We start from the raw sequence: 230,686 nt of genomic DNA, 5'->3' as shown, positions 1-230,686 counted from the left end.
CAGCCCAGATCGTCATGGCGACGCCGCGCCGACGGCCCCCGTCCGGGGACGCGGGCGGGTCGGTCCGGGCGGGGGGTTGGGGGTCAGTCACGACGGCCATCGCGGTCAAGGTTAACGACGGTGATGGCATCGACCGACGGCGACCACCCGGCGAAGCCGTGCACAGGTGGAAGGCGGTCATTGCCGGGTTCCTCGGGCGCGTGCTCGGCAGACACGGCGAGCACCTAGGCTTGCGACCATGCAGGAGCAGCCCGAGCCGGCCTTCGCGCCGGGTCTGACCGCCCAGGTCGAGTTGACCGTCACCGACGCGGACACCGCCCAGGCGGTGGGTTCCGGGGACGTACCGGTGCTGGGCACACCGCGGGTGCTCGCGCTCGCCGAGGCGGCGACCGTCGCGGCCACGGCGACCGGGATGCCGTCCGGGTCGACGACGGTGGGCACCCGGGTCGAGTTGGAGCACCTGGCGCCGACGGTGGTGGGCCGGACGGTACGGGCGCAGGCGGTCCTGACTGCCGTCGACGGTCGCCGGCTGTCGTTCGAGGTCACCGTCAGCGACGACACGCAGACCGTGGCGCGGGGCCGGGTCGACCGGATCATGGTGGATCGGCAGCGTTTCGTCGACCGCGCCGGGCGGACGTCGTGAGCGGCGGTTTCGTCGAGGTCGCCGACCGGGTTCACGTGTTGCGTGAGCCGCTGCTGCGGATCAACGTCACGCTCGTCGTCGGCGACGACGAGGCGCTGCTGGTGGACACTCTCTCCTCGGCGGCGCAGGCCACCGAGCTGGCCGCAGCCGTCCGGGCGGTCACCGCCCGTCCGCTGACCCTTGTCAACACCCATCACCACTACGACCACTGCTTCGGCAACGCCGTGCTCGCCGGGGACCCACAGCGCCCGGTGTACGCGCACGAGCGCGCCGCCGAGGCTCTGCGCGACGAGCCGGAGCGGCTGCGCCGGGAGGCGTACGAGGAGGTGCGCGCGGAGCATCCGGCGCTCGCCGCCGAACTGGCCGACACCGCGCTGCTCGCCCCGACGCACACTGTGCACACCGAGACGACGCTCGACCTGGGTGGCCGGCGGGTGCTGCTGCGGCATCCGGGGCGGGGGCACACCGACGCGGATCTCGTGGTGCACGTGCCCGACGCGGACGTACTGGTGGCCGGTGATCTGGTGGAGCAGAGTGGTCCGCCCGCCTTCGAGGACGCGTACCCCTTGCAGTGGCCGGACGCCGTGGCGGACCTCCTGCGGCTCACGACCCCGACCACTGTGGTGGTGCCGGGTCACGGTGACCCGGTGGATCCCGCTTTCGTCCGCGCCCAGCACGCCGAGCTGGTGCGGTTGGCGTGGCTGATCCGGGCCGCGCACACCGGCGGCGCGCCGCCGGAGCGGGTGGCCGCCGAGGCGCCCTTCGGGGCGCGCGCGGCGCTCGTCGCGGCCCGGCGCGGCTACCGCGAGCTCGACGGCGCGGCCTGACCGCCGAAGCGGCGCCCCACGTCGGCGCGGGTGGGTTTCGCTGTGGCGCCGGCGGGTGACTCGCAGACCAGGCCCGCCACCCGCAGTGCGAACGCCACCCGCTCCACCCAACCGTCGGGGCGGTCCGGTTCGCCGGAGGCGAGCAGATCGGCGATCAGCGCGGCAAGCATCGCGTCTCCGGCGCCCGTGGTGTCGACGGCGTCGACACGTGGCGTCGGGACCCGCACCGGGTCGGCGCCTGCGGCGGCCAGCACCGCGCCGGCCGCGCCGAGCGTCACGACGACGGTCGCGGCCCCGAGTTCCCGCAGGTACGCGGCGACGCCCTCGACCGGCTCGCCCGGGTAGAGCAGGCGGGCGTCGGCGGTGCTCATCGTGACCAGGTGCGCGCCGGCGGCGAACTCGGCCACCACCTCGCGCAGCCCGTCCGGCGGGCGAGGGCTGACGTCTGCGTCGAGGACCCGCAGCCCGGTGGCGAGCGACCAGGCCCGCCGGGCGGCGGCGAGGGTGCCTGGTTGCCGCAGCACGACCGAGCCGCAGCAGAGCACGTCGGCACCTTCCACCACTGCGACGTCCAGATCGTCGACGCCTGGTGAGCCGACGAACTGTGCCCTGCCGCCGAGCCGGGCCACCCCGACGGCGACGTCGAGTGGCCCCGCGCCGGCCGCCTGCCGGTAAGCCCGCTCCGCGTCACGCTCGGTGTCGAGCAGGCCGACGGGTGCGTCGCCGAGCACCACCACGTACCCCATCCTGGTCCCTTCCTGCCCCCACCGGCCGACGCCCGCCGAAACCGGCCGGCTGAGATCAGGCTGGCACAGCGCGCGGGCCGGCGGGCGGCGAAGACGCGGTACTCAAGCCGGCGGGGTCGTCGCGAAGGCGCGCATCCCGTTTGGCGCATCGAGGGCCGACTATTGCGTGGCGGCCGACGGCGTGATGGGATGACGCGTACCAGGCGGTGCGAGGGGCTGTCGCGCCGCCGGTTGCCGGGTTGTGTGACGCGAGGGCGCCGGTCCCAGGACAGGACCGTTGATGGCGCGTGCCCGCCGGCCGATCCCCTCCGCCGGGCGCATCGCCATCACCGTGATCGTCGCATCGGCTCAGTGCAGCGATGCGACAAGGCCACATCCCAGGCGGGGCGGCTAGGGCAGCACGCCTCGCGAGTCAGGAGAACCCGTGAATCGTTCCCGTACGGCCGCGTTGCTCACCGCGGCCGTGACCCTCGCGCTGGGCGCCGTCGCCCTGGCGACCACTCCGGAGCCTGCCGCCGCGCACGGCGCGGCCATGACCCCGGGCAGCCGCACCTACCTGTGCTGGCAGGACGGCCTCAGCCAGACCGGTGAGATCAGGCCGAACAACCCCGCGTGCTCCGCCGCCGTGGCGCAGAGCGGCGCGAACTCGCTCTACAACTGGTTCAGCGTGCTGCGCTCGGACGCCGGTGGTCGGACCACCGGGTTCATTCCGGACGGGCAGCTGTGCAGTGGCGGCAACACCGGTTTCCGGGGCTTCGACCTGCCCCGCACCGACTGGCCGTTGACCCACCTGACGGCCGGTGCGCGGCTGGACTTCCGGTACAGCAACTGGGCGCACCACCCGGGCACCTTCTACTTCTACGTGACGAAGAACAGCTGGAGCCCGACCCGGGCGCTGGCCTGGAGTGACCTGGAGGAGCAGCCGTTCCTCACGGTGACCAACCCGCCGCAGCGTGGCGGTGTCGGCACCAACGAGGGGCACTACTACTTCAGCGGCAACCTGCCGTCGGGCAAGAGCGGCCAGCACATCATCTACTCCCGCTGGGTGCGTTCGGACTCGCAGGAGAACTTCTTCGGCTGCTCCGACGTCGTCTTCGACGGCGGCAACGGCCAGGTGACGGGTGTCGGCCCGGGCGGCACGCCGCCGCCCACCACTCCTCCGCCGACCACGCCCCCGCCGACCACCCCTCCGCCCACGACGCCGCCTCCCACCACGCCGCCGCCGACCACCCCGCCGCCGACCACGCCGCCGCCGGCCGGCGGTGACTGCATGGCGGTCTACAAGGTCGTCAGCGCCTGGCAGGGCGGCTTCCAGGGCGAAGTCATGATCATGAACCACAGCAGTGCGCCGTACAACGGCTGGACCGCGAGTTGGACCTGGCCCAACGGGCAGTCCATCAGCCAGATCTGGGGTGCCACACAGACCTCGTCCGGCTCGTCGGTGACAGCGAGGAACGTCGACTACAACGCCACCGTCGCGCCGGAGGGCACCACGACCTTCGGCTTCCTGGCCAGCACCAACGGCACCAACGGCCTACCGACGGTCAGCTGCACAGGCCGCTGACCTCCTGAAACGACCAAGAGGTTTGCGTCACCGGAACTCCTCCGGCTGACGCAAACCTCTTGGTCGACAGGGGTCGGGTCAGCGCACCATGGACCCGACGACGGGCTTGGTGAGCAGGGCGGACTGGTTGCGCTGGATGCCCGGGTCGAGGGTCTTGGCCACGAAGATCGCGTGCCAGATGCAGAAGATCAACACCGTCCACACCTTGCGGGAGTGGTCGGCCTCCTCCCGCTTGTGCTCGTCGAGCAGCCGCAGCGCGTACGACAGGTCCAGCAGGTCACCCGCGCCCGAGGTGCTCAGCACGTGCCGCGCCCACTCGTACATCTCGCCACGCAGCCACACCCGGGTCGGAGTCGGGAAGCCCAACTTCTTGCGGTTGACGATGGCCGGCGGCACGACGCCCTGCAACGCCTGACGCATCGCGTACTTGGTGGCGTCCGAACGCGGCGGCAGCTTGAGGTCCACCGGGATCTTCGCGGCGACGTCGAAGACCTCACGGTCGAGGAACGGCACCCGCACCTCCAGCGAGTGCGACATCGAGATCCGGTCGGCCTTGACAAGGATGTCGCCGCGCAGCCAGGTGTACAGGTCGACGTACTGCATCTTGGTGACGTCGTCCAGCTCGGTGCACTCGGCGTAGATCGGGGCGGTCACGTCGGTGTAGCGCACCGAGGGGTCGTAGCGGCGCAGCAGGTGCTGCTTCTCCTCCTCGGTGAACATCCGCGCGTTGCCGTAGTAGCGCTCCTCGATCGGCGTGGTGCCGCGCTCCAGGAAGCTCTTGCCCTTGACCCCCTGCGGGATCGCCTTGGAGACCGCGCGCAGCCCCTTCTGCACACCGCCGGGCAGGCCGTTGACGGTGCCGAGCGACAGCGGCTCCCGGTAGATCGTGTAACCGCCGAAGAACTCGTCGGCGCCCTCACCGGAGAGCACCACTGTGACGTGCTCGGCGGCCTTCTTCGCCACGAAGTACAGCGGCACCAGCGCCGGGTCCGCCACCGGGTCGTCAAGGTGCCAGACGATCTTCGGCAGCGCGTCGATCATGTCCTGCGGACCGATCTTGGTGGGGATGGTGGTGACGTCCAGGTGCCGGGCCGACTCCTGCGCGACGTCGATCTCCGAATATCCCGGTACGTCGTAACCGACGGTGAAGGTGAGGATGTTCGGGTTGAACTCCCGCGCCAGCGCCACCACGGCCGTGGAGTCGATGCCGCTGGACAGGAACGAGCCGACAGGCACATCGGAGCGCATGTGCATGCGGACGCTCTCGCGCAGCGTCTCCCGGATCTCGTGGTAGAGCTTCTGCTCGTCGTCGACGGGCGCGGGCCGGAACACCGGCCGGTACCACCGGCGTACGTCGATCCGCGCGCCCGGCGACCAGGTCAGGTACTCCCCCGAGCCGATCCGGCTGATGCCCTTGTGCAGGGTGCCGGGCTCGGGGACGTACTGCAGGGTCAGGTAGTGGCTGAGGTTTGCCGTGTCGACGCCCGCGTCGCCCTGGTAGGCGCTGTGCGCGAACGGCAGCAGCGCCTTCTTCTCCGACGCCAGGTAGAGCCCGTCGGAGGTCTCCAGGTAGTGCAGGGGCTTGATGCCGAAGTAGTCACGGGCGCCGAACGCGCGCCGCTCCTGCCGGTCCCAGATGACGAAGGCGAACATGCCGCGCAGCCGGGTGAGCACCTGCTCGCCCCAGAAGTGGTAGCCGGCGACGATCACCTCGCCGTCACCGGCCGTGGCGAACTGGGCGCCGAAGTTCCGGATCAGCTCCTCGCGCAGCTCGATGTAGTTGTAGATCTCACCGTTGAAGGTGAGCAGGTAACGACCGTTCGCATACGGCAGCGGCTCGTGACTCGACGCGACGTCGATGATGGCGAGCCGCTTGTGGGCGAACACTCCGTCCGCGTACCGGCCGGATGCATCGCCGACCACCTCGACCCCTGTCTCGTCAGGGCCGCGGTGGTGCAGGCATTCCAAGGCTCCGGCGATGTGGTCGCGGTGCGCGGCGGCGTTGCCGTTCGCGCTGAAGAAGGCCAGAAGTCCGCACATGGTGGTCATCTTCCCACGCGCTCTGCCGGCCCGTAGCAGCCGTCCGTCGATCCGGAGCGCCTCCCGGGCGGCACCAACGCGAGCCGGGCGCGCGGTACCGTCGGGACCAGCAACGAAGCGGAGGGAGCGGCGCAATGACCGAGGGACGCACCGACGGTACGCCGACGGACGGTACGGAATCGCACGATCCGGATTTCCCGGAGGCGTTCCTGTCCTTCATGCGGACGGGCTGGCAGGACACCGAACTGCCTGTGACACCTCGACCGGAGGCGCCCAACTACGCCAAGCGGCGTGCCGCGCTGTCCGCCGCCTTCCCCGGCGAGACCCTGGTGATCCCGACCGGCCCCGAGAAGGTACGCGCCAACGACACTGCCTACCCGTTCCGGCCGGGCAGCGACTTCGCCTACCTGACCGGTGACCATGACCCGGACAGCGTGCTGGTGCTGCGCCCGAACGGGTCCGGGCACGACGCCACGCTGTACATGCGCCCGCGCTCCTCGCGGGAGACCGACGAGTTCTTCCGCAGCCGCCACGGCGAGCTGTGGGTGGGCCGGCGGCACACGCTCGGCGAGAAGTCCACCGAGCTGGGCCTGCCCACCGCCGACCTGACCGGCCTGGAGGCGGCGCTCGCCGACCTGGCGCCCGGCCGCACCCGGGTGCTGCGCGGGTTCGACGCCCAGGTCGACGCCACCGTACGCCCGTACGACGGGGTCCGCGTCGAGGGGCAGCCGCCCCGTGACCGGGAGCTGGCCATCGCCATCTCGGAGCAGAAGCTCGTCAAGGACGAGTGGGAGATCGCCCAGCTCCAGGACGCGATCGACGCCACCGTACGCGGCTTCGAGGACGTGGCCCGCGCCCTGCCAGCCGACCGCGCCGTCTCCGAGCGGCTGTTGGAGGGCATCTTCGCGCTGCGCGCCCGGCACGACGGCAACGACGTCGGGTACGGCTCGATCGTCGGCGCCGGTGAGCACGCCACGATCCTGCACTGGGTGCACAACCACGGCGCCACCCGTCCGGGTGACCTGCTGCTCATGGACATGGGCGTCGAGGGGCGCAACCTCTACACCGCCGACGTGACGCGGGTGCTGCCGGTCAGCGGCCGGTTCACCGCCCTGCAACGCCAGGTCTACGACATCGTGTACGCCTCGCAGCAGGCCGGCATCGACGCGATCCGCCCCGGGGTGAAGTTCAAGGACGTCCACCTGACCTGCATGCGGGTGCTCGCCGAGGGCCTGTCCGAGCTGGGCCTCCTGCCGGTGAGCGTGGACGAGGCGATGGACGAGAAGTCCTCGGTCTACCGGCGGTGGACGCTGCACGGCTTCGGCCACATGCTCGGCATCGACGTGCACGACTGCTCGAACGCCCGCAAGGAGACCTACCGCGACGGCGCCCTGGGCGAGGGCTACGTGCTCACCGTCGAGCCGGGGCTGTACTTCCAGCCGGAGGACGAGCTGGTCCCCGCCGAGCTGCGCGGCGTGGGCATCCGCATCGAGGACGACGTACTGGTCACGGCGACCGGTGCGGTGAACCTGTCGGCCGGTCTGCCGCGCACCGCCGACGAGGTGGAGACCTGGCTGGCCGAGCAGCGGGAGGCGGGTCCCCGCCTGCCCGGCTGACCGGGGAGCGCCACCGACTGACACCGCCGGGCCGGACGTATCGACGTCCGGCCCGGCTTTCGCATGGGCGGCTCCCGTACCCGGGTGATCTCCTCGGGTTCGGTGAAACGCGGTGTCCGCCGTCCGGGATACCCCGGTTTCAGGAAGCCGAGTCGATCAGCCGAGGGCGGCCAGGGTGCGCCGGGCGGTCGGCGAGACCGGGCCGCTCAGGCTCGTACGCGATCGGCACGCGCGCGGGAATCGTCATTACTGCAAAAGACCACAGGACCTCGTTCGGGTGTTTGGGCTACCGGCATCCCTTCCTACCGTCGCGCTCCGTTCACCGGCACATGGCCCAGCCTGGGCCGAATGTGGGGTTATCTCGGATACGTCCGCCTCGCGAAGATAGTTCTCATACGGTGGGCATCAGAGGCTGCAACCGATTTGTAGCTGGTCGCGACGCCTCGGGTGGTGCGACCCCGTCTGATAGCAGGAAAGGGCGGAAGGCTCTGATGTCCAACGACTTAACGAGTACCGAGGGCGGGCCCCCGACGGCATCGCCGACACGACGGCGACGTGCGCTGTGGGTCGCCGGCGTGGCCGGGCTGACCGGCGTCGTGGGCCTGGCGGCCCTCGGCGGGGTGGCCGCGCGTGACGACAAGCCCAGTTCCGGCCGCGTGTCCGACGCGCAGTCGTCGACCAACCGGCAGAACGTCAGCGACGCTGGCGAGAAGACCGACGGCGCCAAGGAGAACGACGGCCAGGACGAGTGGGGCGGTGGTGACTGGAGCGGTGGCGACGACCGGTACGCCAAGCGCGACGGCAAGGAGCACACCAGCCAGGTGCCGTGTGACTCCGACAAGCTGATCCAGGCGATCGTCTTCGCCAACAGCCAGGACGGCGGCACGCTGGAGCTGGCCAAGGGCTGCACCTACAACCTGACCCGCAACGACTACGAGGGCAACGGCCTGCCGGTGATCACCGAGCGGGTGACGCTCAAGGGTGACCACACGACCATCGGTCGCGACGCCACGGCCGACTACTTCCGCATCCTCAACGTCGGCCCGGGTGGGCATCTCACGCTCAAGGGTCTGAGCATCCGGGGCGGGCAGACCATCCAGCGGGCGATGACCCTGGACCCGGCGACGGTCTGGGCGCCGTACTCGGCCTCGGTCCGCAGCACCGTGGCGGCCGCCAAGCCGGAGGCCACCACCGCCGCGCCGGGTGCGGCAGCCAAGCCGGAGGCCACCACCAAGGCCAAGCCGGCGGCAGCGACGGCCGCCAAGCCAGCGGCGGCAGCCAAGGCGACGGCGGCAGCCAAGCCAGCAGCGGCCGAGGCCACGGCAGCAGCCACGACGGCGGCCAAGCCGGCAGCGACCGCGAAGGCCGAGCCCGCCACGGTGGCCGCCAAGCCGGCGGGGGCCGTGGTGCCGCTGGTGGAGGAGCCCGGGTTCAACGACGGAGCCGGGGTGCTGGTGCAGCCGGGCGGCCGGGCCGAGATCCTGGACAGCGAGTTGCTCTACAACCAGTCCGGTGGCAACGGTGGCGGGTTGGCCAACTTCGGCGCCGCCAAGCTCAGCAAGAGCACCGTGGCCCACAACACCGCGTTCCTGCACGGCGGCGGCATCTTCAACGCCGGCGTGCTCCAGGTCGACGAGTCGAAGGTCAAGGACAACACCGCGATCATCGGTGGTGGCGGCATCGCCAACGGCGCGGCCGGGATCTTCGGCGACGAGGTCGACGGCGGTTCGGTCTGGGTCTACAAGAGCGAGATCACCGACAACGAGACGCTCGGCTTCGGCGGTGGCGTCCTGGACGTCGAGGGCACCACGACCCTGCACGACACGACGGTCAGGAGCAACACCGCGGTTCTCGCCGGAGGCGGCGTCGCGGTGGCCGACAGCCAGCTCACCCTCAAGAACGCCACTGTGGCCAGCAACAGCACCGCTGGTGTGGGTGGCGGGTTGGCGGTTGCCTTCGACAGCACCGCGACAGTGGAGAACAGCGCGATCACTGACAACACCGCCGGGTTCTTCGGCGCGGGCCTCTTCAACGAGGACAGCGTCACCACGCTGCGTGACAGCAAGGTGGTGGGCAACCGGGCCATCGGTCCGTTCGCTCGCGGCGGCGGCATCTACAACACCGACGGGGGCGAGGTTTCCCTGAGCCGGACGACAGTGGCGCACAACTTCGCCACCCTCCCGGCCGGTGGGGTCTTCAACCAGCTCGGCAGCACCGTGACGCTTGACGACAAGTCCGCGGTGACCGCCAACCGCCCCACCAACTGCTTCAACGTTCCGGACTGCTTCGCCTGACGGGTGGGGCTGAACCACATAGAGGGCGCGCCCCTCCGAGCCGACGACGGCGCGGAGGGGCGTACCCATTTGGGCTGCTCACGGGCCGGACGGCGGCCTTGGGAGCCGTGTGCCCGGCCGGGGCGTCGCGGCCGGTCCGGACGGAACATGAACCTAATGTGGGGTTGTTTCGGATACGCCCCCGAGGCGAGGAACATTCTCATACGGTGTTTTTGGGAGCTACAACCGATTTGTAGCAGGGGAAGTCCGTCTGAGGGCGGCGACCCTGTCTGGTACGAGGAGAGGGCAGAGAGCTCCGATGTCCAACTACCTGAAGAACAACGAAGCCTCCGGGCAGGCGACGGCCAAGCGCCGCCGCAAGCTCTGGCTCGCCGGTGGCGTGGCCGGTTTGACGGGCGTGATCAGTCTCGCGGCGGTGGGCGTCGCGGGCACCGCCGGTGCGGTCAGCGGCCTGAACACCGCGCAGGTCAGCAAGGACGGCGGCGACCACGGGCGCGACTGGGACAAGGACCAGGGCAAGGACAAGGACTGGGACAAGGACCACGAGCGCGGGAAGGAGGTGCCCTGCGACACCGACAAGCTGATCCAGGCGATCGTCTCCGCCAACAGCAACCACGGCGGTGTGCTGGACCTGGCCAAGGGCTGCACCTACAACCTGACCCGCAACGACTACGAGGGCAACGGCCTGCCGGTCATCACCGAGCGGATCACGTTGAAGGGTGAGCACACCTCGATCGTTCGGGATGCCACGGCCGACTACTTCCGGATCCTCAACGTCGGCACCGGTGGGCACCTCACCATCAAGGGCCTGACCATCAAGGGCGGCCAGACCCTCGAACTGTTCGAGGCCGTCGAGCCGGCCGCCGTCTGGGCGTCCTACTCGGACTCCGAGGCGATCGCCGCCGAGGTGAAGTCCGGCGTACCGCTGGAGAAGGCGCTCACCGCGCGGCAGGCCAGCCCGAAGGCGGGCCTGAAGGCGGCCCCGAAGGCCGCTCCCAAGGCCGCGCCGAAGGCGCCGGCGGGTGCGGTCACGCCGCTTGTCGAGGAGCCGGGCGACACTGACGGCGCCGGCATCCTGGTCCAGCCGGGCGGCACCGCCGAGATCCTCGAGTCCGAGGTCGTCCTCAACCAGTCCGGCGGCAACGGCGGCGGTGTGGCCAACTTCGGCACCACGAAGATCTGGCACAGCACCGTGGCCCGCAACACCGCCTTCTTCTTCGGTGGCGGTGTCTTCAACGCCGGCCTGCTCAAGGTCGAGGAGTCGAAGGTCAAGGACAACACCGCCATCATCGGTGGTGGCGGCATCTCCAACGGCGCTGCGAGCATCTTCGCCGACGACGTCGACGGCGGCACCGTGGAGCTGAAGAAGGCCGACATCAGCGACAACGAGACGCTGGGCTTCGGCGGTGGCCTCCTCGACATCGGCGGCAACACCACCGCGTACGAGACGAAGTTCGTCTCGAACACCGCGGTCGTCGCCGGTGGCGGTCTGGCCGCTGCGGACAGCCAGCTGAACCTGCACGGCGTCACAGTGGAGAAGAACAGCACCGCCGGCGTCGGTGGTGGCCTGGCCATCGCCTTCGACAGCGCGGTCACCGCTGAGCGCACCGAGATCAAGGACAACACCGCCGGGTTCTTCGGCGGCGGGGTCTTCAACGCCTTCAGCGTCACCACGCTGCGCGACAGCGAGGTTGTCGGCAACCGGGCCATCGGCCCGATCGGGGTCGGCGGTGGCATCTTCAACATCTTCGGCGAGGTCAACCTGTCGAAGACGAACGTCGCGCACAACTTCTCCACCTTCGCCCCGGGCGGTGTCTTCAGCTTCTTCGGCGAGGTGAACGTGGACGACAAGTCGGCGATCACCGCGAACCGTCCGACGAACTGCCTGGCCATCCCGGGCGGCACCATCGAGAACTGCTTCGCCTGATCACCCTCGGGTGACAACCAGCACGACGGGCCGGCCCCCTTCCGCACCACGCGGAAGGGGGCCGGTCCGCGTCACTTCTGCACGAACACCGCCACGCTGCGCGCCGGTACGGTGAACGTGCCGCCCGCCCGGTCGAACGAGGCCGTACGCAGCACCGGGTCGGCCGAGTTCACAAGTACCGGGTGCAGTGACACGTCGGCACCGCGCAGACCGCTCACGGTCTGCGTCGCCGTCGTCGGCGTGCCGTTGAAGACCACTGTCACCGACTTCCACGCCCCGCCCAGCCCACGGGCGTCCAGCGTCATGGTCAACACACCGGGCGTCTCCTGCGGGCCCGACAGCGGGAACGCCACCCTCTGCTGCACCTGCTCGGCCGTCGGTAGGCCGAACACCGGCGACGACGCCCTGATGCGCAGCAGCTCGGCGTACCGGGCGTCGGTGGTGTTGATGGCAGCGCAGTCCGGCACCAGCGCCGGGTCCGCGAGCAGCGGCTTCGCGTACGACCACTTGTCCTCGTTGTCGGGCGCCGGCGGTAGACCGGCCCCGAACCCGTTGCCCCGCTCGCAACCCCACCGGATCTGGTTGAACCAGTCACCGGAGTTGTACGAGTTGCGGTCCAGCGACTTCGACCGCAACCGCTCGGTGCCCGTGGTGACGAACCCGGCGCCCTGTCCCAGCACCACGGTGCCCAGCGCCAGCACCTGCATCCGGGAGCGGTCCGCCGCGGTGGTGTCCTGCGGCAGCTTGTACGCCAGCGCGTCGTACAGGATCTCGTTGTCGTGCGCATCGACGTACGTGACGGCCTCCCCGGGCGCGGCGGTGTAGCCGGCCGACGAGCCGTTGTAGTCCACCTGCGCGCCGGTGACGGTGCGTCCGGCGGTGTCGGTGAACCGGTAGCCGCGCAGGTTGCCGGTGAGCCCCACCTTGATGAGGTCGTGGGCGTGCAGCAGGCGGGTCTTCTGCTCGGCGGCCGAACCGTTGACCGGGTCCCCGTTGGGGTCGGTGTAGAGCCCCGAGGCGAAGCCCTGCACACGGGGGTTGGCGTCGAACGGTCCGCCGCCGCGCACCGCGTCGCGCAGCCGGTCGTTGAAGGTGCCGATGCCGGTGCCGGCCATGTTGGCCTGGGTGGCCTGCACGAACCGGGCGTCGTCGGCGACCTCGCCGAAGTTCCAGCCCTCGCCGTAGAGCATGATCGCTTTGCCGTCGACGCCGTCGCGGGCGACGGTCAGCCGGTCCAGTGCCGCGCGGACGGCGAGGATGTTCGCCTTCGGGTGGTGACCCATCAGGTCGAACCGGAAACCGTCCACCTTGTACTGCCTCGCCCAGGTGACAAGCGAGTCGACCACCAGCTTGCCCATCATGGCGTGCTCGGGCGCGGTGTTGGCGCAGCAGGTGGAGTTGGCGACAGTGCCGTCCTCCAGCAGCCGGTGGTAGTAGCCGGGCACGATCTGGTCGAGCACCGACTTGTCGTCGGTGCCGGCCGCCGCTGTGTGGTTGTAGACGACGTCCATGACCACCCGCAGTCCGGCGCCGTTCACTCCGGCCACCATCGCGCGGAACTCGGTGGTCCGCGCCGCGCCGGCCGGGTCGACGGCGTAGCCGCCCTCTGGCACCGTGTAGTGCAGCGGGTCGTACCCCCAGTTGTATCCGTCGGTTTCGGCGACGGCCGCCACGCATTTCTGCTGCTCTGCCGAGTCCGGCGGCAGCGCCGCCAGGTCACAGGCCGGCTGACGCTGATCGGCCCGCTTCTCGGGGATCGTCGCGAAGTCGAACGCCGGCAGCAGGTGCAGGTGGGTGACACCGGCGGCGCCCAACGCCTTCAGGTGGGTCATGCCCGCGGTTTTCGGGTCGATGAAGGCGAGGAAGGTGCCTCGCCGATTCACCGGCACGGTGTCGTCGGCGATGGAGAAGTCCCGCACCGACAGCTCGGAGATCTGCGCCCGTGACGCGGGCACTGCCGCCGGTTTGCGCAACGCCTTCCAGCCCGCCGGGGCCAGCGCCGGGTCGCTCAGGTCGACAAGCTGGCTGTGCGTGGAATCGGCGGCCAGGGCCACCGAGTACGGGTCGGTCACCGACGCGGTGACCATCCGCTGCGCCGCCGGCTGCCACGCCTGCACCCGGTAGCGGTAGTACTTGCCCACCCACGAGTGGCTGCCCCGCGCCGACCACACGCCGGTGCGGTCGTCGCGACGCATCGGCACGGTCTTCGGCTGCGCGGTGGGCGAGTCGAACAGTTGCAGCTCCACCGTCCGCGCGGTCGGCGCCCACAACGCGAGGCTCGGCGTGCGGCCCGTGAAGGTCGGCCCGAGCGTCGCGTCGGCGGCCCGCGCGTACACGTCGTCGAGCACACCGGGGATCTGCACGCCTGTCGCCGCGAGCAGCGCACCCTTCGCGTCGCGCTCGGTGACGAGCACCTGCCCCCGCAGCGCCGCCGGGACCTTGGCCAGGTCCGCCCGGTCCACTGCGAAGCTCCGGTACGACCACAGGTGCGGGAACTTCGCGCGCTGGGCCTCGGTGAGCCCGTTGCGCTGCGCCCGCAACGGCATACTGGTGTACGTCCCGGTCAGCTCTCCGTCGACCACGCCGACTCCCCCGGTGGGCGCGACGACGAGCGCGTACGTCCTGCCGTCGGTCGGTGGGGTCTGCCAGGCGATGGTGGACCTGTCGATCCAGTGCGCCTTCTGTTTGCCGATGTCGGTGTCCCCGCCCGCGCTGGTCGCGGTCGTCGGCAGCAGCCGGCCCGGGGTGGCGGCGAGCAGCCACACCTCCCGTCCCGCGCTGGCGAAGTCGAGCCGCTGGTCGTCGGGCAGGTCCTTGGTGTCGCCCTTGTGGATGATGTAGTTCAGCCCGGTGGCCCCGGCCGCCAGCGGCACCCGGAACACCGCCCCGAACGCGTCGGTCGCGCTCGGCGCGAGCGGTGTGGCCCAGTCGGTCGGGTTCGCCGCCCCGTCCCACACGTGCAGGCCCCAGCCGGCGTAGTTGCCGTCGGCCCGCCGGTAGTGGATGACCGCGGTGCCCTCCTCGACCGGCGGGTCGGGTTGCCCGGTGGCCGCCTGCCGGCTCGGATAGATCGCCGGGTCGCCCTGCTTGAGCCAGACCTCCCCGGTGGAGGTGACGTCGATGCTGCGGTCCTGGGCGACGTCCTTGTTGCCGTCCTTGTCGACAACCACGAACCCGACCGACTTCGCGCCCGGCTTGAGTTTCACCCAGGCGAACCGGCCGTAGGAGTCCTCCCCGGCGAACGGCTGCCCCTTCGGCCACTCGGTGACGTACGCCGGATCGATGTCGCCCCACGCGTACAGCGCCCAGTCGTCGTACCCACCGGCGGGCCGCTTGTAGTGCACGACCGCCCACTCCCGGGACCCACCCTGCTCGGGGGTGCCGACGGTGGCTGTGGACCGGGCCGTGGCGGTACGGCCCCGGCCGTCGCGAACCACCGCCTTGTACTCGACGCGGGTGCCGCCGGCCAGGCCGGTCAGGTCGTGGTGGACGGTGTACGGCGCGTGGTCGGCGCTGCCCAGCAGCGTCCACCGGCCACCGGCGACCCGGGCCGCGACGGTGACGGTGGCCAGCGGGTCACCGGTCACCGTGGCGGTGACGGCGACCCGGGTGGCGACTGGCGCGTCCGGGGTCGTGACGGCGATCGTCGGCTTGCCACCCGGCAGCGCGACGGGGGTACCGGCCCGGTACGCCACCGCCGACAGCGGCCGCACGGTCAGGGTCACCTTGCCGTCACGACCGGCCGTGGCGCTCGCGCTGCCGCCGTAGATGCCGGTGAACGTCGCGCCGGCCGACCAGGTGTCCACCGTGACAGTCTGCGCGGTGCCGGCGTTGTTCACCGCCACCACGTACTCGATGCGGTCGGCGGGAGAGATCCGGGAGGCGGCGAAGACGCCGGGGCCGTCGGCGGCATACCTGGTGATCTGGATGCCGTCGCGCAGCCCGGGGTGTGCCTGGCGCAGCCTGCCCAGCTCGGCGATGGTCCGGTACAGCGGATGGCCGGTGTCGAACTGGTCGCTGGCGTGGGTACGGTCGGTGCCGAGCAGGTCGTCGTCGAGATAGTCGGGGACCGTCGAGGCGAACATGTCCTGCCGGGCGTCCTTGTCACCACCCGGGCCGGTGAAGCCCTGCTCGTCACCGGAATAGATCACTGGCTGGCCGCGGGTGAGGAACATCAGCTGGTGGGCGAGCTGGTCGCGGCGCAGGTGACTCGCCAGATCGGTGCCACCGCCGACGATGAACGAGCCGATCCGGCCCATGTCGTGGTTACCGAGGAACGTCGTCAGCCGCCGGGCGTCGGTGTCGCGGGCAGCGTAGAGGTCGTCACGGGCGTACACGTCGGCAAGGGCCTTCGCCGAGCCGCCACCCGCCGTGTAGCCGCGGGCGGCCTCCTGGAAGGCGAAGTCGAGGGTGGCCGGCAGACCACCCTGCCGCACGTAGCTGGAGGTGATCTCCGGGTCGGCGCTGTAGACCTCGCCGAACATGAAGAAGTCCTTCTTGCCGGCCTTCTCGGCGGCCCGCTCGATGCCACTGCTGAACTGCGGCCAGAAGTCCATGTTGACGTGCTTGACGGTGTCCAGCCGGAACCCGTCGACACCTGTCGCGCCGATCCAGTCCCCGTACGCCTTCGTCAGACCCTTGACCACCTCGGGCCGCTCGGTCCACAGGTCGTCGAGGCCGAAGAAGTCGCCGTACTCGCTGTTCTCCCCGGCGAATGTCGAGTCACCACGGTTGTGGTACATCGTGACGTCGTTCAGCCAGGCCGGGACCTTGACCTTGGCGTCCCCCGGCTCGTCGAACGTCGGCGTGTACGGGAACGACTCCCGATTCACCGGCGGGAAGGCACGGCTGCCGTCGGCGTAGTTACGGTCCTCGAAGGCCCGCCCCTGCGCGTCCGTGTACGGCGAGGTGGCCTTGTCGATGTAGGCGTACCTGTCCTCGGCGTACTTGATCACGTCGGCGGTGTGGTTGACGATCACATCGAGGTAGACCTTGATGCCGCGCTGGTGGGCGAGCTTAACCAGCCGCTTCATCTCCTCCATGGTGCCGAAGTGCGGGTCCACCTGCGTGAAGTCGGTGATCCAGTAGCCGTGGTAGCCGGCCGAGATGTCGTCGCCCTTGCCCTGGACGGGCCGGTTCTTGAAGATCGGGGCGAGCCAGATGGCGGTCGTGCCCATCCCCTGGATGTAGTCCAGCTTGTCGATGACGCCCTTGAGGTCACCGCCGTGGTAGAAGCCCTTGTCGGCCCTGTCGAACCCGGTGCGCAGCCGGTCGCCGGTGAGACCGCCACGGTCGTTGCGCCGGTCACCGTTGGCGAACCGGTCCGGCAGGACGAAGTAGAACTGCTCGGCACGGGCGGTGTTGTCGGCAGCCTTCAGCAGCGCCTCGGCGGTGGGCTCGTCGCGCCACTGGGCGGCCCCGCCGACGGCGAGGGAGGCGTCGCCGGAGGGCCGGGGGGCCGCAGCGGCGGGATGCGCGGCGACCGGAGTGCCGACGAGCGTCAGGGTGAGCAGGCAGGTGAGGGCGAGCAGGACGGTGCGCGGAAGCGGCGGGGGTTCCATCGACGGCCTTCCTCTGGTCGAGATTGGCCGCACGCTAACCCTTGCCGAAACAATCTGCAATACCTTGCAAACAAAGTCGTAACAGAGCAGATTCCTTGCAACGGACGTTGGGTCTCCATCGACGACCGTCCGATCAGAACCCGCTGCAGCGCACCCCGTCGACAGTGCACCCGCGCGGCGTACTCGACGCCCACTCCATGTGGAACCGCAACGGCACCGACCCGCCCGCCGGCACTGACACCCCGCTGACGTACGAGAAGCCGCCGTCGAACTGCCGCGCCGTCCCCTGCGGCGCGCCCTCCACCCAGCTGGTCACCAGCCGCCCACGACCGAAGTGGATCCGCACCGTCCAGCCCCGGTCCACCCGCGACGCGTTGACGATCAGCACCTCGCCGATGAAACCTCCGTCGAAGCTCTGCACCACCCGGTACCGCCCAGTCAGCGCGGGCGACTGCTGCGGTGGCGCAGGCCGTGGCGCCTGGGTCGACGGCCGAACCGACGTCGGCACCACCACCGGACGGACCGGCGGCGTCGGGGACACAGTCGGCGCGCTCGGCGGCGGCCCGCTCGCCCGCGGCGACAATCCGGGAACCACAGGCGCCGACGGACCCGACGACGGCGGCGCCTGCGTCACGTCGCTCGGCTCGACCGGCACCCGCGGCAGCGGCAACCCCACCGGCGGAATCCGGTCGTCCACCGGGCTCCGCCCCCGGTACGCGCCCAACGCCACGATGAGCAGGACCACCATCACGACGAGGCCCGCACACGCGACGATCCAAGGCGACGACGCGATAGCCACCGGGCCACGCGATGGTCGTGGGGCACGACGCATGCCGGACATGTACCTCCCTCAGCGGGCCGTCCGGGAAGCGTAGGCGATCGATGCCTCACCCGGAAACGCCGCCGCCGAGCACCCGGACGGGCGCCGACGTCAACCGATGCGGCAGGCGGCTCCGTTGATTGTGCACCGCGACGGCCGCTGCGCCGACCCGGACCAACCCAGCCGCAGGCGCAACGTGCTGGTGCCACCCGAGACGAGCGACGCACCGCCACTCACCACGTACTTTCCGCCACCCTGCGCCGACACCGAAATCCCCGCCTCCCCGCTGACCCGCAGACCCCGCACGTCGTCGGCGTACGCCAACTCGACCCGCCAGCCCACCGGCCGATCCGACTCGTTCCGCAACGACAGCACCGCGTCCGAGTCGGACGTACCAACCTGGTACCGGGCGGTCACCACCCCGTTCGCCGGCGCCAACCCCGCCGGCGGTGCGCTCGTCTTTGCCGTACCCGGCGACGGCGTCGTGGCCTGCGGCGACGGCGTCCGCGTGCTACGCGACGGCCGCGGCGACGCCGTCCGCCGCTCCACCGCAGCAGGTGTCGGCGACGCCGCCGACGACGACGCCGGCGGCACCGTCGGCAGGAACACCGGCGGCGCGGCCTGCGGCCCACCATCGCGCTCCCGGCCACGGAACGACAGCAACGCGATCACCAGCAACACCACAAGCGCGCAGACGCCGACCAGCACCACGATCCACGGCACCGACACCAGCACCCGCGCCGCACGCGAACCCTCCGCACCGTCCGGCCGCACCGCCATCAGGTCTCCCCTCGTCCCACCGACGCGCCAGCGTAGCCAGCGCCGGCCGGACCGGAAACCAGGCGGGTACGGATCAGACCGACCGGCCCACCACGACCGGAAAACGGCCCCACGCGGTGGACGGTCGCTCAGGACGCCCGGATGACAGTGCAGATGAGCGGCCCCTCAGCCGGTGTACGCAGCAGATAGCGGTACCGCTCCCCCGGCACCGCAAACCCACGGCTGTCCAGGAACTCCCACTCCACCGACACCATCGTCAGCAGGGCGGACACCGGCTGCACGTCCTCGATCCGGGCGTGTGCCGCGATCAGCTCACGATCCTGGTAGTCCGGCGCCGCCCCCACGAAGGACAACGCGACAGCCGCCAGCGAGGTGAACGAGAAGCTGTACGTGTCGGCCACCACCAACCCGGGCAGGGCGTAACAAGCGCCGAGGGCCGGCAGGTCACCGGAGGTCAGCGCGACGCCGTACCGGTCGAAGAAGCCGGTCAGGGTGTCGAGATCGGTAGAGGCGTTCACGGCGACAGCAATTGCCCTCCGCCGGGCTGGCCAAACCTCAGCGCGGCGGAACCCGCACCTCGATCTCCGAACCCAACCGCGCGCCGGCCGCCAGACCCAGGTCGTCTCCACTCCAGAACCGGCCCGGGTCGTACCAGTTAGGACGCCGGCCAGCGGGCAGCAGACCCATCGCCTCGTACGTCACCGCCACCACCTCGGCGCAGTACGCCGTCTCCAGCGCCCGATCCCGGGCAGCCGCCGAGCTGGTGTCCTTCGCCTGGTCGGCGACCCTCGCCTGGCCGGTGTCCCTTGCATGGATGGCGGGGATGGCCCGGGAGGCGAACCGGGACACGGCCTGGCCGGGGCGGGGCAGCACCGGCACCCGGCCGCGTACCCACCTCCAGGCCAGCTGGGCCGTGGACGGAAACGGCGTGCCATCCAACCGCGCGACGGTGCGCAGGACAGCCCTTTCCATCTCCGCATCCGCCGGAGGGTCGAGTTGCCGTAGCCAGGCCCGCTGCCCGTACCGGTTGGCCCAGACAGTGACCGCGTCCCGCAGGTCGTGGAGTTGCACACCCCGCTGGTGGCTGCCCGACCACAGATCCGGCAACGACTTGCCCAACTCGGCGTGCCACATCAGCGGGGGCATGTCGTCCAACACCACGGCCATTCCGACGTGGTTGACCGGGCTGTTCGTGGTGAACTGAATTGCCCGGTCCGGCACGCTGCGACCCCGGAAAACCCACACGTCGCCGGTGCGGGTCAAATCGACGGCCTCATCCAGGCTGATGCTCATGGGGGTCTAGCCTAGGCCGATGCGGCAACGAATGCGGTGGTGGAAAGTCCTCGGGCTCGCCGGTCTCGCCGGAGTTGCGGCCTCCGGCGTGGTCATCGCGCGGGCCGAACGGCGGCGTCGCGCGTACACCCCGGAGGAGATCCGGCAGCGGCTGCTGGAGCGACACGCGCAGGCCAGCGACGCGGGCAAGCCCGTCGACCCCGCCTGAGGCTCCCTGTGGACCGGCAGCGGGGCCTCCCGGCCGGCGGATGATCGATACCCTCGGGGCATGACGACGCCCGTCGCCCAGCGACCCTTCGTCCTGTCCACGCCCGCTGCGCCGGTCGAACGGCACGGCAACGTCGACCTGCACCTGCCCACCGGCGGCGGCCGAGAACCCGCAGTGGTGGTGGTGCACGGCGCCCCACTGCCGCCGGGCGTGCCCGACCCCCGCGACTGGCTGCTCTACCGCGGCTACGGCGCGCTGCTCGCCGAGAGCGGCGTGGTCACCGCGCTGGTCAGCTACCAGGTGGCCGAACTGTCGGCGCTACCCGCCACGGCCGAGGACATCGCCACGATGGTCGAACAGGTCCGCGCCGACCCACGGGTCGACCCCGATCGGGTGGTGCTCTGGTTCTTCTCCGGGGGCGGCCTGCTGGCGTCCGACTGGCTGCGCGACGCCCCGTCCTGGCTGCGCGGGATCGCGCTGACCTACCCGCTACTCATCCCCTTCCCCGACTGGGAGATCGACTCGCGGTTCCTGCCCGTCGACGCGCTCGAGGCCGGGTCGACCGTCCCACTGGTGCTGACCCGGGCTGGGCGGGACATTCCGGTGGTGCTGGCGGGCATCGACGCGTTCCTCACCGCAGCCACCGTCCACGGCCGCCCGGTCCAGGTCATCGACGTACCGGACGGCCAGCACAGCTTTGACATCCTCGACCACTCCCCGCAGTCCGAGGCGGCCGTCCTGGCAGCACGGGATGCGGTCCTGGCCTTACTCGCCAACAACTGACCACCTGTCCGGCGAGTCCGCGACGCGCGGTCCGCCCCGCGGTGCGTCCGCCGTGCGAGGGCTCCCGAGCGGGGCCACCGACAGGCCCTCGCCAGGTGCGCGAGGTGCGCGAGGTGCGCGAATCCCGCCGTACGGCACCAATCTGACAGCGAGCGCATGATCGACTCCATGTCGCAGATGTGGGGGTGTCGGCGCGCTCGGATACCCCCACATCGGCGATCCGGAGTCGATCACCGCCCGGCGTGGAGCTGGCTCGGACGGTTTGTCGGGTTTGGGGCTCGGCGTCCCGTGGTCGGCGGCACTGTGGTGGCGGAATGATGGGCCGGGCCGGGTGGTTGTACAGGGGGTAACCGACGACAGGTCGCGGCCCCCGGCCCGGCGGTCTCCGGTATCCGGGAACACCCACCCGGCCGCCACGGTTACATCCCCCGAACGACCCCGAGCAGCGCCTCTCCGAGGCTGTCGGGCAGGTCCCCCGGAGCGCGGCGGAATGACTCGCCGGCCCGGCTGGTTACATCCCCCTGGACCACCCCGAGCAGGCAGAGCCGCCGGGTGAGATCCCTGGAACTTCTTCCCCCTGCTCGCGCGCACCGTCCCCCTATTGGTGTGTTACGCGGGCCGCCCCCGAATTGCAGAGGAGCACGCCATCATGCGTACCGATCTGATTCGTAAGACCGCTCTGACCGCTGCCGGCCTCGCCGTCACCGGCGGCGCCATCGCCGGCCCCATCACCACCGCCTACGCCGCCGACGCCAAGCCCACCGGCCAGACCCAGAACAAGGGCGAGCGGCACCTCGACGTCCGCTACGAAGCCCAGCCCAACTTCTACTACTGCGGCCCCGCCGCCGCCCGCAACGCCCTGTCCGTACAGGGCAAGAACATCAGCGTCGACGCCATGGCCAAGGAAATGGGCACCACCGAAGCCGGCACCAACAGCATCAACGACATCACCCCCGTCCTGAACAAGGAAACCGGCAAGAACAACGCCTACCGCTCGGTGGAAATCAGCACCCCCGCCGCCGACGACAAGCAGACCGACAAACTCCGCACCGACATCGTCCGCACCGTCGACGACGGCCGCGCCGTAGTCGCCAACATCGCCGGCACCACCACCGACACCGACGGCAACACCCACTCCTTCGAAGGCGGCCACTACATCAGCGTCGTCGGCTACACCGACAACGGCAACACCGTCACCATCGCCGACTCCGCCGACCCCAACACCGCCTCCTACGACATCACCGTCGAGCACCTCGCCGACTGGATCGCCACCCGCGGCTACGCCACCAGCTGACCCCACCCAACACGCACCACCGAAGGGCCGGACCCCCACACAGGGCCCGGCCCTTCGTCTGGGTTGCTGGCGATGGCCGCCTTCTGCGGCCCACGGACCGGAGGCACCGCGCACGCCCCGTAGCGCGTCCTAGGAGGCTAGGGGTGAGGAGGGGCGACAGAGGCGGCCCGGGTTGCGCAACTAGCAAGACGGACGTACGGTTTTATTCGAGAGCGGATCGACTGTAAGTGTCACCTAACCTCGGCGGCACTTCGGCCGGTACGACAGACTGCTCAGGACTACTCATGGTCGCTGGTGTGAAGGAGTACGACGTGGCGAGCCTCGACACCTTCGGTGCGAAGACCCAGCTACGCGTCGGAGACGCGAGCTACGAGATTTTCCGGATCGACAAGGTGGACGGGCAAGACCGACTGCCGTACAGCCTGAAGATCCTCCTGGAGAACCTGCTGCGGACCGAGGACGGCGCGAACATCACCGCCGACCACATCCGTCAGCTCGGCGGATGGGACCCCACCGCCGCCCCGAGCGTGGAGATCCAGTTCACCCCGGCGCGGGTGCTCATGCAGGACTTCACTGGCGTGCCCTGCGTGGTCGACCTGGCCACGATGCGTGAGGCCGTACGCGACCTGGGTGGCGACGCCACGAAGGTCAACCCCCTCGCCCCGGCCGAGCTGGTCATCGACCACTCGGTGATCGCCGACCTGTTCGGCCGCGAGGACGCGTTCGCCCGCAACGTGGAGCTTGAGTACGAGCGCAACAAGGAGCGCTACCAGTTCCTGCGCTGGGGTCAGACCGCGTTCAACGAGTTCAAGGTCGTCCCGCCGGGCACCGGCATCGTGCACCAGGTCAACATCGAGTACCTGGCCCGCACCATCATGGAGCGCAACGGCCAGGCGTACCCGGACACCGTGGTGGGCACCGACTCGCACACCACGATGGTCAACGGCCTGGGTGTGCTGGGTTGGGGCGTCGGCGGCATCGAGGCCGAGGCCGCGATGCTCGGCCAGCCGGTCAGCATGCTGATCCCCCGCGTGGTGGGCTTCAAGCTGCACGGCGAGATGCCGGCCGGCACGACCGCCACCGACCTGGTGCTGACCATCACCGAGATGCTGCGCAAGCATGGCGTGGTCGGCAAGTTCGTCGAGTTCTACGGCCCCGGCGTGAGCGCCGTGCCGCTTGCCAACCGCGCCACCATCGGCAACATGTCCCCGGAGTACGGCTCCACCGTGGCGATCTTCCCGATCGACGCGGAGACGATCCGCTACCTGGAGCTGACCGGCCGTGACAAGCAGCAGGTCGCGCTCGTCGAGGCGTACGCCAAGGAGCAGGGCCTCTGGCACGACCCGGACGCCGAGCCGGCGTACTCGGAGCGCCTGGAGCTGGACCTGGGCTCCATCGAGCCGTCGCTCGCCGGCCCGAAGCGCCCGCAGGACCGGGTACCGCTGGGTGCTGCGAAGACGCTGTTCCGCTCGGCGCTTACCGACTACGTCGCCGACGACTCCGTCGGTGAGCGCGACCTCAAGCCGGGCGTGCCCCGCGAGGAGTTGCCGCGCGGCGCCAACGGCCCGGCCGACGAGGCAAGCGCCGAGTCGTTCCCGGCCAGTGACCCGCCGGCCAACGATTTCAGCGACCCGGCCGACGAGCCGCGTGACCTGGAGACCGCCGCGGTCGGCGCGGGCGGCCGGGCCACCAACCCGGTCCGCGTTACCGGCGCCGACGGCGTCGAGTACGAGCTGGACCACGGCGCTGTGGTGATCGCCGCGATCACCTCCTGCACCAACACGTCCAACCCGCAGGTGATGATCGGCGCGGCCCTGCTGGCCCGTAACGCCGTGGAGAAGGGCCTGACCCGCAAGCCGTGGGTGAAGACCACCCTGGCGCCGGGCTCCAAGGTCGTCATGGACTACTACGAGCGGGCCGGCCTGACGCCGTACCTGAACAAGCTCGGCTTCAACCTCGTCGGGTACGGCTGCACCACATGCATCGGCAACTCGGGTCCGCTGCCCGAGGAGGTGTCGGCCGCCGTCAACGAGCACGACCTGTCGGTGGTGTCGGTGCTGTCGGGCAACCGGAACTTCGAGGGCCGGATCAACCCGGACGTCAAGATGAACTACCTGGCGTCCCCGCCGCTTGTCGTCGCGTACGCCCTCGCCGGCACGATGGACATCGACCTTGCCAACGAGCCGATCGGTGAGGACACCGAGGGCAACCCGGTCTACCTGCGCGAGATCTGGCCGAACAGCGCCGAGATCCAGGACGTCATCGCCCAGGCGCTCGGCGCGACCGGCTTCAGCGCCGCGTACGCCGATGTCTTCGCCGGGGACGAGCGGTGGCAGTCGCTGCCCACCCCGACCGGCGACACGTTCGCCTGGGCCGACGACTCCACCTACGTGCGCAAGCCCCCGTACTTCGAGGGCATGCAGCGCGAGCCGCAGCCGGTCGTCGACATCTCCGGCGCCCGGGTGCTGGCCAAGCTGGGTGACTCGGTGACCACCGACCACATCTCGCCGGCCGGCTCGATCAAGGCCGACTCCCCCGCCGGGACGTACCTGGCCGAGCACGGTGTGCCGCGCCACGAGTTCAACTCGTACGGCTCGCGCCGGGGCAACCACGAGGTGATGATCCGGGGCACGTTCGCCAACATCCGGCTGCGCAACCAGCTGGTGCCCGGCGTGGAGGGCGGCTTCACAGTCAACCACCTCACCGGCGAGCAGACCTCGATCTACGACGCCTCGATGGCCTACCAGGAGGCCGGCATCCCGCTGGTGATCCTGGCCGGCAAGGAGTACGGATCGGGTTCGTCGCGGGACTGGGCGGCCAAGGGCACCATGCTGCTGGGTGTCCGGGCTGTCATCGCCGAGTCGTACGAGCGGATCCACCGTTCCAACCTGATCGGTATGGGTGTGCTGCCGCTGCAGTTCCCGGTGGACACCACCGCCGAATCGCTGGGGCTGACCGGCACCGAGATGTTCACCATCACCGGTGTGACGGCCCTGAACGACGGCGACACCCCGCGTACGGTGACGGTCACGACCGACACCGGCGTGGAGTTCGAGGCTGTGGTCCGGATCGACACCCCCGGTGAGGCGGACTACTACCGGCACGGCGGCATCCTGCAGTACGTGCTACGCCGCATGATCGCCAACTGATCGCGTACGGCTGGTCGAAGGCCGCTCCCGCTTCGGCGGGGGCGGCCTTCCCCGTTCAAACCGAGGAAGGCTTGCGGTCAGAGCGCCCGGAGCAACGGCGAACGGCACGGGCGGGATGCCAACTGGTTACGCCGGTCCGCTCCGGTCCCCCGGGAGCGCGAGGGCAGCCAGCCGTTGGTCTATCGCCGCATCCACGTCCCCGACGTCGTAGCCACGTAGCCGCCGTCGCAGGCTTGCCGCCCGAAGCACGTCTCGCGCGGCAGCCCGTGACACCGCGCTGTCAGTAGCCAGCGCCCCATCGACCTCGGCAAAGAGATTCTCGACCTGACGCATGTCATAACCGCGCAGAGCAATGGCGAATGGCAATTCCATCTGGTCACCATATCGGTGGCCGGCTGCGCCCCACAGGATGCGCGACCCGGCGGCCTGGACCCGATTCCCTGGTGCTGCCGAGCGCGGCTGACCCGGAGGATCCGGCTACCTCGCGAGGTCGTCCGCCCGGTCGAGCAGTGCACGGCGCTGGGCGGTCGGGCCGGCCATCCCGGAGGCCTCCCGGAACAGCGCGGCGGCTCGCAGCCGGTCACCCTGCCGCGCGACCAGATCGGCCCGCGCCGCCACGGCGAGCGGGTTGCCGTCCAACCCTCCCCCGGCCTGCATCGCGTCGAGCAGACCCAACCCGGCCACCGGCCCGTACGCGTAGCCGTGCGCGACCGCACGGTTGAGCGCGATCACCGGGGAGGGCCGGATGTCGGCCAGCGCGTCGTAGGCTCGCGCGATCGTCGGCCAGTCGGTGGCGTCGAACGAGGCGGCGGTGGCGTGGCAGGCGGCGATGCGGGCCTGCCACGCGTACGGCCCGTCGTGGCGTACCCGGACAAGGGCGGCCAGGCCCTCGGCGATGGCCGCGCGGTCCCACCGCGCGCGATCCTGCCGCTCCAGGGTAAGCAGGTTGCCTGCGGCGTCCCGACGGGCGTCCCGGCGGGAGTGCTGGAACAGCAGCAGCGCCAGCAGCGCGACGACCTCGGACTGCTCCGACATCAACCGGTCGAGCAGCCGGGCCAGCCGGACCGCCTCGTCGGCGAAGGCCGGCTCGCCGTCGGGGAGGTAGCCCCGGGTGAACAGCAGGTACAGCACGGCGAGCACGCCGGGCAGCCGCTCGGCGAGCGCCGGCCCGCTCGGCACCCGGTACGGGATGCCCGCCTGCGCGATGCGGGTCCGCGCACGGGTCAGCCGTCGGGTCATCGTCGATTCGCTTACCAGCAGGAGTCGGGCGATGTCGGCGGTCGGCACGCCGCAGACGGTCCGCAGTGTCAGCGCCACCCGCGCCTCGATGGCCAACGCGGGGTGACAGCAGGTGAAGATCAGTCGTAGTCGGTCGTCCACCACGTCCTCCCCCGCCTCGGGTTCGGGCTGCCCGTCGACCGGTGTGAGAACCGCCAGATCGTGCAGCTTGCGGCGCTCCACGGCGGCCCGGCGCAGCACGTCGATCGCCCGGTTGCGCGCGACAGTCATCAGCCAGCCGCCCGGGTTGGCCGGCACGCCGTCGGCGGGCCAGCGCTCCAGGGCAGCGGTGAGCGCCTCCTGGGTGCAGTCCTCCGCCAGCGCCCAGTCGCCGGTCACGCGGATCAGGGTCGCGACGATCCGGGGGTACGCGTGCACGCCGGCGGCCGCGGCGGCCTGCGCCGCCGCGGCCACACCCCCGTTGACGTGCCCGTCGGCCGGGTCGTGCGTACCCGTGCCGGTCCGGTCGTGCCCGCCGGTCGGGGCGTCGATCCCGGCCACCCGGTCAGTCGGACACGATCATGAGCGGGCGCAGTTCCAGCCGCCCCTCACGTGCCATCGAGTGCGCGCGGGCCACCTCGATGGCCTCGTCCAGGTCGGCGCATTCCAGCAGGTCGAAGCCCACGATCACCTCCGTGGTCTCGGCGAACGGCCCCTCGGTGGTGAGCAGTTCACCGTTGCGTACCCGGACGGTGGTGGCCGCCGAGACCGGCGCCAGTCGGTCGCCGGTGATGCGGCGACCCCTGGCGTCGTTGTCCGTCACCCACTTCTCGACGTCGGGTAGTTCGGTCGGGTCGGTGTCCGGTTCGCTGTCGGTGCAGACGAACATCATGTACTTCAACTGACGCTCCCTCGTGGGTCCGGGTCTCGTCAGCATGACGGTCGGCCGGGGCCGTACCGGACAGCGAGGCCGACAAAATTTCCCCGGATTCTCGGTCAGTCCCCAGCGGCGGCGCGGCGCCGGGCCTCGCGGGTCTTCATGGCGTGCTCCATCAGCGTGACGAGCACCTCCTTGCTCGACTCGCGCTGGCGGGCGTCGCAGAGCAGCACCGGCACCCCAGGGTCGAGGTTCAACGCGGCCTGCACCTCGTCGAGTCGGTAGTTCCGGGCACCCTCGAAGCAGTTCACCGCCACCACGAACGGGGTGCCCCGGCCCTCGAAGTAGTCGATCGAGGGGAAGCAGTCGGCCAGCCTGCGGGTGTCGGCCAACACGACCGCGCCGATCGCACCCAACGCCAACTCGTCCCACACGAACCAGAACCGGTCCTGCCCGGGCGTACCGAACAGGTAGAGCACCAGGTCGTCGCTGATGGTGATCCGGCCGAAGTCCATTGCCACTGTGGTGGTGGTCTTGCCCTCCACCCCGGACAGGTCGTCGATGCCGACCCCGGTCTCGGTCAACACCTCCTCGGTGCGCAACGGCCGGGTCTCGCTCACCGCACCGACCATCGTGGTCTTGCCCACGCCGAAGCCACCGGCGACAAGGATCTTGATCGCGGTGGGCAGTGGGGTCGCTCCCGCCGGCCGGTCAGAGTGCCCGTAGTCCATTGATTACCGCCTCGAAGATGCTGTTGTCGGGAAGACCGGCCGTGGTCTGTGGTTCGCGTACCTGCACCAGGCTGCGGGCCGCGAGGTCGCCGAGGAGGACCCGGATGGTGCCCACCGGCAGGTCGAGGTGGGCGGCGATCTCGGCGACTGACTGTATTCGCTGGCACAGGCCGACGATCGCCAGGTGCTCGGGTCCGAGGCCGGCCTCCGGTGTGACGTCGGCTCGGGTCGCGGTGACCAGGGAGATCAGGTCGAACGTGCCGGTGACCGGGCGGGCCCTCCCGCGCGTCACCGCGTACGGGCGGACCACCGGGCCCGCATGGTCGTCCACCCACTGGTGGTCCGCGGACTCTCCCTGCACCGTCATTGCTGTTACCTCTCGCCGGCCGGCTGGGCGGTGTCCCGCGAGGGCGAGGCAACGTACTTGCCGACCCGGGTGACAAGCATCGCCATCTCGTACGCGATCAGGCCGACGTCGGCGTCCTCGCTGGCCAGAACCGCCAGGCAGGCGTTGCGGCCGGCCGCGGTGACGAACAGGAAGGACGACTGCATCTCGATGATGGTCTGCTGCACCTGCCCGCCACCGAAGCGCTTGCCGGCGCCCCGGGCCAGGCTCTGGATGCCGGCGGCCATCGCCGCGAGGTGCTCGCCGTCATCCCGGCTCAATCCCTGCGAGGAAGCCATCAACAGCCCGTCGGAGGAGAGCGCGACCGCGTGCTCGGCCTGCTTCACCCGCCCCACAAGATCGTCCAGCAACCACGTCAGGTCGGCACTCGAAGCCGTCTTCTGGGCCACTTTCGTCGTCCTCTTCTCGCCCGGCAGTTTGCGCCGTACTCGTCTTGGGTCTGACCGTCACACCGCGCGGAAACCGCAGCGCCGACGCTCGGTCAGGTGGCTTGCGGTTCCTCGTCGGTCGGCTCGGGCGTCGCCGCAGGCGACGCGCCGGACGCTCCGCCGAGCAGTCGTGCCGCGTCGGTGCGACCACGTCGGGTGCCGCTCTGGTAGGAGCTCATCATCCGGCGCACCTGCTCCGGCGGGCGTACCACGTCCTCCTCGTCGGACTCCGTCGCCGCCGGGTCGTCGCGCAGCTCGGGCACGATGTTCGCCTGCCGGATCCGGACCGGCAGGCCGGAGTCGGTCCGGTCGGTCTCCGACCGGGCCGGCATCGGGCCGCCGTCGACTGTCGGTTCGCCGGGGCCGGTCGCCGGCTCCGTGCGGTCGATAGCGGGCAGGCCGCTGGCGACCGTGGGCCCTTCCAGGGCCGACTGGTTCAGGGGCCGCCGGGTCCGGGTGGGCAGCTCCGGCAGCCCGCCGGGTGGGGTCGTCCGTTGCCGGGTGGGGAGTACGACGTCACCGTCGGCCTGGTCGGCGGCGCTGCCGGCCGTTGCCAAGGTCACCAGCTGCGGCGCGTCCGGTGTGTTCGTGCCCGACGCGGCCGTGTCCGGTGCCGGTGTGGCCAGGGCGACCGGTGAGCCCAGGGCGGGACGGCCGGCGTCGCCCGCACCGGAGATCGGTGCCGCCGGCAGCGCGATGGGCGTCCCGGCCGGAGGTGTGCCGGTGTCCTCCGGGGCGACCCCGTTCTCGGTGACGAGCTCCAGCGGGATCAGCACGACGGCGGTGGTGCCGCCGTACGCCGATTCCTTGAGTCGGACCCGCACGCCGTGCCGTTCGGTCAGCCGGCTCACCACGTAGAGCCCGAGCCGGGCGGCGTTGGCGAGGTTCAACTCGGACTGGTCGACGATGCGGTGGTTCGCCGCGGCCAGGTCCTCCTCGCTCATGCCGAGGCCCCGGTCCTCGATCTCGATGGCGAACCCGTTGGCCACCAGCTGACCGCGGACCTCCACTGTGGTGTGCGGTGGCGAGAACGACAGGCCGTTCTCGATGAGTTCGGCGAGCAGGTGGATGATGTCGCCGACCGCCCGGCCGGCGAGGGAGACAGGGCCGAGGGGCAGCACGTTGACCCGCGTGTAGTCCTCCACCTCGGCCACCGCGCCGCGCACCACGTCGACCATGGGGACGTTGCGCCGCCAGGCCCGACCCGGAGTGGAGCCGGAGAGCACGATCAGGTTCTCGGCGTTACGCCGCATCCGGGTGGCCAGGTGGTCGACCCGGAACAGGTCCTCCAACTCCTCCGCGTCGTGTTCACGGCGCTCCATGGCGTCGAGCAGGGTGAGCTGGCGGTGCACCAGTGCCTGGGTGCGCCGGGCCAGGCTGAGGAAGACGTCACGGACGTTGCGACGCAGCTCGGCCTGCTCCACGGCGGTGCGCAGAGCGGTCTCCTGAACCGCGTTGAAGGCCTTGCCGACCTGGCCGATCTCGTCGGTGCCGAACTCCAGCGGAGGTGCCTCGGTGGCGACGTCGACCTCCTCGCCGCGACCGAGTCGTTCCACCACGCGGGGCAGCCGTTCGTCGGCGAGCTGCCAGGCCGCCTGGCGCAGCCTCTCCAACTGGCGCAGCAGGGTCCGGGCCGTGGTGATCGAGACGACGACCGAGGCGATGACGGCGAGCAGACCCAGACCGGTGGCGAGCACGAGCCGGACGACGACCATCACCGCCACGCCGGTCGCCCGGTCCACGATGCCTTCACCGCCGGCGACGACCACGTCGTTCACCTCGGCCAGCGCCGGCTCGACGGTGCCGCGCCACTGCTCGGCGCTGACCGGCAGCTGGGTCGCCGGTCGGCCCTCGCGGATGATGCTGTCCTGTACGGCGCGCAGCCTGGTGAACGCCTCACCCTCGACGAGTTGCTGGTAGCGGCGCTGGTCGGCGTCGGCGAGCCGGGAGCGGGTCTCTTCGCCGAGGAACCGCTCCGCGCCGACCAGGGAGACGTAGCGGGCGTACTCGGGCCCGCTCATCCGGCCGTTGCCGAACAGGCCGCTGAGCAGCGCGTCCTCCTGGGAGATCAGCTCCTTCATGCGGTTGAGCTGGATCAGGGCGGCCGCGTCGGCGGCGATCGCCTTGTCGTCGAGGCTGCCGGTGACGTCGTAGATCTGGAAGATCGACTCGATGGCGCCGGTGTAGGCGTCGGCCGCGGAGACCCTGTCGACCGAGCGCCCGAGCACCTCGGCGCGGGTCTGCTCGAGGGCGTCGATCTGGGCGATCGAGGCATCCAACTGGGCGTCGAGGGCCTTGCTGCCGGCCACGTCGACCTGCCAGTGACGGACCGAGTCGGCGAACTTCTCGGCGAGTTGCGTGGCCTTGCGCTGCTCGGCCTCCAGCGCCGCGCGCTGCTCGGCGCTGGGGTTGCTCAGGTACGCCTGCGTCAGGCGCCGCTCCAACTGGAGCTCCTGCAGCAGCGGCTCACTGGGCGCGTAGACCCTGCTGTTGATCACCTGGACACCGAGCAGGTTGAAGCCGTCCCGCAGGGTGATCCACGCCGAGAACATCCAGAGCGCGACCAGGGAGAGCAGCAGGGCGACAACCTTGGTGCGGATACTCGTACCGCGAGAACGCATTGAACCGTCCCAGGCCGGGCGTTGACTCAGCTCATCAACGGGTGATCATGGATGCATCGTCCCCGCCACGGCGGGGCATACGGGGCTGAGGCTCTGCGTACGCTAGCAGTGTCCCCACAACCCCTCAAGTCGATGTTTTTGTTGCCTGGTAACCACAATCCACCACCGAACGGTCGGCACCCGGGACGTGAACGGCGGCCAGCCGGCAGGCGGCGAGCACCGCCGAGCGGACGATGGCGGTAGGACAGTACAGCTCCTTGCCGTACCACAGTGGAGGGTGCTCGGGACCCGCCGGTCTGTGCAGGTAGGCATGCCCGCGGGCCACCGCGTCGGTGACCCGTGGCGCACCCGTCGGCGCCGCCAGCAACACCTGCAGGGCGTACGCGGTCTCCTCGGCGGTGCCGCCCCACCGTCCCCACGAGCCGTCGGCGCGTTGGTTGGCCAGCACCCAGCCGGCCGCCCGGTCCACGGCCTCGGCCGCCGCGCCACCCCGGCCGAACTCGGCCAGCGCCAGCACGCAGCAGGCCGTGGCGTAGTACGGGGAGGCGTGCCAGCGGTCCTGCCAGGGACCGTCGGCGAGTTGGTGGGCGGGCAGCACCGCGCTGAGTCGCTCGACCGTCCGGTGGTATCGCGCGTCGGCGTCGGGATACGCCGCCACGTGCTGGCCGAACGCGTCAAGCACGTGCGCGTTGGTGGTGACCGAGAAGCCGTCCTCGCTCCCCGGCCAGGTGCAGAAACCGTCCGTCGTCTCGTACGCCCACAGCCCGGCCGGGTCGGCGGGTCGACCGAGTCGGGCCAGCGCGTCCAGGGCCACCGAGGTGGTGTCGGCGTCGGTGGGCAGCCCTTCGCCGGTTGCCACGCCCGTCGCGGCGGTGGCGGCCGCGGTCAGGGTGTCCAACACGGCGGCCGGCGGGTTGACAGCGACGCCGGCCCGTCGCAGCCCGCTGAGCACCCAGGCCCGCTCGAACACGGTGATCGGGGTCGGGCAGGGCACCGGGCCACGGCCGTCCCGGATCAACTCCCGCAGGAACGCGTGGGCGCTGGGACCGGCGTCCGGGCCGGCCGCGCTCAACCAGGCGGCGGTCGCCGCCGGTGACGCGCCGACGGCGGTGAGGGTGGGGCCGGCGTCGGTGGGCATCGCGCCGAGCACCTCGTAGAAGTGAGCCAGCTTCGTGGGCAGTGCCGCCCCGGCGGCCACCGCCGCCCGCACCGCCCGCAGCCGGTCGACCCCGAGGCCCGGGGGCAGCGTCAGCGGCGGGGTGGGCAGTTGCTCCCAGGTCACCCGGTCCAGCCGGTCGTTGATCGACTCGACGAGCGCCGGGACGATGAGGTCCAGTGCCGGGGTGTCCGGCAGCGTCCGCGCGTCGGCGGCGAGCAGCCGGCCGCTGAGCACCACCAGCCCTCTGGCCGCCGGGGCGAGCAGGTGCGTCCTGGTCCCTCCACCGTCGGCCAACGCGGCGAGCAGCGCGTCGGTGGCGCTCAGCGTGGGCACCAGGGCGTACCCCTCGGGTGGCCCCCACGCGCCGTCCGGGCGCTGTGCGCGCAGGAGGAACCCGATCCGCTCGTCGTGGCCGGGCAGCCAGGGCGCGTCGGCGACCAGGCGGGCGCTCTCGTACACCGAGGCGGCCACCTGCCCCCACGGCCGAAGCGCCAGGCCGGCGATCAGCTCACGGGCGGCGTCGGTCGCCGGGTCGCGGCCGGTGGCGGGGTCGGCCAGGACGCGGAAGGCGCCGTCACTCATCGCGTTCCCCCCAGAAGTCCGACACCTGGTAGAAGCCGCCGGTGAAGGAGATCTGCCGGTGCAGGTAGTCCGCCTGGCGGGGGCACCGTTGCGCGAGGGCGGCCAGGTCTCCCCGGGAGCGGGTGGTCAGTTCGGCCAGTCGGGCGTGCACCTGCGCCGGGTCGTCGACAAGCAGCAGGGCGTTCAGGTCGCCCCACTCGGCGTCGCGGTCGTGGGTGGCCAGGTCGTTGACGAGCCGCAGCACCCGTTGGACGCCACGTCCGGCGTCCAACAGGTCGGTCAGCTGCGCGAGGGTCTTCTCGTCGCCGGTGGCTATCCAGTGGGTGACGTTGACGAAGGAGCTGCCAGAGTTGTCGGCGTTCTCCAGGTAGCGGTCCAGGTCCGGCAGGCGTCGCCCGGTGGTCGGGTCGGTCGGCAGGTTCTTCCAGTCCCACTCCCGAGCCGCGGCGGCGAGCATCCGGGCCAACTCGTCGCGCCAGATCGGGCGCAGCCGGGCGAACGCCGGCACGGTGGCCAGCTCGTCGCGCAGGTCCGCCAGCAGCCGGGCCAGGTGTCGCCCCGGTGGGGGCGCCGCGCCGTCGGCCACCGCCAGGCAGTCGGTCACCACCTGCCGGACGTCGTCCACGGACCGGGCGAGGTAGTCGATCTGCCAGTCGGCCGCGAAGACCCAGAGCACGGTACGGGTGGTGATCCGCAGTTCGGCGGCGGTGTGCCACGGCGCGATGAAGGCGACCACGGTGGCCACCGAGCTGAGCAGCGCCGGGTCGAACGGTGCCGCGTCGAACAGCTCCGGGTGGGCGGCGGTGACGCCCTGGAGGTCGCGGACACCGCGCACGGCGAGCGCGCACACCCGGCCCTGCTCGGCGACCGGATCGGGACCGGTCTGCACCGGCCACGGTGCGCCGGTCACGGCACGACCGTGCCGGCGACCGGGGTGAGGATCAGCTCGGCCCGCTGCTTGGGTTGCAGCGAGGCGCCCATCCGGGGAGTCAGGTCGACCGGTCCGCGCAGCCGGAAGCGGTAGCGGCTCAGCACGGTGCTGACGATGAGCTGCGCCTCCAGCAGGAACAGGTACTGCCCGAGGCACTGGTGCGGGCCCCCGCCGAACGGGAAGTAGGAGTAGCGGTAGCGCCGCCGGGGCAGCTCCGGCGCGAACCGCTCCGGGTCGAAGACCGCCGGGTCGGTCCAGAACGTCGACATCCGCTGGGTGACGTACGGGCTGACCAGCACGGTGCCACCGGCCTTGATCCGGACGCCGCCGAGCACGTCGTCGCCGACCGCGGTCCGGGGGATCATCCAGCCGGCCGGGTAGAGCCGCAACATTTCGTCGAGGACCATCCGGCCGTACCGCAGCTCGGGCAGGTGCGCGCGGCCGACCCGTTCGGTGCCGACCACCTGCTCGATCTCGTCGGTCATCCGCTCGGCCACGTCGGGTCGGGACGCCAGCACCGGCCAGAGCCAGGAGAGCAGGGCGATCGTGGTCTCGGTGGCGGTGGAGAACATGGCCACCACGTCGCCGCGGATCGCGTACTCGTCGGGTTCGCTGCCGTCGGCGCGCGGCCGGCAGAGGGTGGAGATGATGTCGTCGCCGTCGGTGGGTCGGGCCCGGGCCTCCCGGATGATCGGCAACACCACCTCGTCGATGGTCCGTACCGCCTCGTTGAAGGCGCGGTCGCGGGGCATCGGCACCGCGTACGGCACGAAGGGCACCAGCAGGCGCGGGAGCATCGCGGTGGTGAGGGTGTCCAGCGCGGCGCTGATCCGTAGCGCGTCGGGCACCGAGATCCGGTCGGCGAAGAGCACCCGCATGGTGGTTCGCAGCACGATCTTGGTTAGTTCGGCGCCGCCGTCGATCGGCCGGCCCTCCCGGGCGGGCTCCAGCCACTCGTCGACGGCCTCGTTGATCGCCTCGGCCATCTTGTCGACGAGCGTCTCGGCCCGCTTCGCGGTGAACAGCGGTTGCAGCGCCCCCCGGCTGGATTCCCACACCTCGCCCTCGGCGACCAGGATGGCGTCGCCGACGATCCGGCGGACCGGCCGCCAGAGCAGGCCGTCCCCGTCGCGGGTGTAGTTGGCAACGTTGTCCCTCAGGACGCGCTGCAAATGCTCCGGATGACTGACCAGGTAGGGGCGGAACGAGCCGAGGTTGAGCCGGACGACCTCGCCGCCGGAGTCGTCCGCGAAGCCGACCAACGCGCCGAGCGGATCGCGGATCAGCGCGGGCAGGACGCGACGGAGCGGGATCATCCGGGGCTCGGTGCTGACGGGGGCGGGGCCGGCATCGGACACCTGGGGCATGGCGTCTCCTCGTCGGTCCGGCGGCCTCCGCTGTCCACTTCGGCCGGTCGGAGCTGTGGAACTTTCACCTTCTGGGCGTCGGAAGCATCTCACCAAATCCGGGGCACCTCTAGACCTCTGACCGGTGAGATTCCACGTCCGGGCCGGGCCTACCGCGACGCGGACGGCACACAAGCGTCTAGAGTGGACGATCACTCTGGGCTCCGGCGCAGGTCGCGCCGCTTGACAGAAAACCGGAATTGTCCCCGGAGCGCGCCATGCCGGTCCGCAGCAACAACGCGTCGTCGGCACAGCCCGCTGGGGTCCCGTACCGCATCGCGGACACCGACGGCGGCGAATGGGTGCCGTGGCCATCGGGTCTCAGCGGTCGGCGGCGCCTGCGGGATCACCCGGGGGGCGAACAGCGCCGGCGCGCGTGAGCCGGGACGCACCGGTCCCTGCGAATCCGGGCGATGTCGGGCACCCTGTGCCAGGCTCTCAGCATGGACGACAAGACCATCCTGAACCGGATCTCCGAACTCGTCGACGAGGAGCACCGGCTGCGCGCGGCGGCTCAGGCCCACGAGTCGGGCACCGAGGGCGAGACCAGCGAACGGCTACGCGACCTGGAGGAGTCCCTCGACCAGTGCTGGGACCTGCTGCGCCGCCGCCGGGCCGCGCGGGAGACCCACGGCGACCCCGACGCACAGGGCGAACGCCCCAAGCCCGAGGTGGAACGCTACCTCCAGTGACCGGCGGGGCGGGTCGGGCGGCCGCTCAAGTCGCCCGACCCGCCCCGATCAGCGCAGGCCCGCCTCGCGCAGCAGATCCCCGGTCAGCACGCCGACGTCGACCTGTTCGGCGGTCAACCCCCGGGCCAGGAACCAGTTGCTGACCACCCGGACGTCGCGGGCCAGGAACTCCGGCCCCTGCGGGTTCGCCACCACGTCCACCACCTGCGGCAGGTCGATGACGATCAGCCGCCCCGAGTGCACGAGCAGGTTGTACGGCGACAGGTCGCCGTGCGCGTAGCCGGCCCGCGCCAGCACCCGCAGCGCCTCCCCCAGCTGACCCCACAGGTCGCGTAGCTCGGTCGGGCCGGGACGCAGCTGGGCCAGCCGGGGCGCGGCCTGCCCCGACGCGGCGTCGCCGACGAACTCCAGCATCAGCTCGGTGCCGCGCAACTGCACCGGGTACGGCACGGCGATCCGGTCGTGCCCGGCGCCGATCTCCCAGAGTCGGGCCAGCGCCGCGAACTCGGCCGCCGCCCACTGCCCGGCGATCATCTGCCGGCCGAACGCCGTCCGGCCGGCCATCGCACGGTTCTCCCGGGACCGGCGTACCCGGCGGCCCTCCAGGTAGCCCGCGTCGCGGTGGAACAACCGGTGCTCGGCGTCCCGGTACCGCTTCACGGCCAGCAGGCACGAGCGGTCCGTGCCCGGCACCGCCCGGCGGACGAGGTGGACGTCCGCCTCCTTGCCGGTCTTCAGCACACCCAACTCGGTGTCCTTGGCTGCCAACTCGGTGACCAACCACTGCGGGTGTGGCTCCGGCCCGTGTACGGCGTCGTCCCAGGACGACCACCGCTCGCCCGTGTCGGGGTCGGGTGCGTCGTCGGGGTCAGCGGGCAGCTCGATCGGCCGCCCGCGCTTCAGATACTGCGGTTCGTCGTCGTCGAAGCGGCTCTTGCCGCGGCTCCGGCGCTCCAGCGCCGGCAAGTCATGATCGCGCACTGTGGTGAGGTTCCCTTGGTCGAGGCTTGGTTAGGCAGCTGGAAGCGACCTGCGAAGACGGCCATGACCGACCCCCTCTCCTCGAACCGGGCCAACACCCGGGTGCACGATGCGCCGCCAATCCTCGCGGCGGCCCGAACGACAAGGCAACCGAATTACCGCACCGCACGGGCGCGGAGCGTCAGCTCGCGAGCACAGTGGCGACGGCCGCGATCAGGCCGTCCACGGTGCGGCTCGGCGCGAACCGCACGTCCGACCAGGTCCGTCCCCGGTGCAGCCAGACGCTGGGCAGCCCGACGGCTGCCGCGCCGCCGATGTCCGCCTCCGGGCTGTCGCCGACCACCCAGGCGCCACGCAGCGGCATCCGGACCCTCTGCGCGGCGAGCGCGAAGATCCGCGGGTTGGGTTTGCTGACCCCGGCCTCCTCGGAGATGACCCAGTCGGCGACGTAGCGGTCCAGCCCGGTCCGGCGGATCTTGGCGTCCTCGACGCGTACGGTGCCGTTGCAGACCACCACAGGCACCCAGCCGGCGTCGTCGGCGATGCGCAACGCGCAGGCGGTCAGCGAGTCGAGGCGGGTCTGCGCCACCACCCCGTCGTGCAACTCCTCGACCAGGTCGATCGAGGGGATGCGCAGCTCGTACCGGTCCCGGATGGCGTCGGCCAGGTCCCACCGGTCGGTCAGCCCGTCGGCGTCGAGGGAGATCAGCCAGTCGATGTCGGTGGGGGGCGCACCGATGCCGTCCAGGAAGCGCTCACCCCAGCGGCGGAACGGCCCAGCCCGGTCCAGCAGGGTGTTGTCCAGGTCCAGCAGGAGCAGTGGCACTCGGGCACCCTACGGGACCGACGTGTCCGCCAACAGATACCGCGTGTTTCGACCTGACGCCGACTTAACAGTTTATAGACACCCGTGGGCCACCCTGGCTCGGCAGCCGGTCGGCGAGCATCGAATGGGCCTCCCGGGTGGCCGCGAGGACGGCCGGGTCCAGCGTCGCCACCAGCACCGCCGTACCCTCGTCGGCACCCCTGGCCAGGGCCCGTCCCTGCGGGTCGTAGACCGCCGCGCCGCCGTTGAACCGCCAGGGGTCGTCGCCTCCGACCGCGTTGGCGAAGACCACGAACATGGTGTTGTCCAGTGCTCGCGCCGCGTAGTACAGGTCCCGGCGGTGCTCGGAGCCGGCCAGGTAGCCGCTGGGGCACAGGTAGGCGTGCGCGCCGTCGAGCGCAGCGGCGCGGCCGTGCTCGGGGAAGCAGCCGTCGTAGCAGATGCCCAACCCGAGTCGCCAGTCGTCGACGAGCAGCGTGGCGCCCCGCCCGCCCGGCGTGAACAGGTCGCGCTCGCTGCCCCACAGCTGCTGCTTGTCGTACCCGAGCCGGATGACGCCGGTCCGGTCGGCCACCAGCGCGGCGATGGTCCGCCGGCCGTCCGGGTGCCGGGCCGCGGCGCCGACCACCACTGTGGCCCCGGCCGTACGCGCCGCGTCGCGCAGCGGGTCGAGCCGGGGGTCGGCGACCGCTCCGGTGGGATCGACGGCGATGTCGGTGCCGCTCGGGTCGGCGGCGAGGGTCGGCGGGTGGTACGCGCACAGGTACAGCTCGGGCAGGACGACCACCCTGGCACCCTGCCCGGCCGCCTGCCGGACCAGATCGGCAGCGGCGCTCGCGTTGCCGGCGACATCGCCGGGGGTGGGCGTGGCCTGGACGGCGGCGACGGTCAGCGACGCGGCGGGCACTGTGGGAGTCACCGGGTGATGGTAGCGATGCCGACCACGGCGAAATACCAAGCCGTACGTACGGTTTGCACGGCGGGGTGTGACCTGCGACGATCGACCCGTGCCCAGAGTAAGCCAGGACCAGCTCGACGCGCGCCGGCAGGAGATCCTCGCCGCCGCGCGGGCGTGTTTCGCCCGGCACGGCTACGAGGGGGCGACCGTTCGCCGCCTGGAGGAAGCCACCGGGCTCTCCCGGGGCGCCATCTTCCACCACTTCCGGGACAAGGACTCGCTCTTCCTCGCCGTCGCCGAGGACGACGCCGCCGCCATGGTCGAGACTGTCGCCCGCAACGGTCTCGTGCAGGTGATGCGCGATCTGCTGGCCCGCGCCGTCTCCCCCGACACCACCGGGTGGCTCGGCAGCCAACTGGAAGTCTCCCGCCGCCTGCGCACCGACCCGGCGTTCGCCCGGCGCTGGGCGGAGCGGTCCGCCGCCATCGCCGAGGCCACCCGCGACCGGTTGGCCCGCCAGCGCGACGCCGGTGTGCTGCGCGAGGACGTACCGATCGACGTGCTGGCGCAGTTCCTGGAGCTGGCCTACGACGGCCTGGTGCTGCACCTGGCGATGGGCCGACCGGCCGGCGACCTGGGCCCGGTGCTCGACCTCGTCGAGGAGGCCGTCCGCCGCCGCTGAGCCCGTTTCGCCGCGTGGCGGCGGTGCTCCACAATGGGGCCGCCGATCCCTCCGGCGACAGGAGCAGCCGATGATCGTCCACGCCGCGTCGGGCGACACCTGGGGCATCCCCGGCCCGACCTTCCTCCGGTACTACCTGATCGCGACCGCGGTTGTCGTCGCGCTCGCGGTGTGGCACCGGGTCCGGCTGGCAGCCGGCCCCCGGAGCGCCTTCGTCGATCCGCTCGGCCCGCAGCAGGCGGCGTACCTCAACGGTGGGCCCGGTCTCGCCGTACACGCCGCGCTCGGCGGGCTGCGCGGCAGCGGTGCGATCGGTGTCGGGCCGGACCGTCGGCTGCTCACCACCGGCCCGGCGCCAGCCGGGCTCACCCCGCTGGACCAGGCCATCCACTGGGCCGCCCACCAGCGTTCCCGGGCGCGGGACCTGGGCCGGGAGCAGCGGGTACGCACCGCACTCGACCAGCTCCGCACCGGCCTGGAGGAGCGCGGGCTGTTGCCGACCCCGGCGCGGCGGGCCACCGCACGTCGGTGGGTACGGATCCTCGCCGTCCTGCTGGTGCTCGGTGTGGTGCGGTTGGCAGCCGGTCTGTTCAACGGCCGCCCGGTGGGCTACCTGGCGACCACCCTGTTCGGCGTACTGGTGGCGGTCCTGCTGCTCTGGCGCGTACCGCAGACCACCCGTGCCGGTCGGGCGGCGTTGCGCGACCTGCGTCGTCAGCACACCCACCTGGCTCCCGGCTCGGCGCCCGCCTACGCCACCTACGGTGCGGCCGGCGCGGCGATGGGCGTGGCCCTGTACGGTGCCGCGTCGCTCTGGGCGATCGACCCCGGCTTCGCCGAGCAGGCCGAGATCCAGCGCCAGGCCCTCGCCGGCGGCTGGTCGTCGGGCACCGGCTCGTCGGGCAGTTCCGGCAGCTCCTGCGGGGGTGGCAGCTCCTGCGGCGGTGGCGGAGGTGGTGGCTGCGGCGGTGGTGGGTGCGGCGGATGACCGGCCCGTACGGCGTCGGCATCGGCTGGCGCCCGGAGATCGCCGGTTTCGTGGCCGAGCTGCCGGGGCTGCGCTTCGTCGAGGTGGTGGCCGAGTCGGTGCCCGCTACCGGGCCGCTCCCGCCAGGGCTGGCGCAGCTGCGCGAGCGCGACGTCACAGTCGTACCGCACGGGGTGCGGCTCTCCCTCGGCGGCGCCGAGCCGGTCGACCCGACCCGTGTCGCCCACCTGGCGGAGGTGGCGCAGCGGTTGGAAGCGCCGCTGGTCAGCGAGCACATCGCGTTCGTCCGGGCCGGCGGGCTGGAGGCCGGGCATCTGCTGCCGTTGCCGCGCAGCCGGGAGGCGGTCGACGCGGTCTGCGCCAACGTGGCCCGCGCACAGGCCGACCTGCCGGTGCCGATCGCGCTGGAACCGATCGCCGCGCTGCTCGACTGGCCCGACGACGAGCTGGACGAGGCCGACTTCCTCACCGAGATCCTGGACCGGACCGGCGCCCTGCTGCTGCTGGACATCGCGAACGTGCACGCCAACGCGCGTAACCGCGGCACCGACCCACTCGCGCTGCTCGACCGGCTGCCGCTGGAACGGATCGGCTACGTGCACGTGGCCGGCGGGGCGGAGCACGGCGGTTTCTACCACGACACGCACACCGATCCGGTGCCGCAGGAGGTGCTGGAGCTTGTCGGCGCGCTCTGCGCCCGCAAGCGGCCACCGGCGCTGCTCCTCGAACGCGACGGCGGCTATCCGCCGGCCGACGAGCTGCGCGCCGAACTGGACGCCCTGGCCGCGGCTGCGGGCTTCCCGGCAGTGACATGACAGGCGCTCCCCCGCCCACCGACGGCGGGCAGACCGGGGGCCGCCTCGCCGAGCGGCAGGCGGAGTTGGTGGCGGCGCTTGTCGCCGGAGGCCCGCCGCCGGCCGGGTTCGCCCCGGGGCCGCTTGCCGCCACTCGAACGGCGCTGCTGCGCAAGCGTGCCGGCGACGTGGCCCGGCACTGGCCGCTTCTCGCCGCCGGCCTCGGCAACCTCTGGTGGGCGACGTTCGCCGGCTGGGCCGACGGCCGCCCCACCGCCGGTTCGCTGCGCGACGGGTGGGACCTGGCCCGGCACCTCCGCGAGCGGAACGCGCTGCCCCCGGCGGGCGCCGAGGAACTGGCCATCCGGGAGGCGGGCCAACGCTACGACGGGCGACAGACGCCGCGTCCGCGCCGGTTGCCGTCCGTGGGCCGCGCCGGCGGCGCCGTCGCGGTGCAGATCGCCGGTCGGGTACGTCTGCTACGCCCCGCCCCACGCCCACCGGCCCCCGTTGAGGATGGCGCACCGGATGCGGCAGGATCGGCCGCATGGATCTCGGACTGACCGACCGGGTGTACGTGCTCACCGGCGCCTCCCGCGGCCTTGGCTATGCGACGGCGCAGTGCCTGGTCGCCGACGGGGCGCGGGTGGTGCTGTCGGCCCGCGACGCCGACGCGGTGGCCGCTGCCGCCCAGCAGTTGGGCGGCCCGGAGCACGCTGTCGGGCTGGCCGCCGATCTGGCCGCCCCGGAAACCCCTGAGCGGCTCGTCGCGGCGGCGCGTGAGCACTTCGGTCGGCTCGACGGCGCGCTGATCTCGGTCGGCGGCCCACCGCCCGGCAACGCCGCGTCGATCACCGACGAGCAGTGGCGGCACTCCTTCGAGACGGTCTTCCTCGGCACCGTCCGCGCGGCGCGTACTGTCGCCGCCGCCCTGCCCGAGGGCGGCGCGATCGGGCTGGTGCTCTCCACCTCGGCCCGCGGCCCGGTGCCCGGCCTCGGCATCTCCAACGGCCTGCGGCCCGGCCTGGTCGGTGTCGCCAAGGACATCGCCGACGACTACGGCCCGCGCGGCGTACGCGTCGTCGGTCTGCTCCCCGGCCGGATCATGACCGACCGCAACCGGGAACTCTTCGCCGCCACCGGCGACCCCGAGCAGGCCCGCGCCGAGGCCGAGGCCAGCATCCCGCTGCGGCGCATCGGCGACCCTGCCGAGTTCGGCCGCGTGGCAGCCTTCGTGCTCTCCCCCGCCGCAAGCTACCTGACCGGCCTCACCGTGCCGGTCGACGGTGGCGCGCTGCGCGGCCTGTGACAGCGGGCGCGGGCCGGCGCTCCGACACCGCCGGCACCGAACCGCCGACGCGGGCACGGTCGTCCACCGACCGAGCCCGACCGACGAGCGCGGATCTGCCGGCCGCCGCGCACCTCCGGCCGAGCCGCGCGGATCTCGCCGCCGCCGCCGACCGGACCATCCCCGACGTGCTCACGCCCGGCCTGGCGGTGCTTTTCGTCGGGATCAACCCCGGCCTCTGGTCGGCCGCCACCGGCCGGCACTTCGCCCGACCCGGCAACCGGTTCTGGCCGGCGCTGCACACGGGCGGGTTCACCCCGCGACTGCTGCACCCGAGCGAACAGGACGAACTGCCCGCCCTCGGACTCGGCATCACCAACATGGCCGCCCGGGCCAGCGCCCGCGCCGACGAGCTCAACGCCGAGGAACTCCTCGACGGCGCCGCGATCCTCGCCGACAAGGTGACCCGCTACCGCCCGCGCTGGGTGGCGGTGGTCGGCGTGACCGCGTACCGGATCGGTTTCGGCAGGCCGAAGGCCACCTTCGGGCCGCAGCCGGAGTCGCTGGCCGGGGCACGGCTGTGGGTGCTGCCCAATCCGAGTGGCCTGAACGCCCACTTCACGCCTGTCACGCTGGGTGCCGCGTTCGCCGAGCTGCGGGTGGCCACTGGCCTGCCCGACCGCCGCCAGGCGTGAGCGTTCTGCTCACCGGCAGATGCGCGGACCCTCGGGTCAGTTGGCGGCGGCGGGCGGCATCGCTTCGTCGGCGACGTACGTGCCCAGCGGCATGACGATCGGCTCGGGGCCTGTCGCGTCGACGAACGGCCGGGGCGAGTCGGCGACGGCGAACTGGGTGCGGTACAGCTCGGCGTAGAGCCCGCCGACCGCTACCAGCTCGTCGTGGCGACCCCGCTCGACGATCCGCCCACCGTCGAGGACCAGGATCTGGTCGGCGTCGCGGACTGTGGAGAGCCGGTGCGCGATCACCAGCGCCGTACGCCCGGCCAGCGCCACCGCCAGCGCCCGCTGCACGGCCGCCTCGCTCTCGGAATCCAGGTGCGCTGTCGCCTCGTCCAGGATCACGATCGACGGGGCCTTGAGCAGCAGCCGGGCGATGGCGATGCGTTGCTTCTCGCCACCGGAGAACCGGTAGCCGCGCTCCCCCACAGTGGTGTCCAGCCCGTCGGGCAACGACCGGACCAGGTCGGCGACCTGGGCACCGGCGAGCGCGGCCCAGATCTCGTCGTCGGTGGCGTCCGGCTTGGCGTAGCGCAGATTTTCGGCGATCGTCTCGTGGAACAGGTGCGAATCCTGGGTGACGACGCCGATCTCGTCGCGCAGGGAGGCGAGCGTGGCGTCGCGGACGTCCACGCCGCCGACCAGCACCTGACCGTCGGTCACGTCGTAGATCCGGGAGATGAGCATCGACAGCGTCGACTTGCCGGCGCCGGACGGGCCGACAAGGGCGACCATCTGCCCCGGCTCGACGCTGAACGAGACGCCCCTGAGTACCGGCTCGTTGACCGTCCGGTCGAGGGTGGAGACCTCCTCCAGGGAGGCGAGGGAGATCTCGGCGGCGCTCGGGTAGCGGAACCGCACGTCGCGGAAGTCGACCCGGCCGCTGCCGCGGGGCACCGGCACGGCGTCGGGCTTCTCCACGATGCCGGGCTCGAGGTCGAGCACCTCGAAGACGCGGTCGAAGGAGACAAGCGCGCTCATCACGTCCACCCGGACGTTGGAGAGCGCGGTGAGCGGCCCGTACAGGCGGGTCAGCAGCAGCGCGAGGGTCACCACTGTGCCCGCGCTGACACCACCGGTCACGGCGAGCCAACCACCGAGGCCGTAGGTGAGCGCCTGCGCCAGCGAGGCGACAAGCAGCATCGCCACGAAGAACGTCCGCGAGTACATGGCGGACTGGATGCCGATGTCGCGCACCCGCTCGGCCCGGCCGGCGAACCGGCGGGCTTCGATGTCGGGCTGCCCGAACAGCTTCACCAGCAGCGCGCCGGCCACGCCGAACCGCTCGGTCATCGTGGCGTTCATCTTGGCGTCGAGGTTGTACGCCTCGCGGGTGATGTCGGCAAGCCGCCGGCCGACCCGACGGGCCGGAATGATGAAGATCGGCAGGAGTACCAGCGACAGGGCGGTGATCTGCCAGGAGAGGGTGAACATCACCGCGGCGGTGAGGACCAACTGGATGACGTTGCTGACCACACCGGACAGGGTGGAGGTGAACGCCCGCTGGGCGCCGAGGACGTCGTTGTTGAGCCGGCTGACCAGGGCACCGGTCTGGGTGCGGGTGAAGAACTGCAACGGCATCCGCTGCACGTGGTCGTAGACCCGGGTGCGCAGGTCGAGGATGATGCCCTCGCCGATGCGGGCCGAATACCACCGCTGGGCCAGCGAGAGCAGCGCGTCGGCGACCGCGAGCGCGGCGATGAACAGCGCCAGCCTGATCACCAGCCGGCCGGCCTCGGTGCCACCCCTGCTGATCGCGTTGATGACGTCACCGGCGAGCACCGGGGTCGCCACGCCGATGATGGCGGCCAGGACCACTGTGACCAGGAAGACGATGATGTCGCGCCGGTAGGGCTGGGCGAACGCCACGATGCGCCGGGCCACCCCGCGCTTGAGGCGGTGGGTGGAGACCTCGTCGCGGTTGCGCAGCGACCGGAGCATGCTCCACCCGGCCATGCCACCGCCGGACATCGGGTTGGACACCGCTCACCTCCGGGTCATCGGGCGCACCGCACCGTCAGGCCAATTCTCCCGACGAGTGTGACAACCTCAGTCGTAACCCGGATCTTCCCGGACGTCCCTTACTATTCGCCGCGGCCGGCGAGGTCCCGCAGTCGGCGGGTCTGCGCCTCCCGCTCGGCGCGTTGCTGATCGGCGTGCGACCGCCCGGCCGCGCCGGCGATCAGCGCCTTGATCTCCACCACCGCGTCACGGGCGCCGGCGAGCAGGCCCGCCGTGAGGTCACGGACCGCGCCGTCAAGATCACCCGGGGGTACGACGAGTGTGGCCAGCCCGATCCGGTCCGCCTCGGCGGCGTCCAACCGTCTGCCGGTCGCGCAGATCTCCAAAGCCCGGGAGTAGCCGACAAGCTCGACGAGACGCTTCGTACCGGCCAGGTCAGGCACCAGACCCAGGGTCACCTCGGCCATCGACAGCTTCGCGTCGGCGGCCAGGACGCGCAGGTCACAGGCGAGCGCGAGCTGGAATCCAGCGCCGATCGCGTGGCCCTGCACGGCCGCGACGGAGATGATGTCCGGTCGGTGCAGCCAGGTGAAGCCGGCCTGAAGCTCGGCGATCTGGGCCGCGCACTCCTGCTCGGACAGCGTGGCCAGCTCGGCGAACGAGCCAGGGCCGGACGCGCCGGCCACAGCGAGGTCGAGGCCGGCGGAGAACGCACGCCCCTCGCCACGGACCACCACGACCCGCACATCACCGGGCAGGTCGCGGGAGAAGTCGCTCATCGCTCGCCACATCGCGGGCGTCTGGGCATTGAGCACGTCGGGCCGGCACAACGTCACCGTGGCGACCGGCCCGTCGCAGGCCAGCCGAACCCCGGTCGCCTCGGCGGTCACCGGGCGGCCCGGGGCGCGGCGCTGGTGAACGACGCGGAGTGGCGGGTCACGCCTTCTTGCGGCGACGGGCGCCGCCGCGCTGGCGCAGCTGCACCCCGGACTCAGTGAGCACTCGGTGGATGAACCCGTAGGAACGGCCGGTCGAGGCCGCCAGCGCGCGGATGCTTTCCCCCGAGGTGTACCGCTTTACCAGGTCCTTGGCGAGCGTCTGACGCTCGGCTCCGACGATCCGGCGACCCTTCTCAGTGCTGGTGGCTGTGCCAGTGGCTGCCATGCTGTGTCCTCACGTCCCAGACTGTGCGGTTCGGATACGGTCCCACCTATTAGACCGCCTTGAACGATCATGCGCCAGATATCAACTCTTCGCCAACCGACACGCTATGCAATGTCAGCTTCCCGATAGAGTGATCCTCACAATCGACTCCCCGCGCGCCGGCCGGGTACGGCGACATCGAGCCGCAGACCGTAGCCTTCGGCCGTGATCGACCTGCTGGGCACCGCGGCCGGCGCCGCCGTGGTCTTCGCCGCCACAAACATCGACGACATCGTCATCCTGACGATCTTCTTTGTCGCTGCCCGCACCACCGGCCGACCACACACCTGGCAGATCGTCGCCGGCCAATACCTCGGCATCAGTGCACTAGCGCTGGCGAGCGTGGTGGTCGCCGCCGGGCTGCTGGTGGTGCCGGACCCGTGGACCGGGCTCCTCGGCCTGCTGCCTATCGCGCTCGGCGTCCGCGCGCTGCGCGGCTCCGACGACGACGCGCCGGCCACTGTCGTCACCGGAACGCTCGGTGTCGCCGGGGTCACGATCGCCAACGGCGCCGACAACGTGGCCGTCTACGTACCCGTGTTCCGGGCCCTCGGCGCCGCCGACAGCGCGGTGTTCCTGCTGGTCTTCGCGCTGCTCATCGCGGCGTGGTGCGCCGTCGCGGCATGGCTGGGCGGGCACCGGAAGGTGGTCGGCCTGGTCGAGCGCGCCGGCCACTGGCTGGTGCCGGCGATCTTCGTCGCCATCGGGGTGGTGATCCTGGTCAGCTCCGGCGTGCTCGGCGCACTCGTCGACCTGCTCGGCTGAGCCGCCGGAGACCGACCACTGACCGCCCAACCCACCTCGGTGGGGCGCGCTGTCAGTCAGCTCCGGCTCGGCGCGGTCGGACCAGCCCTCGGCTCGGCATGCGGTCGGACCAGCTCCGGTCCGGCGCGCGGTCAGGCCAGCTCGACCAGTTCGAGGAGGTCGTCGCTCCAGGCGTCCTCGTCGCCGTCGGGCAGCAGGATGGCCCGGTCCGGCTTGAGCGCCAGCACAGCGCCCGGGTCGTGCGTGACAAGCACGATCGCACCCGGGTAGTTGGCGATGGCGTCGAGCACCTGCTCCCGGCTGACCGGGTCGAGGTTGTTCGTCGGCTCGTCGAGCAGCAGCACGTTGGCGCCGGAGCAGACAAGGGTGGACAGGGCCAGCCGGGTCTTCTCTCCACCGGAGAGCACCCCGGCCGGCTTGTTCACGTCGTCGCCGGAGAACAGGAACGCGCCGAGGATCTTGCGCAGGTCGGTGTCGGACTGCTCGACGGCGGCGGCCCGCATGTTCTCCAACACCGTCCGCTCCACGTCGAGCGTCTCGTGCTCCTGCGCGTAGTAGCCCAGCCGCAGCCCGTGCCCGGCATGCACCTCGCCGGTGTCCGGGGTGAGCAGCCCGCCGAGCATCCGCAGCAGCGTCGTCTTGCCAGCGCCGTTGAGGCCCAGGATTGCCACCCGGGACCCCCTGTCGACCGCCACGTTGACGTCGGTGAAGATCTCCAACGAGCCGTACGACTTGGACAGGCCGGTCGCGGTGAGCGGCGTCTTGCCGCACGGCGCGGGGCTGGGGAAGCGCACCTTGGCCACCCGGTCGGCGACCCGCACCTCCTCCAGGCCGGAGATGAGCTTCTCGGCGCGGCGTGCCATGTTCTGCGCAGCGACGGTCTTTGTGGCCTTGGCCCGCATCTTGTCGGCCTGCGCCATCAACGCGCCGGCCTTCTTCTCGGCGTTGGCCCGCTCCCGGCGGCGGCGGCGCTCGTCGGTCTCGCGTGCCTCCAGGTACGCCTTCCAGCCCAGGTTGTACACGTCGATGACGGATCGGGTGGCGTCGAGGAACCAGACCTTGTTGACCACCGAATCCAGCAGCGCGCCGTCGTGGGAGATCACGATGAGGCCGCCCTTGTGGTTGGCGAGGAAGCCCCGCAGCCACGTGATCGAGTCGGCGTCGAGGTGGTTCGTCGGCTCGTCGAGCAGCAGGATGCCGCCGCCGTTCTCGCCGGCGTCGCGGAACAGGATCCGGGCCAGCTCGATGCGCCGCCGCTGACCGCCGGACAGGGTGCCGATCGTCTGCGCGAGCGCGCGGTCCGGCAGGCCCAGGTTGGCGCAGATCCGTGCGGCCTCGGCTTCGGCGGCGTACCCACCGAGGGCGGCGAACTGGTCCTCCAGCGCGCCGTAGCGGCGGACCAGCTTCTCGGTGGCGTCCTCGGCGAGCTGGGCCTCGATCTCCTGCATCTGTGCCATGAGCACGTCGAGGCCGCGGGCGGAGAGCACCCGGTCGCGGCCGGTCACGTCCAGGTCGCCGGTACGCGGGTCCTGCGGCAGGTAGCCGATGGCGCTGCGCTTGTCGATCTGACCGCCGTACGGCTGGCCCTCGCCGGCGAGGACCTTGAGTGTGGTGGTCTTGCCGGCGCCGTTGCGGCCGACCAGGCCGATCCGGTCACCGGGCTGCACGCGCAGCGTGGTGTCGGACAGCAGGATCCGGGAACCGGCGCGCAGTTCCAGGCCGGTGGCAGTGATCATCTGTTTGGGGCTCGCTCTCGGGGTCCGGAAGGCTGACTCGGGGCACGCGAAACGGCCGGCGGGCTCAAGGGCCCGACGGCGCGGGGCGGTTCAGCCTTCGCAGCGCAGCACCTGACAAGTGTACCGGGCGCGGCTGGATGCCCTGCCGGATTACCAATCAAGATCATCGGGTACCGGAACCGCTGTCCGGACCCCCTTCCGGACAGCCATGACAGAACGACATCAAAAAGACATTCACCGGCATACGGCGATCGGGGTCAGCATGGAACTCAACGAGCGGGCCGAACTCGACACGTCCCAGGTCAACGACCGGGGACGCGGCGGCGGAGGCGGCGGTGGCCTCGGCATTCCCCTGCCCGGCGGCGGTGGGCGCGGCGGGATCATCGGCATCGTGGTGACCGTCCTGATCGCGCTCCTCGGTGGCGGGTTCGGCCTGAACGCCATGACCAACGGCGACGAGGGCGGCGGGCAGGCCGGCGGCACCGACCTGGAACAGCTGTGCTCGCGTGACAACCCCCAGCGCTTCGACGACGTACGGTGCCGCAACGTGCTCTACGTCAACAGCATCCAGGCGTACTGGCAGAAGGCGTACCCGGAGGTGGGCAACGGAAAGTACGAGCCGACCGACACCAACTTCTTCCAGGCTGCGGTCAACACCGGCTGCGGGCAGGCCGACTCGGGTGTGGGCCCGTTCTACTGCCCAGCCGACCGGCAGGTGTACATCGACCTGAGCTTCTACGACGAGCTGGCCTCCCGGTTCGGCGCCAAGGGTGAGTTCGCCCAGCCCTACGTGCTCGCCCACGAGTACGGCCACCACGTCCAGAACCTGCTCGGCACCAACGAGAAGGCCGGCCGGGGCGACCAGAGCGGCCCCCGCTCCGCGTCCGTCCGGTTGGAGTTGCAGGCTGACTGCTACGCCGGAGCCTGGGCCAAGTACGCCACCGAGAGCAAGGACAAGACCGGCCAGGAGCCGCTGTTCAAGTCGATCACGCAGGCCGACATCAGCGAGGCCATGCAGGCCGCCGAGGCGATCGGCGACGACAGCATCCAGGAGCGCTCCGGTGGGCAGGTCAACCCCGACCAGTTCACCCACGGCACCTCCGAGCAGCGGCAGCGCTGGTTCCAGCAGGGCTACGACCGGGGCGACCCGAAGGCCTGCGACACCTTCGGCACCGACCAGCTCTGACGGGTCGACGACGCCGACGCGGGCGTCTCGACGGCCGGTCCCGGCCGTCGGGGCGCCCTTTCGCATCACCGGGCTCGGTCTCGCCGCGCAGCCGAAGCCTGGTCAGGCGGGCGGAGCGGGATCCCGGACCAGGATGCGGACCGCCCGGGCGGCCGCCACCGAGGCGACAAGCACAGCGTGTCGAGGCTCGGGAACGTCAAGCAACCGCTCGGCCCGCAGCGCGGCCAGCGGAGCCAGGCGCCGGTCGGCGAGGATGCCGTCGACAGTGCGGCGATCGCCTCCGGCCACCACGGCGTCGAGCGTGCCGACCTCGGGCAGCAGCAGCCGTACCGCGAGTTCGACAGCCTCGCCGAGCGCGGCCTTCGCCTGGTTGTCGCGCCGACGGGCGAAGCGGTGCTGGGACCAGCCGCCGGCGGCGGTACGACCCTGCACGTAGCGACTGTCCACCTTGGAGACGACCAGGCCCTCCCCCGCAGCCACGCCCATCGCCACGGCGCTCTTTCGCGCCAGCAACAGCCCGATCCGGCGTGGGGCGGCGGCAGCGGCGAGAAACCCCTGCAGGTCGCCGCCGGGGTCCGCGCCGGGCGGGGCGTGCAGCTCGGCTGTGGCCCCGTCGGGGGCGGTGAGCAGCAGCCCGTACCCCTGGATGGTCGTGGTGGGCGGGCCGTGCCGGTCGGCGAAGCCCTCGACCCAGCGCCCGACGCGGGCCGGGTCGACCTCGACCCAGCGGCCCCCTCCGGCTGCGGGTCGGCTGCTCATGTGCCCGAACCTACGGCACCGCAGTGCCTGCGGCCCGCCCGGCCACCCCATCGCCCGGCCGAGCGCCGTGGTGACGCGCTGGAGGCAGAGCGTCGGCCTGATCCGTCAGCGTCGGGACATTGACTGTCCTTAGTACGCTCCCGCCGACCGATTGCTGTATCGGACCGTTGCCGGCGGCAGTCACCGCCACCCATCGACGAGGAGACTCACGAGCAACGACGGAAAGCTGTGGGGGCACGACCCGGAGACGGGTGCGGAGCTCTTCACGATCCAGAGGAGCAACGGCCGGGTCTACGTCGGCCCGGACGGCGGCATCTTCGTGCAGAACAACGAGCAGAGCAGGTACTTCGACGCCCAGGGCTCGCTGCTGTGGGAGCGACCGATGCCCTCTCATGGATCCACCACAGACAGGGTCTTTCGCCAGGAAGTGGTCGCCATGGGCACCGGCATCGTCGTGCTGCGCGACTGCCTCCTCCCCGGCCCCGGATGCGCCTACACCGGGTACGGGACCACCGGGGGCGTGGTGTGGACGGCGACGGGCCCCCAGGGCGTCCGCGCCCCCGTGATCGGCGCCATGTCCCACCGGAAATCACTCACCACCGACGGCATCACCGTCGCCCCCACAGTCGTCGTGATGCCCGCTCAGGAGGCAGTCCGGGGATCGCGCGTGCCCGGGTCGACAGTGGTAGGCGGGGCCGACGACCAGGTGATCGGCACCACACGCGGCGACGCGAAAGCCGTCATCGGCGACACTGTGGTGCTGGACGCCGGCGACTGCCAGTTCGCCGCCGCCCGGGGAGGTCAGATCCTCTGGACCACCCGGGGCATGCCCTGCGAGGAACGCACGGGCGACCGCACCCACCCGCCGCGCTACTACAAGAGCCGTCTCTACCTGCCGACGTTCACAGACGGCGAGATGACCGACACCGCCACCGTCAACCTCGACGACGGGCAGTGGCGCATGACCGGCCCGCTCCTGACGGCCAGCTCGGACTACACACTGCCGGCGGCCACGGCAGGCGTGGCTGGCGACGACATCTGGGTCGTGCGGCGCGGTTCGCGACTCACCGCTGTGGACGCCGCCACCGGCAGGGAACTCTGGACCCACGATGCGCCCGGAAACCTTCCACCTGGCGTCGGGAACGGAACCGTCGTGGTGACCTCCGTACTGAACGCCAGGCTCACCGAACTCGCCGGGCATCCCCTGATCGGCGACAAGCGCACGGCCTACCTCGTCACAGTGCTCGACGCGCGCACCGGGCAGACGACCGCTCGTCTGATCATGACAGCCCGGGTGTGGCCTCCCGAAGGCGTCGGCGTAGCGCCCGGGCGAGCCTTCACATCCAGGGCTGGCCGCTGAGCGACGAGGACGACGCCGGCGTCGTGGGCCGGCCGAGCGCGGCTCGACAGGGACCCGACTGACAGGTGCGGGTGACGACAGCGGCGCGGACCGATCAGCCGGGCAGCATGGCGGCCACCGCCAGCGCGGCGATGAGCGCGCTGGAGACCAGACCGGTGACCAGCCGCCCGCGCGGTCCGGTCAGCGCCCGCCCGACCATCGTGCCGCCGCCCGCGACGAGCAGTTGCCAGCTCGCCGACGCCAGGAACACACCGGTCACGAACAGCGTCGCGTCGATCATGCCCACGTCGGCGGTTCCCGAACGGCCCAGCACCAGCGCGGCGAAGTACAGCACTGTCATCGGGTTCAACAGGGTCAACCCGAGCACCGCTGCGTAGGCCCGCCCCGGAGTGCTCAAACCCCGACCGCTCGGCGAGGACCTGCCCACCACCGGCGCGGACGCCTGCTCAGAGCGGTGGGCCGCCCAGGTCCGCCAGAGACCGTGTGCGGCCAGCCCCAACAGGACCACCGCGGCGAGCACCCGCAGCGGGCCGGCGACCGGCGCGATGGCACCCGCCAGGCCGGCGCCGCCGAGCACCGCGACCGCCGCGTACAGGCCGTCAGCCGTCGCCACCGCGAGCGCCGCCGCCGCACCGACCCGGAACGAGGTACGGGCACTGAGCCCGAGGATGAGGACGGCGATCGCACCGACCGGGATGGCGACGCCGTAGCCAGCCACCGTGCCGGCCAGGAAGACGCTCACCGACGTCGGTGCCGGACCGAGACGCGTGCCCGCGCCAGCCGCTGTCGCCGCACGGCAGTCGCCGCACGAACAGGGGTCTGGGTCGGGTACGCCTCAATCACAAGCGCATCCTGCATCCCCACCCCACGCCCCTGCCACCGATTTCCCCGGCGACCCGCCCTCACCTGAAGATGTTGGCGGGAAAAGTGCTGCCTGCGGGCTCAGAGGGCAGCACGTTCGGTGCTGGTGCGGCTCTGGAACGCGTCGAGCGCGACGCCCTGGTGGGGCATCGCGCTCGACGGGCAGAGCTGACCGGGTGTGGCCTGCTCAGACGTTGAAGCCGAGGGAACGGAGCTGGTCCCGACCCTCGTCGGTGATCTTGTCCGGCCCCCACGGCGGGAGCCACACCCAGTTGATCCGGATGTCGTTGACCAGGCCGCCGCCCGGGCCGGTGGTAAGCGCCTGCCGGGTCTGGTCCTCGATCACGTCGGTCAGCGGGCACGCCGCCGAGGTGAGCGTCATGTCCAGGGTGGCGACGTTCTCGTCGTCGACGTGCACGCCGTACACCAGGCCGAGGTCGACCACGTTGATGCCCAGCTCGGGGTCGACGACGTCCTTCATCGCCTCCTCGATGTCGGCGATCATGGCCTTGCTGACGCCGGCCGTCGGGGTGGCGGCGTCGCCGGCACCCGGCGTCGCGGCACCGTCGGTCGTCACGGCGTCGGTCTGCGGCGCCGCGGTGGCGTCACCAGCCTCCGGCGTCGCCGCGGTAGCGGTGTTCTCGCTCATGCCGTCCCTCCGCTTCGCTGCGTGATGCCATCCGGCACCACCGCTTTGCACCTGTGATTCCCGCGCTGCCGGTCGCTCACGCCTTCACCTCCGGGCTCGCGCCCACACCGGCGCGTGCCGCAGCGTCCTTGAACGCCATCCACGGCAGCAGCGCGCACTTGACCCGGGCGGGATAGCGGGCAACACCCGCGAAAGCCACCCCGTCACCGAGTACGTCCTCGTCCGGCGTGACCTGACCACGACCGGACATCAACTCGACGAACGCCTCGTGCACCTCGAAAGCTTCCCCGGCGTCCCGGCCGCGCAGCAACTCGTGCAGCACGCTCGCCGAGGCCTGGCTGATCGAGCACCCCATCCCGTCGTACGAGATGTCGTGCAGCACGGCGCCGTCGGTGGCCACCCGGACGGTGACCTCGTCGCCGCAGGTCGGGTTGACGTGGTGCGCCTCCGCGACCCGGTCACCCGCGTCGTCGGCGTCGCGCAGGCCACGCCCGTGCGGATGCTTGTAGTGATCCAGGATGATCTCCTGGTAGAGCTGGTCGAGCTGCACCATCAGTCGAACACCTTCCGCACCTGCTCCAGACCGGCCACCAGAGCGTCGATCTCCTCGGTGGTGGTGTAGAGGTAGAACGAGGCCCGGGTCATCGCCGGTACACCGAACCGGCTGCACACCGGCTTGGCACAGTGGTGGCCCACCCGCACCTGCACGCCGAGCGAGTCGAGCACCTGGCCCACGTCGTGCGGGTGCACGTCACCGAGCGCGAACGAGATGGTGCCGCCCCGGCCGACAGGCACTGTCGGGCCGAAGATCCGCAGGTCGCGCACCGAGCCGAGGGCTTCCAGCGCGTACGCCGTCAGTTCCTTCTCGTGCCACTGGATGGCCTGCATGCCGATCCCGGTCAGGTAGTCCACCGCCGCGCCGAGCGCGACCGCCTCGGCGATCGGCGGGGTGCCCGCCTCGAACCGGGCCGGCGGCGCGGCGAACGTCGACCGGGCCATGGTGACCGTCTCGATCATCGAGCCGCCGCCGAACACCGGCGGCATGGCCGCGAGCAGTTCCCCCCGACCCCAGAGCACACCGATGCCGGTGGGGCCGCACATCTTGTGCCCGGTGAACACGATGTAGTCGGCGTCCAGGTCGACCACGTCGATGGGCAGGTGCGGCACCGACTGCGAGCAGTCCAGCAGCAGCAGGGCGCCCACCTCGCGGACCCGCGCGGTGATCCGGGAGGTGGCGTTGACAGTGCCGAGGATGTTCGACATGTGCACCAGCGAAACGATCTTCGTCCGCTCGGTGACCAGGTCGTCCAGGCCCGACTCGTCGAGCCGGCCCTGGTCGGTGACCGGGAACCAGCGCAGGGTCGCGCCCGTCCGCTCGCAGAGCAGCTGCCACGGAACGATGTTCGAGTGGTGCTCCATCTCGGAGATCACCACCTCGTCGCCGGGACCGAGCCGGAACCGGGGGTCACCGTCGGGGCGCAGCGAGGCGTTGGAGAAGGCGTACGCCACGATGTTGATCGCCTCGGTGGAGTTCTTGGTGAACACCACCTCGTCCGGGCTCGGCGCGTTGATGAACGCGGCGATCTTGGCCCGTGCCCCCTCGTACGCCTCGGTGGCCTCGGTGCCCAGGGTGTGCACCGAGCGCGACACGTTGGCGTTGTGCCGCGCGTAGTGCTCGGCGAGCACGTCGAGCACCTGCCGCGGCTTGTGCGAGGTGTTGGCGCTGTCGAGGTAGACCAGCGGGTGACCGTTGATCTCCCGCTCCAGGATCGGGAAGTCGGCGCGCACCCGGGCCACGTCGAAACGCGGCTCGTCGTCGTACTGCGGCATCCCCTGCGGGATCGCGATGCTGGTCATCTCGGCAGCGCCTCTCTCGGTCAGGCCCGGGCCGTGCCAGCTCCGGCGGCGTACCGCTCGTAGCCCTCGGCTTCGAGCTTGTCGGCAAGCTCCGAGCCGCCCTGCTCGACGATCCGGCCGGCCACGAAGACGTGCACGAAGTCCGGCTTGATGTAGCGCAGGATCCGCGTGTAGTGGGTGATCAGCAGCACGCCGGTGTCGCCGTTGTCGCGGACCCGGTTGACGCCCTCGCTCACCACGCGCAGCGCGTCCACGTCGAGGCCGGAGTCGGTCTCGTCGAGGATCGCGATCTTCGGCTTGAGCAGCTCCAGCTGGACGATCTCGTGCCGCTTCTTCTCACCACCGGAGAAGCCCTCGTTGACGTTGCGCTGGGCGAACGCCGGGTCCATCTGCAGGCGCTCCATGGCGCCGCGCAGCTCGCCGCCCCAGGTGCGCAGCTTCGGCGCCTCGCCGTCGATGGCGGTCTTCGCGGTACGCAGGAAGTTGGCCACCGAGACGCCGGGGACCTCAACCGGGTACTGCATGGCCAGGAAGAGGCCGGCGCGCGCCCGCTCGTCGACGGTCATGGCCAGCACGTCCTCGCCGTCGAGCGTGACGGTGCCGCCGGTGATCTCGTACTTCGGGTGGCCGGCGATCGAGTACGCCAGGGTGGACTTGCCGGAACCGTTCGGGCCCATGATCGCGTGGGTTTCCCCCGACTTCACGGTCAGGTCGACGCCGGCCAGGATCGGCTTGAGCTCACCCTCGGGCAGCTTGACCGACACCTTCAGGTCGCGGATCTCCAGGGTGCTCATTATCGCGTCACTCCATTACTCGGCGTCAGGCTGAGGTAGATGTCGCCGTCGCGGACTTCGACGGGGTAGACGGGTACGGGTTCGGTGGCCGGCAGGCCGGTGGGCTGCCCGGTGCGCAGGTCGAAGCGGGAGCCGTGCAGCCAGCACTCCAGCGTGCAGCCGTCGACCTCGCCCTCGGACAGCGCGACAGCGGCGTGCGAGCACTCGTCGTACGCGGCGTAGAACTCGCCGTCCTCGCCGTGCACAAGCGCGATCGGGGTACCGTCGACGTCCGCGCTGATCGCGGTGCCCTTCGGCACGTCCTCGGTCGAACAGATCCGGATCATCAGGCGCCGGCCTTGGTGAGCCGGGCCTCGATGGCGTCACCGAGGCGCTCGCGCAGCGACTCCACAGGGATCTTGTTGATCAGCTCGGCGAAGAAGCCGCGGACCACCAGGCGGCGGGCCTCACCCTCCGGGATGCCCCGGGCCATCAGGTAGAACAGCTGCTCGTCGTCGAAGCGGCCTGTCGCGCTGGCGTGACCGGCACCGGCGATCTCGCCGGTCTCGATCTCCAGATTGGGTACGGAGTCCGCCCGCGCGCCGTCGGTGAGCAGCAGGTTCCGGTTGATCTCGTACGTGTCGGTGCCGGTCGCCTCGGCCTGGATGATCACGTCGCCCACCCAGACGGTGTGGGCGTCCGCGCCCTGCAGGGCGCCCCGGTAGCCGACGTAGCTGCGGCAGTCCGGCACGTTGTGGTCGACCAACTGCCGGTGCTCAAGGTGCTGGCCGGAGTCGGCGAAGTAGACGCCGTACAGCTCGGCCTCGCCACCTCGACCGGTGTATTCCACGCTTGTGAACTGCCGGACGAGGTTGCCGCCGAGGGTGACCTGGACGTGCACCACCCGGGCGTCCCGACCCAGCTTGATCTTGAGGTGCTGCGCCTGCACCGCGTCCTCGGCCCAGTCCGCGACGGTGACAAGGGTCAGCTTGGCGCCGTCGGCGACCGTTACCTCGACGTTGTCGGCGAGCGTGACCGAGCCCTCCTGGGAGAACACGACGGTGGCCTCCGCGAACCGGCCCACCTGCACCTGGGTGCGGGCCAGGGACAGCTCCTCGGGAAACGCGCCCAGCAGCCGCACGACCACCGGCTCGGACACGACGGCCTCGGCCGCCACCTCGACCAGCGCGACCCGTGCCGCCCCGCCGTGGGCCAGCGCGCTGACCCGGTCGACCGGCACCAGCACCGACGCGACACTGGCGTCGGACGGCTCGACGAGCCGCACCGACACTCCGGCCGGCAGGTTCGGGTGCTCCACTGTGACGCCCCGACCGGTGGCGGCCGAGGTGTCAGCCGTGGCCAGGCCGCGGAGGCGCTTGAGCGGGGTGAAACGCCACTCCTCCTCCAGGCCGGTGAGGGCCGGGAAGTCGGCGACGTCGTACGAGCGCAGCGCCTGCGACTTGGTGCTGGGCGGTGGCGCGGAAGCCTGGGTAGTCATGTCTTCCTTGGTCTGTTCTGCGATTGATCGGAGGATCGGTCGGGCTGGTCGCGGCACGGTCCGCCCAGCTGAGCTGGCTCGGGCCGGCCGCGTTTCGCCCGACGGGTCGGGCGGGGTCAGCCGGCTGGGTCAGCCGACCGCGCCCTCCATCTGGAGTTCGATCAGACGGTTGAGCTCCAGGGCGTACTCCATCGGGAGCTCCTTGGCGATCGGCTCGATGAAGCCACGCACGATCATGGCCATCGCCTCGTCCTCGCTCAGGCCGCGGCTCATCAGGTAGAAGAGCTGGTCGTCGCTGATCTTGGAGACGGTCGCCTCGTGCCCCATCGACACGTCGTCCTCGCGGATGTCGACGTACGGGTAGGTGTCCGAGCGGGAGATGGTGTCGACAAGCAGCGCGTCGCACTTGACAGTGCTCCGGCTGTGGTGCGAACCCTCCAGCACCTGCACCAGACCCCGGTACGAGGTGCGGCCGCCGCCCCGGGCGATCGACTTCGAGATGATGTTCGAGGAGGTGTGCGGCGCGGCGTGCACCATCTTGGCGCCCGCGTCCTGGTGCTGGCCCTCGCCGGCCATCGCCACCGAGAGCACCTCGCCCTTGGCGTGCTCGCCGGTCATGTAGACCGCCGGGTACTTCATTGTCACCTTGGAGCCGATGTTGCCGTCGACCCACTCCATCGTCGCGCCCTCGTGGCAGACGGCGCGCTTGGTGACCAGGTTGTAGACGTTGTTCGACCAGTTCTGGATGGTCGTGTAGCGGCAACGCGCGTTCTTCTTGACGATGATCTCCACGACCGCGCTGTGCAGCGAGTCGGAGGAGTAGAGCGGCGCGGTGCAGCCCTCGACGTAGTGCACGTACGCACCCTCGTCGACGATGATCAGCGTCCGCTCGAACTGGCCCATGTTCTCCGTGTTGATCCGGAAGTAGGCCTGCAGCGGGATCTCCACCTGCACACCCTTCGGCACGTAGATGAACGAGCCACCGGACCATACGGAGGTGTTCAACGCGGCGAACTTGTTGTCGCCGACCGGGATCACCGTGCCGAAGTACTCCTTGAAGACGTCCTCGTGCTCGCGCAGCGCGGTGTCGGTGTCCAGGAACAGGACGCCCTGCTCCTCAAGGTCCTCACGGATCTTGTGGTAGACGACCTCGGACTCGTACTGCGCCGCGACACCGGCGACCAGCCGCTGCTTCTCCGCCTCCGGGATGCCGAGCCGGTCGTAGGTGTTCTTGATGTCCTCGGGCAGGTCCTCCCAGCTGGTGGCCTGCTTCTCGGTGGACCGCACGAAGTACTTGATGTTGTCGAAGTCGATGCCGGTGAGGTCCGCGCCCCAGGCCGGCATCGGCTTGCGGCCGAACAGCCGCAGACCCTTCAGGCGCAGGTCGAGCATCCAGGCCGGCTCGTTCTTCTTGGCCGAGATGTCCCGCACCACCGCCTCGTTGATGCCGCGCTGGGCGACCGCCCCGGCGGCGTCCGGGTCGGACCAGCCGTACTCGTAGCGACCCAGGGCGGCGAGCTGCTCTTCCTGCGTCAGGGGCTGGACGATCTGCTCGGTCATCTATCTGTCCTCACAGTGGTGACGGGATTACCGGACTGTGCGCGGCTCGGTTGGGTCGGAATGTGCGTGGTGCACACCCCGTCGCCGTGCGCGATGGTTGCCAGGCGCTGCACGTGGGTGCCGACCAAGCGGGAGATCACCGCGGTCTCGGCCTCGCACAGCTGGGGAAACTCGGCGGCCACGTGCGCCACCGGGCAGTGGTGCTGACAGAGCTGGCCGCCGGAGGCGATCGTGGTCGCGTTGGCAGCGTAACCCTCGGCGGTGAGCGCTCCGGCGAGTGCCTCCGCCCGCGCGAGGGGGTCGTCGCCGGCGTCCTCCATGGCGGCGCGGCACCGCGACTCCAGGGCGGACACCTGCTCCGTGGCGAACGCCTCGACGGCGTTCGAGCCACCGCTGCGGGCGATCCAGCGCAGCGCGGCGGTGGCCATGTTGTCGTAGTGGTGGGTGCCACAGCGGCCCCGGGCCGCGTCGGTCAGCAGGAACACCTTGGCCGGGCGCCCCCGACCGCGGCTGCCCCGCACCGTCTGCTCACGGGCGACGACGTCACCGTCGGCGAGCATCGCGTCCAGGTGTCGGCGGATCGCCGCCGGGCTCAGGCCCAACGCCACGCCGAGCTGTGCGGCGGTGGTGGCGCCCCGCTCCAGCAGCAACTGGGTGACCCGGTCGCGGGTGGAGGTCTCGGTCGCCGCGAGTGCGACAGGCGTGGTCACGACGGACCCGCCGACGGCCGCAGCGGCCATCGGCTGCTGCCCCGAGAGCGCCGCCGCGTTTTTCACAACGCCAACGTTACGTAATTACCCGGAGGGTCGCAAACCCGGGTCCCGGTGATCCGAACCACCGACCCCACCGAGTCGGACGAACCTCGATCACTACGGTGCGTAGGATTTGCGCCGTGAACCGAATCGCCCGTCCGGTCTCCGGCACCCTGCTGCGCCGCCTCGCGCTCGCCTCGATCATCGCGAACGTCGGCATCGTCGTCACCGGCGGGGCCGTCCGTCTGACCGCCTCGGGCCTCGGCTGCCCCACCTGGCCCCGGTGCACCGACACGTCGTACGTCAACACGGCCGAGATGGGCGTACACGGGGTGATCGAGTTCGGCAACCGGATGCTGACCTTCGCGGTGGGCCTCATCGCGCTGGCCACCCTGCTGGCCGTGCTGGCACACCGGCCGCGCCGGCGCGGGCTCCTTCCGCTGGCCGTAGCCGTCTTCCTGGGCATCCCCGCCCAGGCCGTGATCGGTGGCATCACGGTGCTCACCAACCTCAACCCGTGGGTCGTCGGGCTGCACTTCCTCGCCTCGATGGCGGTGATCTCCGCCGCGTACGCCCTCTGGCGGCGGATCGGCGACCCGGACGGCCCCACGGTGCCCGTTGTGCCCACGCCGCTGCGCACCCTTGCCCGGATCACCACAGGCGTCAGCGTCGCCGTGCTCGTCGTCGGCACCTGGGTCACCGGCAGCGGCCCGCACGCCGGCGACCACGGCGCGGCCCGCAACGGGCTCGACCCGGAGTCGATCTCCCAGGTCCACGCCGATGTCGTCTTCCTGCTGATCGGCCTGACGGTGGCGTTGATCTTCGCGTTCCGGGCTGTCGGCGCGGCAGGGGCCACCCGGGCCGCCATCGTCCTGCTGGCGGTGGAGTTGTCCCAGGGGGTCATCGGCTTCGTGCAGTACTTCACCCACGTGCCGGCGCTCCTGGTGGGCGCGCACATGCTCGGCTCCTGCCTGGTGCTGCTGGCCACCCTCTCGATGCAGTGGTCGACACGTGAGCGCCGCCCCGCCGAAGCGCCGAGTCCGTGGGCCGCCGCCCCGGCCGCCGAAGCCGAAGCCGTCCCCGTCACCGCCTGACGGCCCCTCACCGCCGAAACGCCTTCCATCGGCTCACGTTCCTTGATATCGGGGTTTCCGGGTGAGGTGGATGCCCCGGTTTCAAGGAACCCGAGTGGATCTCCCCCGGATCGGCCGGTCTGACCGCTGGCTGTGGGTCGAGTTGCGCTCCCTGTCACCGCCGGACACGCGCAGCTCTCGGCGCACCGCACCCGCCGGCACTGCGTGGCGCACCGCCCTGCCGTCGCACCCGTCAGCACCACCCTGGCGCGCCGCACCCGGCGGGCTTCGGTGCCGGGGGTACGGCTGACGAAAAAGCGACCCGGGGTTTCCCCCGGGTCGACTGTGGTGGTCGGTCAGTTTCAGATTTCTATTTTCAGCGGGCCATCGTGCGTCGGGCCATCGACCGCCAGAGGTCGTTGCTCGGCCGCATCTGGTCCATCAGTTCACGCTCCCAGGCGTTCTCGACGGTGACTCCCGCCTGGGCGCACGCCTCACGAGCCGTGACGGTGTCTTCGGCGAACTGGTCGCCCCACGCACCGTCGGAGCCCACGAGGACGATTCGTGCGCCACGCTTGCCGACGTACTCGATGACCGCCTTCGCGCCGCCGTGTCCGGCGGCGAACGACCTGAGACCCGCAACCAAGCCCTGCGGCGCCTGCTCGCTGGTGGTCTGCTCGGCCGTCAGCGTCGTATCGGAACCATCTGCCATGACGCGAAGCCTAAGCAGAGTTCCACTCGTGCGGGCGAGAACCATGAAGCTTTTGTGATGCCAATTACCTACAGGTTTAAGGAAGAGCACAGGTCAACTGCCCGCTTATATCCGGACTTTTACTGGCGAAACGTCGCGCCAAATCAGTCCTGAGGCACCACAGGTTGAGCCGATCCGACTCATGCCGAAAGTTACTCTGATGTGACGTTAAACCTGGACAACTCATCCATGGCCATGATTAGTCACTGGATTCCGCTACCGCCGGACCGAACGGGCCACACCCGCGCCGCGCGCGTGATTGAGGAAGCGTCAGATCAGGGCGTCGAGTGCGACGGCCACGAAGACGATCGTCAGGTACGTCGTCGACCAGTGGAACAGCCGCATCGGCTTGATCGCCTCGCCCCGGGTCGCCCGCCGGCAGAGCCGGTGCGCCTCGACGATGAAGATGGCGCCCACCACGAGGGTCGGCACGCCGTAGATCGCGCTGAGCCCCAGCGGCCAGACGGCCAGGGAGGTGAGCACCGTGAGCCAGGCGAAGATCAGGATCTCGGCGTTCACCCGGCGGGTGGACGCCACCACGGGCAGCATCGGGATGCCGGCCCGCGCGTAGTCGTCCTTGTACTTCATCGCGAGGGGGTAGAAGTGCGGCATCTGCCAGAAGAAGACCACCGCGAACAGCCCCCACGCGGCAGGTGCCAGAGAGCCGGTCACCGCCGCCCACCCGATCAGCACCGGAGCCGCCCCGCAGGCGCCACCCCAGAACGTGTTGGTCGGGGTGGAGCGCTTGAGCCACAGGGTGTAGACGACGTCGTAGTAGACGATCGCGGCGAGAGTCAGCGCCGCGGCGAGCAGATTCGTGAACGCCGCCATCAACGCGATCGAGATCGCCGCCAGCACCAGACCGAAGACCAGCGCGCTGCGCGGGGACACCGTGTGCGCCGGCAACGGCCGTCGCTTGGTACGCCGCATCAACTGGTCGATGTCCCGGTCGATGTAGCAGTTGAGCACGCTTGCCGCGCCAGCCGCGAGCGAGCCGCCGATCAGCACCACCGCCATCAGCCACAGCGACGGCATGCCGCCCTCGGCGAGCATCATCGCCGGGACGGTCGTGACCAGCAGCAGCTCCACGATCCGCGGCTTGGTGAGCGACACGTACGCCGAGACGACCGCGCGCACGTCCCGCCGGGCCACCGGACGCTCGACCGAGCGCACCGGGGGTTGCCCGGCGGGGTTGCTCGCGGGGCGCTCGGTGATCATGCTCACGGATTGCCACCTTCCGGCATCGGCACGGGGATCGGTTCGGCTGGCCCGCTGCGGGCCTGCACACCGACCCACACACTACGCGTCGTCGTTTTGGCTGCCCGGCCGACCCGACAACGGTGCGGGCCGTCACACCACCGGGGTTGAACGAATCGCGCCGCGCCACGTATTGCACAGCATGCAGAGATCCCCGGGCGGGCGTTTAGGGGCGCTCGATAGGGTCATCAGTGAGGGTTCCGCCCATCTGCCGAGGAGCACAACCATCGTGGCTGCCAACCGACCCGCGCACTCCGAACTCAACTGGTCCGACCTCGATCGCCGGGCTGTCGACACCGTCCGCGTGCTGGCCATGGATGCCGTGGAGAAATCCGGCAACGGTCACCCGGGCACCGCGATGAGCCTGGCACCTGCTGCGTACCTTCTCTTCAACCGGGTGATGCGACACAACCCGGCCGACCCGAACTGGCCCGGCCGCGACCGGTTCGTGCTCTCCGCCGGGCACTCCAGCCTGACCCTCTACATCCAGCTGTTCCTGTCCGGGTACCCGCTGAGCCTTGAGGACCTGAAGTCGCTGCGGCAGTGGGGCTCGCTCACCCCGGGTCACCCCGAGCACGGCCACACGCCCGGCGTGGAGACCACCACCGGTCCGCTCGGGCAGGGCCTCGGCAACGCCGTCGGCATGGCCATGGCGGCCCGCCGCGAACGCGGCCTGTTCGACCCGGAGGCCGAGCCCGGCGCGTCGGTCTTCGACCACGACATCTGGTGCATCGTCTCCGACGGTGACATCGAGGAGGGCATCAGCCACGAGGCCAGCGCCCTGGCCGGGCACCAGCAGCTGGGCAACCTCACGGTGATCTACGACGACAACGAGATCTCGATCGAGGACGACACCCGGATCGCCAAGAGCGAGGACGTGGCCGCCCGCTACGAGGCGTACGGCTGGCACGTGCAGACCGTCGACTGGCGCAGCGGTGACGCCGACCAGGGTGAGTACCACGAGGACGCCGAGGCCCTGCACCGGGCGCTGGTGGCGGCGAAGGCCGAGACCGGGCGCCCCTCCTTCATCGCGCTGCGCACGATCATCGGCTGGCCGGCGCCCAACAAGCAGAACACCGGCAAGATCCACGGCTCGGCGCTCGGTGCCGACGAGGTGAAGGCCACCAAGGAGATCCTCGGCTTCGACGCGGAGCAGACCTTCCAGGTCGACGAGGAGGTGCTCGGCCACGCCCGGCAGGTGATGGGCCGCGGCTCCGACGCCCAGCAGGAGTGGACCACCGCGTTCGACGCCTGGAAGAAGGCCAACCCGGAGCGCGCGGCACTCTACGAGCGGATGGCCGGCCGGGTGCTGCCCGACGGCTGGACCGACGCGCTGCCCACCTTCCCCGCCGACGCCAAGGGCGTGGCCACCCGGGCGGCGTCCGGTAAGGTGCTGGAGGCCCTCGCGCCGGTGCTGCCGGAGCTCTGGGGCGGTTCGGCCGACCTGGCCGAGAGCAACAACACCACGATGAAGGGCGAGCCGTCGTTCATTCCGGCCGCGCACGCCACCAAGGACTTCCCGGGCCACGAGTACGGCCGCACGCTGCACTTCGGCATCCGTGAGCACGCCATGGGCGCGATCCTCAACGGCATCGCCCTGCACGGCGGCACCCGCCCGTACGGCGGCACGTTCCTGGTGTTCAGCGACTACATGCGGCCGTCGGTGCGGCTGGCCGCGTTGATGAAGCTGCCGGTGACCTACGTCTGGACGCACGACTCGATCGGCCTGGGCGAGGACGGCCCGACCCACCAGCCGGTGGAGCACCTGACCGCGCTGCGCGCCATCCCCGGCCTGGACGTGGTCCGCCCGGCGGACGCCAACGAGACCGCCTGGGCGTGGCGGATGGCGCTTGAGCACACCGACCGGCCGACCGCCCTGGCGCTGAGCCGCCAGCCGCTGCCGACCCTGGACCGCGACGTCCTGGGCAGCGTGGACGGCGTGGCTAAGGGCGGCTACGTGCTGGCCGAGGCGTCCAACGGCAAGCCGCAGGTGATCATCGTCGGCACCGGTTCCGAGGTGCAGCTCTGCCTGACCGCCCGGGAGCGGCTGGAGGCCGACGGCACCCCCACCCGGGTCGTGTCGATGCCCTGCCAGGAGTGGTTCTACGAGCAGGATGAGGCCTACCGGGAGTCGGTCCTCCCCCGCGGGGTAAAGGCACGGGTGAGCGTGGAGGCGGGCATCGCCATGTCCTGGCGCGGCGTCGTCGGTGACCTCGGCGAGAGCGTCAGCCTGGAGCACTACGGCGCGAGCGCCCCGCACACCGTGCTCTTCGAGCAATTCGGGTTCACCCCCGACCGGATCGTGGCGGCGGCTCACGCCTCGCTGGCCCGGGTGGGCGACATCACCGGTTTCACGACCGGCAACTGAGGGAGCGTGGACGGCATGACCGACAAATTGAGTGAACTCACCGCCGCCGGTGTGGCGGTGTGGCTCGATGATCTGTCCCGGGTACGACTCAGCTCCGGCGGGCTGGACAAGCTCCGGCGGGAGCAGCACGTCGCCGGGGTGACCACCAACCCGACGATCTTCGCGAAGGCGTTGAGCGACGCCGACGAGTACAACTGGCAGTTGCACGACCTCGCCGTCCGTGGCGTGGAGGTCGAGGAGTCGGTACGCATGCTCACCACGTACGACGTGCGGTGGGCGTGCGACGTGATGCGCCCGTCGTACGACGCGAGCGACGGTGTCGACGGCCGGGTCTCCATCGAGGTGGACCCCCGGCTGGCGCACGACAGCGACAAGACGGTCGCCGAGGCGAAGGCGCTGTGGTGGCTTGTCGACCGCCCCAACCTGTTCATCAAGATCCCTGCCACCGAGGCGGGGCTGCCGGCGATCACCGCCACGCTCGCCGAGGGCATCAGCGTCAACGTGACGCTGATCTTCGGCCTGGACCGTTACTCGGCGGTTATGGAGGCGTTCCTGGACGGTCTGGAGCAGGCCAAGGCCAACGGCCACGACCTGTCCACCATCGGCTCGGTGGCGTCGTTCTTCGTATCCCGCGTCGACTCCGAGGTCGACAAGCGGCTGGAGAAGATCGGCTCCGAGCAGGCCAAGGCCCTGCGGGGCAAGGCCGCTGTGGCGAACGCCCAACTGGCGTACGAGCGCTACACCAAGGTGTTCTCCTCCGACCGGTGGAAGGCCCTCGCGGACGCCGGCGCGCACCCGCAGCGCCCCCTGTGGGCGTCCACCTCGACGAAGAACCCGGACTACCGCGACGTCATCTACGTCGAGGAGCTGATCGCCCCCGGCACCGTCAACACCATGCCGGAGCCGGTCATCCACGCGTACGCCGATCATGGCGAGACCCGCGCGGACACCATCACCGGCGCCTACGACGCGGCCCGCGCCGTCTTCGCGGACCTGGAGTCGGTGGGGGTGGACATGGCCGACGTGATCGCCACCCTGGAGACCGAGGGCGTGGAGAAGTTCGAGGCCAGCTGGCAGGAGCTGCTCGACGGCGTCCGCAAGTCGCTGGAGGCAGCGGCCAAGGGCAAGGGCGCGCCGAACAAGGCCGCCAAGGGCAACGCCAAGGCCGCCGAGAAGGCCGGTGGGAACGCATGAGCGAGCGAATCAGCAGGCTCGGTGCAAATGTGCCTCATGACGGCACGCAGCGAAGCGGAGTGGCGGCATGAGCGACCTTCTCGATGGGCCCGTGGAGGCCGCCGGTGGTCTCGCCGTGTACGGCGCGGACGCCGTGGACAAGTCCGCCCCCGCCTCGACCCGTGACGCGCTGGTCAAGGCGGGCGTCCCGGGCAGGTTGGCGACAAAGGACGCCGGCCTGTGGGGTCCGGACGCCGAGGCCGAGGCGAAGATCCGGCTCGGTTGGGTGGACACCCACCGGCACAGCCGGGAGTTGCTGGCGCAGCTGGCCGAGCTGACCGCGGAGCTTGCCGACCTGGACCACGTGGTCCTCGCCGGCATGGGTGGCTCGTCACTGGCCCCCGAGGTGATCACCCGGACGCTGGGCCGGCCGCTGACAGTGCTCGACACCACCGACCCGGGCCAGGTCCGGGCGGCCCTCGGTGACCGCCTGGAGCGCACCGTCGTGGTGGTGGCCAGCAAGTCCGGCTCGACCGTGGAGACCGACAGCCACCGTCGTGCCTACTGGCAGGCGTTCCTGGACGCCGGGATGAGCGAGGCGGAGGCCGGCAGGCACTTCGTCATCGTCACCGACCCGGGTTCCCCGCTGGCGACCACCGCCAGCGAGATGGGCGCGTTCACGGTGCTCGCCGACCCGAACGTGGGCGGCCGGTACTCGGCGCTCACCGCGTTCGGGCTGGTCCCCTCCGCGCTGGCCGGGGTCGAGGTCGCCGAACTCCTCGACCAGGCCGACGCGCTGGCGCAGTCGCTCGACGGGGACCGCGACAACCCGGCGCTGGCGCTGGGCGCCGCGCTGGGCGCCGCGGCGACGCTGGCCCGCGACAAGGTCGCCCTGGTGTCCGACGGCACCGGCATCGACGGGCTCGGCGACTGGGCCGAGCAGCTGATCGCCGAGTCGACGGGCAAGGCCGGCGTGGGCATCCTGCCGGTGGTGGTGGAGTCGCCGCAGAGCCCCGGCGCCACCGGGCCGGACGTGCTGACGGTGAGCTACGGCGGCGCGCTTGCCGCCGGTGACATGCCCGGCGGCGGCGCCAACCCGGACGTGGCCGTCAACGGCCCGCTCGGCGCGCAGTTCCTGGCCTGGGAGTACGCCACGGCGGTGGCGGGCGTGGTGCTCGGCATCGACCCGTTCAACCAACCGAACGTCACCGAGTCCAAGGAGAACACCAACAAGATCCTGGCCTCGGGTCTGCCGGCGGAGACGCCGTCGTTCACCGAGGGCGCGATCGAGGTGTACGCGCCGCAGGGCGCCCCCGGTGACCTGGCCGGCGTGCTGCGCTGGCTGCTGGACGGGCTGGGCGAGGACGGCTACCTGGCCGTGATGGCGTACCTGGACCGCTTCGCCGACGCCGACGCGGCCCGGCTGCGGCCGCTGCTGGCCGAGGCTGCCGGCCGGCCGGTCACCTTCGGTTGGGGGCCGCGGTTCCTGCACTCCACCGGCCAGTACCACAAGGGCGGCCCGCAGGTGGGCAGCTACCTGCAGGTGACCGGCGCTGTCGCCGAGGACCTGGCGGTGCCCGGCAAGCCGTACACCTTCGGGGAGTTGCAGGCGGCGCAGGCCGCCGGCGACCGGGAGGCCCTCGCGGGCCGGGAGCGCCCGGTGCTGCGGCTACACCTGACCGACCGGGCGGCCGGCGTCGCCCAACTGCTCGACGCGGCCGGTGAGCTGCGGACGTGAGGATGGACGCTGTGACAGACGCGGAGCGAGAAGGCGGCGTGAACCCGCTGCGGGACCCGCAGGACCGCCGGTTGCCCCGGATCCCCGAGCCATGCGCTCTGGTGATCTTCGGGGTGACCGGCGACCTGGCCCGCAAGAAGCTACTTCCGGCCGTCTACGACCTCGCCAACCGGGGTCTGCTGCCGCCCGGCTTCGTGGTGCTCGGCTTCGCACGGCGCGACTGGGGTGACGGCGACTTCGAGACCCTCGCGTGCGAGGCGGCCCGCAAGCACGCCCGTACGCCGTGGCGGGACGAGGTGTGGGCGCGGCTGGCCGGCAACATCAAGTTCGTGGGCGGTTCGTTCGACGACGACGCCGCCTTCGACCAGCTGGCGTCCACGCTTGACGGTCTGCGGCAGACCCACGGCATCACCGGCAACGCGGCGTTCTACTTCTCCATCCCCCCTGCCGCGTTCCCCGTCGTGCTCAAGCAGCTGGCCCGCACCGGAATGGCCGACAACGACAAGTCCGGCGGCTGGCGCCGCGTGGTGGTGGAGAAGCCGTTCGGCAACGACCTGCCGTCGGCCAAGGCGCTCAACGACCTGGTCGACGACGTGTTCACCAGGCAGGACGTCTTCCGGATCGACCACTACCTGGGCAAGGAGACGGTCCAGAACATCCTCGCCCTGCGGTTCGCCAACAACCTGTTCGAGCCGCTGTGGAATTCCAAGTACGTCGACTCGGTGCAGATCACAATGGCCGAGGACGTCGGCATCGGCACCCGCGCCGGCTTCTACGACACCGTCGGCACCGCCCGTGACGTGCTGCAGAACCACCTGCTCCAACTTCTGGCCCTGGTGGCCATGGAGGAGCCGACGAGCTTCGACGCCGACGAGATCCGGGCCGAGAAGCTGAAGGTGCTCAAGGCGATCACCCTGCCGAAGGACGTGGCCCGGGACACCGTGCGCGGCCAGTACCTGCCGGGCTGGGTGGGCGGCGAACGCGCTGTCGGCTACCTGGAGGAGCAGGACGTCCCCAGCGACTCCACCACGGAGACGTACGTGGCGGTGCGGCTGGGCATCCAGAACCGCCGGTGGGCCGAAGTGCCGTTCTACATCCGGGCCGGCAAGCGACTGCCCCGGCGCGTCACCGAGGTCGCCATCATGTTCAAGAAGGCGCCGCACCTGCCGTTCAACGACGCCGACATGGAGTCGCTGGGCAACAACCAGCTGGTGATCCGGGTGCAGCCCGACGAGGGTGTGGTGCTCAAGTTCGGCTCGAAGGTTCCCGGCACGACGATGGAGGTCCGCGACATCGCGATGGACTTCCAGTACGGCGAGGCGTTCACCGAGTCCAGCCCCGAGGCGTACGAGCGGCTGGTGCTGGACGTGCTGATCGGCGACCGCACCCTGTTCCCGGACGCCGCCGAGGTCGAGCAGAGCTGGCAGGTCATCGACCCGCTGGAGCACGCCTGGGCGGGCACGACGCCGGAGCCGTACCGCGCTGGTGAGTGGGGGCCGCGGGCAGCCGACGAGATGTTGGCCCGCGAGGGCCGGGCATGGCGACGCGCGTGAGCGAGCAGACCAGGAGGCTCCAGTGATCGGGCTGTGGGACACCACCGGCAACGAGGTGGTCAAGGCGCTCGCCGCCGAGCGGCGCAGCGCCGGCGGTGTGGCCAGTGGTATGGCGCTCACCCTCATCGTGGTGGTCGACGAGAAGCGGGTACGGGAGGCGGAGGCGGCGGCGACGATCGCCGCCGCTGCCCACCCGTGCCGGCTGCTGGTGGTGGTCCGCTCCGACATCGAGCGGGAACGCAACCGGCTGGACGCGGAGATCGTGGTCGGCGGCCGGCTCGGCCCGTGCGAGGCTGTCGTCACCCGGATGTACGGGCGGCTCGCCCTGCACGCCGAGTCGGTGGTGATGCCCCTGCTGGTGCCTGACGTACCTGTGGTGACCTGGTGGCACGGTCCGCCTCCGGCGGAGATCGCCACCGACTTCCTCGGCGTGGTCGCCGACCGGCGGATCACCGACAGCGCACAGGCCGCGGATCCGATCGCCGCCCTGCGGCAGCGGGCCCACGACTACGCACCGGGTGACACCGACCTGGCGTGGACGCGGATCACCCCGTGGCGGACCCTCGTCGCCGGGGCGTTCGACACCACCCAGGCGAAGGTCACCGAGGCGACTGTTGTCGCGCCGCCGACCGACCCGACCGCGGAGCTGATGGCGGGCTGGCTGTCCAGCCGGCTCGGCATTCAGCCGGCCCGGGTGGACACCAACGAGTTCCCCCGGATGCGGGAGGTGCAGTTGACCTGCGCCAACGGTGACCGCCTGACGCTCACCCGCGAGGACAGCATGGCGGTGTTCCGGCGGACCGGCCAGGACGACCGGACGCTGCCTCTCGTCCGTCGGCCGCTCGGTGACGAACTGGCCGAGGAGCTGCGCCGGCTGGACGCCGACCAGGTGTACGCGGAGGCGCTGGGCGCCACTGTGGGGCTGCATGGGCTGGAGCAGCGTTCTCCGCAGCGGGTGCACGTCTGGAAGGATCCGGCCACCGCCCGGCGCGCCGAGGCCGGTGTGACCGCGCACAGCGGCACGAGCGAGCGCTGAGCCGGGTCACGTCAGCGGGGCGGGGCGTTTCCCCGGCACCCGCCGCGGCACTTCCGGGGCAGCCCGCCCCGGCACGATGCGACAGCGACCGCCGTGCGCGGTCGGGAAACGAAGGCACAACCGATGAGTGAGGCGAGTGTCGCCGTCCACGCCGACGCCGACATGCTGGCGCAGGCCGTGGCGGCCCGGCTGCTGGTGAAGCTGCTCGACGCCCAGGCCGACAGAGGTGAGGCCGCTGTGGTGCTCACCGGTGGCCGGATCGCGGCGGCCGTGTACCGGGCAGTCGGGCAGCTGCCGGCCCGCGACGCGGTCGACTGGTCACGGGTCGACGTGTGGTGGGGCGACGAGCGGTTCCTGCCGGCCGGCGACCCGGAGCGCAACGAGACGCAGGCCCGCGCCGCGCTGCTGGACGTGGTTCCGCTGGACCCGGCCCGGGTGCATCCCATGCCGGCGTCCGACGGCCCGGCCGGCAACGACCCGGAGGCCGCCGCCGCCGGGTACGCCGAGGAGCTGGCCCGCGCCGCCCGGCCGGGGCACGCCACTCTGCCGCACTTCGACGTGTTGATGCTCGGCGTCGGGGAGGACGGCCACGTCGCATCGGTCTTTCCGGGGCATCCCGTGCACTATGAGACCCGGCCGTGCAGCGCGGTGCGGGGCAGCCCGAAGCCGCCGCCGGTGCGGACCACGCTCACCCTGCCGGCGATCAACACGGCCGAGGAGGTCTGGCTGGTGGCAGGTGGCGCGGACAAGGCACGCGCGGTGGGCATGGCGCTGGCCGGCGCCGGGCCGGTGCAGCTGCCGGCCGCCGGTGTGCACGGCGTGCACCGGACCCGCTGGCTGCTCGACCGGGCGGCAGCCGCCGACGTGCCGGCCCGCCTCCGCAGCCTGCGCTAAGTGAAAGGAAGGGCCCCTTGTTAGCGCCTGGACGCTAACAAGGGGCCCTTCCTTTCACTCGCCTCGACGGCGACGCAGCGCGGCGAGGGCCTCGGCCAGCAACGCCTCACCCTCCTCGGCGGTACGCCGTTCCTTCACGTACGCCAGGTGACTCTTGTACGGCTCAGCGCGGACCCGACCGGGCGGGTTCTGTTCGTCCTGGCCGGCGGGGAGCCCACAGCGCGGGCAGTCCCACACGGGCGGCGCCGCAGCCTCCGCCGCGATCCGGATGTCGGTACGGTGATCGTTGCGGCACCAGTAGGTGACGTCCCGGCGCGGGGCGGGATGGTGTCGCTCGTCCGGGCGGATCGGTGCGGACCCGACCCGGGCTCCTCGGATGACGTTGCCATTCGGCACGGCTGCTCGCTCCTGTCGTCGGAGGGGACCCGCAGCCGTCAGGGATGGGCGGCGGGCGACGCGGTGTGCAGCGGAGAAAAGCCTGCGCGCGGCCCGTCGAGTGACGGGCCGCGCGCAGATTGTACGACTTCGCGAGCCTGCTCAGGCAACGCCGCTCATCTGAAGGCGGAGCCAGAGCCCGAGCCCGACGATGCAGGCGAACCAGATGATCCCCACCAGAACGGTGTAGCGATCAAGGTTCTTCTCGGCCACCGAGGACCCGGCGAGGCTGGAACTGACACCCCCGCCGAACATGCTCGACAGGCCGCCACCCTTGCCGCGGTGCAGCAGGATCAGCATGATTTGCAGGAAGCTGGTGATCGTCAGCAACACGATCAACACGTATGCGAACCAGGTCGGCATGACTGGGGGAAGTCCTCTCGTAGCGATCCTCGCCCGGTCTGATCGGGCACGGCGGCACCGACCGGTGGACGGGCGGTGTCCAGGATACCGAGCGATCAGCGAGCGATGTGCTCCGGGAACCTGCAGATCTGAGCGAATTCCTCGGCGTCCAGGCTGGCGCCACCCACCAGGCCCCCGTCCACGTCCGGCTGGGCCATGATCGAGGCGACGTTCGAGGCCTTGACCGAGCCACCGTAGAGGACCCGGACCTGGTCGGCGGTCTCCTGGTCGAAGCGCTCCGCCACCCGCTGACGGACCGCCGCGCAGACCTCCTGGGCGTCCTCCGGGGTCGCCGTCTTGCCGGTGCCGATCGCCCACACCGGCTCGTACGCGATCACGACCTGGCGGACCTGCTCGGCGGTGAGCCCGGCGAGGCCCCCGTCGAGCTGCTGCGAGCAGTGCGCCACGTGGGTGCCCTGCTCCCGGATGTCCAGCCCCTCCCCCACGCACAGGATCGGGGTCAGGCCGTGCGTGAGCGCCGCCTTGACCTTGGCGTTGACCACCGAGTCGTCCTCGTGGTGGTACGCCCGCCGCTCCGAGTGCCCGACCACCACGTACGTGCAGCCGAGCTTGGCGAGCATCGAGCCGGAGATGTCCCCGGTGTACGCGCCCCCGGCGTGCGGGGACAGGTCCTGCCCGCCGTAGCCGATCAGCAGCTTGTCACCGTCCACCGCGGTCTGCACGGTGCGCAGGTCGGTGAACGGCGGCAGGACCACCGTCTCGACCTCGGTGAGCTGCTTCTCGTTGAGGCTCGCGGCCAGCTTCTGCACCAGCAGGTTGGCCTCGAGGTGGTTGAGGTTCATCTTCCAGTTGCCGGCCATCAACGGCCGGCGGGTCGTGCTCGCCATTCAGTTCTCCAGGGCCGCGATGCCGGGGAGGGCCTTGCCCTCGAGATACTCCAGGGAGGCGCCGCCTCCGGTGGAGATGTGGTTGAAACTCGACTCGTCCAGCCCGAGGGCACGCACGGCCGCCGCCGAGTCACCGCCACCGACGACGCTGAAGGCGTCGGCCTTGGTGATCGCCTCGGCGATGCCCCGGGTGCCGGCCGCGAACGCCGCCATCTCGAACACGCCCATCGGGCCGTTCCAGAAGATGGTCTTCGCCTGCGACAGCGCGGCGGAGAACCCGGCCACCGTCTCCGGGCCGACGTCCAGGCCGAGCCGGTGGCTCGGGATGCCGTCGACGCGGACCGTGTCGTGCGCGGCGTCCGGCGCGAACGCGTCAGCGACAACCACGTCGACCGGAAGCATGATCTTGCCCGAGGACCGCTCCAGCAGGTTGCGGCAGGTCTCGACCATGTCCTCCTCCAGCAGCGAGGTGCCCACCTCCAGGCCCTGGGCCTTGAGGAAGGTGAAGCACATCCCGCCGCCGATGAGCAGCCGGTCGACAGTCGGCAGCAGCGCCTCGATCACCGCCAGCTTGTCGGAGACCTTCGACCCACCGAGCACCACCACGTACGGCCGCTCGGGCTCGCTGGTGAGCTTGGAGAGCACCTCGACCTCGCGCAGCACCAGTCGACCCGCGACGTGCGGCAGCCGCGCCGGCACGTCGTAGACGCTTGCGTGCTTGCGGTGCACGGCGCCGAACGCGTCGTCGACGTACGCGTCGCCGAACGCGGCGAGCTGGTCGGCGAACGCGCCCCGCTCGGCCTCGTCCTTGCTGGTCTCCCCCGCGTTGAAGCGCAGGTTCTCCAGCAGGGCGACCTGGCCGTCGGCCAGGCCCTCCACCGTGGAGCGTGCGGAGTCGCCGACCGTGTCGGTGGCGAAGTGCACTGGCGCGCCGAGCAGCTCACCGAGCCGTCCGGCGACCGGGCGGAGGCTGAACTGCGCGTCCGGCTTGCCCTTCGGGCGGCCCAGGTGCGAACAGACGACCACCTTCGCGCCGGCCTCGACAAGCGCACCGAGCGTCGGCAGCACCGCGCGGATGCGTCCATCGTCAGTGATGTCACCGGTCTGCTTGTCGAGCGGGACGTTCAGGTCGGCGCGCACGAGCACGCGCCGACCTGACACCCCCTCGGCGAGCAGGTCGTCGAGGGTCCGGATGCTCACAGCGAGCTACCGACCAACTTGACCAGGTCGACGAGCCGGTTGGAGTAGCCCCACTCGTTGTCGTACCAGCCGACGACCTTCACCTGGTTGCCGACGACCTTGGTCAGCGGCGCGTCGAAGATGCACGACGCCGGGTCGGTGACGATGTCGCTGGAGACGATCGGGTCCTCGTTGTAGACCAGGATGCCCTTGAGCGGGCCGTCCGCGGCGGCCTTCAGCGCGGCGTTGACCTCGTCCACGGTGGTCTCGCGACCCACGTTGACGGTCAGGTCGGTGACGGAGCCGGTCGGGATCGGCACCCGCAGCGCGTACCCGTCGAGCTTGCCCTTCAGGTCCGGCAGCACCAGGCCGATGGCCTTCGCGGCGCCGGTCGAGGTCGGGACGATGTTCAGCGCGGCGGCCCGGGCACGACGCAGGTCCGAGTGCGGCGCGTCCTGAAGGTTCTGGTCCTGGGTGTACGCGTGGATCGTCGTCATCAGACCGTGCTGGATGCCGAACGTGTCGTGCAGGACCTTCGCCATCGGGGCGAGGCAGTTCGTGGTGCACGAAGCGTTGGAGATGATGGTGTGCTTCGCCGGGTCGTAGGTGTCCTGGTTGACACCCATGACGACGGTGACGTCCTCGTTCTTCGCCGGAGCGGAGATGATGACCTTCTTGGCGCCGCCGTCGACGTGCGCCTTGGCCTTGGTGGCGTCGGTGAAGAAGCCTGTCGACTCGATGACGACGTCGACACCGAGGTCACCCCACGGGAGCTTCGACGGGTCCCGCTCGGCGTACGCCTTGATGGTCTTGCCACCGACGGTGATCTCGTCGGCGGTGGCCTTGACCTCGTGCGGCAGGCGACCGAGGATGCTGTCGTACTTGAGCAGGTGGGCGAGCGTGGCGTTGTCGGTCAGGTCGTTCACCGCCACGACCTCGACGTCGGCGCCCGACGCCAGTACTGCCCGGAAGAAGTTACGGCCGATCCGGCCGAAGCCGTTGATGCCAACCCGGATGGTCACAGGCCCATCTCCTCGCGTTCTGGTCCGCCGGCTGCGACAACGGGCCGGCGAAGTGGTGTGCGCCGACCGCTGGAGCCGGCCGTTGACGGTTCATCTCGGCCACCCCGCCGCGGTCTGAGGACCTGACCGCCCGAGGCGGTGAGCACGACGAGGAGTGCCTGTGTCGGCCCCCTTGCCGTACTCAGCGACCATATCCGAGCGTGCGGGACCACGCTGCGCCGGGTCGTGCTCCCGGGCGCACCGTGCGGCCCTACCGTCCTATCAGACCACGAGCATGTCGGGCGTGACGGCAGCTTCGGTATCCGGGATGCCCAGGTCGCGGGCCCGCTTGTCGGCAAGTGCCAGCAGCCGGCGGATCCGTCCGGCGATGGCGTCCTTGGTCAACGGCGGCTCGGCGAGCGCCCCCAACTCCTCCAGCGACGCCTGCCGGTGCTCCAGGCGCAGCCGGCCCGCGTCGGTCAGGTGGTTGGGCGCCTCGTCGGCGAGGATCTCCAACGCCCGCGTCACCCGGGCCGCCGCGGCAACCGCCGCCCGCGCCGAGCGGCGCAGGTTCGCGTCGTCGAAGTTGGCCAGCCGGTTGGCGGTGGCTCGCACCTCGCGGCGCACCCGACGCTCCTCCCACGCCAGCACGCTGGAGTGCGCGCCGATGCGGGTGAGCAGCGCGGCGATCGCGTCGCCGTCCTTCACCACCACCCGGTCCACACCGCGTACCTCGCGGTTCTTCGCGGTGATGCCGATCCGGCGGGCAGCCCCGACGAGAGCCAGCGCCGACTCCGGGCCGGGGCAGGTGATCTCCAGGGCGCTGGAGCGACCGGGCTCGGTGAGCGAGCCGTGCGCCATGAACGCGCCACGCCACGCGGACACCGCGCAGCAGACGTTCGCTGCCACCACGTGCGGGGGGAGCCCACGCACCGGTCGGCCACGGACGTCCAGCAGGCCGGTCTGCCGGGCGAGGGCCTCACCGTCCTTGACCACCCGGACGATGAAGTGACTGCCCTTGCGCAGCCCGCCGGAGGCCAGCACGTGGATCTCGCTGGGATAGCCGTAGACCTCGGCGACCTCCCGGCGCAACCGGCGCGCCACCGCCCCGGTGTCCAGCTCAGCCTCCACCACCACACGGCCGGAGACGATGTGCAGCCCACCGGCGAAGCGCAGCAGGGCGGCCATCTCCGCCCGCCGGCAGCAGGGCTTGGGCACGTCGACCCGACTCAGCTCGTCCTTGACCGCGGCCGTCATCGCCATTGTGCGTCCCCTCACGGACCTGTTCCGGCGTGTCGCCGGAGATTACGTACGTGTCTAACGATCGGCACCCAGGACAGGCACCAGCGCGGCGCCCAGGGCAGCCGGATCATGGCGGGGAGTGCCGTCGGTGACGGCGACGGGAGCGAGGACCAGGCGGGCACCAAGCGATTCTGCCGCACGTTCGACCGGTTCGGGGTCACCCACCGCCTTGGCGTCGGCGAGCACGAGATCCACCTTGAGCTCGGGAAGGTACCAGTGCAGCGCCGCCAGATGATCAGCGACGGACAGCCCGAGGGTCTCCTTCTCCGCCGCCAGGTTCAGGGTGACCAGCCGCCGGGCCGAGCTGGACACGATCGCATCGGCCAACTGCGGCACCAGCAGGTGCGGCAGGACACTCGTGTACCAACTGCCCGGCCCGAAGATCAACCAGTCCGCCGCGCCGATCGCCGCGAGAGCCTCGGCGCAGGCCGCCGGGGCCGCCGGGGTGAGCCGCAGCGACTCGACCCGGCCGGTGGTGACCGCCACCTGGTGCTGGCCGCGTACGGTGCACACCTCGTCCGGAGCGGACGGGTCCGCGCCGCGTACCCGCGCCTCGATGCCGACCGGCTGGCGGGACATCGGTAGCACCCGCCCGACCGCGCCGAGCATCGCTCCGGCGTGCTCCAGAGCCGCCACCGGATCCCCGAGCAGCTCCATCAGGCCGCAGAGCACCAGGTTGCCCACCGCGTGCCCGGACAGGCCGTCGGGCTCAGGGCCGTCAGTCGCCGCCGGGCTCCGGTCGGTGCCGCCCGTCTGGGGTACGCCCGCAGCCGGAGCGGCCGCGAAGCGGTGCTGGAACAGCCCGGCGCTGCGGCGGGTGGCCGGATGGTCGCCGGCCAGCGCGACAAGCGCCTGCCGCAGGTCACCCGGAGGCAGGCCGCCCCGCTCGGCGCGCAGCCGACCACTGGACCCACCGTCGTCGCCGACGGTCACCACCGCGGTGATGTCCAGGTCCAGTTCGGGGGCGCAGTGGCGCAACGCGCGCAGAGACGCGGAGAGCCCGTGACCGCCGCCGAACGCCACCACCCGGCGCGCCGTCATTCGCGCCCCAGGTCGCGGTGCTGGGCGTTCGCCGCCAGCCCGGAGTCGCGCAACCGGCTGGCCAGTTCCTCGGCGATGGCCACGCTGCGGTGCTTGCCGCCGGTGCAGCCCACCGCCACAGTGAGGTACCGCTTGCCCTCCCGCTCGAAGCCGGTGGTGGTGGCGTTGACCAGGTCGGCGTACGAGGCGACGAACGCGTCCGCGCCCTCCTGACCCAGCACGTACGCGCTGACCGCCTCCTCCCGCCCGGTGTGCTCCCGCAACTCCGGCACCCAGTACGGATTCGGCAGGAACCGGGCGTCCAACACGAAGTCGGCGTCCGGCGGCAGGCCGTACTTGAAGCCGAACGACAGCACCGTGAGCCGCAGCCGGCGGGCGTCCTCGCCGCCGAACAGCTCCTCGATGCGCCGACGGAGCTGGTTGACGTTGAGGTGGCTCGTGTCGATGATCACGTCGGCCTGGTCGCGGGCCTCCTCGAGCAGCCCACGCTCCACGGCGATGCCGTCGGCAAGCCGCCCGTCGCCCTGCAACGGGTGCGAACGCCGGACGCTCTCGAACCGCCGGATCAGCACCTCGTCGTCGGCGTCGACGAACACCACCCGGGGCGAGAAGCCGCGCTCCTTGAGCTCACGGATCGCCCCGACAAGGTCCGTGGAGAACGCCCGCGAGCGCACGTCAAGCACCATCGCGGTACGCCGGGCCGCGCCACCGGCCTTGAACGCCAACTCGGCCATGTCCAGCATCAACGCCTGCGGCAGGTTGTCCACCACGTAGTAGCCGACGTTCTCCAGCGCCCGCGCGACGGTGCTCCGGCCGCCGCCGGAGAGCCCGGTGACCACCACAAGGGTGGTTTCCGACTCGGCTGTCGACTGCTCGTCGGTGACCGCCGGGTCCTCGATCCGGTCACCGACTGTGCGCCCCTCGCTCACCCGTACCCCCAAGCCGTGGCGCCGCGGCCGCCATCGGCCGCGAATGGTCAATCAGCGACTCTATCTCCCCGGCCGGGGTCGGACGGGCACGCGCTGCCGGGTCGTGCGGTGGCACCGGGCCGCAGGTCGCCCTCCCGACAAAACCGCCCCTTGTCAACGCGGGTGATCTGGCCCGCTCGCCAAGCAGCTCACCCACGTCGTCTGCACCCAGGTGGCCGCGGAACCGCCCGCCCGACGCTCCACCGGGTGCGCCGGACGGGCGGTGTCGGGGTGGGCTCGTAGACTCCGCGGATGGCTTCCCCCACCGACGTGCGAGCCGAGGCCGCGCTGGACGCGCTGCGCCGGGTGTTCGGCTACGACGCCTTCCGCGGCTTCCAGCAGGAGGTCATCGACCATGTCGTCGCCGGCGGCGACGCGCTGGTGCTCATGCCCACCGGTGGCGGCAAGTCACTGTGCTACCAGATCCCGGCCCTGGTCCGCGACGGTGTCGCCGTCGTCGTCTCCCCGCTGATCGCGCTCATGCAGGACCAGGTGGACGCGCTCACCGCCGTCGGCGTCCGGGCCGGATTCCTCAACTCGACCCAGACCCTCGACGCCCGGCGTCGGGTCGAGGCCGCCTTCGTCAACGGCGAGTTGGACCTGCTCTACCTGGCACCCGAGGCGCTCGGCGTCCGCTCCACCCTCGCCCTGCTGGACCGGGGTCGCATCTCCCTGTTCGCGATCGACGAGGCGCACTGCGTGTCCCAGTGGGGGCACGACTTCCGGCCCGACTACCTGGCGCTGTCGATGCTGCACGAGCGTTGGCCGCAGGTCCCCCGGATCGCGCTGACCGCCACCGCGACGAGCGCCACCCGCACCGAGATCGCCACCCGGCTCAAGCTCGACGACGCCCGGCACTTCGTGGCCAGCTTCGACCGGCCCAACATCCAGTACCGGATCGTGCCGAAGCGGGAGCCCCGCAAGCAGATCCTGGCCCTGCTGCGCGACGAGCACCCCGGCGACGCCGGCATCGTCTACTGCCTGTCCCGCGCCTCGGTCGACAAGACTGCGGAGTTCCTCACCGCCAACGGCATCGCCGCCCTGCCCTACCACGCTGGGCTGGACGCGGCTACCCGCGCCACCAACCAGCAGCGTTTCCTCCGCGAGGACGGGCTGGTCATGGTGGCCACCATCGCCTTCGGCATGGGCATCGACAAGCCCGACGTCCGCTTCGTCGCCCACCTCGACCTGCCCAAGTCGGTCGAGGGCTACTACCAGGAGACCGGCCGCGCCGGCCGCGACGGTCTGCCGTCCACCGCCTGGCTGGCGTACGGGCTCCAGGACGTCGTCCAGCAACGCAAGATGATCGAGACATCCGATGGTGACCTCGCCCATCGCCGCAACCTCGCCGCACACCTGGACGCGATGCTCGCGCTCTGCGAGACGGTGCGCTGCCGGCGCGTCCAACTGCTCGAATACTTCGGCGAGACCACGACGGCCGCCTGCGGCAACTGCGACACCTGCCTCAACCCACCGGAGTCCTGGGACGGCACAGTCGCCGCCCAAAAGCTGCTCTCCACGGTCTTCCGCCTCGACCGCGAACGCAACCAGCGGTTCGGCGCCGGGCACTGCATCGACATCCTGCTCGGCAAACAGACCGACAAGATCAGCCAGTACGGTCACGACTCCCTCACCGTCTTCGGCATCGGCACCGAACTGAGCGAGGCCGAGTGGCGCGGCGTCGTCCGGCAGCTGCTCGCCGAAGGGCTGCTCGCCGTGGAGGGCGACTACGGCACGCTGGCCCTCACCGAGGCCAGCGCCGACGTACTCGGCCGCCGACGGGTCGTGACAATGCGCCGCGAGCCGGAACGTCCGACGTCGAGTCGCTCGTCGAAGCCGCGCGGCGCTGCCACCGTGGTCGCCGACCTGACGCCGGCCGCCACGTCGCTCTTCGAACGGCTGCGCGCCTGGCGGGCCGCGACCGCCAAGGAGCAGGGCGTGCCCGCGTACGTGGTCTTCCACGACGCCACCCTGCGACAGATCGCCAGCGACGCGCCCGCCTCACTGGCCGAGCTGTCACGGGTCAGCGGGGTTGGTGAGAACAAGCTCGCCAAGTACGGCGACCAGATCCTGACCGTCCTCGCCGCCGAAACCAGCCCCGCCTGATCACGCCCCGAGGCTCTCGTATCGGGACGCGCACCACTGGACCGCCGGTGGCGTGGTGAAGGGCCGGGCCCCTGGTGGGGGTCCGGCCCTTCGGTCGTGCGTGGTGCGTGGTGCGTGTTGGGTGGTGTCAGCTGGTGGCGTAGCCGCGGGTGGCGATCCAGTCGGCGAGGTGCTCGACGGTGATGTCGTAGGAGGCGGTGTTGGGGTCGGCGGAGTCGGCGATGGTGACGGTGTTGCCGTTGTCGGTGTAGCCGACGACGCTGATGTAGTGGCCGCCTTCGAAGGAGTGGGTGTTGCCGTCGGTGTCGGTGGTGGTGCCGGCGATGTTGGCGACTACGGCGCGGCCGTCGTCGACGGTGCGGACGATGTCGGTGCGGAGTTTGTCGGTCTGCTTGTCGTCGGCGGCGGGGGTGCTGATTTCCACCGAGCGGTAGGCGTTGTTCTTGCCGGTTTCCTTGTTCAGGACGGGGGTGATGTCGTTGATGCTGTTGGTGCCGGCTTCGGTGGTGCCCATTTCCTTGGCCATGGCGTCGACGCTGATGTCCTTGCCCTGTACGGACAGGGCGTTGCGGGCGGCGGCGGGGCCGCAGTAGTAGAAGTTGGGCTGGGCTTCGTAGCGGACGTCCAGGTGCCGCTCGCCCTTGTTCTGGGTCTGGCCGGTGGGCTTGGCGTCGGCGGCGTAGGCGGTGGTGATGGGGCCGGCGATGGCGCCGCCGGTGACGGCGAGTCCGGCAGCGGTCAGAGCGGTCTTACGAATCAGATCGGTACGCATGATGGCGTGCTCCTCTGCAATGTCGGGGGCGACCCGCGTAACGCACCAATAGGGGGACGGTGCGCGCGAGCGGGGGAAAGTTCGGGGGGATCTCACCCGGCGGCCCGGGGGGGGCCTGCTCGAGGTGGTCCAGGGGGATGTAACCAGCCGGGCCGGCGAGTCATTCCGCCGCGCTCCGGGGGATCTTGTCCGACAGCCTCGGGGAGGCGCTGCTCGGGGTGGTTCGGGGGATGTAACCGTGGCGGCCGGGTGGGTGTTCCCGGATACCGGAGACCGTCGGGCCGGGGGCCGGGGGGCCGCGACCTGTCGTCGGTTACCCCCTGTACAACCAGCCGGCCCGGCCCATCATTCCGCCACCACAGTGCCGCCGACCACGGGACGCCGAGCCCCAAATGACCCAACACGGACACGCGACCTGCAGGTCGTGCCCCAACCCCGAGCCCGAACCGGACAAAACGTCCGTCATGGGTCGACACTCGGCGCGCGCCGGCGATGATCGACTCGGCTTCCTTGCCAACCTCTGACGCAGCCCACCTCAACGCTCGGCGCCGCACCGCTACCAAAGGCCAACCCCGACGCCAGGCGTCACCCTCACAACCGGAGGCCCACTGTCGCCAGGCGTCACTCCGCCAGCAGAAGCCACTCCGGGAGAGGCCACCCGTCGCCGGGCGTCACCTCACAGCAGGGGCCCCGCCACCAGACGCGGCCCCGCCACCAGACGCGGCCCCGCCTCCGGGCGCCGCTTCGCTGCCGTCTGCCGGCGCGAAGCCATTTGCCGGGGCGGCGCCGTTTGCCGGAGCAGCACCGCCTGCCGGAGCAGCACCGCTTGCCGAGGCTGCGCCATCTGCCGGAGCAGCATCGCCCGCCGGAGCAGCACCATCTGCCGAGGCGGCGCCATCCGCCGGGACGGCGCCGTTGGCGGACCCCTTGCCCGTGTCGAGGGCGGCCAGGATCGCCTCGGCGGTACGTCGGCCTACCCCGGGCACCTCGGTGATCTCGTCGACGCTCGCCGTGGACAGGCGCTTGAGGGAACCGAAGTGCCGCAGCAGCGCCTTGCGGCGTACGTCTCCGAGGCCGGGAACGTTGTCCAGGGCCGACTCGGTCATCCGCTTCGAGCGACGCTGGCGGTGGAACGTGATGGCGAAGCGGTGCGCCTCGTCTCGGACCCGTTGCAGCAGGTAGAGCCCTTCCGAGGTGCGCGGCAGGATGACGGGGAACTCGTCGTCGGGGAGCCAGACCTCCTCCAGCCGCTTGGCCAGGCCGCACAGCGCGACATCGTCGATGCCCAGGTCGGCGAGGGCCTGCGCGGCAGCCGCGACCTGCGGCGCACCGCCGTCGACGACCACCAGCTGCGGCGGGTACGCGAATTTCCGGGGCCGGCCGGTGGTCGGGTCGACAAGGGTGCCGACCTGCGGTTCGGCTTCGCCGTCGGGAGCAGCGGGGTCGTCGGCGGACTCCACGCCCACCTCCCCGGTCTCGGCCCGCGCGTCGAGGTAGCGGGCGAAGCGGCGGCGCAGCACCTCGGACATCGCGGAGAGGTCGTCGGTCGCGCCGCGGACGATGAACCGTCGGTACTCGCTCTTGCGGGGCAGCCCGTCTTCGAAGACCACCATGCTGGCGACGACGTCGGTGCCCTGGATCTGCGAGATGTCGAAGCACTCGATGCGCAGCGGCGAGGTGCGCATGTCGAGCGCCTCGCTGATCTCGTCGAGCGCCTTACCTCGGGTGGTGAGGTCGCCGGCCCGCTTCAGCTTGTGCCTGGCGAGGGCGTCCTTGGCGTTGCGCTCCACAGTCTCCATCAGCGAGCGCTTGTCGCCGCGCTGCGGCACCCGCAGCGACACCCGGCTGCCCCGGTGGTTGGTGAGCCATTCGGCAAGCGCCTCGGCGTCCGCGGGCAGCTCGGGCACCAGCAACTCGCGGGGTACGTCGGTTTCGCCGTGCTCGCCGCCGTACACCTGGGTGCAGAAGTGGTGGACGAGGTCTCCGGTCGTCAGGTCCTCGGTCTTCTCCACGACCCAGCCGCGCTGGCCGCGGACGCGGCCGTCGCGGACGTGGAAGACCTGCACGGCCGCCTCAAGGGGGTCGTCGGCGAACGCCACCACGTCGGCGTCGGTGCCGTCGCCAAGCACCATTGTCTGCTTCTCCATGGCCCGGCGCAGCGCTGCCACGTCGTCGCGCAGGCGGGCGGCCCGCTCGAACTCCAGCTTCTCGCTCGCCTCGGTCATCTCACGTTCGATCTTGCGGACCATGGTGTCGGTGCGCCCGGCCATGAAGTCGCAGAACCCGTCCACTATCGCTCGGTGCTCGTCGGCGGAGACGCTGCCGACGCACGGCGCCGAGCACTTGCCGATGTAGCCGAGCAGGCAGGGACGGCCGACCTGGCCGGCGCGCTTGAACACTCCGGCGGAGCACGTCCGGGCGGGGAACACCCGTAGCAGCAGGTCGAGGGTCTCCCGGATGGCCCAGGCGTGCGAATACGGACCGAAGTAGCGCACGCCCTTGCGCTTGGCGCCGCGCATCACCTGTAGCCGGGGGTACTCCTCGTCGAGGGTGACGGCCAGGTAGGGGTACGACTTGTCGTCGCGGTAGCGGACGTTGAAGCGGGGGTCGTACTGCTTGATCTCGGTGAACTCCTGCTGGAGCGCCTCGACCTCGGTGCCGACGGTGATCCAGTCCACCGATTCGGCGGTGGTGACCATCTGCCGGGTGCGCTCGTGCAGGTTCCAGATGTCGCCGAAGTAGGAATTGAGCCGGCTGCGCAGGTTCCTCGCCTTGCCGACGTAGATCACTCGGCCGGTGCCGTCGCGGAATCGGTAGACCCCCGGCGACTCCGGAATGGTGCCGGGCGCGGGACGGTAGGTCGAGGGGTCAGCCACGCCGACAAGCCTAGTCCGCACCACCGACACCCACCGCCGGCACTAGATCCACTCGTGTCCGGGGCGTCGGGATGTCCGCAGGTCACCGGACACCCCGACGCCCCAGGCCGCGAGTCGATCAAACCCAACCCGCTGGGGTACGCGTCAACGGGGCGAGACCCGACGATCAGGCCAGCGAGATCTGATCCCCGGTGACCTTGATGTTCTTGGGCGGCAGTGGCTTGGTGGCTGGGCCGGCCTTCACCGAACCGTCCTCGATCGAGAACCTGCTGCCGTGGCAGGTGCAGTTGATGGTGCCGCCGTCGATGTTCGACACCGGGCAGTTCTGGTGCGTACAGATCGGGCTGAAGCCCTTGAACTGCCCTGCGGTCGGCTGGGTGATCACCACGCCCTCGGCGGCGAGGATCTTGCCGCCACCGACAGGGATGTCGGCGGTCGTGGCCAGCGACTGGGCGTCCTGCCGGTTGCCGCCGCCGGCGTCGCCGGTGCTCGGCACGGCCGGGCCGCCGCTGGTGGGGGCGGGGGTGGCGCCGTCGCCGGTGTCGTCGCTGCCGCAGGCAGCCAGGACGACGGCTGCGCCGGCCGCCCCGACGCCGGTGAGCAGAGCCCGTCGGGTCTGCGTACCTGGACCGGTCAGCGCCTGATCGTCACTCATGCCTCGCCTCTCTGTAGCCCGCCGGCCGGCCGAAGAGCCGGCCACACTTCTCCACACGGGCAACTGTGCCGGATGGTTCATCGCCGCATCGGTCGACTCGGGAATGGAACGGGGGCGGAGCGGACCGGCTCGCGCACGCCGCGATCGGCGTGCGCGAGCCAGCGCCGGAGCCCGCCCCCGACACGTGCGGTCAGCGCGCGGCGGCCGCCACCTTGCGGCTGGCCCGCGCCTTGGTGGTGCCGTTGGCCTTGGCGGCGCGGGTGGTGGCCGCCGCCGCGCCCTTGGCCTCGCCGTCGAGCTTGAGCACCCCGCGCAGGAACTGACCGGTGTGACTCTCGGGCACCTCGGCGACCTCCTCCGGGGTGCCGGTGGCGAGCACGGTGCCGCCGCGGTGCCCGCCCTCCGGGCCCATGTCGATCAGCCAGTCGGCCGTCTTGATCACGTCGAGGTTGTGCTCGATGGTGATCACCGTGTTGCCCTTGTCGACGAGTCCTTCCAGCACCATCAGCAGCTTGCGGATGTCCTCGAAGTGCAGGCCGGTGGTCGGCTCGTCGAGCACGTAGACCGTTCGCCCGGTGGAGCGCTTCTGAAGCTCGGAGGCCAGCTTGACCCGCTGCGCCTCACCGCCGGAGAGAGTCGGCGCGGGCTGGCCGAGGCGTACGTAGCCCAGACCGACGTCGACAAGCGTCTTGAGGTGCCGGTGGATGGCCGGGATGGCGGAGAAGAACTCGGCGGCCTCCTCGATCGGCATCTCCAGCACGTCCGAGACGGTCTTGCCCTTGTAGTGCACCTCAAGGGTCTCCCGGTTGTACCGGGCGCCCTTGCAGACCTCGCAGGGGACGTACACGTCGGGCAGGAAGTTCATCTCGATCTTGATGGTGCCGTCGCCGGAGCACGCCTCGCAGCGGCCACCCTTGACGTTGAACGAGAACCGGCCCGGCCCGTACCCCCGCACCTTGGCCTCGGTGGTCTCGGCGAAGAGCTTGCGGACGTGGTCCCAGACCCCGGTGTAGGTGGCCGGGTTGGAGCGCGGCGTGCGGCCGATCGGCGACTGGTCCACGCCGACGACCTTGTCCACGTGCTCCAGGCCGGAGACCCGGGTGTGCCGGCCGGGCACCAGCCGGGCGCCGTTGATCTGGTTGGCCAGGACCGCGTAGAGGATGTCGTTGACAAGCGTCGACTTGCCCGAGCCGCTGACCCCGGTGACCGCGATCAGCTGACCGAGCGGGAACCCGACGGTCAGGTTGCGCAGGTTGTGCTCCCGCGCGCCGTGCACCACCAGCTCGCGGTCCTTTGTCTGCGGGCGGCGCTGCTGCGGCGTCGGGATCGACCGGCGGCCCGCCAGGTACGCCCCGGTGAGCGACTCGGGGTTGTCCAGCAGCGCCGGCACCGACCCGCTGTGCACGATCTTGCCGCCGTGCTCGCCAGCGCCGGGGCCGATGTCGACGATCCAGTCGGCGGTGCGGATCGTGTCCTCGTCGTGCTCCACCACGATCAGCGTGTTGCCCAGCCCACGCAGCCGGATCAGGGTTTCGATCAGCCTGTGGTTGTCGCGTTGGTGCAGCCCGATCGACGGCTCGTCGAGCACGTAGAGCACACCCACCAGGCCGGAGCCGATCTGGGTGGCCAGCCGGATGCGCTGCGCCTCGCCGCCGGACAGGGTGCCCGCCGGCCGGTCCAGGGAGAGGTAGTCAAGGCCGACGTCGAGCAGGAACCGCAGCCGGGCGTTGATCTCCTTGAGGACGCGCTCGGCGATCATCTTCTGCCGGTCGGTCAGCTCGATGCCCGCGAGCAGGTCGGCGCACTCCCCCACGGACAGGTTGCAGACCTCGGCGATGCTCTTGCCGGCAAGCGTGACCGCCAGCACCTCGGGCTTGAGCCGCGCGCCGCCGCAGGCCGCACACGGCACGTCGCGCATGTAGCCCTCGTACTTGTCGCGGGACCACTCGGACTCGGTGTCGGAGTGCCGGCGCTCGATCCACTGCACCACGCCCTCGAACCCGGTGTAGTAGGAGCGCTCGCGGCCGTACTTGTTGCGGTAGCGCACGTGCACCTGGTCGTCGGAGCCGTGCAGGATCGTCTTCTGCGCGCGGGCCGGCAGCGCCCGCCAGGGCGTGTCGACGTCGAAGTGCTGGGCCTCGCCGAGCGCCTCCAGCAGGCGCAGGAAGTATTCCAGGTTGTGCCCTGTGGACCAGGGCTGGATGGCGCCCTCGCGGAGGCTGCGCTCCGGGTCGGGCACCAGCAGCTCCGGGTCGACCTCCTTCTTGGTGCCCAGGCCCGTGCACTCCGGGCAGGCGCCGTAGGGCGCGTTGAAGGAGAAGACCCGCGGTTCGAGATCCTCGATGGCCAGCGGGTGGTCGTTGGGGCAGGCCAGGTGCTCGGAGTAGCGACGCTCCCGCTCCGGGTCGTCCTCCGGCAGGTCGACGAAGTCGAGCAGCACCAGCCCGCTGGACAGGCCCAGCGCGGCCTCGACCGAGTCGGTAAGCCGCTGCTTGGCGCTCGGCTTGACGGTGAGCCGGTCGATCACCACCTCGATGGTGTGCTTCTCCTGCTTCTTGAGCTTCGGAGGCTCGGTCAGCGGGTGCACGACGCCGTCGACCCGGGCCCGGGCGTAGCCCTTGCCCTGGAGCTCGGCGAAGAGGTCGACGTACTCGCCCTTGCGACCGCGCACCACCGGGGCCAGCACCATGAACTTGGTGCCCTCGGCCATGGCCAGCACCCTGTCGACGATCTGCTGCGGGCTCTGCCGGGAGATCCGCTCGCCGCAGACCGGGCAGTGCGGCTCGCCGATCCGGGCGTAGAGCAGACGCAGGTAGTCGTAGACCTCGGTGATGGTGCCGACGGTCGAGCGCGGGTTGCGCGACGTCGACTTCTGGTCGATCGAGACGGCGGGGCTCAGCCCTTCGATGAAGTCGACGTCGGGCTTGTCCATCTGGCCGAGGAACTGCCGGGCGTACGACGACAGCGACTCCACGTAGCGCCGCTGGCCCTCGGCGAAGATCGTGTCGAAGGCCAGGCTCGACTTGCCCGACCCGGACAACCCGGTGAACACGATGAGTGCGTCCCGGGGCAGGTCGAGACTGACGTCACGCAGGTTGTGCTCGCGCGCGCCACGGATGATGAGTCGGTCGGCCACAGTGCGTGTACTCCCGGATGAAGGTGAAGCGGAGGGTTCTGTCCCGCTCTGCGATGATTCCGAGCGGTCGTGCGGGCGCGGAAAACGCGCCTCGGCAACTCTAGCCCCGAGGTACGACAGTTTCCCTCGCCCGCACATTCCCCCAGCTCAGCACGGTCGGCCGCATCGACCGACAGCCCGGGCCACGCGTCAGTAGCCGCCGGGTGACGGCGGGCGGACGGCCCTGCGCCGGGCCGCGCGCCAACCGCCGCGCCGTTCGGCGGCCAGCCGCGACTCCCGCCGCCGGCTCTCGTGGGCCACCTCCCCCTGCAACCGCCGCCAGCTCTCCCACCGCCGCGCGGTCAGTTCCCCGGTACGCAGCGCGTCCCGGACCGCGCAGGCCGGCTCACCGTCGTGCCCGCAGTCGGCGTACCGGCAGCCCTGCGCCAGCCCGGCGATGTCGGCGAACGCCCGGTCCAGCCCGGCCACGCCGTCGAGCAGGCCGACCGCCCGCACGCCGGGCGTGTCGATCACCGCCCCGCCGCCCGGGATCGGCACCAGGGCCCGCCAGGTAGTGGTGTGCCGGCCCTTGCCGTCGACCCGCCGGATCGCCTGTGTCGGCATCATCACGGTCCCCGCGAGGGCGTTGACCAGGCTCGACTTGCCGGCACCGGACGGACCGAGCAGGCCCAGCGTGCGGCCGGGCGCCACCTCGGCGCGCAGCGGTTCCAGCCCGACGCCGCGCTCGGCGCTTACCGGCAGCACCGGCACCCCGGGCGCCACAGTGGCGATCTGGCGGGCCAGTGCGTCGGGGTCGGCCGCGAGGTCGACCTTCGTCAGCACCACGAGCGGTCGCGCGCCGGACTCGTGGGCCAGCGAGAGCAGCCGCTCGATACGGCCGACGTCCGGCTCCGGGTGTACGGGCTCGACCACCGCGGCGGCGTCGAGGTTCGCGGCCAGCACCTGGCCGCTGGCGTCCTTGCCTGCGGTACGGCGGATCAGCGCGGCCCGCCGGGGCAGCACGCAGGCCACCGTGATCCGGCGGTCCGGCCAGTGCGTAAGCAGCACCCAGTCACCCGCGCAGGGCAGCGCGGAGGGATCCTGGGCGGCGGTGGTGAGCACCGCCGGGCCGAGGCTGGCCCGGACGGGGCCGGCGGCGGTGAGCACCGTGCAGACCCCCCGGTCCACCCGGGCGACCCGGCCCGGGTGGTGCTCGCCACGTCGTGCGGCGTACTCCGCCCGGTCGGCGTCCCAGCCGAGGGCGGTCAGATCGATTGTCATGTCATCCTCATCGGTGTCGAAGCTGGTGATGGCGGAACACGCGTGCCACGTCCGGCATGAACACCACCTCCGTTCGACGTCCGGTGCCGCGTATGGCGCCGACGGTAGGTCGCTTGCCGACGCGCCGAAAGCGATTTCCCCAGCGACGGCGCGCCAGCGGACCGCTAGGGTCGACGCGTGACCACGGATCCGCTGCTGCTGATGGGCGAGGTGGACGCGGCCACCACACGGCTGATGCGTACCGCCGCCTCGTTCGACGCCGCCGACCTGGCGGCGGCGTCGCTGCTGCCGGGCTGGTCGCGCGGGCACGTGCTGGCGCATCTGGCCCGCAACGCGGACGGCTTCGTCAACCTGCTGACGGCGGCCCGCACCGGGGAGCCGCTGCCGATGTACGCCTCGCTGGCCGCCCGTACGGCGGACATCGAGGCCGGGGCCGACCGTCCGCCCGCCGAGCACCTGGACGACCTGCGGCGCAGCGCGGACCGGTTCGCCGAGGCGGTCGAGGCGATGCCGGCGGCGGCGTGGGGCGCGACGGTACGCGCGCGTCGAGGCCCGTGGCCGGCCGCCCTGCTCGTCTGGGGCCGCCTGCGTGAGATCGAGGTGCACCACCTCGACCTGGCCGCCGACTACCGACCCGGTGACTGGTCGGAGGCGTTCGCCCACCGGCTGCTGCGCGAGGCGGCCAGCCATCACGCCGACGGGCCGACCCCGCCGTCGATGGTGCTGCGCTTCGACGGCAGCCAGCACGACCTCGTCATCGGGGACCGGGCCGGCGCGCCGACAGTAAGCGGGCCGGCCTCCGACCTGGCCGCCTGGCTGACCGGCCGGGACTCCGGCCACACGCTCACCGTCGCACCCGACGGCCCACTGCCAACTCCACCGGAATGGATATAGACACCTCATGACCTACACCGGAGACGTCACCTCAGGCGGCGCACCAGCGGTACGGGAGCTGGACGGCCTCACCATCAGCAAGCTGTCGGTGGGCCCGATGGACAACAACGCCTACCTGCTGCGCTGCAACCACACCGGCGACCAGGTGCTCATCGACGCCGCCAACGAGGCGCCGCGGTTGCTGGAGTTGATCGGCGACGGCGGGCTGACCACAGTGGTGACCACCCACCAGCACATGGACCACTGGGTGGCGCTGGAGGAGGTCGTTGCCAAGACCGGCGCGCGGGCGCTGGTGCACGCCGACGACGCCGCCGGGCTGCCGATCGAGGCCGACCATCTCACCGACGGCGACACCGTCGCTGTGGGTGACTGCGCGCTGGAGGTCATCCACATCAAGGGGCACACGCCGGGTTCGATCGCGCTGCTCTACCGCGACCCGAACGGCACCCCGCACCTGTGGACTGGCGACAGCCTCTTCCCGGGTGGCGTGGGCAACACCGACAAGGACCCGGAGCGTTTCGCCGCGCTGATCGACGACGTCGAGCACAAGCTGTTCGACAGGCTCCCGGACGAGACGTGGTTCTACCCGGGCCACGGCAGCGACAGCACCCTCGCGGCGGAGCGTCCGGCCCTGCCACAGTGGCGCGCCCGGGGCTGGTGACGCCGGACGGGCCGGCGGGACGACTCGGACCACGCGCAGCCGCCGCCGCGCGCCCAGCAGCACGACGGCGGCCAGCAGCAGCCCGACCGCCATGGTGACCAGCAGCGGGCTGGGTGACCCCGGCAGCAGCCCGGCCAGCGACCGGGAGGCGGTGCCCAGCGCCAGGTAGAGCCCGGCCCAGGCCGCCCCGCCGATGGTCGCGCAGGCGAGGAACCGCCGGTACGACATCCGCAGCCCACCTGCGGCCAGGGGCAGCAGCGCGTTGAACACCGGCAGGAACGGCGCGACCATCAACATCGCGCCGCCGCCGCGGTGCAGGATGCCCTCCGCCGCGCTCCAGCGTGACTCGCCGATCCAGGTGCCGATCCGGCTGCGCCGCAGGTGTTCGGCGTACCGGCGGCCGGCGAGGAAGCTCAGCGACCAGCCGGCCAGGCAGCCGGTCAGCACCGCCGCGAAGGTGGCCAGCCCGGTGGCCGGTCGGCCCACTCCGACGGCGGCCAGGATCGCTACGTCACCGGGGACGAGGACGCCCACCAGCGGTACGGCGTCGAAGACCATGACCAGCCCGAGGGCACCCATCAGCACACCGATGGGCAGTTCCCCGACCTGAGCCAGCCATTGCGTCATGCTGCGTACGCTATGGCCGTCAGGCCACGATGGACATCCGGTCGCAGCCCCCACGGTGCCCTGGTATCGGCCTAGGGGTCACCCCTGAGGCGGCCTCAGGCGGGGCGCAGCACCTGTACGTGGCGCAGCGACGAGTCCACCGACGGTTCGGTGGTGGGCACCGGGTAGTCGGCGAGCACCGTCAACCCGTCCGCCGGCAGGTGCCCCCGGCCGGGGTCGCCGACGAGCACGTCGGCGCCGGCGGCGGCGGCCCGTTGCAGGAACGGCAGCACCCGGGCCGTCATGGCGCGGCTGTAGAAGGCGTCCCCGGCGACCACCAGGTCCGCCTCGGTGTCGACGTCGTCGAGCAGGTCGTCGCCGCTGGCGTCGACGTCGACCCGGTTGGCGCGGGCGTTGATCGTGACGGCCGCCACGGCGTACGGGTCGATGTCGTTGGCGACGACCCGTGCCGCGCCGGCGAGCGCGGCGGCGATGGCCACCAGCCCCGAGCCGGCGGCCAGGTCGAGGACCCTGCGGCCGGCGGCGAGTTCGGGATGGTCCAGCAGGTGCCGGGCCAGGGCCTGGCCACCGGCCCAGGCGGAGGCCCAGTAGGGCGGGGGCAGTGCGTGACCGACCGCTGCCTCCATTCGGGCCCACCACACGATGGCGTCCTCGGCCAGGTGCAGGCGTACCTCGGGGACGAACGGAGTGGGCATCAACCGGAGCCGGTCCAGGCCGTCGCCGGGCGCGTCGATCTCGCGCTCCAGCTCGGACAGCGCAGCGGCTGCGGTACCTTTCATCGGCGCAAGCATGCCCCAGTGGGGGATGGCGGGGGCGGGTTTCACATGCCGCCGCGCAGAGTTCACCCGACTTCACACAAAGACCTACGGCACTTCGGCCGGCAGAACGGGGCTTCGCCCGTTACTGTCGAACAGGTACGGGCGATCATCGGCCACAGGTCGGTGGTCAGCCGCTTTGAACAGGGAGAGATGCATGGCAACCGGCACGGTTAAGTGGTTCAACTCGGAAAAGGGCTTCGGCTTCATCGAGCAGGACGGTGGAGGGCCGGACGTGTTCGTCCACTACTCCGCCATCGCTTCGAGCGGCTACCGGGAGCTCAACGAGGGCCAGAAGGTCGAGTTCGAGGTGACCCAGGGGCAAAAGGGCCCGCAGGCGGACAACGTCCGCCCGATGTAGCTCCGTGCCGGTGACGGCGGTCGGTCTCCGGCCGCCGTCGCAGCGCACTCAAGACGCCGGGGCGGCGGGCAGGTCCCGCCGCCTCCGGATTGGCCCGATCAGCAGGATCAGCGGGGTGAGCGCCAACCAGGCGGTCATCGCGCTGATTGCTGTCCCGGCGCCGTATCGAGCCCCGAGGGCACCGGCCAGCACGGCCGCCAGCGGGATCGCGCCGTAGTTGAGCAGGTGCATGCTCGCCGTCACGCGGCCGAGCAGGTGATGCGGCGTGTACGTCTGCCGGAAGCTGCCCTTGACCACATTGCCGATGGTCACACCGAGCCCGATCAGCAGGCCGCCGAGGGCCGGCCAGGCCAACCCGGTGCCGGGCCCGGCGAGTGGGATGAGCAGCGCGGGCGGGCCGGTGAGCACCGCCCCGATCAGCAGGGCCCGCGCGGTGCCGAAGCGCCGACCCACCACGGTGGCCAGCAACGCACCGATGATTCCGCCGGCGCTCATCACACCGACCAGCAGGCCCACCACGCCCGGCGCGAGCCGCAGGTCGCGTACCAGGAACACCACCAGGACCGCCTGGTAGCCGGTCAGCCCGATGTTGCTGGCCGCGCCGAAGACCGTCAGCACCCGCAGGTACGGGTCGCGGGCGACGAAGCGCAGTCCTTCGGCGACGTCCCGCCACAGCGACGGGGATGTCTTCGGCCTGTCGGGGCGTGTCTCGACGGTGCGGATGCGCAGCAGGAAGGCTGCGGAGAGCAGGAATGTGAGCGCGTCCAGCAGCAGCGCGGTGACGGCACCGGCGAGTTGGGCGATCAGGCCGGCGAGGCCGGGGCCGGCGACGTTGCTCACGGTCTGGGTGCCGTGCAGCTTCGCGTTGCCCTCGGGCAGTTGGTCGGGGCGCAGCAGCACCGGCAGGTAGACCTGGTGGGCGGTCTCGAAGAACACCCGGGCGGTGCCTGCGGTGGCCGCCACGAGCAGCAGGTGCCCGATCGTGAGCAGGTCGGCCACGGCGGCCAGCGGCACGCTGAGAAACGCCAGTGCGCAGAACACGTCACAGGCCACAAGCACCGGTCGACGTGACAGTCGATCCACCCACGCGCCGGCCGGCAGCCCGATCAACAGCCAGGGCGCCCAGGCGGCGGCGGTGAGCACCGCCACCTGGAAGGTGCCGGCGTCGAGCACTGCCACGGCGACGAGCGGCAGCGCGACAGTGGTGACGTTGCTGCCGACGCTGCTGACCGCCTGGCCGGCCCAGAGCAGCCGGAAGTCCCGGTGCCGCAGCAGCCCGCCAGGCGGCTCGCGATCGGTGCGGGTGGCAGTGGTCACGGCCGGGCCGGCACGCCGTAGGCGAACACGAACACCGGCTGCCTATCGACCCCGTCGTCGGGGATGTCACGGTCGCCCCAACGCGCCAGCAGCTCGATCATCTCGCGGCTCAACGCGGCCAGTTCGTCAGGCGTGAGGTGCAGCCAGCGGTCGGTGGAGAACGGCGCGTCGGCCCAGGCGGCCTGCGCGGACTCGTCGGCGGCGTGCCACGCCCGGGCCAGGGCGACGTGCCGGTCCAGGTTGAGCGAGGTGGCGGCGTCGGCGACCGCCCGGGCTGCCGGGTCGGCGTCGAAGTCGGTGTTGGACCAGCGCACCCCCCGTGTGACCAGTTGCCACCAGCGCTCGCGGCGGTCCCGTGCCAGCTCGGGGGCCTCGGTGACGAGATCGGCGGCGGCGAGCACCTTGAGGTGATGGCTGACGTTCGCGGGCGCCTGGTCGGTGCGGTCGGCGAGCGTGCCGACGGTGGACGGCCCGTGCACTTTGAGCACGTCCATCAGGCGGCGGCGCAGCGGGTGGGACATGGCGGCCAGCACCCGCGAGTCGGTGACCTGGCGTACGTCGGGTCTCTCCATGCCGCCAGCATCACACCCGCAACGACCATTGCGCAACGATTATTGCCCAATGGTCGTTGCGGATCTTGTGTAGAGGCCCCCTACCTCAGGCGGCCAGTCGGCGTGCCAACTCGTCGACGACCTGCTTGGCCATAGTGGGCGGGATGGCCGCGGCGATCTTCTCCGGCGTCAGCCCGGCCAGCACCCCCCTGACGATCGCCGGCTCGTCGGTGAAGTCACGCCCCGACAACGAGCTGAGCGCGGTCTGCAGCGCGGTCAACTGCAGGCCGAGGCTCTTGAGGTTCGGGTGACCGGTCACCGGAGCGCCGGTGTCGTCCCGACCCTCCGCCAGCCGCAGGTAGACCTGCCCGATCGGGTTGCGACCGTCGAGGACCGTGAGGTTCTTGTGGATGGTGGCCAGCCATTTGTGCTCTTCGGGGGTCATGTCGTCCTCCAGGAGTCCGATGGAGCTGAGATAGCGGCGGAACAGGGGCCGCTGGTCGCGACCCGCCTTGATGGCGTCACGGAAGAAGCTGAAGTGGGTGTGCCAGCGGTGCGAGTCGTCCCCCGTGGTGCGCTTGCCGAGCCGGTCCCACCGCTTCACGGTCTTGCCGTCGGGGCTGTAGATGATTTCGCGGATGTCCCGGGTGTCTGCCGCGTTCGCGGCACACTGCCCCACGCACCAGGCCGAGAAGCTGGCCAGAGTGTGCGTACGGCCGCCGGAGCGGACCTCGAAGCCGCCGACGTCAAGCGCCGCCGCGTCGAGGGTCAGGCCGGTCCGGTCCCGGGACGACTCCACCACCGAGTAGTCGTTGGTGACCACCCGGTCCGATCCGCAGTGGTAGCCACCGCGATGGGCCGGGTCACCGACGATCCCGACCTCGGCCGGCTCCAGGTCGGCGGCGCGGGAGGTCTTCGGGTCGACGTCCAGATGGGTGAGGAGCAGGCTTCGAACGGCCAAAAGGTTAGCCGGGGCCCGGGTCATGGGGTCCCCCTTTCAGTGAGCGGGGGCCGGGCACGACGTCACACCGCGTACACGGTGCGGGGCTTCGGGCGAGCCCGGCCTGCTGGTGCACGGCGCCGGGCGTTGGGCCAAACCTAGCTCGCGCTTCCGGCAAACGCCCAGCTCACAGGGGCTACAGTCAGATTCGTGACGCAGGCGCACCAGTGTGGACGATCGGCAACAGCACCGCCGAGGAGTGCTCGGGGTCGTGCAGGACCTGCCTCTTTCCGGCACGCAGCGTGACCGCCGCGCCGAGCGGTTCACCGGTGCCCGGGTTACGCGCCCACCGCGGGTGTGCACCACCGGAGACCTGCACGCGCAACCGGTGGCCGGCCGCGAACCGGTACGCGGTCGGCCAGAGGGGCACCGGAACCCGCACCGCGCCGGACGGGTCCGTCGGGAACCGCCCTGGCGCGACCCGGACCAGCCCGTCGCACACGTTCCAGGACCGCCCTCGACGGTCCACGTCACACAGTCGAACGAAGACATCCAGGTACGGCAGCTCACTGCGGACGTGGATCTCGGCGCGTACCGGGCCGATCACCTCGACCGGCCGGGCCAGCGGGGCGCTGGTGTAGGTCAACACGTCGGGCCGGGCCTCGACGCGCCTGTTGTCCACCGGGCCGGCCCGCTGCGCGACAAGCAGCGGCCCACCGAGTGACGGGGTGGGATCGGCCGGGTCGTAGCGGAACTCGTCCGGCGCCGACGGGACGGGTGGGCGCACCGCAAGCTCACCGTCCGGGTGCAGGTGCCATGCCGTGTCGACGGCCGGTGGCGGCCAGTCCGGCAGGTCCCGCCAGCCGCCGTCGGCGCCGCTCACGTACAGCCGCACCGGCGCCTCTCCGATGCGGCGCGACGGGCCGCGCGGCGGTGCGCTCAGGTGCTCGTCGAGCCAGGTCAGCCCCTCCCGCAGGGCGGCCACGAACAGGCCGGGGCTGCCGTGTGTCCACGGGCCGACCACCAGGCGCGGCCGGGCGCCGGCGGCGCGCAGGGTGGCGTGGTCGTCGAGCTGGGCGGGCAGGAAGATGTCGTGCCAGCCGGTGACCATGAGCACCGGCGCCCGCACCCGGGCCACCCGGTCGGTGAACACCCGGGTCCGCCAGTACGCGGCGTCCGGCGTGTGGTGGCGCAGCCACTCCTGGAAGAACCCGATGGTGGTGCCGGTGGCGACCCGGTCCGCGCCGGCCAGAGGCAGGTGCTCAAGCGCGGCGGCCAACCGGGGCTGCCCGCGCTTGAGCTCCCACTGCCGGGCCAGCCACGGCACGGTCTGCGCGTGCAGCAGCTCCGCCCAGGTCAGCACGGTGTCCAGGGCGAAGGACTCCCCCGCGTACGTCGAGTCCCTGGTGGCCGAGGCTGTCACCACGGCGACCATCGCGCGCAGGTCGTCGTCGGCGTCGTCGGCAAGTGCCCACTGGGCGAAGCCCTGGTAGCTGACACCGAACATGCCGAGCGCTCCGGACCACCAGGGCTGGCGGCGCAGCCAGTCGAGGGTGTCCACCCCGTCGTCGCGCTCGTGCACCAGCGGCGCGAACGTCCCGCCCGAGCCGCCGGTGCCCCGGCAGGACTGGATCACCGCGTGCTTGCCGCGCGCGGCAAGCAGCCGGCCGAGCAGCCGCAACGGCCCACCCCGCCCGTACGGGGTGCGGATGAGCACTGTGGGCGCGTTCTCGTCGGCGGGCGCGTAGTGGTCGGTACGCAGCATCACGCCGTCGCGGACCCGGACGGGGATGTGGCGGGTGACCCGTACCGGGCCGGGGTGGGTCACTGGCAGCCGCAGCGCGGCGGAGGCGAGACGTGCGACGAGCCGGCCCGGCACCGGTCAGCCCGTCGGGCGGCGGGACTGCTCGGGTCGGGCGGCGCGGACCATGTCGCGGTGTGCCCGCACCGATTCGCTCATCTCCACCATGAACCGGTGCACCACGTGTAACTCGTCATCGCTGAAGCGGTCCATCACCGTGTCGGTGCGGGCGCCCAGGGGCCGGAAGAACTCCATGGCCAGGGCGGCGCCCTGGTCGGCGTAGTGCAGCAGCACCTTGCGCCGGTCGGCGGTGTCCCGGTCGCGGCGGATGTGCCCGGCCCGTTCCAGCCGGTCGATCAGGGCGGTGATGGAGCCGGAGGAGAGGTTGAGGTGTTCGCCGAGCCGGCCGGGGGTGATCGGGTCACCGCGCAGTTCGGCGTCCATGACCGCGATCAGGGCGTTGAGGTCGGTGGGGTTCAGGCCGTGCAGGTTCGCGAAGGCGTGGCCGACCTGCTGGGCGTCCACCGCGTACCGCCGGAGGTCAGTGGTGATCTCGGCGACGAGCCGTTCTCGGGGCGTGTCCCGCCGCCGGTACATGCCGTGAGTTGCCACGTCGCGCCGCTTCCCCCATCTCGTTTCCCGAGTTGCAGCTTAGAGTAGCTCTCGTTAATCTCGCTAATCAAGATACTCGACTTTCGAAGGACCTAGAGGTCACTGATGTCTGTGTTCACCAGGGTCGCCCGCGGGCGGTTGGCCGCCTGGATCACCGTGGCCGTCGCCGTCGTCGTCGGCGTGGTCGTCTTCGCCATCCCCCAGCCGGACAACCCCAAACCGGTCTCGGCGACCGGCCTGTCGGTGGAGTGGCAGTCGACCCAGGTGGAACGCCTACAGGAGCAACTGCCCTCCAGCGAGGTCCAGCCCGCCATCGTGGTGGTGAGCCGGGACGACGGCGGCGCGCTGAGCGAGGCCGACCGGGCCGCCCTCACCGCCCGCTCCGGCGACCTGGCCCGCTTCGCCGTGGGCGGGCAGGTCAGCCCGCCGCAGATCTCCCCGGACGGCAGTGTCGCGCTGCTCGCCGTGCCCGTCACCACCGACGGTGGCCAGGAGGCGGTGACCGCGAAGGTCGACGACCTGCGCGCGACGCTCTCCGGCCTTCCGGACGGGCTGAAGGCCGAGGTCACCGGCTCCCCCGCGTTCACCGCCGACCTGTCCTCGGTCTTCGACGGCGCCGACGTCACACTGCTCGCGGTGACCGCTGCAGTGGTCGCGGTGCTGCTGCTCATCACGTACCGCAGCCCGTTCCTGTGGATCGTGCCGCTCGTGGTGGTCGCGGCCACCGAGCAGATCACCCTGCGGGCGGTGGACACGATCGTCCCGGCCTTCGGCATCAACCTCCAGTCGGGCCAGGTCACCGGCATCGCCAGCGTGCTGGTCTTCGGCGCCGCCACCAACTACGCGCTGCTGCTCATCGCCCGCTACCGGGAGGAGTTGCGCCGCGAGGAGGACCGGTTCGCCGCGATGCGTGCCGCCCTGCGGCGTACCGCCGAGCCGATCCTGGCCAGCGGCTCGACAGTGGTGCTCGGCGTGCTCACCCTGCTGCTCAGCGAGCAGGAGACCAACCGGGCGCTGGCGGTCGCCTGCGCCACCGGTGTGATCCTCGCCATGCTCTCTGCCCTGTTCGTGCTCCCCGCCGTGCTGGTGCTCTTCGGCCGCGGCCTGTTCTGGCCGTTCGTCCCCCGGGTCGGCGGCCCGGTCCGTGAGGGCAAGATCTGGGGCCGACTCGGCAGCGCCGTGGAACGCCGCCCGGCGGTCGTGGCGGTGCTCGCCATCGTGCTGCTCGGCGGCCTCGCGCTGGGTGGGCTGGGCATCCGCACCGGCCTGTCGGAGACCGAGCAGTTCCGGGCCCAGCCCGAGGCGGTCACCGGCGCGCAGACCCTGGCCCGGGCCTTCCCCGCCGGCAGCACCCAGCCGGTGGCCGTGATCACCACCCCGGCGGCGGTACGGGCCGTCACCGACGTCGCCACCGGCGTGCCCGGTGTGGCCTCGGCCCGCCCCGGCGACGCCGGTGACGCCGTCGCCCAGGTCGACGTGGTGCTGGAGGCCGAGCCGGGCACCGCCGCCTCCGACCGGGCCGTCGAGGCGCTGCGCGAGGCGGTGGCCGCCGTGCCCGACTCCGCGCCGCCGGCCGCTCCGGGCGCGGACGCGCCGTCCGGGGCGATCGTCGGTGGTTCCGTGGCCGCAACGTACGACTCCGACGAGGCCAACAGCCGCGACCTGCGGCTGATCCTGCCGATCATCCTGCTGCTGGTCGCCGCCGTGCTCGTGCTGCTGCTGCGGGGCCTGCTCGCACCGGTGCTGCTGGTCCTCACCGTGATCGCGTCGTTCTTCGCCAGCCTCGGCGCGGCGTGGCTGCTCTTCGACCACGTGCTGGACTTCCCCGCCCTGGACAGCGGGGTCCTGCTGCTCGCCTTCGTGTTCCTGGTGGCGCTCGGCGTGGACTACAACATCTTCCTCGTCACCCGAGCCCGAGAGGACGCCCGCACGGCCGGCACCCGCGCCGGGATGCTCTCCGCACTGCGGGTCACCGGCGGCGTCATCACGAGCGCCGGAGTGCTGCTCGCCGCGGTGTTCGCCGTGCTCGGTGTGCTGCCGCTGATCACGCTGACCCAGATCGGCATCATCGTCTGCATCGGCGTACTCCTGGACACCCTGCTGGTCCGCACGGTGCTGGTGCCGGCGTTGGCGTTCATGCTCGGCGACCGCTTCTGGTGGCCGGGAAGCATCGGCGCCCGCCCGGAAGGGGACGACGCCCCGGCCCCGACGGCGCCGGCGACCACACAGGACTGACCGCACACGCGACGGGGCGGGGTCGGGTTCTCCACCCGGCCCCGCCCCGTCGGCGCATTCAGTAGGTGAGGCAGACGCACTCGGTCATCAACGCCCGGACGTTGCGCACGTAGGACGGGTTGGGGATGGTCAGCGGCTCGCCCTCCCGCGCCACCGCCCCGTGCCCGTAGTTGTACGCAGCGATCACGGCGTTGAGCAGGCAGGAGTTCAGCTCGGTGGTGCACAGGTCGGCGTCGAGTCGGAAATCCGACTCGAAGTACATGTCGCCGATGTACTTGGTCAGCCAGGCCAGGTAGTTGGCGCCGAGGTACGCGTTGTCGCGGTAGTCGGCGATGTCGTAGCTCTGCTCGAACCGCTGGTTCATCCAGGTCGCGGTGCCCGGCATCACCTGCATCAGCCCGACGCCGCCGTCGCAGGCGTAGATGTTGGACTGCCAGCCGCTCTCCTGCCAGGCGGTGGCCTTGACCAGGTCGAGCGGAATCTTGATGTCCGGTGCGGAGGTCGGCCAGTAGGTGCGGGCCGCCGCATCGGTGAGCGCTGCCTTCGCCGCCGCCCGGCTGGCCTGGGTGCCCTTGTACGAGGGCTTGCAGGACGCGGGGGCGGGCTTCGGGGGCGCCGGCGGGACCTTGGTCTCGGTGGGCGGCTTGGCCACCGCGCGCGGTTTCGGCGCCGTGGCCGCGGGCCGGCTCGGCTTCTTCGACGGCGTGGGCGGGGCAGACGCGCTGCGGCTCGGCGCCGCACCCATCGCAGCCACCCCACTGGGACTCGGCTCGGCGCTCGCCTCGTCGACCGGTTCGGTGCTCGTGTCGTCGGTCGGCTCCTCGGTGGCCGACACGGGGGCGGCCTGGCCCGGTGGGCGTTCCCCCCGGTCGGCGCACCCAGCTGTCGTGCCGGCGAGCAGCAACCCGACGAGCGCCACGGCACCCACCTGAGTGATCCGTCCACGCACCGCGTTTCTCCCCCGTGTGACCATCGACGCAGGCTAGCAAGGTTCCGCCGGGCTCCGGGGCCCCTGCGGCGGCAGGACCGGGTCGACCGGCTGGTCCCGCTCCCGTACCGCCCGGTCGCGGGTGGCCCAGGCGACCATGAACACCACAGTCCACAGCACACCGAGCAGCACCGCCGCCGCCGTACCGCTCGCCGTGTCCAGTCCGAGGTAGAGCCGCGCGCCACCGATGCCCAGCACGCCCGCGGCGGCGGCCGTCCACGCGGCCACTGCCACCGGCCAGTGGGCGCTGCGCGACACCAGCCAGGCAAGGGTGCAGAAGCTCGCCGCGACCACCGCGTTCTGGGTCGGGAACCGGGCGGGCTCGTTGCCGTCCGGGCCTGTCGACTCGGCCACCACGGCAAGCACCACAAGCGGCACGAACGCGCCCACCGAGCCGACCACGCTGAGCAGGTCCGCCCGCCAGGGCCTGTTACGCCACGCCAGCACCGCGGCCACCACCGCAACCAGGACGATCAGGACCCACCCGCGAACCACCGACACCACGACCAGTGTGGCGTCGGCAGCGTCCGGCGTACGGCGGGCAGAGAACCAGTTCCCGATCGCCCCGTCCAGAGCGGCCAGACCGCTGTTGCCCACGGCGACGGCCAGCAGGCCGGCGATGGCGAACCCGGTGGCGAAGAGCAGCACCAGCCCGGCGGCGAGGTTGAGCAGCAGCGTCCAGGCCGGCCCGATCCGCATGGCCAGCAGGAAGAACAGGATCCCGTAGCGGGCGCTGAGCCAGCGCACCGGCGGCAGCGCGCCGGCCCGGGACAGCAGGGCGCGTACCGGGTCGGGGTTGCGACCGAGCCACCGGCCGGCGAGCACCACCCCCAACAGCCCGGCCAGCAACACGAGCACCGCGCCGGTGGCCCGGCCGAGCAGCCGGGAGACAGTGTCGTACGACTCACCGGCGAGGTGACCGAGCAGCACCGAGCCGCCCACCCAGGTGATGACGCCTGCCAGGTTCCACGGGGCGAAGCGCCGGTACGACATGCCGGCGGAGCCGGCCAGCCGGGGAACGAGGGTGCGGGCGAAGGCCACCCAGCGGGCAGCGAACACGCCACGTCCGCCCAGCCGGGCGAGCATGGCATCGGCCCGGCGCCACCGCTCGGGCCCGACACGGTGGCCCAGCCCGGCGCGCAGTTTCGGGCCGTACCGTCGACCGGCGCGGAACGCCAGCGTGTCGCCTGCCACTGCCGCGGCGATCATCGCAAGCAACGCCGGACCGAGCCGCAAGGTACCGTTGTAGGTGAGGAAGCCGACGAGCAGCAGGGTAGCCTCGCCCGGCACCAGCAGGCCGAAGATCACCGCGGTTTCGCCCGCCACGATGAGCGCGGCGACCAGGTAGATCCACAGGGTGGGCAGACCCTGCACCACGGTCAGCAGGTCGTGCACTCAGGCCCCCGGGACACGGGAGTCAGCATGCCAGCCGGGGGAACCACCGGCACAGCAGTTTCACCATAGATCAGGGGCACCTGGGGGTGACCCCGACGCAGCCTGCGCGAGCGCAGGCGGAAGGATAGAGGGTATGCAGCTTCGCACCGACCTCCGCAACGTCGCCATCATCGCTCACGTCGACCACGGCAAGACCACCCTGGTCGACGCCATGTTGCGGCAGGCCGGGGCGTACGGCGCCCGGGGCGAGAACACCGAGCGGGTGATGGACTCCGGAGACCTGGAGCGGGAAAAGGGCATCACGATCCTGGCCAAGAACACAGGCGTGCGCTACCTGCCGGCCGACGGCTCCGACCCGGTCACCATCAACATCATCGACACCCCTGGTCACGCCGACTTCGGTGGCGAGGTCGAGCGCGGCCTGACCATGGTCGACGGCGTGGTGCTGCTCGTCGACGCCAGCGAGGGTCCCCTGCCGCAGACCCGGTTCGTGCTGCGCAAGGCGCTGCAAGCCCGGATGCCGATCATCCTGGTGATCAACAAGGTGGACCGTCCCGACGCCCGGATCAAAGAGGTCGTGGACGACACCTACGAGCTCTTCCTCGACCTGGACGCCGACGAGGAGCAGATCGACTTCCCGATCGTCTACGCGTGCGCCCGCGACGGCATCGCCTCGCTGACCCAGCCCGCCGACGGTTCGGTGCCCGACGACAGCGACTCTCTGGAGCCGCTGTTCCGCACCCTGCTGGACACGATCCCGCCGCCCGCGTACGAGGACGGCGCGCCGTTGCAGGCCCACGTCACCAACCTCGACGCCTCGCCGTTCCTCGGCCGTCTGGCCCTGTGCCGGGTCCGCCAGGGCACGATCAACAAGGGTCAGACGGTTGCCTGGTGCCGCACCGACGGCAGCACCCAGCGGGTCCGCATCTCCGAGATGCTGATGACCGAGGGCCTGGAGCGCAAGCCGGCCGAGACCGCGGGCCCGGGCGACATCATCGCCGTTGCCGGCATCCCCGAGATCATGATCGGTGAGACCCTCGCCGACGTGGACAACCCGGTTCCGCTGCCGCTGATCACCGTCGACGAGCCGGCCATCTCGATGACCATCGGCACCAACACCTCGCCGCTCGTCGGCCGGGTCAAGGGCTCCAAGGTCACCGCTCGGATGGTCAAGGACCGGCTCGACAAGGAGCTGATCGGCAACGTGTCGCTGCGGGTGCTGCCCACCGAGCGGCCGGACGCCTGGGAGGTGCAGGGCCGCGGCGAGCTGGCGCTTGCCATCCTGGTCGAGCAGATGCGCCGGGAGAGCTACGAGCTGACCGTCGGCAAGCCGCAGGTGGTCACCAAGGTGATCGACGGCAAGACCTGCGAGCCGGTCGAGCGGCTGACGATCGACGCCCCGGACGAGTACCTGGGCGCGATCACCCAGCTCCTCGCGACCCGTAAGGGCCGGATGGAGCAGCTGGTCAACCACGGCACCGGCTGGATCCGGATGGAGTGGCTGGTCCCGGCGCGCGGCCTGATCGGCTTCCGCACCGAGTTCCTCACCGACACCCGGGGCACCGGCATCCTGCACCACGTCTTCGAGTCCTACGAGCCCTGGTTCGGTGAGCTGCGGACCCGCAACAACGGCTCGCTCGTCGCCGACCGGGCCGGCGCGGTCACCGCCTTCGCGATGATCAACCTTCAGGAGCGCGGTCAGCTCTTCGTCGACCCGACCACCGAGGTGTACGAGGGCATGATCGTCGGCGAGAACTCGCGCTCCGACGACATGGACGTCAACATCACCAAGGAGAAGAAGCTCACGAACATGCGGGCCTCGACCTCCGACGAGACCGAGAAGCTGATCCCGCCGCGCAAGCTCTCGCTGGAGCAGGCGCTGGAGTTCTGCCGCGAGGACGAGTGCGTCGAGGTCACCCCGACCGCGGTGCGCATCCGCAAGGTGGTCCTCGACCAGCAGCTGCGCGGTCGGGCCGCCGCCCGCCGCAAGCACGCCGGCTGACCCACCGCACCCGGCTTCCGGGCGCGTCGGCCGCAAGCGGTCGGCGCGCCCGTCCGCTTTCCGACGCGGGTACGCCGACCCGACCCGCCGATGATCGGCTACGGTCACCGACATGACCTGGGAGGATCTCGACGCCCACCTGGCGCGGGTGCCGGGCACCGTCTCGGCGTACGTGGGGCGGCTCGACGGGCCAGCGACCTGGACCCGGCACGCGGACGCCAGCCACTACGCGGCAAGCACCATGAAGGTGGGTGTGCTCGCCGCGCTGTACCGCGCCGCCGAGGCGGGCTCGCTGGAGCTGGACGCCGAGGTCCCGGTGGTGAACGAGTTCGACTCGGCCCAGCCCGGCGCACCACGGTTCTCCTGCGCCCCGCACTACGACAACGACGACGCGGTGTGGGACCGGCTCGGCGGCGACGCGTCGCTGCGGTGGCTCGCCGAGCGGATGATCGTCCGGTCCAGCAACCTGGCCACCAACCTGGTCATCGCGCATGTCGGCCTGGACGCCGTCGCCGAGGTGTGGTCGCTGGCCGGCGCCCGGCACAGCGTCACCGGCCGGGGCATCGAGGACTTCGCGGCCCGCGGGGCCGGCATCACCAACGCGGTCACGGCCGCCGACCTGGCCGCCCTGCTGGGCGCGCTGGCCACCGGGGCCGCGACGCCCGGCCGGCTCGCCTCGCCGGCCAGCTGCGCCGCCATGCTCGACGTGCTGCTCGCCCAGGAGCACCGCGAGGACCTGGCCGCCGGCCTGCCGGAGGGCACCCGGATCGCCCACAAGAGCGGCTGGGTACGCGGGGTGCGCCACGGCGCCGGCGTGGTGCTGCCCGACGACGCGCCGCCGTACGTGATCGCCGTGTGCACCACCACCGACCTGGCCGACGGCGGCAGCAGCGGCGAAGACGTCGAGGACGACGCCTGTCTGCTGATCGCCCACATCTCCGCCCAGGTCTGGGCCGCCCGCCACCGGCTCTGACCGGCCATCAGCCGATCCGGCTAGGCTGCTGCTCCACCCCCACCCCGGAGCCGCTGATGCCCCGCAGTCGCACCCTGCTCGTCGTCTTCCTCGTCGTGACGGCGGCGAACCTGCTCGCCAACGCCACCGACAGTGGTGTTACCGAGCTGCTCACCAAGCCGCTGTTGATGCCGCTGCTTGCCGCGTACCTCTGGCGGGCCAGCGCGGAACGCGGCATCCGCCCGGACCGGCTGGTGCTCGCCGCGCTGGCCTGCTCCACCGCCGGCGACGTGGCGCTGCTGGGCGACGGCACCGGCTGGTTCATCGCCGGCATGGTCTTCTTCCTGGCCGCCCACGTCTGCTACCTCGTGGTCTTCACCCGGCACGGCGCCGCGCGGGCGCTGCTCCGCCCGCCACTGGTCGCGGTCCCGCTGGGGTACGCGGTGCTGACCGTCGTCGCGCTTGCCTGGATGTGGGCGGGGCTTACCGACGCCGGGCTGGCCGTGCCTGTCGCCGGGTACGCGTTCGCGCTGGCCGCGATGGCCGCCACCGCCGTCACCCAGGGCTGGAGGGTCGGTCTGGGCGCCGCGCTGTTCCTCGGCTCCGACCTGTTGATCGCCACCGGGGTGGCCGAGGTGGCCCAGCCACCCGGCGCGCCGGTGCTGGTGATGGCCACGTACGCGGCGGGCCAGGCGCTGATCGTCATCGGACTGGTCGCCCGCGCGACCGCGCCGCCCGGCGCAACGGTCACTCCAGCAGTTGCGCCCGCAGCGCCGTGAGGACGTCGTCGGTGAGCCCCAGCCCGTTCCGCAGGTAGCCGTCGAACGAGCCGTGCCGCAGGCGCACCTCCTGGTAGCCGGCGTCGAGGTATTCGGGCCGAACCTCAAGCACCGGCAGCACCGCGTCGACATCCATTGTGGGCCGCCGCCGCCGCATCGCCTCGATGAGCACCGCGCGGAGGCTGTCGGTCAGCTCGTTGTTGCGCAGGTACTCGGCGCGGATGGCGGCCTCGTCCACGCCGAGCGCGCTGAGCAGGATGACGGTGAGCCAACCGGTGCGGTCCTTGCCGGCCGAGCAGTGGTAGACGAGCGGCAGGTTCTCCGGCTGGGCGGCCAGCCGTACCGCCGCGCCGAAGTTGGCGCAGGCCGCCTCCCCGGCCACGAACCACCTGTAGATGTCGGCCATCGCCCCCGCCGTGCCCTGCCGGGCCAGCTCGGCGTACGCGTCGAGGTCGTGACCGAGCAGCACCGCTGAGACGTACGTGAAGACCGGGTGGTCCGGATCGTGGACCGGGAGGTGCACGACGCGCGGTTCACCGGTCAACCGGTCCGCGGGGGCGACAGCGATCTCGGTGTGGTCGCGCAGGTCGAGCACGCATGTCGGTCCGAGCTTCGCGAGCACCGGCAGGTCCTCGTCGGTGAGCCGGCCCAGCGCCGGGGTGCGGATCAGCCGTCCGGGGCGTACCCGGCGGCCCTCGACGGTGACCAGACCGCCCAGGTCACGCGCGTTCGGCGCACCGATCAGCTCCCAGTTCCGCCCGCCCATTCGGTGTCCCCTTCCGCCGCGTACCTGCGTATAGGGTGCCCCACATGACGATCTCGGCGGTACGCACCCACCGGGTTTCCGCCCCCTTACACACACCGTTCATCACCGCGCTGCGCCGTACGACCACTGTGGAGACTCTTGTCGTCGAGGTTATCGACGCCGATGGTCGGTCCGGTTTCGGCGAGGCACCCCAGGTCTGGCAGGTCACCGGCGCGTCGGTAGCCGGATCGCAGGCCTGCGTGCAGGAGTTGCTCGGGCCGCTGCTCGCCGGCCGCGACCCGGACGATCTGGTGACCCGCTGCGGCGAGGTGCAGCGGTCGGTGGTCGGCAACGAGGCCGCGAAGGCGGCGGTGGACGTGGCGCTGCACGACCTGGCCGCGCGGCGACTGGGCGTACCCCTTGTGCGATTGCTCGGCGGCACCACCCTGCGGGTGCCGACGGACGTCACGCTGGCGGTGGGCGACGCCGTGGACCTGGCGGCGGCCGCGCGGCAGCGGCAGGCCGACGGCTTCGGCGTGCTGAAGCTCAAGGTCGGCACGGACGCGGCCGGTGACCTGGACCGGGTGCGCGCGGTCCGGGCGGCGGTCGGCCCTCAGGTGCGGATCCGGGTGGACGCCAACCAGGGCTGGACGCCCCGCGAGGCGGTCCGGGTGATCCGCGGCATGGAGGACGCCGGGTTGGACGTGGAACTGGTCGAGCAGCCGGTGGCCCGCTGGGACCTGGACGGGCTGGCCTGGGTCAGCGACCGGGTGTCGGTGCCGATCCTGGCCGACGAGGCGGTCTTCGGGGTCCGCGACCTGGTGGAGGTGATCCGCCGCCGGGCCGCCGACCTGGTGAACGTCAAGCTTGCCAAGTGCGGTGGGCTGCACCCGGCGCGCACCCTGCTGGAACTGGCCGCCGCGCACGGACTCGGCACTGTGGTCGGGTCGATGATGGAGACCCAGGTCGGCATCGGGGCGGCGGCGAGCCTGGTCGGCGCGTACGGCACCACCGCGGTCGCCGACCTGGACGCCGCCTGGTGGCTGGCCTGGTCGCCGGTGCGGGGCGGCATCCGGTACGAGGGACCGACCGTTGTGCTTCCCGACGCCCCTGGCCTGGGCATTCCTGGTCTGACTGAAGTAAAGATGCAGACCCGTGGTTGATGGCCGTTGGTTTCTTTCATAGAGTTCCAGTGAACAGCCGACACGAGCTGGGGGTTGACGTGGAGCTCCAACCGGGCCGCGAGGCCCTCGTCCGGGTCGCCGTGGCGACGCTGTGGTCCTCCCCCGAGGCCATCCGGCCGATCGACGGACCAGCGCTGACCACCGGCGCGGACATCCCGACCTGGGTCTCCGGCATGGACACCGAGCAGCAGGTGGGCGACTGCGTGCTGAGCCAGCTCCTGCTCGGCGAACGGGTGCTCGTCACCGAGCTGCGCCCGGACGGCTGGGCGCACGTGATCGCCGTCGAACAACCGGCGGCCAAGCTCGACCCGCACGGCTACCCCGGCTGGCTTCCCGCCGACCAACTGGTCGGTGTCGACCCGGCCTGCACCGGCGACCCGCTTGTGGTGGACGCCACGATCACCGCGCTGCGCGCCGACCCGGACGGGCCAGTGGTGCTGCCCGGCGTCATCGTCGGCACCCGCCTCGTTCCGGCCGGCCCGGCGTGCGACGGCTGGCGGCCGGTGCACGTCCCCGGTCAGCCCGCCCCGCTCTGGCTGCCCGACGGCCAACTCGTGCCGATACCGATCGGGCCACCCGAGGCCGCCGACGTGTTGGCCGTGGCGCAGCGGCTGCTGCACGTGGCGTACATCTGGGGTGGGCTCTCCGCGTACGGCATCGACTGCTCGGGTCTGGTCCACCTGGCCTGGCGCCGGTTCGGGGTTCTTCTGCCGCGCGACGCCGACGACCAGGCGGTGGCGACGAACCCGCTGCCGCTGGGCGCGGAACGCCCCGGCGACCTCTACTTCTTCGCCCGCCCCGGCCGCAAGATCCACCACATCGGGATCGTCACCGCCGTCGCCGGAGGTCGCGGCAGCCGGCGGATGCTGCACGCCTGCTACCGACGGCGGCGTGTGGTGGAGGAGCCGATGCCCGCCGACCGCGCCGCCACCCTCGTCGGCGTGCACCGGGTCTGACCGGCCGGAAGCCCAGGGGCTCCCGGCCGGCGACGGTTAATCCTCAGGCCCCGACCGCTGCGGCGCCGGCCCCGGGGCGGCGGTTCAACGTCGCGCTTCGGCCAGCTCCCGGCGGCGGTCCCGGGCGGACTTGATCAGGCTGGCGACGGTGGCCACGCCCAACGTGCCGACGATGACCAGCAACGAGAGCCAGATCGGGATGTGCGGCGCCCAGCCGACGTGCTCGCCACCGTTGATGAACGGCAGGGTGTTGTCGGCCAACGCCTCCAGCACCAACTTGACCCCGATGAAGCCCAGCACCACTGCCAGCCCGTAGCTCAGGTAGATCAGACGGTTGAGCAGCCCGCCGAGCAGGAAGTAGAGCTGCCGCAGGCCCATCAACGCGAAGACGTTGGCGGTGAAGACCAGGTACGGCTCCTGGGTGATGCCGAAGATCGCCGGGATCGAGTCCAGAGCGAAGATCAGGTCGGTGGTGCCGATGGCGATCATCACGATGAGCAGCGGGGTGAAGAGCCGGCGACCGCCCTCGTGCGTCGTCAGCTTCGCGCCGTCGTACGTCTTGGAGATCGGCAGCGCCTTGCGGCTCCACCGGATCAGCATGTTCTCGGAGAACTCGTCCTCGTCCGGCTCGCCCTGCCGGGCCAGGTTCACAGCCGTGTAGATGAGAAACGCACCGAAGATGTAGAACACCCAGGAGAACTGGCTGATCAGGGCCGCGCCCGCGGCGATGAAGGCGCCGCGCATCAGCAACGCCAGCACGATGCCGACGAGCAGCACCTTCTGCTGGTACTGCCGTGGCACCCCGAAGCGGGCCATGATGATCACGAAGACGAAGAGGTTGTCCACCGAGAGGCTGTATTCGGTGAGCCAGCCGGTGTAGAACTGCCCGGCCGCACTCGCTCCCGAGGTCAGCCAGACGCCGGCGCCGAAAAGCAGTGCAAGGCCGACGTAGAAGGCGACCCAGAGGCTCGACTCCCGCACGCTCGGCTCATGCGGGCGTCGACCGATGATCAGCAGATCGACGAGTAGCACCGCGATCAGTGCGACGAGAGTTCCCGCCCACACGAGCCCGGACACGTCCAACGTTTCATTCCTCCGGCAGACACGCGGCGTCGGGCAAACCGTACGCCTCAACGCGTGCCGGCGTGCCTCTGTCGCTCACTCTGGTGACTGTCGGAGGTCTCTTCCGCCGCCGTCCGCGAACGAACGGCGACCGACGAAACCGGGTCGGGCGCCGAAGATCCGGCGATCGACCGTGCTGACGACTTCGTCGCGGGGGAATACTCCCCTCCTCGCCGACCATTGTTGCCCACCACTCGCCGTGATCACACTCCGGGCAGCGGGATGGCATCTGCCCGGCTGGCGTCACGCCGTCTCCAGCTTCCTAGGCAGCTAGTGTGACTCGGATTCGACGATCGGGTCCGCCAGCGCCCAACCCGCCGAGAGCAGGGCATCGCACGCCTCGACGGCCCGCGCCAGCCGCTCGGCGTGCGACCCGGTCAGCTCCACCACCGGCACACCGCAGCCGGCCAACTCGGCACGGAACCGGCCCGTCATCCAGCTCCGCAGATGCTCGCCGTCGCGCAACCCGTCGTCGGCGAAAGGTACGCCCCGATGGTCGGTCAACAGATACAGCGCCGGACGCCGTGCCGCCGCCCGGACCTGCGGCGACGCGCTGCCGAGGTAGCGCTCCTCCCAGACCGCTGTGGCCCGCGCGTCGGTGTCGCAGAACAGCAGCGGCCCCGACGAACGGGCCGCCGCGTCCTCCGCCTCCTGCTGCTTTCGGACCACAGTACGAAAGTCGTCCCGATCCCAGCTGACGTCGAAGACAGTCGCCGACGGCGAGACCTCCCGTAGTCGAGCCAGCTTGCGGGCCGTCAACTCGCGCCCGAACTCCGGCACCCAGACCGTGCCGTAGTGAGCGGCCAACGCCGCCGCCATCGTCGTCGTGCCCGTCGACTCGGCCCCGACCACCACCACCCGCCGGACGAACCAGGCACGCACCGGCGGGCTCAGCCACCGCCAGTGGGCCGCCGGGTCCGCGCGCACCGCCGTGCCCGACACCGGCACGGTCCGCCGATCCGGATCCACCGACACGGGTACGGCGTCGAAGCGGCGCGCCAACTCCACGCCGTACGCCTCGGAGGAGAAGACGGCGTCCACCCGCCCCGGCCCGACCGCCGCGCGGAACACCGCGCAGTGCGCGTCCCAGACAGCCGGGTCGGCATAGTCCACCGGGAGGTCGTCGTAACGCCCGACGAAGCGCACCCACTGTGTGTCCGCGTGCGCCTCCCGCAGCCAGTCCAGCCGTACCGCCAGCGGGATGGACTCCCGGCGCGACGGCGCCACCACCACTGTCACCTCGGCGCAGCGCGCGGCGGCGGCCGCGATCAGCGCGTGGTGCCCGGCGTGCGGCGGGTAGAACTTCCCCACCACCATCCCGTGCCCGAACTCGGCCACCGACGCCCGTGCCGTCCGCTCCGGCGCCGACGGACCCTCCGGTGCCCGCCCGGTCACGCGCTCACCGGCGACGGGCCGGGTGCGACAGGGGTCGGCGGGTCGAGCCGGCGCAGATCGGTCCGCCAGGCACGCAGACCCAGCACGCACAGGGCGAGGAAGACCAGATACAGCACGGCGGTCAGGTGCAGCCCCTTGTACGCGTACAGCGGGATGTAGATCAGGTCGGCGGCGATCCACAACCACCAACTCTCCACCCGCTTGCGGGTCTGCCCGTACGTGGCGAGCAGCGACAGAGCCGTGGTCAAGGCGTCCGGCAACGGCACTGTCGAGTCGGTGGCCCGGTCCAGCAGGGTCCAGAGCGCGCCGGTGAGCAGCACACCGACGACGGCAAGCACCAGCCACTCCCCCCGCCCGGTCCGGCTCACCGTCAACCTGCTCCGGCGCTCGCCGCCGAAAAGCCAGTGCCACCAGCCGTAGCAGCCCAACGCGACGTAGACGACCTGGAGCCCGGCGTCGGCGTACAGGCCCGCCGTCCAGAACAGCAGCATGAGCAGCAGCACATTGGCGATGCCGACCGGCCAGTTGGCGATCCGCTGCCGGGCCACCAGCCACACGTTGAGAACACCAGTGGCGAACCCCAGCAGCTCCGCCCAGGTGGTGCCGGTCCCGGCCGCCTCGAACGCGGTGCCGGTGAGCCAGTCGATGATCACGATGCCCCTCCCGGGCACCCACCCTAGGGGCATCGACCCGGACCGCACAGACCCCGTGACACAAGGACTCCCCCAACCGTGGGAGGCTTCCCCCATGGTGCTTGAGGTCGCGCTGATCGACGTACTGCCCGGACACGAGGACGCGTTCGCCGCCGCGTACGCCCAGGGTCACCCCGTTCTCGCCGGAGCACCCGGCTGCCGGTCGGTGCGGATGACGCGGGGCGTCGAGTCCCCGACTCGGTTCGTGCTGCTTGTCGAGTGGGACTCGGTCGAGGCGCACGAGGACAACTTCCGGGCCACCGAGCGGTTCACCACGTGGCGCGACCTGATCGGGCCGCACTTCGCCGGCCCGCCGCTCGTCGAACACTTCATCGACGTCCCCGCCTGAGACGTTCCCGCCTGAGCGGAGCTGTCGTACCCCCGGTTTATCGTGCCCACCGCACGCGTCGGTCACCGGTCCCGACGGTCTCGGGGGCGCCGGGCCCGGTGGCCGCGCGGCGTGCCCCTCACTGGCCGACGCGTCGCGCCAACGCCGTGACCGTCTCCTCCGGTGACAGGGCAGCCGCCAGCAGCGCCTCGGTCATCAGCTCGTACCTGTCGACGTCGAGCACCGTCGCCAGCCGGACGTCGGTGGTCAACGCCTCAAGCATCACCGTCCGTGGGTCCGCCGGGTCGGGAAAGGAATACCAGGAGTACGGCGTGAGCGGGTGCAGCCCGTCGCCGGACGCCCCGCGTGGCAGCAGGCGCACCGTCACGTGCTCCAGCCCTGTCACTGCCACCAGGTGGCGCAGCTGCTCCCGCCACACGTCGACGGGCAGGTCACCCGGCTCGCACACCGCCTCGGTGAGCACCGCCGTGTACTCCGGAGGGTCGGCCCGATGCAGTACCTCCTGCCGCAGCGCCCTGGCGCGCACCTCCGCCTCGATGTCGACCTTCGGCGTGAGGACGGCACCCGCCGCGACCCGCGCCCGTGCGTACGCCGGTGTCTGCAGCAGCCCCGGCACGATCACCGGCTGGTATTCGACGATGTGGGCGGCACCCGCCTCCAGCTCGGCGTAGACCCGCTGGCGCTCGCTCATCTCGCCAAGCGTCTTCCACCAGCCGCGACTGGTGGCGGCATCCCTCGCGATCACGATCAACGTGTCCCGAACCGGCACCGGCACCTGGTAGACGTCGAGCAGGTCAAGCACGTCGGCGAGGTCCGGGCGGCTCTGGCCCAGCTCGATGCGGGACAGCTTCGACGTCGAGGCCCACCCCAGCCGGTCGCAGACCTGCTCCAGGGTCAGCCCCTCACGCCGGCGCAGCTGGCGCAGCTCAGCGCCGAGGCGCGCACGTCGAATGACAGGACTTGTTGGCAACGGCATCCGGCCTCCCCATCGTGGGAGCGTACGCAGCGCGGTAACCCAGTGCAATAGCTTGCTTGCACACCGCAACCGGATGCCCCGTTGCGGTGAGCGGTCGAACAGCCTTTACCTGCCGTTCGACCGCTCCCGACCACGGTTGCCAGGGTCGCAGCCGCCGGACCGCGCCCGGCCGGTCACTTCACGCCGGCGACGTCCATCCCGCGCAGCTCCTTCTTCAGGTCGGCGACCTCGTCGCGGATCCGCGCCGCCAGCTCGAACTGCAACTCGCGGGCGGCGGCCAGCATCTGGTCGTTGAGCTCCTGGATGAGCTGGGCGAGGTCGGCGCGGGCCATCCCCTCCCGTGAGGTGGTGGCGACAGCGGACCGACTGCGACTGCGGGTCTCCTTGACCGGCGCCTTGCCACGGGAGAGTTGCCGCGCCGCGCCGCCCACCCGCGAGTTTTCGGTGTCCTCCGCCTCGCGGTAGATGTCGTCAAGGATGTCGTGGATCTTCTTACGCAGCGGCTCGGGGCTGATCCCGTGTGCCTCGTTGTGCGCGATCTGCTTGGCGCGACGCCTGTCGGTCTCGTCGATCGCCGCCGCCATCGACGGAGTGATCTTGTCGGCGTACATGTGGACCTGGCCGGAGACGTTACGGGCGGCCCGACCGATGGTCTGGATCAGCGAACGACCGCTGCGCAGGAAGCCCTCCTTGTCGGCGTCGAGGATCGCCACCAGCGACACCTCGGGCAGGTCCAGACCTTCGCGGAGCAGGTTGATGCCCACCAGCACGTCGTACTCGCCCTGGCGCAGCTCGCGCAGCAACTCCACCCGGCGCAGCGTGTCCACCTCGGAGTGCAGGTAGCGCACCCGGACGCCGTTCTCCAGCAGGTAGTCCGACAGATCCTCGGCCATCTTCTTGGTGAGGGTCGTCACGAGCACCCGCTCGTCGTTGTCGGTGCGCAGCTTGATCTCGTGCATGAGGTCGTCGATCTGGCCCTTGGTCGGCTTGATCACGACCTGCGGATCGACCAGGCCGGTGGGACGGATGACCTGCTCGACGAACTCGCCCTGGGCCTGCTCCATCTCCCACGTGCCGGGCGTCGCGGAGAGGTAGACCATCTGGCCGACCCGCTCCAGGAACTCGTCGAAGCGCAACGGCCGGTTGTCGGCGGCGCTGGGCAGCCGGAAGCCGTGGTCGATGAGCATCCGCTTGCGCGACGCGTCGCCCTCGTACATGCCGCCGATCTGCGGGATCGTCACGTGCGACTCGTCGACAACGGTGAGGAAGTCGTCGGGGAAGTAGTCGAGCAGGCAGTGCGGTGGGCTGCCGGGCAGCCGCCCGTCCATGTGCATCGAGTAGTTCTCGATGCCGGAGCAGAAGCCCACCTGCCGCATCATCTCGATGTCGTAGGTGGTGCGCATCCGCAGGCGCTGCGCCTCCAGCAGCTTGCCCTGTCGCTCCAGCTCGGCGAGCCGCTCGGCCAGCTCGGCCTCGATGTCGCGGATGGCCCGCTCCATCCGCTCCGGGCCGGCCGCGTAGTGCGTCGCCGGGAAGATCACCAACTGGTTGACCTCGCGGACCACGTCACCGGTCAACGGGTTGAGGTAGTAGAGCTTCTCCACCTCGTCACCGAACAGCTCGATGCGGACGGCCAGCTCCTCGTACGCCGGGATGATCTCCAGAGTGTCGCCGCGGACCCGGAAGGTGCCCCGCTGGAATGCCATGTCGTTGCGGGTGTAGCGGATGTCGACAAGCCGCCGCAGCAACTGGTCTCGGTCGACCTCCTGGCCGACCTCGACACGGATCGCCCGGTCGAGGTATTCCTCAGGGGTGCCCAGGCCGTAGATCGCCGAGACGGTCGCCACCACGACCACGTCGCGACGGGTGAGCAGGGACATCGTCGCCGAGTGCCGCAGCCGCTCCACCTCCTCGTTGATCGAGGAGTCCTTCTCGATGTAGGTGTCGGTCTGCGGGATGTACGCCTCGGGCTGGTAGTAGTCGTAGTACGACACGAAGTATTCGACAGCGTTGTGCGGCAGCAGCTCGCCGAACTCCTTGGCCAGCTGCGCGCAGAGCGTCTTGTTAGGGGCGAGCACCAGGGTCGGGCGCTGCAACCGCTCGACCAGCCACGCGGTGGTGGCGCTCTTGCCGGTGCCGGTCGCGCCAAGCAGCACCGTGTTGCGGTCGCCGCGCCGGACCCGACGCTCAAGGTCGTCGATGGCGGCCGGCTGGTCACCGGCCGGCTGGAAGTCGCTGACGACCTGGAAGCGGCCGTCGAGCCGGGGAATGTCGAGCGCCATGACCTCAACGGTACGCCGGAGGTCCGACAGGTTCGCGCCATCGCGCAGGGTACGTGATCGGCTTCGATATTCCCATTGTGTGTCACATGTCACCGGGACTACCCTCTTCATGTAGGCCGCTCGCGGCGGCCGACCGGGCAGGTGGCCAGGCCGTCATCACGGCCGGCCCGCCCCCGGCACAGCGGTCGCAGCACCCGGCTCGTCCGGCGTGCGCACCCGTGTGGTCGCGCTCACGGCGCAGACCGGCCGCCGCGAGCGCCCCTGCACGTCACCCCACGCCGTCCCACCCGTTTCACATCCGTGGACACCTCAGCGCCCCCGACACCCGAGCCCGGCCCCGGGGACGCGTCCCGGTCCGACCACACCACCGACGCCACCGACACCGACACCGGCGGGCCGCCCCGGGCGAGCCGCCGCCGGCGTACGGTGCTGCTGGCGCTCGGCCTGACCGCTGCGACGTCCGCGACGGCGCTCGTACTCGGGCTGCTGAGCTGGGCGCCCGAGCCGCCCGAGCCGGCCCGACCGCTGACCGTCGCCGAAGCCGAGCGGCTGGCCGCGATGCGGGTCACCAACCTGCGGGACCTCCGCTCCGGTGTTCACGTCACGGCCGGCACCGGCGCCGCCCGTACCGAACTGGTGGGGTGGGTGGACTGGTCCCGGCCGCTGCTCTACCTGGACGTGGGCGGGCCGGGGGCGGGCGCCGAACGAGGTCTGTTGCAGAGCACCGGGTCGCTGCTGGTGGTCCGGCCGGACCCGACGGCGGTGCCCACCCCCGCCGCGCCGCCCCTGGTGCCGCCGCCGGACCGGTGGCGGCTGCACCGGCTGACGCCCGGAACGGCGTTGGCGCCGGTACTCGACCTGCTCCGCGACCTGGCCGCCGACCGCCCGGACCCGGGTGACGGCGACGCCCGCTGGATCGCCCGTGACGTGCTCGCGGCCGGGCCGGTGGACGTCGTGGCGGCACCGCCGCCTCCCGCGACCCCACCCCTCGCCAGCGGCACGGCCACGGCAGGCACGCCGTCCGCCGCCGCCGAGGCCGCGCCGGACGGGTCCACCCGCTACTGGCTCGACCAGGACGCGCGCCTGCACAAGCTGACGACACGACTACCCGGCGTCGGCCCCGTCACGGTGCTCCTCAACCGGGCCGACCGGCCCACGCTGCGTCCGGTGGAGGCGCTCGGTGGCCGGCCCGGTCTGCCCCGCGCCCTGACCGACGCGGAGCAGCGCCGCATGAACCGGCTACCGACCCGACTACGCGCCCTGGGTGGGGCCACGGTGACGGTCAGCGGGCCGGTCGGCACTGACACCAACCTGCGAGGTGCCGGCTGGTTGAACTGGACCACCGGCACCGCATACCTGGCGGTCGCCGACCTGGGCGTACCGGATCGCCGGACCCTGCTGCGCCGGGACGCCGCCGGCCTGTCCCGGATGAACGTGCCGGCCACCGCCGGTGGCGGCGGTACCGCGGAGGCGCCCGGTCGGCCGCCCCTGCCGGCGCCCGCAGGGGCGTGGCGGCACGCCCGGTCAGCCGGGGACGACCTGGACCTGCTCGTCGACGCGGCGGTCGCGGCCGCCGGCCCGGTACGGCAGCGGGCCGCAGCCGTGCGGATCCGTGAGGACGTCGCCGATGGCCGGATCGTGGACGTCGTGGAGCTGCGCACGACCGCCGGGCGGCTGCGCTACTGGGTGGAGCGCGACGGGTCGCTGCGCCGGGTGGAGCTGCTCACCGGCAGCAGCGCGTGGGCACAGCTGGACCTCAACCCCGCGGTGGTGCCCCGCCTCGGCGCGCCACCCCGCCCGGCTACCACCGCGCCACGGCCCGGCGCCCGCTGACCCGGCGCTGGCCGATCGCGCTGGCAGTGCTCAGGGTCGCCAGCCGGTCTGCTCGGCCCACTGCTCGGCCCGCAGGTACTCCTCGTCGAACCAGGGATCGCGCGCCGTCCCGGAGCCGTCGACGTGCGGTGCGGCCTCGACCAGATCCCGCTTGAGCATCAGGTACGCGGCCCGCTGGTCCGGGTCGGCGCGCAGGTGGTCGCGCATCAGCAGCGCATACCGCCAACCCGGGGAGTCGGCGGCCCGCACGTGCAGGCGCACCGGCCGGCCCGGATCGGCGCTGCCGTGCAGCCGCTTCTCCCACCGGCCCGGCCCGGCCGGACGCGGATCGTCCCACCAGTGCCCCGGCACCCGGGGGAACCCGGCGTTCGCCAGCCGGTCGGCAAGTGTCCCGTCGGCGTCGGCGAGCGTGGGCACGGCCACCTGCACGTCGATGACGTCGGCGGCGGCCGAGCCGGACACCGCTGTGGCGCCGATGTGGTCGATCCGGAGGTCGGCCGGGGCGAGCGCGTGGCGGATCCGGGCGGCCAGCCGGGCGTACTGCTCGGGCCAACTCGGGTCGCTCCTCGCCACCTCGCCCTGGCCCGGCGGGGCCACCCGCCGCTCCCGCAGGTTGTGCTCGTAGGGCTGCAACCTCCGCCGCCACAGCGCGTCGACGGCGGCGTGCAGCGCACCGAGGCTCGCGTCGTTTGTCAGCACCACGTCCGCCGCCGCGCGGCGGCGCGCGTCGTCGGCCTGCGCGGCGATCCGCCGCTCGGCCTCCACCCGGTCCATCCCCCGGAGACGCGTCAGCCGGTCCAGTCGGGTCGCCACAGCCGTCTGCACCACGACCACCAGGTGGTACGTCGGCGCGAGCCCCACCTCCACCAGCAGCGGTACGTCGTTGACGACTATCGCGTCCGGTGCCGCCGCGGCCATCAGCTCGGCGGTACGGGCGCGGACCCGGGGATGGGTGATCGCCTCCAGCCGGCGGCGGGCCGCCTCGTCGGCGAACACCACAGCGCCCAGTGCGGCACGGTCGAGCGCGCCGTCAGCGTCCAGCACCCGGTCGGAGAAGGCGGCGACGATCTCGGCGAGCCCTTCGGAGCCCGGCGCGACGACCTCCCGCGCGACGCGGTCGGCGTCGATGAGCACCGCACCCAACTCGACAAGCCGCGCGGCCACCGCGCTCTTGCCCGACCCGATTCCGCCGGTCAACCCCACCCTCAGCACCCGACCAGTCAACCGGATCACGTGCCCCACCACCAAACCACCTCCCGCCTGCCGGGTTCACGGCTAGCGGTGGCACGGGCTCGGCCTTGATCACGCTCGATCCAGGATGCAGTGGCATCCGAGCACAACCGAAGCCCCTGGAACCAGGATCGAGCGCGCTCAGGCGGGATGCCGGCGCAGCGGTCGTGGCGTGGGCCGCGCAGCGGGCACGGCGCGGGGCCGCGCGGCGGACAAGCGCGGGGGGCTGCGCGGGCGGGCATGGCGAAGGCCCCGCCCCCGGCGATCGGAAAGATCGCGGGGACGGGGCCTTCGTTGTTCAGCGGGTCACTTACCGCCGGCGAGCTTCTCCCGCAGTGCGGCGAGCGCCTCGTCGGTGGCCAGGGTGCCGGCCGGCTCCTCGGCCTGCCGGCTCGGGGCCGGGCTGGACGAGGAGGTGGTGCCGCCACCGCCGGCAGCGGCCGGAACGGCCGGAGTCGGGTTGGCAGCAGCCTCGGCGTCGGCGGCCCGGGAGGTCTGCACCTGCTTGGTGTGGGCCTCCCAGCGCTGACGAGCCTCCGCGTACTGGTTCTCCCAGGTCTCGCGCTGCTTGTCGTACCCCTCGAGCCACTCGCCCGTCTCCGGGTCGAAGCCCTCCGGGTAGATGTAGTTGCCCTCGGTGTCGTACGTCGCGGCCATGCCGTAGAGGGTCGGGTCGAAGTGCTCCTCGCCCTCGACGAAGCCCTCGTTGGCCTGCTTGAGCGACAGCGAGATCCGGCGGCGCTCCAGGTCGATGTCGATGACCTTGACCATGACCTCGGAGCCGACCTGCACGACCTGCTCCGGGATCTCCACGTGGCGCTCGGCCAGCTCGGAGATGTGGACGAGGCCCTCGATGCCGTCGTCCACGCGGACGAACGCACCGAACGGAACCAGCTTGGTGACCTTACCCGGCACGATCTGCTGGATCGCGTGGGTGCGGGCGAACTGCCGCCACGGGTCCTCCTGCGTCGCCTTCAGCGACAGGGAGACGCGCTCGCGGTCCAGGTCGACGTCCAGGACCTCGACCTCGACCTCCTGGCCCACCTCGACGACCTCGGACGGGTGGTCGATGTGCTTCCAGGACAGCTCGGAGACGTGCACCAGACCGTCGACGCCGCCGAGGTCCACGAAGGCGCCGAAGTTGACGATCGAGGACACGACGCCCTTGCGGACCTGGCCCTTCTGCAGCTTGTTGAGGAACTCGGTGCGCACCTCGGACTGCGTCTGCTCCAGCCAGGCACGGCGGGACAGGACCACGTTGTTGCGGTTCTTGTCCAGCTCGATGATCTTGGCTTCGAGCTCGCGCCCGACGTACGGCTGCAGGTCACGCACGCGCCGCATCTCGACCAGGGACGCGGGCAGGAAGCCACGCAGCCCGATGTCGAGGATGAGACCACCCTTGACAACCTCGATGACCGAGCCGCGGACGACACCGTCCTCGTCCTTGATCTTCTCGATCGTGCCCCAGGCCCGCTCGTACTGCGCCCGCTTCTTGGAGAGGATCAGACGACCCTCCTTGTCCTCCTTCTGGAGGACCAGGGCCTCGATGTGGTCGCCAACCGTCACAACTTCGGCGGGGTCCACGTCGTGCTTGATCGACAACTCACGAGAGGGGATGACACCCTCGGTCTTGTAGCCGATGTCGAGCAGGACCTCGTCCCGATCGACCTTGACGACGGTGCCTTCGACAATGTCGCCGTCGTTGAAGTACTTGATGGTCTCGTCGATCGCGGCGAGGAAAGCCTCCTCGGAACCGAGATCGTCGTGGGTGACCCGGGTGGCGCTCGAGGGGGCCTCGATGCTGCTCGTCATGTGGGCGGTTGCTCCGGTCGGTGGGTTGTCACAGCAGGCTGGTGTCGCAGTGACCTGTTCGCGCCAGCGGATCCGTCGCCGGACACACCGAACGATCGTCTAGTGAGATCATGGTGTGGCTCCGTCGACCGCGCACCTGCTCCCTGCCGAGACACACGATCCGCGAGCGCATCGTCTAGCCTACCGTGCGCATTACCACAGCGTGCAAGCCCTCCCGTCTCCTCGCCGTGTGGTTACCTGCGAAAGCCGAACAATCGCCCGGAAACCACCACTGCTGTCTCGTACGTCACAGGAGCCCCACGCGCCGCGCCGCCCAGCCGTCCCGGCGGCTTGATCGACTCGGCTTCCTGGAAACCGGTGTGTCCCGCCGGGGCCCGGATACCGCGATTTCACGGAAGCCGAGTCGATCAAGCAGTCAGCGCGAGGATTCGCGCAGATCATGGACGCGCCGCCGTACCCAATGGGGTGGGTGGGGCCTAGCGTGAGCGCGTGGATGACGACAGCCGGGTTACCCGGCGCCGGGTGGGTGACGCCGAGGCCCGGCGGGCCAACCGCGGCTGGTGGGACACCGACGCCGACGACTACCAGGCCGAGCACGGCGCGTTCCTCGGCGACGTGGACTTCGTCTGGTGCCCCGAAGGGCTGCGCGAGGCCGACGCCCGGCTGCTCGGCGACGTGGTCGGGCGCCGGATTCTGGAGGTGGGCTGCGGAGCGGCGGCCGCCGCCCGCTGGTTGGCCACCCAGGGCGCCCGGCCGGTCGCCTTCGACCTGTCCGCCGGCATGTTGCGGCACGCCGCGCAGGCAGCCGACCGCAGTGGGGTACGCGTGCCGCTGGTGCAGGCCGACGCGCTCGCCCTGCCGTTCGCCGACGAGTCGTTCGACACTGCCTGTACCGCGTTCGGCGCGATCCCGTTCGTGGACGACTCGGCGGCCCTGCTCGCCGAGGTGCACCGGGTGCTGCGCCCGGGCGGCCGGTGGGTGTTCTCGGTGACCCACCCGATGCGGTGGATCTTCCTGGACGACCCGGGCGAGGGCGGGCTGCGGGCCGTGCACTCGTACTTCGACCGCTCCCCCTATGTGGAACAGGACGAATCCGGCGTGGCCACCTACGTCGAACAGCACCGCACGCTCGGCGACCGGATCCGCGAACTGGTCGGCGCCGGGTTCCGACTGCTGGACCTGGTGGAGCCCGAGTGGCCGGAGGGGCACGAGGGGATCTGGGGGCAGTGGAGCCCGCTGCGCGGCAGGCTCTTCCCAGGCACCGCCATCTTCGTCACCGAAAAGCCGGAATGACGGCGTCGCACGCGCGGTCCGACCCCATCTGATCGATGGACGGTAGGCTCGCCCCATGAGCGCCGAGCCCATCCGGACACCACCTGGCCCCTGGTGTCCGGACCCGATGCGGCAGCAGCGCGCCGACTACACGGTCGAGGATCTGCTCGACCTGCCGGATGACGCCCCCCGCGTCGAACTCGTCGATGGAGTCATCCAGGTGACACCTTCCCCCACCCTGGGCCATCAGGACATCTCATTCCTGGTACGTCGGTGGCTACAAGCCCACGCGCCCAGCAACCTCCGGGTCGCCCAGGCCGTCGGCGTCGGGCTCGGTTTCAACACCAGCCGACATCCGGACGTCCTGCTGTACCGCGCCGGCGTGCCGTCTGATCAGTCAATGCTGCGTTCGGAGGACGTCGTCCTCGCCGTGGAGATCGTTTCGCCGGGCACCCGGCGGATCGACCGGTTCGCCAAACCCGGCGAGTACGCGGCCGCCGGCATCCCCTTCTACTGGCGGATCGAGCAGGATCCCCTGCACGTCTACGCGTACCGGATCGGCGACCGGGTCGGGCCGGGCGGCGAGCGGCAGTACGAGCTGGCGGCCGACGGCGCCGACGTGATCGAGCTGACCGAGCCGTTCGAGATCAAGCTGCCGATCAACGAGATCACGCCGTAGTCCGCGCAGGTCGTTTCGCCCCGGCGGGGTCGGGTAGCCGAGGGCCATGGCCGAACAGACCTTCCACGAGGGCGACCGTGTCTCGCTGGTCGGCCCACGGCAGCCGCGCGTACGGCGTGGCGCGGGAGATCAGCGAGCTGCGTCATGAGCAGGGCCGACGATCCGGGCCGGGACATCTACCGGGAGTTCACCGAGGCGGTGAACATGAAGCCCGGCGAGCTGTCCAGTTGGCTGGAGACGGACGAGTCGAAGCACGTCGGCTGGCACAAGGGCGGCCAGTCCGGTGGCGGCGAGTCAGTCGGGCACGACTCGGGACGGAAGATCGTCAACCTGTTGCGTCGCAAGCGCGCGGACCTGTCCGAGGGCGACTACAAACACATGCGCAAGGTGGTCGGCTACGTCCGTCGGCACATGGCCCAGCGCCCCTCCGGCGACGTCCGCGACACGAAGTGGCGCTGGTCCCTGATGAACTGGGGCCACGACCCCCTCAAGTAACAACCCGAAGCGTCCCGCCCCACAAAGATCAACCCCAGGAGCACAGTAGCCCAGGAGCACAGCAACGCAGGCTCAGACCACCGGGTGCAGGCTGCCGGCAAGCGACCAGGATGACCCGGTCGGGGTTCCGGGGCAGCCCGACCCGCGCAGGGATCAAGCCTGACCGCCCGGAGCGGGTCGGGCTGCCCCGGAACCCACAACCGCAACACGGGGAAAGAGCCGGACCCGCAACAGACAAGATCAGTGATCAGCGCTGTTCCAGTCCCGCCCCTCGCCCACCGAAACCTCAAGCGGCACCGACAGCGGGTACGCCTCGCCCATCTCGCGCCGGACCAGCGCCTCCAGTGCCTCGCGCTCGCCGGGGGCGACCTCGAAGACCAGTTCGTCGTGCACCTGCAGCAGCATGCGGGAGCGCAGGCCTGCGTCGTTCAGCGCGGTGTCGACGTGCAGCATCGCCACCTTGATGATGTCGGCCGCGGAGCCCTGGATCGGGGCGTTGAGGGCCATCCGCTCGGCGATGTCGCGGCGCTGCCGGTTGTCGCTGACGAGGTCGGGCAGGTAGCGGCGGCGACCGAGGATTGTCGAGGTGTAGCCGTCCTGGCGGGCGCGGGCAACGACCTGGTGCAGGTAGTCGCGCACTCCGCCGAAGCCGGCGAAGTAGTTTTCCATGAGCCCGCGCGCTTCTTCGGTGCCGATATTGAGCTGCTGGGACAGCCCGAACGCGCTCAGCCCGTACGCCAGGCCGTAGTTCATTGCCTTGATCTTGCGGCGCTGGTCGGGGGTGACCTCGTCGACCGGCACTCCGAAGACCGACGAGGCCGTGGCCGCGTGGAAGTCGGCGCCGGAGTTGAACGCGTCGATGAGCGCGTCGTCCGACGAGAGGTGCGCCATGATCCGCATTTCGATCTGGCTGTAGTCGGCGGTGAGCAGGCACTCGTAGCCCTCCCCCACGACGAAGGCGCGACGGATGCGCCGGCCCTCCTCGGTGCGGATGGGGATGTTCTGCAGGTTGGGCTCGGTGGACGAGAGCCGCCCGGTGGCCGCCACCGTCTGGTTGAAGGTGGTGTGGATCCGGCCGTCGTCGGAGACGGACTTCAGCAGGCCGTCCACTGTCGACTTGAGCTTGGCCACGTCCCGGTGGCGCAGCAGGTGGGCCAGCACCGGGTGCGGCTGCTGGGCGTAGAGCCACTGGAGCGCGTCGGCGTCGGTGGTGTAGCCCGTCTTGATCTTCTTGGTCTTGGGCAGGCCCAGCTCGGTGAAGAGGATCTCCTGCAACTGCTTGGGCGAGCCGAGGTTGAACTCCCGGCCCACCGCCTCGTACGCGCCCTGCGCGGCGGCCTTCACCTCTGCCGCGAAGTGCGCCTCCAATTCGGACAGGTAGTGGGTGTCGGCGGCGATGCCGGTGCGTTCCATGCCGGCGAGGACCCGCATCAGAGGCAGCTCCACCCCGGCCATCAGGCGGGCGGACTGCTCGCCGTCGCGGGACAGCTCGGCGTCGATCGCGTCGGCGAGGTCGAGGGTGGCCCGCGCCTGGAGCATGAGGTTCTGCTCGGCCACGCCCTCGTCGCCCAGCCCGTCGAGGGTGAGTTGGCCGGTCTCCGGCACGTCCACCCGCAGCTCACGGTGCAGGTAGCGCAGCGCCAGGTCGGTCAGGTCATAGGAGCGCTGGTCGGGACGGGCCAGGTATGCCGCGATCTGGGTGTCGCGGACGATGCCGGCCAACTCCCAGCCGTGCGCGGAGCAGGCCAGCACTGCCGGCTTGCTGTCGTGCAGCACCTTCGGTCGCTGCGGGTCGGCCAGCCAGGCGGCCAGCGCGCTCTCGTCGGCCGGGTCGAGCTGCGCCGGGTCGACCCAGGCGGCAGCGCCACCGGCGGTGGCCAACGCCAGGCCGGTGATCGAGGCGGTGTGCCGGCGGTTGGGGCCGGTGTCGAGCTTGACGGCCAACCCGACCGAGGTGCCGGCCGGGGTGTGGGTGCCCAGCCAGGCGCTCAGCGCCCCCGGCACCGTGAGCACCTCGCCGGTGAGGTCGAAGCCGGACTCGGCCTCCGGCTCGACGGCCTCGAGGTACTGGTAGAGCCGGTCACGCAGGATGCGGAACTCAAGGGTGTCGAAGACCTGGTGCACCGCCTCGCGGTCCCAACCGGTCCAGCGGGTGTCCTCCGGGCGCAGCGGCAGCTCCAGATCGGACACGAGCCGGTTGATCTCGTAGTTGCGGATCACGTCGGCGAGCCGCTCGCGCAGGCTGTCGCCGGCCTTGCCCTTGATCTCGTCGGCGCGGGCGATCACGCCCTCCACCCCGCCGTACGTGGTGATCCACTTGGCGGCGGTCTTCGGGCCGACACCGGGGATGCCGGGCAGGTTGTCGCTGGTCTCGCCGACAAGTGCGGCCAGATCCCGGTATTGCGCCGGCCCGACGCCGTACTTCGCCTCGATCGCCGCCGGGTCCATCCGGGCCAGGTCGGAGACGCCCTTGCGCGGGTAGAGGACTGTGATCTGGTCGTCGACGAGTTGGAACGCGTCCCGGTCGCCGCTGCTGATCAGCACCGACATGCCCTGGTCGCGGGCCTGGCAGGCGAGCGTGGCGATGACGTCGTCGGCCTCGAAGCCCTCCTTCTCCACCACCGGGATCTGGAGCGCGGCCAGGACCTCCTTGACGAGGCTTACCTGGCCCTTGAAGTCGGTGGGCGTCTCGCTGCGGCCGGCCTTGTACTCCGCGTACTTGTCGGTGCGGAAGGAGCGGCGGGAGACGTCGAAGGCGACGACGATGTGGGTGGGCTGCTCGTCGCGCAGCACGTTGATCAGCATCGACGTGAAGCCGTAGACCGCGTTGGTCGGCTGACCCGTCGTGGTGGAGAAGTTTTCCACGGGCAGGGCGAAGAAGGCCCGGTATGCCATGGAATGTCCGTCGACGAGGAGCAGGCGCGGCGTCGTAGCTGTCACGGCAGCGACTCTAGTCCGTCGCACCGACATCCCCGGGTGGCGGCACCGCGCGACCGCCGCGAAAACGGACAGCCGGCCCGCCAACGCCGACGGCTGACTACCTCGTGTGAGGACAGCCGGCCTTCCAACGCCGGCGGCCGGCTACCCCCGTGTGGGGACAGCCGGCCGCCAGACGGGATGGCTCAGGCCACGCCGAGGTACGCCTCCTTGATCGACGGGTCATGCAGGAGGTCCTGACCGGACCCCTCCTTCACGATCCGGCCGGTCTCCAACACGTAGCCCCGGTGCGCCCGGGAGAGCGCCTGCTGGGCGTTCTGCTCCACCAGCAGGATCGTGGTGCCCTGCTGGTTGATCTCCGTGATGATGTCGAAGATCTGCCGGATCACCAGCGGAGCCAGACCCATCGACGGCTCGTCGAGCAGCAGCAGCTTCGGCCGGCTCATCAGCGCCCGACCGACAGCGAGCATCTGCTGCTCGCCGCCGGACAGGGTGCCGCCAGCCTGCTTGCGCCGCTCGCGCAGCCGCGGGAAGAGGGTCATCACCCGGTCCAGGTCGGCGGCGATGCCGGCGGAGTCCCGCCGGGTGTACGCCCCCATGTCCAGGTTCTCCATGACCGTCATACCTGGGAAGATCTGCCGGCCCTCCGGGGACTGGCACAACCCCCGGACGACCCGCAGGTCGGCCCGGAGCTTGCTGATGTCCTCGCCGTTGAAGGTGATCTTTCCGCCGGCCAGCGCCCGGGTCCCGGAGATGGCCCGCATGGTGGTGGTCTTACCGGCGCCGTTCGCGCCGATCAGTGCCACCACCTCACCCTCGTTGACGCTCAGGCTGATGCCGTGCAGCGCCTCGATCCGGCCGTAGGCGACGGAGACATTCTCGAGATCAAGCAGCGTCATCGGCGGACTCCCCCAGGTACGCGGCGATCACCTTCGGATCGCGGCTGACCTCCGCGGGCGCACCCTCGGCGATCTTGCGGCCGAACTCCAACACCACGATCCGGTCGGTGACCCCCATGACCAGCCGCATGTCGTGCTCGATGAGCAGCACGGTCAGGCCCATGTCGCGGATCTTCCGGATCAGGGTGAGAAGCTCCTCCTTCTCCGCCGGGTTGAAGCCGGCGGCCGGCTCGTCCAGGCAGATCAGCTTCGGCTCGGTGGCCATCGCACGGGCGATCTCCAACCGACGCTGGTAGCCGTACGGGAGGTTGCGTGCCTCGTCGTTGGCCCGGTCGGCGATCCCGACGAAGCGCAGCAGCTCCAGCGCCTTGGCCTCGGCCGCCCGCTCCTCCAGGATGTGCCGGGACAGACCGAACGTCTTGGCGAACGTCCGGCGTGTCTCCTGCCACGTCCGCTGGATGCCCGACTCGGCGGTCACCTGCGGCAACTCGTGCGGCTTAGCCTTCTTCCGGGGGAACCGGAAGAGCGCCCCGGGCACGCTTGTCTTGTGCCGGGAGTCCGTGCCGACCATGACGTTCTCCAACGCCGTCATCTCCGGGAAGAGACGGATGTTCTGGAACGTCCGGGAGATGCCGAGCTGGCTGATCTGGTGCGGCTTGCGGCCGGTCACCTTCTGGCCACGGAACCGGACCGCACCGGAGGTCGGCTTGTAGACCCCCGTCATCACGTTGAAGCTGGTGGTCTTGCCGGCGCCGTTCGGCCCGATGAGACCGAGGATCTCACCCTCGTAGATCTGGAAATTGATCTTGTCGAGGGCGACCACGCCGCCGAAGCGGAGCGTGACGTCGTCAACTTCGAGAAGCACCTGCCGCGGCCCCGGTTGAGTCGGGATCTTCGGCGTCGCAGTGCTGGTGGGCTGGTCAGACATGAGCGGGCGCCTCCTCTGCCTCCGCCGCGCGATCCTTCAACTCGCGGGCTCGCCGCCGGCTGGGGATCAGACCCTGCGGACGCAGGATCATCACCAGCACCATGGCCAGGCCGAAGACCAGCCACCGGTAGTCGGCGAAGTCGCGGAACCGCTCCGGCAGGTACGCCAACAGCACGGCGCCGAGCGAGACGCCGATCATGTTGCCGGAACCGCCGACCACGACCATGGCGACGAAGAGGATGGACAGGTTCGCGTTGAACTGTGTCGGGTCGATGAACGCGTTCCGGCTGCCGAAGAGGAAGCCCGACAGGCCACCGAGCGCCGCACCCATGGCGAACGCCCAGAGCTTGAACTTGAACGGGTACACGCCCATCACCGCGGCGGCGTCCTCGTCCTCACGGACCGCCAGCCACGCCCGGCCGACCCGGCTGTGCTCCAACCGGCGGACCAGGACCACCATAAGCAGCACGAACGTGATCGCCAGCCAGTACCAGGGCTTCGCGTCGATCAGACCGAAGACCTTGTTGTCCGCCGAGGGCGGACCCTCCGGACCGGGAATGGCCGAGATACCGACCGGGCCGTTGGTGACCCCAGTGGCGTTGCGGGCCACGATCCGGATGATCTCACCGAAGCCGAGCGTCACGATGGCGAGGTAGTCACCGCGCAGCCGAAGCGTCGGCCAGCCCAGGATCACCCCGGAGATCATCGTCAGCACGATCGCGAGCAGGAGACAGATGCCCCAGGTCACCGCCCAGGTCGGCGGCAGGTCGAACTCCTGCTGGATCCACTTGACCACCGGCGAGTTCACCGAACCGAACAGCGCCACGCTGTACGCGCCGATGGCGAAGAAGCCGATGTAGCCCAGGTCGAGGAGGCCGGCGAGGCCGACCACCACGTTCAGGCCGATCGCGACGAGCACGTAGATGGCGCAGACGAAGAGCACGCCCGCCCAGTTGTTGCCGCCCTCGATCGAGTCGGTACGCAGGTTGTTCAGACCGGGGATCATGAGACCACCGGGCAGCTTGCCCAGGTACGGCAGGTGGTAGAGGAAGACCAGCAGAGCGACGACGCCCACGGCCTTCTGCCACCTCGGCAGTGCCTGCCAGCGGTCGCCGACCGAGTTCAGAATACCGACCCGGCGGCGGTCTGCGGTGCGAAGCTTGTCAATCATGCGCGGGCCCTCCCGAGCGACTCGCCCAACAGACCGGTGGGCCGGAACATCAGCACCACGATCAGCACCACGAAGGCGATGACGTCCTCCCAGTTGGACGCGAAGAGCGTGGCGCCGTAGACCTCGACGATGCCGAGGAAGAGGCCACCCAGCAGCGCGCCGCGCAGGTTACCGATGCCGCCGAGCACCGCTGCGGTGAACGCCTTGAGGCCGAGCACGAAGCCGATGCTGTTCTGCGTGAAGCCGAACCGCATGCTCCACAGCAGAGCGGCGGCGCCGGCCATGATGCCACCGATCACGAAGATCAGCATGATCACGCGCTCCTGGTTGACGCCCATCAGCGCGGCGGTTTCCGGGTTCTGCGCCACCGCCCGCACACCACGGCCGTACCGGGTGCGGTTGATGAACCAGTCCAGCAGCGCCATCATCACCACGGCCGACACGAAGACGATCAGCTGGATGTTCGTGATCGCCGTGTTGCCGATGGTGAACAGGGTTTCCTGCTGAATGATCGTCGGCATACCGATGATCTGCCGGGGCCGGCCGAACACATCCGGCAGCATGCTGCCGAACAGTTTGGGCAGCACCTGCCCGAAGAGCTCCACGAAGACCAGCGACAGACCGATGGCGGTGATCAGGAAGATCAGCGGCGGCGCGTTCTTGCGCCGCAACGGCCGGTACGCGATCCGTTCCAGCGCCAGGGCTGTGCCGCCGGAGGCGGCCGCCGCGACGACCAAACCGAGCACCAGGAGCAGGATCGCCTGGCCGATAGGTGGGTTATTTTCCACCCCGAGCTGGTTCCAGAGGATCAGCACCGCGAAGGTGCCGACCATGAAGACCTCGGAGTGCGCGAAGTTGATAAGGCGCAGGACGCCATAGACGAGGGTGTAGCCGAGGGCGATCAGGGCATAGATGGCGCCCTTGGACAGGCCATCGACCGTGTGCTGGCCGAAATGGCCGATCAGTTCATCGAAATGCACCGGGGGTCTCCTTGAATCGAGTGCGGCCGGGGTGGATAGACCCCGGCCGCACTCCAGCGCCTGGGCGTCAGCTGAGCTTGAGCTCCTGCAGCGCCTCGATGGCCTCGCCCTTGATCTGGTAAGCCCAGATGACGACCTTCGACGGGTCGACGTCACCCTTGTCGTCGAACTTGATGTACTTCGACACACCCTGCTTGTCGTACGACTTCACGTACGCCAGGATGTCGGCCCGGGTCTTCTTGCCGTCCTTGAAGGCGTCCAGGTAGACCTTCGCGCCGTCGAAGCCCTCAGCGCCGTAGGAGCCCGGCGGGATGCCGTACTCCTTCTGGTAGTCGGCGGAGAAGGTGCCGCCGGCCTTGTCGGCCGGGAGGCACGGGCAGGTGATGATGGCGCCCTCGGCGCCGCCGGAGGCACCCTTCGGGAACGCGGTGTCGTACAGACCGTCCGGGCCGACGAACTTGGCCTGGACACCGGCGGCACGCATCTGCTTCACCAGCGGAGCGGCCTCACGGGTGTAACCGCCGTAGAAGACGAAGTCCGCCTGCGACGACTTGATCTTGGAGATGGTGGCGTCGAACTGCGACTGCCGCTCCTGGATCTTGTCCTTGTTGACCACCAGCGGGCCGAGCTGCTTGCCCAGCTCGTCGGTGATACCCGCGCCGTACGCGCTGGCGTCATCGACCATGAAGACCTTCTGCGCGTTCTGCGACTTCATGTAGCTGGCCACCGCGCCGGCCTGCGTGCCGTCGTTGCCGACGACCCGGAAGAAGGACGTGTTGCCCTTCTGGGTCAGGTCGGTCCGGGTCGCCGACGGGCTGACCATCGCCAGGCCCGCGGCCTGGTAGATCGGCATCGTCGCGTCCGACTCACCGGAGAAGTGACCACCGATGACACCGAGGAACGAGTTGTCCCCCGCGATCTGGTTCGCGAACGGGGTCGCGACAGCCGGGTCACCCTGGGTGTCGAACTCCTGCATGGTGACCTTGCAGTCCGGGTTCGCCTCGTTGAACTGCTTCACGGCGAGCTTCGCGCCGTTGAGCGACGGGATCACCAGGCCCGCGTTGTCACCGGTGAACGCGCCGAAGATAGCAATCTTGCCACCGCAGTCACCGGACGCGGTTCCACCCTCGCTGCCACCGGAATCCTGGCAACCGGCCGCGACCACCAGGGACGCGGCGAGCGCGACAGTTCCCAGCGCCCGTACATAGCTTCGCCTCACGGCTTCCTGACCTCCTCCAGATGCGGACGCGGCTGACCCGCTAGTGACGGCGACAGCAGCTGACCCGCAATTCCACCCACCCCGCAAGGACTCCCCCTGCGTTACGGCTCGTGATGGCGGAGCGTACCGACATCGCGCACCGTCGTGGAAGGCCTGAACGGGGGGTCTGCGAAACCGTTACGAAGACGTGCACCATCGTGCCGATGCCCGTAACAGGCGAATCCGTCGATCGGTCCTTAAGTCTGCGTCCGGAGGGGACCGCGCCACCCCCGTCGGACCCGGCAGAAGCCGCGAAAACACTGCCTGAGCTGGGAAAATTCCCGATCGTCGGCACGACTGCGCCGCGGTGCCGCCCATTCGCCGTCCGTCAGGTGCCCGACCCGCTCGCCCACCACAGACCGGCTCGTGAACCGTCGTCCGCCGCCAACCACCACCGGTCACCCACCGCCACCAGCGCAACGTCCCGATCGGCGCCCGCCGCTACCTCCAGTGGCAGCACGGCCTCCCGCCACGACCCACCCCGGTCCGTCGAGATCCACAGCGAGTGACGGGAACCGTCGGTCACCGCCGCGACCAGGCGATCTCCCGCCGTCACCAGCGACGCCACCGTCGGCACGCCCGTCGACGACCGCCGCCCGAACGATCCCGCGGCCACCCAGCCCGACGGCTCCTGCCGCCACGCGCCGAACGTCGACCCACGCAACCCGACCGCCACCGGCACCCCGCCGACCACTGCCACCCGCTGCAACTCCTCGTACTCCGAGCCGCCCGGCAACACCGTGCGCCGCCACGACCGCCCGTCCGGCGACGACCACACCGCTGGGTCCCTGTCGATCCGACCAGCCGGCAGCAGACCGCCCACCACCAACCAACCCGACGGTACGGCCACCGCGTCGAACGCCCAGGTCACGCCCACGGCGTCACTCGCCAGCTCTGGTGCGCCCTCGATCAGCGCGAACTCCTCCGCGGCCGGCGTCGACACCCAGGAGGCCGCGCCCGCCGAGCGGTTGCCGACGATCAGCCAGCCCGACGGACCCGCCGCCAGCCGGGACACGTTCACCGCCGTCGGCCCGCCGTACGTCTCGAACGGCGCCTGCACCTCGACCAGGGCGCCGTCGGCCCGCTGCCGCCAGGTGCTGATCCGCGGATAACCGTGTGCCCCACCGACCTTCGCGCCGATCACCGCCGCCGCACCGTCGCGGCAGGCCACTGAGGACAGCACGTTCTGCCTGCCGTAGAAGGAATCCGCGCGTACCGGCAGCGACGTCCAGGTCGTACCGTCCACGCTGGTCCACGCCGCTGGACGGGTGCCGCCGGCGGCGTCCGCGACGCCACCGGCCAGGAACCACCGACCCGCACAGGCCGCCAGGTCGCGGACCAGCAACCGCCCGGCGGCGCCCGGCGGCGCCGGCAGCGTCAGCGCCTGCCAACCCGGCCGCAGCGCCGGCGCGGCAGCCGTCGTCGGCCCGGCCGACCCGTCGCCCGTCGGTGGCCCGTCACAACCCGCGAGCAGCAGCGCGAAGAGGCCGAACACCGCGACAACCCGTCGGACCGACATCTGTCGATGCTAGCCACCGACCGCCCGGCGGTGTGCCCTCCACGCGGGCCGGGCACTCAGACGGTCGGCTGAGTCGCCTCGCCGCCGGCGGTCTCCGTGAGGATCCGCTCGGCGACATCTTTCATTGTCATCCGGTGGTCCATGGCGGTGCGCTGGATCCACTTGAACGCCTGCGGCTCGGTCATCCCGTAGGTGGTCATCAGCGCGCCCTTGGCGCGCTCCACCGTCTTGCGGATCTCCAGGCGGTCGGTGAGGCTCGCGACCTCGGCCTCCAGGGCCGCGACCTCCGAGTAACGCGACAGCGCGATCTCCACCGCCGGGACCAGGTCGCTCTTCTGGAAGGGCTTCACGAGGTACGCCATCGCGCCCGCCGCCCGCGCCCGCTCCACCAGGTCACGCTGGCTGAACGCGGTCAGGATGATCACCGGGGCGATCCGGGCGCCGGCGATCCGCTCGGCGGCGGCCAGCCCGTCCATGATCGGCATCTTGATGTCGAGGATGACGAGGTCGGGCTTCAACTCCTCGGCGAGACGGACGGCGGTCTCGCCGTCGCCGGCCTCCCCCACCACCTCGTAGCCCTCTTCGACAAGCATCTCGGCGAGGTCCAGCCGGATCAGCGCCTCGTCCTCGGCGATCAGTACGCGCCTGCGCTCGGCATCCGTCGGCATCTCAGCCACCAGCCCTACCCCCACCATCGCTTCTGCACGGCTACCACCCATGCTCCCGCAGAAGCGTAGTCGGGTACAGTAAGCGGCACCCGCCGGGATGGTGGAACGGCATACACGGAAGTCTCAAACACTTCTGCCCGAAAGGGCTTGCGGGTTCGAATCCCGCTCCCGGCACCTTGTCGCACACCTGTTCGACCAGGCAGGTGTGCGCACACCGCAGATGCGGCACGCGCCCGCATTCTCCGCGCTCGCGGGCACACCATCCGCTCGACAGCGAACGCCCACACCACGCTTCGGCGAGGGCGCGTCAATCGACTCGCACCAGCGATGTCCGGCACTGGTGCCACGGTGTCGTCGTCGCCCGCTGGATGTCGACAATCCGACCGACCCGTCAGCTACCTGGTCCCTCATTTCGGTGACAGCGCCTCGTGACGACCGACCGGTGCCGGTGCTGCGCCGGCTGCTGCTCCGACGGCGCCTCAGCGACGCCGGCGACGTGGCGATGCGCAGCCCGCGCAGCGGGACGGATGCGCGGGCTGCGGGTCGTCAGGCGATCGTGTCGAGCGCGCGTGCGAGGTCGGCGCGCAGGTCCTCGGGGTCCTCCAGACCGACCGAGAGGCGCAGCAGGCCGCCTGCGGGCTTCGCGTCGCCTTCGACCGGCCGGTGGGTCAGCGAGGCGGGGTGCTGGATGAGGGTGTCGACGCCACCGAGAGACACCGCGTGGGTGATGAGCTCGCAGGCGCCGGCGACGGTGGCCGCGGCGGGTGCGCCGCCGCGTACCTCGAAGGCGAGCAGGCTGCCGGGGCCGGCCATCTGCCGGCCGACGAGCGCCGCCGGGTCGTACACCGAGGGGTGGTGCACCCGGTGTACGGCGGGGTGGTCGGCGAGCCAGCCGGCGAGCTTCTCGGCGCCGGCCTGCTGGGCGCGGACCCGCAGCGGCAGGGTCTGTAGGCCGCGGTGCAGGAGGTAGCCGCCGAGGGGATGCAGGATCGCGCCGGTGACGGCGCGGACCTGGCGCAGTCGGGTGGCCCAGTCGGCGTCGCAGGCCACGACTCCGGCCAGGACGTCGCCGTGGCCGCCGATGCTCTTGGTGGCGCTGTGCAGGACGAGGGCTGCGCCGTGGCGGGCGGGTTGTTGCAGGACGGGGGTGGCGACGGTGTTGTCGACGAGTAGCGGCACGTCGCCGGCCGCGGCCGCGAGGGCCGCGATGTCGACCAGGTCGAGGGTCGGGTTGGCGGGTGTCTCGATGACGACGAGTGCGGTGTCCGGGCGGATGGCCGCGGCGACCTGATCCGGGTCGGCCCAGGTGACTGTGGTGCCGAGCAGGCCGGTGGCCAGGACGTGGTCGGTGCCGCCGTAGAGGGGCCGGACGGCGACGATGTTGCGCTTGCCGTCCCGGGTGGCGGCGAGCATTGTCGCGGTGAGAGCGGCCATGCCGCTGGCGAAGGCGACGGCCTGGGCGGTGCCCTCCAGTTCGGCGAGGGCGGTTTCGAAGCGGGCGACGGTGGGGTTCCAGAGCCGCTGGTAGACGGCGCCGCCCTCGGCGGGGAGCGTGCCGCCGGTGGCGAGCTGCTCGTAGGCGTTGCCGCCGTCGTCGACCGAGGGCAGTGGGTTGGTGGTGGAGAAGTCGATAGGCGGTACGTGCACGCCGAGCGCGCGCAGGTCGTCGCGGCCGGCGTGTACGGCTTGGGTGTCCACCGTCATCATGGCGGTAGCGTCGAACATCTGGTGCCATGGCGGCAATAGATCGGCAGATGATTCTATGGATGACTCTAGATTTGGTCGCTGATTCGGGCAAGGATGCTCGGATGCCCCCTGAGCCGAACGATGTGCGGCCGTATCCACCGCTGGACGAGGTGGATCGCGCGATCCTCGCCGAGTTGGCCGCGGACGGCCGAATGCCGAACAACGCCCTCGCCGAGCGGGTGGGGGTGGCGCCGTCGACGTGTCTGACGCGTACGCGGGCGTTGCGCGAGCGCGGGGCGATCCGCGGGTTCCACGCCGAGGTGGACCCGGCGGCACTGGGGCTGCCGTTGCAGGCGCTGGTGTCGGTACGGTTGACCGCGCACGAACGGGCGGCGGTGGACGCGTTCCGGGCCCGTTCCGTGCGGCTGCCCGGAGTGGTGTCGGTGTTCCACGTGGCCGGCGCGGAGGACTACGTGCTGCACGTGCGGGCGGCCTCGGGTGACGCGCTGCGGGACTTCGTGCTGGACCACCTGGCGGTCGACCCGGCGGTGCAGCACACGCAGACGAGTTTGATCTTCGAACAGGTCCGTGGGCTGGGCTGAGCAGCGGGTGAGTTGCCCGACGAACACGGCGAGGCCGGAACAAAACCGGCCGGCGGCGGGTTGGCCACGCGTGTGATCACCGTACCGATGTCTGTTCTTGATCTTGCCCCGGTTGCCAAGGGAACCACCGCTGGCGCGGCGTTGCAGGCCACCACCGAGTTGGCGCGACGCACTGAGGAGCTGGGCTACCGCCGGTTCTGGGTGGCCGAGCACCACAACATGCCGGCGATCGCCAGCTCGGCTCCGGCGGTGCTCCTGGCCCACCTGGCAGCGAACACCTCGACGATCCGCCTCGGCTCGGGCGGGGTGATGCTGCCCAACCACGCGCCGCTCGTGGTGGCCGAGCAGTTCGGCACCCTGGAGGCGCTGCACCCGGGTCGGATCGACCTGGGCATCGGCCGGGCGCCGGGCACCGACCAGGTGACCGCGTTGGCGTTGCGCCGCACGATGGAGGGGCTCTCGGCGGAGGGCTTCCCGCGGGAGCTGGCCGACCTGATGGACTACTTCAGCGGGGAGCGTCCCGGGCAGATCATCGCCACCCCCGGTCAGGGTGAGCAGCCGGCGGTGTGGCTTCTCGGGTCCAGCGGGTTCAGCGCCCAGCTCGCTGGCCTGCTCGGCCTGCCGTTCTCCTTCGCGCACCACTTCAGCTCGGCGAACACGCTTCCGGCGCTGACGCTTTACCGGCAGAACTTCAGGCCGTCGCAGTGGCTGGACAAGCCGTACGCGATGGTGGCCGTCAACGCGGTGTGCGCCGAGACCGACGAACGGGCCGAGTGGCTGACCGGGCCGAGCGCCCTGTCGTTCTTGAAGCTGCGGTCCGGGCGGCCGGAGCCGCTGTCCACCCCCGACGAGGCGGCGGCGTACCCGTACACCGAGATCGAGCGGGAGTTCGTCCTGCAACGGCGCGACGGTCAGGCCATGGGCTCGCCGGAGACGGTGCGTCGGCAGTTGACAGACCTGCTGGAGCGTACGGGCGCCGACGAGCTGATGTTGACCACGCTCGTCTACGACGTGCAGGACCGGGTGCGCTCGTACGAGTTGATCGCCGAGCAGGTGGCGGGCGGTTTGCGCCGGGACGCGTGAAACACGATCTTCACGTCAGCGTCACCGCCGCGACCCGGACGGTGCCTAATGTTGGTTCCGGTGGTGGTACGGCATCCCCGGTCGGGACGGGTCGGAGGTGCCGCGGTGTGGAGCACCGGGCTGCAGCTGTGCGGATTCCGCGGCTGCGGCCCGGTGCCTGCCACCTTAGGCGAACCCGATCAGGACCGCCAGATCAACGTAGGTAGATGTTCGGGGTCGGCGGGGTGCCCATCTGGTCGCCGATGAAGAACCCCGGGTGCGGCGGCTGGTTGTAGGCGGTGTTCTGCCAGGCGACAGCCACGCGATACTGCGGGTCGTGCATCAGCGTGTAGATCCGGGTGCTGGTCGGCGTGGGCGTGCTGTAGATGCGCAGCGCCCGGCTGTCGCTGGTCCGCCAGATCACCTCTTCGCGCCAGTCGCCAAGGATGTCACCGGAGAGCGCCGGCGTGGACTTGGTGCCGTTGTTTGACGCCACGCCATTGCCGGTGAGCAGCCGGGTCTCCCCGCCCGTGCCGTACTTGTCGATCTTCGTGGCGTCGAGCAGCTCCCGCACCGGGTCGCCGTCCCACCAGGCCAGGAAGTTGGCCGACGACGGCTTGCGGCCGACGTTCTGCCCCCTGGTGTTGGCCAGCCCGTTAACCGCCGACGACCACGACTCGGCACCGGGGCTGCCCGCCCAGATGTCCGCCGAGACGCCCCGGCCGTTGTCGCCCGAGGCTGGCGTGGACCACAGGATCTGACCGGTACGCGCGTCGGCGAACCAGGAACTGGGCTTGCTGGCGTCCTCGTCGACCTTGAACACCTCCAGGCCGGCGCGGCCCGGGTCGAGGTCGCCGACGTGCAGGGCGTCACCGTGCCCATTGCCTGTGGAGTAGAGCAGCCGGCCGTTGTCGTCGATGGTGGCGGCGCCGTACACGATCTCCTGGCGGCCGTCCCCGTCGACATCGGCGACCGAGAGCTGGTGGTTGCCCTGACCGGCGGCGGCGCCGTTGCCCGAGGAGTTCGAGTCGAACGTCCAGCGCTTGGTCAGCGTGCCGTTGCGGAAGTCCCAGGCCGCGATGACCGCACGGGTGTAGTAGCCCCGCGCCATGATCAGCGAGGGGCGCTGCCCGTCCAGATAGGCGGTGCCGGCGAGGAACCGGTCGACGCGGTTGCCGTACGAGTCGCCCCAGGACGACACGGTGCCGCGCGGCGGGTCGTAGTTGACGGTGGACAGGATCGCGCCGGTCTGGCCGTTGAACATGGTCAGGTACTCCGGGCCGGAGAGCACGTAGCCGCTGGAGTTGCGGTAGTCCGCAGACGACGAACCGATGAGCTGACCGGTGCCGGACCGGGTGCCGTCGGCGGTCTTCATTGCCACCTCTGCGCGGCCGTCACCGTCGTAGTCGTACACCTGGAACTGGGTGTAGTGCGCGCCGGCCCGGATGTTGCGGCCCAGGTCGATGCGCCACAACCGGGTGCCGGTGAGGGTGTACGCGTCGACGTAGACGTTGCCGGTGTAGCCAGACTGGGAGTTGTCCTTGGCGTTGGACGGATCCCACTTCAGCACGATCTCGTAGCTGCCGTCACCGTTGAGGTCGCCGACGGAGGCGTCGTTGGCGCTGTAGGTGTAGCTCTCCCCACTGGGGGTGGTGCCCCCGGCGGGGACCTGCAACGGCACGTCCAGGTAACCGTCGCCGTACTGGAGCGCGGGTGCCGACGCCGCCTGCTCGGCGCCGCCCACCACGGCCCGCACCGTGTACGTCGAGCCGGCCGCCGCGCCGTTGTCGAGGTAGTTGGTGGCGCCGGTGATCGGGCTGGAGTTGACCCGGGTCGAGCCCCGGTAGAGGTTGAACGCCACGCCCGAGGTCTCGGTGCCGAGCAGCCGCCAGGAGACCAGGTTGCCGCTGCCGGATCGGACGCTGACGAGCCCTCGGTCCAGGTTCTCCATCTGAAGTACGCCTGAGGTCGGCGGCGGGGTCGTCGGTGGCGGCGTCGTCGGTGGCGGAGTGGTCGGCGGTGGGGTCGTCGGTGGCGGAGTGGTGGGTGGCGGCGTCGTCGGGCCATCGGTGGCCGGCGCGCCGGTGCAGGTGACACCGTTGAGCGCGAAGCTGGTCGGCACCGGATTGCTGCTGGTCCACGAGCCGTTGAAGCCGAACGAGGCGGTGCCGTTGGTGGCGATCGCGCCGTTGTAGTCGACGTTGCGCGCGGTGACCTGCGCGCCCGACTGGGTGACAGCGGCGCTCCACGCCTGCGTGACCTGCTGCCCGGCGGCGTACGACCAGGTCAGAGCCCAGCCGTTGACCGGGTCGCCGAGATTGGTGACGGTGACGTTGGCGCCGAAGCCGCCCTGCCACTGGTTGGTGACCTGGTAGTCGACCCGGCAGCCGGCGGCGGCGGCCGAGGCGACGACCGCCCCGACACTGCCGGCCACGACCGCTGTCGCCGTTGTGGCGGCCAGCAGGATCAGCCGTTGTTTGGACGGGTGCATGAACTGCCTCCGGAGATCCGGTGATGACCGCTGTAGGTCCACCGGCCCTGCCCGGGAAGCACGGTGGACGACCCGTCACGACGGCGACGGACGGCGATCTGATCGGGTGGGACGCCCTGGGGAATGCGCGGATCCGGCTCAAGGCGCATCGTAGGGCAAGCGCTTTCCGGTCCGCAATATCGATGGCCATCACGACCTGTGCCGGCCGCTCCGACCTACGGTCTTGCCCTCGGCAACCGATGCCTGATGGACTGGCTGGCCCAACTGCTGGATCTCCCCCAGCGGTTCCGCTCGACCGGCACCGGCACCGGCACCGGCGGCGGCGTCATACAGGACTCGGCCTCCTCGGCGACCCTTGTCGCCACCCTCGCAGCGCTGCACCGGGCCAGCGGAGGTCGGTGGCGCGACGTCGGCGTCGACCGGCGCTACCGCGCGTACACGTCAGTGCACGGGCACTCCTCGATCGAGAAAGCCGCACGCATCGCCGGTCTGGGCACCGACGGGATCCGGTCGATCGCTGTGGACCCGGCAACGCAGGCACTGCTACCGGACGCGCTGCGGGCCGCGATCCAGGCCGACCTGGCCGCCGGGGACGTACCCACCATCGTGGTCGCCACCATCGGCACCACCTCCACCACCGCCGTCGACCCGCTGCCCGAGATCGGGGCGATCTGCGCCGAGTACGGGATCTGGCTGCACGTGGACGCCGCCTACGCGGGGGCCGCCGCCGTCTGCCCCGAGCTGCGCTTGTCGCACGCCGGACTGGAGTACGCCGACTCGTACTGCTTCGACCCGCACAAATGGCTGCTCACCGGCTTCGACTGCGACGCGTTCTGGGTGGCCGACCGGGTTGAGTTGATCGAGGCGCTGACCGTACTGCCGGAGTTCCTGCGCAACGCGGCCTCCGATTCCGGTGCGGTGATCGACTACCGGGACTGGCAGGTCCCGCTGGGCCGCCGTTTCCGGGCGTTGAAGCTGTGGTTCGTGCTGCGCTGGTACGGCGTCGAAGGGCTGCGCGCGCACATCCGGTCCGGGGTGGCGCTGGCCGCCCGGTTCGCCGACCGGGTCCGCTCCGACGACAGGTTCGAGTTGGCAGCGGCGCACCCGTTCTCGCTCGTCTGCTTCCGGCTGCGCGCCGACGACGACGCAAACGCCGACCTGCTGGCACGGGTGAACGGCACCGGACGGGCGCACCTGACCCACACGCGGGTGGACGGCCGGTACACCCTGCGGCTCGCGGTCGGCTCGCCGCAGACCGTCGAACGACACGTCGACGAGACGTGGGCGCTGCTGGCCGGGACGGCCGACGACCTGCTCACCTGACCGGCCGAGCCCGTCAGGTAGGTGATACCTGTGAGTCATCAAGATGACTCACAGGTATCACCGATCGTGCGGCAATCCCCGACTGACATGCGCCGGGCTCAGCCGGAGCCGAGGCGCCCTCAGGTATCGCGCTCGCGCGGCAATTCCGACTGACATGCGCCCGGCTCAGCCGGAGCCGCGGTGGCGTGCCGTAGGACCGCGCCTACCGCCGCTCAGCGGACGGGCGGCCCACCACCGGGGTCCGCAGACTGCCGGCCCCGCTGGAGGTCAGTGGGCGGCTGGCGTGTCGGCGCTGCTGAGACCGGCCGAAACGACCTCGGGGGCCGGGGAGACCCCGACAGTGGCTGCGGCTGCGGCTGCGGCTGCGGCCTGGTCTCGGCGGGTGCGGCGCAGGGCCCGCACGGCCAGGACCAGCGCTGCCACCCAGCCGGCCGCCAGGAGGACGTAGAGAACGGGAGGGACCGGGCCGTCCAGCTCAGCGGCCCGGATCAGGGTCCGGGCGTTGGTCAGGACGATCACGCCGCCGACCGCCGCGCCGAGCAGTTGCGCCGGGACGATGCGCACCAGCCAGGCAGCCAGCGGGGCGGCGATGAGGCCGCCGACAAGCAACGCGCCGACGATGGGGAGCAGGAACCCCTCGGTGCCCAACCCGATCAGGAAGCCGACGCTCGCCGCGCCCGCCACCACGAACTCGGCGGTGTCCACCGAGCCGATGACCTTGCGCGGCTCCATGCGGCCGGAGACCAGCAGCGCCGGGGTGGCCACCGGACCCCAGCCTCCGCCGCCGGTGGCGTCGACGAAGCCGGCGACCAGGCCGAGGGGGCCGAGGAAGCGCCCGCGCAGTCGCCCACCGACCCGGTCGGTACGCAGGGGCCTGGCGAAGCGGACCAGGAGGAACGCGCCGAGCGTGAAGAGGATGCCGGCCATCCACGGCGCGGCCGACTCGGTCGAGATCGAGCTGAGCAGTGTGGCACCGGCGAACGCGCCGATCGCGCCGGGAAGCGCGATGCGGGTCACCACCCGCCAGTCGACGTTGCCGAACCGCCAGTGCGCCACGCCCGCGGCCAGTGTGGTGCCGATCTCGGCCAGGTGCACCGAGGCGGACGCGGCGGCGGGGGCAACCCCGACGAGCAGCAGCAGGGTGGACGAGGTCAGCCCGTACGCCATGCCGAGCGAACCATCGACGAGCTGCGCGGCAAGTCCGACCAGAGCGAGGACCAGCAGCTTGCGCACGAGCGCCCCCTAGCTTTTCGGTATCTCCTATCAACTTGGTCGACAATGCGGCACGGGGAAGCCTGGGTCAAGTGCCTGATCGGTGGATGGGACGCCGCCGAGCGGCACGGCGGGCCGGACCGGCGGAGCGGGGTCAGATCCAGGCGCGGGGGTCGGCAACCAGTTCGGTGACCCGGGGAGGCAGGGTGCCGGCAGCCACGTCGGCGACGCTCACCAGTTCCAGGATCTCCCGCTCGCTTGCCCGCAACGCGATCCAGACCTCCTGGAGGGCGCGGGCCGGACCGTGGTAGCCGAGTTGTTCCGGGCGCTGCCCGCGGACGTGCGCGAGCGGCCCGTCGATCACCCGGATCACCTCTGCGAGGGAGATCTCCTCGGCGGGGCGGGCCAGCCAGTAGCCGCCCTCGGGGCCACGCTGGGCGTGCACGATGCCGCCCCGGCGCAGCTGCAGCAGGATGCTCTCCAGGAACTTCGGCGGAATCTCCTGGGCGCGGGCGATCTGGTCGGCGGTGACCGGCCGGCCACGCCCGGGGCCACTGGCCGTCGCGGCGAGCTCGGCGGCCGCGCGGAGGGCATAGTCGACCCGGGCGGAGAGACGCATGCCGGCAAGGTTAGCCCGCTGGTCGTCCGCCCGGCCGGGCGACCCTCGGCCGATCGGTCAGGCATCGACATATATCGGGGCCGCGCCGGATTCCGCGACAAATTCGTGAGATACGTCATGATCGACGGCCTTCGGGGGCCTGGGGAGCTGATTCGGCGCGTCCCTATGCTGGGTGGAGGTACGACTGTCTGACCGTTTACGGGGGCTCGGGCAGCACATTGATAAACACCCGGGTTCTTTCAGCCTCGGGGGGAAGGCACCACCAATGACCGATGTCGCCACACGCACCTGGGATGGCATGACCATCCCGGTCGCCGGCACCTATCGCCTCGATCAGGCGCACAAAAGGATCGGTTTTCTGGCCCGCCACATGATGGTCAGCCCCGTGCGCGGCGAGTTCTCCGAGGCGACCGCCGAGATCTCCGTGGCCGAGGATCCGCTGCTGTCGGGCGTGACCGCCACCATCCAGACGGCGAGCATCACCACCGGCAGCGAGGACCGGGACACCCACCTCAAGAGTGCCGACTTTCTCGACGTCGAGCACTATCCGACGCTCGAATATCGAAGCACGGGTATCCAGTGGAAGTCCACTGAGGACCCCATTTTCTACTGGGCGCGTCTGCGAAACCACCGTTTCGGTGGGCGAGGACGAGGTCACAATCCGCCACCGCAGACGGACCCCGGTCGATTCGTGCTCAGCGGCGAATTGACGGTGAAGGGAATCACGCGAGCCGTCGACCTACAGGTGAATTTCGGTGGCGCCCGCCGCGACCCGTACGGGCAGAGCATCTTCGGCTTCAGCGCGAGCGCCGAAATCAACAGGGAAGACTACGGTCTGCTCTGGAATGTCGCGCTGGAAAGTGGCGGCGTTCTGGTCGGCCGGACCGTCCAGATCGAGATCGCCGGCGAGGCCATCCACCAGACGTGACTCCGCCCGGCGGTCGTCCCCGCCATGACGCCGCCTGCGTGCAGGGGCGTACCTGGCGGGGATGACCGCGAACGTCAGGCGCCGACGCGGCGCAGCAGACCCTCCTGCACGGCGCTGGCGATCTGCCTGCCGTCGGTGGTGAACATCCGGCCGGTGGCCAGACCGCGGGCGCCGGACGCCGACGGGCTCCAGCAGTCGTAGAGGAACCACTCGTCGGCGCGGAACGGCCTGTGGAACCAGAGCGCGTGGTCGAGGCTCGCGCCGACCACACCGCCGGGCCCCCACACCTCGCCGTGCATGGACAGCACCGAGTCCAGCAGGGTGAGGTCCGAGGCGTAGGTGAGCAGGCAGGCGTGCAGCAGCGGGTCGTCCGGCAGTTTGCCGTCGACGCGCATCCAGACCCGCTGGTGCGGGTCAGCCGGGCGGTCGCCGGGACGGACCCAACCGGGCTCGCCGACGTACCGCACATCGATCGGGCGCGGGATCTGACCCCAGATGCCCAGACGCTCCGGGTAGCGGGCGAGCCGGTCGGACATCGTCGGCACGTCCTGCGGCTCCGGCACGTCCAGCGGGGAGGTGGCCTGGTGGTCCAGCCCTTCCTCGGCCCGCTGGAAGGACGCCGACATGAAGAAGATCGGCTTGTCGTGCTGGAGAGCTACCGCGCGGCGGACCGAGAAGGACCGGCCGTCGCGGATGTTCTCCACCTGGTATTCGATCGGCTCGGCGGGGTCGCCGGGGCGGACGAAGTAGCCGTGCAGCGAGTGCACGAACCGCTCCGGGTCGACAGTGCGGCCGGCGGCGACAAGCGCCTGACCGGCCACCTGGCCGCCGTACACCCGTTGGGGGCCGACCGGAGGGCTCATCCCCCGGAAGGTCATCTCCCCGGTCGGGTCGAGGTCCAGCACCTCCAGCAGCTGGTCCACGGCGGCCTGGCCGACCGCGGCGCGGCCGTCGCTCACTGCAAAGCCCGCGCCGACGCGGCGTCGACAAGCGAGCCGAGCTGGTGGACGCGCAGCGTGTTTGTCGAGCCGGGGGTGCCGGGCGGGCTGCCCGCGACGATCACCACGTAGTCGCCGGGGTTGGCCCGGTTGAGGCCGAGCAGCGCCTGGTCGACCTGACGGAACATGTCGTCGGTGTGCTGCACGAACGGCATCAGGAAGGTCTCGACGCCCCAGCTCAATGCGAGCTGGTCGCGCACCTCGGGGACCGGGGTGAAGGCAAGCAGCGGCAGGTCGCAGTGCAGCCGGGAGAGCCGACGGACGGTGTCGCCAGTCTGCGAGAAGGCGACGAGCGCCTTGGCGTTGATGGCCCGGGCGATCGACGAGGCGGCCACTGTGAGCGCGCCGCCGTGGGTACGCGGGTCGTGCTGCAACCGGGGCACCCCGATCGAGCCGGACTCGGTGGTCGTCACGATCTTGGCCATTGTGCTGACGGTCAGCACCGGATATTTGCCGACGCTCGTCTCGCCGGAGAGCATCACCGCGTCCGCGCCGTCGAGCACGGCGTTGGCCACGTCGGAGGCCTCCGCCCGGGTGGGCCGGGAATTCTCGATCATGGAGTCGAGCATCTGGGTGGCCACGATGACCGGCTTGGCGTTCTCCCGGCACAGCTGCACGGCGCGCTTCTGCACCAGCGGCACCTCGTCCAGCGGCATCTCGACGCCGAGGTCACCGCGGGCGACCATGACGCCGTCGAAGGCCAGCACGATGGCTTCGAGATTGTCCACGGCCTCCGGCTTCTCGACCTTGGCCAGCACGGGCCGGAACACGCCCTCCTCGGCCATGATGCCGTGTACGAGCTTGATGTCCTCGGCCGAGCGGACGAAGGAGAGCGCCACCAGGTCGACGCCGAGCCCCAGGGAGAAGCGCAGGTCCTCGGCGTCCTTGTCCGACATGGCTGGCACGCTGACCGCCACGTTGGGCAGCGAGACGCCCTTGTTGTTGGAGACCGGGCCACCCTCGGTGACGAGGCAGCGGATGTCGTTGCCGGTGACGTCGGTGACCTCGACAGCCACACGGCCGTCGTCGATCAGCAGGCGGTCGCCGGCACGCACCTCCTGCGGCAGCTTCCGGTACGTGCAGGAAACCCGCTCCTTGCTGCCGACGATGTCGTCGCCGGTGATCACGACGGAGTCGCCGGTGCGCCACTCGTGCGGGCCGTCGGCGAACCGGCCGAGGCGGATCTTGGGGCCTTGCAGGTCGGCGAGGACGGCCACCGGCTTGCCGGCCGCCTCGGACGCCTCCCGGACCAGTCGATAGACCGCCTCGTGGTCGGCGTGGCTGCCGTGGCTGAAGTTGAGCCTCGCCACGTTCATGCCGGCCTCGACGAGACCCCGGATGCGCTCCGGGGACGAGGTGGCGGGACCAAGAGTGCAGACGATCTTCGCGCGGCGTGTCACGCCCATCAGGCTAGTCTCTCCTTCGGGTCGGACTCGGGGCCGACCCCTTGCAGGCAGCGGAACTTTTGTCCAACGACGCGCGGTGCGCGTCGGGCCGGCGGGCGGAACCGCACCGGGAACGTTGTGGCGACGGGCATCGGCGACCGCGCGCCCGGAATGGTACGCCTCCATCGGCGTGTCCACTCGGGGGTGCTCCCGCGCCAGCGCCCGGACCACGGCTCCAGTGCACGCCCGGACCAGACCCCCCGTGGGCGCGACCGTAGCACCGGTGGACCACACCCGCGGTCGTCCGCCCGACACCCGCCGCCGGACCGGCCGGTCAGCTCTCGGTCTTGACCAGCGGAAACTCAAGCGAGCCGGCCGGGCACAGGAAGGTCAGCACGTCGATCCGGTAGAGGCCGGCCTGCACGGCCGGGTCGGCCTCCAGCACGCTGCGTACGTCGTCGACGCTTCCGGTGCGGGCCAGCCCGAATCCGATCGGGGGTTCCGGATTGCTCGTGGTGCCGTCGATCGAGCCGGCAACCAGCACGATGCCGCGCCGCTGCAACGCCTGCATGTGCTCGGCGTGCTCGGCCTGCAACCGCTGCACCGTCTCGGCGGGCAGGGCACGGCCGGCCGCGCCGGGATAGATCACGATGCACTCGTACGTGTCGAGCGCGAAGTCGACCTGCGGCTCCCCCGCCATGGTGCTCCCTCCGCCGTCGCGCCGGCCCGCATCGGTCGGGCTGCCCGAGCCCTCCGTACCGGCACGCGCTCAGCGTCGCACGTCACCGACGGCGGTACCGGCCGCTCGGCGCAACTGCCGTGTCGCGGCGCACAATCGACGCGCCGGACGCATGGCGAGCCGGTCCCAGGGCACGATCAGTAGGTGATCGGGTGTTTCGTCCCGGTCACGACCAAGACGATTGGGGATCCGCGTATGGCGACCGACCTGAGCAAGCAGCCGGCGAAGGCGTCCGGCACGTACCGGATCGGGGGCGACGTCACTGTCAACCGGCTCGGCTACGGGGCGATGCAGCTCACCGGGCCGGGTGTCTGGGGCGACCCGAAGGACCCGGCCGAGGCGGTACGGGTGCTGCGCCGGGCCGTCGAGATGGGCGTGACGTTCATCGACACCGCCGACTCGTACGGGCCGTTCGTGTCCGAGTTGCTGATCCGTGAGGCCCTGCACCCGTACACCGATGATCTTGTCATTGCGACGAAGGCCGGGCTGAGCCGTTCCGGCCCCGGCGACTGGCGCCCGCTGGGCCGCCCGGAGTACCTGCGCCAACAGTGTGAGCTGAGCCTGCGCCACCTCGGCCTGGACAGCATCCCGCTCTATCAGCTGCACCGGATCGACGCGAAGGTGCCGCTCGCCGACCAGTTGGGCGAGCTGGCGTTGCTGCGCGAGGAGGGCAAGATCCGCCACATCGGGCTGTCCGAGGTGAGCGTGGAGCAGATCGAGCAGGCACGCGCGATCACTGAGATCGTGTCGGTGCAGAACCTCTACAACCTCGTCAACCGCAGCGCCGAGGACGTGCTGGACCACTGCGAGCGCAACGACCTCGCGTTCATCCCGTGGTTCCCGATCGCCACCGGTGAGCTGGCCCGGCCGGGCGGCCCGCTGGACGCCATCTCCACCGAGCACGGCGCGACGCCCGCGCAGCTCGCGCTGGCCTGGCTGCTGCGCCGCTCGCCGGTGATGCTGCCGATCCCCGGTACGTCCTCGGTGGCGCACCTGGAGGAGAACGTGGCTGCGGCCGAGGTGCAACTCACCGACGACGAGTTCGAGGCGCTGAGCAAGGCGAGCTGAGCACAGTCACCGGCGTGGGGTGGTCCCGAGCGGGACCACCCCACGCCGGTCAGACCGCAAGGCAGTTGGGTCGCACCGGGCCGTCGGCCAGGGCGCCACGCACGATTGTGTACGCGGTGCCGTCGAGCACCAGGCCGAGGTGCCCCACGACCCGCAGCGGACAGTACGTCTGGATCAGCACGTTCGTCGCCCCGTCGTTGACGGCGGCGTTGCCGGTGGGACGGACCAGCTCGTCCTGGAGGGTGCGGATTGTCGTGTAGCGCACCGCGCCCGGTGTGTCGTCGCCGGCGTTGAGGTCGGCGAGGAACGCCGAACCGATGCTCATCTGCTGGCAGGCCACGACGCCGGCGCAGCTGCCGAGGCCGAGGAACGCCACGATGTTCGCCACGTACGTGCCGTAGTGCGGTGTGCCGAGGCTGACGTACCGGCCGATCGTGGCGGTGCCGCCGAGCCGTTTGAGGTAGTAGCGGCTGACCAGGCCGCCTTCGGAGTGGGCGACGACGTCCACAGTGGACGCGCCGGTGCTGGCGCGTACCTGCTCGACGTAGCCGGCGAACGCGCGGGCGGAGGCCGGGATGTCGCCGAAGCCGAGGCCGGGCAGTTGGTAGACGAAGGTCCGGTAGCCGTCGGCGCGCAGCCGGTTGGCGATCGGCTCGTACGCGACGGCGATGCCGCTGAGCCCGCCGACCACGATGACGGTTCTGGCCGCCGCCACGGCTGGCGCGGAAGTGGGGGCGGCTGCGGGGGCGGCTGCCGCCGGCGCGGTGGTGGCGAGGACTGCGGCGGTGGCGAGGGTCAGGGCGAGGGCGGTCTTTCGGAGCAGCATGGTGGCACCTCTGGGTGGAGGCACCCGGCGAACCGGGCAGGTGGGTGGGGGTGTCCGGTCGACCGTGCGACGATGATGCCCGCAACAATTCGGAAACGTCAATGGCTTGTTACGCGCGGGTAACCCGTTGTTCCGCCGGAGGCGCAAACGGGCATAACCACCACGCTCCATATCGGACGCAGCTGGTGGCTGGCATGCCGTGGCCGTAGCCGCGGACGAACCTCAGGCTCGAGCGGTGGTCGACAGCGGTCACCGCTGGCCGGAGGGAACTGTCGTCGACGAGCTCGACGACGAATGGCTGTTGCTCGTCGACCGTTGAGCGGTCAGCGGGTCAGGGCCGGGGGACGCAGCCCGTCGAGAGCCACGCCGAGCACCCTGTCTCGCTGCCCGGGTGAGGGGAACTGGGCCATGGTGAGGCCGCTGATCAGCCGCAACACGTCGTCGAATCCGATGTCGTCGCGCACCACGCCGGCGGCCTGCGCGCGGCACATCAACGGCTCGCCGGCCGCGTAGATCTCCGTACGGCAGGTCCGGAAGATCTCCGAGTCGTGCAGCAACTGCTCGGCGAGCGCCCGCTTGGTGGCGGCGTACGCGACGAAGCGGTGCAGCCACGCGACGAAAGCGTCCCACGGGGGCAGTTCGGCGAAGTCCTCGGCGGAGCGGCTGAGCGCCCGGACCTCCTCGACGTAGACGGCCTCGAAGAGGTGCTGTCGGGTCGGGAAGTTGCGGTAGAGCGTGCCGATGCCCACCCCGGCACGCCGCGCCACGTCCTCCAGGGAGGCGGTCGCGCCGTTCTCGGCGAACGCGTCGCGTGCGGCGGCGATCAGGGCGTCGTAGTTCCGCCGCGCGTCGGCCCGTTTGGGTCGCCGTGCGAAGACCTCGGGCATGGGTCCGCCGCTGGACATGACGCGGGTCACCTCACTATTGCAACCGGAGGCAGCCCTCCACTAAGTTTATCGGAGGCACCCCTCCGTAATCCCGGAGGCTTGCCTCCGCTTAGCTTACCCCGGGCCCGCCCGATCCGTCTGGCCACCCGAACGCCCGGGCCCGCGACCTCCGCCCCGCGACCAGACCGCAGGCCCAGAACCTCCTTCCGTATGCAACCAGGGGAGCTCCCTTCTCGTGGCAGTAACCTCCCGACGCAGCTCGCGTCGGCTCACCTTCACCGTGCTCGCCGCTGGCGCCGGTTTCTTCTCGATGCTCCAGTCGCTGATCACGCCGGTGCTGCCGACCATCCAGCAGGATCTGCACACCTCCCAGAACACAGTGACCTGGGTCCTCACCGCGTATCTGCTCTCCGCCTCGATCTTCACGCCCATCCTCGGACGGGTCGGCGACATGGTCGGCAAGGAGCGGATGCTCGTCGTCTCGCTCGCCGCGCTCGCCCTCGGCTGTCTGGTGGCCGCCGTCGCGCCGAACATCGGCGTACTGATCGTCGCCCGGGTCGTGCAGGGCATCGGCGGCGCGGTCTTCCCACTGTCGTTCGGCATCATCCGCGACGAGTTCCCCGCCGCCCGGGTCTCCAGCGCGGTCGCCGCCATCTCGGCGATCGTCGCCGTCGGTGGTGGGCTCGGCATCGTGCTCGCCGGACCGATCGTCAACTCGCTGAGCTACCGCTGGCTGTTCTGGATCCCGATGGTCGTGGTCGGTTTGACCGCCGTGGTCGCCTACCTGTTCGTGCCCGCGTCGCCGGTGCGCAGCCCCGGCCGCATCGACTGGCGCGCCACCGTGCTGCTCTCCGGCTGGCTTGTCGCGCTGCTCCTGCCCATCAGCCAGGGCGGGGCGTGGGGCTGGACCTCCGCCTGGGTGCTCGGCCTGCTGGCGCTCGCCGTGGTGCTGCTGGTCGGCTGGCTTGTCGCCGAGGTCCGCTCACCCAACCCGCTCATCGACATGCGGATGATGCGCCTGCCCGGCGTCTGGACCACGAACCTGGTCGCCCTGCTCTACGGCGCGTCGATGTTCTCCGTGTACGCGTTCCTGCCGCAGTTCGTGCAGACCCCGACAGTGGCCGGCTACGGCTTCGGCGCCAGCATCGGCCAGTCAGGGCTGCTCCTGCTGCCGATGCTCGTCGCGATGTTCGTCGCCGGGCTCGTCGCCAGCCGCCTTCAGGCGGTGTTCAGTGCCAAGGCGCAGCTCGCCACCGGCGCCACGTTCAACGTGATCGCCGCGGCGCTGCTGACCCTCGCGCACGACGCCCGCTGGCAGGTCGCCATCGCCGGCGGTCTCATGGGCCTCGGCATCGGCCTCGCCTTCGCCTCGATGGCCAACCTGATCGTCGCCAGCGTGCCCGCCAGCCAGACCGGCGTGGCGACCGGCATGAACGCCAACATCCGTACCATCGGCGGCGCGATCGGCGCCGCCGTGATCAGCGGAGTGATCACCGCGAACCCGCAGGCCAACGGCCTTCCCCGGGAGGCCGGCTTCACTACCGGGTTTCTCGTCCTCACGGCGATCGCCCTGGCCGCCGCGCTCGCGGCCCTCGCCGTCCCGTCCGCCCGGCGGGCGTCGGCCGGTCGCCGGCCGACCACCACGACGGTCATCGAGTCGGAGCTAGCCGCCGAGTTGGCCCCCGTGCCCGCGACCCGCTGAGCGCACCGGAGCCCGCGGCGGCCCGCCGTCCCGGGCTCCGGCATTCCCCGGGGGTACGCTTGCCGCTTTCCCGCCCACCGTTCGCCGCCGTCAGGATGCGCCCATGTCCGAACCGCTGACCGCCGACCGGATCGAAGAGCTCGGCGCCCTGGGCCTTGAGAGCCCCGATCCGGCCGCGCTTGCCGCCGAGCTGGTAAGCGCCGTCGACGAGGGACGGGTCGCCGACCCCGACGACACCGGGTACGCGCTGCTTGTCGCGGCGGACATCCTGAAGCAGGCCGGCGACCTGGCCGACGCGCTCGCCCTGGCCACCCGCGCCATCGCCGAACAGCCCGACGAGAACGCGTACGCCCGCGCGGTGCGCGGCGGCCTGCTGCTGCGCCTCGACCGCGAGGACGAGGGCCTTGCCGAGCTGACCGAGCTGCGTCCCCTGCTGGAGACCAACCCCGACGCCACGTACCTCATCGACGAGCTGTCCGAATCCGGCCACGCCGAGACGGCGTTGGAGTGGATCACCGGCGCGCTTGACGCGATCATGGAACGGACGCGGAGCCAGCAGCACGCCTCCGAGGACGCGCAGGACGAGGCCGCCGCCATGATCTACGGCCTGGCCCAGCAACGACACGACCTGCGCGAGGAGATGGGTCTCCCCCACGACGAGTACGACACCCTCGCCGACCGGCTACGCGCCGCGAGCAGCCACGCCCTTGAGGCGCTCGACGACGGCCCGGCGACGCTGCTGTTCTGGCCGGAGGCCGAGTTCACCGCGTTGCTGACGCGCTGGCCCGCGCTTGTCGACAGCTACCCGAAGACGCGGGACGAGCACCGCGCCCAGATCGAACGCGCGCTCACCGAGGCGTCCGGGTTGGCCGGCGCGGACCTGGGCGTGGTCGCCGGCACCGTCGAGGGCCTGGCTGCCTTCGCCGGCGACGACCCCATCGACGAGGAAACCCTCGACGGGTACGCCGACAGCCTCGACGAGGTGGGCCTGACGTCCTGGCCGCCCGGCCGCAACGACGCCTGCTGGTGCGGCTCGGGCGCGAAGTACAAGAAGTGCTGCCTACCGCGCTCGCGCGGCTGACCTCTTTCCGTCACCAGCGGCCCGCGCCCCTTCTCCACGCCCCGCACGACGCGGCCACGCCACGCGAACCTCCACATATGATCGACAGGGCTGATCGACCGGCCCGGGTTCGATGACGGAGGGGATGGCGTGACCGCGCAGGACCAGCACGAGACGATCGAGGACAGCCCGGTCGGCTGGGTCGCCAGCCACATCCGGCGCTACGTCGAGACCGACGGCGCCGACGGGGGCACCTTCCACGGCGTACCCTCGCTGCTGCTCACCACCCGCGGACGCCGGTCGGGCAAGCTGCGCCGCACCGCGTTGATGTACGGCCGCGACGGCGACGACCACGTGCTGGTCGCGTCCAACGGGGGTTCGGCCAGGCACCCCGCCTGGTATTTGAACCTCAGCGCGGATCCGAGAGTGGACATCCAGGTGGGTGCCGAACGGTTCGCCGCTCGGGCGCGTACGGCGACCGCCGAGGAGCGGGTCCGGTTGTGGCCGGTGATGACGGAGGTCTTCCCGACGTACGCCCGCTACGAGAAGGAGACCGACCGCGAGATCCCGGTCGTCATCATCGAGCGCACGTCCACTGAACAATCCACTATCGATTGATGGATGTGAGCACCGCCGACGGCTACGGTGACCGCAGGTAAGCACCCACTCCGGACAAGGAGAACCGCCGTGCGCCGCATCACCACCACCATCGCCCTGCTCGGGTTGTCACTGTTCGCCCTGCTGACGCCGTCGCCGGCGAGCGCGGCGAGCACCATCGAGGTCACGTCCGCGACCCTCGTCGCGAAGGGCGTCGCCCTGGACATCACCCTCACCGTCACCTGCCCGGCCGGCATGTCCGGCGGCACCGAGCTGATCATCAGGCAGCGCTCGGGCAACACTGTGGCGTACGCCTCCGGCTGGGCACCCCTCTCCTGCGCCGGTGAACCGCGAACCGCGACCGGCCGGGCGTGGGTGTCGGAGGGTGGGCGCGTCCTGCACAACGGCGAGGCGCTGATCGGCGGAAACGCCGAGGTCTGCGGCGACAACGGCTGTGACTACGCGAACTTCGAACAGACCATCCGCATCACCCGCTGAGCTCTCGAAAGCTCGCCGGGGACAGGCGGACCGAGAGCCCACATGCCAGGCGCGGAGACCAACGGGGCGGCATCTCGCTCAACTAGACCGATTACATGGCCGCGCCCAACACCTGCCGATCGACTCCATGGGACGACCGAGGCAGCTTCTCTGGCAGCAATGCACCTGCCGCCGTTACGCGGCAAGGGCAGTCGCCAGGAAGCTAATCGATCTCTGTGGAGCGGATCTCCGCAGCAATTTGCGCCAACGAACCCGACCCTGGCACGAACCATCGTGTCGTTCCCTGAACGGCCTTCGGCGGCTCGCCCGGCGCCGTCTTCAGCATCTTCATGGTTAACCCTGTCGGCGAATATTGCTCGCCGTCCGCAGCCCACAGCAGCGGCCGACGTCGGTCGTTCACCCAAGTGGCCTGCCCTCGTCGCGGGTCTTCGTCGATCCATGGCAACAAGGCTTTCCGTTCCGGGCTGGTCACCGGCCGGAATTCCACCGGCGCACCGTCGGCCACGCGGCCCGAGTTGACGATGACAACGACCGCTGCCGCCTTCCGTTCGGTCTCTCTTGGCGTGGGACTGTATTCGGCAGGAAGATCCGGACGCGGCTGGCCACTTCGAAGAGATTCGAGCACCAAAGCTACTAGCTGGCGACATTTTTGTGGATGCTTGAACGTGACCAGAGCGGAGCTTGCCGGGTACTCGGCATCAAAATGATGGATCAACCATTCAAGCGCGATTTCCGATAGGTCCACGGCTCGATCCAGCACGGGTCGCCAATCAGCGTTTTGGTCATCGAAAGGTTCGTCGGCAAGTTGCTGCATAACCAGGTGAACTATCAGCAGGTCACCATGTTCAGAAACCTGAACTGCTCGCCCTTCTCGAGTCCGAGCGCCTTCGCTCAGGTGCGCTTGAACAGCCCGGAGGAGCAGGACAGATCGCCACACTCGATAAGCACTCGGCTGAGAACCAAAGAGCAGACGATAGCTTCCGTTCGTGCCGAATTCCCACAGGAGTTCCTGGTTCTGCTTTGCGCGCATCGCCAACTCTGGGTTCCGATGAGCACAGGACAGAGCGGTGGCAGCCTCAACGATGGAGCATCCAGCATCAGGCGCAGGGTCTGTGTCACCACGCTTGTACACGTAAGCCTTCTGCAGCGACAGGGCGAAGTCATCTCGCAGTTTCGACTGCCGTTCGTCAAGCGCGGCGTAATCACGGGCCTTGACCTGGTTCTGCGTGTTGGTCGCCTGCGTCACTTCGGTGGCGAAACCGTCGGGGCAATCTTCAAGCGAGATGAGGCGCACCCACACCCGACCTGAGGCTGCCACCTCGGGCGCCTGCTTAACGGCAGCATGCATCGCAGCCACTGTTTGGGCACCGTTAACCACACTGACTCCACTTAAGACGAAGTCCCCTGGACCTCCGGCAGTATTAGCGAATTTTGCAGTACGGCGAACGCTGTCGCAAAGCACGGTTATTCCATTATTGAAGTACCAGAAATGATCGGGACGCTTCACCAGCGTCTCGGTGATGCTTCGGTTAACCGCGGTGACCCCAAGCGACGTTCGAATGTTCTTAGCAAACAACCGGTCGCCGTGATCGTCGTACCAAGAAGCCACCTCGCTGGCATACATGGTTCCGTAGTAAGCCTTAAACGGCTCCGCCACTGATGCACACCCGTCGAGGCGAGCAGTGATGTCGATTTTTGGCCCATCGACACCCGAGCGGACAATATCGTGAAAATCAACCAACCCCATGACTTTCACATCCGTCATCGGCTCAGTTTCCTTGCATGCCTGATGCAGAACGTAATCGACCGCGTCAGCAAGCACTGGACGGCCCAGCAAAGCGATAACCAAGGTGATCTTCACGTCACCTTCCGCAAATGCTTTGTCGACCTCATCAGCGAGCGCCTGGAAGCGCTTATTGAATCGGGCGTACTCCTCGCGCAGCAGCAGGTCGAAACCCTGCTTGAACTTCAGGGCGCTTGCTTGGTCCAGCGTTGCATTGCCGTTGTCGCTCCACTTAGCTTGGACCAGCCACACATGTGGCGCATCCTTGCTTACCGCGACCGCATCAATTCCCCAGTCATCGAAGCCATCAATTACGGCGGCGGCTGCCTCCATCGAACCAGTACCGGCGAGGTGCTGGACCGCCATCGCCGCTAGCGCCCGAGACAGGAAAGCTTGCTCACGGTGCCGCGGTGGCGCCTTGTCATCAATGTCACTGAGGTCGACACAATCCTCGAACTGGCGCATTAATGATTCGCGGACGTGCCGCACCTGGAGGGGATTCATCATCCGGCGCCCTTCTATGCTAGCTCGATCACTGGCAACGTTGGTTAATCCAGCGATGCTGGCCGGGCGGGGGCAGCATCTCCTCCGGCTCCGGCCGCACCGAGAGCCTCAGCGATGGCGGCGAACTCACGAAGCGCCGACTCCAGGTCCTCGACGATCTCCTGCGCGATGACTTCTGGCGGCAGCAGGGCGTCGGCGTCCTCCAGGGACGCGTCCTTGAGCCAGGTGATGTCGAGGTTCACCTTGTCGCGGGCGATCAACTCCTCGTAGGAGAAGGGCCGGAACCGCTCGGTTTCGACCCGCTCGGCGCGGTCCTTGCCCGGCAGGTAGCAGTCGACGAAATCCTGGAGATGTTCACGACGTAGCGGGTTCTGCTTGAGAGTGAAGTGCTGGTTGGTGCGGAAGTCGTACACCCACAGTTTCTGCGTCCACGGCTCCTCGCGGGCGCGCTTGCGCTCGAAGAAGAGCACGTTAGCCTTAACCCCACCGGCGTAGAAGATGCCGGTGGGCAGGCGCAGCATGGTGTGCAGGTCGTACTGCTTGAGCAGTCGGCGGCGGATCGTCTCCCCCGCGCCGCCCTCGAAGAGCACGTTGTCCGGCAGGACAACCGCGGCCCGACCGTCGATCTCCAGCAGCGAGGCGATGTGCTGGACGAAGTTGAGCTGCTTGTTGGCGGTGGTGGCCCAGAAGTCGTTCCGCTCGATCTCCCGCTCTTCACGCGTGGAGCGGCCGTCCTCGCCAATCATCCGGATCGAGGAGCTACGGCCGAACGGCGGGTTCGCGAGGACCAGACTGTAGCGGCGGTCCGGCTCCTTGCCGAGCGCATCCCCGATGGTGATCAGAGAATCGCCACTGGGGGTGCCGATGCCGTGCAGCAGCATGTTCATCGCGGCCAGCCGTGCGGTGCCGTCGACCAATTCCGTGCCGGTGATCGCGCCGTTGGCGAGCCGCCGCCGCTGGTCCGGGGTCAGGTCACTGCCGTGGTGCTGCTGGATGAAATCGAACGCGGCGAGCAGGAAGCCGCCGGTACCGCACGCCGGGTCGGTGATGGTGTCATCGGGGGTGGGTTGCATGCAGTCGACCATGGCGGCAGTCAGCGCACGTGGGGTGAAGTACTGCCCGGCACCCGACTTGGCGTCCTCGGCACCCTTGGCGAGCAGCTCCTCGTAGGCATCGCCCTTGACGTCTACCCCGGTGCTGGACCACTCCTCCTTGTCGATCAGGTCGACGATGAGCCGCTTGAGCTTCGCCGGGTCCTGGATCTTGTTCTGTGCCTTGCGGAAGATCGTGCCCAGGGTGCCGCCTTCCAGGGCCAGCTCTTCGAGAACGTTCCGGTACTGGGCCTCAAGCTTCTTGCCCTCGGAATCGAGCAGCGTCTGCCAGCTCAGCTCGTCGGGCACGATCTGCTCCGGTCGGATCGATCGATTGGCCCGCTCGTCGGCCATCTTGAGGAAGAGCAGGAACGTCAACTGCTCCACGTAGTCGATGGTCGAGACACCGTCGTCACGCAGCACGTCGCAGTAGTTCCACAGCTTCTGCACCAACCGGCGAGAATCCAGAGTGCTCACAGCGGCAGTGCCTCCTGCTGGTAGTCGTCGCCGGTCACCCTGGTCGGCGGAGCCGCCAACTCTCTCTGGGTACGCCGGGAGCGCGTCTTCTGCTTTGGCAATGCGGCTGCTCGTTTGGCCTTGATGCGCGCGAGCAGCTCCGACGCCGGCACATCGTTGGAATTCTGCGACCAAAGCCGCCCCGCCAAGGTCGCCGCGAGAAGCATCCGCTTCAAGATTTCGCCCCGACTCTTAGCTTCCCGACAAGCTTTAACGACTGCATCAATCCCGCTCTCGATGGCCGCAAACTCGCTTACAAGTCGCCGTTGAATTTCGATATCCGGAACGACAACCTCAACTTGTCGCAGCTTTTCCTGAGGTAGGTGCTTAATTGTAGAGCCGGTTTCAAGATGAGCTGTGCGCTTGTTAAGCACCGCTTCTTCAAGAGCCAGCGCCAACCATTGGGGCTCCAGTCCCGGCCGCACGCGAAGTCTATGAAGAGCCTTTTGGTAGGTCATGGTCGCTACCTCCCCACTCCAAACAGCACATCGCCCCGGCTCACCGCCTTCGCACAGCAACAAGTCGCCCGGAAGTAGGTTGAAGCGCAGCCGCTCGTCAGCCGACATGGGCACGGTGGAGACCTGAGTTAGATCTATGTGGCCCCATCGGACATTTATGTTACGAAGATATGGAGTCGGCTCACCTTGATTTCTAGCTGAGTCAAGCATCTTCCCAAGCGACGTATCGGCTATCGCACCTATTCGAGTGAGTACGCCGCCGGCCGCGACTGCTCGGTCCCTAAGCTCTCGAAGGTGCGCCTTTCGCAGGATAAAAACCCGACCTTCGGCGGAGGTTACCGCATCGCGCCCCCTTTTAAGGTGGGCTAAAAAGGCACCAAGATCGGCAACGATACGGCGCTGCTCGGCGAGGGGCGGCAACAGAATTGGCACTGACTTCAGGCTTGAGCCGGAGATGCCAGCCTGGCCGGCGGTAGTGCGCGCAACCGAACGCACGAATGATCGGACTTGCGGACTTTCGAACGCGTATCCGATGTAAAACGGATCGGCAAGTTCGGCATCAACTCGAACACGGATTAGTTTATCCGGGTAGGTGAGGGCCCTCGCAGTGTCTGGCACCACAGCGCAAGCGCCAACGTAATCAATGTTCCCGTTATAGCGCGTGAAGAGGAGATCGCCAGATGCGAGCAGGGCATCAGACTGGGCGAGAGAGTCGCGATCCATGCCGGTGTAACGAACGTCGTCCAGCTGCAACGACCCTGGTCGGACAGCGCTGACCCGAAGGATTGGGACGCCGTCTGGTTGAGTCCCGGGCCTGGATACAAAGATGCCGTTCTTCACCGACAGCGCAACCTCACCGAGCGTCACCTGAGCCCAGCCCTTGGGCAGGTCGGTCACGCGGACAGCTCCTGGTTCAGCTCGTTCAGTAATGGCTCGGCGCGCTTGCCGAACGCGCCCGCGTACCCGTCGATCCCGCCCCGCTCGCTGAACGGCGCGCCCTCCAGATCGTCGGGGGTGATCTCCACGCTGACCGCTATCACGTCCTTGATCCTCTCCAGCCACCACGCCTGGTCGGCAGTGAACGTAGCGCCTGACTGTTCCTGCCGGAGCAGCCACCCACGGAAGCGCTCCTCGACAAGGCTGCGGTACGGGCGCAGCTCCTGGTCGAGCCCCAACTCATACCTGATAAGGCTGACAAGGTCGGTCACTCCCCTGCTGCCGGACGCCTCGGCGGTGCGGCCGAGCAGCACGTACGACTTCCACAAGGACTCGGGCGTCCACGCCTGCGGCGGCCGGGCGATCCGCGCCGCCAGTTCTTTGAGCTGGGCGTACCCGACTCTCCCCCGCCCTTCGTAGAAGACCTGCAAAGCGGTGATCTCGTCCCGGTGCTCCTCCAGATAGTCGTGCCAGCTCTTGACGGTGACCTGGGCGCGTTCCTCGGGCGGCACGCCGGCCGCCGAGATGAGCTTGTCGGCGTTCACCTCGTCGATGGTGATGTCGTGCGCGCGGCGGATCTCCAGGATGCGTTCGCGCAGCGCCGGGTTCGCGGCAAGCGGACGCAGCGCCCCGGCCAGCAGGTCGCGTACGGCGTCCGGGCCGGCTTCCTTGGCGGGGTTGAGCTGCTCGGGGGCGACCGCGTCGACCAAGCCCCGCACGATGCCGGTGAGCGGCTGGTCGGCGAGGGCCGCCAGCTCCGCGCGCTCGTCGTCGGTCAGCTGCTGCTCCAGCCTTGCCAGCCGGGCGGCGAGGGTGGCTACCTCGTCTGAGTCGGCGGTCAGGGTGCCTGCCTTCTTGAGCAGGTCGCGCAGTGAGATCTGCCGTTCCGTGTGCCGTTGCAGCGGCACCGCCTCGTCCAGATCGGCTTCGGTGACGCCCACCGCGTCGACGATGACGAACCGGTCCTTCACCTCGGCGTCAGGGGTGACGGCCTGGAACTCGGCGGCGTCGATGGTGCGAGCGCCACGCCCTTTCATCTGCTCGAAGTAGGTGGCGCTGCGGACCGGCCGGAGGAAGAAGACGCACTCCAATGGGCGTACGTCGGTGCCAGTGGCGATCATGTCGACGGTAACCGCGATGCGCAGCTCCGGGCTGTTGCGGAACGCCTGGATGAGGGTGTCCGGGTTGTCGCCACCCTTACGCGAGGCGTACGTGATCTTCGCGGCGAAGTCGTTGCCCCGCCCGAAGACGAGCCGCACCATCTGCACGATTTCCTCGGCGTGGTTGTCGTCCCGCGCGAAGATCAGCGTCTTGGGCACGGTCGAGCGGCCAGGGAAGATCTCCGTGAACAGCTTCTCCCGGAAGGTTTCCAGCACCAGCTTGAGCTGCCCTTTCGAGATGACCGACCGCCCGACCTGGCTGCCGCCGTACGTGAAGTCGTCTTCCAGCTCCTGGTAGCGCTCGGCCCGGGTGCGGCGGTCACGCAGCGGCACGACCGTACCAGCCTCGATGTCGGCGCCCTTCTCGGTGATCTCCGTCTTGATCCGGTACACGTCGAAGCTGACGTTCACCCCGTCGGCGACCGCCTGCTCGTAGGTGTACTCGGAGACCAGGTTCTGCTGGAAGAAACCCAGCGTCTGTTTGACCGGCGTCGCGGTCAGCCCGACCACGAAGGCATCGAAGTACTCGATGACGCCCCGCCACTTGCCGTAGATCGAGCGGTGACACTCGTCGACCACGATGAGGTCGAAAGTCTCCGGCGGGAGCTGTCGGTTGTAGGCGACCTCGGCCGGCTCGTCCAACTCGTAGTCGTCGTACGCCCGGTCGTCGAGGTCGGGGTCCGGCAGGTCGTCGCCGCGCAGCGCGCCGTAGAGCCGCTGAATGGTGGAGATGACCACGGCGGATGAGTCGAGCATGCCGGCACCGGAGAGCCGGTCGACGTTGTGCAGTTCGGTGAACTTCCGCCCGTCGTCCGGGGTCTGGTAGCCCGCGTACTCCCGAAGGGTCTGTTTGCCGAGGTTGTTGCGGTCGACGAGGAACAGAATCCGGGTGGCGCGGGCGTGCTTGAGCAGCCGGTAGCTGCTGGTGACCGCTGTGAACGTCTTGCCGGCACCTGTCGCCATCTGGATCAGCGAGCGCGGCCGATCCTCGGCGAGCGAACGTTCCAGACCGTCGATGGCGTCCACCTGAGCGGGCCGCAGGCCCAGGCGGTCCAGCGCCGGCATCCGCCGCAGCCGGGCCCGCAACGTCGGTGCCGCCGGATCGTCGTCGGCCTCCCGCATCCACCGCGCGAACGTCTCGGGCCGGTGAAAGGCAAAGACCTCACGGGTACGTGGAAACGGGTCGAGCCGGTTGACGAAAGCCGTCTCGGTGCCCGTAGCGACATAGCCGAAGGGCAGCGGGTCGTTCCGGTGCCACGCAGCGAGCTTCTGCTCGGCAGTGAGACCGTTGAGGTAGCGGTCGAGTTGCGCCTCGACGCCACGCGGCGCGGTCCCCTCCCGCTTGGCCTCGATCACGCCGACCAGCCGCTGGTTGACGTAGAGCAGATAATCGGCCCGACCAGTCGCCAGGGTCACCTCGCGGACGGCGACGCCGGTCCCCGCGTACAGATTGATCTGGGCCTCGTCCTGGACGATCCAGCCGGCGGCGCCCAACTGCCGGTCGATCTCGACCCGGGTTTGCATCTCGTTGAGCGGTTCGTGTGAGGCGCGACGCGCGCGGGCGATGAACTCCTCCCGGCGAGCGGCCGAGACTTTCGGTGTCCCCTTGCTGTCGAGCGCCGCCTGCTCCGCCTCGGCGGACGGTGCCAAGCTCGCCACCAGGGCGGCGGCCTGATCACGACGGGCATCGGCATCGCGAACGGCACGATCCGCGGCGACCATCGCATCGGCCTGGGCCTGCGCCAGCGACGCCTTGCCCTCCAGCAGGAGCTTGGTCTGTGCCAGCTCGTCCTTGTAACGCTGGATCTCCGCCTGGAGCCCGTCCGCGATGCTCTGCGACACCTGACGGGGCGGCGGAGACGGCGGCACGAAACCAAGCGCAGTCCTGTCGCCGGTCAACGCCCGGTGGAACCAGACGCCCAGCTCGAAGCAGGTGCGCAGCATGTCGAGCGCCGCACGTACCTCACCCAGATGATCGTGTACGGCCTTGTTGCCCTGATCACGAAGGCGGTCGAACGCGTGATAGGTCTCCGCGACCAGGGTGCCGTCGCTATACAGCGCTTGAACCCGGTGGTAGAAGTCGTTCTTCTGCGGCTTCGCACCGGTGCGGCGGACGAGATCCTTGGCCAACTCGTCACCGAAGGCACGGATCTTGAACATCGCGGCCTGGGCGTCGACATAAACGAGCAGCTCAGCACCCGCTCCGTACCAGACCAGTAGCGGGTGCTCCTTGAGAAACCCGAAGTTGGCGGACTGCTCTGCCAGACGTCGTACCTGTCGAGGATCCACGACACTCCACGTCGCTAGCCATCGGTGAACACGTCAGGATAGGGAAGATCACGGCGCTGCACAGCCCTCGCCACGCGCGGTGACACCTATCCGACAGCGTCAATGCGGGACCGACGGCAGCGGGGCGATGGTTCGCCGGCGGTTCTGGCACTCTGGCGGGCGTCACGACGGGGAGACGGGGACGACAGGTGGAAGGGCTCAGCCATACCCAGCGGTCGCTGGACCGCGCTCAGGTACAGCGTTATGTCGAGGCGTCCTTCGGCCCGGACCGCCGCATGGTGGACTGCGGGCGGCTCGAAGGTGGCGGCTTCGCGACGGTGTGGCGGGTGGCGCTCGACGACGGGCGCGCTGTGGTGTTGAAGGTGGCACCGCCGCCCGACGCACCGCTGCTGCGCTACGAGCGGGGCCTGTGCGGCGCCGAGGCCCGATACTTCCGCCTGGTGGCCACGTACGCGCCGCAGGTGCCGGTGCCACCGCTGCTGCACCACGGCACCGATCCGGACCTCGGCGAGTGGCTGGTCAGCGGCCTGTTGCCGGGACGGTCCCTCTGGGAGTGGTCGGAGTCGGAGCGGCACCTCGACGACGCCCCGGCCCGCTACGACTTCGGCGCCGCCATCGCCGCCCTGCACCGGGTCAGCGGCGACCGCTACGGGTACGACGGCGGCCGGGCCAGCGGTGCGACGTGGCGCCAGGCCTTCGCCGCAATGCTCGACGGCCTGCTCGCCGACGCTGTGGACTGGGACGTGCCGCTGCCCACCTCGCCGGCACGGATCCGCGAGCTGCCCGAGCGGTACGCGTCAGCCCTCGATGAGGTACGCCGGCCGTCGCTGCTGCACTTCGACGGCTGGGACGGCAACCTGCTCGCCGAACCCGAACCCGAACCCGAACCCGACGCCGACGCCGCTGGCACCCTGCGTCTGCGCGGCATTGTCGACGGCGAGCGGTTCCTCTTCGGCGATCCGCTCATGGACCTGGTGTCTCCACTGCTGTACCGGCGGGTCGAGGACGACCCCGACCATCCGTTCCTGCGTGGCTACCGCGCCGCCGCGCCCGGCCCGGTGGTCTTCGACGAGGCCGCTCTGCGGCGACTCAGCCTCTACCGCCTGCACCTGTACCTGTTGATGACAGTCGAGATGCCCAGCCGGGGAATCACCAGGGAGACTCACCTGGCGCGGTTCGAGCGACTGGCTGACCTGCTGGATCAGGAGCTGACCGAGCTGGGGCGGGCTGGGAGCGCTCAGCGCAGCGCGCGGAACAGCAGAAGGTAGGCGCAGTAGCCCAGCGGCACCAGCAGGAAGCAGATCAGGAACCCCAACGGCAGGTAGCGCGGCGGGGTGCCGGCCACCGTGTGGGGCCTCCCCCACCGGCCCAGCACCAGGTAACCGCCGAAGAACGCCAGCGCCGGCAGCCCGGCACAGATCCACGCGCCGAGCGTGAAGCCGTCGACAAGGCCGACGCCGGAGGCGAGCACAAGCGTCAGCATGAGCACCCCGGCGGCCGCCCCGCAGCCGGCGTACACGGCGACAGCCCGCGCCAGCGGCGACCACGTCGGCAGCAGCGCCGGCCGCTGGGCCAGCAACTCGGCCTGCTGCCCGTGGCGGTCCGCCTCGTCGGCCATCCGCCGCGCCAACTCAAGCTCCATCGCCGGGTCGACCGCCGCCGCGCGCTGCGCCGGCACCCCGACGCCCGCCGGGCTCGCCGCCGTCGGCAGCGCCAGCCGCGCCTCAGGCATCTGGGGGTACGCCTCGACACCCGACCGCCCCGACGGGCCGGCTACGCCGGCGGACCCGCCGTCCCCCGGTCCGGGCACCCCGGACGACCCGCTCCGGACGCCGGAGTCCCCGGCCGACAGCCCTGATCCGGGAACGTGACCCGAGGCCGCGCCAGAAACCGGCCCCGGAGCCGAGCCAGCCACCGGGCCTGGGCCGGACCCGGACACGGGGTCGGCGGCAGGGGCGGTCGCCGGCTGGTCGATGCCGATCGCGCGGCCGAGCTGGTCGAGGCGGTGCCCCTGGGCGGTCAACCGCTGGTGCAGGTAGTCGGCGGTGGCGTGCAGGTCGCGGCGGCGTTCGGACTCGGCGGCGGCGTCCCGCTCGACGGTGCGGCGCTGCTCGGCGAGCTGTCGGGCCAACGCCGCGTACTCCTCGAAGGACACCGTCACCGCTCCCCGTCCGGCTCGTGCCCGTCCCGGGCGAACGGCACGATCAATCTGGTGCGCTGGTCGTGCCTGTCGACAAGCAGCGCCCGGTCGGCGCGCGGCGTGTAGGCCAGGTCGTGCACGCCCAGGTGCAGGGCCAACTCCGGACCGGGCACGTTGAGCGCGACGAGGCAGGCGACGTCGTCGCGGTTCTGTGTGCCGCCGAGGTCGTCGGCGAGCCGGCGCAGCCCACGCCACCAGCCGAGCAGGTGCACACCCTGGGCGGGGCCGTGGCGCAGCAGGGTACGCAGGTCGTCCAGGCCGGAGCGGAAGGTCACCGGGTCGGCCGCCGCGAGGACCGGCGCGGCGGCGTCCATGCCGAACACCACAAGGTATTCGCGGCCGGACGGCTCGGCGGCCAACGCGGCGATCCGGTCGCGCAGCCCGGCGGTGTCCAGGCGGTGCACCGGGTGACCGGCTGCCCGCAGGGCCGCTTCGGTCTCGTCGACGACCGGGTCGGCGGCGCTGACCAGCGAGGCCAGCTGGAACCGTGCGTCGCCCGGGATGTGCTGGCGGGCCAGGCTGAGTGTCGCGGCACGCAGCACGTCCGCGCCGCCCGGTGTGGTGCCGACGACCGCGAGGTGCCGGCCCGGAGTGCTGTCCATGAGGAAGAGCGCTGTGGTGCCGTGCACGTCGACAGTCCGACCGACGAGTGCCATCGGGCGGCGGCCACCGGGGCGCAACCCCGCGAACGTGGGATCGTCCTCGACGCGCGCCGCCTCGTACCCCTTGAAGACCGCCGGTGCGCGCGAGCCCGGCGGGCGGGCCTGCCACAGCTCGTGGCGCAGGGCGGTGAGGTCGGCGGCGGCGGCGTGCGCGTCGGGGAAACGCAGCACCGTGTCCGCGCCTACCGCGCCGGCCGCGGTGTTGACCACGGCCGAGCCGATCGGCAGGGCCGCCGCGGCGTCGTTGAGCGGGTCGAGCACCCCACCTCCGCCGGGCAGCGCCACCCGCAACGCGAACTGCCCGAAGATCGCCTCGGCCCGCCCGTAGAGGGCCTCGATGCCGGTCATGCTCTGGCTGGCCAACACAAGGTGTACGCCGTAGGAGCGCCCCTTGCGGGCCAGCTCCTCCAGCAGGTCGACGGACTCGCGGGCCAGTGCGTCGTTGCCGGCGAGCAGTACGTGGAACTCGTCGATGACCGCCACGATGCGCGGCAGCGCGTTGGCCGGGGGCAGGTCGGCGAGTTTGGTGACGCCGTGCCGTTTGAAGGTGGTGGCCCGGCGCTGTGCCTCCCGGCGCAGTTCACGAAGGACGGCGAGGCCGTACTCGCGGTCGGACTCGATGCCGACCGCGCGGGCGTGCGGCAGCCAGGACGGGTCACGCCCGGTGGGCACGAACTCGGTGAAGCTGACACCTTCCTTGAAGTCGAGCAGGTAGAGCTGAAGCTCAGCCGGTGAGTAGCGGGCGGCCAGCCCGTAGAGGACGTCGAGGAGGAAGACGGTCTTGCCGGCGCCGGTGCGCCCGCCCACCAGCCAGTGCGGGGTGGCGTCGTCGAAGGCGACAGTCAGTGGGGTGTCGAAGGCACCCGTCAGCGGGGTGTTGGCGGCTGCGGTCAGCGGGCCGGAGCCGGCACGGCCGATGACGGTCCGCAGGCCGTTGCCTGCGGATTCGGCCCAGCGCCGCTCGGGCAGCAGGTCGGCGAAGGGCAATGCTTCGGTGCGCCGGGCGGCGGCGCCGAGGTGCTCGGCGAGCGCGCGTACCGAGGCGGGGGGCGGATCGCCGTCGAGCCGCACGGGCGCGGCGAGGCCCTGCCCGTCGACGCTGAACGGGATGCCGGGCGGGTCGCCGACGTGCGCGTACCCCTCGGTGAGCCGGATGGCGGTGGTGCCACCCAGCGGCGGGGAGGTCTCGCCGGGCAGCCGGGACGGGTGGCCGGCGAGCAGCACGCAGACGGCGGCGGCCGGGCCTGCGTGGGTGAGCGCGGCGAGCCGCGCCAACTCGCGCGGCGGTGGGGCGGCGGTAGCCACCACAAGCAGCAGTTGCCTGTTGTGCGGCTCGGCGTGCTGCGCGGCGCGGGCGTGGCGTTCGGCGGCGGCCAGCAGGGCCGTCACCTCGGCGTCGGTGCTGGCCGGCGGGTCGAGCACACCGGCGTCGAGCAGCGGACGCAACGGACCGAACGTCGCGCCCAGCGCGGCGGTGTCGATGCCGGCGACCCGGACGTGCCCGGGTGGCGCGGTGGCGACCAGCCGCAGCACCAGCGCGCGCAGCAGCGCGGCGACCCGGGGATCGCGGGCGTCGGTGTCCAGCGCCAGGTGGTGCCCGCCGCCGAGTGGCACGAGCACCGGGAAGCCGCCATCCGGAGTGGACGCCTCGCCGACCCGGACGGCGGCCGGGGCGTCGGTCACTGTGGTGGCGCCCGGTGTCGGGGTGGCGAGGGTGCCGCCGAGTCGTGCGAGGCGGGCCACCAGGTCACTTCCGCCAGCCGGTGAGGTGGGGGGCGGGGCCGCGCCGAGCGCGCCCCGGGCGGTGTCGAGGTGGACGCGGGCCGCCCGGTGGGCGGTGACCGCCTGCCCGTACGCCGACGCGAGCCTGCCCACGCTCTGCCTCCCACGCCACGGCCGTCCGGTTCGCCGAAACCCTAACGGACGGCGGTGACACCGGCACAGTACCGACGCGGCGCACACGGGTCGGGTCGGCGCGCGGCGGTCGACGGTCCGCGGTGGACCGTCGACCGCCGGGCACTGGGTACGGGTCAGCCGGTGACGGCGTTCAGCGCCGGCAGGTAGCCGTAGCGGTAGCCGTCGGCGTCCGGGTGGTACGCCTCGATGATCCCCGAGATGTCGTTGATCCACGGGTCGCCGGCGCAGACGCCGTGCCCGGAGAAGTAGCCGCGGGTATCGGCGAAGGTGGCGCCGGCCGCGCTGGCCCGGCTCGCGGTGACCGAGGCGAGCACGTCGGCCGCCTCGTTGAGGATGGTGCGCTTGTAGGTGCTCATCGCCAGCCAGCCGCAGGAGTTCGTCTCGAACAGGCGCGGATAGCCCAGGACGATCAGTCGGGCGTTGGGCGCCCGGTTGCGGATGGCGGCGTACGTGGCGTCGAGCCGGGCGGGCAGCGTCGAGGTGGCGAAGCTCTTGGCGGTGTTTACGGCGTTGGTGCAGGACGACGTGCTGCCGAACCGGCAACTGGTGATGACGTTGACGAATCCGGCGTCGTTGCCACCGATGGTGATGGTGACAAGTGTGGTGCTGGCGCTGAGCGCACTCACCTGGTCGTTGAGGACGTCGGCGGTGACCGCACCGCCGCAGGCCCGGAAGTTGAAGCTGGTCACGCCGTGGGCGGCCGCCCAGAGCGGGGCGTACGACTTCTGGCTGCGCAGGCAACCCGACGTGTCGTACGGGCCGGCGCCGACACCTGAGGAGTAGGAGTCGCCGAGCGCGACGTAGTTGACGGCGGCGGCCTGCGCGGTGCCGGGAACCAGCACGGCGCCGAGGGCGGCGGCGAAGAGGGCGACAAGCGCGGCGAGGGCGCGGGCCAGCGGGCGGTGGGGCATGACGGACCTCCACAGGACAGGGGTGGTGGGATCCTGCGACCGCGCGCGTGGCCAGGGACGGAACAGTTGTTACTAGGCGGTAATGCTAGCGAAACATGCACATCAATGGAATAGCTCGTCAGCACCGCGCGGCGGGCCAGCGACGTTCACGGTCGTCGATTAGGTTGGCCCTGCGAACACTCGATGGAGGGAGTCCACCCGGTGCGACGAATCCTCACGGCGGCCACCGCCGCCCTGACCCTCACCACCGCCGGCACCATGCTCGCCGGCACCCCCGGCCAGGCCGCGCCGACCGCCTGGGGGCGGCCCAGCGTCATGGTCGCGCCGCAACCCGGCGCGCCCGGCCTGGGCGACAGCTATTTCCCCGACTACGGCAACGGCGGCTACGACGTCTCGCACTACGACGTCCGGCTGCGCTACGAGCCGGCCACCGACCGGCTCACCGGCACCACCACGATCCTCGCCACCGCGACACAGGACCTCTCCCGTTTCAACCTGGACTTCCTGCTCGACGTCGAGTCGGTGCGGGTGAACGGCTGGGAGGCCAGCACCAGCACCGAGGGCGCGCACGAGTTGGTGGTCACCCCGGCCCGCACGATCACCCGGGGTCAGCAGCTGACGATCGTGGTGCGCTACAACGGAATCCCGTCCGAGACGCTCATCGGTGGCTACACCGGCTGGACGCGCACCGACGACGGGGCGCTCGCTGTCAACGAGCCCGAGTCGGCGTGGTGGTGGTTCCCGAGCAACGATCATCCCCTGGACAAGGCCACATTCGACATCTCGGTCTCGGTGCCCACCGGTGTCGAGGTGATCAGCAACGGCGTGCAGCCCCGGCCACCGCTGGCCGAGCCCGGCAACCGCACCCGGTGGATCTGGCGGACCACCTCCCCCACCGCCACCTACCTGGCCTTCATGGCCATCGGCCAGTACGACATCGTCACCGACACCACGCCCGGCGGCCAGCCGGTGATCAACGCGTACAGCACGTCGCTGGGCGCGCTCGGGCCGGCCGCGCGGGCGAGCATCGAGCGGACCGGCGAGATCGTCGACTGGGCGAGCGGGATCTTCGGCCCGTACCCGTTCGAGGCGCAGGGTGGCGTGGCCGGGCCCGTCGACGGCATCAGCTTCGCCCTGGAAACGCAGACCCGACCGGTGTACGGCCCGGGCTTCTGGCGGCGCGGCGCCAACACGTACGTGGTGGTCCACGAGAACGCCCACCAGTGGTTCGGTGACTCGGTGTCGGTGACCGGGTGGCGCGACATCTGGCTCAACGAGGGCTTCGCCTCGTACGCCGAGTGGCTGTGGTCGGAGGAGCAGGGCGAGGGCACCGCGCAGGAGGTCTTCGACTTCACCTACGCCAGCTACCCGGCCGATTCGGAGTTCTGGCAGGTGCTGCCTGGCGACCCGGGTGCGGCGGGGATCTTCGACGACGCTGTCTACGACAGGGGCGCGATGGCCCTGCACCAGCTCCGGCTGGCGGTCGGCGACGACGCGTTCTTCGCGATCCTGCCGGCCTGGACCGCCGAGCACCGCTACGGCAACGGCACCATCGCGCAGTTCCAGGCCCTCGCCGAGCGGATCTCCGGACTGGACCTGGACGAGTTGTTCACCACCTGGCTGTTCACCGCCGGCCGGCCGGACGTGGCCTCGGCCGCCCGCAAGGCCGGCCCGCCGGCCGAGCCGAAGTCCTGGGCCAAGATCCGCGAGGCCCACGACCTGCTGAGGCACTAGTCCCGTCCGTCGACCCGGAAGGCCCGCCGCCCCACGCGGCGGGCCTTCCGCGCGTCCAGCCTCGACCGTCGGGGACATCGGCCAGTCACCGTCGCAGCGGCGGTACCTCGACCGGCCTCAGCGCATCCGGCGGATCACCGCGCGGCGAGCGGCTGCGCGGCCGGGCCGACCGGAGCGGGCAGCGCCCCGCCAGCGCCCAGGAAGTCATGGATGGCGGCGGCCACCGCACGGCCCTCGGCGATGGCCCAGACGATCAACGAGGCGCCCCGGTGCATGTCGCCGGCCACGAACACGCCGTCGACGTCGGTCTGCCAGTCGTCCCGGGCGTCGATGGCACCCCGAGCGTTGCGGGTCACCCCGAACTGGGTCAGCAGCGGCTGCTGCTCGGTGCCCTCGAAGCCGATCGCCAACAGCACCAGATCCGCCGGCAACTCCCGCTCGGAGCCGGGCACCACGGTGACCACCCGCCGACCGTCGTGCTTCTCCACAGTCACCTCGGCGATCCGGACCGCCCGCACCTGACCGGTGCCGTCGTCCACGAACTCCTGCACCGCCACCGCGAAGACCCGCTCGCCACCCTCCTCGTGTGCCGGGTAGCTGCGCAGGAGCCACGGCCAGGTCGGCCACGGGTCCCGTGCCTCGTCGCGCTCGCTGGGCGGCTGCGGGTACAGGTCGAGCTGGTGCACGCCAGCGGCACCCTGCCGGTGCGCGACACCGAGGCAGTCAGCGGCGGTGTCACCGCCGCCGATGATCACCACGTGCTTGCCGGCAGCGTCGATAGGAGTGCCGTCCGGCAGCACCGCGCGGGCCGCCCGGCCCTCACCGGTGACAGTGGTGGCGTCAGGCTGGTCGATGGTCGCCGCGGCGACCGCACGATTGGCCGCGACCAGATGCGCCATCGCCTGGTGTACGCCCCGCAGCGCCCGCCCCGGGGTCTCCGGAGTGTCCCGGCCCTGCAACGCGCCGCAGGCCAACAGCACTGCGTCGTGCTCGGCGCGCAACTGCTCGGCGGTGACGTCGACACCGACGTTCACACCGGTGCGGAAGCGCACCCCCTCGGCGGCGAGCTGCGCCAACCGGGCGTCGATGTGCCGCTTCTCCAGCTTGAAGTCCGGAATGCCGTACCGGAGCAGACCACCGATCGCGTCGTCGCGCTCGTACACAGTCACCGCGTGACCGGCGCGGGCCAGTTGCTGGGCAGCGGCAAGGCCCGCCGGCCCGGAACCGACCACGGCGACCGACCGGCCGGACGGCGGCGGTACCGGCAGGGGCGTCAGGCCACGCGCCGCGGCGGCGTCGGCGATCTCCACCTCCACCTGCTTGATGGTCACCGGCTGCCCGCCGGCGATACCCAGCACGCAGGCCGCCTCGCAGGGCGCCGGGCAGAGCCGACCGGTGAACTCGGGGAAGTTGTTGGTGGCGTGCAGCGACTCCACGGCGGCGTCCCAGCTGCCGGTGCGGACCAGGTCGTTCCAGTCCGGGATCCGGTTGCCCAACGGGCAGCCGTCGTGGCAGAACGGGATGCCGCAGTCCATGCACCGGGTGGCCTGCTCGCGGACCAGTTCCTCGCCGGCCGGTGGGTACACCTCACGCCAGTCGCTGATCCGCACCGACACCGGGCGGCGGGCCGGCAGTCGCCGGTCGTAGCGCAGGAAACCGTTCGGGTCAGGCACGGGCCACCTCCTGGGCGACCACCCGCGAAGCGGGCGGAACGGGCGCGGCCGAGGGTGCGCTGAGCGCGCCCATCACCGCGTCGTCGACATCGCGGCCGGCGGCTTCGGCGGCCCGCATGATCTCCAGCACCCGGCGGTACTCGCGGGGCACCACAGCGGTGAACTCGGCCACCGCCTCCGGCCAGCGCTTGAGCAAATCCTCGGCGACCGACGAGCCGGTCTCGGCCACGTGCCGCTGGACCAGCTCGTGCAGCAGCGCCTGCTCCTGCTCGCCCAGCGGCGTCAGGTCGACCAGCTCCGCGTTGACCCGGGCCCGGTCCAGCCGGTGCACGTACGCCGTACCGCCGGACATGCCTGCGGCGAAGTTACGGCCTGTCGCGCCGAGCACCACCACCGTCCCGCCGGTCATGTACTCGCAGCCGTGGTCGCCCACACCCTCGACCACCGCGACCGCGCCGGAGTTGCGCACCGCGAACCGCTCACCCACCCGGCCCCGCAGGAAGACCTCGCCTGCGGTGGCCCCGTACAGGATGGTGTTGCCGGCGATGATCTGGTCCTCGGCGCGCTCGCCCGGTGCGGCGTCGGCGTCGAGGAACGGCGCGGCGGCGTCCGGGCGGACGACGATCCGCCCTCCGGAGAGGCCCTTGGCCACGTAGTCGTTGGCGTCGCCGTGCAGCCGCAGGGTCACCCCGCGCGGCAGGAACGCGCCGAACGACTGCCCAGCGGTGCCGTGCAACACGAACTCGATGGTGTCGTCGGGCAGCCCCGCGCCACCGAACCGGCGGGTCACCTCACCGCCGAGCATCGCGCCGACGCTGCGGTGCTCGTTGCGCACCGCCACCTCGACCCGCACCGGCGCGCCCGAGGTCAGGGCGGGCTGCGCGAGCGCGATCAGCTCGTTGTCCAGGGACAGCTCCAGGCCGTGGTCCTGGGCGCGTACGCCACGGCGGGCCGCGCCGGCGGGCAGCTCCGGCAGGTGCAGGACCGGCGCGAGGTCGAGCCCGTGCGCCTTCCAGTGCGTCACCGCCGGGGCCACGTCGAGCAGCTCGGTCTGCCCGATCGCTTCCTCGATCGACCGGAAGCCCAGCTCGGCCAGGTAGCCGCGGACCTCCTCGGCGAGGAACAGGAAGAAGTTCTCCACGAACTCCGGGGTGCCCGTGTACCGCTCCCGCAGCACCGGGTTCTGGGTGGCGATGCCCACCGGGCAGGTGTCCAGGTGGCAGACCCGCATCATCACGCAGCCGGAGACGATAAGCGGCGCGGTCGCGAAGCCGAACTCCTCCGCGCCGAGCAGCGCCGCGATCAGCACGTCCCGGCCGGTCTTGAGTTGACCGTCGACCTGCACTGTGACCCGGTCGCGCAGCTTGTTGAGCAGCAGCGTCTGCTGCGCCTCGGCAAGCCCCAACTCCCACGGGGTGCCGGCGTGCTTGAGCGAGTTCAGCGGGGACGCACCGGTGCCACCGTCGTGACCGGAGATCAGGATGACGTCGGCCTTGAGCTTGGCCACGCCTGCGGCGACGGTGCCGACACCGACCTCGCTGACCAGCTTGACGTGCACCCGGGCGGCCGGGTTGACGCACTTGAGGTCGTGGACGAGCTGGGCGAGGTCCTCGATGGAGTAGATGTCGTGGTGCGGCGGCGGCGAGATCAGGCCCACGCCGGGGGTGGCGTGCCGGGTCCGGGCAATCCACGGCCAGACCTTGTTGCCGGGCAGTTGGCCGCCCTCGCCGGGCTTGGCGCCCTGGGCCATCTTGATCTGGAGGTCGTCGGCGTTGACAAGGTATTCGCTCGTCACGCCGAAGCGGCCGCTGGCGATCTGCTTGACCGACGAGCGGCGCAGCGGATCGTGCAGCCGGTCGACGTCCTCGCCGCCCTCGCCGGTGTTGGACTTGCCGCCGAGGCGGTTCATCGCGATGGCGAGCGTCTCGTGCGCCTCCGCCGAGATCGACCCGTACGACATGGCGCCTGTGGCGAACCGCTTGACGATCTCGGTGGCCGGCTCGACCTCCTCGATCGGCACCGCCGGCCGGACCCCCGTACGCAGGGTGAACAGCCCACGCAGCGAGCCCGCCTGCGCGGCGAGCGCGTCGACCTTCGCCGTGTACTTGCGGAAGACGTCGTACTGCCGGCTGCGGGTGGCGTGCTGGAGCAGGAAGACCGTCTCCGGGTTGAACAGGTGCAGCTCACCTTCGCGGCGCCACTGGTATTCGCCGCCGACCTCAAGCCGGTCGGAGGCGGGGGTGCCGGCCTGCGGCCAGGCCAGGGCGTGCCGGGCGGCCACCTCGGCGTGCACACCCGCAAGGCCCACTCCGCCGATGCGGCTGGGCGTGCCCCGGAAGTAGCGCTCGATCAGCCGGGTGTCCAGCCCGACCGCCTCGAAGACCTGGGCACCGCAGTACGACGAGACCGTCGAGATACCCATCTTCGACATGATCTTCAGGACGCCCTTGCCGAGGCCCTTGGCGTAGTTGCGCACCGCGACGGCCGGCTCGACGCCGGTCAGCGCGCCGGTGGCGATCATGTCCTCGACCGACTCGAACGCCAGGTACGGGTTGACCGCCGCCGCGCCGTACCCGATCAGGACAGCCGCGTGGTGCACCTCCCGGCAGTCGCCGGACTCCACGATCAACGCCACCTGCGTACGGGTCTGCTCACGCACCAGGTGCTGGTGCACTGCGGCGGTGAGCAGCAGCGACGGGATCGGCGCGAGATCGGCGTTGGAGTCCCGGTCGGAGAGCACCAGGATGCGTACGCCGTCCTCGATGGCCTCGGAGACGTGCCGGCAGATCTCGGTCAGCCGGGCCTTGATGCCGGCGGCGCCCTCCCGGATCCGGTACAGGCCGGAGACCCGGACCGCCTTGAAGCCGGGCAGGTCACCGTCCTCGTCGATGGAGAGGATCTTCGCCAGCTCGTCGTTGTCGATGATCGGATGCGGCAGCACGATCTGCCGGCAGCTCGCCGCGTTCGGGTCGAGCAGGTTGCCCTCCGGCCCGATCGTCGACGCCAGGCTGGTCACCAGCTCCTCGCGGATGGCGTCCAACGGCGGGTTCGTCACCTGGGCGAAGAGCTGGTGGAAGTAGTCGTAGAGCAGCCGCGGCCGGGTGGACAGCGGCGAGATCGGGGTGTCCGTTCCCATCGAGCCGATCGGCTCGGCGCCGGCGCGGGCCATCGGCGCGAGGAGGATCTTCAGTTCCTCCTGCGTGTAGCCGAAGGTCTGCTGGCGGCGGCGGACCGAGTCATGGGTGTAGACGGTGTGCTCGCGGGCCGGCAGGTCGTCCAGCTCGATCAGCCCGGCGTGCAGCCACTCGCCGTACGGCTGCGCGGCGGCCAGCTCGGACTTGATCTCGTCGTCGTGCACGATCCGGCCGGCGACGGTGTCGACAAGGAACATCTTTCCCGGCTGGAGCCGCCCCTTGGCGACCACGTGGGCCGGGTCGAGGTCGAGCACGCCCGCCTCGGAGCCCAGCACGACAAGGCCGTCGTCGGTCTGCCACCAACGCCCCGGGCGCAGCCCGTTGCGGTCCAGCACCGCGCCGACGATCTGGCCGTCGGTGAACGCCACCGACGCCGGCCCGTCCCACGGCTCCATGAGGCTCGCGTGGAAGCGGTAGAAGGCCCGCTTGTCCGGCTGCATGCCGGGATCGTTCTCCCACGCCTCGGGGATCATCATGAGCACCGCGTGCGGCAGGCTCCGTCCGGCCAGGTGCAGCAGCTCCAGGACCTCGTCGAAGTTCGCCGAGTCGGAAGCGGCGGGGGTGCAGACCGGGAAGACCCGCCGAATGTTGCCCGGTAGGTTGGGCGAGCGCAGCAGCGCCTCGCGGGCCTGCATCCAGTTGCGGTTGCCGCGGATCGTGTTGATCTCGCCGTTGTGGGCGATGAACCGGTACGGGTGCGCCAGCGGCCAGGACGGGAACGTGTTCGTGGAGAACCGGGAGTGCACGAGCGCGATCGCGCTGTCCACCCGCTCGTCGCGCAGGTCCGGGTAGAACTCCGGCAGTTGGTCGGGCGTGAGCATGCCCTTGTAGACCATGGTCCGGCTGGACAGCGACGGGAAGTACGCCGGCACGCCCCGCTCGGCGCTCTCCCGCTCGGCCTGCTTACGCAGGCAGAACGCCACCCGGTCCAGGTCGATGTCGCGCAGCGGGGTGCCGGCCCTGCCGGCGGGCGAGTCGGTGAGACGACGCGCGGCGAGGAAGACCTGCCGAACCCGGGGCATCGCCGCCAGGGCGGTCTCGCCGAGTCCGGACGGCTCGACCGGTACGTCCCGCCAGCCGAGGACGTCGGCCCCCTCGACCACCGCGTACTTCTCGATGACCCGGCGGGCGCGAGCCTCGTCGTCGTCGTTGTCGGGGAGGAAGACCAGGCCGGTGGCGTACTCGCCGGCGGGCGGAAGCGCGATGTCGGCCACCGCGCGCAGGAACGCGTCCGGGACCTGGATCATGATGCCGGCCCCGTCGCCGGTGTTGGGCTCCGCGCCGCGGGCGCCGCGATGGTCCAGCCGGCAGAGCGCTCCGAGCCCGTTGGCGACGACCGAGTGTGACCGTCGGCCGTGCAGGTCCGCTACGAAGGCCACCCCGCAGGCGTCGTGCTCGTGCGCCGGGTCGTAGAGCCCCTGCGCGGACGGGCGGGGGCCGGGCGTCGGCAAAGCCTGCGGGCTCTGCGGGTACGGAAAGGCCACCGGGCCTCCTGTCGTCACTCAGGGTCTGATCATGGTGAGGGACGACGTCGGCCCGGGGTCTATTGAGTCTACGTTAGGGCGGTCAGCGCAAGGCCAGTCAAGATTGATCACACCGCCCAGAGTCTGGGACGTGTAGTCTCGCGCGGTGGATTCGCTACACAAGGACGTCTTCGACCGGTTGGAACGCTTCTACGACGCCGTGCCCCGGGACGTCGCAGCTGTGGAGGACCACGGCGCGCTTGTGCTGTTCGTCCGCGAGGGCGACGGTTGGCCGTTCTACGCCCGACCCCGGATCGACGCCAATGAGCCGCCGTCCCTGGCCGACATTACCTCGGTACGGGAGCGACAGCGGAAACTGGGCCTGCCCGAGTCCCTCGAGTGGGTGCACGAAACCACGCCTGAGCTGCTGGCTGTGGCCCGCTCGGCGGGGCTGAACGTGCTGGAGGCGCCGCTGATGGTGCTCGATCCGGCCGCGCTGCCGGACCCGGCGACGCTGTGCGACGTACCGGTGCGGGTGCTGGCGGCAGACTCACCGGACTTCGCCGCCGACGTCGCGGCCCGGCGGGCGGTGGCCGCCGTGTCGTTCAGCACCCCCGGCACCGCGCCCGGTGAGGCCGGACCGGCCGAGCGGGACGCGGCCGTCACCGAGTTGGAGCTGGCCGCGCTGGAAGAGGAGCGCGCCCGGATCGCCGACGGTCGGCGGATCTCCGCGCTGGCCGGTACGCCCACGGAGGGCGCGCTGGCAAGCGGCATGGCGATGCGTGTGGACGACGTGGCGGAGATCGCCGGGGTGGCCACCCTGCCTGCCGCCCGCCAACGCGGGATGGGCGCCGCGCTGACCGCCGCCCTCGCCCGGGTGCTGCTCGCCGCCGGCACCGACCTCGTCTTCCTGTCCGCTGGCAGCGAGGAGATCGCCCGCGTCTACCTGCGGGTCGGCTTCCGCCGGATCGGCACCGCCTGCATCGCCGAACCCGCCGCCCTGATCCCCTGAACCCGGGGAACGGTCAGGCCGGCGGACGCCACTGGACTGCGGACGCGGCGGTGCTGGAGAGCAGCCGCGAGTTGATCGTGCCGAGTGCGGCGTCCCGGGCGCGCAGCGCCAGCCGGCCCCGGGTCTGGAGCACCGCCGACATGCGCCGGGTCTGCCGGACCACTGACGCCGCCCGGGGACGGCGCACCCGGTCGTACGCCTGCACGGCGTCGGGCAGTCGAGCCTCGCGCAGCAGGGAGGCGAGTGTGGCGGCGTCCTCGAATGCCAGGCACGCGCCCTGGCCGAGGTGCGGCGGCATGGCATGCGCCGCGTCACCGAGCAGCACCACACCGCCCGGCCCGACCGGGAAGCCGTACGCGCGGGGCAACGGGCGCAACTCCCGGACCTCCTGCTGGACGAGGTCGGTCGGGTCGGTGGCGTCGAGCAGGTCGGCGATCGGCGCCGGCCAGCCCGCGTACCAGCGGCGCAGCAACGCCAGCTGGGTCTCCGGAGGCTCCGGACGGGGAGCGCCGGCTGCGGTGGCCACCCAGTAGATGCCGCCCCGGGTGGAGCCACCCGACGAGCCGCGCTCACCCAGCGAGGCGGCCACGAACCGGTAGCCCGCGCCGAGGACCTCGCCGGCGATCGGCTGGTCGGCGGGCAGCCGAGGTGCGCGGTACCAGGGGATGACGGCTCGCCAGGCCGCGCAGCCGGAGCTGACCACCCTGGACTCGGGTGCCAACTGGCGGCGAATGACGCTGTCCGTGCCGTCCGCGGCGACCACCAGGTCGGCCTCGATGGTGTGCCGCCCGTCGCTGACGCCCGGGCGCTCGCCCGGCTCGACCCGGACGTGGCGCACTGTCACACCGGTACGCAGTTCGACACGGTCACCGAGCCCGGCGATCAACGCGTCGTGCAGGTCCTCCCGGTGCACCACCACCGGCATCCGCTCGACCGAGGTCGGCCGAGGCTGCACCAGCCAGTGCCCGTCCGGGCGGCGGACCCCACCGTCGGGCAGCGGGGTGGCGATGGCGGCCAGTCCGGCGCCACGATCGAGGGCCTGCAACGCGCGTACCCCGTTGGGCCAGAGCACGACGGCGGTCGGCTCGGGGCGGACCCGCTCGGCGCGGTCCAGCAGGGTGACCTGCCAACCGGAGCGGGCCAACGCGCCAGCGACCGCGAGGCCACCGACCCCGGCACCGACCACCACCGCGCTTCGCATCGGTATCGCCCTCGCTCAGCTGTCCCGGTCGGCGGGGCGCGCGTCGGCCCGCTCGCCGTCGTGCGCGTCCCGCGTGCCGTCGGTCCGCGCGGGGTCACCGGTCGGTGCCGGCTCGTCGCTCCCGTCGTCGTCGCCGTCGGCCGGTTCGGGTGGTGCCACGCCGGTGTCCTGCCAGGTGCGGAACTGTTCCTCGCTTACCACCCGGTAGCCCTCCGGGGCGGCGGCGCGCGCCCCGGCCTCCTGCTCGGAGAGGTCGACCTGGGACACGTCGGACGTCGTGGGCGGAGTCGGAGTGGCCGCCGCGCCGAGCGGGATCAGGTACTCCCGGGGGCCACGGACCCGCACGAAGTAGAGCAACGCGCCGAGGAAGACCAGGGCTGCGGTCCATACGTTGAGCCGGACACCGAAGATCTGGTTGGCCTCGTCAGTGCGCATCAACTCGATCCAGAACCGACCGACGGTGTAGCCCATCACGTAGACGGCGAACGCCCGGCCCCGACCGAGCCGCAGCTTGCGGTCCAGCACGAGGACCAGTGCGACCACGCCGAGGTTCCACAGCGCCTCGTAGAGGAACGTCGGCTGGTAGAGGCCCGGTTCGAGAATCGGCTGGCCGGCGTCATCCCGCAACGCGTGCCCCGGGTTGTCCGGGTCCATCCGGTGGATCTCCAGGCCCCACGGCAGTGTCGTCCGGCCGCCGTACAACTCGTTGTTGAACCAGTTGCCGACCCGCCCGACCGCCTGGGCCAGCGGCAACCCGGGGGCAAGCGCGTCGGCCACCACTGAGAACGGGATGCCGAGCTGCCGGGCCGCGATCCAGGCGCCGATCGCGCCACCGGCGACGGCACCCCAGATGCCGAGACCACCCTCCCAGATGGCGAACGCCTTCATCGGGTCGCCACCGGCGCCGAAGTATTTTTCCGGCGAGGTGAGCACGTGGTAGATCCGTGCGCCGATGATGCCCGTGGGCACGGCCCACACGGCGATGTCGAGCACCGCTCCGGGCGCGACACCCCGCTGGCGCAGGCGACGCTCGGTGACCCAGCAGGCCAGCACGATGCCGACGATGATGCACAGCGCGTACGCCCGGATCGGAACCGGCCCGAGCTGCCAGACCGCGGTGCTGGGACTGGGAAGAGCCGCCTGGGGGGACAGCGAGGCGTAGGTCACGGGTGCACACGCTACCGCTGTCCACCCCCGCAGCGGCACCCCGGGCCACCGCCCGGCCATCCCGATGACTTCTGGTTTGCGCCGCCGTAGGCTCTTTGTCCATGAGCACGCTCACCTGGGCGGTCGCCGCGGTCGTCACCGACGCCGCCGGTCGGGTACTGCTCTGCCGGCAGGGTCGGGGCGAGCGCCGGTACGCGCTGCCCGGCGGCCGGTTGCGCCCGGCGGAGAGCCCGGTGCGGGCGGCGCTGCGCGACATCCGCGCCGAGACCGGCTGGGAGATCGAGCTTGTCGACCTGGTCGGCGTCTACCACCTGAGCGGCCCACCGGCGGACACTCCGGCCGGCCGGGCCGGGCCGCTGCCGGACGTCCTGGTGCATGTGTTCCGGGCCCGCGCGGCGGAGGTCGGGCCGAGCGCCGGCCCGCCGCCGGGCTGCCGGCTGTCCTGGCATGCCCCCAGCGAGCTGCCCGATGAGGTCACCCCGCTCACCCGGGCGGCCGTCGTCGACGCGGTCGCCGGCCGCTCCGGCGTTCTTCGCGAAACCACCTGGGCTACCGGCTCCGGGGATCCCGCCAGCCATGGCGGGCGGGCGGGAGCCGGGCGGCCGCCGGAGCAACGCGGCGAAGCAGCGACAGGCCCGTCGCTGCGTCCGTGACCGTGCCGGCACTGCTGTCGACCGCCCCCGGGCCGGTGCTACGTCTTCGAGCCTGATTCCTGTGAGTCATCAAAATGACTCACAGGAATCAGGCTCGGAAGGAACTGACCGCCGAGCCCGCTCACGTCCGTCGTGGGGGGCGTCACTCAGCGAACGGGGTTACGGACGCCCTCGGCGAGTTCGGCGCTGAGGGTACGCAGCGCGGCCATCCCTTCGGCCTCGGACGACGCGTCGAGCACGCAACGCACCAGAGCGCTGCCGACGATCACTCCGTCGGCGTACCCGGCGACAGTGCCTGCCTGCGCGCCGGTGCCAACACCCAGACCGACACCGACGGGCAGGTCGGTGACCTCCCGGACCCGGGAGACCAGGGTGGGCGCGGCATCGGAGGTACGTGCGCGGGCACCGGTGACGCCCATGACGGCGGTGGCGTAGACGAAGCCACGGCAGTGCTGCACGGTCATCGCCAGCCGGGCGTCCGTCGACGACGGCGACACCAGGAACGTGCGGTCAAGCCCGTGGGCTTCCGAGGCGGCCAGCCACTCGTCCGCCTCGTCGGGGATGAGGTCCGGGGTGATCAGGCCGGTGCCACCGGCGGCGGCGAGGTCGCGGGCGAACACGTCCACGCCGTACCGCTCGATGGGGTTCCAGTAGGTCATGGTGACCACCGGGGCGCCCGTGGCCGCCACCGCCTCGACGATGCGCAGCGTGTCCGCCGTGCGGACCCCGCCGGCGAGCGCGATGTCGCTGGCCTTCTGGATGACCGGCCCGTCCATCACCGGGTCGGAGTACGGGATCTCCACCTCGATGACGTCGACACCGGCCTCGACCATCGCCGTCATGGCCGCGATGCTGCCCTCGACTGTCGGGAACCCTGCCGGCATGCATCCGACCAGCAGGGCTCGTCCGTCGGCCCGGGCCTTGTCGAAGGCCACCCCGATCCGGCTCATCTCAGCTCTCCTTGTCGAGGATGCCGAAGTAGTCCCCGGCGGTGTGCACGTCCTTGTCGCCCCGCCCGGAGAGGTTCACCACGATGGTGGGCTCCCGGCCCAGCTCGGCGGCGAGCTTCGGCGCCAGTGCGACGGTGCCGGCGAGCGCGTGCGAGCTCTCGATCGCCGGAATGATGCCCTCGGTACGGCAGAGCAGCTGGAACGCGGCCATCGCCTCGTCGTCGGTGACCGGCAGGTAGTTGGCCCGACCAGTGTCGTGCAGCCAGGCGTGCTCGGGCCCGACGCCCGGGTAGTCCAACCCGGCGGAGATCGAGTGCGACTCCAGCGTCTGCCCGTCGGCGTCCTGCAACACGTACGTGCGGGCACCGTGCAGCACCCCGGCCGACCCGCCGGTGATGCTGGCCGCGTGGCGGGTGGTGGTCACGCCGTCGCCACCGGCCTCGAAGCCGTACAGCCGCACGTCCTCGTCGGGAACGAAGGCGTGGAAGATGCCCAGCGCGTTGGAGCCGCCGCCGACGCAGGCGGTGACCGCGTCCGGCAGCGCGCCGGTGAGGTCGAGGCACTGCTGGCGGGCCTCGTCGCCGATGCCACGGACGAAGTCGCGGACCATCGCCGGGAACGGGTGCGGCCCGGCGGCGGTGCCGATCAGGTAGTGCGTCTGGTCGACGTTGGCCACCCAGTCGCGCATCGCCTCGTTCATCGCGTCCTTGAGGGTGCGCGAGCCGGTGGTGACCGGGACGACCGTGGCACCGAGCATCCGCATCCGGGCCACGTTGAGGGCCTGCCGCTCGGTGTCGACCTCGCCCATGTAGACCACGCACTCCAGGTCGAACAGGGCGGCGGCGGTCGCGGTAGCCACGCCGTGCTGGCCCGCCCCGGTCTCCGCGATCACCCGGGTCTTGCCCATCCGCCTGGTGAGCAGTGCCTGACCGAGCACGTTGCGCACCTTGTGCGCCCCGGTGTGGTTCAGGTCCTCCCGCTTGAGCAGCACCCGCGCGCCGACCTTCGCGGAGAACCGCCGGGCCTCGTAGAGCAGCGACGGCGTCCCCGCGTAGTCCCGCAGCAACGCGCCGAACTCGTCCCGGAAGGAATCGTCGGTCATCGCCGTGCGCCACGCCCCGTCGAGCTCGTCCAGCGCGGCCACCAGGGCCTCGGGGACGAACCGGCCGCCGAAGCGGCCGAAGTGACCGGCGGAGTCGGGCTGCGGGCCGGCCACCGGGGCCAGCGCATCGGCGCTCATCGGAAATCCTCTCGGTGGGGCGTCACACCGGCGCGGGGTCAGCGCGCCGGTCGGGGCGTTGCCGGGTGATTACCGGCGTTGACCAGCTCTGCCACTGCCTCGCGAGGGCTCTTCTGCGTGACCAGGCCCTCGCCGACGAGGACCGCGTCGGCGCCCGCGGAGGCGTACCGGATCAGGTCGTGCGGCCCGCGGACGCCCGATTCGGCGATCTTGACGACGCTGCTGGGCAGGCCGGGCGCGATCCGCTCGAACACCGACCGGTCGACCTCCAGGGTACGCAGATCGCGGGCGTTCACCCCGATCACCTGCGCGCCGGCCTCCAGGGCACGGTCGGCCTCCTCCTCGTCGTGAACCTCGACGAGTGCCGTCATGCCCAGCGACTCGATCCGCTCCAACAGGCCCACCAGGGCGTTCTGTTCGAGCGCCGCGACGATCAGCAGGACCAGGTCGGCACCGTGGGCGCGCGCCTCGTGGATCTGGTAGCTGGAGACCACGAAGTCCTTGCGGAGCACCGGCACGGTGACCGCAGCCCGGACGGCCGCGAGGTCGTCGAGCGAGCCGCCGAACCAACGCCCCTCGGTCAGCACGCTGATCGCCCGCGCCCCGCCCGCCGCGTAGTCGACGGCCAGATCGGCCGGATCGGCGATCTCGGCAAGCCGGCCCCTCGACGGCGAGGAACGCTTCACCTCGGCGATGACCGCCACGCCGGGCTTACGCAGCGCCGCGTACGCGTCCAGCGGAGGCGGTGCCGCCGCTGCCAGTTCACGGATCCGCTCCAACGGAATCTGCTCCTGGCGTCGGGCGACATCTTCACGAACGCCAGCCAGGATCTCGTCCAGCACGCTAGCGGGCGCCGCCTGACCGGCCTCGTCCCCCTCCGCGTGCCCATGCTCAGCAGTCACCAACGGACTCCCCTCTCCGGGTGTCATGGGCCGATGCTAGGGGCAGCCGACCGACGCCGGGAGGCCGGGGTATGGCGCTGCTCACGAAAAGGCTTGCGGCATAATGGCCGACTTGCCGTGAACGGAATGTCACGCAACGCCACCTCCGCTTCGGCCACACCCTGGGACGGGAGCCCGGCGGCCCCGGTCGAACCGGGCCGACCCATCGATCATGCCATCGACGGCGGACGTCCGCCGCGCGACAACGACACCTGTCGATGCTGTGAGCGAACTCAAGGCCGAATGGCCCGTCCCAGGTCAGCACCGTGGCGAGACAGTTGACCGGGCGGTCACCCCGGCGAAACGTCAACCGGTCAGCATCGTCCTCGGGCAGACTCGATGGCGCACCTGCCCGACCGTCGCCAACTTCTCGTGCGGGGTGACCATGAGCATTGTCGAGCCGAACCAGAGCATCGGGTTGACCACCATCTCGCGGACCGTTGCGTCACTCGCCGTGAGCGTCGTGCACACCCTGGAACGGGCCGTCGTCGGCGAGGACCGGATGCGCACCGCCCGCGGCAACGCCTGGGAGGCGGTCTGCGCCGACCGGGCCCGCGCCGACCGACGCGCCGAACTGGACCGGCTGGTGGCCGAACTGGCCGCCGCCCGTGCCGCCGCCCGCCGCCAGCAAGAGCAGCGGGAGCACCAGCCCGTCGGCTGACACCCGCGCCGAAGTCGGTGTGGGCCTCGCTGACCGGCGACCCGCGACGAGGCCGCCTGACGCGCCGGTCGGTGCGTCGCGTCAGGTGGCCGTCGGATCCTCGCCCCGGTCCAGCGCGTCCCACGCCTCGGTGGTCCGCCTCCCGGCCATCGGGCCGGGACGCCCAGCCGCCTCAGGCTCACTCTCTGTAACGGTTCGCGTCGGTCGTTCGTACCGGGCACCCATCGCCGGCCAGCCTCCGCCCCGCAACGCGGTCCACCCACCGCCCACCGCGGCCAGCAGACCGCCGAGCAGACAGAGCGCCGGCCACTGCCTGCTCACCACACCACCGAGGTCGGCGACCAGCCCGTACCCACCGCCAGCAGCCACCGCCAGGCCCAGCACCCCCAGCAGGACACCCACCGCCCGGCGCAGCCAGCCCCGCGTGGCCAACACCGCGCCGCCACCCGCCAACGCGACCAGAGCCAACGCCGGCAGCCACGGCAGCAGCGCCGCCCCACTGCGGACATCACGCACCGCCGGCAACGGGGCCGGACGCGCCGTCACCTCCACCGACCAACTCCGGGTCGCCGCCCACAGCGCCAGCGCCGCGCCCACCAGACCGAACAGCACGGCGTACGTCAGCTGACGCCGACCCGTCGCCACCCCGCCCTCCGGCCCCTCACCAACATCCGCCCCACTCATCGGGCCGACCTTTCGTTCGCGACTGCGGGGCTCCGCTGCGCTGCACTCCTCGCGCTCATCGGGCCGACCTTTCGTTCGCGACTGCGGGGCTCCGCTGCGCTGCACTCCTCGCGCTCACCGGGCAGCCCGGAGCGTTTCGGCGGCGGCGATCGCCGCCAGCACTGCGGCGGCCTTCGCGCGGGTCTCCTGGTCCTCGGCGGCCGGATCCGAGTCGGCGACCACCCCAGCGCCCGCCTGCACGTACGCGCGGCCCTGGCGGATCAGCGCGGTACGGATGGCGATCGCCATGTCGAGGTCGCCGCCGAAGCCGAAGTAGCCGACAGTGCCGCCGTACACGCCACGCCGGACCGGCTCCAACTCCTCGATGATCTCCATGGCCCGCACCTTGGGAGCACCCGACAGAGTGCCGGCCGGGAAGGTCGCGGCGAGCGCGTCGAACGCCGAACGATCGTCACGCAGCGTGCCGATCACAGTCGAGACGATGTGCATCACGTGGCTGTACCGCTCGATGGTGGCGAACTCGGGCACCTCCACGCTGCCCGGCTCGCAGACCCGACCCAGGTCGTTGCGGCCCAGGTCGACGAGCATCACGTGCTCGGCCCGTTCCTTCGGGTCGGCGAGCAGTTCGGCGGCGAGCGCCGCGTCGGCGGCCGGGGTGCCACCGCGGGGCCGCGTACCGGCGATCGGGTGCAACAACGCCCGTCGTCGCCCGTCCGAGCCCGCGGTGACCTTCAGGTGCGCCTCCGGCGACGAGCCGACGATGTCGAACCCGTCGAAGCGCAGCAGGTACATGTACGGGCTGGGGTTGCTGGTGCGCAGCACCCGGTACACGTCCAGCGGATCGGCGTGCGTCTCCCGCTCGAACCGCTGCGACAGCACGATCTGGAAGCACTCACCGGCCCGGATCGCCTCCTTGGCCGCCTCCACCGCCTTCGGATAGCCACCCTCGGGCGTACGGCAGAGGACCTCGCCGGCCGGCGGACGCTCCACCGTGGAGATCATCGGCGGGATGGGTCGGGACAGTGCGGTGGTCATCGCGTCGAGCCGTCCCACCGCGTGGTGGTACGCGGCGGTGACCTGCTCGTCGCGGCCCGGAGTGCCCAGCGGTGGCAGCACCGCGTTGGCGACAAGGATCGCCGAGCCGTCGTAGTGGTCGAGCACCACCAGGTCGGTGGCGAGCATCATGCCCAACTCCGGCACACCGAGGTCGTCCTCGGTCAGCTCGGGCAGCCGCTCGAAGCGACGCACCAGGTCGTACCCCAGGTAGCCCACCATGCCCCCGGTCAGCGGCGGCATCCCGCTGGCCTCGTCGGCGACCGGGCCGGCAAGCGCCGCGACGGTCTCCCGCAGCACCCGCACCGGGTCACCCTCGGTGGGCAGCCCGGCCGGCGGCTGGCCGAGCCAGGTCGCCACGCCGTCGCGCTCGACGAGCGTGGCGCTGCTGCGCACGCCGATGAACGAGTACCGCGACCAGGCCATGCCGGCGGAGCCGACGCCCTGCTCGGCCGATTCGAGCAGGAACGTGCCGGGCCCACCGGCCAGCTTGCGGTAGACCCCGACCGGGGTCTCCGCGTCGGCCAGCAGCCGGCGCGTCACCGGCACCACCCGCCAGCGGGCCGCCAGCTCGGTGAAGGTGACCGGATCCGGGCTCACCGCGCCGTCGGTCATGGCTGAGCCTGCCTTTCGGTCGCGGCCGCGCAGCCGCGCCGCACGCGCGTGGTCACAGCTCCTCCGGGCTGGTGACGGGCAGCTCCGTGAAGAAGCAGGTCCGCTGCCCGGTGTGACAGGCGGCACCCACCTGCTCCACGGTTACCAGCAGCGCATCGCCGTCGCAGTCCAGGGCGACCGAGCGGACGTACTGGTGGTGCCCGGAGGTGGCGCCCTTGACCCAGTATTCGCGCCGGCTGCGCGACCAGTAGGTGGCCCGGCCGGTGGTGAGGGTGCGGTGCAGCGCCTCGTCGTCCATCCAGGCGACCATCAGCACATCGCCGGAGTCGTGGGCGCGGACCACCGCGGCGACGAGACCGTCGGCGTTGCGGCGCAACCGGGCCGCGATGGCCGGGTCGAGCTGGGAGGGCCGGGCCGGCACGGCAGCCGTCGGGCCGCTCGGATCGCTGGGTACGCCGGTCGCCGGCGCGTCAGGTACGGGCACAGTGACCCATTGTCCTGCACGCGGCGCGGACACTGGCGACGGCTCCCGCCCGGGGTGGGCTGGCTGGGCGAGCTGGGCGACGTAGCGGTCCAGCCGACCGTCGACCAGAGCGTCCGCCAGGTCGGTGCCGGTCGCCTCGGCGATCTCCTCGGCGTACGGGCGGATCAACGGCAGGGTGCCGGCCACCAGCCGTACGGCGGCGGTCCAGAGTTGCCCGGTGGTGCCAGGGCGCAGCCCGAGGCAGAGCAGCATGTCGTCCCGGTAGCCGGGCGGGGCGACCGGCAGTTCCAGGGCCGCCGCGAACGCCGCCCGTCGAGATGCCACCCGCACCGAGGGGTTCGCCGGGCGCAGCACCGACGGGCACAGTCGCGCCAGGTCGGCCACGGCGAGCCGGACGCCGAGGCGGTCAGCGGCGGCTCGCGCGGCGGCGGCCTTGCCGAGCATGGCGATCAGTTCCTCCAGCCGGGGCGGTTCGGCGGGTTGGCAGAGCACCGGCAGGTCGATGCGGGGCCGCCAGTGCGGGTCGGCCCAGAGCAGCCGGGCCGGCGTGGTGACCGGCAGCCCGAACGCCCAGTCGGCCGGCTCGCCGAGCCGGTGCACCCAGGAGCGGACGTCACGGGCGGCCACCGAGACGTGGGTGACGCGGCCGGCGGTCTCGGCCAGGTACGCGCGGCGGGCCGCGTACGGGGTGCCACCGACGAGCACGTCGAGGTCGACGTCGCTGTGGGCGGTGGCGGTCCGGCGGGCGTGACTGCCACGCAGCAGGATGCCGACGACCGGCCGGTCGGCGGCCTGCCGCAACCGTGCGGCCCAGTCCTCAAGGAACCCGCTGTGCGGTAACGGAGCGTGACCCACCGCGCCATCGTGCCGCACGTCCGATCGGTGCGCAATGCCCGATGGCGGACCTGGTGTCCGGTCCGGAGCGTACTGCCCGTTCTTCCGTTGGGTGCGACGGGGCGCGTTGCGCGGCCTCGATATCTCATCTAGCGTTGAGTTCATCAAGTGTTGAATTCCATCGGAGGTGCGGGATGACCGACGCGATAGCGGTCCGTGACCTGGTGGTCGACAGGGGCGGCCGGCGGGTGCTGGACGGCATCAGCTGCACCGTTCCGCGCGGCGCCGTCACCGGGCTGCTCGGCCCCAGCGGCAGCGGCAAGACCACGTTCCTGCGCGCGGTGGTCGGCGTGCAGGTGGTCACCTCCGGGACGGTGACCGTGCTGGGCCAGCCGGCTGGTGCTCCCGCGCTGCGGCACCAGGTCGGCTACCTCACCCAGGCGCCGAGCGTCTACGCCGACCTGACCGTTCGGGAGAACGCCCGCTACTTCGCGGCCCTGCACGGACGCGGTCGCGCCGAGGCCGACCAGGCGGTCACCGACGTCGGGCTGGCCGAGGCCGCCGGTCAACTGGTCGCCACCCTCTCCGGCGGCCAGCGCAGCCGGGCCTCACTGGCCTGCGCCCTGGTCGGCGACCCGGAGCTGGTCATCCTCGACGAGCCGACAGTCGGTCAGGACCCGGTGCTGCGCGCCGACCTGTGGGCACGGTTCCACGCGATGGCCGCCGCCGGCACCACACTGCTGGTGTCCAGCCACGTGATGGACGAGGCGGCGCGCTGCGACAGGCTGCTGCTGATCCGCGCGGGGCGACTGATCGCCGACGACAGCCCGGACGCGGTCCGCGCGTCCGCCGGTGTGGACGACCTCGACGAGGCGTTCCTGCGGCTGATCCGCGCCGAGGAGGCCCGCTCCGGCCCGACGGAAACCACCGGCCGTACCTCGGGCACCGGACGGGAGGCGTCGTGAACCCGCGGATCCTGGCGGCCACCACCGGTCGCATCCTGCGCCAGCTCAGGCACGACCGGCGCACGATCGCGCTGCTCCTCGTGGTTCCGACCGCCCTGCTCACCCTCGTCTATTTCATGTACGTCGACCAGCCGACCCCGCCCGGTCAACCGTCCACCTTCGACAGGGTCGCGCTGGTGATGCTTGGCATCTTCCCCTTTGTGATCATGTTCCTGGTCACCAGCATCGCCATGCTCCGGGAACGCGCCTCCGGCACCCTGGAACGCCTGCTCACCACCCCGCTGGGCAAGCTCGACCTGCTCTTCGGGTACGGCATCGCGTTCGGGCTGGCCGCCGCCGTGCAGGCCACGGTCGCCGCTGCGGTGGCGTACTGGATCTTCGATCTGGAGACGGCAGGCAGCAGCGGTCTGGTGATCGGCATCGCTGTCGTCGACGCCGTGCTCGGTGTCGCCCTCGGCCTGCTCTGCAGCGCCTTCGCCCGCACCGAGTTCCAGGCAGTACAGTTCCTGCCGGTCGTGGTGATCCCCCAACTGCTGCTGTGCGGCCTGTTCGTGGCCCGTGACCAGATGGCCGGCTGGCTCCAGGCGCTCAGTAACGCCTTCCCCCTGTCGTACGCCGTCGAGGCGTTGCAGGAGGTCGGCGCGCACGCCGAACCGACCGGCACGATGTGGCGGGACGTGGCGGTGGTGCTCGGCGCTGTGGTGTTGGCGCTGGTGCTCGCGGCGGCCACCCTGCGCCGACGTACCGGCTGAGACCTGCGCGGCCGTACCGGCTGAGACCTGCGCGGCCGTGCGGCGGCTGCGCCTGTGAAACGAACGAAGGGCGACGATGGCGCGGCGAACCGGTCGGAGACCCGGCAACCCGGACACCCGGGAGGCGATCCTCGACGCGGCGCGCACGGCGTTCGCCGAGCGTGGCTTCGACGTCGCCTCGATCCGTGCCATCGCCAGCGCGGCGGGGGTCGACCCGGCGCTTGTGCATCACTATTTCGGCAGTAAGGACCAGCTGTTCCTCGCCGCGATGAACTTCCCGGTCGACCCCGGCCAGCTGGTACCGACGGTGCTCGCCGGCGACGAGGACGGCGTCGGCGAGCGACTGGTTCGCAACTTCCTCGGCGTGTGGGACTCCCCGGCCGGCAGTGCCGCGCAGGCGCTGCTGCGCTCCGCCGTGAGCAACGAGTGGACCGCCCGCCTGCTGCGCGAGTTCGTCACCACCCAGGTGCTGCGGCGGGTGCTGGAGCAGCTCGACGTCGACAGGGACGAGCTGCCGCTGCGCGGTTCCCTGGTGGCCACCCAGATGATCGGCCTGGCCCTGATGCGGCACGTCGTCCGGATGGAGCCGGTCGCCTCGGCGGACCCGGAGACCCTTGTCGCCGCCATCGGCCCGACCATCCAGCGGTACCTGACCGGGCCGCTGCCGACCTAGACAGGTCGCGGCGGTCACGGGGCCGACCGTAGGCCGGTGCCGGCGGCTGGAGGCCGGCCCGATCAGCGGGGCGGACGGGCCTCGGCCCGGCGACGCAGCGTCGGAAGCAGCCCGTCCAGCTCCTCTGGGCCGGCCAGCGGACACGGGAAGGCCAACCGAATGCGACGCCGGGCGGCGGGACGGCCGAGGGCGACCACCAGGCCGTACCGATCGATGCGCACCACGCGCGGCGGCCCGTCCGGGGTCTGCTCGGTCAAACCGAGCTGCTGACGCAGGTAGTCGGTCATTTCGGCGGCGTCGCGGTCGGCGAGGTCGGCCAGGAGCAGCGCCTCGACCGGGTGCACCGGGTCCGGCTCCGCCTCGGCGTACTCCCCCGGGTCGATCCGCCGCACGACGCCCGCCTGCTCCCAGCGGACCTCGGCCACCTCGAAGCGGAACAGCCGGAAACGGGTCCCCACGTCGAGCAGGTCACCTGTCGGCTCGACAGCGGCGAAGTCGACGGCCGCTCGGCGTGCCTCGTCGCCGTGCAGTTCACCTGCCCAACCGGACACCCACGCCCGGCCCAACCCCGGAGCGCCGGCCGCCGGTGGCAGGTCGAGCACGTCGAGGACCACGGCGACGTCGGCGCTCCCGCCGTCTGGCTGCAACGCGGCGGCGAGGTGGCTGGCGACCGGCACCAGCAGCAGGACCCGACCGTCGGGGTCGGTCACGTGCCGAGCGTGGTGCGGGCCCGGTCGGTGGGCCAGGTGGATGAGACCGGGCAGCCGACCGGCGACGAGAGTACGCACGGTCTCGGCGGGGCTGGGCCGCATAGGGAGACCCCCTTCGAAGGTTAGGCTTACCTAAGCCGGAGCGTAGAGCACAGGGCCCACCACGTCCACCTGCCCCACGCGGGCGCCCCCGCTACCTGGTCTGCTCCAGCCACGACGCGTACAGCAGGCCGTAGACCGAATCGGCATCCCGGACCAACTCGTCATGGGAGCCGCGCTGCACGACCCGCCCCCGGTCCACCACGATCACCTCGTCGGCCGCCTGCGCCGTGGAGAGCCGGTGCGCGATCGCGAGCGTCGTACGACCCCGCGTCACGGCGTCCAGCGTCCGTTGCAGGCGCACCTCCGTCGCCGGGTCCACAGCGCTTGTCGCCTCGTCCAGCACCAGCAGATCCGGATCCGCCACGTACGCCCGGGCCAACGCCACCAACTGCCGCTCCCCGACGCTGAGCGCCTCACCACGCTCACCGACCGGGGTGTCCAGGCCCGCCGGCAGACCATCCAGCCAGTCCGCCAGGCCCAACTCGGTGAACGCCGCAGCGAGCTGCTCATCGGTCAACTCCGGCCGGGCGAACCGGACGTTGTCCCCCACCGTCGCGTCGAAGAGGAACCCGTCCTGCGGCACCATCACCACACGGGACCGCAGCGAATCGAACCGGACCTCCGACAGCGGCACCCCGGACAGCAGCACCGCACCCGACGACGGGTCCATCAACCGGGTGAGCAGCTTCGCGAACGTCGTCTTGCCGCTGCCGGTCTCCCCCACCACCGCCACGCGACTCTTCGCCGCGATCTCCAGATCGATGTCGTGCAGCACCGGCGGACCACCCGGATAGGCGAACCGCACCCCGGCGAACCGGATGTCCAACGGACCGCCCGGCAGATCCCGACCCTGCTCCCCCGGATCGGCCACGTCCGGAGCGACGTCCAGCACGTCCAACACCCGCCGCCAACCAGCGATCGCGTTCTGCGCCTCGTTCAACACCTCCGTGGCGATCTGCACCGGCTGGATGAACAACGTCACCAGGAACAGGAACGCCGTCAACTGGCCGATCGACAGCGTGCCGTCCACCCCCAGCGTCACCCCGAGCACCACCACGCCGGCCAGCGCCACACCGGCCGCCAGCTCACCCACCGAGCTGCCCACGATGCTGATCCGGATCGCCCGCTGCTGCGCCACACGCTGGCTGTCGATGGCGTCGTCCAACCGCCGCGCCGTACGCCCCGCGATGCCGTACGCCCGGATCACCGGCGCGCCCACCACACTCTCGCCGATCGCGCCCAGCAACGTGCCGGTGCGCTGACGCACCGTCGCGTACGCCGCGCCGAGGCGACGCTGCAACTGCCGGATGATGAACACCGCCGGCAGGAACGCCACCAACACCACAAGCGTCAACTGCCAGGAGTACGCCAGCATGACGGCCGTCGTGACCACCAACTGCCCCAGATTGACGAGCAGGATCACCCCGCCCCACTGGAGGAACTGGGTGATCTGGTCGACGTCACTCGTCACCCGGGACACCAACGAACCGCGCCGCTCCGACTGCTGGTGCAGCATCGACAGGTCATGCACGTGCCGGAACGCCCGCGTCCGCACGTTCGCCAACGCCGTCTCGCTGACAGTGAACAGCCGCCGCATCATCAGGTAACCGCAGAGCGTGGTAACCACCAGGATCGCCGCGGTGATCGCCACCACCGACCAGATCACGGTCAGGTTCAGGCCACCGACGATGCCCCGGTCGATGCCCTGCTGCACCGCGACAGGCACCGCCACCCGGCCCACCATGTAGACCAACGCCAGAGCCAGCGTGCCAGCCAACCCCGTCCGCAGCTCCGGCGACAACGCCAACCCACGCCGCAACGTCTGCCAGGTCGTCTCTGACCTCGCCGCCCGCTCATCCGTCTGCGCGCTCACCGGGCTGGCCTTTCGTTCGCGACTGCGGGGCTCCGCTGCGCTGCACTCCTCGCGCTCACCGGGTCGACCTCTCGTTCGCGACTGCGGGGCTCCGCTGCGCTGCACTCCTCGCGCTCACCGGGTCGACCTCTCGTTTTCGATCTCCAAGCCCGACGGCAGCGGCGCCACCTCGTCGTACGTGCGCTCCTGCGCCCGTTCGACCTCCGCCTGCTCGTACGCGGTCACCAGATCCGCGTACCCGGGGACCGTGCCCAGCAACTCGGTGTGCGTGCCCCGGGCCACCACCCGGCCCTGCTCGACGTAGATCACCTCGTCGGCCAGCGCGATGGTCGCCCGGCGGTACGCGACGACGAGGATCGACGCCATCGGCGCTCCCGGCTCGCCCGCCGACGAGCGCAGACCCGCCAGGATTGCCGCCTCCACCCGGGGGTCCACCGCGCTCGTCGCGTCGTCGAGCACCAGCAGACGTGGGCTCCCCGCCAGCGCGCGGGCCAACGTGAGCCGCTGCCGCTGCCCGCCGGACAGCGAGGTGCCGCGCTCGCCGACCATCGTGTCGAGCCCGTTGGGCAGCGCCGCGACGAAACCGTCCGCCTCGGCCAGCCGCAACGCCGCCCAGACCACCTCGTCGTCGATGCCCGGCCGGTCGAGGGCGATGTTGGCCCGTACGGTGTCGTCGAAGACGAACGGCACCTGCGCGACAAGGGCGACGGTGCTCGCCAGCGAGGCGGCGGTCAGGTCCCGCACGTCCACACCGTCCAGCTCCACGGTGCCGGAGTCCGGGTCGACGAGACGCACCGCCAGCGAGGCGATTGTGGACTTACCGGCGCCGGTCGGCCCGACCAGAGCCACCGTGCGGCCGGCCGGCACCGTGAACCCGACAGCGCCGAGCACCTTCGCGCCGGTCTGGTGCGCCTCCGCCGGCGGGTACGAGAAGTGCACATCCGTGAAGGTGAGCGTGGCCGGGCCGGAGGTGGCCGGATCGAGCACGCGGGATCCGTACGGCATCTCGCCGGTGGCGTCGAGCACCCGGCGGACCCGGTCCCAGCCGGCGACGCTGCGCGGCAGTTCGGCAAGCACCCAGCCGATGGCCCGCACCGGGAACGCCAGCACTGTGAAGAGGAAGGCAACGCTGACCAGCTCGGTCACGCTGATCGCGCCCTGGCGCAGCCGGAACGCCCCGACCACAAGCACCGCCAGGGTGCCGAGGCTGGGCAGGGTCTCCAGCAGCGGGTCGAAGACGCCCCGCAGGCGGCCGACCGCGATCAGCGCGTCCCGCAACTCTCCGGCGCGACCTGCGAACCGGGTGGTCTCCTGCGCCTCGCGGCCCATCGTCTTGACCACGAGCGCGCCGTCGAAGCTCTCGTGGGCGATCTCGCTGACCTCGGCGCGCAGCCGCTGCGCCCGGGCCTGCCGGGGCGCCATCCGGCGGGAATAGACCACGTTGAGCGCGAACAGCGCGGGAAAGACCGCGAGGCCGACCAGGGCGAGCGCCCAGTCGGTGGCGAACAGGGAGACGATCGCGCCGACCAGCATCACCAACGTGCCGACGGCGAACGGCAGTGGCGCGATCGGATACCAGGCCGCCTCCACATCGGAGTTGGCGTTGGACAGCAGGGTGCCTGTGGCGTTGCGGTGGTGCCACGACAGCGGCAGGTCCAGGTACCGGCGGGTGACCCGCCGACGGTAGGCCGCCTGGAGGCGGTACTGCATGTAGCCGGCGCCGAGCCGACGCCCGAAGATCCCCACGACCCGCAGCACGCTGATGCCGAAGAGCGCCACGGCGGCCAGCGCCAGCGTGCCGGTCGCCACCTCGCCACGGGCGATGGCCGGCACCACCACGTCACCGACAACCGCGCCCACCACGAACGCGCTGGCGATGACCATTCCGCCGAACAGCACGCTGCCGAGCACTGCCACCGCAAAAATGCGTGGCTGTTCCCGGATGGCCTGCCGGAGGACTCCCAGCCCTCGGCCGAGTACGTCCCGACTTGTTCCGCTCGCCACGCTCTCCCCCGCCGTAAGCCACAATTATCTCCCTCATCCTTACCGGTAGCCACCGACACCGACGACCCGGACCGGATATGTCGACAGTCACGCACCGGACGGCGCACCAGGCGCTGAGCTGCTCGACGGGCGGCGCACGGCATCCGGGCCTACGATCGGGCCATGCCGCGATACGCCCGAGCCGAGCGCCAGTCGCTGGCCGATCTCCTGCTGGCCCTCGGGCCGGACGCGCCGACGATCAACGAGGGCTGGGCGACCCGCGACCTCGCCGCGCACCTGGTGCTACGGGAGCGCCGACCGGACGCGGCCGGCGGGCTCCTGCTGCCGCCGCTTCGCGCGTACGCCGAGCGGGTCCGCCTCCAGATCGCGGCCCGGCCGTACCCGGAACTGGTGACGCAGGTGCGTCGACCGCCGGTGTGGAGCCCGGTCAGCAACCCGTTGACCGACGAGTTGGTCAACACGGTGGAGTTCTTCATCCACCACGAGGACGTGCGGCGGGCGGCGCCGGGGTGGCAGCCGCGCGAGTTGTCCAGTGGCCTGGAGGCCACGCTCTGGAAGCGGGCAGCCCCTCTGGCCCGCATGAGGCTGCGCCGTTTCCCCGCTGACCTGTACGTCCAAGCGCCCGGCTACGGCGAGATCTCCACCGGCCGCGGTGGCGAGCCGCTGCGGTTGGTGGGTGCCCCGGGCGAGCTGACGCTTTTCCTCTCCGGGCGGCAGCGGGTGGCCCGTGTTCAGCTGGACGGACCGGCGGCGTCGGCGCAGCAACTGCGCAACGCCAGCCTGGGTATGTGACCGTCTGTACTGAATCGGTCACGAAACTTCCACGGAATTACGCACGCGGGAGCGATGCGGAACGATACCTCCTCCCGTACGCTTCAGCGCGCCGTTCCGCGCCGGGGCGGCATGAAGTGGGGGCGGAGCATGCGCAGTTTCGCGATTTCGGCGCTACGGGAACCTTCCTTTGTGGGAGGGCGCCATAAGGCCACGGATCGGGTGGCGGACGAGAGCGTCAAGTGGGCGCGAACGTTCGGGCTGGTCGATTCCGGACATAGAGTTAGCCGATTGCAACAGGCGGATGCCGCCGGCCTAGCCGGCCGGGCCTGCCCAGACGGACCAGTGGAGGGAGTCCGACTTCTCACCGACCTGATCTCCTGGCTCTTCGTCATGGATGACGCCTGCGACGAGGACGGTCTCGGGACCGACCCGGGCCGCTTGGCGCCGGCCATCGGGGCGCTCCTCGACGTGCTGGACCAGTGCGGTGATCCGGCCGCACGACCGCCGACCGAGGCGGGCCCGCTGGGCGCTGCACTGCACGACCTGTGCCGCCGGACCCGGGCGCAGGGCCGCTCGGCGCTGCTGCTGCGGTTCGTCAGCCAGTTGCGGGAGTATCTGCTGGCGCTGCTCTGGGAGGCGACCAACCGGGAGCGCCAACGGGTCCCTGGGGTCACCGAGTACGTCCAGTTGCGGCGGCACATCGGCGGCGTCCACCCCTGCCTCACCCTTACCGACCTGGCGTCGGGGCGACCACCGGGGCCGACACGACGTGCCGATCCGGCGCTGACCGCTCTGGACCTGCTGGCGGTGGACCTGATCTGCTGGTGCAACGACCTGTTCTCCTACGGCAAGGAGAGCCGGGCCGACCCGGACGCGCACAACCTGGTGACAGTCATCGCCCAGGAGGGCGGGCTGGACGAGGCGGACGCGCTGCGGGCCGCCGCGGACCGCTTCAACCGGGGGCTGGCGGCGTACCTGGACGCGGAGGAGGCGCTGTTGGCCAGCGGTGACGACGGACTGCACGAGCCGCTCGCGTCCCGACGCAACTGGGTTCGTGCCACCTACGACTGGTCAGTCATGGCTGCCCGCTACGCCTGATCCTCGGTACCGGTTGGTGGGACGGGGGCAGCCGGATGATCTCCAGGGCTAGCCGATGCCTGGTGGAAAGCAATACTCTTCGGTAACCGTTACGACGTGACGCCCGTCACGCCACCACCCCCGAAGGCGGCTACAGCGATGGCTCTCGATGTACCGTACCGCTCCATCCCGGACATGTTCCTCAAGCGCGTGGCAGCGACCCCCGACCGCCACGCCTTCGCGTCCCCACTGCCCGACGACTCGGGCCCCAACTGGCTGACCTGGGAGCAGGTCGGTCAGCGCGCCAAGGCGGTCGCCGCCGGCCTGCACGCGCTCGGCGTCGGCCAGGAGGATCCGGTCGCGATCCTCGCCAACACCCGACTGGACTGGGTGATCGCCGACCTCGGCATCATGTGTGCCGGCGGGGCGACCACCACCGTCTATCCGACCACCGAACCGGGGGACGCGACGTTCATCATCGCGGACTCCGGCTCGCGGGTGCTGTTCGCGGAAAACCCCGACCAGGCGGCCAAGATCGCGGGTGCTGACCTGCCCGCACTGACCCACGTGGTGCTCTTCGACGGTGCCGCCGACCCGGCCGCTGCCGTACCGCAGCTCACCCTCGCCGAGTTGGAGCAGCGCGGCGCCGCCGCGCTGGCCAACGAGCCCGATCTGATCGACATGCTGGTGGCCGGCATCGGCCCGGACCACCTGGCCACCCTGATCTACACCTCCGGCACCACCGGTCAGCCCAAGGGCGTCGAGCTGCTGCACGGCGGCTGGTGCTGGGAGGCCGTGGCGCAGGCCGAGGTGGGGCTGCTGCGCGACGACGATCTTCAGTACCTGTGGCTGCCCCTTGCCCACTCGTTCGGCAAGACGCTGCTCTGCGGCGCCATCCACGTCGGGCTGCCCACCTACGTCGACGGGCGGGTGGACAAGCTGGTCGACCTGTTGGGGGTCATCCGCCCGACGCTGATGTGCGGCGCTCCCCGGGTGTTCGAGAAGGTCTACAACCGGGCGGTGACCACCGCGCAGGGCGCCGGCGGCGCGAAGGCGAAGATCTTCGCCTGGGGCGTCCGGGTCGGCAAGGAGAAGGTGGCCCTGGAGCAGGCCGGCAAGCCGGTGCCCGGCGGGCTCAAGCTGCGCTACGGGCTGGCCGAGAAGCTCGTCTTCAGCAAGCTCCAGGCCCGCCTGGGCGGCCGGATGCGGGTGCTCGTCTCCGGTGCCGCTCCGCTCAGCCCGGAGATCGCCACCTTCTTCGCCGCCGCCAACCTGCCGATCTCCGAGGGCTACGGCCTGACCGAGACCAGCGCCGGCAACTTCGTCAACCCGCCGTCGGGGCTGCGGATCGGCACTGTGGGCCGGGCGATGGGCGACCTGGAGTGCCGGATCGACACCGACGGCGAGATCCTGGTGCGTGGTCGGCCGGTGATGCGCGGCTACCACAACCTGCCGGAGGAGACCGCCGCCGCGTTCACCGAGGACGGCTTCTTCCGTACCGGCGACATCGGCACCCTCGACGAGCAGGGCTACCTGCGGATCACCGACCGCAAGAAGGACCTGGTCAAGACCTCGGGCGGCAAGTACATCGCGCCGTCGCACATCGAGGGCATGTTCAAGGCGATCTGCCCGTACACCTCGCAGGCGGTCGTCGTCGGGCAGGCCCGCAACTTCTGCACGATGCTCGTCACGCTGGACCCGGACGCGATCCAGGGCTGGGTCGCCGGCGGCCCGCTCGAGGGTCGCAGCTACACCGAGATCGTGACCTCGCAGGAGGCACAGACGATGGTCGAGGAGTACGTCGCCCAGCTCAACGCGAAGCTCAACCGCTGGGAGACGATCAAGAAGGTGGCAATCCTGCCGCGCGACCTGACAATCGAGGACGGCGAGATCACCCCGTCGCTCAAGATCAAGCGGCGTGGAGTGGAGAGCAACTTCTCCGCCGAGATCGACAAGATGTACGCCGGCACCCTCGCCGAGCTCTGATCCCACCGAGGGTCCCGTGTCCCGGCTGCCCGCCGGCACGGGGCCCTCACAGGTGGTGACGCCGCCACCTCGACTGTTCCTCCTCAGCGGCGAGCTGCTCCGCCAGCGCCACCCGCCGGACCCCTCGTCGGTGATGGGCGTCCACGATCGTCTGCGCCAACACGGCCAGCGAGGTCGCCACGGCCAGCACGGCCAACGCGACCATCTCCGGCAGCGAACCGGCCACCGGCACCAGCACGAACAGCAACGCGATTCCGCCGATCGTGGGCCAGCGGCGAGAGGCGAGCATCCGCCGGCCGAGCACGGCGAGCGCGAGCAGGTAGAGCGCGACCCCGCCGTAGAGCGCCAGCAGGTCGAAGCTCGGCAACGGAACGCCCCAGCTCGGCGTGTTGGGATCGGCGGCCTCGTGGATGAGCCCCTTGAGTCCGAGCGCGAACAGGATGATCCCGGCGATGACCGGCAGGTGCAGGTAGGTGTAGGTGTCCCGGGCGAGAGTGGCACGGGCGACCGGGTCGCGGGTCCGGTGCAGGGCCTGTTCCATACCGAGCGCCAGGGTGTCGAAGTACGCCCACCACAGCGTCGCGGCCACCGCCACGCCGAGCACCGCGGCGATCAGCGCCGGCCAGGTCAACGGCAGACCGGCGCCGCCGCCCGGAGAGAACCCGAGCGCGATGATGGCCTCGCCGAGGGCGATCAAGACGATCTGGCCGTGCCGCTCCGCCCAGTGCCCGGCGGAGACCACCGTCCACCCGCTGCCGCCCAACAACAGCCCAGCCCCGTACTCCACGCCCAGGGCCGCGAGCCAGAGCACCAGCCGGGCCGACCCCTCGCCCGCTCCGTCGAAAAGCCGCTGCGGCAGCAGCGCGGCGGCGACGATGAGCGACGTGGCCAGCAGCGGCGGCAGGACGAGCAGCAGCCAGCGTTGACGCACGTCCTGGTTCCGGCGACCGAGCCAGATGAAGATCGACGTCTCGCTCACCCGGACCAGGAAGTAGCCGGCCGCGAAGACCAGCGGGCCGTACAGCCCGCCCGAACGGTCGACGAACGCCTTCGGCAGGCTCAGCGCCAGCACGAATGCGGCGGCCATTGTGGCGAAGCCGATCAGCGGGACGATGCCCTGGTCGGTCCGGATCAGGTTTCCCAGCACGGCGAACCCCGTCCAGCACCACCAGAGCAGCGCCAGCACCACCAGGCACTGGACGAGGCCGCGGACTGTCGGATTTTCGGCGGTTACGGTGGTCACGTTCAGGAAGGCGAAGACGAAGATCAGGTCGTAGAAGAGTTCGAGGTGGGTTGCCCGGGAGCCCGGTGCGCTCCGCTGGACCCCACGCGCCCCCGCACCCACGTCCACCAGGGGATTGTGGCAGCCGCAGTCGGGCCGAAGGCACGTTCCGGCGAACCGCCGCGATGCCCGCTCACCCTGCCTCGGGCGGTCCGCGACGAGACGGGAGCGGTTCGGGACGCTGGCCCTGCGGTCGGCCGGTCGGTCGCGACAGCGGCGGCTCAGGCGATGACGGCGGGCTCCCGCCAGCGTTGTCGGCCGGCGCGGTCCAGGTCGTAGCGGACCGCAGCGAGCCGCCCCACGGCCTCCACCAGGTCGGCGGCGGGCAGTGTGAACGGCAGCCGCAGGAACCGTTCCAACGTGCCGTCGAGACCGAACCGGGGGCCCGGTGCCAACCGGACTCCGACCTCCTCGGCGGCCCGGGCCAGCGCGCTGGAGACCGGACCGTCCAGCTCGGCCCACAACGTGACGCCGCCGCGCGGAACGTTCACCCGCCAGTCCGGAAGCCGGTGCGCCAGTGCGCCGAGCAACGCGTCGCGCTGGGCGGCGAGCTGGACCCGACGCTCCGCGACGATCGTCGCCGCGTCGGCGAGCAGGTGTACGGCGACCAGTTGGTCGAGCACCGGGCTGGACATGTCCACGCCGACCCGGACGGCGGCCAGTCGCTGCACCTGCGGAGCGGAGGCGCGGACCCAGCCGATCCGCAGGCCACCCCAGTACGGCTTGCTCATCCCGCCGATGCTCACCACCCGGGAGTGCCTGTCGAACGCGGCCACCGGCGGGGGCAGCTCGGTGCCGCCCAACGGCAGGTCCACAAAGGACTCGTCGACGATCAAGTCAGTGCCGACGGCGTGGGCGACGGCAGCCACCTGCTCGCGCAGCGCGGCCGGCATCAGATGCCCGGTCGGGTTCTGGAACTCCGGGATCAGGTAGGCCAGCTTGGGCCGGGTCTGCCGCAGGCTGCCCAGCAGCAGGTCGGGCTCCCAGCCGCCGGCGTCGACGGACAGCCCGTGGGTGGTGATCCGGGCTCGCCGGCCGGACAGGGCGGCGAGCGCGTTGGGGTAGGTAGGTGACTCGACAAGCACGCTCCCGCCGGGTGGCAGGGCGAGCCGCAGCACCAGGTCCAGGGCGTGCTGGGTGCCGCTGGTGACCATGATCTGGTCGGCCGAGGTGGGCAGGCCGCGGGCGGTGTAGCCGTCGGCCACCGCCTCGCGCAGCTCGATGATCCCGGTCGGGTGGTAGCCGGCGCCGCCCAGATAGCGGGGCAGATCCTCGGTGGCGGCGCGGGCCGCGTCGAGCAGTTGCGGCGGCGCGGCGAGCGCGGCGACACCGAGGTCGATCATGTCCCGGTCGTCCACAGGTGTCCACAGCCCGGTGCTCGCGACGCGGTGGTTGGCGGGCAGCATCGTCCAGCTGCCGGCGCCCCGGCGGCTGGCCAGGTGCCCGGTCTCGCGCAACTCCCGGTACGCGGCCGTGACAGTGGTACGGCTGATCCGCAGCGCCTCGGCCAGCTCCCGTTCGGCAGGGAGGCGGACGCCCAGCGGCAGCCGGGCGTCGGCGAGCAGGCCGCGTACGGAAGCGGCCAGAGCGGCGTAGTCGGGGCAGCGGCGGCGGCCCGGCAGGGCGTGCCACTGCCCGAGCAGTCGGGCCAATTGGACGCCTCGCACCTGACCTGACATGGCCACTCCTCGAATATTGGCCTCTTCCGTCGGGAGGATTGGCCCCTAGGGTGGCATGCATGGCACTGATTGGCAATCTGCGGCATCGGCCGGTGCGGCGGCTCATCCAGCTCTACGTCGGGCTCGTCCTCTACGGGGTCAGCATGGCCCTGATGATCCGCTCGGGTCTGGGCCTCAACCCCTGGGACGTGTTCCACCAGGGGCTGTCCGAGCTGACCGGGCTCTCCTTCGGCACTGTCACCATCATCGTCGGGACCCTGGTGCTGCTGCTCTGGATCCCGCTGCGGCAGCGACCCGGCCTGGGCACGGTCAGCAACGTGGTGGTGATCGGCCTCGTCGTGGATGCCACATTGGCCCTGATGCCGGACGGTGGACCGTTGGCCTCGCGGATCGCGCTGCTGATCACCGGGATCGTCGGCAACGGCGCCGCGACCGCCCTCTACCTCGGCGCAAACCTGGGCCCTGGCCCCCGCGACGGGCTGATGACCGGGATGGTGGCCCGCCGGCCAGGTTTGTCGGTCCGGCTGGTGCGCACCGCCATCGAGGTCACTGTGCTCGCGCTGGGCTGGCTGCTCGGCGGCACTGTCGGCGTGGGCACCGTCGCCTACGCGCTGGCCATCGGGCCGCTCGCGCAACTGTTCATCCCGCTGTTCGCGGTACCCGCGCCGAGCCGGCCCGATGCCGTGCGGCCCGCTACTGAAGGTGTCGAACCTGTCGCGCCGACCGGCTGAGCCTCACCGACGGTTCACGGGCCGGCACGCCACGGTGGTGTAATAGCGCACTATCGACTGTGGGTGTTCCCTTCCGCGACGCTCGCCGTCATCATCTCTGCATGGGGGAGAACGGTTGGCGTTGGTCGGACGCCTGGATCTTCGTGTCGCTGGTGATCGCGAGCGGGGCCGGGCGCCACCGTCGGTCGGCGACCAGCCGCCGGCCCGAGGGCGTCCGGCTGGCCGATGTTCTGTCCACAGCCGATCACCTCAACCGGGCGATCCCTGAGCGGCACGAGGTGGAGGCCGCCGTCCAGCGGCTTGTGGGCTCCGGGCTGGTTACCGTGGCCGACGGCTGGTTCCGGATCACCGCCGAGGGCGAGCAACTCTGGCGTACCCGGCCGCGCGCCGGGGTGGCGACAATGGTGGACACGGTGCAGGGTGTGCTGAGCCGCCGACGCGCGCCCGGTCACGCCGACTGGAGCCTGGACGAGGCTGATCACGCGGCGGCCGTGCAGGAGTACGCCGTCCGCTCGATCCCCACGCCCCGCCGGTCACCGGAGGGGCACACCGGCGGCCACTGACCGGGCTCAGCGCACCGGGTGACCGCTGCGGCGCAGCGCGTCCTTGACCTCGGCCACCGTCAGCTCACCGAAGTGGAAGACACTGGCGGCGAGCACCGCGTCCGCACCAGCCCCGATCGCCGGCGCGAAGTGCGCCACCTCACCGGCGCCGCCACTGGCCACCACCGGCACGTCCACCACGGCCCGCACTGCGGCGATCAGTTCCAGGTCGAAGCCCGCCTTGGTGCCGTCGGCGTCCATCGAGTTGAGCAGGATCTCCCCCGCGCCCAGCTCGGCGCCCCGCCGCGCCCAGTCCACGGCGTCGATGCCGGTGCCGCGTCGACCGCCGTGCGTAGTGACCTCGAAGCCGCTGGGCGTGGCACCGGGCGAGGCGCGGCGCACGTCCAGGGAGAGCACGAGCACCTGCCGGCCGAACCGGTCGGCGATCTCGGCGATCAGCTCCGGTCGGGCGATGGCGGCGGTGTTCACGCCGACCTTGTCGGCGCCCGCGCGCAGCAGCGTGTCGACGTCGGCGACCTGCCGGACCCCGCCACCCACAGTCAGCGGGATGAAGACCGACTCGGCGGTGCGGCGGACCACGTCGAGCATGGTGCCCCGGTCGCTGGAGGACGCCGTGACGTCGAGGAAGGTCAGCTCGTCCGCGCCGGCCCGGTCATAGGCGGCAGCCAGCTCCACAGGGTCACCGGCATCGCGCAGGTCGAGGAAGTTGACCCCCTTGACCACCCGTCCGGCGTCCACGTCCAGACACGGGATCACCCGTACCGCCACCGTCATGCCGCAAGCCTATCCTCCGCCCACGCGACGGCGGCCGGCCCATTCGGGCCGGCCGCCGTTAAGAGGTCCCTGTCACAGACGAACGAGCATCTTGCCGAGGTTCTCCCCCCGCAGCAGGCCGAGGAACGCCGCCGGGGCGTTGTCGATGCCTTCGATGATCGTCTCGTCGTAGGAGAGCTGGCCCTCGCGCAGCCAGCCCGCGACGTCGCGGACGAACTCCTCGCGCAGGTGTCCGTGATCGTTCACCAGGAAGCCCCGCAGTGTGAGCCGCTTGCCGATGACCATCGCCAGGTTGCGCGGCGCGGCCGGCGGCTCGGTGTCGTTGTACTGCGCGATCATGCCGCAGATGGCGACCCGACCGTGCAGGTTCAGCGCCGAGATCGCCGCCTCCAGGTGATCGCCACCGACGTTGTCGAAGTAGACGTCGATGCCGTCCGGGGCGGCCTCGCGCAGCGATTCGCGGACCGGCCCGTCGTGGTAGTCGAACGCGGCGTCGAAGCCCAGCGCCTTCAGCCGCTGCACCTTGGCGGCCGTACCGGCGCTGCCTACCACCCGGCCGGCGCCCTTGAGCTTGGCGATCTGGCCGACCAGGCTGCCCACCGAACCGGCGGCGGCGGAGACGAAGACCGTTTCGCCGGGCTTCATCGCCGCGACCTCCAGCAGACCGGCGTACGCGGTCAGGCCTGTCATGCCCAGCACGCTGAGGTACGCGCTGACGGGCGCGAGGCTCGGGTCGACCTTGCGGGCGGAGGTGGCACCGAGCACCGCGTACTCCCGCCAGCCCAGGTTGTGCAGGACGGTGTCGCCGACGGCGACGTCGGGCGCCTCGCTTGCCACCACCTCACCGATCGCGCCGCCGTCGAGTGGCGCGTCGAGGGCGAACGGCGGCACGTACGACTTGACGTCGTTCATCCGCCCCCGCATGTACGGGTCGACGGACATGTACTGGTTGCGGACCACGATCTGGCCCGGGCCGGGCGTCGGCACGTCGGTCTCGACGAGCCGGAACGTGTCCTCGGTGGGCCAGCCCTGGGGGCGGCTGGCCAGGTGGATCTCGCGGTTGGTGGTCATCAGGCGGTGGTCCTCTCGTCCGCGGTGGGGGCCAGGAGTTCTGCGGACGTCAGGCGGCCAGGGTCTCGCGGACGGTGAGCGTGACGTCGATGTTGCCGCGGGTGGCGTCGGAATAGGGGCAGACCTGGTGGGCCTGCTCGACGATCTGCTCGGCGGTCTCGCGGGGGACGGCGGGCAGGTCGACGAGGAGCTGCACGGTGAGCCCGAACCCGCCGCTGCCGTTGGGGCCGATGCCGACCTCGGCGTTGACGACCGAGCCGTTCACGTCGGCCTTGGCCCGGCGGGCCACCACCCGCAGTGCGCTGTGGAAGCAGGCCGCGTAGCCGGCGGCGAAGAGCTGCTCGGGGTTGGCGGCACCGCCGGCGCCACCCATCTCCTTCGGCACGGCCAGGTCGACAGCAAGCGTGCCGTCGGAGGTCTCGACGTGGCCGTCGCGGCCGTCGCCCTTGGCGGTCGCCGACGCGGTGTAGAGAACCTGCATGAGAGTCACTGCTCCTTCTGTCGGTGGATGGTGTCGGTGACCCGGGTGAGGGTGTCGCGCAGCGCCACGAGCTCATCGAGGCTCAGCCCGGTGGCCTGCGCGACCCGCAGCGGTACGTCGCAGAGCTGCTCCCGCAGCGCCCGACCCTGCTCGGTGAGGCCCACCTCGACCCGTCGCTCGTCGCGCGCCGACCGCCGCCGTGCCACCAGGCCCGCCGTCTCCAACCGCTTGAGCAGCGGGGAGAGCGTGCCGGAGTCGAGCCGCAGCTCGCCGCCCAGCTCGGACACTGTGGGTGCGTCGTCGGGGCGTTCCCAGAGCACCAGCAGCACCAGGTACTGCGGGTAGGTGAGCCCGAACTCGTCGAGGATCGGCCGGTAGACGTCGGTGAGGGCGCGGGACGCGGCGTAGAGCGCGAAGCACACCTGCCGGCGCAACAGCAGATCATCGGTCACCACTGAACCGTAGCCCACAATTAAGTTGTGCACAACCGATCTGCCTGCGGGATGGCCACGGCAATGACCGCCGGGCTGGCCAGGCGGTCACCGCCCGGGCCGACCTCAGCTGTCGCCGAGGTACGCCTCCAACTCCACCTCGACCAGGTGATCCGGATCCAGCAGGGCGGCCACCACCACGAGCGTGGCGGCCGGCCGGACCGCACCGAACACCGCGTTGTGCGCCCGGCCGACCTCGTCGGCGTGCAGCCGATCGGTCACGTACATCCGGGTACGGACCACGTCACCCGGCTCCGCACCCACCTCGGCGAGCGCCGCCAACCCGATCCGCAGCGCCTGCGCGGTCTGCGCCGCGGCGTCACCAACGTGGACCACCCGACCGTCCACCGTCGCCGTGCAGCCCGCCGTCCAGGCGAACTGCCCGGCCCGGACCACCCGTGAGTAGCCGTACCGCTGCTCCCACGGGCCGCCCGAGCCCAGCCTGGTGGTCGTCACGCCTCGGCCAGCGTCCGCAGCGCCTCGGCCACCGTGAACGCGCCCGCGTAGAGCGCCTTACCGGCGATCACACCCTCCACACCGATCGACTCCAGACCAGCCAGCGCCCGCAGGTCATCCAACGTGGACACCCCACCCGAGGCGATCACCGGTCGGTCGGTACGCGCACACACCTCGCGCAGCAGATCCAGGTTCGGCCCGCGCATCGTGCCGTCCTTGGTGATGTCGGTGACCACGTAGCGCGTCGCGCCCGCCTTGTCCAACCGCTCCAGCACCTCGTACAGGTCACCGCCATCGCGGGTCCAGCCCCGCGCCGACAGGGTATGACCGCGCACGTCCAACCCGATGGCGACCCGATCGCCGTACTCCGCGACCACCCGGTCACACCACACCGGATCCTCCAGGGCGGCCGTGCCGATGTTCACCCGCGCCGCCCCCGTACCCAGCGCCGCGCGCAACGACTCGTCGTCACGGATACCACCGGACAACTCCACCTTCACGTCCAACTGACGCACCACCTCGGCAAGCAGGTGGGCGTTCGTACCCCGGCCGAACGCCGCGTCCAGGTCGACGAGGTGGATCCACTCGGCGCCGTCGCGCTGCCACGCCAGCGCCGCGTCCAACGGCTCGCCATAGATGCTCTCGCTGTCGGCGGCGCCCTGCACGAGCCGGACAGCCCGGCCGTCGGCAACATCCACGGCAGGTAACAGGGTGAGGCTCACGGTCTTCTCCTCGATCAGGTACGGCGGTCCAAGGCGATCACCACGATCGCCGGCAGTACGAGCAGCAACAACACGATCAGCGCGATACGCAACGCCAGATTGTCGACGAACGTCCAGATCATGAGCACGGCCGCCCCGGTGAGCAGCACGATCGCCGCCCGCTCACCCCGCGAGTGCCGGGCCAGACGACCCGAGCGGCCCCGCCGCACCCGAGGCGTCAACCGGCGGACCACCGCCTGACGACGCTGCCGGCGGGCCACCCGGCGCTGCCGGACCTCCCGCTCCCGGGCCAGCACAGCCTCCCGCTCCGCCCGTCGGCGGGCCCGCTCCCGGCTCACCGCGCCACCCGCGCGCCAGTGCCACGGCTGCGCCAACCCGGCCGCGCCCGGCGGCGCCGACGCTCAGTCACCGCTGGGCAGCGTGGCGAGCCAGTTGCGCAGCAGCGCGGCACCGGTGTCGGCGGACTTCTCCGGATGGAACTGGGCAGCCGAGAGCGGCCCGCGCTCCACGGCGGCCACGAAATCGGTGTCATGGTGAGCCGTGGTCACGGCAGCACCGGCAGCCGCCAGCGCAGCCGGCTCACCCATCGCGTACGAGTGGACGAAGTAGAAGCGGCTCTCGGCCGGCAGGCCGGCGAACAGCACCGAACCCCGCGCCGCCCGAACCGTGTTCCAGCCCATGTGCGGCAACCGGACAGCAGCCAGGCGGGTCACCCCACCGGGCAGCAGACCGAGCCCCTTGGTCACCACCCCATGCTCCTCGCCGTACTCGAAGAGCACCTGCATGCCCACACAGATGCCGAGCACCGGCCGGCCCGCCGCGACCCGCTCGGCGATCACCGGACCCGCGCCCAGCGCGTCGATCCCCGCCATGCACGCCGCGAACGCGCCCACGCCCGGCACCACCAGGCCATCGGCGGCAGCCGCCGCCGCGAGGTCGTCGGTCACCCGCACGGCCGCGCCGGCCGCGGCCAACGCCCGCTCCGCCGACCGCAGATTGCCCGAGCCGTAGTCGAGCACCACCACATCGGCGGTCACGTGTCCGACCCCGGGATCAGCCGCAGCACACCGGCGGCCGTGGCGAGCACCGCGAGCGCCCCGGTGATCAGCACGGCGACCTTCGGCGCACCCTGCCGGTACAGCGACCACGTGCCACCCACCAGCACCCCCGCCAGGATCAGCAGCAACGTCGGCAAAGCGCCACCCATCAGAGACACCTTCCATTCGCGACTGCGGGGCTCCGCTGCGCTGCACTCCTCGCGCTCATCAGAGCGCGCCCTTCGTGCTCGGAATCGCGCCCGCCGCCCGCGGATCGATCGCCGTGGCCTCGCGCAGCGCCCGCGACACCGCCTTGAACTGCGCCTCCACCACGTGGTGCGCGTCCGGGTGGCCACCCGGGCGGGCCGCCCGCAGCACGTCGACGTGCAGGGTGACCCGGGCCGCCTGACCGAACGACTCCCAAATGTGCCGGGTCATGCTCGTCGCGTACACGGGCCCGATGTACGGCACGAGCAGCGGCTCGTCGTGCACCACGTACGGCCGGCCGGACAGGTCCACAGCGGCCCGTACCAGCACCTCGTCCATCGGCACCGTGGCCGAACCGTACCGCCGGATGCCCGCCTTGTCGCCGAGCGCCTGGTCGAACGCTGCGCCCAGGGCGAGCGCGGTGTCCTCAATCGTGTGGTGCGCGTCGATCTCCAGGTCACCAACGGTGCGCACGGTCAGGTCGAAGCCGCCGTGCCGGGCGATCTGGTTCAGCATGTGGTCGTAGAAACCCACGCCGGTGCTGATCTCGGCCGCGCCGGTGCCGTCGAGGTCGATCTCGACGAGAACCTTGGTCTCCTTGGTGATCCGTTCCACCCGGGCGGTCCTGCTCATGTCTTGCCTTTCGGTCGCGACTGCGGGGCGCGCAAGCTCACAGTCTCCATCGCGGTAAGGAAAGCGTCGGTCTCGGCAGGGGTGCCCGCTGTCACCCGAAGCCAGCCCGGCAGGCCGACGTCGCGGACCAGCACCCCCTGCTCCAGCAGGGCGCGCCAGGCGGTGGCCTGGTCGCCGCCGGTCTCGAACAACACGAAGTTGGCGTCGCTGTCGGCCACCCGCAGCCCTCGCCCGCGCAGAGTCGCCACGATCCGGTCCCGCTGGCCCATGATCGCGCTCACCGTACCGAGCAGGGCGTCGCGGTGCGCGAGCGCCGCGCGGGCGGCGGCCTGGGTCAACGCGGACAGATGGTATGGCAACCGGACCAACTGCACCGCCTGCACCACCGCCGCGTCTGCCGCCAGATAGCCCAGCCGGCCCCCGGCGAACCCGAACGCCTTGCTCATCGTCCGGGTCACCACGAGCCGCGGGTGCCCGGGCAGCACCGCGAGGGCGCTGACAGTGCCGGGCCTGGCGAACTCGGCGTACGCCTCGTCGACCACCACAATGCCCGGTGCCGCGTCGAGGACCGCCGCGACCACCGCCGGGTCCAGCGCCGTGCCGGTGGGGTTGTTCGGCGAGCAGAGGAACACGACGTCGGGCTGGTGCTCGCGGACCTGGGCGACCGCCTCGTCGGCGGTCAACCCGAAGTCGACGCCGCGCTGCACCGGCACCCACCGGGTGCCGGTGCCCATCGCCAGCAGCGGGTGCATCGAGTACGCCGGCACGAAGCCGAGCGCACTGCGACCAGGGCCGCCGAACGCCTGGAGCAACTGCTGCTGGATCTCGTTGGAGCCGTTCGCCGCCCACACCTGATCGACGGTGAGGTCGTGCCCGAGATAGTCGGCCAGATCGGCGCGCAGCGCCACCGCGTCCCGGTCCGGATAGCGGTTGAGCTCGCGCAACTCGGCGGCGAGCGCCTTACCGATGGCGTCGACCACCGGCTCCGGCACCGGGTAGGAGTTCTCGTTGGTGTTGAGCCGCACCGGCACGTCCAGCTGCGGCGCCCCGTACGGCGTCAGCCCGCGCAGGTCGTCGCGGATCGGCAGATCCTCCAGGCTCGTCACGCTGGCCCTCCCGGGAAGCGGGCCTGGACGGCCTGGCCGTGTGCGGGCAGGTCCTCCACGTTCGCGAGGGTGACCACGTGCGGGGCAACCTCGCGCAGGGCTGCCTCCGTGTACTCGATCAGGTGCACACCGCGCAGGAACGACTGCACCGACAGACCGGAGGAGTGCCGGGCGCAGCCACCGGTGGGCAGCACGTGGTTGGAGCCGGCGCAGTAGTCGCCGAGCGACACCGGCGACCAGGCGCCCACGAAGATCGCCCCGGCGTTGCGGACCCGTAGCGCCCACTCCCGGGCGTCGGCCGTCTGGATCTCCAGGTGCTCGGCCGCGTACGCGTCGACCACCCGCAGCCCCGCCTCGAGGTCGTCGACGAGGACCACGCCGCTCTGCTCGCCGGTCAGCGCCGTGGTCACCCGCTCGGTGTGCTTGGTGGCCGGCACCTGCCGGGCCAGCTCCCGCTCGACCGCGTCGACAAGCTCCAGTGACGGGGTCACCAGCACGCTCGCGGCAAGCGGGTCGTGCTCGGCCTGGCTGATCAGGTCGGCGGCGACGTGCGCCGCGTCGGCGGTGTCGTCGGCGAGGATGGCGATCTCGGTCGGACCGGCCTCGGCGTCGATGCCGACCACACCGCGCAGCAACCGCTTGGCGGCTGTCACCCAGATGTTGCCCGGCCCGGTGATCAGGTCGACAGGCTCGCACCGCAGCTCACCGGCCGGGTCGACCGCCGAGCCGTAGGCAAGCATCGCCACCGCCTGGGCGCCGCCCACCGCGTACACCTCGTCGACGCCGAGCAGCGCGCACGCGGCGAGCACCCGGGGGTCGGGCAGGCCGCCGTTGTCCTTCTGCGGCGGGCTGACCACCACGAGCGAACGCACACCGGCCGCCTGGGCCGGCACCACGTTCATCACGACTGTCGACGGGTACATGGCCAGCCCACCTGGCACGTAGAGGCCGACCCGGTCGACAGGCAGCCACCGCTCGGTGACAGTGCCGCCCGGCACCACCTGCGTGACGTGGTCGGTGCGCCGCTGGTCGTCGTGCACCCGACGGGCACGGCTGATCGACTCCAGCAGGGCGGCGCGCACGGCCGGGTCGAGCACCCCCTCGGCCTCGGCGATCACCTCGACCGGGACGCGCAGCACCTCGGGCGAGACACCGTCGAACCGTTCACTGGCCTCCCGGATCGCCGGGTACCCATGCTCCCGGACCGCCTCCACGAGCGGCTTGATCCGCTCGACGGCCACGGAGACGTCGAGCTGGGCACGGGGCAGCAGGCGGCGCGGGTCACCGAGGCCACCGCGCAGGTCGATCCGATTCAGCACCCTTGCGAGTCTAGGCGGCGGGCCCGCCGCCCACCCGAGCCGTCCGCTCGGCGGGACGGTGAGCCGGGCCACGCCGTCGCGCGCCGGATTGGTTAGGCTCGACCACGTGACCGCACGGCTGCCGGTGTTTCCGCTCGCAACGGTGCTCTTTCCCGGGTTGGTGCTGCCACTGCACATCTTCGAGGAGCGCTACCGCGCCCTGGTTCGGCATCTGGTCGGCCTGCCCGAGGGCGCGCCGCGCGAGTTCGGGGTGGTCGCCATCCAGGCCGGCTGGGAGGTCGCGTCCACCGGTCCGGGTGGCCGACCGACGCCCGGCGTGGGCGATGTCACCCTGCACGAGGTGGGCTGCACCGCCGAACTGCGCCAGGTGACCGAGCTGGACGACGGCGGTTTCGACATCGTCACTGTCGGCCGACGCCGGTTCCGGATCGCCGACGTCGACGACGCCGCCGCGCCCTACCTCACCGCCGACGTCGAGTGGCTGCCCGAGCCGGCCGGGCCGGACGAGGTGGCCGACCTGCTGGCGGCGCGGGTGATCGCTGTGTTCCGGCAATATCTGGGGCTGATCCGGGCCGACCCCGAGGAGATCTCCGAGCAGCTGCCGGAGGACCCGACAGTGCTCTCCCACCTGGTGGCGGCCACCGCCGCACTGACGGTGGACGACCGGCAGCGGCTGCTGGCGATCGACGACACCGCCTCCCGGCTCCGCGCCGAGCTGCGGCTGCTCAACCGCGAGGCGGCTCTGCTGCGCCAGGTGCGGGCGGTTCCGGTGCCGCTGTCGGAACTGGCATCCCCGCCGACGCCCAACTGAGCGCCGCCGGGTCGGGCTCGGGCCGCAGCGACGGCCAGCGCGACCAGCCGGCCAGCAGCGTGTACGTGATGGCGGCGCCGAACGCCGGCAGCAGCAGGCTGCCGTGCGGCACCGGCAGCACGCCGAACAGCCAGTCGACACCACCGGCACGCAGGTCGGCGGGTTTGGTGAACGCCTGACCGGCGGGGGCGGTGTCCAGCAGCCGGTCGTAGGTGCTCAGGCCGATGCGGCGCCCCACCTGCCAGGCCACCGGCGCGGCGGCCAGCGCGCCAAGCACCGCGGCGAGCAGCCCGACGGGGCCACGCCAGCGCCGCAGCAGAAACCACAGGGCGAGCGCCGCCAGCACCCCGAAGCCGAGCCCGACGAGGCTGAACCAGCCGTCCGCGGCGATCGGCTGCTCCGGCTGCGGCTGGGCGTAGATGGCGCCCTCGGCGGTCTTGAGCACCGGGGTGTCCGGCGCGAGCGCCGCCCAGAGCAACCCGAGAGGCGCACCCAGCACAGCCAGCACGAGCGCGGTGCCGAGCACCGTCGCCCAGATCCGGCCCGGTCGGCGCGGCGGCCCCACCGGGAGCGGGCCGACGAGCCCGTCGTGGGGCGGCGGCGTACCGCCCGGGCTGTGCGCCGGCGCGAACGGATCCGCGGACGCCTGAGGTACGGACGGCTCACCGCCGGGCGGCGTGGGCCGCTCGGAATCGGGACTGTCGGGGTTCACCCGATGATCCTCTCAGCTCGCCGCCCGGACCGTGCACTGTCGTCGGCGCTCCCGCCCGATGACGTGACCCCGCCGCCGGCGGTCACCTGGCGAACGGCTCCGCCATGACCGCTGCGGCACGCAGCCACGCCTGCCGGGTCTCCGGCTGGAGCTGGTGGTATTCGATCGACGACCCGGTCTCCAACGCCGGGTCGTACGGCACCACTGCCACCGCCCGGGTACGGGTGGCGAAGTGCCGCTCCAGATCGTCCTGCAACGGCGACCGGCCCGGCGTCGGGCAGGAGATGAGCGTGACGGCGTTGTCGGCCAGCTCGCCCATGCCGACCTCGTGCAGCAGGTCGAGCATCCAGTCGGCGCTGAACGCCGCGTCCTCACGGGGCACGGTGGTCACCACCAGCTGGTCGGCGGCCTGCATGACGGTGCGCCAGTTGGGGCTCTCCACGTTGTTGCCGGTGTCCACGCACACCACGTCGTGGGTACGCCGCAGCAGCTCCAGCACCCGTTTGACGGTGAACTGGTCCAGCCGCTGAGCGAAGCGAGGGCTCTCCTCGCCGGCCAGCACGTCGTACGAGCCGTCGGAGGCGTGCCGCAGGTAGTCGTCCAGCCGCTCCAGCAGGGTCGAGCCTTCCAGGATCTCGATCTGGGCGAGGTCGCTGATCAGGTGCCGGATGGTGCGGGCGTGCCGGGCGCTGCCGGCGCGCAGCCCGAGGGTGCCGCGCAGCTCGTTGTCGTCCCAGGCCAGCACGCCGCGCCCGCGTACGCTGCCGACGGTGGCGGCGGCGAGCACGGTGGCAGTGGTCTTGTGCACCCCGCCCTTGGGGTTGGCGAACGCGAACACCCGGGGCGTGCCCAGGTCGCGGCGGAGCACGGCGGTGGCGCGTTCCACCTCCTGGTCGACGCCCTGCGGACGCCACTCGATGCGGGCCGGGTAGCCGCGCTCGGCGAGCGCCGAGCTGACCGGCGGCGCGGGCGGTGGGGTGATCGGTGGGGCCGGCGGCGGGGTGATCGGCGGCGCGGCGGGTGCCGGCGCGGCCGGCACTGGCGCGTAGCCGGTACCCGGCTGGTAGCCGGTATCCAGCAGCGCGTACCGGGACTCGATCGTCGGCCCGCCCTGCCGGTAGCCGTTGTCGAGCAGCGCGTAGCGCGACTCGACAGGCTCGGCCGCCCGGCGCGACTCAGGCTCGGCACGCCGTGACTCGACCGGCTCGGCGCGGCGCTGCTCGACCGGCTCGGCGCGGTAACCGGGCTCGGCGCGGTAACCAGGCTCGGCCCGATAACCGGGTTCGGCACCGTATCCCGATTCGGCACCGTATCCCGGCTCAGCGCGGTACCCCGGCTCGGGGCGGTACGCCGGCTCCGACCGATAGGCAGGCTCGGACCGGTACGTCGGCTCGGCGCGGTGATCCGGCTCCGACCGGTATCCCGGCTCGGACCGGTAGGCGGGCTCGGCACGGTAGTCCGGCTCCGACCGGTACCCCGGCTCGGAGCGGCGGGCGGGATCGACCCGGTAGGTCCCCTCGGCCCGGTAACCCGGGTCCTGGCCGTACGTCAGCTCGGCCGGATGCCCGATGGCGGGCGCGCGCCCGGCGTAGCCGTTGGGGGCCGCACGCCGCGGCAGGGGGTCCGGTGGCTGTTCGTCGGCCTGGCGGTCGGGCTCAGGCTGCTCCGCGGCGCGGCCGCCCAGCCGGGCGCGGTCCAGCAATGCCCGCCACCTCGGTGCTGGTTCGGCCGGCCGGCCCCAGCCGGTCTCACTGCCCTCCACGGCCCGCCCTCCCAGCGCCATCGATCTCCGTCTGACAGGCTACGAACGAAACCCTATTCGGACCACACCGGAGCACGCACACCACCCGGGGCGGATCACGACGGGGACGGCTCCAGCGGCCCGGCTCCGGTGACGTCCGGGGAGGTGGCGGTGCTCGTGGGGGTCGGTTCGGTGAGCGGAGCCGGAGGCAGCTCGGGTGACGGAATCGTTACGACCGGTGCGGGTTCCGACGATTCGCCCATCGGCTCCGGAGGCACCGGTGTGCTCGATGCCGACTCGCCCTTCCCCGCCGGGGTCTGCTCGGGCTCCGGGCCTGTGTCGGCCGGCGGGCGGACCACGTCGCGCTGCTCGGGCAGCGGTGCGGTGAAGACAGTGCGGTCCAGTCGGGACACCTCGGGGGCCGGGTCGACGGCCCGCACGTCCGGCCGGGTCGCCACCTGCCGCAGCGCCTGTGGCGCCGCCCGCACCACCGCCGCGTACACGCAGGCGCAGCCTGTGCGGTACGCCGAAGCCTCGGCGCTGGCCACCTGGGCACTGGTGGCGTACCACTGGCGCAGCTCGCGCTCGGCGCTGTCGCCACCCAGCGCGGCGGCCTTGGCCCGGTAGTCGGCGGCCTCGCCGTCCTTGCGGGCAGCGACCTCCGCCATCCCGACGACCACGTCGTCGGGCACCCGCAGCGCGGGGATCTTCACGATCTCCGTCTGCCTGCCGGGCAGCGGCACCCGCCCGAAGACCGCCGAGACCCCCACGTCGGCGAGCACCGCCGCCAGTCGCTGCGGCGGCAGGTACTCGTCGAGGGTGACCAGGGCGTACGTCCCGTCGCCGGTGGTCGGCGCGGCCGACGGCAGGGCGGCCAGGTCGGCCGCCGCGGATCGCAGGTAGCCGGGGACGGAATCGCCCTCGGACACCCCTACCCGGGTCACCTCGCCGACGGTCCGGTCGCCGACCGGCCGGTCGTCGGCTGCCCAGACGGCGGTGCCCAGCACCGCCCCAACGGACAGCAGGGCGACCCAGGTGAGCAGGCCGGGCCGCGCCGACCGGTCGGCAAGCCGGGTCGTCGTCCGGGTCAGCAGCGACAGCAGCCGTTGGTCCAACTGCCGCAGCAGGTCGCCGGCGCGCACGGGCGGGATCCCCTCGTCGGATAGGTGTCGGGCGGTCGCCGCTCAGTCACGCAGGATCTCAAGCGCACGCTCCAGGTCGTCAGGGTAGTCGCTGACGAACCGGACCTCGTCCCCCGTTCGGGGGTGCAGGAAGCTCAATTCGCGGGCGTGCAGCCACTGTCGGGCCAGTCCGAGACGGGCCGAGAGGGTGGGATCCGCGCCGTAGGTGAGATCACCCACGCAGGGGTGCCGCAGGGTGGAGAAGTGCACCCGGATCTGGTGGGTGCGGCCGGTCTCCAACCGGACGTCGACGAGGCTGGCGGCCGGGAACGCCTCCAGCGTGTCGTAGTGGGTGATGCTCGGCTTGCCGCCGGACACCACCGCCCACCGGTAGTCGTGGGTGGGGTGCCTGTCGATCGGGGCGTCGACGGTGCCCCGCAGCGGGTCCAGGTGACCCTGCACCACCGCGTGGTAGCCCTTGTCCACCTCGCGGTACTTGAAGGCCCGCTTCAACGCCGTGTAGGCCTGCTCGCTCTTGGCCACCACCATGATGCCTGTGGTGCCCACGTCGAGCCGGTGCACCACACCCTGCCGCTCGGCGGCGCCGCTCGTGGAGATGCGGTGCCCGATCGCCGCGAGGGCGCCGATCACCGTCGGGCCGGTCCAGCCGGGGCTGGGGTGCGCGGCCACGCCGACCGGCTTGTCCACCACGACGATGTCGTCGTCGGCGTACACCACGCGCAGTCCGGGCACCGCCTGTGGCACCACTGTCGGCGGTGCGACCGGCGCGGGCAACGTGACCTCAAGCCAGGAGCCGGCCTTGACCTTGTGCGAGTTGGGTCGGGTGGCGCCGTCGACAAGGGCGTCGCCCGCGTCGATCAGGGCCGCCGCGGCGGTCCGGGACAGGCCGAACAGCCGGGACACCGCCTGGTCCAGGCGCATCCCGTCGAGGCCGTCGGGCACGGGCAGGGAACGGTGGTCGCCGCCAGCGGCGAACGCGGAGGTCATGCCCGCTCCCGCTGGTCGGCGTTCTCGGTGGCGCCGGCATCGACGGGAGCACCGTCGCGGCCGAGCCGCCGGCCGTCGCGCTGACGGCCGGTCACCTCCAGCAACACGGCCAGCACCACGCCGCAGAACAGCGAGCTGTCCGCCACGTTGAAGACCGGGAAATACTCGCCGTACGGGCCGAAGACGCTCACCATGTCGACCACGTGCCCGTGGAACGGGGCGGGCGCCCGGAAGATCCGGTCCACCAGGTTGCCGAGCGCGCCGCCGAGCACCAGGCCCAGGGAGATCGCCCACGGCAGGGAACGCAGCCGCAGCGCCATGAAGACGATCCAGCCCACCACACCGATGGTGATCAGCGGGAACACCCAGGTGTAGTCCGAGCCGATGCTCCACGCGGCGCCGCTGTTGCGGGTCAGGCTCAGATAGACGAGCCCACCGAGGATGCGCACCGGCTCCCGGTCGGTCAGCGCGGCCAGCGCGAGGTGCTTGGTGACCAGGTCGGTCACCAGGGACACCAGGGCGATCCCGGCGAGGATCGCGACGGCCCGGCGTCGGGCTCTGCCACCACCCGGATCGGTGTGGCCGGATTCGGCGGGCGGTGCTGCGGTCATGCGCTCCCCATCGACAGTCTCGGCGGTGATCGCTCACCGTCTCATCGCAGATGGGGAACGAGCGTCAGCGCCGCTCCTCCAACTGCTTGCACGTCACGCAGAGGGTCGCCGACGGGAAAGCGGCGAGGCGCTCGACCGGGATCGGGTTGCCGCACCGCTCGCACCAGCCGTAACCACCCTCGTCGAGGCGCTCCAGAGCGCGCTCGACCTGCGTGATCCGTTCCAGGATGCTGTTGGCGAGAGAGATCTCCTGCTCCCGCTCGAACGTCTTGGTGCCCGTGTCGGCCTGGTCGTCCCCGGCCGAGTCGGTCAGCCGATCGCGCTGCAGCTCGGTGATCTCGCTCAGCGTCTGATCGTACTCGGCGCGCAGCTCGTCCCGCCGGGCCGCCAACGCCGCACGGATCTTCTCGGTCTCCGCCGCGCTGCGGGTGACCTTGGCCACCGGCTTGCGGCCGGCGGTCTTGGTGTCGGCTGGCTTCGCCATGGGTCGCTCCCTCGGCCGCGGCGCCGCGTGGACCGCGGCACCTGGTCAGGGGGCGCCGACCAAGGCGCCCCCTAGGTACGAAAAGGGGCGCACGGCCACGACGGCCGCGCACTCCGGAGGTTCGCAAGAATACGGAACGTACAGGCGTCCGACAACGTGCCGCACCGTCGCACCGCTCAAGTGCCCCTAGCCCTACTGAACTGGGGCAAAGGGAACGCTAGCAGATCAACGGGCGGCCTCATCTCCGTACTCGCCAAACCACCGGGCCAACCGACCACGCCGACTGACCGCCCGCAAGCGCTGTTCGGCGGCGTCACGCACCCCGCCGGTGGCGACGATCAGCAGGCTGTCGCCGGTCTTGAGCCGGGTGCCCGGACCCGGCACGAAACCCGCCCCGTCGCGCAGCACCAGGGTCACCGACGCACCGACCGGCAGCCGCAGCTCGTCGACGTGCACGCCGGCCAGCCGCGAGCCCGGCGGCACCTCGACCTGCAGCAGATCCGCCCGCATCCGCTCCAGCGGCGCGGTCTCCACGTGGATCTCGGTGGCCTCGCCCGGCGCGGTGGTGCCCAACCTGCGGGCCACCGGCCCCAGCGTGCTGGCCTGCACCAGAGTGAAGATCACCACCAGCACGAAGACCGCGTCGAAGAGACGGTCCGCGCCGGGCACCCGCTCGGAGAGCGGAATGGTGGCAAGCACGATCGGCACCGCGCCCCGCAACCCGGCCCAGGACAGGAACACCTGCTCACGCGGGCCGACCCGGAAGGGCAGCGCCGACACGGCCACCGACAGCGGCCGGGCCAGCAGCACCAGCGCCAGCCCGGCGACCAACGCCGGCAGCACCGCCGCGTCCAACCGGCCCGGTGTCACAAGCAGCCCGAGCAGCACGAACAGCCCGATCTGGGCCAGCCACGCCAGCCCGTCGGCGAACCCGAGGATCGCCTGCCGGTGCGGAAGCCGGGCGTTGCCCAGCAGCACCCCCGCCACGTAGACGGCGAGGAACCCCGAGGCGTGCAGCACCGCGCCTGCGGCGTACGCCAGCACCGTGATGCCCACAGCGGCGATCGGATACAGCCCGGCCGACGGCAGAGCAGCCCGGCGCAGCGCCCAGGTGCCGGCGAGACCCGCCCCCACGCCCACCGCCGCACCGACACCCAGCTCGTAGCAGACCAGCCCGACCTCGTACCACCACGGATGCGCCCAGCCGTCGTGCGACAGCAGCACCACGAGCAGCACCACCGGGGCGTCGTTCATGCCGGACTCGGCCTCCAGCGTGGCCACCAGCCGGGGCGGCAGCCGCAGCCGGCGCAGGGTGGCGAAGACGGCCGCCGCGTCGGTGGAGGAGAGCACCGCGCCGTAGAGCATCGCCAGCCGCCAATCCAGCCCCAACATCAGGTGTACGGCGAGGCCGACCACCACGATGCTGACGACCACGCCGACGGTGGAGAGCGCGGAGGCCAGACCGAGCACCGGGCGCAGCGTGCTCCACCGTGCGGTCAGGCCACCCTCGGCGATGATGACGATGAGAGCGCAGAAGCCGAGGGCCCGGGTCAGCTCGACGTCGTCGAACCGGATGCCCAGCCCGCCCTCGCCGAGCGCCACGCCCAGCGCCAGGTAGACGAGCAGACTGGGCACCCCGAGACGGCTGGAGAGCCGGACCGCGCCCACCGCCACCAGCAGCACCGCCGAACCGAGCAGCAGTGCGATATCCAACCCGGGCGTCACGGTTGCCTCGCCCGGGTGTCGCTCACCCCGCGGATCCGTCCCGCAGTCGGCGTAGCGCCTCAGTCAGCTCCGGGCCGGGCCCGTCGACGAGGAAGAGCTTGTCCCGGCTGGCCGCGCCGGCACGCAGCGACACAGTGGACTGCCGGACACCCAGAGCGGCGGCGAGGGCTCGGCGGGCCGCCTCGGTGGCGCGGCCGTCCACGGCCGGCGCGTGCACAGCGATCACCAGGGCGGGGCCGTGCGGGCCGTCGAAGCAGCCACCGACACGGTCCCGGGAGGCGCCCGGCTTGACCCGCACCGCGACCGTGAGCGCGTCCTGCGGGGGCACGGGCGCCGCTTTCAGATCGGCCGGACGTCGGCGAGCAGGGCGGTGGCCGGCGCGCAGGTCGCGCACGGCGTGAAGCCGAGCTCGACGGCCTCGGTGACCGGGAGGGTTTCGGGCAGCCGACCGACGAGATGCGGACAGTTGGCGAGGTGGTAGCGGGGGCGGCCGTCGACCACGTCGACAGGGCTGGGCAGCCGGGCCACCCGGGCCGCTTCGGCAGGGGTGATCGCCTGCTCGGCAGGCTCGTCGGCAAGCGGGTCCGCGGCCGGTACGCCGGGCACGTCGTCGGCGCGCGCCGTGAACGGCGAGGCCGGCGGGGAAGGCGCCGGGCTGACCGGCGAGGAGCGCGCGGCCGTGCCGGCCGGAGGCTCGGCCACGAACGGCGCGTCGGGGTCGAACGGCGGCTCGGGTGGTTGCCGCCACCCGGTGCCGCCGTTACCGACCGTCGAAGGAACGTGCTGGACCGGCACGTCGTGCCCGGCCAGCGGTGGACCGTACGCGACACCCGGCCCGGACTGGCCGGCCGTGCGAGGTGCCGCAGGGGTCCGTGGGCCGGCCCGGCCGACGTCCGCCATCGCGCGGTTGGCGGCAGCCTGGCGGGCGCCCACCACCAACGCCACGGCGGCCAGCAGGCTGGCCCCGATGGAGATGGTCAACAGAATGCTGGAGCCGCCGGTCAGACCGACCACCAGCAGCACCACAGCGACGAGGATGAGCAGGAGACTCGCAACTATCACGGCTCACCCCCGCCGCGTCGTATTGCGCTGGCAGGGCCGGCGATCGTCACCATCCGTGGACAGCGATCGCCGGCCGGTGCTCAGCGTCCGGATTCGAGAGCGCCGGAGCGCCCGCCGCCGTACGAACCGGCGAGACCAGCCGCGGCCAGCCCGTTGCCGCCAGCAACCCGGCCTGCTTCGGTGCGGGTCATCTCGGCTTCGAGGCCCTGGCCCCGACCGTCGAGGTCCCGCAGCTGGCTCTCCAGGTACGCCTTGAGCCGGGTGCGGTACTCGCGCTCGAACTGCTTGAGCTCCTCGATGTGCTTCTGCAGGGCCGTGCGCTTGGCGTCCAGGCCGCCCATGGCCTCCTGGTGCCGCTGGCGGGCGTCCCGCTCCAGGGCGTCGGCCTTCGCACGAGCCTCGCGGGTCACCTCCTCGGCCTTGCTGCGCGCCTCGGACAGCAGTTGGTCAGCCTCGCGGCGCGCGTCGGACACGTGGTCGTCGGCGGTGCGCTGGGCCATCATCAGCACGCGCAGGGCCTGCTGCTCACCGTCACCGGTGACAGCCGGGCCGCCGGTCGCGCGGACCTGCTCCAGCTCGGCCTGCATGGCGCGGGCGGCCTGCTCGGCAGCGGACTTGTCGCGCTGCACCCGGTCCAGCTGGGCCTTGACGTCGTTGAGCTCCGCCGCCAGTCGGGCGTCGCCGCCGGGGCCGGCGGGGGCACCGCCACGGCCGCCGCGCTCCACCTGGGCGCGCAGCTCGTTGTTCTCCTCGATGAGACGGGCGAGCTCGCGCTCGACCTCGTCCAGGAAGGCGTCGACCTCCTCCTCGTCATACCCCCGCTTGCCGATCGGCGGCTTTTTGAAGGCGACGTTGTGGACGTCGGCCGGGGTCAGCGGCATCGAAACTCCTCGGGTCAGTTGCGGCCGCGAAAGCGCGTCGGTCATCAGGCAGATGCCCTGATCGACGGCCCTAACACGAACTCCATCAGCACGAACAGGATAACCAGGAGCACAAGGGAGGCCAGGTCGATGCTCACGGTACCAATTCGCAGCGGAGGGATCACACGCCTCAACGTGTTGAGAGGGGGATCAGTGACGCTCCACACGGATTCCAGTCCTGCCGATGCGCCCCGCCCCGGCTGCCACCGGCGGCCGTATTGAAGGACAGCGCTCAACACGAACCGGGACAGAAGAACGAGCAGGAAGACATAAAGGACCAGATACAGCACTTGCAGTAAGATCGACAACACGGTCAGCGACGTCCCTCGGGTCGGGCGGGGTCAACTCAGGCTGAAAAAACCGCCCTCAGCGATCTTGGCCTTGTCCTCAGCGGTGACCTGGACATTGGCCGGTGAGAGCAGGAACACCCGATTGGTCACGCGCTCGATCGTACCGCGCAGCCCGAACGCCAGCCCGGCGGCGAAGTCAACCAGACGGCGGGCATCGGCCTCGTCCATTTCGGTGAGGTTGATGATCACCGGTACGCCGTCGCGGAAGTGCTCACCGATGGTGCGCGCCTCCCGGTAGGTGGTGGGGTGCAGCGTGGTGATCTGGTAGCGCTGCTCCTCCTCGGGCGCGGCGACACGCTCACGTGCCGTGGCCTGCGGAGCGAGGGCCAGATTGTCGCGCGTGTGGTAGGTCAGCGCGCCGGACGTCTCACCTGCCGACGACCGGGTGATCGAGCGTACGCTGGACCGCTCGACGCGCTCGGGACGCTCACCGTCGCCACGGTCGGACTCGCTGACCCGCCCGTTGGCCCGGTCGGAGAACCGAGCACGCTCGCTGGCCCTCGGCCGGGGAGCCGGCGGCTCCTCGTTGTCGTCGTCGTCCTCGTCGGTGAACTCCTCGGCGTACCGGCTCTGCCGGTAACGCGACTCACGGTAGCCACCCTTGTCGTAGCCTCCGTCGTCGTAGGCCCGCTCGTCGTCTTCCTCGACCAGACCGAGCCAGACCCCCGCCTTGCGCAGTGCACCCATCCCGCGCCCTTCCGTCCGCCGTGCGGCACTCGCCCCCGTGCCATGTCGCCAGTCGCGAGTGGACAACCATGCCCATCGGACCGGAACGGCAATCCCCTGGCACGCGATTCGCGTCGCGCGCCACAACCCCCGACAAGGGGACGCCGTCCCTGAAACAACACTGATGTAATTTGCGTGTCTCGCGTCAGGCTACCGCAGCGTGGGACGCATTCCGAGCAACGCGCTGCCGACGCGGACATGTGTCGCGCCATATCGGATCGCGATTTCCAGGTCGCCGCTCATTCCGGCGGACAACGCCGTCGCTCCCGGATGGAGCGCCCGAAACGACTCGGCCACCTCGGCGAGCCGGGCAAAGGCCCGTTCCGGCTCCCACCCGAGCGGGGCGACAGCCATCAGGCCGGCCAACCGCAGCGCCGGCGCGCCGGCCACCGCCTCGGCCACCGGCTCCAGCCCGGCGCCTGGATCGGCCGACCCGGGTAGCGCGCCACCACGATCCGGGTCGCCGTCGATGCTGACCTGCACCAGGGCGTCCAGCGGCCGTTCCCGGTCCGCCGCAGCGGACGCCAGCGCGCGGGCCAGCCGCACGCTGTCCACCGAGTGCACGACGTCGGCGTACCGGACCACCGAGCGTGCCTTGTTGCGCTGCAACTGGCCGATGAAGTGCCAGCGCGGGCTCACCCCGGCGGCGGCCACCTCGGCGGCCTTGCCGGCCGCCTCCTGGTCGCGGTTCTCCCCCACGTCGGTCACACCGAGCCCGGCCAACACCAGCACGTCGCTGGCCGGGTACGTCTTTGTCACCGCGATCATCGTGACGTCGGCGCGGTCCCGGCCGGCGTCCGCGCAGGCGTCAGCGATCCGGGCACGCACCTGGGCCAGGCCGGCCGCGATTTCGGCGCGCCGGTCCGGTCGTGCCGTGGTTGAGCTGTCAGTCATCGGCGGTGCTCAGGACCCGTTCTTGAGGAAGTCGGGCACGTCCACGTCGTCGAACAGCACCCGGCGCGGCGACTGGGTCGGGGCCGGCAGGGTCGCCGGCGCGGGCACCGGGTTGCTCTGCGGCGCCGGCTGGTTGGTGTTGGTCTTGCGGGTCGGCTCGGCCGCCTTGTACGCCGGCGTGCCGCCGTCGAAGCCCGCCGCGATGACCGTCACGCGCACCTCGTCGCCGAGCGCGTCGTCGATCACCGCGCCGAAGATGATGTTGGCGTCCGGGTGCGCCGCGTCGGTGACCAGCTGCGCCGCGTCGTTGATCTCGAACAGGCCCAGGTCGGAGCCTCCGGCGATGGAGAGCAGCACGCCGCGCGCGCCGTCCATGCTCTGCTCCAGCAGCGGGCTGGAGATGGCAGCCTCGGCCGCCTCGACCGCGCGGTTCTCGCCGCGGGCGCTGCCGATGCCCATCAACGCGCTGCCCGCGCCGCTCATCACGCTCTTGACGTCGGCGAAGTCCAGGTTGATCAGACCCGGGGTGGTGATCAGGTCGGTGATGCCCTGCACGCCGGAGAGCAGCACCTGGTCGGCGGTGCGGAACGCGTCCATCATGCTGATGTTGCGGTCACCCAGGGCCAGCAGCCTGTCGTTCGGGATCACGATCAGCGTGTCGCACTGGTTGCGGAGTTCGTCTATCCCGGTTTCGGCCTGCACCTGGCGGCGCTTGCCCTCGAAGGAGAACGGCCGGGTCACCACGCCGATGGTCAGCGCGCCGAGCTTGCGGGCGATGTTCGCCACCACCGGCGCGCCGCCGGTGCCGGTGCCGCCGCCCTCACCGCAGGTCACGAAGACCATGTCGGCGCCCTTGAGCACCTCCTCGATCTCGTCGCGGTGGTCCTCGGCGGCGTTCTTGCCCACGTCCGGGTTCGCCCCGGCGCCCAGCCCACGGGTCAGCTCCCGGCCGACGTCGAGCTTGACGTCGGCGTCGCTCATCAGCAGCGCCTGGGCATCGGTGTTGATCGCGATGAACTCGACGCCCTTGAGCCCAACCTCGATCATCCGGTTGACGGCGTTGACGCCGCCGCCCCCGATGCCGACGACCTTGATGACCGCCAGGTAGTTGTGCGGAGGTGTCATCTCCGGTCCTTTCCCTTCGAGATTGGCTTCGGCCGACCGGGTACGGCGTGGCCAGCCCAGTGGCCGACAACAGCTGTCACCAGCGAGGATCAGAGGTGAACCCTCACCCTCTACTAGAGGCTTACAGTTATGTCAACCACTGATCCTCTTCGGGGCAACGTAAGCGCCGCCGCCCGATGAGCCAAGGACCTGCCCGGCGTGTCGCAGCTGGAGCGCGACTCGTCACGTCCCCGCACCCCCGTGTCGGTCAGCGGAAGGTCACCACGTCCGGTGAACTCACGTCGATCCGGTCGGCGTCCTCGTCGAGCAGCGACGTGGCTACCCGGGCCTTGTCCGCACCCCGCGTCGCGTCGCCCCAGACCACCGTACGGTCGCCGCGCAGCCGCAGGTTGATTCGGGCCAGGCTCTCCACACTCACGTCCACCAGTTCGTCGCGCAGCTGCGGGGTCAGGGCCGCGAGCACCTCCAGCCCGGCCCGGGTGCCCGGGTCGTCGGCGGCGGGCCGGACCACCCGTACCACCGGCAGCCCGGCGGGGTGGCGGCCCACCGTCTGGAACGCCACGCCGCTGCGGTCGATCAGGGCGAACACCGCACCCTGCGGCACCGCGGCCACCGGCGTCCGTTCGGTCACCCGGACCACGAGCGACCCGGGCCAGTCCCGGGACACAGTGGCCCGCTCCACCGGCGCCAACGCACCGACCCGACGCTCGGCGGCGGCCAGGTCCACCCGGGCCAGCGGCACCCCGTCGGGCACCCCCACCGCGTCGCGCACCTCCACAGGGGTGACGAGCTGCGCGCCCTCCACGGTCACCGCTCGGACCCCGAACAGTCCGGTGCCCAACACCGTCCAGGCCACCAGCCCGAGCAGCGCCAGCACCCCGGCGGCCGCCGCCCACGGCAGCGCCGCACGCATCCGGCGCTGCCGTGCCCGCGCCATGAACCGGCGGGTCGACGGCGGCACGGCATCGCTGCCGGCCCGGACCAGCTGCCAACGCCGTACCGGGCCGCGTCGTGGTTTGCCGCCCTCGGCGCCGCTGGTCCGCCCTCGGGCGGGGCCGGGGCTCATCCGGCCGGGGGCGCCGCACCGTCCGGTGCGGCGGTGCCGCCGAGGGCCGCACCGTCACCACCGGCGGTGGACCCGCCGGGCACCGGCTGGCCGATCGCCGGGGTGGTGGCCACCGGATCGACGGTCGCGGTCGACGCGGAACCCGGGGTACGCGCGCCCAGGGCGACCAGCAACTCGTCGCCCATCAGCGAGATCGGCGGGGCACCCATGGTCACCACGACGTCCCCGGAGCGTGCCCGGCGGGCCACCTCGACAGGCGCCGCCTCCCACGAGTCGACGAACACCTTCCGTTCGGCGGGCAACGGCACCGCCTCGATCAACGCCGCCGAGCCCTCACCGGGCTGGCGCAGCTCCCCCGGCCCGAAGACCTCCAGCAGCACCACCTCGTCGGCGATGGCCAGCGCCTCGGCGATCTCCGCCTGGTTGTCGCGGGTCCGGTACATCCGGTAGGGCTGGAAGACCACTATCAGCCGCCCGTCCCCGGCCACCTCGCGCAACGTCTGCAACGCCAGCGTGATCGAGGTCGGGTGGTAGGCGTACTCGTCGTAGACAAGCACGCCGTCCGCGACGCCCTTGCGCTCGAAGCGCCGCCGCACGCCGGGAAACACCGCGAGCGCCGCCTCCGCGGCCTCCAGAGGCAGCCCCAGCAGGTACGCCGTCAGCACCGCCGAGGCGCTGTTGAGTCCCATGTGCCGACCCGGCACCGGCAGCCGGAACTCGCCGAGCGACCGCCCGTCGATGGCGGCCAGGTAGCGAACCCCCCGCGCCGACGAGACGATCTCGGTGAGTCGCAGGTCGGCGTCCTCCGCCGCGCCGTACGTGTGGACCCGCCGCCCCTCGGCGCGCAGCGTCGCCGCCAACCGCCGGCCACCCGGGTCGTCCGCGCAGGTGATGATGAACCCGTCCGGGTCGGTGAGCCGGGCGAACTCGACGAACGCCGCCTCAAGCGTCGCGTAGTCGCCGTAGGTGTTGAGGTGGTCCGCCTCGACGTTCGTGATGATCGAGACGTACGGGCGGTAGATGAGGAACGAGCGGTCGCTCTCGTCCGCCTCGACCACGAAGTGCTCACCGGTGCCGTGGTGCGCGCCCGAGCCGACCTCGGAGATCTCCCCACCGATCACGAACGACGGGTCCACACCGGCCTGCTGGAACACCATCGTCACCATCGACGTGGTGGTGGTCTTGCCGTGGGTGCCGGCCACAGCGATCGCACGACGGCCGGTCATCGCCGCGGCGAGGGCCTCCGAGCGGTGCAGCACCCGCAGGCCACGCCGGCGCGCCTCGACGATCTCCAGGTGGTCCTGCGGGATGGCCGAGGAGTAGACAACGGTGTCCACACCGTCGAGGTTCGTCGTCTCGTGGCTGAGGTAGATGGTGCCGCCGAGCGCCCGCAGCCCGGCCAGTGACGGCCACTCCCGCAGGTCGCTGCCGGAGACCCGGATGCCCCGGGTGAGCAGGAGGCGGGCCACGCCCAGCATGCCCACCCCACCCACGCCGATCAGGTGGACGGCGCCCAGGTCCTCGGCGGTGAGCGTGCCGGCCGGGGTGAACTGCGCGGTCATCGGGCCACCGCCTCGAGGACGAAGGAGCGCAGCGCCTCGTCACCGTCGCGCCGCCCGTACGCCGACGCCGCGGCGCCCATCGTGTACAGCCGCTGCGGGTCGCGGATCAGTGGGATGACGGCCCGCTCCAGCCAGTCCGGGGTGAGTTCCGCGTCGTCGACGAGCAGCCCACCACCGGCCTCCACCACCGGCAGCGCGTTGCGCTTCTGCTCCTGGTTGCTGTGCGGGTACGGCACGAAGATCGTCGGCAGCCCGATGGCGGCTACCTCGGCGACGGTCATCGCCCCGCCCCGGGCCAGCATCAGGTCGGCGGCGGCGTAACCCAGCTCCATGTCCGACAGGTACGGCAGCGTCACGTACGGCACCGGGAGGTCCGTGGGGATCGGCACCGGCTCGTTGCGGGCGCCCATCACGTGCAGCACCTGCACACCGTTGCGGGCCAACTCCTTGGCGGCGCCGGAGACGGCCAGGTTGACCGAGCGGGCACCGGACGAGCCGCCGGCGACGAACAGCACCGGCAGGTCCGGGCGGAGCCCGAAGTGGGCGCGGGCGGCATCACGCAGCGCGTGCCGGTCCAACGAGGCGATGGAGCGCCGCAGCGGCACACCGACCACGGTGGCGTGCCGCAGCGCCTCGGCCTGGCTCGGTTGGTGCGGAAAGCCCACAGCGATGTTCTTTGTGAACTTCATGCCCAGCCGGTTGGCAACCCCCGGCGGCACGTTCACCTCGTGGATCACCATTGGCAGCTCACGCCGCCACGCGGCCAGGTAGGCCGGCACCGACACGTACCCTCCGAAGCCGACGACCACGTCGGCCCGCACCTCGTCGATCACCTTGCCCGCCGCGCGGGCCGCGGTCCACATCCGACCCGGGGTACGGACCAGGTTCATGTTGACCGACCGGGGCAGCTGGTACGCCGGAATCTGCCGCAGGTCGTAGCCGTGCGGCGGGATCAGCTCGTTCTCCATGCCCTTCGGTGTGCCGAGGCAGGTGATCCGGACGCCGGGGTCGTGTCGGCGCAGGCAGTCGGCGAAGGCGAGCAGCGGGTAGATGTGCCCCCCGGTGCCACCTCCCGCGAGCACCACCGAACGCAGCGGACCCATCAGCGTCTCCTCTCGCTCGCCGACCCCGTGCGGCTCCGGCCCTGCCGGACGCCGCGCGATGCGGCCTGGTCGTCCTGTCGCCGCTCACGGGACCGGGGCACTGACCCTCGGCCAGCCGGCTGCGTCGCCGGTCGGCGACGCCGGCCGGGAAGCGGCGGCAACGGGGCCCAGAGTAGTCGGACCCACCGGGCCGGCGGACGGGCATGCAGTGCTCTGGCCGCATCGGGTTCGGCGCGGGCGAAGGACGCCAGCATGCCGATGCCGGCCAACGTCACGACCAGGGCACTTCCGCCGTCGGAGATGAACGGCAGCGGCAGACCGGTGATCGGCAGCAGCCCGACCACCCCACCGATATTGATCACCGCCTGGCTCATCAGCCAGGTGGTGACGGCTGCGGCGGCGAGCCGCCGGAACGGGTCGTCGACCCGCCGGGCGATCCGCAGCCCGGTGTACGCGAGCACCGAGAACAGGCTCAGCACCACAGCGCAGCCGATCACGCCCAGCTCCTCGGCGATGATCGCGAAGATGAAGTCGTTGTGTGCCTCGGGCAGCCAGTCCCACTTGAGGCTGCTCTTGCCCAGCCCGACGCCGAACCAGCCGCCGTGCTCGATGGCCAGTCGTCCCTGATAGAACTGGTAGCAGGGGTCGCCGCACTGGTCCGGTGGCGGCGGGTTGAGAAACAGTGTGAGCCGCGCCAGCCGGTAGTTCTCCGCGCCGCGCTCGCCGGAGCCGGCGCCCAGCGAGGCCACGGCGACGAGCAGGCCGACGCCGAGCAGGCCGACGACTGTCAGCGCGCCGAAGACGCGCATCCGCACCCCGGCCGCCCAGAGCAGACCGACCACCAGGGCCAGCAGGCAGAGCATGGTGCCCACGTCGTTGTAGCCGACAAGCACGAAGAGCAGACCCATCACCGGAAACAACGGGGTGGCCAGCTCGCGCCACCAGCCCAGCGCCGCACCCTTGCGGGCGACGATGTGCGCGCCCCACAACACGAGCGCGAACTTGGCGAACTCGGAGGGCTGCACCTGGATCCCGCCGATGAACAGCCACAGCAGCCGCGCCTCGATGGGGCCGATCGACGCCGACTCCCGGTGGGTGAGCCGGGCGTACGCGAGTAGCAGGTTGAGCACCAGCAGCAACCCGATCGAGATGATCAGCAGCGGCCGGCCCAGCGACCGGTACGTGCTGGCGGGCAGGCGCTGGCAGACCCAGAACGCGCCGATGCCGATCACCGCGAAGATGGCCTGCTTGGTCACCGAAGCCGAGGCGTTGCCGCCCACGGCGTAGTCCTTCACGCTTGTGGCCGAGAAGACCATCGTCAGCCCGATCAGCAGCAGCAGGCCGGCGCTGGACAGCAGCAGATAGTAGGAGGCCAGCGGCCGGTCCAGCAGCCCTCGCAGCGCGGCAAGCCCGCCGGCGGCGTCCAGCCCGCGCAGCGGCGCCCCGGTCGGCGTGTCCGGCCCGGCATCGCGTCGCGTGGCCCCCGGTTCCGGGCCGCGCGCGTCGTCCGGCGGCGGTGCGCCGGCCTCAGCGGTCCGCGCCCCGCCCGCTGGGCGTCGCGGTCGCCCGCCCGTCCTGTCCTCAGTGCCGAGTTCCTCCCCCACCCCGACATCATCACCGCTGGGCGCGCCCGACAGGCCCACAACGCCCCACCGGGCGTGTCGGCCCCTCTCCCCCACGC

The 230,686-nt window shown here is 71.2% G+C and carries 199 protein-coding genes, 1 tRNA gene and 3 pseudogenes (1 of these 203 running past the window's edge); 66 read left to right on the top strand and 137 right to left on the bottom strand.

All coding sequences use genetic code 11. The annotated features are described in order from the left end of the window. Positions 1–100, bottom strand: partial view of a phosphatase PAP2 family protein gene (locus F4558_RS05635; protein WP_245241270.1) — the 5' end (the start) only. Its footprint begins 980 nt before the window's first position; the window shows 100 of its 1,080 coding nt (coding positions 1–100); it begins with the start codon at positions 98–100; its stop codon lies beyond the left edge, outside the window. Between the two features lie 138 nt (positions 101–238). On the opposite strand from F4558_RS05635, the gene F4558_RS05630 reads away from it, so the two are divergent. Then, a complete protein-coding gene (locus F4558_RS05630; RefSeq protein WP_053652555.1) occupies positions 239–643 on the top strand; it encodes a thioesterase family protein in 405 nt (134 codons plus the stop codon). Next, a complete protein-coding gene (locus F4558_RS05625; RefSeq protein ID WP_167943370.1) occupies positions 640–1,470 on the top strand; it encodes an MBL fold metallo-hydrolase in 831 nt (276 codons plus the stop codon). Before F4558_RS05630 ends, F4558_RS05625 begins: the two co-directional genes overlap by 4 nt. Here the strand turns inward: F4558_RS05625 and F4558_RS05620 are convergent. After that, a complete protein-coding gene (locus F4558_RS05620) occupies positions 1,443–2,216 on the bottom strand; it encodes a PfkB family carbohydrate kinase (protein WP_167943369.1) in 774 nt (257 codons plus the stop codon). The genes F4558_RS05625 and F4558_RS05620 overlap by 28 nt on opposite strands. 424 nt (positions 2,217–2,640) lie before the next feature. On the opposite strand from F4558_RS05620, the gene F4558_RS05615 reads away from it, so the two are divergent. Beyond that, on the top strand, positions 2,641–3,780 hold the full coding sequence (locus tag F4558_RS05615) for a lytic polysaccharide monooxygenase auxiliary activity family 9 protein (RefSeq protein WP_053652552.1): 1,140 nt from the start codon (positions 2,641–2,643) through the stop codon (positions 3,778–3,780). A 78-nt stretch (positions 3,781–3,858) separates the two neighbouring features. Here the strand turns inward: F4558_RS05615 and asnB are convergent, their stop codons facing one another. After that, positions 3,859–5,820 (bottom strand): asparagine synthase (glutamine-hydrolyzing), encoded by a 1,962-nt coding sequence (gene asnB / locus F4558_RS05610; protein WP_053652551.1) that lies wholly within the window; start codon positions 5,818–5,820, stop codon positions 3,859–3,861. Between the two features lie 134 nt (positions 5,821–5,954). On the opposite strand from asnB, the gene F4558_RS05605 reads away from it, so the two are divergent. The 3 genes from F4558_RS05605 (at position 5,955) to F4558_RS05595 (ending at position 11,657) form a co-directional block, all read left to right on the top strand. Next, complete coding sequence (locus F4558_RS05605; RefSeq protein ID WP_167943368.1) at positions 5,955–7,436, top strand: aminopeptidase P family protein; 1,482 nt, start codon at positions 5,955–5,957, stop codon at positions 7,434–7,436. A gap of 575 nt (positions 7,437–8,011) precedes the next feature. Then, positions 8,012–9,730: a right-handed parallel beta-helix repeat-containing protein gene (locus tag F4558_RS05600; RefSeq protein WP_312877272.1), complete on the top strand. Its 1,719-nt coding sequence runs from the start codon at positions 8,012–8,014 to the stop codon at positions 9,728–9,730. A 298-nt stretch (positions 9,731–10,028) separates the two neighbouring features. Next, entirely contained in the window at positions 10,029–11,657 is a 1,629-nt protein-coding gene (locus F4558_RS05595) for a hypothetical protein (protein WP_167943366.1), read from the top strand. 71 nt (positions 11,658–11,728) lie between these two features. Here the strand turns inward: F4558_RS05595 and pulA are convergent, their stop codons facing one another. The 5 genes from pulA to F4558_RS05570 form a co-directional block, all read right to left on the bottom strand. Continuing rightward, on the bottom strand, positions 11,729–17,218 hold the full coding sequence (pulA, locus tag F4558_RS05590) for a pullulanase-type alpha-1,6-glucosidase (RefSeq protein WP_167943365.1): 5,490 nt from the start codon (positions 17,216–17,218) through the stop codon (positions 11,729–11,731). A gap of 133 nt (positions 17,219–17,351) precedes the next feature. After that, positions 17,352–18,017, bottom strand: coding sequence for a cellulose binding domain-containing protein (locus F4558_RS05585; protein WP_312877271.1), 666 nt, complete (start codon positions 18,015–18,017; stop codon positions 17,352–17,354). Between the two features lie 132 nt (positions 18,018–18,149). Then, positions 18,150–18,818 carry a hypothetical protein gene (locus F4558_RS05580; protein ID WP_053652545.1) on the bottom strand — a complete coding sequence of 223 codons (669 nt, stop codon included), beginning with the start codon at positions 18,816–18,818 and terminating at the stop codon, positions 18,150–18,152. A 128-nt stretch (positions 18,819–18,946) separates the two neighbouring features. Next, complete coding sequence (locus F4558_RS05575) at positions 18,947–19,336, bottom strand: hypothetical protein (protein ID WP_053652544.1); 390 nt, start codon at positions 19,334–19,336, stop codon at positions 18,947–18,949. 37 nt (positions 19,337–19,373) lie between these two features. Then, positions 19,374–20,111, bottom strand: a complete 738-nt coding sequence (locus F4558_RS05570) for a hypothetical protein (RefSeq protein WP_167943364.1) — start codon at positions 20,109–20,111, stop codon at positions 19,374–19,376. A 19-nt stretch (positions 20,112–20,130) separates the two neighbouring features. On the opposite strand from F4558_RS05570, the gene F4558_RS05565 reads away from it, so the two are divergent. From F4558_RS05565 to F4558_RS05550, 4 genes are all read left to right on the top strand, one after another. Then, positions 20,131–20,319 (top strand): hypothetical protein, encoded by a 189-nt coding sequence (locus tag F4558_RS05565; RefSeq protein ID WP_053652542.1) that lies wholly within the window; start codon positions 20,131–20,133, stop codon positions 20,317–20,319. A 60-nt stretch (positions 20,320–20,379) separates the two neighbouring features. Beyond that, positions 20,380–21,102 (top strand): dienelactone hydrolase family protein, encoded by a 723-nt coding sequence (locus tag F4558_RS05560; protein ID WP_167943363.1) that lies wholly within the window; start codon positions 20,380–20,382, stop codon positions 21,100–21,102. Between the two features lie 649 nt (positions 21,103–21,751). Continuing rightward, the gene (locus tag F4558_RS05555) at positions 21,752–22,396 is read left to right on the top strand and encodes a C39 family peptidase (RefSeq protein WP_167943362.1); all 645 of its coding nucleotides are present in this window, start codon (positions 21,752–21,754) and stop codon (positions 22,394–22,396) included. 296 nt (positions 22,397–22,692) lie between these two features. Continuing rightward, complete coding sequence (locus F4558_RS05550; protein ID WP_306273916.1) at positions 22,693–25,545, top strand: aconitate hydratase; 2,853 nt, start codon at positions 22,693–22,695, stop codon at positions 25,543–25,545. Between the two features lie 126 nt (positions 25,546–25,671). On the opposite strand, the gene F4558_RS05545 is transcribed toward F4558_RS05550, so the two are convergent. The 10 genes from F4558_RS05545 to F4558_RS05500 all read right to left on the bottom strand — a co-directional run bounded on the left by F4558_RS05545 (position 25,672) and on the right by F4558_RS05500 (position 35,811). Next, a complete protein-coding gene (locus F4558_RS05545; protein WP_053657065.1) occupies positions 25,672–25,917 on the bottom strand; it encodes a hypothetical protein in 246 nt (81 codons plus the stop codon). Positions 25,918–26,022: 105 nt separating this feature from the next. After that, positions 26,023–27,324, bottom strand: coding sequence for an RNA polymerase sigma factor (locus F4558_RS05540; RefSeq protein WP_376767492.1), 1,302 nt, complete (start codon positions 27,322–27,324; stop codon positions 26,023–26,025). Between the two features lie 4 nt (positions 27,325–27,328). Next, positions 27,329–27,664, bottom strand: coding sequence for a YciI family protein (locus F4558_RS05535; protein WP_053657063.1), 336 nt, complete (start codon positions 27,662–27,664; stop codon positions 27,329–27,331). 95 nt (positions 27,665–27,759) lie between these two features. Further along, complete coding sequence (locus F4558_RS05530; RefSeq protein ID WP_053657061.1) at positions 27,760–28,371, bottom strand: GTP-binding protein; 612 nt, start codon at positions 28,369–28,371, stop codon at positions 27,760–27,762. Next, entirely contained in the window at positions 28,352–28,738 is a 387-nt protein-coding gene (locus F4558_RS05525) for a DUF742 domain-containing protein (protein WP_053657059.1), read from the bottom strand. The genes F4558_RS05530 and F4558_RS05525 overlap by 20 nt, the downstream gene beginning before the upstream one ends. Before the next feature lie 5 nt (positions 28,739–28,743). Then, positions 28,744–29,166 (bottom strand): roadblock/LC7 domain-containing protein, encoded by a 423-nt coding sequence (locus F4558_RS05520; RefSeq protein ID WP_053657058.1) that lies wholly within the window; start codon positions 29,164–29,166, stop codon positions 28,744–28,746. 92 nt (positions 29,167–29,258) lie between these two features. Next, a complete protein-coding gene (locus tag F4558_RS05515) occupies positions 29,259–31,826 on the bottom strand; it encodes a nitrate- and nitrite sensing domain-containing protein (protein ID WP_167943360.1) in 2,568 nt (855 codons plus the stop codon). Between the two features lie 124 nt (positions 31,827–31,950). After that, a complete protein-coding gene (locus F4558_RS05510; RefSeq protein ID WP_167943359.1) occupies positions 31,951–33,567 on the bottom strand; it encodes a prenyltransferase/squalene oxidase repeat-containing protein in 1,617 nt (538 codons plus the stop codon). After that, on the bottom strand, positions 33,560–34,477 hold the full coding sequence (locus F4558_RS05505) for a terpene synthase family protein (protein ID WP_082377538.1): 918 nt from the start codon (positions 34,475–34,477) through the stop codon (positions 33,560–33,562). Before F4558_RS05505 ends, F4558_RS05510 begins: the two co-directional genes overlap by 8 nt. Beyond that, positions 34,474–35,811, bottom strand: coding sequence for a cytochrome P450 (locus F4558_RS05500; RefSeq protein WP_312877428.1), 1,338 nt, complete (start codon positions 35,809–35,811; stop codon positions 34,474–34,476). The genes F4558_RS05505 and F4558_RS05500 overlap by 4 nt, the downstream gene beginning before the upstream one ends. 536 nt (positions 35,812–36,347) lie before the next feature. On the opposite strand from F4558_RS05500, the gene F4558_RS05495 reads away from it, so the two are divergent. After that, a complete protein-coding gene (locus F4558_RS05495; RefSeq protein ID WP_053657052.1) occupies positions 36,348–36,596 on the top strand; it encodes a DUF2630 family protein in 249 nt (82 codons plus the stop codon). A gap of 48 nt (positions 36,597–36,644) precedes the next feature. Here F4558_RS05495 and F4558_RS05490 read toward each other — a convergent pair whose 3' ends face one another. The 3 genes from F4558_RS05490 to F4558_RS05480 all read right to left on the bottom strand — a co-directional run bounded on the left by F4558_RS05490 (position 36,645) and on the right by F4558_RS05480 (position 39,322). Next, on the bottom strand, positions 36,645–37,577 hold the full coding sequence (locus F4558_RS05490; protein ID WP_053657050.1) for an RIO1 family regulatory kinase/ATPase domain-containing protein: 933 nt from the start codon (positions 37,575–37,577) through the stop codon (positions 36,645–36,647). Positions 37,578–37,758: 181 nt separating this feature from the next. Then, positions 37,759–38,403: an HAD family hydrolase gene (locus tag F4558_RS05485; RefSeq protein ID WP_053657048.1), complete on the bottom strand. Its 645-nt coding sequence runs from the start codon at positions 38,401–38,403 to the stop codon at positions 37,759–37,761. A 64-nt stretch (positions 38,404–38,467) separates the two neighbouring features. Next, complete coding sequence (locus tag F4558_RS05480) at positions 38,468–39,322, bottom strand: carbon-nitrogen hydrolase family protein (protein WP_306270464.1); 855 nt, start codon at positions 39,320–39,322, stop codon at positions 38,468–38,470. Between the two features lie 88 nt (positions 39,323–39,410). Here F4558_RS05480 and F4558_RS05475 point away from each other — a divergent pair, with 88 nt between their 5' ends. From F4558_RS05475 to mug, 6 genes are all read left to right on the top strand, one after another. After that, complete coding sequence (locus tag F4558_RS05475) at positions 39,411–39,983, top strand: TetR/AcrR family transcriptional regulator (protein ID WP_053657043.1); 573 nt, start codon at positions 39,411–39,413, stop codon at positions 39,981–39,983. Positions 39,984–40,053: 70 nt separating this feature from the next. Next, the gene (locus F4558_RS05470; RefSeq protein ID WP_053657041.1) at positions 40,054–40,971 is read left to right on the top strand and encodes a TIGR04222 domain-containing membrane protein; all 918 of its coding nucleotides are present in this window, start codon (positions 40,054–40,056) and stop codon (positions 40,969–40,971) included. Further along, complete coding sequence (locus F4558_RS05465; RefSeq protein ID WP_167943357.1) at positions 40,968–41,786, top strand: MbnB/TglH/ChrH family RiPP precursor modification enzyme; 819 nt, start codon at positions 40,968–40,970, stop codon at positions 41,784–41,786. The genes F4558_RS05470 and F4558_RS05465 overlap by 4 nt, the downstream gene beginning before the upstream one ends. Beyond that, positions 41,783–42,328, top strand: coding sequence for an SCO6045 C-terminal-like domain-containing protein (locus F4558_RS05460; RefSeq protein WP_167943356.1), 546 nt, complete (start codon positions 41,783–41,785; stop codon positions 42,326–42,328). Before F4558_RS05465 ends, F4558_RS05460 begins: the two co-directional genes overlap by 4 nt. Next, complete coding sequence (locus tag F4558_RS05455) at positions 42,313–43,074, top strand: SDR family oxidoreductase (protein ID WP_167943355.1); 762 nt, start codon at positions 42,313–42,315, stop codon at positions 43,072–43,074. The genes F4558_RS05460 and F4558_RS05455 overlap by 16 nt, the downstream gene beginning before the upstream one ends. Positions 43,075–43,169: 95 nt before the next feature. Further along, the gene (gene mug, locus F4558_RS05450) at positions 43,170–43,748 is read left to right on the top strand and encodes a G/U mismatch-specific DNA glycosylase (protein ID WP_053657078.1); all 579 of its coding nucleotides are present in this window, start codon (positions 43,170–43,172) and stop codon (positions 43,746–43,748) included. A 36-nt stretch (positions 43,749–43,784) separates the two neighbouring features. Here the strand turns inward: mug and F4558_RS05445 are convergent, their stop codons facing one another. The 3 genes from F4558_RS05445 to F4558_RS05435 form a co-directional block, all read right to left on the bottom strand. Next, on the bottom strand, positions 43,785–45,761 hold the full coding sequence (locus tag F4558_RS05445) for an ABC transporter ATP-binding protein (RefSeq protein WP_167947241.1): 1,977 nt from the start codon (positions 45,759–45,761) through the stop codon (positions 43,785–43,787). 113 nt (positions 45,762–45,874) lie between these two features. After that, entirely contained in the window at positions 45,875–46,642 is a 768-nt protein-coding gene (locus F4558_RS05440; protein ID WP_053657035.1) for an enoyl-CoA hydratase/isomerase family protein, read from the bottom strand. A gap of 46 nt (positions 46,643–46,688) precedes the next feature. Then, a complete protein-coding gene (locus F4558_RS05435) occupies positions 46,689–46,916 on the bottom strand; it encodes a helix-turn-helix domain-containing protein (protein WP_007462679.1) in 228 nt (75 codons plus the stop codon). Between the two features lie 204 nt (positions 46,917–47,120). Between F4558_RS05435 and F4558_RS05430 the strand changes: the two genes are divergently transcribed. Further along, entirely contained in the window at positions 47,121–47,720 is a 600-nt protein-coding gene (locus tag F4558_RS05430) for a cadmium resistance transporter (RefSeq protein ID WP_082377537.1), read from the top strand. Positions 47,721–47,851: 131 nt separating this feature from the next. Here F4558_RS05430 and F4558_RS05425 read toward each other — a convergent pair whose 3' ends face one another. Continuing rightward, positions 47,852–49,456: an ABC-F family ATP-binding cassette domain-containing protein gene (locus F4558_RS05425; RefSeq protein ID WP_167943354.1), complete on the bottom strand. Its 1,605-nt coding sequence runs from the start codon at positions 49,454–49,456 to the stop codon at positions 47,852–47,854. A 262-nt stretch (positions 49,457–49,718) separates the two neighbouring features. On the opposite strand from F4558_RS05425, the gene ypfJ reads away from it, so the two are divergent. Beyond that, a complete protein-coding gene (gene ypfJ / locus F4558_RS05420; RefSeq protein WP_053657031.1) occupies positions 49,719–50,642 on the top strand; it encodes a KPN_02809 family neutral zinc metallopeptidase in 924 nt (307 codons plus the stop codon). A gap of 102 nt (positions 50,643–50,744) precedes the next feature. On the opposite strand, the gene F4558_RS05415 is transcribed toward ypfJ, so the two are convergent. Beyond that, positions 50,745–51,401 carry an acVLRF1 family peptidyl-tRNA hydrolase gene (locus tag F4558_RS05415; protein WP_167943353.1) on the bottom strand — a complete coding sequence of 219 codons (657 nt, stop codon included), beginning with the start codon at positions 51,399–51,401 and terminating at the stop codon, positions 50,745–50,747. 151 nt (positions 51,402–51,552) lie between these two features. On the opposite strand from F4558_RS05415, the gene F4558_RS05410 reads away from it, so the two are divergent. Further along, positions 51,553–52,761, top strand: coding sequence for an outer membrane protein assembly factor BamB family protein (locus tag F4558_RS05410; RefSeq protein ID WP_167943352.1), 1,209 nt, complete (start codon positions 51,553–51,555; stop codon positions 52,759–52,761). A 94-nt stretch (positions 52,762–52,855) separates the two neighbouring features. Here the strand turns inward: F4558_RS05410 and F4558_RS05405 are convergent, their stop codons facing one another. From F4558_RS05405 to F4558_RS05365, 9 genes are all read right to left on the bottom strand, one after another. Continuing rightward, positions 52,856–53,503: a LysE family transporter gene (locus F4558_RS05405; protein WP_167943351.1), complete on the bottom strand. Its 648-nt coding sequence runs from the start codon at positions 53,501–53,503 to the stop codon at positions 52,856–52,858. Positions 53,504–53,809: 306 nt separating this feature from the next. Then, the gene (locus tag F4558_RS05400) at positions 53,810–54,271 is read right to left on the bottom strand and encodes a metal-sulfur cluster assembly factor (protein ID WP_053657023.1); all 462 of its coding nucleotides are present in this window, start codon (positions 54,269–54,271) and stop codon (positions 53,810–53,812) included. 76 nt (positions 54,272–54,347) lie between these two features. Further along, positions 54,348–54,821, bottom strand: a complete 474-nt coding sequence (sufU, locus tag F4558_RS05395) for a Fe-S cluster assembly sulfur transfer protein SufU (RefSeq protein ID WP_053657071.1) — start codon at positions 54,819–54,821, stop codon at positions 54,348–54,350. A 2-nt stretch (positions 54,822–54,823) separates the two neighbouring features. After that, complete coding sequence (locus tag F4558_RS05390) at positions 54,824–56,128, bottom strand: cysteine desulfurase (RefSeq protein WP_053657021.1); 1,305 nt, start codon at positions 56,126–56,128, stop codon at positions 54,824–54,826. Positions 56,129–56,148: 20 nt separating this feature from the next. Then, positions 56,149–56,922 carry a Fe-S cluster assembly ATPase SufC gene (sufC, locus tag F4558_RS05385; protein ID WP_053657019.1) on the bottom strand — a complete coding sequence of 258 codons (774 nt, stop codon included), beginning with the start codon at positions 56,920–56,922 and terminating at the stop codon, positions 56,149–56,151. Then, on the bottom strand, positions 56,922–57,248 hold the full coding sequence (locus F4558_RS05380) for a non-heme iron oxygenase ferredoxin subunit (RefSeq protein ID WP_053657017.1): 327 nt from the start codon (positions 57,246–57,248) through the stop codon (positions 56,922–56,924). Before F4558_RS05380 ends, sufC begins: the two co-directional genes overlap by 1 nt. Further along, a complete protein-coding gene (gene sufD, locus F4558_RS05375; protein ID WP_053657015.1) occupies positions 57,248–58,399 on the bottom strand; it encodes a Fe-S cluster assembly protein SufD in 1,152 nt (383 codons plus the stop codon). Before sufD ends, F4558_RS05380 begins: the two co-directional genes overlap by 1 nt. Before the next feature lie 129 nt (positions 58,400–58,528). Then, positions 58,529–59,959, bottom strand: coding sequence for a Fe-S cluster assembly protein SufB (sufB, locus tag F4558_RS05370; protein WP_053657013.1), 1,431 nt, complete (start codon positions 59,957–59,959; stop codon positions 58,529–58,531). After that, positions 59,956–60,735 carry a helix-turn-helix transcriptional regulator gene (locus F4558_RS05365; protein ID WP_053657011.1) on the bottom strand — a complete coding sequence of 260 codons (780 nt, stop codon included), beginning with the start codon at positions 60,733–60,735 and terminating at the stop codon, positions 59,956–59,958. The genes sufB and F4558_RS05365 overlap by 4 nt, the downstream gene beginning before the upstream one ends. A gap of 98 nt (positions 60,736–60,833) precedes the next feature. Between F4558_RS05365 and F4558_RS05360 the strand changes: the two genes are divergently transcribed. Further along, positions 60,834–61,805: a COX15/CtaA family protein gene (locus F4558_RS05360; protein WP_167943350.1), complete on the top strand. Its 972-nt coding sequence runs from the start codon at positions 60,834–60,836 to the stop codon at positions 61,803–61,805. A 355-nt stretch (positions 61,806–62,160) separates the two neighbouring features. On the opposite strand, the gene F4558_RS05355 is transcribed toward F4558_RS05360, so the two are convergent. Together F4558_RS05355 and F4558_RS05350 are read right to left on the bottom strand one after the other, a co-directional pair. Next, positions 62,161–62,496 (bottom strand): hypothetical protein, encoded by a 336-nt coding sequence (locus tag F4558_RS05355; RefSeq protein ID WP_053657007.1) that lies wholly within the window; start codon positions 62,494–62,496, stop codon positions 62,161–62,163. A 309-nt stretch (positions 62,497–62,805) separates the two neighbouring features. Further along, a complete protein-coding gene (locus tag F4558_RS05350) occupies positions 62,806–63,759 on the bottom strand; it encodes a heme o synthase (RefSeq protein WP_053657005.1) in 954 nt (317 codons plus the stop codon). A 262-nt stretch (positions 63,760–64,021) separates the two neighbouring features. Between F4558_RS05350 and tkt the strand changes: the two genes are divergently transcribed. From tkt to pgl, 6 genes are all read left to right on the top strand, one after another. Then, positions 64,022–66,160 carry a transketolase gene (tkt, locus tag F4558_RS05345; protein ID WP_053657002.1) on the top strand — a complete coding sequence of 713 codons (2,139 nt, stop codon included), beginning with the start codon at positions 64,022–64,024 and terminating at the stop codon, positions 66,158–66,160. Between the two features lie 15 nt (positions 66,161–66,175). Continuing rightward, entirely contained in the window at positions 66,176–67,354 is a 1,179-nt protein-coding gene (tal, locus tag F4558_RS05340) for a transaldolase (RefSeq protein WP_167943349.1), read from the top strand. A gap of 67 nt (positions 67,355–67,421) precedes the next feature. Continuing rightward, the gene (locus tag F4558_RS05335; protein WP_167943348.1) at positions 67,422–69,071 is read left to right on the top strand and encodes a phosphoglucose isomerase-related protein; all 1,650 of its coding nucleotides are present in this window, start codon (positions 67,422–67,424) and stop codon (positions 69,069–69,071) included. 2 nt (positions 69,072–69,073) lie between these two features. Next, positions 69,074–70,624, top strand: coding sequence for a glucose-6-phosphate dehydrogenase (gene zwf / locus F4558_RS05330; RefSeq protein WP_053656999.1), 1,551 nt, complete (start codon positions 69,074–69,076; stop codon positions 70,622–70,624). Positions 70,625–70,646: 22 nt separating this feature from the next. Next, positions 70,647–71,660 carry a glucose-6-phosphate dehydrogenase assembly protein OpcA gene (locus F4558_RS05325; RefSeq protein WP_167943347.1) on the top strand — a complete coding sequence of 338 codons (1,014 nt, stop codon included), beginning with the start codon at positions 70,647–70,649 and terminating at the stop codon, positions 71,658–71,660. 123 nt (positions 71,661–71,783) lie between these two features. Further along, entirely contained in the window at positions 71,784–72,554 is a 771-nt protein-coding gene (gene pgl, locus F4558_RS05320) for a 6-phosphogluconolactonase (protein WP_053656995.1), read from the top strand. Between the two features lie 54 nt (positions 72,555–72,608). Here pgl and F4558_RS05315 read toward each other — a convergent pair whose 3' ends face one another. The 8 genes from F4558_RS05315 to rapZ form a co-directional block, all read right to left on the bottom strand. Next, the gene (locus F4558_RS05315; RefSeq protein WP_167943346.1) at positions 72,609–72,950 is read right to left on the bottom strand and encodes an RNA polymerase-binding protein RbpA; all 342 of its coding nucleotides are present in this window, start codon (positions 72,948–72,950) and stop codon (positions 72,609–72,611) included. Positions 72,951–73,091: 141 nt separating this feature from the next. Next, positions 73,092–73,352, bottom strand: a complete 261-nt coding sequence (gene secG / locus F4558_RS05310; RefSeq protein ID WP_053656990.1) for a preprotein translocase subunit SecG — start codon at positions 73,350–73,352, stop codon at positions 73,092–73,094. A 95-nt stretch (positions 73,353–73,447) separates the two neighbouring features. Next, a complete protein-coding gene (gene tpiA, locus F4558_RS05305) occupies positions 73,448–74,239 on the bottom strand; it encodes a triose-phosphate isomerase (RefSeq protein ID WP_053656988.1) in 792 nt (263 codons plus the stop codon). After that, complete coding sequence (locus F4558_RS05300; protein ID WP_167943345.1) at positions 74,240–75,439, bottom strand: phosphoglycerate kinase; 1,200 nt, start codon at positions 75,437–75,439, stop codon at positions 74,240–74,242. After that, complete coding sequence (gene gap, locus F4558_RS05295) at positions 75,436–76,440, bottom strand: type I glyceraldehyde-3-phosphate dehydrogenase (protein ID WP_053656983.1); 1,005 nt, start codon at positions 76,438–76,440, stop codon at positions 75,436–75,438. Before gap ends, F4558_RS05300 begins: the two co-directional genes overlap by 4 nt. A gap of 261 nt (positions 76,441–76,701) precedes the next feature. After that, on the bottom strand, positions 76,702–77,682 hold the full coding sequence (gene whiA, locus F4558_RS05290; RefSeq protein WP_053656981.1) for a DNA-binding protein WhiA: 981 nt from the start codon (positions 77,680–77,682) through the stop codon (positions 76,702–76,704). A gap of 54 nt (positions 77,683–77,736) precedes the next feature. Then, a complete protein-coding gene (locus tag F4558_RS05285; RefSeq protein WP_167943344.1) occupies positions 77,737–78,762 on the bottom strand; it encodes a gluconeogenesis factor YvcK family protein in 1,026 nt (341 codons plus the stop codon). Then, positions 78,759–79,661 (bottom strand): RNase adapter RapZ, encoded by a 903-nt coding sequence (rapZ, locus tag F4558_RS05280; protein ID WP_053657067.1) that lies wholly within the window; start codon positions 79,659–79,661, stop codon positions 78,759–78,761. Before rapZ ends, F4558_RS05285 begins: the two co-directional genes overlap by 4 nt. A 321-nt stretch (positions 79,662–79,982) precedes the next feature. Here rapZ and recQ point away from each other — a divergent pair, with 321 nt between their 5' ends. After that, positions 79,983–81,836, top strand: a complete 1,854-nt coding sequence (gene recQ / locus F4558_RS05275; protein ID WP_167943343.1) for a DNA helicase RecQ — start codon at positions 79,983–79,985, stop codon at positions 81,834–81,836. 127 nt (positions 81,837–81,963) lie between these two features. Here recQ and F4558_RS05270 read toward each other — a convergent pair whose 3' ends face one another. The 5 genes from F4558_RS05270 to rsgA form a co-directional block, all read right to left on the bottom strand. Beyond that, entirely contained in the window at positions 81,964–82,608 is a 645-nt protein-coding gene (locus F4558_RS05270; RefSeq protein ID WP_167943342.1) for a C39 family peptidase, read from the bottom strand. 671 nt (positions 82,609–83,279) lie between these two features. Continuing rightward, positions 83,280–85,484 carry an excinuclease ABC subunit UvrC gene (gene uvrC / locus F4558_RS05265; RefSeq protein WP_376767491.1) on the bottom strand — a complete coding sequence of 735 codons (2,205 nt, stop codon included), beginning with the start codon at positions 85,482–85,484 and terminating at the stop codon, positions 83,280–83,282. Between the two features lie 166 nt (positions 85,485–85,650). Then, entirely contained in the window at positions 85,651–86,139 is a 489-nt protein-coding gene (locus F4558_RS05260) for a Rieske (2Fe-2S) protein (protein ID WP_053658296.1), read from the bottom strand. 190 nt (positions 86,140–86,329) lie between these two features. Beyond that, positions 86,330–89,275: an excinuclease ABC subunit UvrA gene (gene uvrA, locus F4558_RS05255; protein ID WP_053658294.1), complete on the bottom strand. Its 2,946-nt coding sequence runs from the start codon at positions 89,273–89,275 to the stop codon at positions 86,330–86,332. Between the two features lie 189 nt (positions 89,276–89,464). Beyond that, on the bottom strand, positions 89,465–90,535 hold the full coding sequence (gene rsgA / locus F4558_RS05250) for a ribosome small subunit-dependent GTPase A (protein WP_167943341.1): 1,071 nt from the start codon (positions 90,533–90,535) through the stop codon (positions 89,465–89,467). Positions 90,536–90,712: 177 nt separating this feature from the next. On the opposite strand from rsgA, the gene F4558_RS05245 reads away from it, so the two are divergent. Together F4558_RS05245 and F4558_RS05240 are read left to right on the top strand one after the other, a co-directional pair. Continuing rightward, positions 90,713–91,429, top strand: a complete 717-nt coding sequence (locus F4558_RS05245) for a maleylpyruvate isomerase family mycothiol-dependent enzyme (RefSeq protein ID WP_053658289.1) — start codon at positions 90,713–90,715, stop codon at positions 91,427–91,429. 7 nt (positions 91,430–91,436) lie between these two features. Beyond that, positions 91,437–92,090 carry an MBL fold metallo-hydrolase gene (locus F4558_RS05240; protein WP_053658287.1) on the top strand — a complete coding sequence of 218 codons (654 nt, stop codon included), beginning with the start codon at positions 91,437–91,439 and terminating at the stop codon, positions 92,088–92,090. On the opposite strand, the pseudogene F4558_RS05235 reads toward F4558_RS05240, so the two are convergent. Beyond that, positions 92,085–92,717: pseudogene (locus tag F4558_RS05235) on the bottom strand (DedA family protein); the annotation flags it as partial. The gene F4558_RS05240 and the pseudogene F4558_RS05235 sit on opposite strands and share 6 nt — an antisense overlap. A gap of 95 nt (positions 92,718–92,812) precedes the next feature. Then, complete coding sequence (locus F4558_RS05230; RefSeq protein ID WP_053658283.1) at positions 92,813–93,508, bottom strand: class I SAM-dependent methyltransferase; 696 nt, start codon at positions 93,506–93,508, stop codon at positions 92,813–92,815. Between the two features lie 181 nt (positions 93,509–93,689). On the opposite strand from F4558_RS05230, the gene F4558_RS05225 reads away from it, so the two are divergent. Then, positions 93,690–93,893, top strand: a complete 204-nt coding sequence (locus tag F4558_RS05225) for a cold-shock protein (protein ID WP_007462771.1) — start codon at positions 93,690–93,692, stop codon at positions 93,891–93,893. A 48-nt stretch (positions 93,894–93,941) separates the two neighbouring features. Here F4558_RS05225 and F4558_RS05220 read toward each other — a convergent pair whose 3' ends face one another. The 5 genes from F4558_RS05220 to F4558_RS05200 form a co-directional block, all read right to left on the bottom strand. After that, positions 93,942–95,210 carry an MFS transporter gene (locus tag F4558_RS05220; RefSeq protein ID WP_167943340.1) on the bottom strand — a complete coding sequence of 423 codons (1,269 nt, stop codon included), beginning with the start codon at positions 95,208–95,210 and terminating at the stop codon, positions 93,942–93,944. Next, on the bottom strand, positions 95,207–95,782 hold the full coding sequence (locus F4558_RS05215; protein WP_167943339.1) for an ArsR/SmtB family transcription factor: 576 nt from the start codon (positions 95,780–95,782) through the stop codon (positions 95,207–95,209). Before F4558_RS05215 ends, F4558_RS05220 begins: the two co-directional genes overlap by 4 nt. 85 nt (positions 95,783–95,867) lie before the next feature. Beyond that, complete coding sequence (locus F4558_RS05210; RefSeq protein WP_053658278.1) at positions 95,868–96,746, bottom strand: hypothetical protein; 879 nt, start codon at positions 96,744–96,746, stop codon at positions 95,868–95,870. Between the two features lie 157 nt (positions 96,747–96,903). Next, a complete protein-coding gene (locus F4558_RS05205; protein WP_167943338.1) occupies positions 96,904–98,580 on the bottom strand; it encodes a CocE/NonD family hydrolase in 1,677 nt (558 codons plus the stop codon). Positions 98,581–98,583: 3 nt separating this feature from the next. Next, on the bottom strand, positions 98,584–99,099 hold the full coding sequence (locus tag F4558_RS05200; protein ID WP_053658275.1) for a MarR family winged helix-turn-helix transcriptional regulator: 516 nt from the start codon (positions 99,097–99,099) through the stop codon (positions 98,584–98,586). Positions 99,100–99,219: 120 nt separating this feature from the next. On the opposite strand from F4558_RS05200, the gene F4558_RS05195 reads away from it, so the two are divergent. Beyond that, positions 99,220–101,349, top strand: a complete 2,130-nt coding sequence (locus F4558_RS05195; protein ID WP_053658273.1) for an MMPL family transporter — start codon at positions 99,220–99,222, stop codon at positions 101,347–101,349. A gap of 58 nt (positions 101,350–101,407) precedes the next feature. Here F4558_RS05195 and F4558_RS05190 read toward each other — a convergent pair whose 3' ends face one another. Continuing rightward, on the bottom strand, positions 101,408–102,322 hold the full coding sequence (locus F4558_RS05190) for a lytic transglycosylase domain-containing protein (protein WP_053658271.1): 915 nt from the start codon (positions 102,320–102,322) through the stop codon (positions 101,408–101,410). Positions 102,323–102,331: 9 nt separating this feature from the next. Next, positions 102,332–103,732 carry a DedA family protein gene (locus tag F4558_RS05185; protein ID WP_167943337.1) on the bottom strand — a complete coding sequence of 467 codons (1,401 nt, stop codon included), beginning with the start codon at positions 103,730–103,732 and terminating at the stop codon, positions 102,332–102,334. A gap of 133 nt (positions 103,733–103,865) precedes the next feature. On the opposite strand from F4558_RS05185, the gene typA reads away from it, so the two are divergent. The 3 genes from typA to F4558_RS05170 all read left to right on the top strand — a co-directional run bounded on the left by typA (position 103,866) and on the right by F4558_RS05170 (position 107,465). Then, on the top strand, positions 103,866–105,734 hold the full coding sequence (gene typA / locus F4558_RS05180; protein ID WP_053658267.1) for a translational GTPase TypA: 1,869 nt from the start codon (positions 103,866–103,868) through the stop codon (positions 105,732–105,734). 112 nt (positions 105,735–105,846) lie between these two features. Continuing rightward, complete coding sequence (locus tag F4558_RS05175; protein WP_053658265.1) at positions 105,847–106,707, top strand: serine hydrolase; 861 nt, start codon at positions 105,847–105,849, stop codon at positions 106,705–106,707. Between the two features lie 56 nt (positions 106,708–106,763). Next, positions 106,764–107,465, top strand: coding sequence for a lysoplasmalogenase (locus F4558_RS05170; RefSeq protein ID WP_053658263.1), 702 nt, complete (start codon positions 106,764–106,766; stop codon positions 107,463–107,465). Here F4558_RS05170 and F4558_RS05165 read toward each other — a convergent pair. Beyond that, on the bottom strand, positions 107,434–108,231 hold the full coding sequence (locus F4558_RS05165) for a tyrosine-protein phosphatase (RefSeq protein WP_053658262.1): 798 nt from the start codon (positions 108,229–108,231) through the stop codon (positions 107,434–107,436). The genes F4558_RS05170 and F4558_RS05165 overlap by 32 nt on opposite strands. A 44-nt stretch (positions 108,232–108,275) precedes the next feature. Between F4558_RS05165 and F4558_RS05160 the strand changes: the two genes are divergently transcribed. After that, positions 108,276–109,373: a mandelate racemase/muconate lactonizing enzyme family protein gene (locus tag F4558_RS05160; protein WP_167943336.1), complete on the top strand. Its 1,098-nt coding sequence runs from the start codon at positions 108,276–108,278 to the stop codon at positions 109,371–109,373. 29 nt (positions 109,374–109,402) lie between these two features. Next, a complete protein-coding gene (locus F4558_RS05155; protein ID WP_231640125.1) occupies positions 109,403–110,350 on the top strand; it encodes a C40 family peptidase in 948 nt (315 codons plus the stop codon). An 84-nt stretch (positions 110,351–110,434) separates the two neighbouring features. Here the strand turns inward: F4558_RS05155 and F4558_RS05150 are convergent, their stop codons facing one another. The 3 genes from F4558_RS05150 to pnuC all read right to left on the bottom strand — a co-directional run bounded on the left by F4558_RS05150 (position 110,435) and on the right by pnuC (position 113,520). After that, positions 110,435–111,433 carry a TerC family protein gene (locus F4558_RS05150; RefSeq protein ID WP_053658258.1) on the bottom strand — a complete coding sequence of 333 codons (999 nt, stop codon included), beginning with the start codon at positions 111,431–111,433 and terminating at the stop codon, positions 110,435–110,437. Between the two features lie 309 nt (positions 111,434–111,742). Further along, a complete protein-coding gene (locus F4558_RS05145; RefSeq protein WP_231640124.1) occupies positions 111,743–112,867 on the bottom strand; it encodes an AAA family ATPase in 1,125 nt (374 codons plus the stop codon). After that, on the bottom strand, positions 112,864–113,520 hold the full coding sequence (gene pnuC / locus F4558_RS05140) for a nicotinamide riboside transporter PnuC (protein WP_053658255.1): 657 nt from the start codon (positions 113,518–113,520) through the stop codon (positions 112,864–112,866). Before pnuC ends, F4558_RS05145 begins: the two co-directional genes overlap by 4 nt. A 94-nt stretch (positions 113,521–113,614) precedes the next feature. Between pnuC and F4558_RS05135 the strand changes: the two genes are divergently transcribed. After that, positions 113,615–113,908 (top strand): antibiotic biosynthesis monooxygenase family protein, encoded by a 294-nt coding sequence (locus F4558_RS05135; RefSeq protein WP_167943335.1) that lies wholly within the window; start codon positions 113,615–113,617, stop codon positions 113,906–113,908. Between the two features lie 118 nt (positions 113,909–114,026). Here the strand turns inward: F4558_RS05135 and F4558_RS05130 are convergent, their stop codons facing one another. Together F4558_RS05130 and uvrB are read right to left on the bottom strand one after the other, a co-directional pair. Beyond that, positions 114,027–114,884: a helix-turn-helix domain-containing protein gene (locus F4558_RS05130; RefSeq protein WP_053658251.1), complete on the bottom strand. Its 858-nt coding sequence runs from the start codon at positions 114,882–114,884 to the stop codon at positions 114,027–114,029. A gap of 173 nt (positions 114,885–115,057) precedes the next feature. Next, entirely contained in the window at positions 115,058–117,166 is a 2,109-nt protein-coding gene (gene uvrB, locus F4558_RS05125; RefSeq protein ID WP_167943334.1) for an excinuclease ABC subunit UvrB, read from the bottom strand. Positions 117,167–117,466: 300 nt separating this feature from the next. Here uvrB and F4558_RS05120 point away from each other — a divergent pair, with 300 nt between their 5' ends. Then, the gene (locus F4558_RS05120) at positions 117,467–118,999 is read left to right on the top strand and encodes a hypothetical protein (RefSeq protein ID WP_167943333.1); all 1,533 of its coding nucleotides are present in this window, start codon (positions 117,467–117,469) and stop codon (positions 118,997–118,999) included. A gap of 30 nt (positions 119,000–119,029) precedes the next feature. On the opposite strand, the gene coaE is transcribed toward F4558_RS05120, so the two are convergent. Continuing rightward, positions 119,030–120,211: a dephospho-CoA kinase gene (gene coaE / locus F4558_RS05115; protein ID WP_053658247.1), complete on the bottom strand. Its 1,182-nt coding sequence runs from the start codon at positions 120,209–120,211 to the stop codon at positions 119,030–119,032. 324 nt (positions 120,212–120,535) lie between these two features. Then, positions 120,536–122,041 (bottom strand): 30S ribosomal protein S1, encoded by a 1,506-nt coding sequence (gene rpsA, locus F4558_RS05110; RefSeq protein WP_053658244.1) that lies wholly within the window; start codon positions 122,039–122,041, stop codon positions 120,536–120,538. A 489-nt stretch (positions 122,042–122,530) separates the two neighbouring features. Between rpsA and F4558_RS05105 the strand changes: the two genes are divergently transcribed. The 3 genes and pseudogenes from F4558_RS05105 to F4558_RS05095 form a co-directional block, all read left to right on the top strand. Next, entirely contained in the window at positions 122,531–123,334 is an 804-nt protein-coding gene (locus tag F4558_RS05105; protein WP_053658242.1) for a class I SAM-dependent methyltransferase, read from the top strand. A gap of 55 nt (positions 123,335–123,389) precedes the next feature. Then, a complete protein-coding gene (locus F4558_RS05100; RefSeq protein ID WP_245241269.1) occupies positions 123,390–123,992 on the top strand; it encodes a Uma2 family endonuclease in 603 nt (200 codons plus the stop codon). A 144-nt stretch (positions 123,993–124,136) separates the two neighbouring features. Then, a pseudogene (locus F4558_RS05095) lies at positions 124,137–124,484 on the top strand (DUF3140 domain-containing protein); the annotation flags it as partial. A 243-nt stretch (positions 124,485–124,727) separates the two neighbouring features. On the opposite strand, the gene polA reads toward F4558_RS05095, so the two are convergent. The 8 genes from polA to F4558_RS05055 form a co-directional block, all read right to left on the bottom strand. Then, positions 124,728–127,427, bottom strand: coding sequence for a DNA polymerase I (gene polA / locus F4558_RS05090; RefSeq protein ID WP_053658237.1), 2,700 nt, complete (start codon positions 127,425–127,427; stop codon positions 124,728–124,730). Positions 127,428–127,609: 182 nt separating this feature from the next. After that, positions 127,610–128,323, bottom strand: coding sequence for an ABC transporter ATP-binding protein (locus F4558_RS05085; protein ID WP_053658236.1), 714 nt, complete (start codon positions 128,321–128,323; stop codon positions 127,610–127,612). Then, a complete protein-coding gene (locus F4558_RS05080) occupies positions 128,310–129,251 on the bottom strand; it encodes an ABC transporter ATP-binding protein (protein WP_053658234.1) in 942 nt (313 codons plus the stop codon). Before F4558_RS05080 ends, F4558_RS05085 begins: the two co-directional genes overlap by 14 nt. Continuing rightward, complete coding sequence (locus tag F4558_RS05075) at positions 129,244–130,422, bottom strand: branched-chain amino acid ABC transporter permease (RefSeq protein WP_053658232.1); 1,179 nt, start codon at positions 130,420–130,422, stop codon at positions 129,244–129,246. The genes F4558_RS05080 and F4558_RS05075 overlap by 8 nt, the downstream gene beginning before the upstream one ends. Beyond that, the gene (locus F4558_RS05070; protein ID WP_053658230.1) at positions 130,419–131,402 is read right to left on the bottom strand and encodes a branched-chain amino acid ABC transporter permease; all 984 of its coding nucleotides are present in this window, start codon (positions 131,400–131,402) and stop codon (positions 130,419–130,421) included. Before F4558_RS05070 ends, F4558_RS05075 begins: the two co-directional genes overlap by 4 nt. A 67-nt stretch (positions 131,403–131,469) precedes the next feature. Beyond that, positions 131,470–132,621 (bottom strand): branched-chain amino acid ABC transporter substrate-binding protein, encoded by a 1,152-nt coding sequence (locus F4558_RS05065; RefSeq protein WP_053658228.1) that lies wholly within the window; start codon positions 132,619–132,621, stop codon positions 131,470–131,472. Positions 132,622–132,988: 367 nt separating this feature from the next. Then, entirely contained in the window at positions 132,989–134,179 is a 1,191-nt protein-coding gene (locus F4558_RS05060; RefSeq protein ID WP_053658226.1) for a hypothetical protein, read from the bottom strand. Between the two features lie 56 nt (positions 134,180–134,235). Next, positions 134,236–134,856, bottom strand: a complete 621-nt coding sequence (locus F4558_RS05055; protein WP_053658223.1) for an ANTAR domain-containing response regulator — start codon at positions 134,854–134,856, stop codon at positions 134,236–134,238. Between the two features lie 82 nt (positions 134,857–134,938). Here F4558_RS05055 and F4558_RS05050 point away from each other — a divergent pair. Beyond that, positions 134,939–135,021, top strand: a tRNA-Leu gene (locus F4558_RS05050). Between the two features lie 372 nt (positions 135,022–135,393). Here F4558_RS05050 and F4558_RS05045 read toward each other — a convergent pair. After that, positions 135,394–136,572, bottom strand: coding sequence for a trans-sulfuration enzyme family protein (locus tag F4558_RS05045; protein WP_167943331.1), 1,179 nt, complete (start codon positions 136,570–136,572; stop codon positions 135,394–135,396). Between the two features lie 83 nt (positions 136,573–136,655). Here F4558_RS05045 and F4558_RS05040 point away from each other — a divergent pair, with 83 nt between their 5' ends. Both F4558_RS05040 and F4558_RS05035 read left to right on the top strand, forming a co-directional pair. After that, positions 136,656–137,135 carry an Lrp/AsnC family transcriptional regulator gene (locus F4558_RS05040; RefSeq protein ID WP_167943330.1) on the top strand — a complete coding sequence of 160 codons (480 nt, stop codon included), beginning with the start codon at positions 136,656–136,658 and terminating at the stop codon, positions 137,133–137,135. Positions 137,136–137,222: 87 nt separating this feature from the next. Continuing rightward, entirely contained in the window at positions 137,223–138,218 is a 996-nt protein-coding gene (locus tag F4558_RS05035) for an LLM class flavin-dependent oxidoreductase (protein WP_209273181.1), read from the top strand. A gap of 193 nt (positions 138,219–138,411) precedes the next feature. Here the strand turns inward: F4558_RS05035 and F4558_RS05030 are convergent, their stop codons facing one another. Then, entirely contained in the window at positions 138,412–140,688 is a 2,277-nt protein-coding gene (locus F4558_RS05030) for a rhamnogalacturonan lyase family protein (RefSeq protein WP_167943328.1), read from the bottom strand. 246 nt (positions 140,689–140,934) lie between these two features. On the opposite strand from F4558_RS05030, the gene F4558_RS05025 reads away from it, so the two are divergent. Further along, positions 140,935–142,011, top strand: coding sequence for a pyridoxal-dependent decarboxylase (locus F4558_RS05025; protein ID WP_245241268.1), 1,077 nt, complete (start codon positions 140,935–140,937; stop codon positions 142,009–142,011). Positions 142,012–142,278: 267 nt separating this feature from the next. Here the strand turns inward: F4558_RS05025 and F4558_RS05020 are convergent, their stop codons facing one another. After that, positions 142,279–143,244: a sulfite exporter TauE/SafE family protein gene (locus F4558_RS05020; RefSeq protein ID WP_167943327.1), complete on the bottom strand. Its 966-nt coding sequence runs from the start codon at positions 143,242–143,244 to the stop codon at positions 142,279–142,281. Between the two features lie 133 nt (positions 143,245–143,377). Further along, a complete protein-coding gene (locus tag F4558_RS05015; protein ID WP_053658213.1) occupies positions 143,378–143,842 on the bottom strand; it encodes an RrF2 family transcriptional regulator in 465 nt (154 codons plus the stop codon). Positions 143,843–144,107: 265 nt separating this feature from the next. On the opposite strand from F4558_RS05015, the gene F4558_RS05010 reads away from it, so the two are divergent. After that, positions 144,108–144,770 carry a YceI family protein gene (locus F4558_RS05010; RefSeq protein WP_167943326.1) on the top strand — a complete coding sequence of 221 codons (663 nt, stop codon included), beginning with the start codon at positions 144,108–144,110 and terminating at the stop codon, positions 144,768–144,770. Positions 144,771–144,844: 74 nt separating this feature from the next. Here the strand turns inward: F4558_RS05010 and F4558_RS05005 are convergent, their stop codons facing one another. The 3 genes from F4558_RS05005 to F4558_RS04995 all read right to left on the bottom strand — a co-directional run bounded on the left by F4558_RS05005 (position 144,845) and on the right by F4558_RS04995 (position 147,853). Further along, a complete protein-coding gene (locus F4558_RS05005) occupies positions 144,845–145,729 on the bottom strand; it encodes an acyl-CoA thioesterase (protein WP_053658209.1) in 885 nt (294 codons plus the stop codon). Further along, positions 145,726–147,174 carry a pyruvate kinase gene (gene pyk, locus F4558_RS05000; protein ID WP_167943324.1) on the bottom strand — a complete coding sequence of 483 codons (1,449 nt, stop codon included), beginning with the start codon at positions 147,172–147,174 and terminating at the stop codon, positions 145,726–145,728. Before pyk ends, F4558_RS05005 begins: the two co-directional genes overlap by 4 nt. Before the next feature lie 313 nt (positions 147,175–147,487). After that, positions 147,488–147,853 (bottom strand): YciI family protein, encoded by a 366-nt coding sequence (locus F4558_RS04995; protein WP_053658206.1) that lies wholly within the window; start codon positions 147,851–147,853, stop codon positions 147,488–147,490. Positions 147,854–148,087: 234 nt separating this feature from the next. Here F4558_RS04995 and F4558_RS04990 point away from each other — a divergent pair, with 234 nt between their 5' ends. Then, positions 148,088–148,960, top strand: coding sequence for an aldo/keto reductase (locus F4558_RS04990; protein ID WP_053658204.1), 873 nt, complete (start codon positions 148,088–148,090; stop codon positions 148,958–148,960). 49 nt (positions 148,961–149,009) lie between these two features. Here F4558_RS04990 and F4558_RS04985 read toward each other — a convergent pair whose 3' ends face one another. Both F4558_RS04985 and F4558_RS04980 read right to left on the bottom strand, forming a co-directional pair. Continuing rightward, positions 149,010–149,786, bottom strand: coding sequence for an esterase/lipase family protein (locus F4558_RS04985; protein WP_167943323.1), 777 nt, complete (start codon positions 149,784–149,786; stop codon positions 149,010–149,012). A 323-nt stretch (positions 149,787–150,109) separates the two neighbouring features. Then, positions 150,110–150,691 carry a TetR/AcrR family transcriptional regulator gene (locus tag F4558_RS04980; RefSeq protein ID WP_209273180.1) on the bottom strand — a complete coding sequence of 194 codons (582 nt, stop codon included), beginning with the start codon at positions 150,689–150,691 and terminating at the stop codon, positions 150,110–150,112. A 217-nt stretch (positions 150,692–150,908) separates the two neighbouring features. Here F4558_RS04980 and F4558_RS04975 point away from each other — a divergent pair, with 217 nt between their 5' ends. The 4 genes from F4558_RS04975 (at position 150,909) to F4558_RS04960 (ending at position 154,530) form a co-directional block, all read left to right on the top strand. Continuing rightward, the gene (locus F4558_RS04975) at positions 150,909–152,375 is read left to right on the top strand and encodes an MFS transporter (protein ID WP_053658199.1); all 1,467 of its coding nucleotides are present in this window, start codon (positions 150,909–150,911) and stop codon (positions 152,373–152,375) included. A 103-nt stretch (positions 152,376–152,478) separates the two neighbouring features. Next, entirely contained in the window at positions 152,479–153,456 is a 978-nt protein-coding gene (locus tag F4558_RS04970) for an SEC-C domain-containing protein (RefSeq protein ID WP_167943321.1), read from the top strand. Between the two features lie 129 nt (positions 153,457–153,585). Beyond that, complete coding sequence (locus tag F4558_RS04965) at positions 153,586–154,053, top strand: nitroreductase family deazaflavin-dependent oxidoreductase (protein ID WP_167943320.1); 468 nt, start codon at positions 153,586–153,588, stop codon at positions 154,051–154,053. Positions 154,054–154,122: 69 nt separating this feature from the next. Further along, positions 154,123–154,530: a hypothetical protein gene (locus F4558_RS04960; protein ID WP_167943319.1), complete on the top strand. Its 408-nt coding sequence runs from the start codon at positions 154,123–154,125 to the stop codon at positions 154,528–154,530. A 202-nt stretch (positions 154,531–154,732) separates the two neighbouring features. Here F4558_RS04960 and F4558_RS04955 read toward each other — a convergent pair whose 3' ends face one another. The 4 genes from F4558_RS04955 to F4558_RS04940 are packed head-to-tail and all read right to left on the bottom strand — an operon-like array spanning position 154,733 to position 163,267. Beyond that, positions 154,733–156,820 carry an AIPR family protein gene (locus F4558_RS04955; RefSeq protein WP_167943318.1) on the bottom strand — a complete coding sequence of 696 codons (2,088 nt, stop codon included), beginning with the start codon at positions 156,818–156,820 and terminating at the stop codon, positions 154,733–154,735. Positions 156,821–156,861: 41 nt separating this feature from the next. After that, complete coding sequence (locus F4558_RS04950; protein WP_167943317.1) at positions 156,862–158,385, bottom strand: type I restriction-modification system subunit M; 1,524 nt, start codon at positions 158,383–158,385, stop codon at positions 156,862–156,864. Continuing rightward, positions 158,382–159,779 carry a restriction endonuclease subunit S gene (locus tag F4558_RS04945; protein WP_167943316.1) on the bottom strand — a complete coding sequence of 466 codons (1,398 nt, stop codon included), beginning with the start codon at positions 159,777–159,779 and terminating at the stop codon, positions 158,382–158,384. Before F4558_RS04945 ends, F4558_RS04950 begins: the two co-directional genes overlap by 4 nt. Further along, positions 159,776–163,267 (bottom strand): DEAD/DEAH box helicase family protein, encoded by a 3,492-nt coding sequence (locus tag F4558_RS04940; RefSeq protein ID WP_167943315.1) that lies wholly within the window; start codon positions 163,265–163,267, stop codon positions 159,776–159,778. Before F4558_RS04940 ends, F4558_RS04945 begins: the two co-directional genes overlap by 4 nt. 188 nt (positions 163,268–163,455) lie before the next feature. Here F4558_RS04940 and F4558_RS04935 point away from each other — a divergent pair, with 188 nt between their 5' ends. Next, positions 163,456–164,535, top strand: coding sequence for a phosphotransferase family protein (locus F4558_RS04935; protein ID WP_167943314.1), 1,080 nt, complete (start codon positions 163,456–163,458; stop codon positions 164,533–164,535). Here the strand turns inward: F4558_RS04935 and F4558_RS31400 are convergent. The 3 genes from F4558_RS31400 to F4558_RS04920 all read right to left on the bottom strand — a co-directional run bounded on the left by F4558_RS31400 (position 164,505) and on the right by F4558_RS04920 (position 168,957). Beyond that, positions 164,505–165,422 (bottom strand): hypothetical protein, encoded by a 918-nt coding sequence (locus tag F4558_RS31400; protein WP_167943313.1) that lies wholly within the window; start codon positions 165,420–165,422, stop codon positions 164,505–164,507. The two genes, F4558_RS04935 and F4558_RS31400, sit on opposite strands and share 31 nt — an antisense overlap. Before the next feature lie 2 nt (positions 165,423–165,424). Next, the gene (locus F4558_RS04925; protein WP_167943312.1) at positions 165,425–168,004 is read right to left on the bottom strand and encodes an FtsK/SpoIIIE domain-containing protein; all 2,580 of its coding nucleotides are present in this window, start codon (positions 168,002–168,004) and stop codon (positions 165,425–165,427) included. A gap of 155 nt (positions 168,005–168,159) precedes the next feature. Further along, positions 168,160–168,957, bottom strand: a complete 798-nt coding sequence (locus tag F4558_RS04920; RefSeq protein WP_053658189.1) for an SGNH/GDSL hydrolase family protein — start codon at positions 168,955–168,957, stop codon at positions 168,160–168,162. 201 nt (positions 168,958–169,158) lie between these two features. Here F4558_RS04920 and F4558_RS04915 point away from each other — a divergent pair, with 201 nt between their 5' ends. Next, positions 169,159–170,691, top strand: a complete 1,533-nt coding sequence (locus F4558_RS04915) for a M1 family metallopeptidase (protein ID WP_167943311.1) — start codon at positions 169,159–169,161, stop codon at positions 170,689–170,691. A 134-nt stretch (positions 170,692–170,825) separates the two neighbouring features. Here the strand turns inward: F4558_RS04915 and F4558_RS04910 are convergent, their stop codons facing one another. Together F4558_RS04910 and gltB are read right to left on the bottom strand one after the other, a co-directional pair. Then, a complete protein-coding gene (locus tag F4558_RS04910) occupies positions 170,826–172,364 on the bottom strand; it encodes a glutamate synthase subunit beta (RefSeq protein WP_167943310.1) in 1,539 nt (512 codons plus the stop codon). Next, positions 172,357–177,042, bottom strand: a complete 4,686-nt coding sequence (gene gltB, locus F4558_RS04905; protein WP_167943309.1) for a glutamate synthase large subunit — start codon at positions 177,040–177,042, stop codon at positions 172,357–172,359. Before gltB ends, F4558_RS04910 begins: the two co-directional genes overlap by 8 nt. Positions 177,043–177,187: 145 nt before the next feature. On the opposite strand from gltB, the gene F4558_RS04900 reads away from it, so the two are divergent. Beyond that, entirely contained in the window at positions 177,188–178,033 is an 846-nt protein-coding gene (locus tag F4558_RS04900; RefSeq protein WP_053658184.1) for a GNAT family N-acetyltransferase, read from the top strand. 13 nt (positions 178,034–178,046) lie between these two features. Here the strand turns inward: F4558_RS04900 and F4558_RS04895 are convergent, their stop codons facing one another. Then, positions 178,047–179,234, bottom strand: a complete 1,188-nt coding sequence (locus F4558_RS04895) for an FAD-dependent oxidoreductase (RefSeq protein WP_053658180.1) — start codon at positions 179,232–179,234, stop codon at positions 178,047–178,049. Between the two features lie 15 nt (positions 179,235–179,249). Further along, positions 179,250–180,401 carry a prolipoprotein diacylglyceryl transferase gene (gene lgt / locus F4558_RS04890; RefSeq protein ID WP_053658177.1) on the bottom strand — a complete coding sequence of 384 codons (1,152 nt, stop codon included), beginning with the start codon at positions 180,399–180,401 and terminating at the stop codon, positions 179,250–179,252. 101 nt (positions 180,402–180,502) lie between these two features. Here lgt and F4558_RS04885 point away from each other — a divergent pair, with 101 nt between their 5' ends. After that, entirely contained in the window at positions 180,503–181,054 is a 552-nt protein-coding gene (locus F4558_RS04885; protein ID WP_053658175.1) for an NUDIX hydrolase, read from the top strand. Between the two features lie 146 nt (positions 181,055–181,200). On the opposite strand, the gene trpA is transcribed toward F4558_RS04885, so the two are convergent. Genes trpA through trpC form a run of 3 tightly spaced genes read right to left on the bottom strand, consistent with a single transcriptional unit; the run spans position 181,201 to position 184,086 of the window. Next, complete coding sequence (gene trpA, locus F4558_RS04880) at positions 181,201–182,004, bottom strand: tryptophan synthase subunit alpha (RefSeq protein WP_053658173.1); 804 nt, start codon at positions 182,002–182,004, stop codon at positions 181,201–181,203. Between the two features lies 1 nt (position 182,005). After that, complete coding sequence (trpB, locus tag F4558_RS04875; protein WP_053658171.1) at positions 182,006–183,244, bottom strand: tryptophan synthase subunit beta; 1,239 nt, start codon at positions 183,242–183,244, stop codon at positions 182,006–182,008. Positions 183,245–183,282: 38 nt separating this feature from the next. Then, positions 183,283–184,086: an indole-3-glycerol phosphate synthase TrpC gene (gene trpC, locus F4558_RS04870; RefSeq protein ID WP_197281607.1), complete on the bottom strand. Its 804-nt coding sequence runs from the start codon at positions 184,084–184,086 to the stop codon at positions 183,283–183,285. A gap of 484 nt (positions 184,087–184,570) precedes the next feature. Here trpC and F4558_RS04865 point away from each other — a divergent pair, with 484 nt between their 5' ends. Beyond that, on the top strand, positions 184,571–184,846 hold the full coding sequence (locus F4558_RS04865) for a hypothetical protein (RefSeq protein ID WP_053658355.1): 276 nt from the start codon (positions 184,571–184,573) through the stop codon (positions 184,844–184,846). 81 nt (positions 184,847–184,927) lie between these two features. Here F4558_RS04865 and F4558_RS04860 read toward each other — a convergent pair whose 3' ends face one another. From F4558_RS04860 to F4558_RS32065, 4 genes and pseudogenes are all read right to left on the bottom strand, one after another. Next, complete coding sequence (locus tag F4558_RS04860) at positions 184,928–185,530, bottom strand: Trp biosynthesis-associated membrane protein (protein ID WP_167943308.1); 603 nt, start codon at positions 185,528–185,530, stop codon at positions 184,928–184,930. A 114-nt stretch (positions 185,531–185,644) separates the two neighbouring features. Next, on the bottom strand, positions 185,645–187,198 hold the full coding sequence (locus F4558_RS04855) for an anthranilate synthase component I (protein ID WP_053658165.1): 1,554 nt from the start codon (positions 187,196–187,198) through the stop codon (positions 185,645–185,647). A 52-nt stretch (positions 187,199–187,250) separates the two neighbouring features. Continuing rightward, entirely contained in the window at positions 187,251–187,682 is a 432-nt protein-coding gene (gene hisI / locus F4558_RS32070; RefSeq protein ID WP_312877427.1) for a phosphoribosyl-AMP cyclohydrolase, read from the bottom strand. A 174-nt stretch (positions 187,683–187,856) separates the two neighbouring features. After that, positions 187,857–188,681 (bottom strand): annotated as a pseudogene (locus tag F4558_RS32065) (nucleotidyltransferase domain-containing protein); the annotation flags it as partial. A 29-nt stretch (positions 188,682–188,710) separates the two neighbouring features. Between F4558_RS32065 and F4558_RS04845 the strand changes: the two are divergent. The 3 genes from F4558_RS04845 (at position 188,711) to F4558_RS04835 (ending at position 190,906) form a co-directional block, all read left to right on the top strand. Beyond that, positions 188,711–189,481, top strand: coding sequence for an ABC transporter ATP-binding protein (locus F4558_RS04845; RefSeq protein ID WP_053658163.1), 771 nt, complete (start codon positions 188,711–188,713; stop codon positions 189,479–189,481). Continuing rightward, positions 189,478–190,233 carry an ABC transporter permease gene (locus tag F4558_RS04840; protein WP_053658160.1) on the top strand — a complete coding sequence of 252 codons (756 nt, stop codon included), beginning with the start codon at positions 189,478–189,480 and terminating at the stop codon, positions 190,231–190,233. Before F4558_RS04845 ends, F4558_RS04840 begins: the two co-directional genes overlap by 4 nt. A 76-nt stretch (positions 190,234–190,309) precedes the next feature. Then, positions 190,310–190,906 (top strand): TetR/AcrR family transcriptional regulator, encoded by a 597-nt coding sequence (locus F4558_RS04835; RefSeq protein WP_053658158.1) that lies wholly within the window; start codon positions 190,310–190,312, stop codon positions 190,904–190,906. Positions 190,907–190,968: 62 nt separating this feature from the next. Here the strand turns inward: F4558_RS04835 and F4558_RS04830 are convergent, their stop codons facing one another. From F4558_RS04830 to F4558_RS04820, 3 genes are all read right to left on the bottom strand, one after another. Continuing rightward, positions 190,969–191,718: a DUF2470 domain-containing protein gene (locus F4558_RS04830; RefSeq protein ID WP_167943306.1), complete on the bottom strand. Its 750-nt coding sequence runs from the start codon at positions 191,716–191,718 to the stop codon at positions 190,969–190,971. A gap of 91 nt (positions 191,719–191,809) precedes the next feature. After that, a complete protein-coding gene (locus F4558_RS04825) occupies positions 191,810–193,591 on the bottom strand; it encodes an ABC transporter ATP-binding protein (RefSeq protein WP_053658154.1) in 1,782 nt (593 codons plus the stop codon). Positions 193,592–193,705: 114 nt separating this feature from the next. Continuing rightward, positions 193,706–195,595 (bottom strand): ABC transporter ATP-binding protein, encoded by a 1,890-nt coding sequence (locus F4558_RS04820; RefSeq protein WP_167943305.1) that lies wholly within the window; start codon positions 195,593–195,595, stop codon positions 193,706–193,708. Between the two features lie 162 nt (positions 195,596–195,757). Between F4558_RS04820 and F4558_RS04815 the strand changes: the two genes are divergently transcribed. From F4558_RS04815 to F4558_RS04805, 3 genes are all read left to right on the top strand, one after another. Beyond that, a complete protein-coding gene (locus tag F4558_RS04815) occupies positions 195,758–196,387 on the top strand; it encodes a TIGR03085 family metal-binding protein (protein ID WP_167943304.1) in 630 nt (209 codons plus the stop codon). 324 nt (positions 196,388–196,711) lie between these two features. Beyond that, complete coding sequence (locus F4558_RS04810) at positions 196,712–197,467, top strand: terpene synthase family protein (RefSeq protein ID WP_306270315.1); 756 nt, start codon at positions 196,712–196,714, stop codon at positions 197,465–197,467. A 138-nt stretch (positions 197,468–197,605) separates the two neighbouring features. Then, positions 197,606–199,432 carry an AMP-dependent synthetase/ligase gene (locus F4558_RS04805; RefSeq protein ID WP_167943302.1) on the top strand — a complete coding sequence of 609 codons (1,827 nt, stop codon included), beginning with the start codon at positions 197,606–197,608 and terminating at the stop codon, positions 199,430–199,432. Between the two features lie 46 nt (positions 199,433–199,478). On the opposite strand, the gene F4558_RS04800 is transcribed toward F4558_RS04805, so the two are convergent. Together F4558_RS04800 and yczR are read right to left on the bottom strand one after the other, a co-directional pair. Beyond that, positions 199,479–200,783, bottom strand: a complete 1,305-nt coding sequence (locus F4558_RS04800) for a low temperature requirement protein A (RefSeq protein WP_231640119.1) — start codon at positions 200,781–200,783, stop codon at positions 199,479–199,481. A 152-nt stretch (positions 200,784–200,935) separates the two neighbouring features. Then, complete coding sequence (gene yczR / locus F4558_RS04795) at positions 200,936–202,393, bottom strand: MocR-like transcription factor YczR (protein WP_053658144.1); 1,458 nt, start codon at positions 202,391–202,393, stop codon at positions 200,936–200,938. Between the two features lie 59 nt (positions 202,394–202,452). Here yczR and yczE point away from each other — a divergent pair, with 59 nt between their 5' ends. Further along, positions 202,453–203,124: a membrane protein YczE gene (gene yczE / locus F4558_RS04790; protein ID WP_167943301.1), complete on the top strand. Its 672-nt coding sequence runs from the start codon at positions 202,453–202,455 to the stop codon at positions 203,122–203,124. Positions 203,125–203,225: 101 nt separating this feature from the next. Next, positions 203,226–203,687, top strand: coding sequence for a hypothetical protein (locus F4558_RS04785; RefSeq protein WP_053658140.1), 462 nt, complete (start codon positions 203,226–203,228; stop codon positions 203,685–203,687). A 6-nt stretch (positions 203,688–203,693) separates the two neighbouring features. Here the strand turns inward: F4558_RS04785 and hisF are convergent, their stop codons facing one another. The 12 genes from hisF to hisD form a co-directional block, all read right to left on the bottom strand. Next, a complete protein-coding gene (hisF, locus tag F4558_RS04780; RefSeq protein WP_053658138.1) occupies positions 203,694–204,461 on the bottom strand; it encodes an imidazole glycerol phosphate synthase subunit HisF in 768 nt (255 codons plus the stop codon). A 72-nt stretch (positions 204,462–204,533) separates the two neighbouring features. Further along, positions 204,534–205,532, bottom strand: coding sequence for an NADP-dependent oxidoreductase (locus tag F4558_RS04775; RefSeq protein WP_053658136.1), 999 nt, complete (start codon positions 205,530–205,532; stop codon positions 204,534–204,536). 49 nt (positions 205,533–205,581) lie between these two features. Beyond that, the gene (locus F4558_RS04770; RefSeq protein WP_167943300.1) at positions 205,582–206,013 is read right to left on the bottom strand and encodes an organic hydroperoxide resistance protein; all 432 of its coding nucleotides are present in this window, start codon (positions 206,011–206,013) and stop codon (positions 205,582–205,584) included. A 5-nt stretch (positions 206,014–206,018) separates the two neighbouring features. Next, complete coding sequence (locus F4558_RS04765; RefSeq protein ID WP_167943299.1) at positions 206,019–206,465, bottom strand: MarR family winged helix-turn-helix transcriptional regulator; 447 nt, start codon at positions 206,463–206,465, stop codon at positions 206,019–206,021. Between the two features lie 105 nt (positions 206,466–206,570). After that, positions 206,571–206,960, bottom strand: a complete 390-nt coding sequence (locus tag F4558_RS04760; RefSeq protein ID WP_053658132.1) for a RidA family protein — start codon at positions 206,958–206,960, stop codon at positions 206,571–206,573. Continuing rightward, positions 206,957–207,682, bottom strand: coding sequence for a bifunctional 1-(5-phosphoribosyl)-5-((5-phosphoribosylamino)methylideneamino)imidazole-4-carboxamide isomerase/phosphoribosylanthranilate isomerase PriA (gene priA, locus F4558_RS04755; protein WP_053658130.1), 726 nt, complete (start codon positions 207,680–207,682; stop codon positions 206,957–206,959). The genes F4558_RS04760 and priA overlap by 4 nt, the downstream gene beginning before the upstream one ends. A 14-nt stretch (positions 207,683–207,696) precedes the next feature. Further along, positions 207,697–208,020: a hypothetical protein gene (locus F4558_RS04750; protein WP_167943298.1), complete on the bottom strand. Its 324-nt coding sequence runs from the start codon at positions 208,018–208,020 to the stop codon at positions 207,697–207,699. Positions 208,021–208,083: 63 nt separating this feature from the next. Beyond that, entirely contained in the window at positions 208,084–208,719 is a 636-nt protein-coding gene (gene hisH / locus F4558_RS04745) for an imidazole glycerol phosphate synthase subunit HisH (protein WP_053658128.1), read from the bottom strand. Continuing rightward, positions 208,716–208,889, bottom strand: a complete 174-nt coding sequence (locus F4558_RS04740; protein WP_167943297.1) for a CG2302 family histidine operon protein — start codon at positions 208,887–208,889, stop codon at positions 208,716–208,718. The genes hisH and F4558_RS04740 overlap by 4 nt, the downstream gene beginning before the upstream one ends. Before the next feature lie 58 nt (positions 208,890–208,947). Then, entirely contained in the window at positions 208,948–209,559 is a 612-nt protein-coding gene (gene hisB, locus F4558_RS04735) for an imidazoleglycerol-phosphate dehydratase HisB (protein WP_167943296.1), read from the bottom strand. Continuing rightward, positions 209,556–210,665 carry a histidinol-phosphate transaminase gene (locus F4558_RS04730; RefSeq protein ID WP_167943295.1) on the bottom strand — a complete coding sequence of 370 codons (1,110 nt, stop codon included), beginning with the start codon at positions 210,663–210,665 and terminating at the stop codon, positions 209,556–209,558. Before F4558_RS04730 ends, hisB begins: the two co-directional genes overlap by 4 nt. After that, the gene (gene hisD / locus F4558_RS04725) at positions 210,662–211,984 is read right to left on the bottom strand and encodes a histidinol dehydrogenase (protein WP_053658122.1); all 1,323 of its coding nucleotides are present in this window, start codon (positions 211,982–211,984) and stop codon (positions 210,662–210,664) included. Before hisD ends, F4558_RS04730 begins: the two co-directional genes overlap by 4 nt. Positions 211,985–212,090: 106 nt before the next feature. Here hisD and F4558_RS04720 point away from each other — a divergent pair, with 106 nt between their 5' ends. Continuing rightward, entirely contained in the window at positions 212,091–212,795 is a 705-nt protein-coding gene (locus tag F4558_RS04720) for an LON peptidase substrate-binding domain-containing protein (protein WP_053658120.1), read from the top strand. Here F4558_RS04720 and F4558_RS04715 read toward each other — a convergent pair. From F4558_RS04715 to F4558_RS04630, 18 genes are all read right to left on the bottom strand, one after another. Next, entirely contained in the window at positions 212,710–213,507 is a 798-nt protein-coding gene (locus F4558_RS04715; protein ID WP_312877270.1) for a DUF2567 domain-containing protein, read from the bottom strand. The two genes, F4558_RS04720 and F4558_RS04715, sit on opposite strands and share 86 nt — an antisense overlap. Positions 213,508–213,589: 82 nt before the next feature. Next, complete coding sequence (locus tag F4558_RS04710) at positions 213,590–215,269, bottom strand: MinD/ParA family ATP-binding protein (protein ID WP_446685543.1); 1,680 nt, start codon at positions 215,267–215,269, stop codon at positions 213,590–213,592. Positions 215,270–215,364: 95 nt separating this feature from the next. Next, positions 215,365–216,390: a hypothetical protein gene (locus tag F4558_RS04705; RefSeq protein WP_167943293.1), complete on the bottom strand. Its 1,026-nt coding sequence runs from the start codon at positions 216,388–216,390 to the stop codon at positions 215,365–215,367. Between the two features lie 42 nt (positions 216,391–216,432). After that, positions 216,433–217,377 (bottom strand): RluA family pseudouridine synthase, encoded by a 945-nt coding sequence (locus F4558_RS04700; protein WP_053658115.1) that lies wholly within the window; start codon positions 217,375–217,377, stop codon positions 216,433–216,435. Next, on the bottom strand, positions 217,374–217,988 hold the full coding sequence (lspA, locus tag F4558_RS04695) for a signal peptidase II (protein WP_053658113.1): 615 nt from the start codon (positions 217,986–217,988) through the stop codon (positions 217,374–217,376). Before lspA ends, F4558_RS04700 begins: the two co-directional genes overlap by 4 nt. A gap of 64 nt (positions 217,989–218,052) precedes the next feature. Further along, positions 218,053–218,472, bottom strand: coding sequence for a TraR/DksA family transcriptional regulator (locus tag F4558_RS04690; RefSeq protein WP_053658111.1), 420 nt, complete (start codon positions 218,470–218,472; stop codon positions 218,053–218,055). 225 nt (positions 218,473–218,697) lie between these two features. Next, positions 218,698–220,197: a potassium/proton antiporter gene (locus tag F4558_RS04685; RefSeq protein ID WP_167943292.1), complete on the bottom strand. Its 1,500-nt coding sequence runs from the start codon at positions 220,195–220,197 to the stop codon at positions 218,698–218,700. A gap of 22 nt (positions 220,198–220,219) precedes the next feature. Next, entirely contained in the window at positions 220,220–220,525 is a 306-nt protein-coding gene (locus tag F4558_RS04680) for a DUF167 domain-containing protein (RefSeq protein ID WP_053658107.1), read from the bottom strand. Positions 220,526–220,536: 11 nt separating this feature from the next. After that, a complete protein-coding gene (locus F4558_RS04675; protein WP_167943291.1) occupies positions 220,537–221,259 on the bottom strand; it encodes a hypothetical protein in 723 nt (240 codons plus the stop codon). A gap of 80 nt (positions 221,260–221,339) precedes the next feature. Beyond that, a complete protein-coding gene (locus tag F4558_RS04670) occupies positions 221,340–222,140 on the bottom strand; it encodes a DivIVA domain-containing protein (protein WP_053658343.1) in 801 nt (266 codons plus the stop codon). A gap of 44 nt (positions 222,141–222,184) precedes the next feature. Continuing rightward, entirely contained in the window at positions 222,185–222,490 is a 306-nt protein-coding gene (locus F4558_RS04665) for a YggT family protein (RefSeq protein WP_053658104.1), read from the bottom strand. Positions 222,491–222,520: 30 nt separating this feature from the next. Further along, positions 222,521–223,216 (bottom strand): cell division protein SepF, encoded by a 696-nt coding sequence (locus F4558_RS04660; RefSeq protein WP_053658102.1) that lies wholly within the window; start codon positions 223,214–223,216, stop codon positions 222,521–222,523. 189 nt (positions 223,217–223,405) lie between these two features. Beyond that, positions 223,406–224,149: a YggS family pyridoxal phosphate-dependent enzyme gene (locus F4558_RS04655; protein ID WP_167943290.1), complete on the bottom strand. Its 744-nt coding sequence runs from the start codon at positions 224,147–224,149 to the stop codon at positions 223,406–223,408. 9 nt (positions 224,150–224,158) lie between these two features. Next, positions 224,159–225,274, bottom strand: a complete 1,116-nt coding sequence (ftsZ, locus tag F4558_RS04650) for a cell division protein FtsZ (RefSeq protein WP_053658097.1) — start codon at positions 225,272–225,274, stop codon at positions 224,159–224,161. A 247-nt stretch (positions 225,275–225,521) separates the two neighbouring features. After that, positions 225,522–226,340, bottom strand: coding sequence for a cell division protein FtsQ/DivIB (locus F4558_RS04645; protein WP_053658095.1), 819 nt, complete (start codon positions 226,338–226,340; stop codon positions 225,522–225,524). Further along, on the bottom strand, positions 226,337–227,902 hold the full coding sequence (gene murC, locus F4558_RS04640) for a UDP-N-acetylmuramate--L-alanine ligase (protein ID WP_053658094.1): 1,566 nt from the start codon (positions 227,900–227,902) through the stop codon (positions 226,337–226,339). The genes F4558_RS04645 and murC overlap by 4 nt, the downstream gene beginning before the upstream one ends. Next, on the bottom strand, positions 227,899–229,005 hold the full coding sequence (gene murG / locus F4558_RS04635; RefSeq protein WP_053658093.1) for an undecaprenyldiphospho-muramoylpentapeptide beta-N-acetylglucosaminyltransferase: 1,107 nt from the start codon (positions 229,003–229,005) through the stop codon (positions 227,899–227,901). The genes murC and murG overlap by 4 nt, the downstream gene beginning before the upstream one ends. Continuing rightward, complete coding sequence (locus tag F4558_RS04630) at positions 229,005–230,432, bottom strand: FtsW/RodA/SpoVE family cell cycle protein (RefSeq protein WP_197281606.1); 1,428 nt, start codon at positions 230,430–230,432, stop codon at positions 229,005–229,007. The genes murG and F4558_RS04630 overlap by 1 nt, the downstream gene beginning before the upstream one ends. Between the last annotated feature and the right edge of the window lie 254 nt (positions 230,433–230,686).

It is taken from the genome of Micromonospora profundi, from assembly GCF_011927785.1.
GTDB lineage: Bacteria > Actinomycetota > Actinomycetes > Mycobacteriales > Micromonosporaceae > Micromonospora > Micromonospora profundi.
Note: the sequence above shows the minus strand (reverse complement) of the source record. Positions and strands in the feature narration are given on the sequence as shown.

Bases quoted from the DNA above. Each gene is read 5' to 3' on its own strand.
- F4558_RS05030 (WP_167943328.1), bottom strand. From the start codon at position 140,688: ATGCACCCGTCCAAACAACGGCTGATCCTGCTGGCCGCCACAACGGCG.
- F4558_RS04700 (WP_053658115.1), bottom strand. From the start codon at position 217,377: ATGACCTCCGCGTTCGCCGCTGGCGGCGACCACCGTTCCCTGCCCGTG.
- F4558_RS05285 (WP_167943344.1), bottom strand. From the start codon at position 78,762: ATGACGGCGCGCCGGGTGGTGGCGTTCGGCGGCGGTCACGGGCTCTCC.
- F4558_RS04970 (WP_167943321.1), top strand. From the start codon at position 152,479: ATGTCCGAACCGCTGACCGCCGACCGGATCGAAGAGCTCGGCGCCCTG.
- F4558_RS05100 (WP_245241269.1), top strand. From the start codon at position 123,390: ATGAGCGCCGAGCCCATCCGGACACCACCTGGCCCCTGGTGTCCGGAC.
- tal (WP_167943349.1), top strand. From the start codon at position 66,176: ATGACCGACAAATTGAGTGAACTCACCGCCGCCGGTGTGGCGGTGTGG.
- F4558_RS04815 (WP_167943304.1), top strand. From the start codon at position 195,758: ATGCCGCGATACGCCCGAGCCGAGCGCCAGTCGCTGGCCGATCTCCTG.
- pyk (WP_167943324.1), bottom strand. From the start codon at position 147,174: ATGGGCGTGACACGCCGCGCGAAGATCGTCTGCACTCTTGGTCCCGCC.
- F4558_RS05470 (WP_053657041.1), top strand. From the start codon at position 40,054: ATGATCGTCCACGCCGCGTCGGGCGACACCTGGGGCATCCCCGGCCCG.
- F4558_RS04805 (WP_167943302.1), top strand. From the start codon at position 197,606: ATGGCTCTCGATGTACCGTACCGCTCCATCCCGGACATGTTCCTCAAG.
- F4558_RS05560 (WP_167943363.1), top strand. From the start codon at position 20,380: ATGACGACGCCCGTCGCCCAGCGACCCTTCGTCCTGTCCACGCCCGCT.
- tpiA (WP_053656988.1), bottom strand. From the start codon at position 74,239: ATGGCGAGCACGACCCGCCGGCCGTTGATGGCCGGCAACTGGAAGATG.
- lspA (WP_053658113.1), bottom strand. From the start codon at position 217,988: ATGACCGCAGCACCGCCCGCCGAATCCGGCCACACCGATCCGGGTGGT.
- F4558_RS04860 (WP_167943308.1), bottom strand. From the start codon at position 185,530: ATGAGTGGGGCGGATGTTGGTGAGGGGCCGGAGGGCGGGGTGGCGACG.
- F4558_RS05080 (WP_053658234.1), bottom strand. From the start codon at position 129,251: ATGTCTGACCAGCCCACCAGCACTGCGACGCCGAAGATCCCGACTCAA.
- F4558_RS04995 (WP_053658206.1), bottom strand. From the start codon at position 147,853: ATGGCGGGGGAGCCGCAGGTCGACTTCGCGCTCGACACGTACGAGTGC.
- F4558_RS05580 (WP_053652545.1), bottom strand. From the start codon at position 18,818: ATGGCGGTGCGGCCGGACGGTGCGGAGGGTTCGCGTGCGGCGCGGGTG.
- F4558_RS04785 (WP_053658140.1), top strand. From the start codon at position 203,226: ATGGGGGAGAACGGTTGGCGTTGGTCGGACGCCTGGATCTTCGTGTCG.
- F4558_RS05355 (WP_053657007.1), bottom strand. From the start codon at position 62,496: ATGGCAGATGGTTCCGATACGACGCTGACGGCCGAGCAGACCACCAGC.
- uvrB (WP_167943334.1), bottom strand. From the start codon at position 117,166: ATGGCGCTCGACATTCCCCGGCTCGACGGCCGCTTCCAGGTCGTCAGC.
- F4558_RS05040 (WP_167943330.1), top strand. From the start codon at position 136,656: ATGCCCCCTGAGCCGAACGATGTGCGGCCGTATCCACCGCTGGACGAG.
- F4558_RS04690 (WP_053658111.1), bottom strand. From the start codon at position 218,472: ATGGCGAAGCCAGCCGACACCAAGACCGCCGGCCGCAAGCCGGTGGCC.
- trpA (WP_053658173.1), bottom strand. From the start codon at position 182,004: ATGAGCCGGATCGGGGTGGCCTTCGACAAGGCCCGGGCCGACGGACGA.
- F4558_RS05465 (WP_167943357.1), top strand. From the start codon at position 40,968: ATGACCGGCCCGTACGGCGTCGGCATCGGCTGGCGCCCGGAGATCGCC.
- F4558_RS05195 (WP_053658273.1), top strand. From the start codon at position 99,220: ATGTCTGTGTTCACCAGGGTCGCCCGCGGGCGGTTGGCCGCCTGGATC.
- murC (WP_053658094.1), bottom strand. From the start codon at position 227,902: ATGACCGCGCAGTTCACCCCGGCCGGCACGCTCACCGCCGAGGACCTG.
- rsgA (WP_167943341.1), bottom strand. From the start codon at position 90,535: ATGACAATCGATCTGACCGCCCTCGGCTGGGACGCCGACCGGGCGGAG.
- typA (WP_053658267.1), top strand. From the start codon at position 103,866: ATGCAGCTTCGCACCGACCTCCGCAACGTCGCCATCATCGCTCACGTC.
- F4558_RS04775 (WP_053658136.1), bottom strand. From the start codon at position 205,532: ATGACCACCAACCGCGAGATCCACCTGGCCAGCCGCCCCCAGGGCTGG.
- yczR (WP_053658144.1), bottom strand. From the start codon at position 202,393: ATGTCAGGTCAGGTGCGAGGCGTCCAATTGGCCCGACTGCTCGGGCAG.
- sufD (WP_053657015.1), bottom strand. From the start codon at position 58,399: ATGACTACCCAGGCTTCCGCGCCACCGCCCAGCACCAAGTCGCAGGCG.
- F4558_RS04770 (WP_167943300.1), bottom strand. From the start codon at position 206,013: ATGCAGGTTCTCTACACCGCGTCGGCGACCGCCAAGGGCGACGGCCGC.
- F4558_RS05045 (WP_167943331.1), bottom strand. From the start codon at position 136,572: ATGTTCGACGCTACCGCCATGATGACGGTGGACACCCAAGCCGTACAC.
- sufC (WP_053657019.1), bottom strand. From the start codon at position 56,922: ATGAGCACCCTGGAGATCCGCGACCTGAAGGTGTCGGTCAAGCTGCCC.
- F4558_RS05545 (WP_053657065.1), bottom strand. From the start codon at position 25,917: ATGGAATTGCCATTCGCCATTGCTCTGCGCGGTTATGACATGCGTCAG.
- F4558_RS05085 (WP_053658236.1), bottom strand. From the start codon at position 128,323: ATGACGCTGCTTGATCTCGAGAATGTCTCCGTCGCCTACGGCCGGATC.
- F4558_RS05570 (WP_167943364.1), bottom strand. From the start codon at position 20,111: ATGAGCATCAGCCTGGATGAGGCCGTCGATTTGACCCGCACCGGCGAC.
- F4558_RS05270 (WP_167943342.1), bottom strand. From the start codon at position 82,608: ATGCGTACCGATCTGATTCGTAAGACCGCTCTGACCGCTGCCGGACTC.
- sufB (WP_053657013.1), bottom strand. From the start codon at position 59,959: ATGACCGAGCAGATCGTCCAGCCCCTGACGCAGGAAGAGCAGCTCGCC.
- F4558_RS04855 (WP_053658165.1), bottom strand. From the start codon at position 187,198: ATGACCGACGGCGCGGTGAGCCCGGATCCGGTCACCTTCACCGAGCTG.
- F4558_RS05415 (WP_167943353.1), bottom strand. From the start codon at position 51,401: ATGAGCAGCCGACCCGCAGCCGGAGGGGGCCGCTGGGTCGAGGTCGAC.
- F4558_RS05555 (WP_167943362.1), top strand. From the start codon at position 21,752: ATGCGTACCGATCTGATTCGTAAGACCGCTCTGACCGCTGCCGGCCTC.
- F4558_RS05015 (WP_053658213.1), bottom strand. From the start codon at position 143,842: ATGCGTCTCTCCGCCCGGGTCGACTATGCCCTCCGCGCGGCCGCCGAG.
- F4558_RS05240 (WP_053658287.1), top strand. From the start codon at position 91,437: ATGACCTACACCGGAGACGTCACCTCAGGCGGCGCACCAGCGGTACGG.
- F4558_RS05435 (WP_007462679.1), bottom strand. From the start codon at position 46,916: ATGGCAGCCACTGGCACAGCCACCAGCACTGAGAAGGGTCGCCGGATC.
- F4558_RS04645 (WP_053658095.1), bottom strand. From the start codon at position 226,340: ATGAGCCCCGGCCCCGCCCGAGGGCGGACCAGCGGCGCCGAGGGCGGC.
- F4558_RS05130 (WP_053658251.1), bottom strand. From the start codon at position 114,884: ATGCCGTTGCCAACAAGTCCTGTCATTCGACGTGCGCGCCTCGGCGCT.
- hisF (WP_053658138.1), bottom strand. From the start codon at position 204,461: ATGACGGTGGCGGTACGGGTGATCCCGTGTCTGGACGTGGACGCCGGA.
- F4558_RS05230 (WP_053658283.1), bottom strand. From the start codon at position 93,508: ATGCTTGCGCCGATGAAAGGTACCGCAGCCGCTGCGCTGTCCGAGCTG.
- F4558_RS04670 (WP_053658343.1), bottom strand. From the start codon at position 222,140: ATGCCGCTGACCCCGGCCGACGTCCACAACGTCGCCTTCAAAAAGCCG.
- F4558_RS05445 (WP_167947241.1), bottom strand. From the start codon at position 45,761: ATGTCCGGCGGTGGCATGGCCGGGTGGAGCATGCTCCGGTCGCTGCGC.
- F4558_RS04660 (WP_053658102.1), bottom strand. From the start codon at position 223,216: ATGGGTGCACTGCGCAAGGCGGGGGTCTGGCTCGGTCTGGTCGAGGAA.
- F4558_RS05630 (WP_053652555.1), top strand. From the start codon at position 239: ATGCAGGAGCAGCCCGAGCCGGCCTTCGCGCCGGGTCTGACCGCCCAG.
- yczE (WP_167943301.1), top strand. From the start codon at position 202,453: ATGGCACTGATTGGCAATCTGCGGCATCGGCCGGTGCGGCGGCTCATC.
- F4558_RS05160 (WP_167943336.1), top strand. From the start codon at position 108,276: ATGACGATCTCGGCGGTACGCACCCACCGGGTTTCCGCCCCCTTACAC.
- F4558_RS05175 (WP_053658265.1), top strand. From the start codon at position 105,847: ATGACCTGGGAGGATCTCGACGCCCACCTGGCGCGGGTGCCGGGCACC.
- F4558_RS04955 (WP_167943318.1), bottom strand. From the start codon at position 156,820: ATGATGAATCCCCTCCAGGTGCGGCACGTCCGCGAATCATTAATGCGC.
- pgl (WP_053656995.1), top strand. From the start codon at position 71,784: ATGAGTGAGGCGAGTGTCGCCGTCCACGCCGACGCCGACATGCTGGCG.
- F4558_RS04895 (WP_053658180.1), bottom strand. From the start codon at position 179,234: ATGCGAAGCGCGGTGGTGGTCGGTGCCGGGGTCGGTGGCCTCGCGGTC.
- F4558_RS05565 (WP_053652542.1), top strand. From the start codon at position 20,131: ATGCGGCAACGAATGCGGTGGTGGAAAGTCCTCGGGCTCGCCGGTCTC.
- F4558_RS05530 (WP_053657061.1), bottom strand. From the start codon at position 28,371: ATGGACTACGGGCACTCTGACCGGCCGGCGGGAGCGACCCCACTGCCC.
- recQ (WP_167943343.1), top strand. From the start codon at position 79,983: ATGGCTTCCCCCACCGACGTGCGAGCCGAGGCCGCGCTGGACGCGCTG.
- murG (WP_053658093.1), bottom strand. From the start codon at position 229,005: ATGGGTCCGCTGCGTTCGGTGGTGCTCGCGGGAGGTGGCACCGGGGGG.
- F4558_RS05525 (WP_053657059.1), bottom strand. From the start codon at position 28,738: ATGACGGTGCAGGGAGAGTCCGCGGACCACCAGTGGGTGGACGACCAT.
- ypfJ (WP_053657031.1), top strand. From the start codon at position 49,719: ATGGAACTCAACGAGCGGGCCGAACTCGACACGTCCCAGGTCAACGAC.
- F4558_RS04990 (WP_053658204.1), top strand. From the start codon at position 148,088: ATGGCGACCGACCTGAGCAAGCAGCCGGCGAAGGCGTCCGGCACGTAC.
- F4558_RS04845 (WP_053658163.1), top strand. From the start codon at position 188,711: ATGACCGACGCGATAGCGGTCCGTGACCTGGTGGTCGACAGGGGCGGC.
- asnB (WP_053652551.1), bottom strand. From the start codon at position 5,820: ATGTGCGGACTTCTGGCCTTCTTCAGCGCGAACGGCAACGCCGCCGCG.
- rpsA (WP_053658244.1), bottom strand. From the start codon at position 122,041: ATGACGAGCAGCATCGAGGCCCCCTCGAGCGCCACCCGGGTCACCCAC.
- F4558_RS05605 (WP_167943368.1), top strand. From the start codon at position 5,955: ATGACCGAGGGACGCACCGACGGTACGCCGACGGACGGTACGGAATCG.
- F4558_RS05260 (WP_053658296.1), bottom strand. From the start codon at position 86,139: ATGAGTGACGATCAGGCGCTGACCGGTCCAGGTACGCAGACCCGACGG.
- F4558_RS05455 (WP_167943355.1), top strand. From the start codon at position 42,313: ATGGATCTCGGACTGACCGACCGGGTGTACGTGCTCACCGGCGCCTCC.
- pulA (WP_167943365.1), bottom strand. From the start codon at position 17,218: ATGGAACCCCCGCCGCTTCCGCGCACCGTCCTGCTCGCCCTCACCTGC.
- F4558_RS04835 (WP_053658158.1), top strand. From the start codon at position 190,310: ATGGCGCGGCGAACCGGTCGGAGACCCGGCAACCCGGACACCCGGGAG.
- F4558_RS05390 (WP_053657021.1), bottom strand. From the start codon at position 56,128: ATGACCAGCATCGCGATCCCGCAGGGGATGCCGCAGTACGACGACGAG.
- F4558_RS05495 (WP_053657052.1), top strand. From the start codon at position 36,348: ATGGACGACAAGACCATCCTGAACCGGATCTCCGAACTCGTCGACGAG.
- secG (WP_053656990.1), bottom strand. From the start codon at position 73,352: ATGCCGACCTGGTTCGCATACGTGTTGATCGTGTTGCTGACGATCACC.
- F4558_RS05135 (WP_167943335.1), top strand. From the start codon at position 113,615: ATGGTGCTTGAGGTCGCGCTGATCGACGTACTGCCCGGACACGAGGAC.
- F4558_RS05010 (WP_167943326.1), top strand. From the start codon at position 144,108: ATGACCGATGTCGCCACACGCACCTGGGATGGCATGACCATCCCGGTC.
- F4558_RS04885 (WP_053658175.1), top strand. From the start codon at position 180,503: ATGAGCACGCTCACCTGGGCGGTCGCCGCGGTCGTCACCGACGCCGCC.
- F4558_RS04985 (WP_167943323.1), bottom strand. From the start codon at position 149,786: ATGCTGCTCCGAAAGACCGCCCTCGCCCTGACCCTCGCCACCGCCGCA.
- F4558_RS04865 (WP_053658355.1), top strand. From the start codon at position 184,571: ATGAGCATTGTCGAGCCGAACCAGAGCATCGGGTTGACCACCATCTCG.
- F4558_RS04655 (WP_167943290.1), bottom strand. From the start codon at position 224,149: ATGACTGACAGCTCAACCACGGCACGACCGGACCGGCGCGCCGAAATC.
- trpB (WP_053658171.1), bottom strand. From the start codon at position 183,244: ATGAGCGCCGATGCGCTGGCCCCGGTGGCCGGCCCGCAGCCCGACTCC.
- F4558_RS05025 (WP_245241268.1), top strand. From the start codon at position 140,935: ATGGACTGGCTGGCCCAACTGCTGGATCTCCCCCAGCGGTTCCGCTCG.
- F4558_RS05075 (WP_053658232.1), bottom strand. From the start codon at position 130,422: ATGATTGACAAGCTTCGCACCGCAGACCGCCGCCGGGTCGGTATTCTG.
- F4558_RS05060 (WP_053658226.1), bottom strand. From the start codon at position 134,179: ATGTCGGTCCGACGGGTTGTCGCGGTGTTCGGCCTCTTCGCGCTGCTG.
- F4558_RS05510 (WP_167943359.1), bottom strand. From the start codon at position 33,567: ATGAGTGACGGCGCCTTCCGCGTCCTGGCCGACCCCGCCACCGGCCGC.
- ftsZ (WP_053658097.1), bottom strand. From the start codon at position 225,274: ATGACACCTCCGCACAACTACCTGGCGGTCATCAAGGTCGTCGGCATC.
- F4558_RS05380 (WP_053657017.1), bottom strand. From the start codon at position 57,248: ATGATCCGGATCTGTTCGACCGAGGACGTGCCGAAGGGCACCGCGATC.
- F4558_RS05200 (WP_053658275.1), bottom strand. From the start codon at position 99,099: ATGTACCGGCGGCGGGACACGCCCCGAGAACGGCTCGTCGCCGAGATC.
- F4558_RS04920 (WP_053658189.1), bottom strand. From the start codon at position 168,957: ATGCCCCACCGCCCGCTGGCCCGCGCCCTCGCCGCGCTTGTCGCCCTC.
- F4558_RS05595 (WP_167943366.1), top strand. From the start codon at position 10,029: ATGTCCAACTACCTGAAGAACAACGAAGCCTCCGGGCAGGCGACGGCC.
- whiA (WP_053656981.1), bottom strand. From the start codon at position 77,682: ATGGCGATGACGGCCGCGGTCAAGGACGAGCTGAGTCGGGTCGACGTG.
- F4558_RS05460 (WP_167943356.1), top strand. From the start codon at position 41,783: ATGACAGGCGCTCCCCCGCCCACCGACGGCGGGCAGACCGGGGGCCGC.
- F4558_RS04740 (WP_167943297.1), bottom strand. From the start codon at position 208,889: ATGGGTGGCGCTTTGCCGACGTTGCTGCTGATCCTGGCGGGGGTGCTG.
- F4558_RS05190 (WP_053658271.1), bottom strand. From the start codon at position 102,322: ATGGTCACACGGGGGAGAAACGCGGTGCGTGGACGGATCACTCAGGTG.
- F4558_RS04980 (WP_209273180.1), bottom strand. From the start codon at position 150,691: ATGTCCAGCGGCGGACCCATGCCCGAGGTCTTCGCACGGCGACCCAAA.
- F4558_RS05620 (WP_167943369.1), bottom strand. From the start codon at position 2,216: ATGGGGTACGTGGTGGTGCTCGGCGACGCACCCGTCGGCCTGCTCGAC.
- F4558_RS05210 (WP_053658278.1), bottom strand. From the start codon at position 96,746: ATGACCCGGGCCCCGGCTAACCTTTTGGCCGTTCGAAGCCTGCTCCTC.
- F4558_RS05335 (WP_167943348.1), top strand. From the start codon at position 67,422: ATGAGCGACCTTCTCGATGGGCCCGTGGAGGCCGCCGGTGGTCTCGCC.
- F4558_RS05400 (WP_053657023.1), bottom strand. From the start codon at position 54,271: ATGAGCGAGAACACCGCTACCGCGGCGACGCCGGAGGCTGGTGACGCC.
- F4558_RS05515 (WP_167943360.1), bottom strand. From the start codon at position 31,826: ATGCGTTCTCGCGGTACGAGTATCCGCACCAAGGTTGTCGCCCTGCTG.
- F4558_RS05165 (WP_053658262.1), bottom strand. From the start codon at position 108,231: ATGGGCGGGCGGAACTGGGAGCTGATCGGTGCGCCGAACGCGCGTGAC.
- hisB (WP_167943296.1), bottom strand. From the start codon at position 209,559: ATGAGCAGGACCGCCCGGGTGGAACGGATCACCAAGGAGACCAAGGTT.
- zwf (WP_053656999.1), top strand. From the start codon at position 69,074: ATGGACGCTGTGACAGACGCGGAGCGAGAAGGCGGCGTGAACCCGCTG.
- F4558_RS05215 (WP_167943339.1), bottom strand. From the start codon at position 95,782: ATGGAGAGACCCGACGTACGCCAGGTCACCGACTCGCGGGTGCTGGCC.
- F4558_RS05425 (WP_167943354.1), bottom strand. From the start codon at position 49,456: ATGATCACTGCCACCGGCCTGGAACTGCGCGCCGGTTCCCGGATCCTG.
- F4558_RS05170 (WP_053658263.1), top strand. From the start codon at position 106,764: ATGCCCCGCAGTCGCACCCTGCTCGTCGTCTTCCTCGTCGTGACGGCG.
- F4558_RS05035 (WP_209273181.1), top strand. From the start codon at position 137,223: ATGTCTGTTCTTGATCTTGCCCCGGTTGCCAAGGGAACCACCGCTGGC.
- F4558_RS05225 (WP_007462771.1), top strand. From the start codon at position 93,690: ATGGCAACCGGCACGGTTAAGTGGTTCAACTCGGAAAAGGGCTTCGGC.
- F4558_RS04830 (WP_167943306.1), bottom strand. From the start codon at position 191,718: ATGCGGCCCAGCCCCGCCGAGACCGTGCGTACTCTCGTCGCCGGTCGG.